Origin of the sequence: Bacillus sp. FSL M8-0350, assembly GCF_038593345.1 — a bacterium.
In the GTDB taxonomy this organism is placed as follows: domain Bacteria; phylum Bacillota; class Bacilli; order Bacillales; family Bacillaceae; genus Bacillus; species Bacillus safensis.
On the sequence record NZ_CP151985.1, the window covers coordinates 1,609,654 to 1,840,339 of the forward strand.

Below are 230,686 nucleotides of genomic sequence, written 5' to 3' on the forward strand. Positions count from 1 at the left end.
TAAAAGATATTGAAAAAATGCAAGAAAACGGTACGTTCGAAGTTCTTCCTAAGAAAGAAGTCGTTCAACTGAAAAAAGAATTAGAGCGTCTTGAAAAATTCCTAGGCGGAATCAAAGACATGAAGAGTCTTCCGGATGCACTTTTCATTATCGACCCTCGTAAAGAGCGTATTGCAGTTGCAGAAGCTCGTAAATTGAATATCCCAATCATCGGTATCGTTGACACAAACTGTGATCCAGACGAAATTGATGTTGTGATCCCTGCAAACGATGATGCAATCCGTGCTGTAAAACTTCTAACTGCTAAAATGGCAGATGCGATTCTTGAGTCTAAACAAGGCGAAGAAGAAGCTGTTGTAGAAGAAACGACAGAAACTGAAACAACAACTGCGTAACCTATTCAAAAGGTGATAAGAGGGAAATGCCTTTTATCACCTTTTTTTCACCTAGTAATCCGTGTTTTAACATAGAAGGAGGAAATGTAAAATGGCAATTACTGCTCAATTAGTTAAAGAACTGCGTCAAAAAACTGGTGCAGGTATGATGGACTGTAAAAAAGCGTTAACAGAAACTGATGGTGACATCGAGAAAGCAATCGACCTTCTAAGAGAAAAAGGAATCGCAAAAGCTGCGAAAAAAGCAGACCGTATTGCGGCAGAAGGATTAACTCTTATCAAAACTGACGGCAACACAGGCGTGATCCTAGAAGTGAACTCTGAGACTGATTTCGTTGCGAAAAACGAAGGATTCCAAGCACTTCTTAACGAACTTGCTGATCATTTGCTTGCTGCTAAACCTGCAACACTTGAAGAAGCTCATGCTTCTAAAATGGAAAACGGTTCAACAGTTGAAGAGCATATCACATCTGCAATTGCGAAAATCGGAGAGAAAATCACTCTTCGCCGTTTCTCTGTCATCACAAAAGAAGATAATGCTGCATTCGGTTCTTACCTGCACATGGGCGGACGTATCGGTGTGTTAGCTGTTCTTAACGGAACAACTGACGAAGAGCTTGCAAGAGACATCGCTATGCACGTTGCAGCTGTAAACCCTAAATACATTTCTCGTGACCAAGTGTCAGAAGAAGAAGCAAACCGTGAGCGTGAAGTATTAACACAGCAAGCTCTTCAAGAAGGAAAGCCTGAAAACATCGTAGCTAAAATGGTAGAAGGCCGTCTAAACAAATTCTTCGAAGAAATTTGCTTACTTGACCAAGCGTTCGTTAAAAACCCAGATGAAAAAGTGAAACAAGTTGTAGCAGCGAAAAACGCAACTGTTCAAACTTATGTTCGCTATGAAGTGGGCGAAGGTATCGAAAAACGTCAAGACAACTTTGCTGAAGAAGTTATGAGCCAAGTGAAAAAATAATGTTTGAAAAGCTCTCTGGGGCTTTTTTAGGGAGCACAAGCACTGTGTTCCCTATTTTTTAGAGGATATTGATTTACAAAAGACAGTTTCTTACGCATAATAAGAGACGGTATAGTTTACACTTGGAGGTTATCATGAGCAAACCGAAATATAATCGCATTGTACTGAAGCTAAGTGGCGAAGCACTAGCGGGTGATGCTGGAAATGGAATTAACCCAACTGTCATTCAATCAATTGCAAAGCAAGTAAAAGAAATTGCAGAGCTCGATGTTGAAGTTGCAGTCGTTGTAGGCGGAGGAAACCTTTGGCGCGGAAAGACAGGCAGTGATCTAGGAATGGACCGTGCAACAGCAGACTACATGGGGATGCTGGCAACAGTGATGAACTCACTGGCGTTACAGGACAGCCTAGAAACGCTTGGCATTCAGTCTAGAGTGCAAACCTCTATCGAAATGAGACAGGTTGCAGAACCATACATAAGAAGAAAAGCGATCCGTCATCTTGAAAAGAAACGTGTCGTCATTTTTGCTGCAGGAACAGGAAACCCTTATTTCTCTACAGATACTACGGCAGCACTTCGTGCAGCAGAAATCGAAGCAGATGTCATTTTAATGGCGAAAAATAATGTAGATGGTGTCTACAGTGCTGATCCTCGTACAGATGCGGATGCAGTAAAATATGATAAGCTTTCATATCTTGATGTACTTAAAGAAGGGCTTGCTGTAATGGATTCTACTGCGTCCTCATTATGTATGGACAATGACATTCCATTAATCGTATTCTCCATTATGGAAGAAGGAAATATTAAACGTGCCGTAAACGGCGAATCAATCGGAACGATCGTGAGGGGGAAATAACGTGTCAAAAGAAGTGTTGAACCAAACGAAAGAAAAAATGGAAAAAGCCGTACAAGCCTACGGACGTGAGCTTGCAACTGTTCGTGCTGGCCGTGCAAATGCTTCACTGCTTGATAAAGTGACAGTGGATTATTACGGTGCACAAACACCGCTTAACCAAATTGCGTCGATCACAGTGCCAGAAGCACGTATGCTGATTATCACACCTTACGATAAAACAGCAATCGGTGATATCGAAAAAGCGATCCAAAAGTCTGACCTTGGCATCACGCCAACAAGTGACGGAAATGTGATCCGCATTGCGATTCCTGCGCTGACAGAAGAAAGACGTAAAGAGCTTGTGAAAGTCGTGAAAAAATACTCAGAAGAAGCAAAAGTAGCTGTTCGTAACGTGCGTCGTGATGCAAACGATGATTTGAAAAAGCTTGAGAAAAATGGGGAGATCACTGAAGATGAATTAAGATCATCGACAGAGGATGTTCAAAAATTGACAGATGAATATGTCGCTAAAATTGATGACGTGACGAAAGATAAAGAAAAAGAAATCATGGAAGTTTAAGAAAAAACTATGTACAATAGATAATAGTGAAAAGACCCTCTTCATGTTTACAGGGGGTTTTTTTGTTAATACTGTTGATGACTATATTATTTAGCGGGAACGCAACCTTTTTGGGTGATGGAGGAATCTCATGCTCAATATACTCAAAAATTGGAAGAATCAGCAAACAGCAGCTTCCAACTTAGAAAGCCTGACAAAAGAAGACATATTAAATGGAGAAATTCCTGAACATATCGCCATTATCATGGATGGGAACGGAAGATGGGCGAAAAAACGTGCTCTTCCACGGGTAGCAGGTCATCATGAAGGAATGAAAGTCGTCAAGCGCATGACAAAGCTTGCAAATGAGCTGAATGTCAAAGTGCTGACTTTGTATGCTTTCTCTACGGAAAATTGGAAACGTCCAAAATTAGAAGTAGACTTTTTAATGAAACTTCCTGAAGAATTTTTAAACATCTACCTGCCTGAACTCATCGAAGAAAATGTCCGTGTGCGTTTAACAGGTGATCCAGACGGCCTCCCGCAGCATACGAAAAAAGCGGTAGAGAACGCAGTAAAGAGTACGGCGAACAACGACGGACTCATTTTGAACTTTGCGCTCAACTATGGTGGGCGCACAGAAATCGTCTCCGCATGCAGACAAATTTCTGAAAAGGTCAAAGAAGGTAAGCTTCGAGCAGAAGACATCACAGAAGAGATGTTTTCAGCTTATTTAATGACAGAATCTCTTCAAGATCCGGATTTGCTCATTCGCACGAGTGGAGAAATTAGATTAAGCAACTTTATGCTTTGGCAAATTGCGTACAGCGAGTTTGTCTTTACGGATGTGCTTTGGCCTGACTTTTCTGATGAGCACCTTATAGGCGCTATCGGGGAGTACCAGCGCCGCGGCCGGAGGTTCGGTGGAATTTAGAGGGTGGTGCAGATGAAACAAAGAATTTTGACGGGTGTTTTGGCAGCTGCAGTCTTTTTGCTTGCAGTTATATATGGACAGATGCCATTTACCCTGCTGATTTATTTAATGGGAAGTGTCGCTCTCTTTGAGCTTTTAAGAATGAAAAAGATCTCGATTTTCAGCTTTCCTGGTATTGTCAGCTTAATATTGCTTTGGCTTTTAATGGGCGGAGACAACAGCTTCTTCCCAAACGTGGACGCATCAAAAATGCAGATTGCTTTATTTGCAGTCTTAATACTTTTAACTTATACAGTTTTGAGCAAAAACTCTTTCACATTCGATGAGGTTGCTTTTGTTGTATTAGCCACATTATATATTGGCGTTAGTTTCTATTATTTTATCCAAATTAGAGGCTTATATGGCATGAGTGCGATCTTCTTCGCAGCAGTGATTATTTGGTCTACTGACTCAGGAGCCTATTTTATTGGGAAATCTATGGGGAAACGAAAGCTTTGGCCAGAAATCAGCCCAAACAAAACAGTAGAAGGATTTATCGGCGGAATCGTCACAGCGGTCGTGTTGTCACTTGTGTTTCAGGCGGTTACAGGATTTTTGCCATCATATCTGCTTGTGATGTTTATTACTCTTTTACTCAGTATCTTTGGACAGCTAGGCGACCTTGTGGAATCTGCTTTAAAGCGTCATTATCACGTGAAGGATTCAGGGACAATTCTCCCTGGCCATGGCGGGATTTTGGACAGGTTTGACAGCTTTTTATTCGTTCTGCCGTTTTTATACTTACTGCTCGCAACGTTTGCCAGCTAACCTCATAGAAACTTATTGAACGAGAGAAGGAGTGGCAATTTGAAATATATTTCGCTATTAGGCGCAACAGGATCAATTGGAGAACAAACGTTAGATGTGATCAGTCAGCACCCGGACAAGTTTAAGCTGAAAGCCATGACATTTGGCAGAAATATAGCAAAGGCGATTCCGATCATTGAGCGCTTTCAGCCTGAATTCGTCGGCTGTGTAGACGAAGAAACCTATCACATGCTAAAAAATCATTCATTTGCATACGATGTGAAGCTGGCTGCTGGTGATGAAGCCAACATCGAGGCAGCGACCTATGATGCAGTGGACGTAGTGGTCAATGCACTTGTAGGGAGTGTTGGACTTGTTCCAACATTAAAGGCCATTGAACAAAAAAAGACGATTGCTCTCGCAAATAAGGAAACACTTGTGACAGCTGGTCATATAGTAAAAGAGTACGCTAAAACATATGATGTACCTTTACTTCCTGTCGATAGTGAGCATTCCGCTATTTTTCAATGCCTGCAAGGTGAACAAGCTAAAAATATTGAACGCTTAATCGTGACAGCTTCAGGTGGTAGTTTCCGAGATAAAAAACGAACTGAACTTGAAGGTGTTACGGTTGAAGAAGCGCTGAACCACCCGAACTGGTCGATGGGAGCGAAAATCACCATTGATTCAGCGACGATGATGAATAAAGGTCTCGAGGTGATCGAGGCACATTGGTTGTTTGATATCCCTTATGAACAAATTGATGTGCTGCTACATAAAGAGAGCATTATCCATTCGATGGTGGAATTTCACGACAAAAGCGTCATGGCTCAGTTAGGGACACCTGACATGAGAGTGCCTATTCAATATGCACTCACATACCCTGACCGGGCGCCGTTACAAGAAGCGAAATCATTGAACCTTTGGGAGATTGGACAATTGAATTTCCAAAAAGCGGATTTTGACAGGTATCGCTGCTTACATTTTGCTTATGAATCAGGTAAAATAGGAGGAACAATGCCTGCTGTACTTAATGCAGCAAATGAAATGGCAGTCGATGCATTTCTGAAAGGCAAAGTAACGTTCCTGCAAATTGAAGAATTGATTGAAAAGGCACTAATCAGACATCATGTGATTTCAACGCCTAGTTTGCAAGATATCCATGAAGTGGACAAAGATACACGAGACTTTGTTCAATCAATCCTCACATAAGGTGGTATGTTCGTGAATACAGTGATTGCGTTTATTATTATTTTTGGAACGCTCGTTTTTTTCCACGAGCTTGGCCATTTAATTATGGCGCAGCGCGCGGGGATTTTATGCCGCGAGTTCGCAATTGGTTTTGGGCCGAAGATTTTCTCCTTTAAACGAAAAGAAACCGTTTATACCATTAGACTTCTCCCTATTGGCGGATTTGTTAAAATGGCTGGAGAGGACCCTGAAGTTATCGAAATTAAACCAGGTCATACAGTGGGGCTCTTATTCAATGAGCAAAATGAAGTAGAAAAGATCATTTTAAATGATAAAGAAAAATATCCTGATGCACTTGTCATCGAAGTTGAGCAGATTGATTTAGATCATGCTATGAGAATCTCGGGATATGAAGCTGGAAATGAAGATATTCTGACTGGCTACAATGTCAGTCAAACAAGCTTCTATATTGCAGATGGTGAAGAAATTCAAATCGCACCATACAATCGTCAATTCGGTTCAAAAACGGTTTGGCAGCGAATTAAAGCTATCGCAGCTGGACCGATTATGAACTTTATTCTAGCGTATGTGATTTTGGTTGCTTTAGGTTTTATTCAAGGGGTAACCGTTGATGATCCTGTACTCGGTAAGCTGACGAAAGACGGCCGGGCGGCTGAGGCTGGACTCATGCAGGGAGATCACATCGTGTCCATTAACGGCGAGAAAATGAATTCTTGGACAGATGTCGTTCAAACAGTTCAAAAGAACCCTGAGAAAAAAATGAATGTCGTCATTGACCGAGACGGCAAGGAAAGCACTGTGCAGGTTGTACCAGAAGCTGTGAAAGCAGATGGGAAAAGCATTGGCCGTTTCGGATCATATCCGCCAACGGAAAATGGATTTTTGAAAGTTATTTCATCCTCTGGAACAACTGTCGTTTCAACGGCAGGTCTGATCTTAACGAACTTGCAAAAAATTGTCACAGGACAATTTTCACTAGACATGTTAGCAGGTCCTGTTGGAATTTATGACATGACAGGAGAAGTAGCCAAACAAGGTGTGTTAACATTAATGCAGTTTGCGGCGTTCCTCAGTATCAACCTAGGCATCGTGAATTTGTTACCGATTCCTGCATTAGACGGAGGACGTTTACTATTCTTATTTGTTGAAGCCATTCGCGGTAAACCAATTAATCGTGAGAAGGAAGCACTTGTTGTCTTTATCGGTGTTGCTTTCCTCATGCTGTTAATGTTAGTGGTAACGTGGAATGACATTCAGCGGTTATTTTTATAAAAACCATTCTCTCTTGTTTCTCATTCCGGGAAACAAGAGTTTTTGTGAGAAGTCCTATTTCATAAATGAGGTGTAACGACATGAGACAATCCCTGACTTTTATTCCAACTCTTCGAGAGGTGCCGGCAGATGCTGAGGCAAAAAGTCATCAACTCTTAGTAAGAGCTGGGTTTATTAGACAAAATACAAGTGGAATCTATCATTATCTGCCGCTTGCGCATAAAGTCATTCAGCATATTCAAGCGATCGTCCGCAAGGAAATGGAAAAAGCAGGCGCAGCTGAGCTGCTAATGCCAGTGCTGCAGCAGGCAGAAATGTGGCAAGAGTCAGGAAGATGGTATACATACGGTCCAGAACTGATGCGTATGAAGGATCGCCACGGACGCGAATTTGCGCTTGGCCCAACCCACGAAGAAGTGATCACATCATTAGTACGCAGCGAAGTGAAATCGTATAAGAAGCTACCTTTAACACTATATCAGATTCAATCAAAATTCCGTGATGAACAGAGACCACGCTTTGGACTGCTGCGCGGACGTGAATTTATCATGAAGGATGCATACTCATTCCATTCTTCACCAGAAAGCCTTGATGAGACATACAACAAAATGTTTACGGCTTACTCTAATGTGTTCTCAAAAGTGGGTCTCAATTTTAGACCAGTCATTGCAGATTCAGGGGCAATGGGTGGAAAAGATACGCATGAGTTCATGGCGCTCTCAGAAGTCGGAGAGGATACCATCGCTTATTCTGATACTTCCTCATATGCCGCGAATATCGAAATGGCTGAGGCTGTATATCACGGAAAGGAAGCAAATCCTGCGGACTTCAAAGAGCTTGAAAAAGTCCATACGCCGCAAATGAAAACCATTCAAGATGTGGCTGGCTTTTTAGAAGTTGACCCTTCTGCTTGCATTAAATCTGTTTTGTTTAAAGCAGATGATGCGTATGTTCTGATCCTAACTAGAGGCGATCATGAAGTAAATGATGTGAAAGTGAAAAACTTGGTAGGAGCACAGCTTGTCGAGCTTGCTTCACGCGAAGAAGTGCTAGAAGTCATTGGAACTGAGCCTGGATTTGTTGGACCTGTTAAACTGGAAGCAGAAGTCGATATTTATGCGGACCTTGCTGTGAAGGGAATGACAAATGCTGTCGCTGGTGCAAACGAAGCGGATTATCATTATGTCAATGTCAATCCTGCACGTGACGTGTCAGTAAAAGAATTCACAGATCTTCGCTTGATTCAAGAAGGAGATGTTTCTCCAGATGGGGAAGGCACAATCCAATTTGCAAAAGGGATTGAAGTAGGACAAGTCTTTAAACTGGGCACTCGTTATTCTGAGTCGATGGATGCAACGTACCTCGATGAGAATGGTCGTGCGCAGCCAATGATTATGGGCTGCTATGGCATCGGCATCTCTAGAACGCTGTCAGCGATTGTTGAACAGCATCACGATGAGAAAGGAATCATTTGGCCGGAAACAGTGGCACCATATGACCTTCACCTCCTTGCATTAAATATGAAAAACGATGCGCAGAAAGAACTGGCTGAAACGTTGTACGAGCGCTTAGAAGATGAAGGCTTTGACGTACTTTTCGATGACCGCCAGGAGCGTGCAGGAGTAAAATTTGCAGACAGTGATTTAATTGGACTGCCAATTCGTATTAGCTGCGGAAAACGTTCAGAAGAAGGTATAGTAGAAGTGAAGTTTAGAAAATCAGGTGAATCACATGAAGTATCTGTTGATGATCTGATTTCATTTATACGCCAAGCATAAAGCGAACAAAAAAATGAAGGTACCTCCTGTAGAAAAGAGGTACCTTTCTGATTGACAAAAGGAGGGTCCTGTCTTGGATGAACAATTACCGATCACACGGCGGCAATTTCATATATTACTCAATCAGATTCAAATGACAGATGATGACCTCAGTCGTTACTTTGAAGAAGGAGAAATCGTCAAATTGACGGTGCATAAGGCGACGAAAACATGGCATTTCCTTTTTAAATTTAAAGCGCTTTTGCCTTACAAAGTATACGCCATGTTTCTCAGCAGGCTGACAAATGCATTTTCACATATTGCACAAATCACTTGTACGATTGAAGTGAGTGATCCGCACATATCTGAAGAACTCGTGCAATCGTACTGGTCACATTGTGTGGAAGAACTTCAAGGAATTTCTCCCCCAATCATCAGCTTGCTTCAGCAGCAAAAACCATCGCTGTCTGGACATAAAATCATCATTAAAACAAAAAGCGAAACAGAGGCACTCGCTATTAAGAAGAAGTACAGCCCGATGCTCCAGGCCGCATTTAAACAAGTGGGCTTTCCAGAGCTGCAATTCGATACAGAAATTTTTGTATCAGATCAAGAGATTCAGAAGTTCAGAGAACAAAAGCTTGCTGAAGATCAAGAAAGAGCCATGCAAGCCCTCACTGAGATGGAGAAGAAAGAAAGTGAGGAGCAGAATGAAGCTCCGTCAGGCCCTCTGATGATTGGCTATCAAATCAAAGACAATGAAGAAATTCGTACGCTTGATAGTATTATGGACGAGGAAAGAAGAATTACCGTTCAAGGCTACGTATTCGATGCAGAAACGCGTGAGCTGAAAAGCGGGAGAACGCTTTGTATCTTTAAGATCACAGATTATACAAACAGTATTTTGATCAAAATGTTTGCAAGAGAAAAAGAAGATGCTCAGCTGATGAAATCATTGAAAAAAGGCATGTGGGTGAAAGCAAGAGGAAGCATTCAAAATGATACGTTTGTCAGAGATCTTGTCATGATCGCCAATGATGTCAATGAAATGAAACCGCAGCTGAAAGAAGATACAGCACCTGAGGGTGAAAAGCGTGTGGAGCTTCATTTACATTCCCCTATGAGCCAAATGGATGCTGTCACTGGCATTGGCAGACTTGTTGAACAAGCAAAAAAATGGGGACATGAAGCAATTGCTCTGACAGATCATGCCGTTGTACAATCCTTCCCAGATGCGTATGCAGCAAGTAAAAAGCATGGCATCAAAATGATGTACGGTGTGGAAATCAACTTAGTAGACGACGGGGTACCGATTGCATATAACCCAGAGCACCGCTTGTTAGAGGATGCGACGTATGTCGTATTCGACGTCGAGACCACTGGACTTTCAGCTGTTTATGACACGATCATTGAGCTTGCAGCAGTGAAAATAAAAGGCGGGGAAATCATTGACCGCTTTGAGGCATTTGCAAATCCCCATCACCCGTTATCAGCGACCACCATCGAATTAACAGGTATCACCGATGATATGGTGAGAGATGCACCAGATGTCGTCGACGTCGTACGGGATTTCAAAGAATGGATTGGACAAGATATCCTTGTTGCGCACAATGCGAGCTTTGATATGGGCTTTTTAAATGCAGCGTATAAACGCCTGTTAAAAACAGATAAAGCGTCAAACCCTGTCATTGATACACTTGAACTTGGCCGGTTCCTTTACCCTGAATTTAAAAATCACCGGCTGAACACCCTTTGTAAAAAGTTCGATATTGAACTGACGCAGCATCACCGGGCGATTTATGATGCAGAGGCGACAGGCTATCTCATGCTGAAGATGCTAAAAGATGCGGCTGAAAAAGAGATTGCCTATCACGATCAATTGAATGAAAACATGGGGCAGTCGAATGCTTACCAGCGCTCACGTCCTTACCATGCGACTTTGATTGCTCAAAATGAGACAGGTCTTAAGAATTTATTTAAGCTTGTTTCACTTTCTCATATTCATTATTTCTACCGGGTCCCGCGTATTCCGCGCTCTCAGCTTGAGAAATATCGAGAAGGTTTAATTGTTGGGTCTGCTTGTGATAAGGGTGAGGTATTTGAAGGAATGATGCAAAAGTCCCCTGATGAGGTGGAAGACATTGCAGCATTTTATGACTATTTAGAAGTACATCCGCCAGAAGTGTATCAGCACCTGCTGCAGCTTGAGCTTGTTCGAGATGAACGTGCGTTAAAAGAAATCATCACAAACATTGTCAAGCTTGGCGAAAAGCTGAATCAACCAGTTGTGGCGACTGGAAATGTACATTACCTGCATCCAGAGGACAAAATTTATCGTAAAATCTTAATTTCATCACAGGGTGGAGCGAATCCGCTGAACCGCCATGAACTGCCAAAAGTTCATTTTAGAACGACAGATGAAATGCTCGAAGCCTTCTCCTTCCTAGGAGACGAAAAAGCGAAAGAGATCGTCGTAACAAATACGCAAAAAGTATCTGAGATGGTCGAAAGCATTAAACCTATTAAAGATGATCTTTACACACCAAAAATTGAAGGTGCAGATGAAGAAATACGGGAAATGAGCTATCAAATGGCGCGCAGCATCTACGGAGATGATTTGCCGAAAATCGTAGAAGATCGCATTGAGAAAGAATTAAAAAGTATTATCGGTCATGGATTCGCCGTTATTTACTTAATCTCTCATAAGCTCGTAAAAAAATCACTTGATGATGGATATCTCGTTGGTTCAAGGGGATCTGTCGGCTCATCTCTTGTTGCGACATTAACAGAGATTACTGAAGTGAATCCACTTGCACCTCATTATGTATGCCCAAGCTGTAAGCACTCTGAGTTCTTTAATGACGGATCTGTTGGTTCAGGCTTTGACCTTCCTGATAAGGACTGTCCAGAATGTGGAACGCCGTATAAAAAAGATGGACATGATATTCCGTTTGAAACGTTCTTAGGTTTTAAAGGAGACAAAGTCCCTGATATTGATTTGAACTTCTCAGGTGAATATCAGCCGATCGCACATAACTATACGAAAGAGTTGTTCGGTGAAGATTATGTATACCGAGCAGGTACGATTGGTACCGTTGCAGAAAAAACAGCATATGGTTACGTAAAAGGCTATGCAGGGGATCATAACCTTCATATGAGAGGCGCTGAAATCGACCGGCTTGTACAAGGCTGTACAGGAGTAAAACGGACAACAGGCCAGCATCCAGGCGGGATTATCGTAGTGCCTGATTATATGGACATTTACGATTTCTCACCTATTCAATACCCAGCAGATGCGACAGGTTCCGATTGGAAGACGACACATTTTGATTTCCATTCGATCCATGATAACTTGTTGAAGCTTGATATTCTTGGGCACGATGATCCAACGGTCATTCGTATGCTTCAAGATTTAAGCGGAATTGATCCAAAAACGATTCCAACAGATGACCCTGAAGTCATGAAGATTTTTCAAGGGACAGAGCCACTAGGTGTCACAGAAGAGCAAATTGGCTGTAAAACAGGCACACTCGGTATCCCGGAATTTGGGACAAGATTTGTTCGGCAAATGCTAGAGGATACAAAACCAACGACTTTCTCAGAGCTTGTTCAGATTTCTGGACTATCACACGGTACGGATGTTTGGCTCGGAAATGCGCAAGAGCTCATTCACAATAAAACGTGTGAACTAAGTGAAGTAATTGGGTGCCGTGATGATATTATGGTCTATCTCATCTATCAAGGCTTAGAGCCGTCACTTGCCTTTAAAATCATGGAATCTGTTCGTAAAGGAAAAGGACTTCCTCCTGAATGGGAAGAAGAAATGAAGAATAATAATGTACCAAACTGGTATATTGATTCTTGTAAAAAAATCAAATACATGTTCCCTAAAGCCCACGCGGCTGCTTATGTGTTAATGGCTGTTCGTATTGCTTATTTCAAGGTGCATCATGCACTCCTGTACTATGCGGCTTACTTTACCGTTCGTGCGGATGACTTTGATATTGAAACGATGACAAAAGGATCGAATGCGATTCGAGCCGTAATGGACGATATTAATTCAAAAGGTTTAGATGCATCACCGAAAGAAAAGAACCTATTAACTGTACTAGAGCTTGCCCTTGAAATGTGTGAAAGAGGCTACCACTTCAAAAAAGTTGACCTTTACCGCTCAAGTGCAACAGAGTTTATCATTGATGGAGACGGATTAATACCGCCATTCAACTCCATCCCCGGCCTCGGTACAAACGTTGCGTTAAATATTGTCCGCGCGCGGCAAGATGGGGAATTCCTCTCAAAAGAAGATTTACAAAAACGCGGAAAAGTGTCGAAGACCATTCTTGAATATTTAGATCGTCAAGGCTGTTTAGAAGCACTTCCTGATCAAAACCAGCTTTCTTTATTTTAATGTGATAAATAAGAGCGCCCTAAAAGGGCGTTCTTTTCTCTATATACAATAATTTTATTATGTTAACTAATAAAGATTTTTTATCAATTGGAATTATTTTCTTATTCCTTCATATATCTTGATTTAGCGTGATGTTTTAAGAGAAGAGATTGTATGTCATTCTTTCTACCCAAATAGAGCTCAAAAGAGAATTTCGCCGTCTGAAATGTTCTCAAGCGACATATGATCATTCTGGGTACAGTCAGAAGGAGAATCAAGAGAAAACCTTCGATGAGCGTAAAGCTGATTGCTGTTTACTATGCTTATTTTTGAAACATATTTGATTCTTTTCAAAACTGTACAGATCACGAAACGAAGGATAGAAAGGAGGCGGTTGCGTCTATTGATCAATGTTTCACTAAAAAGAAGGGGTGAGCGATAGAGAAATGGCATCTTACAACTATGTAGAGGTTTTACAAAAATCCATGCTGTTTTATGAAGCGCAGCGGTCAGGCCGGCTTCCGGAAAGCAATCGTCTTAACTGGCGGGGAGATTCTGGACTAGAGGACGGGAAGGATGTTGGGCATGACTTAACTGGCGGCTGGTATGATGCAGGAGATCATGTGAAATTTGGACTTCCGATGGCTTACTCAGCAGCCGTGCTTGCATGGACAGTATATGAATACCGAGAAGCTTATGAAAAAGCAGAATTGCTTGATGAGATCTTAGATCAAATCAAGTGGGCAACAGATTATTTTTTGAAAGCACATACAGGACCGAATGAATTTTGGGCGCAAGTGGGTGATGGAAACGCCGATCATGCTTGGTGGGGGCCAGCAGAAGTGATGCCGATGAACCGGCCAGCTTTTAAAATTGATGAACATTGTCCTGGCACAGAAGTAGCTGCACAAACTGCGGCGGCTTTAGCAGCAGGTTCTATCATTTTTAAAGAAACAGATGCGTCCTATGCAGCAAAGCTTTTAACACACGCCAAACAGCTATATGCATTTGCTGACAGGTATCGCGGCAAATATACAGATTGTGTCACCAATGCCCAGCCATTTTACAACTCCTGGAGCGGCTATGTTGACGAACTTATTTGGGGTGGAATCTGGCTGTACTTGGCGACAAATGAAGAAACCTATTTAAACAAAGCATTAAAAGCGGTAGAGGAATGGCCGAAGGATTGGGATTATACGTTTACCATGTCATGGGACAATACTTTTTTTGCTTCACAAATCTTACTAGCAAGAATTACGAAAGAAAACAGATTTATAGAATCAACAGAGCGCAATCTTGATTACTGGACCACAGGTCTTGTTCAAAATGGAAAAGTAGAAAGAATCACCTATACGCCTGGCGGCTTGGCATGGCTGGATCAATGGGGTTCACTTCGTTATGCCGCCAATGCAGCATTTTTAGCCTTTGTCTATGCTGATTGGGTATCTGATCAAGAAAAGAAAAATCGATACCAATCGTTTGCGATTAAGCAAACCCACTATATGTTAGGTGATAATCCACTGAATAGAAGCTACGTCGTTGGGTTTGGCCAAAATCCGCCGAAGCACCCGCACCACCGTACTGCACATGGCTCATGGTCTAACCAGCTGACAAATCCTCCATCTCACCGGCACACTCTTTATGGAGCGCTTGTAGGGGGTCCTAATGCACAGGATCAATATGATGATGACATCTCTGATTATATATCTAACGAGGTGGCGACCGATTATAATGCCGCCTTTACTGGAAATATCGCCAAAATGGTGCAGCTGTTTGGTGAAGGGCAATCAAAGCTGCCAAATTTCCCGCCTAAAGAACAAGTGGAGGATGAGTTTTTTGTAGAGGCAGCTGTGATGCATAACGATACAACATCTACTCAAGTGAAAGCAGTGCTGTACAACAGGTCCGGCTGGCCGGCAAGAAGCAGTCAAACACTATCTTTTAGATATTACGTCAATCTGAGCGAAGTTTTTGCAAAGGGATTCACTGAAAAGGATATTCAAGTGACAGCAGCCTACAATGAAGGCGCTTCCTTATCGCCTTTAAAAGTATATGACGCATCAAGCCGCGTCTATTTTGCAGAAATCGATTTTACGGGCGTAGCCATTTCTCCTACAGGAGAATCTGAGCATAAGAAGGAAATACAATTTCGATTATCTGCTCCAAATGGATCGAATATATGGGATGCCTCAAATGATTATTCCTATCAAGGATTAACATCCAATATGCAAAAAACAACAAAGATTCCCGTCTTTGACGATGGTGTTTTAGTATTTGGCACACTTCCAGACAAATAAAAAAACAATGATTTTATTGAAAGGGTGAAGGACTTGTCAAACAAAGAACGGTTTTTAACGCTTTATCATCAAATCAAAAGCGATGCGAATGGATATTTTTCACCAGAAGGAATTCCGTATCATTCAATCGAGACGCTCATTTGTGAAGCACCTGATTACGGACATATGACAACTTCAGAAGCGTATAGCTATTGGCTGTGGCTTGAGGTGCTGTACGGACATTACACAGGGGACTGGAGCAAATTAGAGGCAGCTTGGGACAATATGGAGAAGTACATCATCCCAGTCAATGAAGATGGACATGATGAGCAGCCGCATATGAACGCTTATAATCCGTCCAGCCCAGCCACATACGCAGCAGAGAAACCATTTCCGGATCAATACCCAAGCCAGCTGACCGGTGCTCGTCCTGCTGGTCAAGATCCAATTGATAGTGAATTGAAATCAACCTATGGGACGAATGAAACGTATTTAATGCACTGGCTCCTTGACGTAGATAACTGGTATGGCTATGGCAACTTGCTCAACCCATCACATACAGCTGCCTATGTGAACACATTCCAGCGTGGTCCGCAAGAATCTGTATGGGAGTCCATCCCTCATCCATCACAGGATGATAAATCTTTTGGTAAGCCGAATGAAGGCTTTATGAGCTTGTTCACAAAAGAAAATCAAGCTCCAGCTGCCCAGTGGCGCTATACGAATGCAACGGATGCTGATGCGCGTGCGATACAAGCGATGTATTGGGCAAAGGAGCTCGGCTATAATCAGTCAACTTATCTTGATAAAGCGAAAAAAATGGGGGATTTCCTCCGTTACGGCATGTACGATAAATATTTTCAAACGATTGGAAGCGGGAAGCAGGGGAATCCGTATCCTGGAAACGGAAAGGGCGCCTGTCATTACTTAATGGCGTGGTATACCTCTTGGGGCGGAGGACTTGGGGAGTATGCAAACTGGTCATGGCGTATCGGAGCGAGCCATTGTCATCAGGGATATCAAAATCCTGTCGCCGCTTATGCTTTATCCTCTGATAAAGGAGGCTTAAAGCCATCTTCGTCAACAGGGGCAAGCGATTGGGAAAAAACCTTAAAGAGACAGCTTGAATTTTACGTATGGCTTCAATCGAAAGAAGGAGCCATAGCAGGAGGCGCAACCAATAGCTGGAATGGGGACTATAGCGCTTATCCAGCAGGAAGAAGTACTTTTTATGATATGGCATATGAAGATGCACCTGTTTACCTTGACCCGCCTTCAAATAACTGGTTTGGAATGCAGGCGTGGCCAATGGAGCGCGTAGCAGAGCTTTATTATATTTTTGTAAAAGATGGCGACAAAACATCTGAAAATGTCCAAATGGCCAAATCTGTCATAACAAAATGGGTCAGCTATGCCTTAGATTACATTTTTATCGGCAGCCGTCCTGTGTCGGATGAAGAGGGTTATTTCTTAGATGAGCAAGGACAGAGAATTCTAGGGGGAACGAATGTTTCGGTTGCTACAACAAGTGCGCCTGGAGAGTTTTGGCTTCCTGGAAATATTGCTTGGAGCGGACAGCCTGATACTTGGAATGGGTTCCAGTCTGCAACAGGAAATCCAAATTTAACAGCTGTAACTAAAGATCCGACTCAGGATACGGGCGTATTAGGAAGTCTAGCCAAAGCTTTGATATTCTTTGCTGCAGCCACAAAGCAGGAAACAGGTGATTATACAGCGCTTGGTGCAAGAGCGAAAGATGCAGCCGCGCAGCTCCTAGAGGTTGCATGGAATTACAATGATGGCGTCGGCATAGTGACAGAGGAAGATAGAGAAGACTATGACCGTTTCTTTAGAAAAGAAGTGTATTTCCCAAATGGATGGAATGGGACATTTGGTCAAGGAAATCAGATTCCTGGAGCCAGCACCATTCCTTCTGACCCGCAGCGAGGAGGGAATGGGGTCTATACGAGTTTTGCTGATCTTCGTCCGAAGATTAAACAAGATCCAGCATGGTCTTCACTCGAAAGTAAATATCAGTCTTCATTTAATGAAGCTACAGGCAAATGGGAGAATGGCGCACCAGTTTTCACTTATCACCGCTTCTGGTCTCAAGTGGATATGGCCACTGCCTATGCTGAATACCATCGTCTGATCAACTAAGAGGTTAAAATCAAGCTGCCGGCTTCTAGCCGGCAGTTTGATTAGTAATATCAATCCAATGAAGATAAGGGTGATTTCACATGGTCAAAGAAAGAAGCTTTCTTCATCATTCATTCAATAGAGGCGAAAATGGGCAGGAAAATCTGATGTGGAAAAAAGAGGCGGATGATCGAATCTCAGAGCATAGACAAAGAGATCTTGTGATCAACGTGACAAACGGCGAAAAAAAGCCAATAGCAGGTATAGAGGTTGAAATAAAGCAAATCAGACATGAATTCGCCTTTGGTTCAGCGATGAATGATCAAGTGTTATTTAATCAACAATATGCTGATTTTTTCGTAAAGCATTTTAATTGGGCTGTTTTTGAAAATGAAGCAAAATGGTATGCGAATGAGCCAGAAAGAGGGAAAATCACCTACGAAAAAGCAGATGCGATGCTGAATTTTGCAGATCGACATCAGCTTCCAGTGAGGGGGCACGCTTTATTTTGGGAGGTAGAGGATGCGAATCCAAGCTGGCTAAGGTCACTGCCGAATCACGAAGTATATGAAGCCATGAAAAACCGGCTTGAGCATGCGGGCAATCACTTTAAGGGAAGGTTCCGTCATTGGGATGTAAACAATGAAATGATGCATGGTTCATTTTTTAAAGATCGCTTTGGGAAAACTATTTGGAAGTGGATGTATGAAGAAACGAAAAAAATTGACTCTCAAGCACTATTGTTTGTGAATGATTATAATGTGATCTCTTATGGTGAACACCATGCCTATAAAGCGCATATCAATGAACTGCGTCAGTTAGGCGCACCTATTGAGGCGATTGGGGTTCAAGGCCATTTTGAAGAACGGGTCGATCCAGTCATTGTCAAAGAGAGGCTCGATGTGCTGGCTGAGCTTGGTCTTCCAATATGGGTCACAGAGTACGATTCTGTTCACCCTGACCCTAATAGAAGAGCGGATAACCTGGAGGCTTTATATCGCGTCGCATTTAGTCATCCAGCCGTAAAAGGAGTGCTGATGTGGGGATTTTGGGCAGGTGCCCATTGGAGAGGTGAACATGCAGCCATCGTGAATTATGATTGGTCTTTAAATGAAGCAGGCCGACGTTATGAAAAGCTTCTAAATGAGTGGACGACCCAAAGAGTTGAAAAAACAGATGCTAATGGCCATGTGAAATGTCCAGCATTTCACGGAACATATGAAATTCGAATCGGTAAAGAAAGTAAAATGTTGAAACAGCAGACGATTGCACTTGATTCAAATGAACAAACACCGTATCAACTAGATGTGATCCTGCCTCAAGAAGGATAGAGATAGATTGTGAGGAGAATGTAAATGAAAAAGTTGGCTCAAAGAGTGTCTTGCTTCATACTTGTAGCCGCTATATGGTCTGGCTGGTTTTCGCTTACGATGAAGGCCGCCGCTTATGTGCAGACGTCTGGTACACAATTTACGCTGAACAATCAACCATTTTACTTCGCCGGCACAAATAATTACTATTTCCATTACAAATCTAAAAAAATGGTAGATGCTGTGTTCGATGATATGAAAGCAATGAATTTAAAGGTCATACGAATTTGGGGCTTTCACGACGGGGCCCCTCAAGAGAACTCAGTCTTACAATCTAGTCCAGGCGTCTATGAAGAATCTGGTTTTCAAAAACTAGATTATGCGATTTATAAAGCAGGACAGGAAGGAATAAAGCTTGTGATCCCACTAGTGAACAATTGGGATGACTTTGGTGGGATGAATCAATATGTGAAGTGGTTCGGGGCAGAATCGCATGATGCTTTTTATACAGATCCTCGTATTCAAAAAGCATACAAAAATTATGTGCGTTATGTATTAGAAAGAACCAATACGTATACAGGTGTTCAATATAAAGACGATCCAGCTATTATGACTTGGGAATTAGCCAACGAGCCGCGGATGCAGTCAGATCCCACGGGAAATGTACTTGTCAAATGGGCATATGAAATGAGTACATGGATCAAATCGCTGGATCGTCACCATCTTGTTGCAGTAGGAGATGAAGGATTCTTTCGCATACCAGGACATGAAGATTGGTTTTACGGTGGAGGAGAAGGCGTCGATTGGGACCGTTTAACATCTCTTCCTAATATCGATTATGGAACCTATCATCTGTACCCAGATCACTGGAGCAAGTCTGCTGCCTGGGGAGTGAAATGGATCGAAGACCATATCACCCGCGGGAATTCAATCGGAAAGCCAGTTGTGCTAGAAGAGTTTGGCTATCAAAATCAATCAGCTCGTCCTGACGTATACCAAAGCTGGCTGTCAGCAGTTGAGCGGCTCGGAGGGGCTGGCAGTCAATTTTGGATTTTAACAAGCATTCAGGACGATGATTCGCTCTATCCGGATTATGACGGTTTCCGCATCATAAAAGGGAGCAGGGAGGCAGCACTTATCAGTGAACATGCGAAAAGAATGAATGAAAAGAACCGATGACGAATGCCTGCTGAATAAGGAACTGTTTATATAGCTCACTCCAATTAGTAATTCTTACTTTTCAGACAGAATATTTATCACTTTTTCTATATTTAAATTTCTTGAAATATGAAGCGGTTATGAGACCAAGTTCCAGAAACGATCAAGAAGCAGAAGGTATTTATGAGATTTCGTTGAAAGGAAGGGGGTGGTTATATTTATTTTAATTCATAAAAAGGTATTTCCAATAACTTGACTAAATGGAAATTTAATTCTATACTCTGTAGTACAGAGTTCTTTGTGGAAGAGGAGTTTATTTATGTCTAATGAAAAATTTAATAATTCAGAAATATTAGAGAATTTATCTCATATCAAGACGATTACAAACTATAAAACAGAGTATTGTAAACAAACCAGTATTTATTTTATCATTTGGGGCCTTATTTGGATAATGGGATATTCAATACCTTTACTTTTTGCTCATTCTATAACTGCAGCTGTCTTTTGGCTTATTTTAGGCATTGCTGGCTGGGTTATCACTTTAACTACTTATTTTAAACAAAAGAAAATGATACCGATGCCCTTGTTTTTAAGAACTCAATTGCAATACACATGGCTTGGTATTGGAATCATTTTAGGTATCTTTATTTTTTTAATATGTGTTGGTTTATTACCATATACATTAAATAATTTACCCTTCTATGTTGTTTTATTGGTTTCCATCATGTATTTACTCTTAGGTATTGTTCTGGCTAAAGAGATCTTTATTATGGGGTTCTGGCTAAGTGTTTTAGGTGTAACTACATTTTTATTATTTCCTAGTTTAATGAACATTATCTTCGCTTTTATAGGTGGAGGAAGTTTGTTATTAACTGGTGTGATTTTAAAAAGAAAAGGACAAGGAAATGAGTAATGTCAATAGTTTAAATGATTTAATCCATCCAAAAGTTCGGTTAGGGATTATGAGTTTATTAATGATTTATGAAAAATGTGATTTTAGCTTCTTAAAAAGTTCTTTATCTGTAACAGATGGTAATTTGGGCTCGCATTTAAAAAAATTAGAGGAAGCAGGCTATGTGCTAATTACAAAGACCTTTGTGGATAAAAAACCAAAAACAATCGTTAGTATAACAGATTTGGGAGAGCAAGCCTACAAAGAATATTTGAGTGTTATTGAAGCCATTTTAAAAAATAAATGAGATGAAAGGAAAGGGTGCCGAATGTTGCAAATAGAAAACGTCAGTAAAAAATATGGAACTTCCCAAGCGTTAAGAAGTGTTACATTAACGATTCCAGAAGGAGTTTGTTATGGATTAATAGGTCCAAATGGGTCTGGTAAATCAACCTTGATGAAAATTATCTCTCACATCATTAAATCATATGAAGGCAAAGTTGAGCATGTTGGTGAATCTAAAAGTGCGCTCGGCTACATACCGCAAGACATCAGCTTAGAGGAAAAATTAACAGCTAAAGTAAATATGGAGTTTTTTGGACAAATTTATGGTTTAAAAGGGAAAACATTAGATGAAAGAGTAGAAAAAACACTAAAAGATGTAGGATTGTGGGAAAGAGCAAATGATATCGTTGAAAGCTTTTCAGGAGGAATGAAACGCCGTTTGAATATTGGCTGCGCTTTAATGCATGCTCCTAAGTTAATTCTTTTAGATGAACCGACAGTGGGGGTAGATCCTCAATCAAGACGTTATATTTTCGACATCATTAACAAATTGAAGGAAGAGGGAAGAACTATTATCTATGTTAGTCATTATATGGAGGAAATAGAGAGTTTATGTGATTATGTGGCTTTCATTGATAAAGGGAACATTGTTGAAGAAGGCAAAATAGATGAGCTTTTGAATCGTTACGCAGAAACATCAGTCTTTTTTGAATCTAAGATTCCTAATAAAACATTAACTAATCTCGGGTATGATTTTGTAACTTATCAAGGTGGAGTGTTAGTTAAAACTACAAAACCATTAGATACTTTAGAAGATTTGGCTAAACTGAGTAAGAAGGAATCATTGGTTCCCCAACAATTATCTTTGTACAGACCGAGACTTGAAGATGTCTTTTTTCAATTAACAGGAACAGATTTACGTGATCAATTACAATAAAAATGCCCTTTATGAATGAAAACCACTCTCGTATTTCAATTTCTTATAAGAGTGACTGATGTAGAAAGAGCATCAAAATCTAACGAACAGAATTAATTTGTGTGTACCGTAGATTTAAAATCATAAGTAATTAGTCAACATTATTTGACTAATTCTAGTTCGCCACATCCGCAAATGGTAAAATAAATAAAAAATGTAATTATTTAAGAGTTGTATAGAAGGGAATCAAATGAATATAACGGGAGTGATTTTTATGTGGCCACTAGTCCGCATCGAATCTATAAAACAGGTGAAAGATCGATCATTGTTGTTCTGGACCATTTTATTACCAGTTGCTTCAATTATTCTTTTAATAGAATTATTTACATCAGGTAGTTCTCAAGCACAAAAAACATTGGTTGCTTCTCAATCAGTGACAGGGATGAGCGTGTTTTTCTCCACATTTGTCATTATTTCAATTGTCATTAGTTTTGTAAAAGATCGTGAGAAAGGAATTGTGGCAAGGCTGGCAAGTACTCCTTTACAGCCGCATCATTTTTTTCTTGGAAAGTGCGTTCCGTTTTTTATTATTATCTTATTTCAAGTTTTGTTGTTAACCATTTTAGGGGTTTATTTATATGGTATTGAAATAACACAATACAGCTCGTATTTCTTAGTAGTTGTCCTATTATCAATGCAAGTGACTTCATGGGGAGTTGCCATCGCTGCATTTGCTAAAACTGAGAATACAGGCTTAGTGATGACAAACATGATTGCTTTAGGGACAGCAGTTGCTTGTGGTTTATGGACTCCATTTGATCAATTACCTAGTTATCTCAAAATAATTGGTATGCTCTTCCCGCAGTATTGGGCACATCAAGGCTTAGTGCAATCAGTATCAACACTACCAGGAGGAGAGAATTTGATCTTAGTAACAGCAGTCCTTATAGGCTATACACTGTTAGGGTTTATTCTTTCGTTGGTTGGCTATAAAAAATATATAAAGAGAGCCAGAGGCTAGTCACTAAAAATTTCAGCTAAATGTTATGCGCCGCCAAATCAATGCATGTATGCTGTCTGTAAAAAAAGGAGTGAGGCAATGTTAAGTGAAGAGTTAGAACTGTATGTTGAAAGTTGTTTTCGCCCATATAAAAAAGACAAAACATATGAAGAAAAGAAAAAAGAATTATTAGAGCTGCTTGGAAATGTTAAATTAAAACTCGAAAATGATGGATTAAAAGATGCAGAGGTTCAGGATATGCTTATTGAAAAGCTGAAATCAGGCGAAATAAGCATTGATAATCATACATTAGTAATTGATGATCATAACCGCGTAGAGCACGTGAAAAAAATATTTGTTAATGCTGATTTAGAATGGTTAACATTTATAAATGTTAAATATAAGTTGTGCGATTTTAAGGGACTATCGATTGTACAAAAAGTAATGAGTCATTCAGATTTTAATGGGTGTTATCTGAGAAAAGTTAATATTAGCCATTCTAAAATTTCCTCAACTACCTTTGAAAAGAGTGATTTGACTCAATCTCATTTTGAACATTGTGAGATAACGAATTCATCCTTATATGGCTGTCATTTACCCAACATTAGTATTGATGAATCATCTTTAATCAATGTTTTATTTGAAAATTGTTATTTTAAAAACATTTCTTTTGAGAATTCTAAATTAATCAATGTTAATTTTAAATCATGTACGATTAAAAAATTAAACTTTATTGGAGCGACAATGGATAAAATGACTTATCATATTTTAGAAGGAGAAGGGGCAGATTTAAGCGGTGTGGAAGTAATCGATATTTAATACAGCAGGGGCTATTGAGAAAAATCTCAATAGCCTTTTATTTTTGTTTTATTCACTATCTCTTGCTGCCCCATTAACATGATATGAAAGTTTAATGCAAGGTTTTCGTTAAGCAAAATAAATGTGGAGAACTTCTATTTTTAAATAAAAGATGCCCACCCACCCAGCTAAGTCTTCTTTGCTAGGTGGGCGAGCGATCTTTTCAATGATATGTCGAAAAACTAAAGTTGATTAGAAAGTTGAAGAACTTGAGATGATTGTTGTGCAAGTGCAGCGCGCAGCCATTGGTTCGAATAAATGTTGACCTTCCCCATGTACCTTAGCGGCCAAAGCAGTTGGGATTGTAATTTTAGTCATCTTTAGACCTCCTTATTTAAAATTTATCAACATAGATATGTAGTTGATATATTACATATGATGGTTCATAAGTCTTTATTTGTCAATGATTAAGTGTGAAAGTTTTATATTTTCTGAAAAGTTCGTTGATAACCCTGAAAAAGTGTGGTTTAATATGACTATGGAAAATAATACTATATTTAAAATTTTGTGTATTTAAAGGGTTTATATGGTCTTAATGTTGTTTTTTTGATTGAAGGGCGGCGTTATTTTGGATCAAATATTTTGGGTATTTAGATATTAAGTTAATTAAATGTATGAAAAAAGTTGAGGTTACTATGTTATGAAGAACTCGAATAGAAGATTACTTTTTCTATTATAAGTTGATTCACTTAGATTTTAACCATTTTATCCCAATGTGATCGGGAAAGAGGGGGCTCTTTATGAGTATTCATTATGTCGGTATTAGAGAACCAATCAAAGCCTATTTAGAGAAGATGAAAGTTGAGTATGAAGACTATCCTGCTCAAATAATCGATTTGGGCGGGGCTGTTAGTTATGACAAAGAATACTTTATAAATAATACTGATTTTCAAACGGAAACGATTATTTTATCTAATAGAAGGCATACTGTTGAGGATGAACTAGGTTCTCTTGAAAGTGAATTATTGAAAATCTATCAGAATAGCATACTTTATAGGACTTCACCGCTTGATATCAATATAGAACTTTATAGAGGATGGGCAGGTGCTACTGGTAAATTAATAACTGCATTTTCTCCCGAGGGAGTTAATTGGATCAATACAAAAGATGTTGTAAAGGCATGTTTAATCCCTAAAAAAGATGTTAGGAATCGTGCTGGAAAGGCATATGATTTAACAGGACCAGAGTTAGTAAGTATGAGTAGGCTGAAGGATATTTTTGAAGAGGATTTAAATATGAAAATTGAATTATATTGTAAAAGTAAAGAAGAGGTCATATCAATATTGTCCCAGAACAATATGCCTTTAGACGTATTAGAATGGTTAGTCGGTTTTCAAGAAGCTTCTTCTTCAAAACAATTACAGCCATTTACGAACACGCTTGAACAAATAATTGGTCACCCCCCAACTCGGGCCCAATTATCTAAAATACAAATTAATTATTCTTAAAGGAGGAATAATATATGTTTGTCAAAGACCAAGAAATGACGAGGTATAAATTAGCACCACACATTACGCTAGGTAAACTAGAAGACAGTTTGATTGGTTTAAAAGCGCAAACTGTCACCAAAATTGAAGGTGACGGAATTATTGAATTTATTCAAGAAATTTCTAATTATCTCACGGAAGATAATGGGGTTTCGATTAAAGAACTAGAGGAGAATTTCGAAGTAGAGAGTGATCAATTAAAACATGTCCTCGAATTTTTAGTTACAAACGGAATGTGTGTTAAGACGGATATGAACTTTGATTTGACGGCGCTTTTGTCTTATGAAAGAGCCGGTGGACAAGTATTGGTTGAAGATATACTAGATCGTTTAAAAACAGGAATTGTTGAAGTTATTACGCGAGATCATAATCCAGTTGCTGCTGAATTTATTCGTCATTTGCAAGAGGCAGGGCTACATGTAGTGCTTAAAGGAGAATTAAATAAGCAGCCGGATATCAGGGTTGCTATTGGCAACTCTCATTTAGACCCGATTTTTGAAGAAATAAATGATCTAGCATTAGAAGACCACATACCTTGGTTGAGCATTGTGCCATATGATGGACAGACATCTTGGGTAGGTCCATTTTTCATACCACATCAATCAGCTTGTTTACATTGCTATAACCTTCGAAAGTCAGCAAACTTTTCTGACGAAGTATTGCGTTCAGACTTAATGAAAATAAAGCCTATAAATCCTGAAAAGAAACCGGTTTATCATATGCCGATTCATTTAGTTCAAATCGGAATTGCAAGTAATTTAATTTTAGAATGGCTCACACTAAAAGATTACGCACCAAGTGCAATACCAGGTGGATTTACAACAATTAATTTAGATGATAAAGGTGTCTCATTTAATCATCATCGTGTCTATAGAGTACCTAGATGCCCGAAGTGTTCCCCAGCTGCAGATACAGGTTTTCCTCAAGTTTGGTTTCATGGTGAGGTGAATAATTAATTATGGCTAATAAATGGACAACGTTAGAAGAGTCATGGGAAATACTCGACCAATTGGCAGATCCTTATGTTGGGATAGTCCGTAGAGAGTATAGAAAACTCAGAGACGTTGATGATATATGGGGTCATTCATATGGAGCGCATGGTACAGACAGCAATATTTTATTTGGGGTACCGTCTAATTCTTATAATGGGGGAGGATCTGCTAATCCAGCTGCAGCCAGATTAGCAGCTATAGGTGAAACGGTGGAAAGATATAGTGCCGCTTATTTACCTTTAAACTCTGATGTTGTATGTTTTGGTACTCAAAAGGACTTAATCAATGAAGGCAAATCAGTAATTGGCTTTGATAAGTGGGAGATGTATGCTGTCACTCAATATGAAGACCCGAATTTTCCTCATGATAGATGGAATGAAGATACAAAATTATGGTGGAGAAAAGGTCATATTGCTGAAAATAATGAAGAAGTTTGGACGCCTGCTCAATTAATTCATATTGCAAACTATACTGAGTGGCCAGGAGACCCCAATATTGGTCATGCAACTAGTAATGGACTAGCTTGTGGTATTACATATCAAGAAGCGGCAATCTCAGGTTTATTTGAAACAATTGAAAGAGATGCATTTATGCTTACTTGGTACAATAAGTTAAGTTTACCGCAGATCGATATTAATACCTCACCTAGATTAAAACACTTCTATGAAAGATATATTAAACCTACTTCTCTTGATTTGCATTTAGTAGACATGAGCATTTTTTCTGGTGTTCCTACTATTTTGGCAGTGATAAGAAATCCTCATACAGATTTAGCTCCATTTGCTATTGGCGCGGCCTCTGCTCATTCAATTGAAAGAGCATGTGAGAAAGCTGCGATAGAGGGAATGTATACAAGAACTTGGGTAAAAACAGAACAACGATTAGGGAACGCCTTAGTGGATGTATATTATCATCGAGATATTAACAGTTTTGAAGATCATATTAAACTCTATGCGGGAACAGCTATTGTGAAAGAAGCTGATTTTTTAACAGCAAGTGAGAAATTAGTGGACGTTAAAGACTATGCACCGTTTGATGATCGTTCTCCAGACATTCTATGGACTAACCTTGTCAGTCATTTATCAAAACAAGGATATCATGTGGCAACTTTTGATTTAACCAGCCCTGATATAAAAGATGCTGGTGCCTATGTCGTAAAATCAATTATTCCTGGATATAAACCGATTGACGTTCTTTATAGAGGTAGAATGTTGGGCGGAGAACGAATTTTAAAACATTCTTATCATTTAGGTTTAGTAGATAAACCTTTTAAGTTAGAAGAACTGAATCCAATTCCGCATCCATTTCCTTAATATCGTAGAAAGGTGATTAAATATATGAATAGTATTGAAAGACATGCTACTAATTTGGCTGATGTTGTGTATGGAAACGAAGCATTACGGTTTGATGATCCTTCTGAAAATTGGTTTGAGGCAACAAAAATCTATAGGGGTTCAATGGCATGGGACGCACCTGGTGTTGCAGGGCTGCTGCGATCTCAAACTTTGCAAAAGATTGCTACACATGCAAGTAAAAGATTTGATGACCTGCCTTTAATTTTACTACCTAAACCATTAAATACAAATATATCTTTAGACGATGTCATTCAGGAACGAAGAAGTGCAGATTATTTTAGCGGGGGGAGTGTTTCATTAGAACAACTCTCAACAGTTTTACAGAAGAGTTATGGATTGGTAGAGCGTAAAGAAGGACCTAGACGCCCTATACCATCTGGCGGGGCACTTTATCCTCTAGATCTATTTATTGTAGCCAACAAAGTGGATTCTTTAGACAAAGGTATTTATCATTTCGATCCGTATAGAAAAGGATTGACTAAAATGGGTGATTACTCTGAAAAAGAATTTGAGAAAATAATGTTACAAGAAGAATCCGTTCAAGATTTTGCATTTGCTGTAGTCATTTCAGCGAATTTTTGGCGTTCTCGATTTAAGTATGGACATCGTTCTTATCGCTTCGTTTTTATGGAGGCAGGACATGTCATGCAAAATATGATTTTGCTATCTACTGCACAGAAGATTAATAGCCGACCATTCGGAGGGTTTATCGATGATGAGTTAATGGAACTGATCGGTGGATTTAATGGAGTAGATGACGCTCCAATTTATACATTGATTGCGGGTACTTAAATAGATGATTTCAATGGTAGCAGCTTTAGGGATCCTCCTTCACTTTTTGGGTCCCTTAAGCTCTAAAATGGTTATCAAAATCAAGAGAGATAAACCAATATCCGATCGAAAGTTAATAACATATATCACTCCTCAGAGGAGCTATGATGGATTCACGATAATCGGAGCTTCTATATGCTGTGGAGCATTTTCTCAAGAGCTCTTAGTTGAAATGTCTAATAATAAAAATGTGTATGGTATTTTATCCTTCTTTTTATTAGGTGTCCTATTACCGTCAGTTCTATGGAAATTAAAAAACAAAGTTGTTGCATTTAGAGGCAGATATGCTGTCAATGTTGATTCAATCTTTTTTCTTCCATTAACTGCTCTATCAGAAGAATTGATTTGGCGGTTCTTTCTTCCGTTGTTATTACTAACAAATTCTGTGGAATCTGTGGCGGTATCAATTTGTATCAGTTCAATAGGATTTATCTTGCTGCATATACCAATAGGCGGTGTTAAGTCTATTGCTTATATGTCGCTTTTTACATTCATCACAGTTATTTCATACTTAACATTTGGTATTCTAGCAGCGATAGCATTTCATATTTCACATAATCTGTTCATTCATTTTTTTCAACCTTTCAAAATAAAGAACTTCAAAACGAAACCTCCCGTATTATCTGAAACTGATTGGTGAGGCTTTTATAAAGGTGGTAAACCCTGTGATAATACTAGAAAAGATGAAAGAGCTTAAAGGAAAAAGAGCGCTGGCTCAGTCATGGTTTTTGGATCCAGAAAAAAGAAAAATAAGTTCAAATTATGATAATCGAGAAACGCCATTTACTCGATGTCTATCAGCTGAAACTTTCATTTCTTATTATCAACTAACATTCAAAAAAAAGCCTGCCTCTATTTTAGATATAGGATGTGGACAAGGGCAGATGCTTGAGTATTTATCTAAGCAATTACCTCTAGCTGATTTGACAGGAATTGATTCATCAGAGGAAGCCATACATTGTGCAAATCAATTGAATATAAAAGCTAATTTTATTTGTACAGATATCGAAAATTTTTCATCACATGCGAAAAGTTATGATGCGATTTTAATACATCTGTGTTTTGGGCTATTTGAAGATCCTGTAGCATTATTAGAACAGTTCCTTCCTTATTTATCAAATGAATCTATTATTTATATAGTTGATTTAAATCGAGATAGTATAGAAAGTGGAATGAGTTCAGTTCAGAACAAAGAAGAAGAACTGTATTTATATGATCAATATCACGCCTCATTGACATTATCTGAGTTCGAGCAGTTACTCACCTATATTACCCAACCTAGAAAAGATGTAAAGTATAAGATTGGTACTTCTATAATTGGAGGATTCAGCCCATTTAGTATGGAATTTTTATCGTTAATAGGAAATGAAAATTTACAGCACACCTTAAGGCAGGTTCCAGATGAATATAGCAGTTCAGCACAGAAGACACCTTTACTTTTACATGCATGGCTGATTAAACAGTCTGGATACATTCATTCCATATAAACATGATTCTTTCTCTATGTATAATATGAAGGTTATCCGTTTAGTCTCTGCCTGCTTTTCGGGGAGTTCAATATGAATGATTTTTAAATTGCGATTCCCTAAAAATGAGAACGCGTTTCTCTGAAGTGAAGGAGAATGGCAGTGTGATTAAAATTGAACTGCTTATTTCTTTAACGTTGAAGTACTTATCCATTAGGGGGTTTTGAGAAAGTGGAAAGTGAAGGCTGTTTACTGATACACTCTTTGCTTCTATATGAATAACCATAGTGTGTCATACAAAGTTTTTTGGAATTAGAGATGACTTAGTGTAGATGTTACTTTCTTTCATAGGGAGCTCTGTTGTTCGCTCATTGTATTCAGGTGCATTATTATCAGTCCGCTCTGTTCATAGTGGCTTTCCGTTTATATATAAAGGAAGAGAGAGGTATTAATGGTACTGAACATGCTGCATTAATCGATAAGCGAGTACCTATTATAAGGAGGAACTTCATTTGCATAAAAAAATTGGATATGGTATAGTTTTTATGGAAATGCTAACGATTACCGAGACAAGAGTGGGGAAACCCGCTCTTTTGTATTGAACAGGCAATTTTTGTCTCGACATTATTCATCCGTTTTCTGCTCCCCCTGCTCACATAAAGCAGGGTTTTTATGCAGAATGATTGATAAGAGCGTTTATCGAAAGCACAAGGAGGAAGAGAATGAGCAAAAAAGTAGTGGATGTCGTAAGCGAAATGGTGCAGCCAATTTTAGATGGCTTACAGCTTGAACTCGTTGATGTTGAATTTGTCAAAGAGGGTCAAAACTGGTTCCTTCGCGTGTTTATTGACTCTGATAAAGGTGTCGATATCGAAGAGTGTGCCAAAGTGAGCGAAGCCTTGAGCGAAAAGCTTGATGAGGCAGATCCGATTAGCCAAAACTACTTTCTTGAAGTGTCCTCTCCTGGAGCGGAGCGCCCATTAAAGAAAAAAGCTGATTTTGAAAAAGCACTTGGAAAAAATGTTTTCATGAAAACATATGAACCAATTGATGGTGAAAAAGCATTTGAAGGTGAGCTTACAAGCTTTGATGGTGAGATTGCAACAGTGACAGTGAAGATCAAGACAAGAAAGAAAGAGATCAATATTCCATACGAGAAAATAGCTAACGCAAGATTAGCAGTTTCGTTCAATTAACCTTTTCATTGATATAAGGGGGAACCATAAAAATGAGTAGTGAGTTGTTAGATGCCCTGACTGTTCTTGAGAAAGAGAAGGGTATTAGTAAAGAAATTATAATTGAAGCGATAGAAGCTGCACTCATTTCTGCATATAAGCGTAATTTTAATCAAGCACAAAATGTTCGTGTTGATTTAAACCGCGAAACGGGAACGATTCGTGTGTTCGCAAGAAAAGATGTTGTAGATGAAGTGTATGATTCTCGCCTTGAAATCTCTGTAGATGATGCAGCCAATATTAACCCGAATTACATGGTTGGTGACGTCGTTGAGATTGAAGTCACACCAAAAGACTTTGGACGTATTGCAGCTCAGACAGCGAAACAAGTTGTGACGCAGCGTGTGAGAGAAGCAGAGCGCGGTGTGATCTACACTGAGTTCATCGACCGCGAGGAAGACATTATGACGGGAATCGTTCAGCGGATTGACAGTAAATTTATTTACGTGTCACTTGGCAAAATTGAAGCCCTTCTTCCTGTCAATGAACAAATGCCAAATGAAGAATACAAACCGCATGACCGCATTAAAGTGTTCATTACAAAAGTAGAAAAAACAACAAAAGGACCACAAATTTATGTGTCTAGAACACATCCAGGTCTTTTAAAGCGTTTATTTGAAATTGAAGTGCCAGAAATTTATGATGGTACTGTAGAGCTTAAATCGGTTGCTAGAGAAGCTGGGGACCGTTCTAAAATATCTGTTCGTACAGATGATCCTGATGTTGATCCAGTTGGCTCCTGTGTTGGTCCAAAGGGCCAGCGTGTACAAGCAATTGTCAACGAGCTAAAAGGCGAAAAGATTGACATTGTTCATTGGTCTAATGACCCGGTTGAATTTGTTGCCAATGCGCTGAGTCCATCAAAAGTACTTGATGTCATTGTGAATGAAGAAGACAAGGCGACAACAGTTATTGTCCCTGATTATCAGCTGTCATTAGCGATTGGTAAAAGAGGTCAAAATGCCCGCCTTGCAGCGAAGCTGACCAGCTGGAAAATCGACATTAAAAGCGAAACAGATGCAAGGGAACTCGGTATTTTCCCAAGAACTGAAGACTCTGAATCTCTTTTCTTAGAGGCTGAACCAGTAGCTGAGGAATCTGACGAATAAGAGGTGATATTAAAGGTGAAAAGCCGAAAAAAAATCCCGCTTAGAAAATGCGTCGTGACGGGAGAAATGAAACCAAAGAAAGAACTGATCCGTGTTGTTCGTTCTAAAGAAGGAGAAGTGTCTGTTGACGCTACCGGAAAAATGAACGGACGCGGAGCTTACCTTTCTCTCGATAAAGAAACCATTCTTGCGGCAAAGAACAAACGCAGTTTACAGCAGCAATTTCAGACACAGATTGACGAACACATATTTGAAGAATTACTAGAACTAGCTGAAAAGGTGAAAAAACCTAATGAATGAATCTGAATGGTATCCTTTGCTTGGTCTAGCAAATCGAGCTCGTAAAGTCGTGTCAGGAGAAGATCTGGTGATCAAAGAAATTAGACATGCGCGTGCTAAGCTGGTTCTTCTTGCAGCAGATGCCTCATCTAACACAGAGAAAAAGGTATCTGACAAATGCAAATTTTATAATGTTCCGGTTAGAAAAGTTGAAGACCGTTCCGTTCTCGGACGTTCTATTGGGAAAGAAGCTCGCGTAGTTGTCGCTGTCACTGACCAAGGCTTCGCTAAGAAGCTCATAAGCTTGCTCGATTAATTTATTTGGGGGTGAACGAATGGCTAAAGTGAGAGTATATGAATACGCAAAAGCCATAGATGTTTCAAGTAAAGATATTATAGCAGCGCTTAAGGATATGAACGTGGAAGTGAACAACCACATGGCGACGCTTGAAGACGACACTGTGAAAAAGCTAGACGCTATCTATAAAAAAGCCAAAGCAAAAGAGACAGCTAACGAGAAACCCGCAGAACAAAAAAAACAATCATCTAACAAAAACAATGATAGAAAGAAGAATGACGTGCAGAATAATCAATTTAATAAAAACAAAAAAAACAACAACCAAAATAAAAACAAAAATAAACGCGGTGGAAATAACAAACCGCAGCATCAGCAAGCTAGACCTGTGAAGCCTAAAAAAGAGCTTCCTGAAAAAATTGAATTTACAAATTCAATGACCGTCGGCCAGCTGGCTGATGAGCTTGGAAAAGAAACAGCTGAAATCATCAAAAAGCTGATGATGCTTGGTGTCATGGCAACGATCAACCAAGAACTTGATAAAGATACAGTTGAATTAATCGCTTCTGAATATGGTGTTTCAGTAGAGGAAGTCATTATTTTAGAAGAAACTGAACTTGAAAAGTATGAAGTTGAAGATAAAGAAGAAGATATGCAAGTACGCCCTCCAGTTGTAACGATCATGGGACACGTTGACCACGGGAAAACAACTCTTCTTGACAGTATTCGTAAGACAAAAGTCGTCGAAGGCGAAGCAGGTGGAATCACGCAGCATATCGGTGCATACCAAATTGAAGAAAACGGCAAAAAAATTACGTTCCTTGATACACCTGGACACGCAGCATTTACAACGATGCGTGCACGTGGTGCCGAAGTAACGGATACGACAATTCTAGTCGTTGCAGCAGATGATGGTGTCATGCCTCAAACAATTGAAGCGATTAACCATGCGAAAGCGGCAGAAGTGCCAATCATTGTCGCTGTTAACAAAATTGACAAACCAACAGCGAACCCTGACCGCGTGATGCAGGAATTAACTGAGCATGGTCTTGTACCAGAAGCTTGGGGCGGCGAAACCATTTTCGTTCCACTATCTGCGAAAACAGGTGAAGGCATTGACGAATTGATCGAAATGATCCTTCTTGTCAGCGAAGTAGCAGAACTGAAAGCCAACCCTAATCGTGCGGCAAAAGGGACTGTCATCGAGGCTGAGCTTGATAAAGGAAGAGGTTCTGTTGCAACCCTTCTTGTTCAAACAGGTACACTTCATGTAGGTGACCCAATCGTTGTCGGAAATACATTTGGCCGTGTACGTGCAATGGTCAATGACATCGGCCGCCGCGTGAAAACAGCAGGACCATCTACACCTGTTGAAATCACTGGTTTAAACGATGTACCGAATGCAGGGGATCAGTTCCTTGTATTCAAAGATGAAAAGACAGCTCGTCAAGTCGGTGAGGCGCGTGCTTCTAAACAGCTGGACGAACAGCGTTCAGATAAAGCAAAATTATCTCTAGACGACCTATTTGAGCAAATCAAACAAGGTGACGTAAAAGATATCAACTTGATCGTGAAAGCAGACGTACAAGGCTCTGCTGAAGCATTAACAGCAGCTCTTCAAAAAATTGAAGTCGAAGGCGTAAAAGTGAAAATCATCCATACGGGTGTTGGAGCGATTACAGAATCAGACATCATTTTAGCAAGTGCTTCTAATGCTATCGTGATTGGCTTTAACGTACGTCCTGATGGAAATGCGAAGAGCACAGCTGAAACAGAGAACGTAGATATCCGCTTGCACCGCATTATCTATAAAGTCATCGATGAAATTGAAGCTGCGATGAAAGGAATGCTTGACCCTGAATATGAAGAAAAAGTCATCGGTCAAGTTGAAGTTCGTCAAACGTTCAAAGTATCTAAAATCGGTACAATTGCTGGCGGCTATGTAACTGAAGGAACGATTACAAGAGATAGCGGAATCCGCTTAATCCGTGACGGCGTCGTTATTTTTGAAGGCGAAGTTGACGTGTTAAAACGATTTAAAGATGATGTGAAAGAAGTTTCACAAGGCTATGAATGTGGTATTACCATTAAGAAATACAATGATATCCGTGAAGGTGATGTCATGGAATCATTCGTTATGCAAGAAATCGAAAGAAAATGATCGGTTATACCGAATGTGAGTGCATGATCTATGATGCATCCTCACTGAAGGAAAAACGTGCGGTTCTTCAGCGAATATTGACAAGAACGCGTCATAAATTCAATGTAACCATTGCTGAAATGGATTACCAGGATACATGGCAGCGTACATCAATTGGAATCGCCGTGATTTCCTCATCTCGGGTTCAAGTGGAAAAGGAGCTTCAGCGTGTATTAGGCTTTATCGATTCTTTTCCTGAAATTGAACGAACGATCACGAAAACTGAGTGGTTTTAATTAGAGGTGATAAGATCATGAGTATGAGAGCAACCCGTGTGGGTGAGCAAATGAAAAAAGAATTGGGCGACATCTTAGGCAGAAAGCTAAAAGATCCAAGAATCGGCTTTTTGACTGTAACCGATGTCGAAGTATCCGGTGATTTGCAAATTGCCAAAGTCTACATTTCTGTTCTTGGCGACGAGAAGAAAAGAGAGGAAACCTTAAAAGGTCTTGCAAAGGCTAAAGGGTATATCCGCTCTGAAATTGGCAATCGAATCAGACTTCGCAAAACACCAGAACTGCATTTTGAATTCGACGAATCCGTAGACTACGGAAACCGAATTGAAAGCCTGATTGCTGAGTTAAACACAAAAGATCACGAATAAGACGTTGAAATAAGGATAGGCGATGATCGTCTGTCCTTTTTCATCGTTTATGAAAGGAGAGAACGCAGATGATAAATGGTGTTCTTTTATTACATAAAGAAAGAGGCATGACCTCACACGACTGTGTGTTTAAAGTAAGAAAAATTTTACACACAAAAAAAGTCGGCCATACAGGCACCCTCGACCCAGAGGTTTCAGGTGTTCTGCCTATTTGTATCGGAAGAGCAACGAAGATTGTAGAATACTTAACAGATAAATCGAAAACATACGATGCAGAAATCACGATTGGCTTTTCTACAACAACAGAAGACCAAACAGGTGAGATCGTAGAAGAAAAAAAGGTGGAAAAACCGATCTCAGAAAAAGAAATTGATGCGGCGCTGAAGCAGTTTGAAGGAACCATTGAACAAATTCCTCCCATGTTTTCTGCTGTGAAAATTGGCGGGAAAAAGCTCTATGAGTATGCAAGAGAGGGCATCGAAATTGAGCGGCCAAGCCGAGAAATTACTATTCACCGTATCGAGCGGACTACACCTGTCACATATGAGGATGGCAGCGTGTCATTTAGGTTTACTGTTCTATGCTCAAAGGGAACGTATGTGAGGACCTTAGCGGTTGATATCGGGAAGAAACTAGGGTTTCCAGCCCACATGTCACATCTTATTCGTACAGGGTCTGGTGATTTTACACTTGATGAATGTATTACGCTGGATGAGCTGCGAGATATAAGCGAGGAAGGAACTGTAGATGAGCACCTTGTCCCGATCGAGCGCGCGCTCAATCATTTGCCGAAATGGGAGATAAATGATACATTAGCAAGTAAAGTGGAAAACGGTGCAGTCCTGCCAATGCCTGATGAATTTGCTCATTTCGCAGAGGAGGATCGTGTCGCTGTATTTGCTCCTTCAGGTCGTTGTCTGGCAATATATATGAAGCACCCGACCAAACAGAACCTGATGAAGCCGGCGAAAATCTTATCTCAGGACAAGCAATCTTAAAGAAAAGGTGACATCTCGTGAAGACTATACATATTTCACACCCACATACATTGAATCAAAAGGATCAAGTCCCGTCTGTCATGGCTTTAGGGTACTTTGACGGTGTTCACCTCGGGCATCAAAAAGTCATTGACGAAGCGAAAAGCATTGCGAAAAAAGAAGGATTGGCCTTAGCAGTCATGACCTTTCATCCGCATCCATCACATGTTTTGCAAAAGGCACGGGAACCAAAAGACTTAATTACACCGCTTGAGGATAAAATTGATTTTATCGAACAGCTGGGCGCTGACTATTTATACATCGTACAATTCAGCGAGAGCTTTGCAGCTCTATCTCCTCAAGAATTTGTGGATCAATATTTGGATGAATTGAATGTGAAGCACGCAGTAGCGGGGTTTGATTTTACGTTTGGCCGTTTTGGTGCAGGCACAATGGAAACGTTCGATGAATACGGAAAAGGCCGTATCAATGCAACCATCGTACCTAAGCTGTCCAATCAAGACCGAAAAGTCAGTTCCACTCTCATCCGTTCCGCATTAAAAAATGGGGATGTTGAATATGTGAGCGAGCTTTTAGGAAAACCTTATCAGCTTCGCGGCATTGTCATCCATGGAGACAAACGCGGACGGACGATCGGATTTCCGACAGCTAATGTCGGCTTATCTGCTGAATACATTATTCCGCCAACAGGGGTATATGCAGTAAGAGCAGAAGTAAAAGGTAAAGTATATGACGGCGTTTGTAATGTCGGCTATAAACCAACATTTTATGAAAAACGTCCTGATCAGCCGGCCATTGAAGTAAACCTTTTTGATTTTAACGAAGAAATATATGGCCAGCCGATTAAATTACAATGGTTCAAGCGCATTCGCAGTGAACGAAAATTTAACGGAATCCAGGAGCTGACGGCTCAAATCAGTCAAGATAAAGAAGAAGCGATTCAGTTTTTTCAAGATCAGCTCAAGCAAACAAAAAAATCATAGAAAAACTGCTCTACCATTTGCAAATTCAGCATATTTTTAGTATGATTATTCCTGTAGCTTTAAAACCACTTACTTGGCAGGCCGACTTCACCGACGGTTGCGAGGTAGATGGGGCTAACATGATTTGGAGGTGAAACAGGATGGCTATTACTCAAGAGCGTAAAACGCAATTAATTAATGAGTTCAAAACACACGAATCTGATACTGGATCTCCAGAAGTTCAGATCGCTGTCCTAACAGAATCAATTAACAACTTGAACGAGCATTTACGTACTCATAAGAAAGATCACCACTCACGTCGCGGTCTTTTGAAAATGGTAGGTAGACGTCGTAATCTTCTTACGTATCTACGTAATAAAGACGTAACTCGTTACCGTGAGTTAATTAACAAACTAGGCTTACGTCGATAATCGTAAAAAGCGGGAGGATTCCCGCTTTTTTATCGTATAATCACTAATATTTTATGGTTAAAATGTTGAAAGAATGGCAAAAACCCTTCTACATACAGCTTTCACATTGATATGTGAAAATCATTTTGTTCATAATAAGAACTAACTAAAACTTTACGATAAGAGAGGAGTTTATCTCAGAATGGGACAAGAGAAACATGTCTTCACCATAGACTGGGCTGGACGTCAACTGACAGTTGAAACTGGCCAGCTTGCAAAGCAAGCAAACGGAGCGGTCCTCGTACGCTACGGAGATACGGCTGTGCTTAGCTCAGCAACAGCTTCTAAAGAACCAAAACCACTTGATTTCTTCCCGCTCACTGTGAACTACGAAGAAAGACTATACGCAGTAGGTAAAATTCCTGGCGGCTTCATTAAAAGAGAAGGCCGTCCAAGTGAAAAGGCGATCCTTGCCAGCCGCTTAATTGACAGACCAATTCGTCCGCTGTTTGCAGATGGATTTAGAAACGAAGTACAAGTCATTAGTATCGTCATGAGTGTGGATCAAGATTGCTCATCTGAAATGGCTGCAATGTTTGGCTCATCTTTAGCTTTATGTGTGTCTGACATTCCATTTGAGGGACCAATCGCCGGCGTTACAGTAGGACGAGTGGATGGAAAGCTGATCATTAACCCGAATGTGGAGCAGCTTGAACAAAGTGACATCAATCTTGTGGTTGCCGGAACAAAAGATGCGATCAACATGGTAGAAGCTGGTGCTGATGAAGTACCGGAAGAAACAATGCTTGAAGCGATCATGTACGGTCACCAAGAGATCAAACGCTTAATCGAATTCCAAGAAGAAATTGTGAAGGCAGTCGGTAAGGAAAAAATCGATATTCCTTTATATGAAGTAGATCAAACGTTAGCAGACGAAGTAAAAGCACTTGCTGAAGCTGACCTGCTGAAAGCGATTCAAGTACATGAGAAGCATGCGCGTGAGGATGCAATCAGTGCTGTGAAAAAAGCTGTAGTTGAGAAGTTTGAAGCAGAAGAACGTGACGAAGCAACGATTAAACAAGCGAAAGATGTATTAAACAAGCTTGTCAAAAACGAAGTTCGCCGTCTGATCACTGAAGAGAAAGTACGTCCAGATGGACGCGGCGTAGATCAAATCCGTCCACTTTCTTCAGAAGTAGGACTTCTGCCAAGAACGCACGGTTCAGGCCTATTTACAAGAGGACAAACACAGGCGCTCAGTATTTGTACATTAGGTGCACTTGGTGATGTGCAAATTCTTGATGGTTTAGGTGTTGAAGAATCAAAACGCTTCATGCACCATTACAACTTCCCGCAATTCAGTGTTGGCGAGACAGGTCCAATGCGTGGTCCAGGCCGTCGTGAGATCGGACATGGTGCACTAGGTGAACGTGCACTAGAACCAGTCATTCCATCCGAAAAAGATTTCCCTTATACGGTTCGCCTCGTTTCAGAGGTATTAGAATCTAACGGATCTACTTCACAAGCAAGTATTTGCGCAAGCACACTTGCGATGATGGATGCCGGTGTTCCAATTAAAGCACCAGTTGCAGGGATTGCAATGGGACTTGTGAAATCTGGTGAATACTACACAGTGCTGACAGACATTCAAGGAATGGAAGATGCACTTGGAGATATGGACTTTAAAGTTGCAGGTACATCAAAAGGTGTAACAGCCCTTCAAATGGACATCAAAATCGATGGTCTATCAAAAGACATCTTAGAAGAGGCTCTTCAACAAGCGAAAAAAGGAAGAATGGAAATTTTAGACAGTATGCTGTCGACAATTCCTGCTTCTAGAGGAGAATTGTCTCGTTATGCACCTAAAATCTTAACGATGACAATCAATCCGGATAAAATTCGCGATGTCATTGGACCAAGCGGTAAACAAATCAATAAAATCATTGAAGATACCGGTGTGAAAATCGATATTGAACAAGATGGTACAATCTTTATTTCTTCTACAGAAGAAGATATGAACCAAAAAGCGAAGAAAATCATTGAAGATCTTGTGAGAGAAGTTGAAGTAGGACAGCTTTACCTAGGTAAAGTCAAACGCATTGAAAAATTCGGTGCCTTCCTTGAAATCTTCAGTGGAAAAGATGGACTTGTTCATATTTCTGAGCTTGCGCTTGAGCGTGTTGGCAAAGTAGAAGATGTCGTGAAACTTGGCGATGAATTACTTGTCAAAGTCACTGAAATCGATAAACAAGGCCGTGTGAACCTTTCTCGAAAAGCTGTTTTACGTGAAGAAAAGGAAAAAGAAGAAAAGCAGTCTTAATGAGATCAAATAAAATGTGTTAGAAGCCAGGTATCCGTGCCAGGCTTCTTTCTTTTCTTGCGCTAACAATAGTTCTAGCTTGTTTCTCCCCATCATAATTTGTGATATAGGGGAGGGACAACCATTGAAAAAAACGTTACCATTCATTGTGTTTGTATTTTTACTGCTCGTGTCATATCAAACGATGAAGCAGCCGGCTGCTGTTACATATATTGAATCAATGAAAGAGCATGCCGAAGTTGCATCTGTTTCAAAAGATATTTTATTTCAGGAAATTGAATCGAAGTCTTCTGACTATGAAGTAAAGGCGCAAAATGCTAAGATTGATAAAGTGTGGAAAAAGATGCCTGGCTTAAATGGACAGACAGTTGATATCGATGCCTCTTATGAAAAAATGAAGAAACAGGGGTCATTCGATGAAAAGTTGCTTGTTTTTAATGAAACAAAACCATCTATTCATTTACATGAGCTTGGTGCAGAGCCCATTTATAAAGGGCATCCAGATAAAAAAATGAATGCATTCCTGATCAATGTGGCTTGGGGTGACGAGCATTTAATCAACATGTTAAAGACGCTGGAAAAGCATCAAGTCAAGGCGACCTTTTTCTTAGAAGGCAAATGGGTGAAAAAAAGCACAGAGCTTGCTAAAAAAATCGTGGCAGATGGTCATGAAATTGGAAATCATTCATACAATCACCCAGATATGCGCACACTGACAAGAGAACGAGCATTAGAGCAGATAACGAAAACAAATCGCCAAATTGAAGAATCCCTTGGGAAGAAACCAAAATGGTTTGCGCCTCCAAGCGGCAGCTTTAAAGAAGAAACAGTCAAGCTTGCCAAACAAGAAGGCATGGAAACCATTATGTGGACAGTAGACACCATCGACTGGCAAAAACCATCCCCGGCTATTTTACAAAAGCGGGTGCTTGGGAAAATTCACAATGGGGCGATGATATTAATGCATCCAACAGATGCAACAGCGAAAAGTCTTGACGCACTTATCACTCAAATCAAGGAAAGAGGATATGAATTAGGGACGGTTTCTGACCTCCTAAGTGAAAAAAGACATCCGTGATGCGATCTGTTTGTTGAATAGGAGGAGCAAAACTTGGTCAAAACGTATACATGCCAAAACGGAGTAAGAATTGTACTCGAAAACAATCCCACTGTAAGGTCTGTCGCAATTGGCGTCTGGATTGGCACAGGCTCTAGACATGAGACACCTGAAATTAATGGGATCTCACACTTTTTAGAGCATATGTTTTTTAAAGGGACAAAGACAAGATCTGCACGTGATATCGCAGAATCCTTTGACCGCATTGGTGGTCAAGTGAATGCCTTTACATCAAAAGAATACACTTGCTACTATGCGAAGGTGCTTGATTCACATGCTGGCTACGCCCTCGATGTATTAAGCGACATGTTCTTTCACTCAGCTTTTGATGAAGAAGAGCTGAAAAAAGAAAAAAATGTGGTGTACGAAGAAATTAAAATGTATGAGGATACTCCTGATGACATCGTTCATGATTTATTAAGTAAAGCCATTTATGGGGATCATTCATTAGGATATCCGATTTTAGGAACAGAGGAAACACTCTCTACCTTTAACGGAGATTCACTTAGAAAATATATGGATGAATTCTATACGCCGGACCGCGTCGTGATCTCTGTTGCAGGGAACGTAGATGAGACCTTTATTCGTGAGGTTGAAAAGCTGTTCGGTTCTTATGAAGGAAAAGGGAAAAAGCAGCCTGTAGAAGCTCCAACATTTCATTATGACAAGCTCACACGCAAAAAGGAAACGGAACAAGCGCACCTATGCCTGGGCTTTAATGGCCTTCCAGCTGGAGATAAGGGCATCTATGACTTAATCGTCTTAAATAATGTTCTTGGCGGAAGCATGAGCAGCCGATTATTCCAAGATGTAAGAGAGGATAAAGGACTTGCTTATTCCGTCTTCAGCTATCACAGTTCATTTGCAGATAATGGAATGCTGACGATTTACGGCGGGACTGGAGCGAAGCAGCTAAACCTGCTCTCTGAGACCATCTTACAAACATTAGACGTCTTAAAGCGTGAGGGAATCACGCAGAAAGAACTAGAGAACTCTAAGGAGCAAATGAAAGGCAACCTTATGCTCAGCCTTGAAAGCACAAACAGCAAAATGAGCCGAAACGGTAAAAATGAACTGCTCCTTGGCAAACATCGGACACTCGATGAAATTATTGATGAAATCAACAGCGTCACATTAGACGGCGTGAATAACTTATCTAAACGCATCTTTACAGAAGATTATGCGCTCTCGCTTATTAGTCCGACGGGTGATCAGCCATCATAATGTAAACAACACGGCAGACTCAAAAAAGTCTGCCGTTTTATTGTAGGTAAAGAAGAAAGGGGTTCTGCTTTCATGGAACATGAAAAGCTGAAACAGCTCTCTCCACTTCTGACACAAGCTTCTTTCCAAGCCATGACATCTGGTTTTTCGGGAGATCGTACCTTTTTGGTTACAATATCATCTAGTGAAAAGCTGGTGCTTAAGTTATCAGACATTCAAACGTATTCGCGTTATAAAAGAAAAGCATCATTTCAGCGGAAGTTAAAAGATCGAGGGATTCTTTGTTCTGAAGTGATTGAGATTGGAATGAGTGCTGAACTAAACTGTACCTATCGTATTTTCTCCTTTATCGAAGGCGAGAATGCTAGAGACTCCATCCATCTACTTACAAATGAAGAGCAGTATGAAATCGGGAGGCGGGCAGCGAGAGAGCTAAGTTTGATGCATACATGCCGTGCACCTTCTCATGTTCGTCCGTGGGATGAGAAAGTCATGGCAAAACATGAACGGTATGTACATGCCTATCAATCAAGTGGCGTGACGTTTTCCAATGATCAGTTTGTATTAGATTTTATCAAGTCGAATGTTGATGCGGTAAAAGAGAGGCCTAACCAGTTCCAGCATGATGATTTTCATTTAGGGAATATCATCATACAAGGTAATCAATATGCCGGTGTGATTGATTTCGATCAATCCGACTGGGGCGACCCGGTTCATGACTTTTATAAATTGTCCTTATTTAGTCGAGAAAGCAGCATTCCGTTCTCAGCTGGACAACTGGATCAATACGTGAGTACGCAGTCCACAAACGATTTTTGGCTTCTTTTTTCCATCTATACAGCAATGAGCTGCTTTTCATCTATCATCTGGACGCTTTCCTATGATCCGGGACATGTAAAAGACATGGTGAAACGAGTGGAGAGAATGCTAAAAGATCATAATTGCTTTCATCAACTTAAGCCTGTTTGGTATACCAACTCACATTATACATAACTTGAAAAGAGCAGGACGGTCTATTTCTTCCTTTTGCTGCATATATGATACGGAAGGGAAGTGATGCGATTTTGAGGCTGAGTGAACTGTCAGGAAAAGAGATCGTCGATATTAAAAGAGCGGAGCGGCTTGGCGTGCTTGGACAAACCGACCTTGAAATCAATGAACAGGACGGTCAAATTACAGCACTCATTATACCTTCCGTGAAGTGGTTTGGCTTTCGAAAACAAGGAAATGACATCCGCGTCCCGTGGAATCACATTCAAAAAATAGGATCAGATATGATCATTCTCGATGTGCCTGAAGAACTTCAGCCGCACGGAGAAAAAGAGCACCCGCAATAATGGGTGCTCTTTTTCTTTTCTCTCTCTGATTCGTTCACAGGCTGAATCCTCTCCTCATATGCTGAAAGGGAGATTCAGAAAATATTACAGACTTTTTTAAATAAAGAAGGTGAACGGTCAGTATGTTGAGCGGTTTAACGGTTGCGGTGATCGGGGGAGATGCAAGGCAGCTTGAAATTATTCGCAAGTTGTCACAGCAGCATGCCAAAGTATTTTTGGTTGGATTTGACCAGCTGGATCATGGATTTATCGGTGCTGAAAAGCTGAAAATGTCTGAACTTCCATTCGAACAAGTAGATAGTATGATCCTGCCAGTATCTGGGACAACGGATGAAGGCGCTGTTGCTACCGTTTTTTCAAACGAGCAGGTCTTGCTGGAAGCTAAATATTTAGAAAGAACCCCTGCCCATTGTATCTTGTACTCAGGTATTTCAAATACGTACTTAGACAATCTGGCAAAGCAGGTGAACCGGAAGCTTGTGAAGCTGTTTGAGCGAGATGATATTGCCATATATAACTCTATTCCAACAGTTGAAGGAATTATCATGATGGCCATTCAGCAAACGGACTATACGATTCACGGGTCTCATGTCGCTGTTCTCGGACTTGGAAGAACAGGACTCACCATTGCCCGCACATTTCGGGCACTAGGGGCAGACGTAAAAGTAGGGGCGGCAGACACAGCACATTTAGCGCGGGCCTTTGAGATGGGTCTTCATCCATTTTCAATGGACCAGTTAAAAGAGGAAGTAACGGATGTTGATATTATCATCAATACCATTCCAAGTCTCGTATTAGATTCATCTGTCATCGTCAGCATGACACCAAAGACACTCATTTTGGATATCGCCTCCCGTCCAGGCGGAACAGACTTTGACTTTGCACAAAAGCACGGAGTGAAGGCACTTCTTGCACCAGGACTCCCGGGGATTGTTGCACCAAAAACAGCAGGACAAATCATTGCAAAAGTGCTTTCCGGGCTTTTATGTGAACTTGCGGAGGAAAAAAGGGGGATGGAATCATGACAACATTAAAAGGGAAAAGAATCGGCTTTGGTTTAACAGGTTCCCACTGTACGTATGAGGCTGTTTTTCCGCAAATCGAAGCGCTTGTAAAAGAAGGGGCAGAGGTGCGTCCAGTGGTGTCGTACACGGTGCAGAGTACGAATACGAGATTTGGAGATGGAGCCGAGTGGATCGAGCGGATTGAGAAGCTGACTGGATTTCAAGCGATTGACTCAATCGTGAAAGCAGAGCCGCTCGGGCCTAAGCTGCCGCTTGATTGTATGGTCATTGCTCCTTTAACTGGAAACTCGATGGCGAAATTTGCAAATGCCATGACAGACAGTCCTGTTTTAATGGCTGCTAAAGCAACCATACGGAATCATCGACCTGTCGTTTTAGGTATCTCAACAAATGATGCGTTAGGTTTAAATGGTACAAATCTGATGAGGCTGATGTCGACAAAGAATATTTTCTTTATTCCGTTTGGTCAGGATGATCCATTCAAAAAACCGACCTCTATGGTCGCGAACATGAATCTGCTAACTCAAACAGTAGAAGAGGCACTCCAGCATAGACAAATTCAGCCAATTTTAATTGGACCAAACGAATAATAGATTCACTAGAAAATCATGAAAGATTCAAAAAAGATGCTTCAAGCCTTGCTTTTCTATGGTAAAATAAAATGTAAAAAGTCATAGGATGGCCATCCGAAAGAAAAGAATCATGGATGGGTCGGAAGGAGTTTTACTGATGGGAAGAGGATTGCATGTAGCTGTAGTTGGAGCGACTGGAGCTGTCGGTCAACAAATGTTAAAAACACTAGCTGACAGAGATTTTGAAATGGATACACTTACTCTACTATCCTCAAAACGTTCTGCTGGAACAAAAGTGACATTCAGAGGTCAAGAGTACACTGTTCAGGAAGCAACACCTGAAAGCTTTGAAGGAGTGAACATTGCATTATTCAGTGCTGGAGGAAATGTTTCTAAAACGCTGGCTCCTGAAGCAGTCAAACGAGGTGCGATTGTTGTTGACAACACAAGTGCTTTTCGTATGGACGAAAACATCCCTCTTGTCGTACCAGAGGTAAACGAAAAAGATTTGCATGATCATCAAGGGATCATTGCAAACCCTAACTGTTCAACGATTCAAATGGTAGCGGCATTAGAACCGCTTCGTCAGGCATATGGAATGAAAAAAGTTATTGTCTCTACGTATCAAGCAGTATCAGGTGCGGGACATGAAGCCATTGACGAACTATACAGCCAATCACAAGCCATTTTAAATAAAGAGGATGTAACACCAGAAGTCATGCCTTATCAAATTGCATTTAATGCGATTCCGCAAATTGATAAATTCCAAGACAACGGTTATACATTCGAAGAAATGAAAATGATCAACGAAACGAAAAAAATCATGCATATGCCTGAGCTGGAAGTAGCGGCAACATGCGTAAGGCTTCCAATTGAAACAGGTCATTCAGAATCTGTCTACGTCGAACTAGAATCAAATGATGCAACAGTGGAAGACCTCAAATCAATTCTAAAAGATGCACCAGGAATTACGCTGCAAGATGATCCGTCTCAGCAAATTTATCCAATGCCAGCAGATGCTGTTGGGAAAAATGACGTATTTGTCGGCCGCATTCGGAAAGATTTGGACCGTCCAAACGGGTTCCATATGTGGATTGTATCTGATAACCTGCTTAAAGGCGCTGCATGGAACTCTGTTCAAATTGCAGAAAGCTTAAAAGCATTAAAATTAGTTTAACATTCAATGGATGATGAGGACGAACAGAAGAGAGTTAGGCATCTTTCGCCTGCTCTCTTCTGTTACGTCAGAATGAACTTGGAGTGAAAACAGTGAAAATAATTGTCCAAAAATTTGGCGGTACATCTGTCAAAGATGATCAAGGTAGAAAAAGGGCACTTGCACATATCTTATCTGCAAAAGAGAAAGGCTATAAGTCGGTTGTTGTCGTTTCTGCAATGGGACGAAAAGGCGATCCCTATGCGACAGATACGCTGCTCGGTCTGCTTTACGGCAGCGCGCAGCATATGACAAACAGAGAAAAAGACTTGCTTGTTTCCTGCGGGGAGAATATCTCAGCTGTTGTGTTTTCAAGTATGCTGAATGAAAACGGTCTAAAGGCTGTAGCGATGACTGGAGCTCAGGCGGGCTTTGTGACTGATAAGGAGCATACAAGTGCGAAAATTATTGACATGAAGTGCGAACGTCTGGAAGCAGCACTGTCTGAACATGATGTTGTCGTTGTCGCTGGGTTCCAGGGAGCGGCGAAAAATGGAGACGTGACAACAATCGGACGAGGTGGCAGTGATACGTCCGCAGCAGCTTTAGGCGCTGCATTGCAGGCAGACTTTATTGATATTTTTACAGATGTAGAAGGCGTTATGACAGCAGATCCCCGCATTGTTGAAAATGCAAAACCGCTGAGAGTCGTGACATATACGGAAATTTGCAACCTCGCATATCAAGGGGCAAAAGTCATTCACCCGCGAGCTGTTGAAATTGCGATGCAGGCAAAAGTACCAATGAGGGTCCGTTCAACATACTCTGATGATGAGGGCACGCTCGTTACATCACACTACTCAGATAAAATGAGCCATGATGTGTATGACCGCCTCATTACGGGTATTGCACATGTCAATGATGTGACACAAATCAAAGTCCCTGCAAAAGAAGGTCAGTACAGCGTACAAACAGAGGTCTTCAAAGCAATGGCAAACGCACAAATCAGTGTCGACTTCTTCAATATCACACCGAGTGAAATTGTGTATACAGTGACAGGTGCAATGACTGAAAAGGCAACGTCGATCCTAAAAGATCTTGGTTATACACCAATTGTGACAACAAATTGTGCGAAAGTATCAGCTGTTGGCGCAGGCATTATGGGTGTACCAGGTGTCACATCTAAAATTGTAACGGCTCTATCCGAGCAAAACATTCCGATTTTACAATCGGCTGACAGTCATACGACCATTTGGGTGTTAGTGAACGAAGAAAACATGAGAGCGGCTGTCAATGCCCTGCATGAAGTGTTTGAACTTTCAAGATAAATGTGATTGAATCATGATGAGGTGAAAAAAATGAATTTCGGAAATATCGCAACAGCTATGATTACACCTTTTGATAAAAAGGGCAACATCGATTTCCAAAAGCTATCAATTCTCATTGATTACTTGTTAAAAAACGGCAGTGACTCCTTAGTCGTTGCAGGGACAACAGGCGAATCGCCAACTTTATCGAATGAAGAAAAAGTCGCTCTTTTTCAGCAATCGGTCAAATTAGCAAATGGTCGTTGTAAAATCATTGCAGGAACAGGCAGTAATAATACAAATGCGTCTATCAAACTAACGAAAAAAGCAGAAGAAGCGGGCGTTGATGCAGTGATGCTTGTCGTACCTTATTACAACAAGCCATCACAGGAAGGCATGTATGCACACTTTAAAGCCATTGCCGAGTCTACATCTCTTCCTGTCATGCTTTACAATGTACCAGGAAGAACGGCTGCGTCATTAGCACCAGAAACAACGATTAAGCTTGCGCAAATACCTAACATTGTTGCCATCAAAGAAGCAAGCGGCGATCTTGATGCCATGACAAAAATCATTGCAGAGACGCCAGAAGATTTCGACGTATATTCAGGGGACGACAGTTTAACACTTCCGGCTGTATCTGTTGGTGCAAAAGGAGTTGTCTCGGTTGCGTCTCATATCGTAGGGCTGGATATGCAGCAAATGCTGAAAAGCTATGCTTCAGGCCAGACAGCGAATGCAGCATTGATCCATCAAAAGCTGCTTCCAATCATGAAACAGCTTTTCTCAGCGCCAAATCCAACACCTGTCAAAACAGCCCTTCAGCTGAAAGGACTAGATGTCGGATCTGTTCGTCTTCCGCTTTTGCCTTTGTCAGAAGAAGAGAGACTGGATTTAAGCAGCGTTTTAAACAGCTGATCAAAACAAAAGATTTCGTAAGCGGTCATTCTCAGATGTCCCTGAGTATGACCGTTTTTTATACATAAACACTTTCTTAAAATGTGACTTCATCTTGTTTTCTAAAATTAGATTCAGTTATAATAGCATTAAGCGATGATGGACGGGCTTGAGACTAGGAGGATAAGAATTTTGAAAAAGAAAAATACAGAGAACGTAAGAATTATTGCACTCGGAGGCGTTGGAGAAATCGGAAAAAACCTATATGTCATTGAGATTGATTCGGACATATATGTAGTAGATGCAGGTTTAATGCATCCAGAAAATGAAATGCTGGGCATTGACGTCGTCATTCCTGATATCTCTTATTTAACAGAGCGTGCTGATCGGGTGAAAGCAATTTTTCTTACCCACGGACATGATGAAGCAATCGGAGGCGTATTCCATTGCTTGAGCAAATTGTCTGTACCAGTCTACGGAACGAAGCTGACCCTTGCGTTACTTCGAGAAAAATTAAAGCAGTATGGCTTCAATCAAAAAGCTGATTTGCGTGAGGTACATGCAAAATCAGTTATTACTTTTGAAACAACAAAAGTATCGTTCTTTAGAACGAATCACAGCATTCCTGATTCAGTTGGGATCAGCTTCAAAACCTCTCTTGGTTCAATCGTATGCACAGGTGATTTTAAATTTGATCAAACCCCAGCGCTTAACCAAGCCTGTGACATCGGAGAGATTGCGAAAATTGGAAACAATGGCGTTTTAGCACTACTTTCAGACAGTGCAAATGCTGAAAAACCAGGCTATACACCTTCTGAGGCGCTCGTCCAAGACGAAATCTCAAATGCGATGTACAATGCTGAAAATCGTGTGATTGTTGCTGTGTCTTCATCTAATATTAACCGCGTGCAGCAGATCATTAATGCAACAAATCAAAATGGCCGTAAGCTTGCCGTTGCAGGGAAGAATATGATGACAACCCTTCAGCTGGCGATCAAGCTTGGTTATGTTACAGCAGACGAAGAATTATTTGTACCCGTTCAAGAAGTGAAGAAAATGGCGAAAAACGACGTGGTCATCCTGACCGCTGGAAGCCACGGAGAGCCGCTTGCTGCTTTAACAAAAATGGCGAAGCAAAATCACAAACAGCTTCATATTGAAAAAGATGACACGGTTGTGATTGCATCTACACCTCTTCCTGGACAAGAACTCACATACTCTAAAACAGTGGATTTCCTTACAAGGAGCGGAGCACAAGTCATTTTTGCGCAAAAACGTGTACATGTATCTGGACATGGGTGCCAAGAAGAGTTAAAGCTGATGCTGAACTTACTAAAACCGAAGTATTTAATTCCGGTGAATGGCGAATATCGTATGCAAAAAGCACATTCTCGTATTGCTGAAGAAGTAGGTATGAAACGCAGTGACATTTTCTTGATTGATAAAGGAGATGTTGTTGAGTTTAGAGGACAGAACGTCAAAATCGGTGAAAAAGTTCATCAAGGAAACATTTTGATCGATGGTCTTGGCGTTGGTGATATCGGAAACATCGTGTTACGCGATAGACGTCTATTGTCTCAAGACGGTATCTTGATTGTTGTCATTACGCTCGATAAACAAAAGAAACAATTAATTTCTGGACCTGAAATCATCACAAGAGGATTTGTCTATGTAAGAGAATCCGAAGAGCTGATTGTGAAAGCAACAGAAATGGTCAAAGAGATTGTCAAAGAGCAAACGGAAAACTCAATTGTTGAATGGTCAACATTGAAACAATCCATGCGCGATGTGCTAAATCAATTCCTATATGAAAAAACAAAACGTAAGCCGATGATCATTCCAATTATTATGGAAGTGTGATGATAAAGCCCAAGGAGCATAAGCTCTTTGGGCTTTAGATTGTTGACAAAGTGCTAAAATGAACTTTATTTTAGCACTTTGTCTTCTTTTTAGCGTGATAGAAAACCTTTGCAGTCTAGAAAGGACGAGCACCGGAGCGGAGCGAATTTGACATTCGTGAGCACCGAAGCGCAGGACTGACAACGAATGCGAGGGTTTGTCTACACGCTAAGCCCAAGGAGCATAAGCTCTTTGGGCTTTTTTGATGTGGCATGAGGAATGCGGATGGAATATGCCCTATTTGTTCATAATAGGAGAAGAGTTTGAGGAAAGGATGGAGACAAATGGACGAAAAGAATGAACAGCAGCCTGAGCGAAAGCCAGAAGAAAAAGACAGCATTATGAGCAAAATACAGCAGCTTGGTGAAACAGCCGTTCCGCAGCTGCCGCAAGATACAAATATCCATTGCCTCACCATTATTGGACAAATTGAAGGCCACATGCAGCTTCCACCGCAAAATAAAACAACCAAATACGAACATGTCATTCCACAAATCGTAGCTGTTGAACAAAACCCGAAAATAGAAGGTCTTCTGATCATCTTAAATACAGTAGGAGGAGATGTTGAAGCGGGACTCGCGATTGCAGAAATGCTTGCTTCTTTATCGAAACCAACTGTCTCGATTGTGCTTGGCGGCGGCCACTCGATAGGTGTCCCGATTGCTGTATCGTGTGACTATTCGTATATTGCAGAAACAGCCACAATGACCATTCATCCTGTGCGATTAACAGGTCTTGTGATTGGCGTTCCGCAAACCTTTGAATACTTAGATAAAATGCAGGAAAGAGTCATTAACTTTGTTACAAGCCACTCCAACATTACAGAAGAGAAGTTTAAAGAGCTCATGTTCTCAAAGGGCAATTTGACGAGAGACATCGGAACAAATATCGTTGGTCATGAGGCAGCAGAATACGGACTCATGAATGAAGTGGGCGGTGTAGGACAAGCGATTAAAAAGTTGAACGAACTTATCGGAGACAGGGCATCTCAAAACGAGGGGCTGATCCAATGATATTATATACGCCTATGCCATATGAAGCCATTTACGCTGAGGAACAGGGAGAACGCAAGCTCCAGCAGGTAAACATTCAAGGTGTGCCAGTGATGGTTGAAATGAAAGAAGATGAAGCAGAAATTGTTCAAGTCATGAGCACCAATCCAATGGATTTTCTCAATCAAGAGCTTGCACCAGGCAAGCGATTGAAGTTACATTTAGGCACCAATCAAACCGACTCATATGAATGATTCTATGCTATAATAAAGGGAAAACTTACAACAAGATGCAGCCAAAACCAGGCTGCTTTCTTTCTGATCTTTCGGTAGGTTATATTTTCTTTCGTAGTAAGGTGATGAGTATGGCTAAAAAGAGAAAACGGAAAACGAGAAAAAAACAAAATAAACAGCTAAAACTGAAATATGAATTAAATGGGTTAGTCTGTATTGCCATAGCGATCATTGCCATTTTACAGCTGGGCGTTGTTGGACAAACCTTTGTACATCTATTCCGATTTTTTGCAGGTGAATGGTTCATTCTCTGTCTTATCGGATTATTTCTTTTTGGTGTGACGATTTTCTGGAAAAAACAAATTCCAGATATTTTAACAAGAAGAAAAGCAGGTCTCTACTGCATCATTGCGAGTATCTTGCTTTTGTCACATGTGAAGCTCTTTCAGCATCTTTCATCTGCTGGCGTCATTGGCTCTCAAAGTGTGATTAGAAATACATTTGAGCTTTTCTTGATGGATATGAAAGGTGAAACAGGATCGCCTGATTTAGGGGGCGGCATGATCGGCGCCATCTTGTTTGCTGCTTCTTATTTCTTATTTGCGCAAGCAGGCTCGCAAATCATGGCGATTGTTCTGATGCTGATTGGAATTGTCCTGATTACAAACCGATCCCTTCAGGAAATGGTGAAAAAAGTGACGATTCCTGTATCACAATTTATGGTGAAGCAGTGGAAAGCCTTTGTGGAAGATATGAAAGGAATCAGGCAGGCGAAAAAGAGCGCGTCCTCTCAGAAAACAGGTGAAAAGAAAAAACGTTCACGCAATCAAGAAGAAGACGAGGATGATCTGATCTTGATCGAAGAGGAAACGCCGTCTTCTGATAATAGCCAGCCGATTATTTCAAGCTTTGCAGATAGAGATGACATTCTCACCCCGACGGTTCAAAACAAGCAGGCGGCAAAAGAGACAGCAAAAGAGACAGCGCCTCTTCAGGACTCTGTGCAAAGTGCACCAGTTCAATCAGATACAGCCGATGAACCAAAAGAGGCGCCTCCGATGACATTTACAGAACTTGAAAACAAAGATTATGAATTGCCGTCACTTGATATTTTGGCAGAGCCTCAACATTCAGGTCAGCAAACAGATAAGAAAAATATTTATGAAAATGCAAGAAAGCTTGAAAAAACATTTCAAAGCTTTGGTGTGAAAGCAAAAGTCACACAGGTTCATTTAGGTCCAGCTGTGACCAAATATGAAGTATATCCAGATGTCGGCGTGAAGGTCAGTAAAATCGTCAATCTAAGTGATGATTTAGCCCTTGCCCTTGCAGCAAAGGACATTCGAATTGAGGCGCCGATTCCTGGTAAATCAGCCATCGGCATCGAAGTTCCGAATGCAGAAATTGCTATGGTTTCATTAAAAGAGGTATTAGAATCGAAGCAAAATGACCGTCCAAATGCTAAGCTCCTCATTGGACTCGGCCGTAATATCTCGGGTGAAGCAGTGCTTGCTGAAATGAACAAAATGCCGCATTTGCTTGTAGCAGGTTCGACTGGAAGCGGAAAAAGTGTGTGTATCAATGGTATTATCACAAGCATTCTCATGAGAGCGAAGCCTCATGAAGTGAAAATGATGATGATTGATCCGAAAATGGTTGAATTAAATGTGTATAACGGCATTCCGCATCTTTTGGCTCCTGTCGTAACAGACCCTAAGAAAGCATCGCAGGCTCTTAAAAAAGTAGTCAGCGAAATGGAACGCCGCTATGAATTGTTTTCGCATACGGGGACAAGAAATATTGAAGGATACAATGATTACATTAAACGGATGAATCAAACAGAAGATGCTAAACAGCCAGAGCTTCCTTATATTGTTGTCATTGTAGACGAGCTTGCAGATTTAATGATGGTCGCTTCCTCTGATGTGGAAGATTCCATTACACGACTTTCTCAAATGGCTCGTGCTGCGGGAATTCATTTGATTATCGCCACACAAAGACCTTCTGTCGATGTCATTACAGGTGTCATTAAAGCCAACATCCCGTCCCGTATTGCCTTTAGCGTATCCTCACAAACCGATTCAAGGACGATCCTTGATATGGGAGGCGCAGAAAAGCTGCTGGGCAGAGGGGACATGCTGTTTTTACCTGTTGGTGCAAACAAGCCCGTTCGTGTGCAAGGCGCCTTTTTATCAGATGAAGAAGTGGAACATGTTGTGGATCACGTGATCACACAGCAAAAAGCACAATACCAAGAGGAAATGATTCCGAGCGAAGAAACGCAGGATCAGCTTGCGGCTGTGGAAGATGATCTATATGATGAAGCAGTAGAATTGATCATCGGTATGCAGACGGCTTCTGTTTCTATGCTGCAAAGAAGATTTCGCATCGGTTATACCCGGGCGGCACGTCTCATTGACGCAATGGAAGAGCGGGGCGTTGTAGGCCCGTATGAAGGAAGTAAACCGAGAGAAGTTCTTCTCTCAAAAGAACAATATGACGAGCTCTCTTCATAAATTGAAGAGAGCTTTCCTGAAAAACAGTAAACAATAGTATGATTATGTTAACTGGATGTCAGACTATTTATTTATTTGCAAAAACATGATATAGTTATGTTCAACTTATCTCGGAATAGAGATTTCTCATCTTATCATTTGCATTGATTAGACGGAGGGAAAACATGTCGACCAAAACAGACAATCGCCATTTATATTTGAAAGTGATTGACCGTATTAAAGAAGATATTCAAACAGGTGTATATGCTGAAAAAGAAAAACTGCCTTCTGAGTTTGAGCTCTCAAAACTTTTAGGTGTGAGCAGAGCGACACTGCGTGAGGCCCTTCGTATATTAGAAGAAGAGAAGTATTTAATTAGAAGGCATGGGGTAGGGACTTTCGTCAATTCAAGACCGCTTTTTTCAACAGGCATAGAACAGCTGACAAGTGTCACGAAAATGATTGAGCAGGTCAATATGACGCCTGGCACCATCTTTTTATCCTCGCAAGAAGGGGAGCCGACAGAGAATGATGTCATTCGTTTTCAGTGTGATAAATCTGATGGGATTTTTTCAATGGAACGCGTTCGAACGGCAGATGGGCAGCCAGTTGTTTATTGTTTAGATAAAATTCCGGTCAAACATCTTCCCGCTTCTTTTACACATGAAGAAGAGTCTCTTTTTGAGCTGTTTGGAAGAGAACCGCACAGCGGGATTAAATATGCAGTTGCTGACATTGAACCAATTGGCTACCACGATCAGGTCTCACCGATTCTAGATTGTGACCCTGAAACGGCGTTATTATTACTGAAACAAATGCACTATGATCAGGATGATCAGCCGGTCTTATACTCCCTCAATTATTTTCGAGCGGATAAATTCAGCTTTCATGTCATACGCAAACGATTTTAATAAGCAGTCGCTTCCATAGGCGGCTGCTTTTTGTTTGCCCATACATAATACTCGTCAAACTTGCCACACTAATACGTAACAGTATATAGAATTGGGTGAATGATGTTGGGCGAGAAAACAGTCAGTAAAAAGAATATCATTGCATTATCATCAGTGCCTCTAATCATGACACTAGGGAACTCGATGTTAATACCAGTATTGCCAGAGATAGAAAAGAAACTCTCGATTACTTCCTTTCAAGTCTCTCTCATTATTACGGTATATTCGGTTGTAGCCATCTTATGTATTCCAATCGCCGGTTACTTATCAGACCGGATTGGGCGGAAAAAGGTACTGCTGCCGTGTCTTTTAATCGCTGGACTTGGAGGAGCTGTGGCAGCAGTCGCCTCAACGATCATGAAAGAACCTTATATGTGGATTTTGTTTGGCAGGGTCCTTCAAGGGATTGGTTCAGCTGGAGCCGCACCTGTCGTTATGCCGTTTATTGGAGATTTGTTTCATGATGATGAAGAGGTCAGTGCCGGACTTGGCGCCATTGAAACCTCTAATACAGCAGGTAAGGTACTAAGCCCTATTATTGGGGCACTTCTTGCTTCATGGTTTTGGTTTGTGCCGTTTTGGTTCATTCCGTTCTTTTCGATCATTAGCTTTCTCATGGTACTGTTCATGGTAGAGTCGGCGAAAAAAGAGGAGGATCCGCCTACATTTAAAGAATTTTTAAAATCAACAAAGACCATTTTTAAGCATGAGGGACGCTGGCTTTATGCCATTTTTGCTATTGGCGGTTTTATTATGTTTCTTCTTTTTGGTGTGCTTTTTTACTTATCCGATAACCTCGAGGCAGCTTATCAAATAAAAGGCGTTAAAAAAGGACTCCTGCTGAGTATTCCGCTCCTTTTTCTATCAATCAGTTCCTACATTGCTGGAAAAACGATTGGAAAAGAAAAAGGAAAAATGAGAATCTTTTTAATCGTAGGGATGGCTTTGTTATCACTTTCTTATATTTTTTTATGGTGGAATCACAGCTTTTTCGTATTGTTTATCTGTTTAAGCATTGGCGGAGTGGGCATCGGTATTGTGCTGCCTGCACTTGATGCGCTGATTACAGAAGGAATTGAAAAAGAGCAGTGCGGTACCATTACGTCATTTTATAGCAGTATGCGTTTTATCGGTGTTGCTTTAGGACCTCCGATTTTTGCCTATCTAATGGATAAAGGGGACTCCATAGTCTTTATTCTCTCGACCATTTGCAGTCTCATTTCACTATTTTTGGTCCTCTTTTTCATCCAGCCAGATGAAGAGGATGAGAGTGAACAATTAAAAACGGTTTAAATATAGAAAAAAGATGGTATTTTGCCATCTTTTTTCTTTTTTATAAATTGACATGTAAAATTTTGATAGTTAAACTAATGTATAGTAATATCTTTTAAATTATCCCAAATTGGAGGTGTTCAAAAACATTCATTTTCTGTCTTTCTTTAGGCAGAAATTGAGCTCGCGTGCTGATGATGGAGATATGCTTCTTCAACACGAAAGGACAATTGAATAGGTCATCCTGCCATTTGAAGGAGACGCAGTCAGCACTTCAGACACGCTCAAATACAGCAAATTGATTGAAGAAGTAGAAGGAGCTTGAAGCAGCTATGTTGCAAATAATTAAAGCAAGATGGATTGTATTAGTGGTGTGGATGATAACAGCTGTGATTCTGTTTATTACTGCGCCCGATTTAGAGGAATTAACAAGAGAAAAAGGGCAATTAAAGGTTCCGGAGGGGACACCAACAGCTGAGGCACTTCACCTATTGGATAAGCTGTCAGATAAGAACGGGAAGAAAGATACAGGTGTGCTTGTATTCTCCGAACAACATCTGTTCCCTGCGAAAGAGCAGGAATTAAAAAAGGCTTTAGCTGCACTCATGTCAAATGCCCCAGAACTCCACATTGACGGAATTACTTCGTATTTTCATGTAGATCCGGACATTCAAAAACAACTTTTATCAAAGGATAAAAGTACACTTCTTGTTCCATTCAAATTCGACCACTACGAAACAAAAGCTGTGAAGATTAAAGAACAAATTGAGGAAGTTTTAAAGCCCTATCATGTCTCATATGAAATAACGGGTCAAAAGTTTGTGGATTCAGATGTCATTCAAAGCTCTCAACAAGGTCTGAAGAAAACTGAACTTATCACGATGATTTTTATTTTCTTTATTTTAATTATTGTTTTCAGATCGATATTGGCACCTGTTGTTCCGCTCATTACGATAGGCATTTCTTACGCTGTCAGCCGGTGTATTGTGGCTTTTCTCGTAGAATATACACAATTTCCTCTATCTAATTTTACTCAGATTTTTATGGTAGCCATTATGTTCGGTATCGGAACGGATTATTGCATCCTGCTGTTAAGCCGTTTTAAAGAGGAGATCGGTCAAGGCCGTGATGTCAAAGAGTCGATTATCGTCACATATCAATGTGCAGGGAAAACGGTATTTTTCAGCGGCTTAGCCGTGTTAGTCGGCTTCTCAAGTATTGGATTTGCTAAATTCCAATTGTATCAATCAGCCGTTAGTGTTGCCGTTGGAGTAGGCATTCTGCTGATTGCCCTTGTCACCATCGTTCCCTTTTTTATGTCTGTTTTCGGAAAATCTCTATTCTGGCCATCTAAAAGAGAAAACATTCGGCACCCGCAAAGTAAAATGTGGGAATGGGCTGGGCGTTTTTCATTTAAAAGGCCGCTGATCAGCTTAGGGTTAGTCGCTCTTATTACGGTACCTCCTATTCTGATGTACGACGGCACCCTATCTTATAACAGTTTAAATGAAATCGGGAATAAATATGAGTCGGTGTCAGCATTTAATACGATATCAGAGCAATTTGGCTTTGGTGAAGCGCTGCCGCTGAATGTGCTTGTCGAAAATGATCATAAGCTGGATAATCAAGAAAAGATTGTCATGATTGAAAAACTGACTCGTAAATTAAATGACATTGACGAAGTCAAAACAGTCCGCAGTGTCACGCGTCCTGTTGGGGACGGGCTGAGCCAGCTTTATGTCACCTCTCAAGCGAAAGAGCTTGGAGGAGAACTCGGCAAAGGCCATGAAGGGATCGGGAAAATTTCAGATGGCTTGACCGAAACAAATCTCGCTCTTCTCAAACAAAAACCAAAAATTGAAGAATCCGCTCAAGGCATTGACCAGCTGATTGATGGAACAAAAGCAATCAAAAGCGGTATCGGAGAAGTCAGGGAATCCCTAATCTCTTTAGAAGATGGGGTGAGACGCAGTAAGGAAGGCGTCGGCACCATTCGAAGTAAAATCAAAAAAGCGAAAAAAGAATTAGAGCAAGAATATCGCAGCAGCGAAACGATGATTCAAGAGCTAGAGCGAGTGGTGAATACACTTGAACGCCATGCGAAATCGAATCAGCAGCTGATGACAACCATTAAGAAAGTAAGGGCATCCTATGAAAATCTATCATTTGAAGCACTAGAAAATCGTCTTCCAGAAGTAAAAGACATGGATGAATATAAAGAAATCAAGAAGGTATTCAAAGAAACAAAAGGAATGCTTGATCAAGCAGGGGATCAAATGAGTGTATATGAAGAGGAAGCCGCTCACTTTAAGCAAAAGATCAAGCAGGCAGATCAAGTGATTCAAACCTTATCAAGCAAGCAAAAAGAAGTAAAACGCCAAGTGCAAGCGCTCATGGATGGGCTTGATCAAATTTATGACGGCCTTGGCCAAACAAATGAGGGCCAAAAACAATTGATTAAAGAAATGCCTAAAATCGAAGATGGTGCAGATCAGCTGACAGACGGCCAAAAAGCCATCAAAAAAGGATTTAGCCAGCTTTCATCAAAACTTACATTGTTAACAGATGGATTAGGTGAAAGTATTGAAGGGCTTGAACAGGTCAAAAGCGGCTTCACCGAAGCTGACGGCTACTTAAAGCAGCTTCAGCAAGCGCCAGATGAAGAAATAACGGGCTGGTTTATTCCAGAAGAAGTGCTGAAACGCCAAGAATTTAAGCAAATCTTTCATACGTATATGTCTCCAGATCGTAAATTAACGACTTTTGAAGTCATCTTAAATGTGAATCCATACAGTAATGAAGCGATGAAAGGTGTCGCGAAAATTGAGGAAACCCTTGATCAATATTTACCTGTAAGTGGACTCAAAAATGCCAAATACGGTGTATCTGGTATCTCAAGCTTAAATGTGGACTTAAAAGAAACGTCTGACGGTGACTTTATTCGAACTGTTTTCTTCATGTTAATTGGTATTTTTATTATTTTAATTATTTTATTACGGTCAATCGTCATGCCGATATACTTAACACTTTCACTGATTTTAACGTATTTTACATCAATCGGGTTAACAGAATGGATCTTTAAAACATTTTTTGGCTACGATGGTGTCAGCTGGGCTGTTCCATTTTTCAGCTTTGTCATTCTTGTGACGCTCGGGATCGATTATTCCATCTTCCTCATGGATCGTTTTAATGAATGGAAGGGAGAGCATGTACAAGCATCGATGATATCAGCGATGAGAAATATGGGTTCTGTCATTATTTCTGCAGTGGCCATTTTAGCAGGTACGTTCGCTGCTATGCTGCCATCAGGAGTATTATCGCTTGTTGAAATTGCAACGGTCGTACTCATTGGACTTTTATTATATGCTTTTGTTGTATTGCCCCTCTTTATTCCGGTCATGGTTCGTATTTTTGGTAAATGGAATTGGTGGCCGTTTAGAATGAAATAACGACTGGCGTCTCTGCTATGAGCAGAGGCGTTTTTATTTCCTATCCTTTCCTCTGATTGATATAATGTCTATTAAATGGCTGTTTCACGTATATATCAGCCATGTTCTAATACATAATAAATAGGATGAACAAAGGAGGTTTCTCATGACGTACTTACAAGAGAAGACACTGGACACACCCGGTCTTCATACTCATATTGTCAAAACAGAAAAATTTAAAACCGTGACAATCCTTTTTAAAATGCTTGCACCGCTATCCAAAGATGACGTCACCATGCGTTCTCTTTTCCCGCATGTGCTGTTAAGAGGAACAGAAAAGATGCCCAAAACAGGAGCACTGCGTGCCTATTTTGATGAGCTCTATGGAGCAACCGTTTCGGCAGACATGGCAAAAAAAGGTGAGAATCACATCATTACCTTCCGCCTAGAAATGGCGAATGAAAAATATTTAAAGGATCAAACTCCTTTACTAGAAAAAGGGATTTCCTTACTATCCGACCTATTATTCCACCCGTATGTTGAAGATGGGGTGTTTAGTCAATTATATGTGGATCAAGAAAAACGCACTTTAAAACAGCGAATTCAGGCAGTTTATGATGACAAAATGCGTTATTCGAACTTAAGACTCGTGCAGGAAATGTGTAAAGGAGAACCATATGCACTGCACGTCAATGGTGAAATGGAAGACATTGACGCCATCACAGCTCACTCGCTCTTTGAAGCTTATGAGCATGCGCTTCAATCAAACCAGCTTGATCTTTATGTTGTCGGAGATGTTGACGAAGAAGACATCAGCCGAATGGTCTCCCAGTACTTTAAAACAAGTGAAAGAGAACCAGTCAAAAAGCAGACTGAATCAGCAAGAGCTCAAAATGGACCAAAAGAAGTCATTGATGAAGAGGACGTAAAACAAGGCAAGCTGAATATCGGCTTTCGTACACATACAACGATTGCAGATAAAGATTATCCGGCGCTGCATTTGTTTAATGGTATATTCGGCGGTTTCTCGCATTCTAAGCTATTCATTAATGTTCGTGAAAAGGCAAGTCTTGCGTACTATGCTGTGTCTAGACTTGAGAGCTTTAAAGGCTTGATGATGGTCATGTCAGGAATTGAAGTCGGCAACTACCAGCAGGCAGTAGACATCATCAAAGAACAATTTGAAGCGATGCAAAAAGGTGATTTTTCAGATGAAGCAATTGATCAAACAAAAGCAGTCGTCAAAAACCAGCTGCTTGAAACGATCGATACGTCTTATGGAACAGCAGAATATTTGTATCAGCATGCCGTTGTGCCAACTGGGGAAACCCTTGATTCCTTTTTAGAAGCATTAGACCGAGTGACAAAAGAGGACATCATCAAAGTGGGTCAGAAAATCGAATGGGATACGACCTATTTTCTTAAAGGAACGGAGGGTGCTTCATGACAGTGAAAACAATTCAATTCGATCAGCTGCAAGAAACGGTCTATCACGAAAAAATGGAAAGCGGACTTGACGTCTATGTGCTGCCAAAGCAAGGGTTTAACAAAACCTATGCGACCTTTACAACAAAATATGGCTCTGTCGATAACGAATTTGTGCCGCTTGGAAAAGAAGACATGATTCGAGTGCCTGACGGAATTGCCCATTTCTTAGAGCATAAGCTGTTTGAAAAAGAAGATGGAGACGTGTTTCATACTTTTAGTAAACAAGGAGCATCCGCAAACGCTTTTACAACGTTTACAAGAACGGCTTATTTATTCTCAAGCACCTCAAATGTCGAACAGAACCTTGAGACACTCATTGATTTTGTTCAAGAGCCTTATTTTACTGAAAAAACAGTCGAAAAAGAAAAGGGCATCATTGGTCAAGAGATTAACATGTATGATGACAATCCGGACTGGCGTTTATTCTTTGGTCTGATTGAAAATTTATATCAAGAGCATCCTGTGAGAATAGATATTGCTGGAACAGTAGAGAGCATTGCCCCTATTACAAAAGATCATTTATATGAATGCTATGAAACGTTCTATCACCCGAGCAATATGCTTCTATTCGTTGTCGGGCCTGTTGATCCGAAGCAAATTTTAGATCAAGTCAGAGCGAATCAGGCGAAAAAGCCATTTACAGACCAGCCGGAGATCAAACGAAAAGACATCAATGAGCCTGAAGGTGTATACCGGAAAGAATACGAACTTCCAATGAACGTACAAGGCTCTAAATGTATGTTCGGTTTGAAAACAAAGAATCCGCATAAAAAAGGAAATCAGCTGCTAAAGCATGAGCTTGGGATGAATCTCATTTTAGAGACGCTGTTTGGCAAAAGCTCCTTACAATATGAACAGATGTATGAAAAGGGCTTAATTGATGAAACATTCAGCTACGATTATACCGAAGAAGGCGGTTTTGGCTTCACTTCAGTTGGCGGGGATACAAATGATCCTGATCAACTCGCAAAGGTATTAAAAGAAACCCTTCTTCAAGCAAAAAGCCTCATGACAGAAGAGAAAATTGAGCTTGCACGCAAGAAAAAAATCGGCAGCTTTTTAAAAGCCATGAATTCTCCAGAATATATCGCGAACCAATTTACTCGATATGCATTCTTAGACATGAGCTTATTTGATGTCGTCACAATGCTGGAACAAATTCAATTAGCTGATATTCAGCAAATTTTAGATGAAGAAATTGATGAAGAACGGATGTCTGTTTTCAAAGTCGTCCCAAAAACAAAATAAATTTAAAAAGACAAACTCATATCGGCAGAGTTTGTCTTTTTTATGTTCATTGAAAAAGCCGCTTTATTTACGAGGATATTCATTGACATTTGTTTTGGATATTAGTTAAACTCTTTAATAGTTAAACACTTAAACTAAAAAGGAGCAGCGTATGGAACAAAATAAAATTGCCCAGCTCATCCAGAGGTATGCAGATGTCTATCTCTGGATGGAGAAAAAAGTCTCGAGTATGATCACCGAAAAGCTTGATAAAGAGCTGACGCTTGATCAATATTACTCGCTTCGATACATCAATTTACATCCAGGGTGTACATCTACGGACCTTGCTTATGTATGTAATGTAAACAAAAGTGCTGTAACATCCATGACCAACCGTCTTTTTACGAAAAACTATATTTTTCGTGAACATGATCAAGCTGACAGAAGGAATGTTCATCTGTACGTCACGCCAGAGGGCAAAGAAGTGGTCAGCCGAATGGAAAAGCAGCTTCAAGACTTAGTTCGGTCTTATTTTGAAAAGCTTGAAGAAAAAGAAATGGAATCATTTATTCAAACATATGAAAAGATCTATCAAGTGATCATCGAAGAGGAGGCACAAAGTACTAATGAGAGCAATCATAAAGGGTAGATGGCTGATCACGATCCTGTGGGTCGTATTAGCGGCAGTGTTACTCATCACCGCTCCTAATATGGCGCAATTAACAAAAGAAAAGGGGCAAATTTCTGTACCAGACGGCTATCCGTCCTCATATGCCAATCAGTTATTAAAGAAAATGTCTGAAAACGGCGATACAGAAAAATCAATCGTCATTGTCTTTCAAGAAAAGAACATTGTGAAAGAAAGAGAAACATCTTTAAAAAAGGCAATGGATATTTTAGAAAAGGATCAAGATCTCCACATAGAGGACATTACTTCTTACTTTGAAGCCAATAAAGATATCAAAAAACAAATGCTCTCTAAAGATCAAACGACACTCCTTGTTCCAGTTACATACGACTCAAACAAAATCAAAGCGTCCGATTTTAAAGATAGAGTCAATGAAAAGCTGAAAAGCTTAAATCTGAAATTTGAAATGACAGGGCAGCCGTTAATTGATGATGATGTTATTACAAGTTCGCAGGAAGGCCTGAAGAAAACAGAATTCATTACGATTGGGTTTATTCTCGTTGTCCTTATTCTTGTCTTTAGGTCAGCTGTGGCGCCTTTCGTTCCGTTAGTCGCAGTGGCACTGTCTTACTTGGTGAGTCAATCAATCGTAGCTTATTTAGTGAAATATGTAGACTTTCCGCTCTCGACCTTTACTCAGATCTTTATGGTCGCGATCATGTTTGGAATTGGAACGGACTACTGCATACTGCTTCTCAGCCGTTTTAAGGAAGAGATCGCACACGGTAAAGATAAAATTGAGGCGATTCTGATTACGTATAAAACAGCAGGAAAGACCGTCTTATTCAGCGGAATTGCGGTTCTGATCGGTTTTACATGTATTGGCTTGGCACAATTCCAGCTTTATAAATCAGCTGTTGCAGTAGCAGTTGGGGTTGCTGTGCTCATTGTGGCTCTTCTCACGATTGTGCCGTTCTTTATGGCAGTTTTAGGAAAGGTGTTATTTTGGCCGATTAAAGGCGATATTGCCCACCCGCAGTCAAAAATGTGGGAAACAGCAGGCCGTTTTTCATTTAAGAAACCGCTTTTCAGTTTATTAATTGTAGGAATCATTACGCTTCCGCCAATTCTCATGTATAAAGGAACTCTTTCTTATAACAGCTTAGATGAAATTGGTAATAAATACGAATCGGTTAACGCATTCAATACCATTTCTGATAAGTTTGGACCGGGTGAAGCACTTCCGGCAACAGTGGTTGTGAAATCATCTGACCTTTTAGACAACAATGAAGGGCTGATTGCCATCGAAAAACTCAGCCGTGCAATTGAACAAACAGATGGCGTCAGCAAAGTCAGAAGTGCCACCCGTCCTGTCGGTAAAGGGCTGAGTGATCTGTACGTAAAATCACAAGCCAAAGAACTGAACACAGGACTTGATAAAAGCAATGAAGGCTTGAAAAACATCCAAGATGCACTGACGACAATGAGTCAATCCATTGAGGATCAAACGCCGCAAATCAAATCATCAGGAAAAGGCATTAACAAATTGATTTCTGGTACAGAATCTGTGCAAACAGGGATTCAAAATGTTGAAAAATCCTTAAGAAAATTGCAAAACGGCATCGACCAAAATAAAAAAGGTGTAGCAGCCATTAAAGATGAAATCAAAGGTGCAAAAAAGGAATTAATGGCTCAAGTCGCACAAGTGAATCAGCAAGTTTCACTGTATAAAAGCATTTCCAAAGAATTAAAGGCAGCATTAGCGCAAGTGGATACGTCATCCTCTGCCGCAGCAGATGTAAAAGCGTTAATCAAACAAGCAAATACACAATTTAGTACCCTTGAAAAGCAAATCCCGCAGGTAAAAGAAAATCAATCGTATCAAGCGATTAAAGCTTCGTACAATGAACTTTCTGCGACTTTGCAAGAAGGGGCGAAACAGGCAGACAGCTATGCCAAACAAGCGAAAGAAGCTAGAAAGCAGCTTGAAGCAGCTGATGCCTTTATCGCAAAAGCTTCTGAGCAGCAAAAAGTCTTGACAAATCAAATCGATGAACTCATTGCTGGCTTAGATGCAGTTGAAAATGGACTGGATCAAACGTCTAAAGGTCAAGGACAATTAGCTGATAATATGCCAAAGCTTGCAAATGGAGCGGGCGACATCATGAATGGCCAAAAGCAAATGAAAGAAAAGATTGGCGGCTTTGGGGATAACCTGACCAAGCTGACAGACGGTCTGAACAAAAGTGTGAAAGGATTGGAGAAAATTTCAAGCGGCTTAATGGGTGCAGGTGACTACTTAGACGAACTGAAAAATGCACCAGATCAAGATATGACCGGCTGGTTTATTCCAAAAGACGTCTTAAAAAATAAAGCATTCAAGCAAGTATTTGATTCATACATGTCAGATGACCGCAAGATGACAAAAATTGATGTCATTTTAGAGAAAAATCCATATGGAAATGACGCCTTGTCGATAATTAAACAAGTGGAAGCTTCTGTCGAGCGGGCACTTCCTGAAACAAACCTAAAAGATGCGTCATTTGGCGTCTCAGGTGTATCAAGTATGAACGCTGATCTAAAACAGCTGTCAGACCAAGATTTCAATAAGACAGTTCTTTACATGATGATTGGTATTTTCCTTATTTTGGTGATTTTGTTCCGTTCGCTTGTCATGCCGCTTTACTTGGTAGGTTCACTCATATTGACTTACTTTACAGCAATCGGTGTAACAGAATTTATTTTCACCCATTTCTTCGGATATCCTGGCATTAACTGGGCAGTACCATTCTTTGGATTTGTCATATTAATGGCGCTCGGAGTCGATTATTCGATTTTCTTAATGGAGCGGTTCAATGAATATAAAACAAAAGACATCCAGTTTGCCATGACTGAATCAATGAAAAATATGGGATCTGTCATTATGTCTGCTGCTGTTATTTTGGCAGGTACATTTGCCGCAATGCTTCCATCCGGTGTGCTGTCTCTCCTGCAGATTGCAACACTTGTCCTCACAGGACTTTTACTGTACGCACTCGTTGTGCTACCATTATTCGTACCTGTGATGGTGAAATTGTTCGGATCAGCCAACTGGTTCCCATTTAAACGAAAAGAATAGGTATTCTATATAGAAAGAAGGAATCAATGTGACGAGTCGTTGGGCGCTGATAACAGGTGCCAGTGGCGGGATTGGGCAGGCAGTTGCCAAAAAGCTTGCCCAAGAAGGCTGCCATGTGATGCTCCATTATTATAAAAATGAACAGGCAGCTGTGCGCCTCGCCGCTCATTTGGATGAGGTATATTCCATTCAAACGCATGTCGTTCAAGCAGATTTATCTAAAACGGGAGGAGCAGATGAGCTTGTCAGCCGTCTGCCGCTCTGTCCAGATATTCTTGTTTTAAATAGCGGCAGGAGCCATGTCGGATTGGTGACAGACACAGAAAAAGACGTATTAGCCAGTATGGTGCAGCTTCATGTCACAAGTCCATATGAGCTTACCCAATCCCTTTTACCTGCCATGATTCAAAAGAAAGCAGGCCATATCATTGCGGTCAGCTCGATATGGGGAGAAACGGGAGCATCGTGTGAAGTGCTGTACAGCATGGTCAAAGGTGCGCAAAATGCATTTATAAAAGGATTAGCAAAAGAGCTTGCTCCAAGTGGAATTAGAGCAAATGCTGTCTCGCCAGGTGCTGTCAAAACAGACATGATGAATCGTTTTACGCAGGAAGACATCGCGATGCTGGAAGAAGAAATTCCGCTTGGCCGGCTTGCATCGCCTGAGGAGGTTGCAGATGTCATTTGGTTTCTCGCCTCAAAACAGTCAAGTTATATCACCGGTCAAATTTTATCTGTCAATGGCGGCTGGTACTGTTAAAAAACGTGTATAATTCGTCTCTCCATGACAAAAGCTATGGCTGTAATTCATCTTTTCGAATGGAGGAATCGACATGTCTGTACTTGAGAACTGGGACCATTGGAAAAACTTTTTAGGTGATCGCTTAAATCATGCGCAGGATAAAGGTTTAGAGGATGAGACCATCAATAACCTTGCGTATGAAATTGGCGGATATCTAGCTAACGAAGTTGAGGCAAAGAACGAGCAGGAAAGAGTACTTGCTGACCTTTGGAGCGTTGCATCAGAAGATGAGCAGCGTGCCATTGCAAATATGATGGTCAAGCTGGTTGAAAATAATAGCTCGCACTAAACAAAAAGAGAGGTCGTTTGTGCCTCTCTTTTTATTTTAACCGTTTCACAACATTGTGCTTTCTAAAAATGTGAAAATGCTTTATGATAAAGGAAGGTAAAAATTTGCCACAATGAAGGGGGTAATATCATTTGGCAAAGCTCGAATGGTATTTTGAATATGAGATACAGGTAAACCGTCCCGGACTTTTAGGAGACATTTCTTCTCTAATGGGGATGCTTTCAATTAATATTGTGACAATCAATGGTGTTGATGTATCAAGACGCGGAATGCTTTTACGCTGTGACCACACAGATCAAATTAAGCGGCTTGAATCAATTTTAAATACAATGGAAACGATAAAAGTAACGAAATTAAGACAGCCAAAGCTTCGTGACCGCTTAGCTGTTCGTCATGGAAGATACATACAGCGTGATGCGGATGACAAAAAGACGTTCCGTTTTGAAAGAGACGAGCTCGGTCTTCTTGTTGATTTTATGGCTGAACTCTTTAAAAAAGAAGGACATAAATTGATTGGGATTCGCGGAATGCCGCGTGTCGGAAAAACAGAATCAATTGTGGCTTCAAGTGTTTGTGCAAGCAAGAGATGGCTGTTTGTATCATCAACTCTTTTGAAACAGACGATCCGAAGTCAGCTGATCGCAGATGAATACAGCCCAGATAACGTCTTTATTATTGATGGGATTGTGTCGACAAGAAGAGGTTCTGAGAAGCATTTGCAGCTTTTAAGGGAAATTATGAGACTGCCGGCAACGAAGGTGGTCGAGCATCCAGACATCTTTATTCAAAATTCAGAATATACAATGGATGATTTCGACTATATCATTGAATTGCGGAATAGCGCAGACGAAGAGATTACATATGAACACGCTGAAGAACCACAAGTGTTTGATCATTCTGGTTTTTCCGGCTTCGATTTTTAATATGGTAATGGTAGGTGTTTGTTTTGACTGAATTGGGAAAACGGCTCGTTGAGGCCAGAGAGGAAAAAGGGATGTCGCTGGAGGATCTGATGGCGGCTACCAAGATCCAAAAGCGCTATTTGCTAGCAATCGAACAAGGAAACTATGATATTATTCCAGGTAAATTTTACGTCAGAGCGTTTATTAAACAATATGCCGAAGCCGTTGGACTGAATCCTGAACAATTGTTCGAAGAATTTCGTAAAGATGTTCCAAGCACGTATAACGATGAAGTATCTGATAAATTATCGAATATTAAGCCGCAAAGAGAGCTGCCAAAGCCTGCCTCGAAAGTGCTTGAACTATTGCCGACAATTTTAATTATTGGAGGCATCATTGTGGTCATCGCCATCATCTATGTGATCGTGCAGGCGGTCAATCATGATAGCGGACAGAAGAATAATCAGGCGGCCCCTCAGCAATCAGAATCTAAATATGAAGTATCTGAGGATTCATCTCTTGCAAAAGATCAAAAGAAAAAAGAAAAAGCTTCGTCAGATGATAAAGAAAAATCTTCTAAAAAAGACGATTCATCAAAAGACGATGAAACTGTTTCTTTAAAGGCGACGAATACAGAAGGCTCGACAACAACGTATGAAGTATCAGGTGCAGACGAAATGGAGTTAACCATTTCTGCCTCGCAAGCTTCATGGCTGCGCGTAAGAGACGAATCTGGAAAAGTGCTGAAGATGGGTGAACTAAAAGATGGCGAATCGTTTAAAACAGACCTGTCTGAGCTTTCTCAGGTCGATATCCGCCTAGGCAATGCGTCTGGAATAGATATCAAGGTAAATGACGAGACACTTAAGTACGAATTAGACCCTAAGAACACCATGACACAAAACATTGTGATTGTGAATAAAGGAAAGGAAAAGTCATCTTAAGCAAGTAGATGACTTTTCTTTTGTTCCTACTATTATATACATAAAAAATTGCATTATTGGAGGATTGGATTTCATGTTTAACTTACCGAATAAAATAACCCTTTCTAGGATCGCCTTGATCCCTGTTTTTATGATTATTATGCTTGCACCGCTAGATTGGGGTGTTGCGCGCTTTGGCGACGTCAGCATCGAAGTGACGCACCTTGTTGGAGCGATCCTGTTTATTGTCGCTTCAACAACTGACTGGATTGATGGATACTACGCACGTAAGCTTAATTTAGTGACGAACTTTGGTAAATTTTTAGATCCGCTTGCAGATAAATTGCTTGTTTCAGCTGCTTTAATTATACTTGTTCAATACAACCTCACACCGGCATGGATGGCGATTGTGATCATCAGCCGTGAATTTGCTGTAACAGGTCTAAGGCTTGTATTAGCCGGAGGCGGTGAAGTAGTGGCAGCGAATATGCTTGGAAAGGTGAAGACATGGGCGCAGATCATTGCGATTTCAGCACTTTTACTGCATAACCTGCCGTTTGAACTAGTGTCATTCCCGTTTGGTGATCTAGCGATGTGGGTAGCGGTGTTCTTCACTGTTGTCTCAGGTTGGGATTACTTTGTAAAAAACTGGGAAGCTTTAAAGAATTCTAACTAAAAAGGACGTGTACGCTTTGAAGTCAGAGAGAAAAGCAGAAATTATTGCAGTCGGTTCCGAACTATTGCTAGGGCAAATTACGAATACGAATGCACAATTCATCAGCAAACAACTAGCTGAAATTGGTGTGAATGTTTATTACCACACAGCAGTTGGTGACAATCCAGAGCGTTTAAAACAGGCCATTCAGGTGGCGCAGGAAAGATCTAATTTTATTATCTTCTCAGGTGGTCTTGGACCAACCAAAGATGACTTAACAAAAGAAACCATTGCGAGCTCGCTTGGGAAAGAGCTTGTACTAAATGAAGAAGCATTTGAATCGATTCAAGACTACTTTCTAAAGACCGGACGCGTTATGTCACCGAACAACCGTAAGCAGGCACTCGTTCTAGAAGGGTCTGATGTGCTCGTGAACCGTTTCGGGATGGCCCCGGGTATGTTTGTTCAAGAAGACGATACGTTTTATATGCTTCTTCCTGGACCGCCAAGTGAATTGCACCCGATGTTTGAAAACGAGGCAAAGCCGCTGATTTCTGAGAAGCTTGGCTTAAAGGAAAAGATCGTGTCTGTTGTTCTGCGCTTCTTCGGAATCGGTGAATCGCAGCTTGAAACAGACCTAGAAGATTTAATTGACGCTCAAACGAATCCGACAATTGCACCACTCGCATCTGACGGTGAAGTGACGCTAAGGCTGACTGCTAAGCATGAGGATGAAAAAGAAACAGAGCGTCTGTTAAAAGAAACAGAAGCGCAAATTTTGGCGCGGGTAGGTGAGTACTTCTACGGATATGGGGATACATCACTTGTCCGCGAAGCATCCAAAGCCTTGCACGAGCACGGAAAAACAGTAGCAGCAGCAGAAAGCCTGACTGGCGGAATGTTCTCCGAATGGCTGACAGATCTCGAAGGAGCATCATCCATTTTGAACGGAAGTGTGGTTTGTTATACAAACCAAGTCAAGCAGCAGGTACTTGGCTGCCGGGAGGAAACATTGTCTTCTCATGGTGCTGTCAGCAAAGAGTGTGCTTTAGAGCTTGCTGAAGGAGTTAGAAAGCTGACCGGAAGTGATATTGGCATTAGCTTTACGGGTGTAGCAGGACCTGATACCCAAGAGGGTCAGCCTGTTGGAAAAGTGTTCATTGGACTATCTACGAAAGACCAGACGGACGTGTTTGAATGGATGTTTACAGGCAGCCGGTCGGGCATTCGAAAGCGTGCTGTGAAATATGGTCTGCATCACTTACTCAACTTATTAAAAGAGAGTTAATTTTGTTTTTTGTTAGGTTTACTCCTTTATAAAAGTGCGTTTTTTCTAATAGAAAATACTCTTTTCTTAAAAAATCTGCCAAGAAAAAATCGAATATGTGTTCGTTTTTTTCTTGGCAAATGACGTAAAACAAGGTATAGTATAGATAGTGGAATTGATAAAGGAGGAAACAATAGAATGAGTGATCGTCAAGCAGCCTTAGATATGGCTCTTAAACAAATAGAAAAACAGTTTGGTAAAGGCTCTATTATGAAACTAGGAGAGCAAACAGATACACGTATTTCAACAGTACCTAGTGGTTCGTTAGCACTTGATACTGCGCTTGGAATAGGCGGATATCCCCGCGGCCGTATTATCGAAGTATATGGTCCAGAGAGTTCTGGTAAAACGACAGTAGCCCTTCATGCCATTGCTGAAGTTCAGCAGCAGGGAGGACAAGCTGCATTTATTGATGCAGAGCATGCACTCGATCCAGTTTACGCTCAAAAACTAGGTGTCAACATTGATGAACTGTTACTTTCTCAGCCGGATACAGGAGAGCAAGCACTTGAAATTGCAGAAGCTCTTGTCCGAAGCGGGGCAGTTGATATTGTTGTTATTGACTCTGTAGCTGCTCTTGTACCAAAAGCAGAGATTGAAGGAGACATGGGTGATTCACACGTTGGTCTTCAAGCACGTTTGATGTCCCAAGCGCTCCGTAAACTATCAGGTGCCATCAACAAATCAAAAACAATTGCCATCTTTATCAACCAAATTCGTGAAAAAGTTGGTGTCATGTTTGGTAACCCTGAAACAACGCCTGGTGGACGTGCGCTGAAGTTCTATTCGTCTGTTCGTTTAGAAGTGCGCCGTGCTGAACAGCTGAAACAAGGCAATGACATTATGGGGAATAAAACGAGAATTAAAGTGGTCAAAAACAAAGTAGCACCTCCATTCCGTATTGCCGAAGTAGACATTATGTACGGTGAAGGGATCTCAAAAGAGGGAGAAATCATCGACCTTGGAAGCGAGCTGGATATCGTACAAAAGAGCGGTGCTTGGTATTCTTACCAAGAGGAACGTCTTGGACAAGGCCGTGAAAATGCGAAACAGTTCCTAAAAGAAAATAAAGATATCATGCTGATGATCCAGGAGCAAATTCGCGAACACTACGGTTTGGATACAAACGGAGTGAAAGCAGCTGAAGAAGAAGGACAAGAAGAATTGGAGTTTAATGACTAAAAAGACTAAAAGACGCTGAAAAGCGTCTTTTTTTTACATTTACATGACAGCTGGCAGGTCAAAAGTTCTGTCTTTGCTTGAAATAACGACTTACGCCTCAGTCTGACTAGCTTGACAAGTATTTCCGACACAATTACAATGGGAATGTATCACTTGTTTTTCTTAACATGATTGATAACTAATTTAAACTTGACAAGGGCAGTGAGGATCTCATTCCCTGTGAAGGCCCTGTATGTTGAGACACAAAACAATGTACATGCCGACACTTTATTTGTAAAACCAAGTTCATAGCAAGAGGAGGTGAAAATATGTCGCCTACGATGTTTACGATCATCTCCATTTTGCTGAGCCTAATCTGTTTAGTTGTTGGCTACTTTGTTCGTAAAACCATTGCAGAAGCAAAAATATCCGGCGCAAGAAACATGGCCGAACAAATTGTTGAGGATGCAAAGCGTGATGCGGAAGCATTGAAGAAAGAAGCGCTCTTGGAAGCGAAAGATGAAATTCATTCGTTTCGTGTAGAGGCGGAGCAAGAAGTTCGTGAAAGACGAAATGAGCTTCAAAGACAAGAAAACCGTTTACTTCAAAAAGAGGAAAATCTTGATCGCAAAGACGAATCTTTAGATAAACGGGAGTCCCTGTTGGAGAAGAGAGATCATTCTCTGAATGAACGACAACAACATATTGAAGAGATGGAAAGCAAAGTGGATGATATGATTCGTTTGCAGAAAGCCGAGTTGGAACGTATTTCAAGTCTAACTCGAGATGAAGCGAAACAAATCATTCTGGATCAAGTTGAAAATGAGCTTTCCCACGACATTGCAGTCATGACGAAAGAATCTGAAAACCGAGCGAAAGAAGAGGCTGACAAAAAGGCGAAAAACATTCTTTCACTTGCGTTACAGCGTTGTGCAGCTGATCATGTGGCTGAAACAACGGTATCTGTAGTCAATCTTCCAAATGATGAGATGAAAGGTCGTATTATCGGACGTGAAGGACGAAATATCCGTACGTTAGAAACGTTAACAGGTATTGACCTGATCATAGATGATACACCTGAAGCTGTCATACTATCGGGCTTTGATCCGATTAGACGTGAAACAGCGAGGATAGCTCTGGACAAGCTAGTCCAGGATGGCCGCATTCATCCTGCACGAATTGAAGAAATGGTGGAAAAATCACGCCGTGAAGTCGATGATTATATCCGTGAGATGGGTGAGCAAACGACATTCGAAGTCGGAGTTCACGGTCTGCATCCGGATCTGATCAAAATTCTCGGCCGCTTAAAATTCCGTACAAGTTATGGACAAAATGTCCTGAAGCATTCAATTGAGGTTGCACATCTTGCAGGTCTCATGGCTTCAGAGCTTGGAGAAGATGCAAAGCTTGCAAAACGAGCAGGTCTTCTGCATGACATTGGAAAAGCCATTGATCATGAAGTAGAAGGAAGCCACGTAGAAATTGGCGTTGAGCTTGCGACGAAATATAAAGAGCATCCTGTTGTTATCAACAGTATTGCCTCTCACCACGGTGACCAAGAACCGACATCTATTATCGCTGTTCTTGTTGCGGCAGCTGATGCATTATCTGCAGCACGCCCTGGTGCAAGAAGTGAGACACTTGAAAATTACATTCGGAGACTTGAGAAATTAGAAGATATCTCTGAATCTTATGAAGGTGTTGAAAAATCGTTTGCGATACAGGCTGGACGTGAAGTACGTATTATGGTGAAGCCAGATTCAATTAATGATCTTGAAGCTCACCGTCTAGCAAGGGATATTCGTAAGCGAATTGAGGACGAGCTCGATTACCCTGGTCACATTAAAGTGACAGTCATTCGAGAAACTCGCGCAGTAGAGTATGCAAAATAGAGCGGTGCGCTTAGCGCCGCTTTATTTTTTTGTGTAAATATGCAACACTGATAAGAAGATCAATTTAAAAGAGAAAGGGTTCAAAAGCGCATGAAAATATTATTTGTTGGAGATATCGTCGGTTCACCTGGCAGAGACACACTGAAAGAATACTTGCCAAAGCTGAAGAAAAAATATCAGCCGCACTTTACTATTGTCAACGGAGAAAATGCTGCTCACGGGAAAGGTCTAACTGAAAAAATCTATCATGAGCTGCTGCAAGCAGGAGCTGATGTGCTCACAATGGGTAACCATACATGGGATAAAAGAGACATTTTCGATTTCATCGATGATGCAGCAAATATGGTCCGACCTGCTAACTTCCCAGAAGGCACACCTGGAAAAGGTCTCACGTTTATTAAAAAACAAGGAAAAGAACTGGCTGTCATCAACCTGCAAGGACGTACGTTTTTACCGCCAATTGACTGCCCATTTCAAAAAGTAGATGAATTAATTGCGGAAGCATCCAAACGGACACCGTTTATTTTTATTGATTTTCATGGTGAAGCCACAAGTGAAAAGCAAGCGATGGGCTGGTATACAGACGGCCGTGCATCATGTGTCGTTGGAACGCATACACATGTTCAAACAGCAGATAACCGCGTATTGCCTAAAGGAACTGCGTATATTTCAGATGTCGGGATGACAGGACCTTATGATGGCATTTTAGGTGTTGACCGAGAAACGATCATTAAACGATTCAAAACAAGTCTCCCAGTTCGTTTTGAAATTGCAGAAGGCCGCACGACGTTAAGTGCAGTGATCGTAGAAATTGACGAACAGTCGAAAAAAGCTGTCAAAATTGATCGAATTTTGATAAATGATGACCATATTTTCTTTGAATAAATGTTCACATATTTATTTCAGAAAAATATTAATCAGAAAGAAGGAATATGCGCCCTCTATCGTGAATATAGTAAAAATGGTAGGTAGCCTGCTATTTTTGAAAAACATTTTGGGGATGGATTTTCAAAAAAATAGCATCATCTAACAAAGATTGTTCTAATGAACACTCACTTATCCATTGTAAATTTAAGGGGGAGCAGAAATGGAAATTTTAAAAGTTTCAGCAAAGTCAAATCCGAATTCAGTAGCAGGAGCATTAGCCGGCGTTTTACGTGAACGCGGTGCAGCGGAAATACAAGCAATCGGCGCTGGAGCACTGAATCAGGCGGTTAAGGCTGTCGCCATTGCAAGGGGATTTGTCGCGCCAAGCGGAGTGGATTTGATATGCATTCCAGCCTTTACTGACATTCTGATCGATGGAGAAGAAAGAACAGCCATCAAATTGATTGTTGAGCCACGATAATTCTAATTTTATTATTTTCAACCTGCTTACATCATGTAAGCAGGTTGTTTTTGTTTACCGCTATACATTTCTTATATAACATATTCAGTTCGTGAAATAGATAAAAATGACATATTAGAGCTTGCATTTTTTCACCATGATGATAAATTAAGATTAAGTTGAATTTACTTCATCAAAAATAAATATTTAAGTAGGTGAAATAATGTTCGAAGCTTTTTTGAAAAGAGGAAAGCTAGTTTTTATTTTATTTTTTATCGTTCTCATTGCTGGCGGCTATTTATTCGCGCAGCTTCCTAAACGAGAACTGCCAGAATTCGAGGCGAATCTCGTCACGATTTCTACCGTTTTTCCTGGTGCAGATGCAAAACAGGTGGAAAGAGATGTCACCAATAAACTGGAATCAGCCCTATCTGATATCAACGGTGTAGAGAAAACGAGCTCGGTTTCAGCCATTGGTTTCTCAAATATTGTGATTGAAATTGAGGACCAAGCCGACTTTCAAAAGGCGGCAAGTCAAATTAAGAATGAAACCACAAGTGCTGCGTCGTCTTTTCCTGATGGGGTGATGGAGCCGGAAGTAAAGGATGAATTTGGCAGCGTGCCGGTTGGTTCTTATATGATTGTGTCGAGTGAATCATCGGACTTAGCAAAGAGTCAGAAATCGCTGCGTGCATTGAAGGAAAAAGTGGAGGACATCAAAGGGGTAGACAGTGTCGTTATCAAAGGCTTCAATGACAAACAAGCGATATTAAACTTAGATTCAAACAAGCTGGAGGGTGAAGGGCTCAATGTAACTGATGTCACAAATGCCATCAATCAGGAATTTGACACATCTCCACTAGGCGATATTCGGGCAGGCAAAGAGAAGGTGAAGCTGTCCATCGATACATATGACCGCTTAGATCAGGTTAAAAAGATTGAGCTTTTTTCTAAAACGAAAAGAGAGCCGGTCACAATTAGTCAGCTTGGCAGTTTAAAAGAAGTTGAAAAACAGAAAAGTGATATTGTGTCGTATAACGGAAAGCCCGCTTATTCATTTACTGTGAATATTAAACCAGGGCTTGATATTCCTAAAATGTATGACAAAGTCAGTGATGTCATTGAGAAAGAAAAGCAGCTGCCAAATGGGGTGGAGTGGGTAGACTACTATTCACAAAAAAGTGAAGTGGATACCATTTTCAATGATTTAATAAAAGAAGCCATTGTTGCGGTCATTGCTGTCATAATTGTTACCACACTTGGACTCACGATTGGCGGGGCATTTATCGTTTCACTAGCCATTCCGCTATCGATTACAATTGGAACGATTCCGCTGCCATTTTTACAAGTGGACCTCAATCAAATTTCGATCATCGGCTTTATTATTGCCTTAGGGATACTTGTCGATGATGCCATTGTCGTCAATGATAATATTTTAAGACAAATGAAAAAATACGAAAGTCCGCTTAAAGGAACAATTGCAGGAGTGAAAGAAGTCGCAGGATCCATTTTGACATCAACACTAGCTGTTGTATTTGCCTTCCTGCCACTTGTTTTCCTATCAGGTGCAAACGGTTCATTTATTCGGGCATTACCGTCTGTTCTAGTTACGACTGTGCTTGCATCCATGGTGATTTCTCTGACACTTGTACCGGTCTATCAATATACTGTGAACCGGAAAAGAAAGAACAAATACAGTCAAAAAGAGCCGGGATTCCTAGGGAAACCATTAAAAAGGCTGGCTGATTTTTATGCAGACCGTGTGCTGACAAACATTGTGAAGCGGCCGCTCGTTATTGGACTAAGTGGTTTGCTCGTTGCAACGCTTGCTTTTTTACTTATTTTCGTCACACCATTTGAATTTTTCCCTGCGGCGAATAAGAAAGAAGTGGTCGTCACTGTCACACTTCCAAGTGAAACAACACTAGACAAAACAAATGAAACACTAAAGAAAATAGAACAAGAGATCAAACGGCAAAAAGGCATTGAAGAAACGGCGATTTTTGCAGGCGGCGGTGTGCCGAACCTGTTTAATGAAAGTATTTCAAATGCAAGTGACCACACCGGTCAAGTTGTTGTGAGAGTAGACAATGATCAGATAACTAGTAAGGCATTGATAGATCGTATGACTGAGCCTTTGCGAGAGAAATTCAATGAGGCAGAAATCTTTATGAAAACCATTGTTCAAGGGCCGCCAGCTGGAGCACCAGTGACAGTAACGGTTGCGGGTGAATCTTTTTCAAAGCTCATTGATGTCAAAGAAACGCTGACAAATGAAATGAAAGACAAAGGGGCAAGCTTGATTACGGACGATGTCAATCAGCCGGTGAAAACGATCTCCTTTGAATTAAACCGCGAGCGAATGGCAGAGGATGGGCTCAGTGCTCAATTTGTCAGCAGACAGCTTGGTCTTGTGACAGAAGGGATTCCATTAGGTACCTTTCAACAAGGAACAAATGATATCGATTTAGTGGTGAAACAGGATACAGGCACACATCAAAATGGTTTAAAGCTAAAAGAAATGAATGTGCCTGTGAAGACAAATGAAGGCGGTATGCCTCAACTTGAGCCGCTTAGCCGATATGTAAAAGAAAAAGAAACAGAGCAGTACGAAAGCATTCCACATGAAAATGGAGTGCCGACCATTACGCTGAAGGCGTATCCCGGTGCATCAGATTCGTTTAAAGACGATATGAAAGAAGTCGTCAATCAAGTAGGAAAAAGTTCTGCAGCGAAGGATTTGACCATTTCACAAGGTGGAGAAAATGAAAATCAGACCCAGTTCTTTATTGAAATTAGCCTCTTATTTGCAGTTGTCTTGCTGCTCATTTATGTGACCATCGCATTCCAGTTCAATTCATTGATGCTTCCGCTGTTAGTTCTAGGAACGGTTTACTTAGCCGTATCAGGAGCCATTATCGGACTATTTGTTACACAAACACCATTCAGCTTTATGGCAACAATGGGAATTGTCTCATTGGCTGGTATTGTCGTCCGAAATGCGGTCGTCCTCTTCGAATTTATTGAGCAGCGGCGCAAGCAAGGGTTTGATCAACAGACAGCTGTCATTGAAGCAGGAAGAGCAAGGATGAAGCCGATTCTCTTAACAGCATTTACGGCACTTGTTGCACTAATGCCTGTTGCATTAAGTCATGATCCACTCTTTAAGCCGCTGGCAATCTGCATTGTATCAGGTGTGTTTTTCTCAACAATTCTGACATTATTCATTGTGCCAGCCCTATATGTTGCCGTTTCAAAGAAACGCTGACGATGAAAGCAAATCTCCGATCGAAAGGAGATTTGCTTTTTTTTTAGAAAAATATCCAAAAAAATATGTGGGGTGTTCATTTGTGTTTATCTGGTGGACAGTGGTATTTACGACTAAAATAAGTCGTGTTAAAATCTGATTGGGAGAAGTTTTTTAACAAAGGGGTTGTACGTCATGTGTGGAACGATGAAAGCAATTGTTAAAAAAGAAAGCGCTTACGGAGCGGCGTTGATGGAGATGCCGATTCCAGAAATCAAAAATCATGAAGTTTTGATCCAAGTGAAAGCCACTTCGATATGCGGAACAGACGTGCATATTTATAATTGGGACGACTGGGCTAAGGGAAGAGTCAAAGCGCCCTACATTTTTGGACATGAATTTACTGGGGAAGTTGTTAAAGTGGGGAAGCAAGTCTCACGAGCAAAGGCAGGGGACTTTGTATCGGCTGAGACGCATGTTGTATGTAATCAATGTTATATGTGCTTAACAGGGCAGCAGCATTTGTGCAGTGAAACGAAAATTTTAGGGGTAGACATTGATGGCTGTTTTGCTGAATATGTCAAAGTACCTGAACAAAATGTGTGGCACAATCCAGCCCAAATGCCGGTTGAGCTTGCCTCTATACAAGAGCCGCTAGGAAATGCTGTTCATACTGTACTGCACACACCTGTTTCAGGTAAGTCAGTGGCGATTTTTGGCTGCGGACCAATCGGTTTAATGGCAATTGCTGTCGCAAAAGCCTCCGGGGCTGTTCAAGTGTTCGCTGTTGATAAAAATGAATACAGGCTCGATCTTGCCCGAAAAATGGGTGCAGATCATATTGTAGATATTGGAAAAGATGATCCAGTCGCGATGATTAAGCAGCTCACGCGGATGGAAGGGGCAGACGTGATGTGTGAGATGTCAGGTCATCCAGCTGCCATTAATCAAGCACTCGAAGCTTGTGCAAATGGAGGAAAAGTCAATATACTAAGCTTGCCAGAACGACCAGTGACAATTGATATTACGAATCAAATTGTTTTTAGGGGATTAACCGTGCAAGGGATCACGGGGAGAAAAATGTTTGAGACGTGGCGTCAAGTATCTGAGCTGTTAAGAACGAATACCATTGATGTAAAGCCAGTTGTCACTCATACACTGCCATTTGAAGAGTTCCAAAAGGGATTTGAACTTATGCAAAGCGGTACGTGCGGAAAAGTCGTACTGATGATGCCATCATATCAAAGGGGGAAGAAATGATGAAAGAATTCACATATTTACAAGATGAATTGGACACAATGAAGCAGCAAGGCACCCACCAAACTTTGAAAGAGATCGACTCAAAACAATCATCCACTGTTACATTAAATGAACAATCTGTCATACAACTCTCCTCAAATAACTACTTAGGCCTCACCTCGCACCCAAGGCTGATGAAAGCAGCAAAAGAGGCGATTGATGAATTCGGTGCGGGTACAGGATCTGTACGAACCATCGCCGGCACAATGACAATGCATGAACGCCTTGAAAAAAAGCTTGCTTCATTTAAAAAGACAGAAGCTGCTCTTGTGTTCCAATCAGGCTTTACGACCAACCAAGGGGTCTTATCCAGTATCCTGACAAAAGATGATATTGTCATTTCAGATGAACTGAATCATGCCTCCATTATTGATGGAATCCGATTAACCAAAGCAGATAAGAAAGTATACAGTCATTCTAATATGGAAGAGCTGGAGAAAATTTTGAAGAAATCAATGAATTACCGCGTCCGCCTCATCGTTACAGACGGTGTGTTCTCGATGGATGGAGATATCGCGCCACTTCCTGAGATCGTCAGGCTCGCAGAAGCATATGATGCATTTGTGATGGTAGACGATGCGCATGCCTCGGGCGTGCTTGGCGAGAATGGCCGCGGGACGGTCAACCATTTTAAACTCGACGGCAGAGTGCACATTCAGGTCGGGACACTTAGCAAGGCTGTCGGAGTGCTCGGCGGCTACGTGGCTGGTTCAGCGGTTTTAATTGATTATTTAAAGCATAAAGCAAGACCGTTTTTATTCAGCACCTCACATCCGCCAGCTGTGACTAGAGCGTGTGAAGAAGCGATTGAAGTGCTCTTAGATGAACCGAAGCGAATCGATACACTTTGGGAGAACGCCGCTTATTTTAAAGAAAAAGTCATCAGCCTTGGATTTCAAGTCGCTCCAACAAAGACACCGATTATCCCAATCATGATTGGAGACGAAGCACTTACTTTTCGTTTCTCAAAGGCTTTAATAGAACGAGGCGTGTTTGCCCAAGGCATCGCCTTCCCAACTGTAGCAAAAGGCAAGGCAAGAATTAGAGCCATCATCACAGCCGAGCACACAAAAGAAGAACTAGACCGGGCACTGACAATCATTGAAGAAGAAGCAAAAAAACTAGACATACTTGATTGAGAGAGCGCAGGCTCTCTTTTTTTTGACGATATTCTTTCCAATTTTCATCAAATCTACCGTTTGTTATGTATAATATATGTAAAAAGATCTATTGGGGTAAGTGATGAGACAAATGTTATTTAATAAAGAAGATTTTTATAAGCAATATTTAGATTATAAGAGCAATGTAATAACAGATAAGAATCACCCTTTTCACAAAATGTTTAATAAAGAGATACCAAACAAAATTCAAAATGAATTAGAAAAACGTCATATGAAAAATTTGGATAGAATCGATATTAAAGCATCTACAGGAAATGGAAAAGTTTCAGAGTCTATTTGGATAGCGTTTCTAGACCAGCTCTTAACAAAGAATCAAAAAACAAATAAAACAACAACACAAAAAGGATTATATATAGTCATTTTATTCGCTAATAATGGCAAAGACTTTTATTTATCGATTGGTTTAGGTACTGAAAATCTATCTCTCAAAAAGATTGAATATGAAGCGAGTGTTTGGCGAGAACGACTAAAACCTCAATTGATGAATAGTCCTAATTTAAAAGGATTTGAAATAGGTGATTTTTACTTAGGAGAATCTGATAGACCTAAAAAATATGCAGCAGGTTCTTTGGTATTTAAAAGGTATAATATTGATACATTTAATCAATACGAATTTTTAAAGGACATATATAACTTAAATGAATTTTTTTATGATTTTATTTTCGAAATATATTCGAATCCGGATCTTCATATGGACACAAAGATTAATAAGAGTATAAAACGAAAAAGAATCATCCATAGAGACGTTTATAAGCAATTAAGAGAAGAAAGAGCCAAGCAAAATGAAGAGACAGGTCGAATAGCAGAGAAATTTGTTTATGATATGGAAGTAGAGCAATTAAAAGCAGCGGGTCAGGAGCAATTAGCGAAAAATGTCAATTGGTTAGCCGAGACGGAGGATGGTCATGGATTTGATATCAAATCTTATTACCCTGATGGAAAAGAAAAACTTATAGAGGTGAAGGGTTCTAAACTTGCTCATCAAGACTTTCCTTTCTTCTTATCTGAACAAGAAAGAATGGTAGCAGAAGAGGAAAAAGAAGCGTATGTGATTACTTTAGTTGAGAGTGTCGGTACAAAGCAAATGAAGATTGTAAAAGAAATACAAAATCCTTTGGAGAAAGATAACATACTGTTAAAACCTATTCAATACTCATGCAGAATCCGGGTGGATTGAAAAGTGATGACACATATGATTTATTTTCAATTCATCACAAAATAGTCTATACTGTAGGGTGGAACTTGGTTTGAAAGGAGTACAAATTCATGAATGAAGAGCAGAGAAAAGCGAGCGGACAAGTAAGTTCATCGGACAAAAAATCCGAGAAGGACTACAGCAAATATTTTGAAGCTGTGTACATTCCGCCTTCCTTAAAAGATGCAAAAAAACGGGGTAAAGAAGAAGTTGAATACAATCAATTTCAAATTGACGAGCAGTTTCAAGGGTTAGGAAACGGCCGCAAGTTTTATATTCGCACATATGGCTGTCAAATGAATGAGCATGACACAGAAGTGATGGCTGGTATTTTTATGGCGCTTGGCTATGAACCAACAAACTCAACGGAAGATGCAAATGTCATCTTATTAAACACTTGTGCTATTCGTGAGAATGCAGAAAATAAAGTGTTTGGAGAGCTTGGTCATTTAAAAGCATTAAAACGTGAAAAGCCAGATTTAATTTTAGGTGTCTGTGGATGTATGTCACAAGAAGAATCTGTCGTGAGCCGTATTTTGAAAAAACACCCATTTGTTGACTTGATTTTCGGCACGCACAACATTCACCGCCTGCCAGAGCTGTTATCTGAATGCTACCTTTCAAAAGAAATGGTCATTGAGGTTTGGTCAAAAGAAGGCGACGTGATTGAGAACCTTCCGAGAGCCCGTCAAGGTAAAATCAAGGGCTGGGTGAACATTATGTACGGCTGTGATAAATTCTGTACATACTGTATCGTACCTTACACGCGCGGCAAGGAAAGAAGCCGCCGCCCAGATGAAATTATTCAAGAGGTCAGACGTTTAGCGGCAGAAGGATATAAGGAAATTACCCTTCTTGGTCAAAACGTAAATGCATATGGAAAAGATTTTGAAGATATGGAATATGGTCTTGGCCACCTGATGGATGAGCTGCGAAAAATTGATATTCCGCGTATCCGTTTTACAACAAGCCATCCGCGTGATTTTGATGATCACTTAATTGAAGTCTTAGCCAAGGGAGGAAACCTTCTCGATCATATTCACCTGCCAGTTCAATCCGGAAGTTCTTCTGTGCTGAAGCTTATGGCGAGAAAATATGACCGTGAGCGTTACCTTGATCTTGTGCGCAAAATCAAAGAAGCTATGCCGAATGCTTCATTAACAACGGACATTATTGTTGGGTTCCCAAATGAAACAGATGAGCAGTTTGAAGAAACACTTTCCCTCTATCGCGAGGTTGAGTTTGATGCTGCTTATACATTCATTTATTCTCCAAGAGAAGGAACGCCTGCAGCGAAAATGAAAGACAACGTGCCAATGCGTGTGAAAAAAGAACGTCTGCAGCGCCTAAATGCACTTGTGAATGAAATTTCTGCGAAAAAAATGAAGGAATATGAAGGGCAGATTGTCGAAGTATTAGTAGAGGGTGAAAGTAAAAACAACCCTGAGATCCTAGCCGGATATACAAGTAAAAGCAAGCTTGTGAATTTTAAAGCACCAAAAGAAGCGATTGGCAACATCGTCAAAGTGAAAATCACACAAGCCAAAACTTGGTCTCTTGACGGAGAAATGGTTGGAGAAGCTATCGAGGTGAATTAAAATGACACTTTATTCAAAGAAAGAGATTGTCGAGCGTGCAAGAGAGCTCGCTAAAATGATTTCTGAAACGGAAGAAGTTGATTTCTTCAAAAAAGCAGAAGCGCAAATCAATGAAAATACAAAAATTTCAACGATCATTAATCAAATTAAGGCGCTTCAAAAACAAGCTGTGAACTTAAAGCATTACGGCAAACATGAAGCCTTAAAGCAAGTCGAAGAAAAAATCGATGCCCTGCAAGAAGAACTGGATGACATCCCAGTGATTCAAGAATTCAAAGAATCACAAATGGAAGTCAATTCCCTGCTTCAGCTTGTAGCGCACACGATTTCGAATCAAGTAACAGATGAAATCATTCTTTCAACCGGCGGTGACCTCTTATTAGGAGAAACCGGTTCAAAAGTGAAAAACTCATCACCAAGTTGCTCCATTAAATGAGAAAACCCCGCAGATGCGGGGTTTTTATTATATAGAATATATGTTATTTGTATTTTGCTACTGCATCAACAACAAAATGTTGATGCAGTAGCCCTTATATTTTGTAAAAAATAAATATTATATTGAAGTGTTATCAACTAAAAATGAATTGATTTTACAGATTAAAAGATTTGAACTGAAGCTCAATGCTTAATCCAAAAATGTTTATTATAATATTAAATTCTTTCATAATATCTCCTCCTTATATAAAGAAGGGCTACTATCTTTATTACATCAAATGACCCCATTTCAGTCAACCCAATCTCTCACTCTCCAACTTTTCCAATTTTCAAGGCAAGTTTATGGGCGACCATGCATACACTGAAACAGAAATGAATTTAATTGAACATGAAGTTCAAAATCGTGACACACTAGACGAATGCCCAGCATAAGATAAAACGATCAAGAACAAGGAGGCATGCCGGAATGTCTGAATACAGAGAAATTATTACAAAAGCGGTGGTTGCAAAAGGGAGGAAATTCACCCAAAGCACACACACCATTTCTCCATCGCAAAAACCAACCAGCATCCTAGGTGGTTGGATCATTAATCATAAGTATGATGCTGAAAAGGTCGGTAAAACCGTTGAGATCGAAGGAACATTTGATATTAACGTATGGTACTCTTACGCCGACAACACGAAAACAGAAGTCGTCACAGAGCGTGTGAAGTATGTAGACATCATTAAACTGAGATATAAAGATAAGAATTTCCTTGATGATGAGCACGAAGTAATTGCGAAAGTATTGCAGCAGCCCAATTGCTTAGAAGTGACCATTTCTCCAAATGGCAATAAAATTATCGTTCAGGCAGAGCGTGAATTCATTGCTGAGGTAGTCGGTGAAACAAAAATTGTCGTAGAGGTCAATTCAAGCTGGAAAGAAAAAGATGATCACGAGTGGGAAGAAGAAGTGGATGAGGAGTTAGAGGATATTCATCCAGAATTCCTAGCAGGTGAGCCAGAAGAGTAATGAATGACTAGGGCGCATATCCCCCTAGTTTTTTTGTGCCTGATCTAGGAGAAAAAAGGTGATTTTTTATGCTATAATTGAAGATGGTATGAATTCGAAAGTAATATAGTGAGGGATTAGAAATATGGCAAGTTATACGCCCATGATACAGCAATATTTAAAGATCAAGGCAGATTATCAAGATGCCTTTTTATTTTTTCGCCTAGGCGATTTTTATGAGATGTTTTTTGATGATGCAAAGGAAGCCGCGCAAGAACTAGAAATTACGTTAACAAGCAGAGACGGCGGCACAATTCCAATGTGCGGCGTTCCTTATCATTCTGCGTCTGCATACATAGAACAGTTGATTTCAAAAGGCTACAAGGTCGCCATTTGTGAGCAGGTGGAAGACCCTAAAACGGCAAAAGGTGTAGTCAAAAGGGAAGTCGTTCAACTGATTACACCAGGAACCGTCATGGATGGTAAAGGTTTAAGTGAAAACGAGAACAACTTTATTGCGTCTGTTACCAGCTTTCAAAATGGGTACGGTCTTGCGCTGTCAGATTTATCAACAGGTGAAAACATGGCGGCATTCATCGATCGATTAGATGAAGTCGTATCAGAAATTTATTCTGTTGGTGCAAAAGAAATTGTGGTGTCAAAGCAGCTGGATGAGGAAACAATCAAAACCCTTAAAGAACGCTGCCAAGCGACCATTTCATACGAAGATAGTGATGAATTATTAGATGAAGCTGAACAGCTCATTTCCCATCTTGATGAAAAGTTAAAAACAGCATTTTTAACACTATATGCCTATTTAAGAAGGACGCAAAAAAGAAGCTTGGACCATCTTCAGAAAGTTCAAGTATTTGAGCTTGAACAAACGATGAAAATCGATCTTTACTCAAAACGAAACCTTGAATTAACAGAAACGATTCGTTCAAAAAGCAAAAAAGGCTCTTTATTATGGCTGTTAGATGAAACAAAGACAGCGATGGGCGGCAGACTGCTCAAACAATGGATCGACCGGCCGCTCATTCGCCTTTCGCAAATTAACGAGCGTCAGGAAATGGTGCAGATTCTGATGGATCATTTCTTTGAGCGAGAGGATCTGCGCGAACGATTAAAGCAAGTATATGATCTTGAGCGTTTAGCGGGCCGCGTGGCATTTGGCAACGTGAATGCCCGTGATCTGATTCAGCTCAAAGAATCTCTAAAACAAGTACCGGATATTAAACAACTCATTCATTCATTACCAGAGGAAATGGCAAAATCAAGAGCGAATGAGATTGATCCTTGTGGTGACTTGCTTGAGTTATTAGAAGATGCACTTCATGAAAATCCGCCGATGACGATAAAAGAAGGCAATTTGATTAAAGATGGGTACAATGCAAAATTAGATGAATACCGTGATGCCAGCCGAAACGGAAAGGACTGGATTGCACGGCTTGAACAGCAGGAAAGAGAATATACCGGTATTCGCTCCTTAAAAGTCGGGTTTAATAAAGTGTTTGGTTATTATATCGAAGTGACACGCGCAAATACACATCTGCTGGAGGAGGGGCGTTACGAAAGAAAACAAACGCTTGCCAATGCAGAGCGGTATATCACACCTGAATTAAAAGAAAAAGAAGCACTGATTCTTGAAGCAGAATCAAATATTAACGAATTGGAATATGAACTATTTACAGCTCTTAGGGAGCAAGTAAAAGGGTATATTCCTAGATTACAGCTGCTTGCAAAACAAATGAGCGAGCTTGATGCGCTTCAATGCTTTGCGACTGTCAGTGAAAAGCGCCGTTATATCCGGCCGGAATTCTCAGAGGATGACGTGGATGTCAAAGATGGCCGTCACCCTGTCGTTGAAAAAGTGCTGGATCACCAGGAATATGTACCGAATGACTGCCAGATGGGAAAAGGCAGACAAACCTTACTCATCACTGGACCGAATATGTCAGGGAAAAGTACGTATATGAGACAAATGGCGCTCATCTCGATTCTTGCGCAGATTGGCTGCTTCGTGCCTGCGTCAAAGGCGACGCTTCCAATCTTCGATCAAATCTTTACACGTATTGGTGCGGCAGATGATTTGATTTCTGGTCAAAGTACTTTTATGGTAGAGATGCTCGAAGCAAAAAATGCGATGGTGCATGCTACGAAAAACAGCTTGATTTTATTTGATGAAATTGGACGCGGGACAAGTACTTATGATGGAATGGCTCTTGCGCAGGCGATCATTGAATTTGTTCATGATCATATTGGGGCCAAAACCCTATTCTCTACACATTACCATGAGCTCACTGTCCTTGAATCTCAATTAAGCGAGCTGAAAAATGTTCATGTGCGAGCTGAAGAGCATGAAGGCACGGTCGTTTTCTTACATCAAATCAAAGAAGGTGCAGCTGATAAAAGCTATGGTATTCATGTAGCGCAGCTTGCGGAATTGCCTGATGCCATCATTAATAGAGCCCAGACTATTTTAACGGAGCTTGAGAGCGGATCACATGACGTGACCCCAACCGTATCTGCAGCACCAAAAGCAGAAAAGGCTGAAGAAAAACAGCAGCTATCTTTCTTTGAAGTAGAAGAAAAACCGCAGCCCAAAGCTGCCCTAAAACAGAAGGATCAAGCGGTCATCGACGAATTAAAGTCTTACAACCTAATGGATATGACGCCGCTTGAAGCAATGACAAAGCTGTATGAATTGCAAAAGAAATTATAATGTAAGGTGAGGTGAGCAGAAATGGCAAAGATTATTCAGTTATCCGATGACCTATCCAATAAAATTGCTGCAGGTGAAGTGGTTGAGCGTCCGGCTTCTGTTGTAAAGGAGCTTGTGGAAAATGCGATCGATGCAAAAAGTACAGTCATTGAAATCGATGTAGAAGAAGCAGGTCTTTCTTCTATCAGGATTATTGATAATGGTGTTGGAATCGATGCTGAAGATTGTAAGCTCGCCTTCCAGCGTCATGCAACGAGTAAAATCAAAGACGAAAATGATCTGTTCCGTGTTAGAACGCTCGGATTCAGAGGAGAGGCGCTGCCAAGTATTGCGTCCGTCTCTCATCTAGAAATGAAAACAAGTACTGGCGAAGGAGCTGGGACACACTTAGCTTTGCAAGGCGGGAAGATTATTTCAGAGAAAAAAACCTCTGGCCGCCGCGGCACCGAGATTGTGGTCACCAATTTATTTTACAATACGCCAGCCCGCCTAAAATACATGAAAACCGTTCATACGGAACTTGGCAACATATCGGATGTGGTCAATCGAATTGCGTTAGCTCATCCCGAAGTTTCGATCCGTTTGCGTCATCAAGGGAAAATCCTGCTACAGACGAATGGAAACGGAGATGTACGTCATGTACTTGCAGCCATTTACGGGACAGCTGTGGCTAAAAAAATGCTGCCGCTTCACGTACAATCACTTGATTTTGAAGTGAAAGGATATATTTCCTTACCAGAAGTGACGAGGGCATCACGGAATTATATGTCTTCTGTTGTAAACGGCCGATATGTCAAACATTTTCCGCTCGTGAAAGCCATCCATGAAGGGTATCACACGCTGCTTCCGATTGGCCGCCATCCAATTACATTTATTGAGATGAAGATGGATCCCATTCTAGTGGACGTGAACGTTCATCCTTCGAAGCTTGAAGTGAGACTAAGTAAAGAGCAGGAACTTCATGAGCTGATTAAACAAGGAATTAAGGAAGTATTTCAAAAGCAGCAGCTCATTCCAAGTGCTTCAGTACCAAAAAAAGCACCAATGCCAGCTGTGAAAAATGAGCAGCAATCCTTAACCTTCGATGCGAAACAAGGAAAACAAAGCCCAGCGGAAACACCGCTAACCTATCAGCCGGAGCCGCTCGAATCGATCGTATACGAGACAAGTCATACCGATGCATACGGAATGCCTAAACAAGAGAAGACAGTAGCATCATCACCAGTATGTTATGAAGAAGCCTCATCTGAGCGTGTTCATTTAGAGGAATCCGCCGCTTCACTTGAATATGAAGAGACGGTACTGCACGAAGAAATGACAGAAACAATTCCTGAAAATGAGCGCGTCCCTGTGATGTATCCAATTGGACAAATGCACGGCACATATATTTTGGCTCAAAATGAACGAGGTCTTTATATCATCGACCAGCATGCGGCTCAAGAGCGAATCAAGTATGAGTATTATCGTGAGAAGGTGGGAGAGATCAAGCAGGAAGTGCAAGAAATGCTCGTCCCCTTAACATTTCACTACTCTAAAAACGATATGCTGATCATTGAAGAGCATAAGGATATTCTAGCGAAAGTGGGGGTCTTCTTAGAGCCCTTTGGTTCAGGTAGCTACATCGTTCGGTCGCATCCGCAGTGGTTTCCAAAAGGTGAAGAGGCTGAACTGATCGAAGAGATTATAGAGCAAGTGCTTAATGAAAAACGTGTTGATATCAAGAAACTGAGAGAAGAAGCGGCGATTATGATGAGCTGTAAAGGCTCAATCAAAGCAAATCGTCATTTGCGTCATGATGAAATCAAAGCCTTATTAGATGAACTTCGGCAAACGAAGGACCCATTCACCTGTCCGCACGGCCGGCCGATCATCATTCATCACTCCACTTATGAAATGGAGAAGATGTTTAAACGGGTGATGTGATATAAAAAAAGCGCTCTAATCAGAGCGCTTTTTTATTTAGCATCCGCAAGGATCTGGCGGTGTGACCACAACTGGTCGTGTATTAATATCAATCGTATCTTCTGCATAAAATGTGGAACCGATGCTGATGGCTCGATTTTCTGCACGGAACGTATATGTACCTGCAGCAGGAAGTACTTTATGTGAAAGCTTTAATGTATATTTGGAAATTCCAAGTAAATCCAATCTGAGCGGGATACGAACGGTTTGTCCGTTGTTCAAAATGTAGCTGTCTTTTAATGCTTTACCGTTCATAATGTCTTTAGTTGTTGCTTGGAAACCCTTTGGCAGAGTGAACTCAACCGCACCAAGACTTAGAACAGAATTTGGGCTGTACGTCAGCTCAATGTCAGAAAAAGACCATTCCTGCTTACTTGCTCCTGTAATTTTTGCGTAAAGTGCAGCTGGTTTTGCATTGGTTGTTGCTTTGCCGGCTTCCTCAGCAGATGCAGAAAGCGGTACTGACAGTGCCATAACCAATGTGAGCATCCCCATCATAAGAATCGTCCACGTTTTTTTCATTTTTTCCTTCCCCCTTGTTGAATATAGGTAAATAATAGATGATTACACCCATTATTTACCTATAATGTTACCATATTACCATATGGTATTAAATGGGATATTATACCCTTATTTTGTCATTCTTTAGTAATAGCGGGGAAATAGCGCATTTGGTTGATTCATTCCGTAATAATGGCCTGGCATTTGCTGGTTTGTTGGCATCATCATATGCATATCTTGATAACCATATGGATGATGTGGCATCATCCCGTATCCACCATAATGGCCTAGATGATGATGGTCCTTCATTGGAACATGCTTTGAAAAGGTATCATGCTGATTTGGAAACGGTGAATAAACTGAATGATGATGTGGATGGTGCGCGTTATACACATCTTTTTTGCCGCTATGATAATGGTTTGGCATATTCATATGATCATGCATGTTTGGCGCGACCATATGCTCATGATTGGCTGTATACACATTTTCAAATGTGTGATAGGGATTTTCTTGGTGATAATGATTCATTTGGCTGTTCATATCGTTCATGTATATCTCATCCTTTATGTCAGGTTGCCATATCCTATGAGACAGATCTGCTTCATGAGCCTATCCATATAAAAGAAAAAAACCGGCCTTTCAGCCGGGAAAAGGAAAAGCAGGTAAAGCGTCAAGCCTTAAATTGTGTAGCTGTGTCTTCTTCTGCGACGCTTTTTACATCTGCTGCAGACACTTTTAGGAAAATAACAGGGATCGTAGCTTCGAGAGGTATCCCAAAAATCGCTCTCAAACCATTTATCTTTTTTATGACAAAACTTTTTTTCTCTACATGGATCCTCATGGCAATGATCGTCATGCTTTTTATGGCAGTGTGAGTGGGAATGTTTGCACTTGCATTTGCACATTGTCATCCCTCCTAAATGTGACTCAATGCTAGTATATGCAAGAAAGAGTCATGAGGACTGGATGCTCTTGCTTCTTTTATAAAAAAAGGCCTTTTTCTGAAAAAACTCAAATAAAAAGAATTGACTAGTGTTAAATTAACATGATAAAATATAAATTTTTATCCTCTGATGAAATGTGTTATAATGATATTGTGAATACTTTCGGAGGTGGCGGATTTGTTTCAAATAGGTGATAAAATTGTTTATCCAATGCATGGAGCCGGTGTGATTGAAGGAATGGAAGAAAAAGAGATTTTAGGTAAGACGCAGGAATATTTCCTGATTCAAATGCCGAATATGCAGATGATGGTCCCAAAAGGCAGAATCAATCAACTAGGTATACGTCCGGTAGCAGATCAAGCAACGCTGAAAGTTGTGATGAACAATTTTGCAGAAGAAACAAACGACGACACGCTTACTTGGAAGCAAAGATATGATGAAAATCTGAAAAAGCTAAAAACAGGTGCGATCGAAGATGGTGCAGATGTTGTCAAAGATCTAATGAGACGAAATCAGAAGAAAGCATTAAATTCAAGTGAAAAGAAGATGCTTGAAGATGCAAGAGGTATGTTAGTGAGTGAGATTTCACTTGCACAGGGACTGACGCAAGATGAAGTGATGACAGCTTTAGAGAATGAATTAAGAATGTAATAATGATATACAGAGACTAGCTGTAAACTGAAGGGGGCACTCCTTTTGTTTACAGCTTTTTTGTTTGAAGAAAAGAGTAATATTGCCATTTTTGTAGGTGGTTTTAACTAAAATTGAAATGAGGTCATACGATTTAGTTTTTACGTTCACAACAAAAATTTAAAGACCTCTGAAATACCTAGATAACATTAAAAACAGGTAACTTCTCCTGATTCATTCAAATGAGCCGGACAACCTTTGAATTTTCTAAGCCATTGATAGTAAAATATTGCGGTAAGATGACACCTAAGAGAAAAAAGGAGCGGTGAAATGAAAAGGTTACTAATATGTGGATTCATCTTTCTTATTCTGTGTACTCTTTTAATGGTGAAATGCAGCCATTCTGTTCAAGAAAAAAAAGAGCAAAAGCAGCATCATCAAGAGGTAGAAAAGTATCAAAAAGAGCGAAAACAAGGCGATCAATATGAAAACTTTAAACAGCTCATGCGATATGAAAGAGACGGTTATGAGATAGAATTTCACGAAAAGGGCGGAAGTGATTTACTCGTATTTTCTCCTCATGGAGGTGACATTGAACCAGGAACAAGTGAAATTGTAGAAGCCTTTCAAGAAAGCTACTCTACGTATTTGTTCGAAGGTACAAAGCAAGACAATAACCGGGACCTGCATATCACGAGTACCAATTTTGATGAACCCATTTTGGTTCAAATGATTAAAACGTATCCTTTTTCAATTTCCATCCACGGCTATAAAAGTGATAAAAGACACACGCTCGTTGGCGGCACAAATGAAAAAATGCAAAGAGCAGTTGTACGAGAACTAAAAGATCGGGGATTTTCCGCAGAAATGGTACAAAAAGGAGAACGGCTTTCTGGTACAGACCCTAAAAATATAAATAATCGAAATGCGAGTGGTGAAAGCGTGCAGATCGAAATTAGTACAGCGCAAAGAGAAGCTTTTTTTGACAATTTTGATACGAGAAAGGGAAAGAAAAAAGCATTCAGACGCTATACTAATGCGTTAAAAGAAGTGCTCAGAGAATTCGACCCTTCTTCGTAAAAAAATTTTGATGGGCAAAAGTACTCTATTTAAACTTGGTAAAAAAGATAGGAATATGCGATTTGAACATAAAATATGTAATAACTTACAATTTGCCTTAAAAACATAAATTATGTAAAATAATAGTTATCAGTTTGATATGATAGAATGGGGCTGAAGTGGATGGCACACAAAATACCATCTTCCGAAGTAGGTGTAAAGATCAATCAATGGTACACGCATATTTGCAAATTTGAAGTTGAACAGGCAAACGGCATGAAGCGCCTTGTTGAAGAAGAAATTCATGATATGGAAGAGGATCAAGATTTACTCCTATACTATTCTCTAATGGATTTTCGCCATCAAATGATGCTTCAGCACTTAGCGCCAGTCCATGCAGGGAGTGAAACGCTTCAAGCAGTGTCCTTTCCTAAAGAAATTGACGATGCAGAAGATGAGATGACAGGCTTACTCGGCTATTATTTTCATTTTTTTCATGGAATGTATGCGTTTATCCAGCGCCGCTATATCGAGGCCATTTCATATTACAAGCATGCTGAACATCAACTGATTTTAGTGACAGATGAGATTGAAAAAGCAGAATTTTACTATAAAATCGCAGAAGTATACTATCATATGAAACAAACCTATTTCTCCATGCACTACGCTAAAAAGGCAAGAGACATCTACAAGAAACATCAGCTTTATGGAAAAAGAAGCATTCAATGTGATTTTGTCATGGCAGGTAATTGGATTGATGTTAATCAGTATCAAAAAGCGCTTCCTTATTTAGAAAAAGCGTTAAAGGTCTGTGAAGCGATGGAACAAAAAGAATGCACATCTTACTTTAAAGCAATGGCTCTTAATAACTTAGGCACTTGCCATTATAGTATGGGAACGTACCATACAGCGACTGTCTTTTTTGAACAAGCCATCTCACTTTATCAGAAAGATCAAGCATCCACGATGATCAAATCATTGTTTTCACTTGCCCTTACTTGTTTTAAACTCGGAGATATTCAGCGGGCGGGCGAGGCTATATCTACAGGAATGAAAGAGGCTTGTGTATTGGAAGATGAAATTTATCAGTTGAAATTCCAATTTTTGCAGGCGCTCTATATAGAGAAAGACGGCTGTGAGCAATTGAGGTCGGCCCTTTTTGGTCTGAGAAATAAAAAAATGTTTGCTGATTTAGAGGAATTAGCACTTGATGCGGCTAATTATTATAAGGAACGCGACATGTACAAGGAATCCTCCACTTTTTTTGAGATTGTGATCGAAGCGCGTACGCACATTCAAAAAGGAGATGAGATGTATGAGAACGAAGCATAACATGTCAGCTGCTCAAGTAGATGAAAGACTTCACACTTAAAAATGAGACAAACAACACCCTTTACGCATAAACGTAAAGGGCTTTTTTCTTTATTCTTTGATTGCTTTTTCTGCGTCAATTGCACCTGCTCCATAAATCATCGGGTCATCCCCAGACCACTTGCCAGTATTTTCTTTTAACAGGGTTTTGACTTCATCTGGCGTTAAATCTGGTGAATGCTCTAATAGTAGAGCGCAAATACCAGCACAAATCGGTGTTGCCATCGATGTGCCAGATAACGTTGTATAATCCTCATCGACTCTGCTTGATTTATCGAGTTTATCTAGAAAGGATCTTGGTGATCTGAGAGAAACGATGTTTACGCCTGGTGCGAGGATATCAGGCTTTGCTTCCCCATAAACAGTTGGCCCTCTGCTGGAAAACGGTGCCACGACATCGTCACTTGATTCTGGTGTATTCCTGTCATCGTAGGCTCCGACCGTAATGACTTTTTGGCTGACAGCAGGGCTTGCAATTGTCTGGCTGTTAGGACCAGAGTTTCCTGCAGCGACGCATACAACAATGCCTTGATCCCAAGCCGCATTGACAGCACGCACCATTGGATCGTCCTGTTCGTCATCATAACGCTGCGCAGCTCCGCCCAGCGACATACTGATAATATGAATCGGATCATCAGGGTGGTCTTCGTTGAACTGTATGCACCATTCAACACCTTCTATAATAGTAGAAAGTGATCCAGCCCCTTGTTTATTTAACACTTTCACGCCAATCAGATTTGCTTTTGGGGCAGGTCCTTTGTATAAGCCATCTGAAGCGGCTCCATCTCCCGCGACATCTCCCGCGCAGTGAGTACCGTGGCCATTATCATCATAAGGCTTTGTTTTTTGTTTGACGAAATCCACAAAATCTCGAATTCTTCCATCTAAATCTTCATGCGGATAAATTCCTGTGTCAATGACAGCGACCGTAATTCCTTCTCCGGTTAAAGTTGTCCTGTTTCGGATGACTTCTTCAGCATGGCTTGCTTGTGTGGCTACATCCAGCAGCGCATGAACTTTCCGGTCTAAATAAATTTTACGAATATGCTCCCCATTTGCTAATAGCTCCTCTAAAGCAGCAGGCGTTAGATCAGCAGCGCAGCAGTCGATATGGGAAAAATGCCGTTTTATATTTGTTTTTCTGCTTTTTTTCATGAGCTGTTTTGTGCTTTGAATCCCTGCTTCGGCTGCATCTTCCTTAAATTCAATAATCACACGAAGCTTCTTTTTCTTCTTCAGCCTGCCTTCGAAAAAACGATGAAGAAAGCATGGCGTCCATTTAAAAGGTTTATAAAGGTGAAGAACGGTCTCTCTTAAAGGCTGATCTAGTTTACTAGCATGTGTTCTGACCATTTGCACCATAGAAAATCCAAACATGTGATGCCCTCCATTCCAGCTATCCATTCTCGTACACTCTTACGTTATGAGAATGAGAACTGCTTGGTTCGGATTCTTGTCCCTCCTTTTCTTTATATTGGCGGCTTGCTTATGTCTTTCAAAAAAGAAAAGCGCTTACATTTTGTAAAATAATAGAAAAAGGTGGAAATCATATAGAATCTGCCGATGATAGGTGGGAGAGTTCTTCTGAGAGAACCAGTGAAACAAAGGATTTTGCAGAAAAAGGAGGGCTGTGGACAGGGTCAATGCTCATATAAATGTGATGCGTGACAGATGGAAAACATCAAATCCTTATCAAAAAAAGCCGAATTAAAGAAAACAGACTGGATAGGACTAGGTCATATTAAACATAACGTCATTTGTTTGTCATACTATTCTAACTCTGTTTTCAAAGAGGAGAGGCGTTTCTGTGTATATAAATGCAATTATCTTATTTTTGAGGAATCTCATGATCTAGAGTGTTATGATCAAACGTGAAGAGAAAATGTGGAAAAAATGATAAGAAATGATGATTCAATATAAATCATAGAAACGGCTTAGAAATCTGTTAAAGGAGAACGGGAATGAAGAAGTTTTTTGCTTTGCTTCTCCTGCTTGCGATCGGATGGGGCGTTTATTATACCATGCAAGCACAGGAACATGATGAGCCAGTGTCATCAGGTGGGGAAGACGAAAGCGGTTCAAATGATATTTATCGAAATTTTAAAGAACTTGAAGAAAACGAATCAACGAGCAGCTATAACATTACAGCCAACCCAGTGCCCGGCAGCCGCCTTCTTGTGATGTCACCTCATGGCGGGAGGATCGAAGGCGGCGTGAGCGAGATCGTCCATTTTTTTGACAACGATTTTTCGACGTATTTATTTGAAGGTCTAAGAGAGAATGCATCAGAACTTCATATTACAAGTACAAACTTTGATGAGCCAATCGGCGTCGCGCAGGCAAAAGCACATGATTACATTTTAGCAGTGCATGGATACAAAGGCGAGGAAGGAATTGACCATACTCTCGTCGGTGGAACAGATTACGATCGTGCAGAGAAAATTGTCAACTCATTAGAGCGGAACGGGTTTTCTGCTGAACTAGCTGTCGCACACGCAACCCTGAGCGGGACAAGCAATCATAATATTAATAATCTTACAAAAACAGGGCAGAGTGTGCAGCTTGAGATTAGTAGAAGTCAGCGTGAAGCTTTATTTGACAGTTTCGATTTTCGGAGGCGGTCAAGTACAAAAAACGAAACATTCTATCGTTATGTCAGGGCGATTCGGACAGTGCTGGATGAAGAATATACATAAGGGCCGTGCACATGCTAAGACAAGCAGGGGAATTCTTGTTACACTATGAACAGTGATAACAAAAGGAGAGACGGATATGGCGCGTCATCATTTTCATCTTCAGGCAAGCTGGCCTGGTCTGCGTAACGATGTGGGTACAATCGCATGTGAACAATTAAAAACAAAGATTTCGATTCCAAAGGAAATGGACGGTCCTGGTGTTGGAACCAATCCAGATGAGATGCTCTTAGGTGCAGCGGCTACGTGTTATATCATTACACTTGCAGCCATGATGGAGCGGAGTCAATTAGAGAAAGAGGATCTATCGATGAGCTCTGAAGCCGTCGTAGATGTGACAAATGGTGTGTTTACTTATGAGGAAATTATTCATCGACCTGTCATCACCCTTAAAGAGTCCGCTTCTGCACATGAAATTGAGCTTGCTCGTAAGCTTGCGCATAAAGCCGAAAGCTCATGTATGATCTCAAGAGCTGTTCAGGGGAATGTGAACATTTCTTTAGAAGAAACCATTCAAGTCGGCCGTTAAAAACAAAAAAGTCATTTTCTCTTGAAATATGGAGAAAATGACTTTTTTTATGACGTCCATTCGGTTTGATCGAGTTGTGCTTTGGTTTCGTTCTGTTGCTTCTTGGACTGATTTAAGACAATCACGCCGCAGATGACAAGTGCAAGGCCGATGAAGCCTTTCGTGCTGATGGTTTCGTTAAACAGCACAAGTCCTACAAGAGCGGTAAGGGCTGTTCCAACGCCAGACCAGGTTGCATAGGCAGACGAAAGCTCAATGGTTTTTAGTGCCAAACTGAGGAAAGTAAAGGCGCAGCCAAATCCGATCAGTACCCCGATACTCGGCAGCAGCTGCGTAAAGCCTTGTGAAAGCTTCAGCATTGTACTGCCAAAAACCTCCGTTAAAATGGCTCCTGTTAAGTAGAGCATTCCTTTCATGATCTCTCACATCCTTTATGACATATTCAATAGTACGACCCCTGAGACAAGCATCGCCATGCCAATGACTGCTTTTTTGTTCAAGGTTTCTTTGAAAAAGAGCACGCCAAAAATAGCCGTGAGGACCGTACCAACCCCAGACCATGTTGCATAAGACATGCTAAGTGGAATGATGTTCAGCGTCAATGACAGCATATAAAAAGCAAGTGTATAGCCAGCCACAACGGCAGCGCTAGGCTTCCAGCGCGTAAAGCCATTTGATAATTTTAACATCACGGCGCCAATGGCTTCTGAAAAAATGGCAACAGCCAAAAAAAGATATCCGAGGATCATGATCATCCCTCCTCTAATAGGTGTAAAATCCGATGAAGTAAAAGGGTTTTTTCCTCTCTTTTCAGCGGTTCAAGCTGAAACATTTCTGAAAACCATATCCCATCACATGCAAGGCGGATCAGCTGACTCAGTGCAGGATCGCTTATTTCCTCAGCTGCTTTTTCTTTGAACTCCGCATAAAAATCACGCCAAGGTTGCAGCAGCGCATCATCAAATGACATCGTAGCCAGCATACTTGTACATAGCTGGGTCGTATGCTGCATATCTAAATCATGTAATGTGGCCAATATATATGCGCGTACATAAGGCGCTTTTTCGTGTTTGTATGTTTCTTGATACGTCTCGAGCTGCTGACGAAAACAAAGAATCGCATGCTCATTCATTTTTTGGATGAGCTCTTCCTTGCTTGAAAAATGATAAAGCAGACCAGCTTTGGTCATATTTGCATGCTCTGCCACCTGCTGAAGGGTGAGTTGGCTGACTCCTTCTTTTAGAATTGTGCTGGCAGCCGCGTCAAAAATTTGCTCTTTTTTGGTTTTAGACATAAAAAAAACACCTACTTTACTGAACAGTCGGTAAAGTAAATGTTAACCCATGAAAAAAGAGTGTGTCAATCGATTCATTTTATGAACGGATGTTTTCACTTAAACGTCATATTTAATACCAAGGGTATGGTCCATATGGCGGGAATGGCGGATAAGGATATCCAAACCCTGGAGCAAGCAAAGATCCAGCAAGCAGACCGCCAGCAAAACCACCTAAAAATGGAGGTCCAAAGAAAGGTCTTCCAAAGCCAAAGCCTGGGCGGCCAAATCCAAAACCGGGTCTCCCAAATCCAAAACCAGGTCGGCCAAACCCAAATCCAAAAGGTCTTCTCATGTCTTCTTGAATAAACGGAGGTGCGTCAAAATAATTCATAATAAAAGGCTCCTTTCTCATAAAATCACTGTAACTGACATCAGTGTATTCCAGCAGCCTACAGATGTTTGGGTGAACGCCTAATATAAGGAGGAATGTTAGAAATGGGCCTGTATCCATCTGATTGGGCAAAGTGTCCGCCGCATGCTCATGCATATAAAGCACGTACGGATGTAACAGAGGGGCATTATCATTTAATAGAAGGTATTTCTCAGCCTGTGAATGGAAGCAATACCGACCGGCATACTCATTTTTATCGCGGAATCACCTCCTTTGAAAGAGGGCATTTCCACAGGTACTACGGGGTCACAGGGCCTGCAATTCCGAGAGTGGATGGAACACATTATCACGAGATCGAGGAAGTCACCTATTCAGCCTATCTCGATTCTGTACCCATCCCATACGGAGGTGTCGTCTATAGTCCAGATGAGAAGCGGCCAACCCATAAGCATCGTTTAAAAGGAAAAACATATGAGGTGGTTGGAAATGAACCGCTTGGCTGGTGATGGGCAGGATATAGGAGAGTAAGAAAAGTTATGCTATACTGTAGGCAGTTTTGTAAAAGTGAGTGATGTTATGAATAAATCGAAGCAGCCAGTAATCGTGTTAGTAGGGCCGACAGCTGTCGGCAAAACCAAATTGAGCATTGATATAGCCAAAGCATTTAATGGAGAGATTATCAGCGGGGATTCGATGCAGATTTATAAAGGGATGGATATCGGAACAGCTAAAATCACCCCCGAAGAAATGAATGGCATCCCGCACCATTTAATTGATATTAAACAGCCGGACGAATCTTTTTCGACAGCTGAATTTCAGCAGCTGGTTCGTTCGAAGATCAAAGAGATTGCCGCTAGAGGGAAAACGCCAATGATTGTCGGCGGAACAGGCCTCTATATCCAATCTGTTTTATATGATTACACATTTACGGATGAGAAAAGTGATCCTGCTTTTAGAGAAGAAATGACGCTCTTTGAACAGCAGCACGGCGCGCTTTTGCTGCACGAAAAGCTAAAGGCAGTAGATCCTGATGCGGCAAACGCTATTCATCCAAATAACGTCCGCCGCGTGATCCGGGCGCTGGAAGTGATTCATACAACAGGTCAGAAAATGTCTGAGATGCAAAACGGGCATCAAGAAGTTCCTCTTTATGATACAGCCTTCATTGGGCTGAAAATGGATCGAGAGGTTTTGTACGAGCGCATTCATCAAAGAATTGATATGATGATAGATGAGGGCTTAATTGAAGAAGTGAGAGCACTTTATCAATCTGGCTTGAAGGATTGTCAGTCTGTTCAAGCCATTGGTTATAAAGAGCTGTATGCCTATTTTCAAGGTGACTGCTCACTTGATGAAGCCATCCAGCAATTAAAGCAAAATTCCCGTAGATATGCGAAGCGTCAGTTCACGTGGTTCCGTAATAAAATGGCGGTCACTTGGTTTGATATGACACCGCCTTGCCACTTTTCAGACAAAAAAGAGGAAATTTTCGCATATATAGCAGGAAAGCTTGGACTTAAAGCGAAACTGTAGTTATCAGAATCAAGGAGGACGAAACATGAAACCGATTAATATTCAGGAGCAGTTTTTGAATCAGATCCGCAAAGACAATACATTTGTCACAGTATTCTTGCTGAATGGCTTTCAGCTTCGCGGTCAAGTGAAAGGGTTTGACAATTTCACGGTGCTGCTTGAAACAGAAGGGAAGCAGCAGCTTATTTATAAACACGCCATTTCTACATTTGCACCTCAAAAGAATGTAAATCTAGAATTAGAATAGGATATGTTGTATTTAAAATAGCCCCATGCCTCTGCGAATAAACCGGCCGGAACCCGCTACGTTTTTTGTCAGTGCAGAGGGGCTATTTTGTATGCAATGAAACTTTTCTGCCAATTTTCCGTATAATTCCTTATTGGATATTAGAAGGGTGAGGGGATTCATATGGAAAATGCAGAGCTTGAATTAAGAAGGATTAGAGTGATCCTCCTTTTGATTGGAATTGTTGTCTTGTTTGGATCGTGCGCTATCTCAAACATTGAAACGAGACAAGAAAGTTGGAATAACCATTCTCATGAAAATGCAGATGGAGTTTTACCATCATCTGCTGCACTAAAAAATAATCATTTTGCTGTTGTGAAAGATGATCAAGTACATGTGTACCGGTTTGATGAAAAAGAAGGAGAGCTGACTCTCGTTACAACGAAATACATAGATGAATGGGACGAAGAAGAATATGATGATGACCTTGATGAAGAAGAGTAAGCACGTAAATTTACAAATGAATGTGAAGCCGCTACACTATAATCATGCATCAGACATCTAGACAGAAAAGGATGAGTTCATGACACATAAAATTAAAATTAATCATTGGGAACAAACTTGTGAAGACGATTCCTGTTTCGAATATGGAACGAGTGTTTCTGTAAATGGGAAAGAATTAGTGAGAGAAGCTTCAATCGTCTCTGCGCTTGAAGCGGTGCTAAAAGAATTAGGTGTTGAAGTGGAAATTACAGAAGTGTCAGAAGATTTACAGTGCGATGCCTACAAAAAATAAAACAAAAAGTCTAGTCTACTAAGCGATTTTTTTTCGTGTTATGATAGATTTCGGTTTCAGTTGAATAGGGAGTAGAGCAGTCTATTTTTAGATCCTGTTCTGCTCTATTTATTTGAACGTACGAGTTCGGCTATGAAGTTCGGCCGGGTTGGTTGATTTTTTTCGTTTCGAACATCTATATGTTGTGTTTTGAAAAAACATAGTATACTATATATAGTGAATAGCGAAATGATCAACAATACTAAAAACTAGGTCGTGATGGAATTGATTCAAATCGTATTTGATTCAAAAACAGGAAATGTTCAACGCTTTTTGGACAAGACCCCTTTTACAGACAAACGAAAATTGACTGGAGAAGAGTTTTTGGATACGCCGTTTATTCTCGTCACCTTTACGACAGGATTTGGACAAGTCCCTAGTACCACTCAGTCCTTTTTAGAGAAAAATGCTCACCTTTTACTAGGTGTTGCGGTGAGTGGCAACAAAGTGTGGGGAGATAATTTTGCAAAAAGCGCCGATACGATTTCTAAACAATATCAAGTTCCTATTTTGCACACCTTTGAACTAAGCGGAACAAAAAGGGATGTTGAATTGTTTACACAGGAGGTAGAAAGAATTGTCACAAAATCAGGTTCCAAAGTGGATACAATTAAATAACGAGATTATGATTCAAAAAGAAGGAAAGTTTCAGTTCGATAAGGACAAAGAAGCTGTACATAGTTATTTCGTAGATTACATTAATCAAAACACGGTCTTTTTTCACAATCTAGAAGAGAAGATTGATTACTTAATAGAAAACGACTACTATGAGGAAGAATTTTTAAGACAATACAGCATGGCAGATATTAAAGAAGTCTTTGAAGCTGCATATGCCAAAAAATTTAGATTCCCATCATTTATGAGTGCGTTTAAGTTTTACAATGACTATGCACTGAAAACAAATGATAAAAAGAAAATCCTTGAACGCTATGAAGACCGCATTTCAGTTGTAGCACTTTTCTTTGCAGGTGGGGATAAAGAAAAAGCACTTGAGTTTGTAGAACTGATGATCAATCAAGAGTACCAGCCAAGTACACCAACCTTCTTGAACGCTGGACGTAAAAGACGCGGTGAACTTGTGAGCTGCTTCTTGCTTGAAGTAAATGACTCACTAAACGATATTTCAAGAGCGATTGATATTTCCATGCAGCTGTCAAAACTAGGCGGCGGCGTCAGTTTGAACCTGTCAAAACTTCGTGCAAAAGGCGAAGCAATCAAAGATGTCGAAAACGCGACAAAAGGTGTCGTCGGCGTGATGAAGCTTCTTGATAATGCATTCAGATATGCAGATCAAATGGGGCAAAGACAAGGATCAGGCAGTGCCTACTTGAATATTTTCCACAGAGATATCAATGATTTCTTAGATACGAAAAAAATCTCTGCCGATGAAGATGTTCGCGTGAAAACTCTGTCCATCGGAGTCGTCATCCCGGATAAATTTATCGAGCTTGCTAGAGAAGATAAAACAGCTTATACCTTCTATCCGCATACAGTCTATAAAGAATATGGACAGCATCTTGATGAGATGGACATGGAAGAAATGTATGACGAGCTTGTAGAAAACCCGAAAGTCAAAAAAGAAAAAGTCAATCCGAGAAAGCTTCTTGAAAAATTGGCTGTTCTACGCTCAGAATCAGGCTATCCATATATCATGTTCCAAGATAATGTAAACAGAGAGCATGCCTTGAACCATATTTCACGAGTGAAATTCTCAAACCTTTGCTCAGAAGTGCTTCAGGCTTCAGAGGTTTCTTCTTACACGGACTATGATCAAGAAGATGAAATCGGTCTTGATATTTCTTGTAACCTTGGTTCATTAAATATCATGAATGTCATGAAAAACAAATCGATTGAAAAAACGGTTAAGCTTGCAACAGACTCACTAACGCTTGTGTCTGAAACAACAGACATTCGCAATGCACCAGCTGTTCGAAAAGCGAACAAAGCGATGAAGTCAATCGGACTCGGTGCGATGAATCTTCACGGGTATTTAGCTCAAAACCAAATTGCCTATGAAAGTGAAGAAGCAAGAGATTTCGCAAATACGTTCTTTATGATGGTGAACTATTATTCGATTAAACGCTCAAGTGAGCTTGCGAAAGAAAAAGGAGAAACATTCCATCGTTATGAAGGCTCTGGCTATGCAACTGGTGAGTACTTCAATAAATACGTGGAGAATGATTTCACACCAAAAACAGAAAAAGCAGCAGCGCTATTTGAAGGTATGCACATTCCAACAAAAGAAGACTGGGCCGCACTCAAAGAATTTGTAGCGGAACATGGCATGTATCACAGCTATCGTTTATGTATTGCACCAACAGGTTCCATTTCTTATGTTCAATCGGCAACAGCCTCTGTGATGCCAATTATGGAACGTATCGAAGAAAGAACATACGGCAACAGCAAAACCTATTACCCAATGCCAGGTCTTTCAGCACAAAACTGGTTCTTCTATAAAGAAGCGTACGATATGGACATGTTTAAAGTGGTCGATATGATCGCAACGATTCAGCAGCACGTCGATCAAGGAATCAGCTTTACACTATTCTTAAAAGATACGATGACAACGCGTGATTTAAACCGCATCGATCTTTATGCACACCATAAAGGCATTAAGACACTTTATTATGCAAGAACGAAGGATACAGGGCAGGAAGGCTGTCTTTCTTGTGTTGTTTGATTAAAGGAGAGTTTAACGTGACAAAAATTTATGATGCAGCCAACTGGTCAAAACACGAAGACGATTTTACACAAATGTTTTACAACCAAAATGTGAAGCAGTTCTGGCTTCCAGAAGAGATTTCCTTAAACGGAGATCTCTTAACATGGAAATATTTAGGTGAAAAAGAGCGAGATACGTACATGAAGGTACTTGCTGGACTGACTTTACTTGATACAGAACAAGGAAATACAGGGATGCCGATTGTTGCTGAACATGTGGACGGCCATCAGCGTAAAGCTGTACTCAACTTTATGGCAATGATGGAAAATGCGGTGCATGCGAAATCATACTCCAATATCTTCATGACACTTGCACCAACTGAAACGATCAGTGAAGTGTTTGAATGGGTCAAGAAGAATAAATTCCTGCAAAAGAAAGCAGATATGATTGTCAGTTTATACCGTTCGATTCAAAAGGACGATCCTATTTCTCTCTTTAAAGCAATGGTTGCTTCTGTTTATTTAGAAAGCTTCCTATTTTATAGTGGTTTTTACTACCCGCTTTATTTCTATGGACAAGGAAAGCTCATGCAAAGTGGTGAAATCATCAACTTAATTTTGCGTGATGAAGCGATTCATGGTGTGTACGTTGGATTATTAGCACAAGAAATTTACAACAAACAAACACCTGACGTGCAAAAAGAGCTGTATGATTTCTCTATTGACCTTTTAAACGAGCTTTATGAAAATGAACTTCATTACACTGAAGATATTTATGACCAAGTCAATTTATCGCATGATGTGAAAAAGTTCATTCGTTACAATGCCAATAAAGCGTTAATGAACCTTGGATTTGCCCCTTACTTTGAAGAAGAAGAGATCAACCCTATTGTATTGAATGGACTCAATACAAAAACAAAGTCGCATGACTTCTTCTCAATGAAAGGGAACGGCTACAAAAAAGCAACAGTTGAGCCGTTAAAAGATGACGACTTCTTCTTTGGAGATGAATCATAAGGAAAGCGTAAAAGTCAAAACGCATCACTCGTTTTGGCTTTTTGCCATTTCTAACAATGTGTTACATACTGGAGGTTACCGAACATGGGAAAAATGGACGAAATCATTTTAGTTGCACCACGCGCACGCGTGTTCCAAAACGAAACACTTGCGTTTAATGGTGTGAACAGTGAAGAGAAAACAATCAGCACAATAATGAAAGAAATCGAAGAGCACTTCGAGCAAATGCGAAGAGGCGATGCAGAAGAAAATCCTGACTTCAAGCAGCCGATTCCTTATGTTGTGATTAAGCGTGAGGACGAAGTGTATGTATACGAAAGACTTCAAGGCGGGGGAGAGACTCGCTTACATCATAAGTTATCTCTTGGCTTTGGGGGGCATATGAATTTCATCGAAGGAAAAAACTTTGCTGAGATTCTAAAAGAAAATACAGATCGTGAGCTGGACGAAGAACTTTCTATTCAAGAAGAAGACAAACTTGAAATGAAAACCCTTGGATTAATCAATGACGATGACAACAGTGTCGGCCGTGTGCACATCGGACTGTTATCAGCGCTTGAGCTATCTCCGGGTGCTCATGTGGAAGTAAAAGAAACAGATCAAATCTCAGGAAAATGGATGAAAGCAGCCGATTTGAAAAAGCCTGAATACTTCGACCGTCTTGAAACATGGTCTCAATTTGTTGTCAACATCCTAGCGTAAATGAATACACAACAAACCGGCTCAGCAGAAGACTTGAGCCGGTTTGTTTCGTTACAACAGCTACAGCTTATTGGAAAACGAATGCGTCGTGACCGGCCTGCTTCAATCTTGCGACGAGGTCATCTGCATTTTGTTTTGTACGGAAAGCGCCGGCCTGTACTCGGAACATGCCGCCGTCTAATACAACAAACGCGTCAAAGCCTTTGGATTTAAGTGTTGCTGCTAATTCATCTGCATTGGCTTTCACTTTGAAAGCTCCTGCCTGCACTTTATAAAGATTACTTGCTTTTTTTTTCAATTGAAAGGCTTCTTCTAGACCAGTCGCATGAGCGCGAGCGATGCCTTGAAGGAAGGTTGCGTTGCGGAGCTTATTAGCATCAGCTGCCGTATCAATAAAACCATTCTCTGTTAAAATAGCGGGCATAGAAGTTTCTCGAAGAACGTGGAAGTTCGCAGTTTTCTTGCCGCGGTTCGCAAAATCAACCGAGCGGACAATTTCATCATGAAGGGCATTGCGATACGTGGTGGTCGGTGCTGAAACGCCAGGATACACATAGCTTTCAAACCCTGTGCCCCCGCCAGCATTAATATGAATAGACACGAAATAGTCTGCCCCCCAGCTGTTTGCCGCATTCGTACGCTGGGACAAAGTGACGGATTGGTCAGTTGAACGACTTAAGCGGACAGAAACCCCATCATATTCACTAATCAACATGTCTCTCAATAAAAGCGCGATTTGAAGTGTTATATTTTTCTCCAAAAGTCCATTAGCACTAGCTCCAGAATCTGTTCCTCCGTGGCCAGGATCAATAAAAATTTTCACCATCTATTCATCACCTCGTCTTTATTTTATGAGAAAATAGAAGAATTGCCTGTACAAAATGCGGAAATCATTGAGACTCTTTTCTGCATCATTTGTGATCAAAAAGCTACATTTTTCTAAGAAAAAGCAAATTGTTGGTTTGTCCGCCCAAACGGGGTGAATACAATGGAAATAGCACATCATTTCCTGGGAAACCGCAGAAATCCCTACAATATTCGGTATCTCGGGTCATTTTGACAGCAAACTTGGGCTTAAGCGGGCGATTGTCACGATTACAGCTCCACCCGAATAGAATAAAGAGAGAAGAGCGAGAGGTGAATACGTTGGAGCGAGCTGTCACATATAAAAACAACGGCCAAATCAATATTATACTTAACGGACAAAAGCAAGTATTGGTTGATGCAGACTCAGAGGCAGAATACCTGGAAGCCTTGCAGAAAAATGAGGCAAAACACAGCATCTTACGGGAAATAGAGCGTGAAATGAACAGCCTTGTCGGTATGGATGAAATGAAACGAAACATAAAAGAGATTTATGCTTGGATTTTTGTTAATCAAAAACGGCAGGAACAAGGGTTAAAGGTAGGAAAACAAGCGCTTCATATGATGTTCAAAGGAAATCCTGGAACAGGAAAAACCACAGTTGCAAGACTTGTCGGGAAACTTTTCTTTGAAATGAATGTGCTCTCAAAGGGTCACTTAATTGAAGCAGAACGCGGTGATCTTGTTGGAGAGTACATTGGTCATACAGCGCAAAAAACAAGGGATTTAATTAAAAAATCATTAGGTGGTATTTTGTTCATTGACGAAGCCTATTCTCTTGCACGCGGAGGAGAAAAGGATTTTGGAAAAGAGGCGATTGATACCCTTGTAAAACATATGGAGGACAAACAGCACGAATTCATTCTCATTCTTGCTGGCTACTCCAAGGAAATGGAGCATTTTCTTTCTTTAAACCCCGGCCTGCAATCAAGATTTCCAATCAATATCAGCTTTCCTGATTATACAGTCGATCAGCTCATGGATATTGCAAAACGAATGATGGCGGACAGAGAATATGTATTTACACAAGAAGCTGAATGGAAGCTGCGGGATTATTTAATGCACATTAAAAGTACCACAAGCCCGGCAAAATTCAGCAACGGCCGGTTTGTGCGAAACACCATTGAAAAAGCCATACGAACCCAGGCGATGAGACTGCTTCTTGTGGATCATTATGATAAAAAAGATCTGCTGACCATTAAAAGTCACGATCTTCAAATGAAAGAGGATACGCCTTCTTGAAATGGCGTATCCTTTTTATAAAGAGTCACTAAAATAAACCATCCGAATAGTGGTATACGTGTGATGTGTTTGGTATGATGGTACTACTGAAAACTTAAGTACAGAAAGGAAACAACTAACGTTGAATGAACATGAAATGACTGAAAAAGCGATCCTTGTCGGCTGCCAATTGCCGCATGTAACGGATGAACGCTTTCAATACTCAATGGAAGAATTAGCTTCCTTAACCAAAACGGCTGGCGGTGAAGCTGTCAGCGTGATGACGCAGAAGAGAAATAGACAAGACAGTGCAACGTATATCGGTAAAGGGAAAGTAGAAGAACTTGAAGTGCTTTGCGAGGAACTCGAATGTGATGTCGTTATTTTTAATGACGAGCTTTCTCCAAGCCAGCTAAAAGCTTTGGCGACTGCTTTAGATGTGAAAATTATTGATCGTACGCAATTGATTTTAGATATCTTTGCAAAAAGAGCCCGTACAAGAGAGGGGAAGCTGCAAATAGAGCTTGCCCAGCTTCAGTATGCCTTGCCGAGACTAAGTGGACAAGGGATCAGCCTCTCAAGACAAGGGGGCGGAATTGGCGCAAGAGGTCCAGGTGAAACAAAACTTGAAACAGACAGACGCCATATTCGAAACCGCATTCACGAAATTAACGGGCAGTTATCTGCAGTCAAAGAACACCGAACAAGATACCGGGAACGCCGGAAGAAAAATGGTGTGTTCCAAATTGCCATCGTCGGGTATACGAATGCCGGAAAATCAACTTTGTTTAACCAGTTAACAGAAGCGGATAGTCATGAAGAGGATCTGCTGTTTGCGACACTTGATCCAATGACACGTAAGATGACATTAGAATCCGGCTACAGTGTGCTGATTTCAGATACAGTTGGCTTTATCCAAGACCTTCCGACCACACTGATTGCCGCATTTCGTTCCACCCTTGAAGAAGTGAAGGAAGCCGATTATTTGCTTCATGTCATCGACTCTTCTAATGAGGATTATGAAGGGCACGAACGAACGGTTCATGAGCTTTTAGAAGAATTAGAAGCCGACCGTATTCCGATGCTGACTGTTTATAACAAGGAAGATCAAATCAGACCAGATTTCATCCCATCTTCAAAGCATCGTCACATCTTAATCAGTGCTAAGCGCAAAGAAGATGTAAAAAGGTTAAAAGCGGATATTATGGCCGAGCTGAAAAAAGCCTTTTTAAAGCCATATCATGTAAAGATTCCAGCGTATGAAGGGAAGCTCATCTCCGCATTAAAATCAGAAACGCTTGTGGAATCACTAGAATTTCAAAAAGAAGCAGAGATATATGACATCACCGGATATAGTGGTGAGGATCAGACCATTTTAGGTCAAATCAAGAAGTATATGTTGGAAAGGAATTAAATCAAGATGTTTCACACATTAAAACACGGCAGTATTTTAGAAAAAGCAGCAGCAGAAACAGAACAAGAGATTTTACACGTGCATCAGCAAATTGATCAAAAGAGCGAACAAAATGAGTGGCGGGTGCTTGAAAGCTATCGAAAGCACAAAGTCAGTGACTCTCACTTTAATCCGACGACTGGATATGGCTACGATGATATGGGGAGAGACACATTAGAAAAGATTTATGCGGATGTCTTCGGCGGAGAAAGCGGGCTTGTGCGTCCGCAGATTATTTCCGGTACACACGCAATTTCCATTGCCTTATTTGGTGTGCTGAGACCTGGCGATGAATTGATCTATATGACGGGAAAACCATACGATACGCTAGAAGAAATTGTCGGGATTCGCGGGAAAGAAGGGACAGGCTCATTAAAAGACTTCCAGATTGACTACAAAGCCATTGATTTACGACAAGATGGATCCGTTGATTATGAGAAAGTTAAAGAGTCGATTTCCTCTAAAACAAAAGTCATCGGCATTCAGCGTTCAAAAGGCTATGCGTCAAGACCATCCTTTACTATAGAAGAAATTGAGCAAATGATTTCATTTGTGAAAGAGATGAATGAAGAAATCATTGTGTTTGTAGATAACTGTTATGGTGAATTTACTGAATTAAAAGAGCCATGTCATGTCGGAGCTGACCTCATGGCCGGTTCACTCATTAAAAACCCAGGCGGAGGCCTTGCCAAAACAGGCGGCTACATCGTTGGAAAAGAAAAATGGGTAGAAGCTTGCTCTTATAGAATGACATCTCCAGGCATCGGCAGTGAAGCGGGTGCATCGCTGTATGCGCTTCAGGAAATGTATCAAGGCTTTTTCTTGGCGCCGCATGTTGTGGCACAAAGCTTAAAAGGCGCAGTATTTACGGCTCGTTTTCTTGAGAAGCTCGGATTCCAAACAAACCCAGCGTGGAATGCGAAAAGAACGGATTTGATTCAATCAGTTGAATTTGGAGATCCTAAAAAAATGATTGCGTTCTGTCAGGCAATCCAGTATGCCTCTCCGATTAACAGTCACGTCACACCACATGCAAGCTATATGCCGGGCTACGAGGATGATGTCATTATGGCAGCGGGCACATTTGTACAAGGAGCCAGTATCGAATTATCAGCCGATGGTCCGATCAGACCGCCTTATACTGCCTATGTTCAAGGCGGACTCACGTATGCCCATGTGAAAAATGCGATTTGCAGTGCTGTCGATGCCTTATTGGAACAAGGTTTTATTGAAGTACCTGCTCAATAAAAAAAACCATGTTAATATTCCTAACATCTTGTTGACACATAATATAACATGACATATAATAAATTTAAGCAAAGAGGAGGAGACAGTTGAGATGAGTGATAACATTCGCCGCTCAATGCCTTTATTCCCAATTGGGATTGTCATGCAGCTAACAGAATTATCTGCAAGACAAATTCGCTATTATGAGGAAAATGGTTTAGTATTTCCAGCAAGAAGTGATGGAAACCGCCGATTATTTTCTTTTCATGATGTTGATAAATTACTAGAAATTAAAAACCTCATCGAACAAGGTGTAAACATGGCAGGAATCAAAAAGCTTTTTGCCAAAGCTGAGGCAGAAAATCCATCGTCTGATACAAAGACGGAGGAAAAAACCACAGCGAAGCACAACTTGACAGATGATGAACTCAGGAAGCTACTGAAGAAGGAACTCATTCAGGCTGGACGTTTCCAACAAGGAACGACCTTTAGGCAGGGGGATATGTCAAGGTTCTTCCGTTAACCAATTAGCAAAAGCATTGCTATACACATTTTACCTTTTGTAGGGGAGGAGTTTTACGAAATGGCAAAGTACACAAGAGAAGATATCGTAAAATTAGTAAATGAGGAAAACGTAAAGTACATCCGTCTGCAATTTACAGACATTCTCGGAACGATTAAAAATGTTGAGATTCCTGTGAGCCAGTTAGAAAAAGCTCTCGATAACAAATGTATGTTTGACGGTTCATCTATTGAAGGATTCGTACGTATCGAAGAATCAGATATGTATCTATACCCAGATCTAAACACATTTGTTATTTTCCCTTGGACAGCAGAAAAAGGTAAAGTTGCACGCTTTATTTGTGACATTTATAAGCCAGACGGGACACCATTTGATGGAGACCCGCGTAACAACTTAAAGCGTATCTTAAAGGAAATGGAAGAACTAGGATTTAGTGATTTCAACCTTGGACCTGAGCCAGAATTCTTCTTATTTAAATTAGATGAAAAAGGCGAGCCAACGCTTGAACTAAACGATAAAGGCGGATACTTTGACCTTGCACCAACAGATCTAGGCGAAAACTGCCGACGCGACATCGTGCTTGAGCTTGAAGAAATGGGCTTTGAAATTGAAGCATCTCACCACGAAGTAGCACCAGGGCAGCACGAAATTGATTTCAAATATGCAGGCGCAATCCGTTCTTGTGACGACATTCAAACGTTTAAACTTGTAGTTAAAACCATTGCGAGAAAGCATGGTCTTCATGCGACATTCATGCCAAAACCATTGTTCGGTGTAAACGGATCTGGAATGCACTGTAACCTATCATTATTCAAAAATGGTAAAAACGCATTCTTTGATGAAAAAGCAGATTTACAATTAAGCGAGACGGCTAGACACTTTATCGCAGGTATCGTCAAGCACGCAACAAGCTTTACCGCAGTCACAAACCCAACGGTTAACTCATACAAGCGTCTTGTACCTGGCTATGAAGCACCTTGCTATGTGGCATGGAGTGCACAAAACCGCAGCCCATTGATCCGTATCCCGGCCTCACGCGGCATCAGCACACGCGTAGAAGTGCGCAGCGTAGACCCATCTGCAAACCCATACCTTGCACTAAGCGTATTACTTGCAGCAGGACTAGACGGAATCAAAAACAAACTAGAAGCACCAGCACCAATCGACAGAAACATCTATGTCATGGACAAAGAAGAGCGTCTTGAAAACGGCATCTCTGACCTTCCTGCAACACTTGCAGAAGCACTCGAGCTGCTGAAATCAAACGAAGTCATGATCAACGCACTAGGCGATCACCTATTCGAGCACTTCATCGAATCAAAAGAAATCGAATGGGATATGTTCCGCACCCAAGTACACCCATGGGAACGCGATCAGTATATGTCTCAGTATTAATAATAAAAACCCCTTGGAGCCATTGGCTTCAGGGGGTTTTGTTTTGGTCAAAAATGAACATAACAATGAATTTGGTCCTAACCAAAATATGAGTTTAGGCTCATGCGAAGCAGAGTGGGTTTTTCGGATCATATTCCGATTTTACTCAATGGTGAATTTTTATTAAATGGTGCGCTTTATCTTAGCGCTATAGCTTTAGGTGGTCTAATTATTGCTGTAATTAAAATAAAGAGCCTCTGTCATTTTTGAGAGGCTCTTTATTTTAACCGTAGTACGTTATAAATTTAAGGGAACCTATACAGCTCTTTTTTATAATGAAATAAAGCGTAATTGTAGATTGAAAACTTCAAGGCATATCTTTTCTTAATTTAAGTAGATTGTACCAAGTGAATCCACCGTGTTGCGAGTGTGATCTTCCATGATTTTTAAAACCAAGTTTTTCATAAAAGGGAATCAATTCTTTCTTACAAGTTAAAGTAATTCCTTCTCTCCTATTTTCTTTAACTAGTTCTTCCATTTTCTCTACTAATAATTTTGCTATCCTTTGGTTTCTAGCTGATTTTGAGACGACCAATCCTAAGATGCTTTGGTATCCACCTTTTGAGGTATTTTCCTTAATTTCTTCAAAAAGATCATCTGTAATATAAGGTTGATTAATAACAGGTCCATTAATATAGCCGACAATATTACCTTCTTTTTCTGCGACAATAAAAGTATCATTTATTAATCGAATCCTCTCAATTATAGCTTCTTTTGTAGCGGCCTCTTCTGTGGAAAAACCCTCATTTTCAATAACTAATAACTCATCTAAATCATCAAGTTGAACATTCCTTAAAATAACCATAATAGTTAGGACTCCTTTATATAATAAAAAATGTTTAAACTATAAAATTCTAGAACCCAAACAATAATTTGTCAAGAAAATCTTATACATTCGTTGTATCCAATAAGCAAACTCTTTCATAATTTTATAAAATAAATCAATTTCACTTTCAGTAAACTGTTACGTAGTAAATTATTTGCCTGTGTGCAAGTGCTCTAATTATCTTAGTCTTTATAGTTGTGAAAATAAATGAATGGTATAAAATGATTTGGCAATTCAGCGTTCCAGACGCAGAGATTTTGAAAGCGGAAGTTGAATGAGAAATAGATAGATTGGAAGAGGATCAAGATCTTCTAATCTATTATCAATTCATTTCCGAATTTAAAAATCCTTCCACCAGCATTTTCACCTAAGGAAGGAATAAGAATTCTTTTTCCATCTTCTCTTATATTTCCAAACTCTTTTTGTTTAAGAGCAGATGGTTTTTCTTCTGCTTCAAGGCCAGCATTTTTAAAAGCTTCAATAATATTGGCTGTCGTGAGCTGTTTTTCATTAGATGCTGCGCTACTGCAAGGCAAGCTGTTAGCATAATGAGACAAGTAAAAATGAATACAAAGAATTTCTTCATCATTGATCCTCCTGATTTTTAGGTGCAAAGGAAATTTTAGATGAAGTACCTTCTTTTTACTATTGTTTCGACAAAAATAGACAGCGTGAATAACTAATTAATTCTTTTATTTTGACTAAATTGTTAAAAATAATCATCTGGATGGTATACTTATGTGCATATTGTACTAGGAGGTATTCACCTTGAAACCATTTTGGGAAATAGACGAGGAAGGTTACTATACGTTAAAAAAGATCAACGAATCAGAAATATCTAAGGCTGAAAAGAAACTTGGAGTCACTTTGCCAGATACATATAAAAAGCTCATATTAGAACAAAATGGTGGTTATATATTTCATAATGCTTTTCCAACCAATCACTCTAATTCATGGGCTGAGGATCACATTCAATTTAATCACTTGCTGGGAATTGCTGAAGATGAAGGAATTATGGATAGTGCCTATTTAATAAAAGAGTGGGAGTTGTCAGAAGGGCTTGTTCTAATTAGCGGGGATGGCCATACTTGGGTAGCGATGGATTATCGAAAAACGAAAAAGAATCCTCCAATTCATTATTTTGATGTTGAGATGGAAGAAGACTTTAAATTAGCAGATTCCTTTGATGAATTCATTCAGGGGCTTTATACAGCTGAGTATACTGTTGATGAGGAAGCAGCAGAGGGTGAATATGAAATTCCTGAAGATCATTTAAGTAAAGAAGAACTTGAAGCTATATTTGAATTGGACGTCCTTGATGAAGGTAATCTGCATAAAATTCAATATTACCCAATGGTTGATTTGAACGAAATTGAATGGTTTTTTAAAAAGATGCAATATCATATTGAAAAAACAAAAGATGAAGATGCGCTTTATCAAGTAGCTGATACGATTCTCTGCATTTTCTTATTAAATCAAAATATGCCGATTAACGAAAAAATTAGTGAGATTCTGGATCAAATTGTTAAATTTTTAGAAAAAAATGATAACCCACTACTAGTGAATCTCGGAGAAAATATTGCGATTGAAACAGAATTTCTATCTTAGTAGAACGATCTTAAGTTGTCCTTTCTAGAGAAATTATCGGAAATGGCTAAAGAAGAAAAAGTGAAAAAGCTGATGAATTTAAATTTTGTATTTTTTTCTATAAATATCTGTTAATTTATGCCGAATTCCACGCCTCTTTTTCCGTTAATAGGATTGTGAAACTTTGAATCTCTATCTATATGTAGGTCTAATTTTAGATGTACGATTAAACCAATCGGCAAATAAAATAAGGGGGCTGAGCTTTTTGTAGTTGAGAACAAATGTTTAATTATCTACTTTGATTTCATTATGATAAGAATATGATTGACCCCTTCATGAACCTGGCTGAAACTCAGTCAGGTCTTTTTTATATCAATTTTAAAACATGAAGGCGGTCATTCTAAAAGAAATAAGTAGGCAGCTCCTCTCTTATAACCAACTCTTTTAATTTCACACCATTCAATTATTATCATATTTGCGGGATACCGAAAATTTCTATTATGAGTAGACTCACTTTACATATGTTGTAAATCACGTGTTAGAATATACAAGGGATTTGTTTTGAAGGGGGTAAAGGGATGACAGAATTAATTGCCTCTCAGGAGGTAGGAAACATGTTAAACACTTGGAATCTTGCCATACAAAAAGGGGATTTGTCGGCAGCTATTGAAATGCAAGATGACATAGACAAGGCAATCGAACAAATGGAAGAAAATCAAGATATTCTTTTGTATTATCAACTATTAAGCTTTAGACTTAAGCTGAAACTTCAGAATATTAGCAAAAACTTAGATAAGCCATTCTTTGAGAGGAATGCACCAGACGAAAAAGAAGAGAAGACAAACAAACTCATGTCCTATTACTTCTATTTCTATAATGGGATCTATCATGACTACTTACAAGATTATGATAAGGCGCTAAGTTATTTCAGAATAGCTGAAAAGAAGTTGGCCTATGTTGATGATGAAATAGAAAAAGCAGAATTTCATTATAAATTAGCTGTTCTATTTTATGATTTGAAAATGACTTTCTTATCTAAATATCATGCTCAAATTGCTTGTGACACATTTAATGCACATGAATCATATATCAAAAGACAAATTAACTGTAGAATGCTGCATGCGCTGAACTTAATTGATCAATTTGAATATGAGAAAGCAAGTGAACTTTTTAACGAAGCAGAGAACATGATCCGAAGTATCAATGATAATCATTTAATTATTCATCTCTATTACAGCATGGGTTTTTTGGAAAGCAAAAGAGAGAATGCTGAGAAAGCATCTGCATTTTTTAGATGCACACTGAGTTATGAAGAAATTGAGAAACAAATGCTATTAAAAATGAGATGTTTATATGAACTAGCCAGAATAGAAGTATCAAATCAAAGCAATGAAGTGATTGAATGGGTTGATCTAGGCATTTCTTTGTCGGAGCAAGTGAACCATCACATTTTTCAAATTAAATTTAAATTGTTAAAAGAACTATTATATGAAACAAATGAAACTCAACAAGCCAATATCAGTAATTTGTGTGCAGAGCTTGAAGAAAGAAGAGTATGGGTTGATTTAGAGGAAATCTTGGTTGATGTGGCGAAATATTTAGAGGAAAAAGGCTTGTTGCAACAATCATTGAAATACTATAAAAGAGCCTTACATGCAAGTCAATTTGTAGGAAAAGGAGTGAATTAAATGAAAAAGTCTTTTTTTATTCCATTATCAATAGCTGTGGTAGCATTAGGTACACTTTTCTTTACAAATGGTTTCATTCAACCTCAACATGATGATGTCCAAACCGTCGCATCAAGAGGGAGCTCTGGAGGATAATTGGTTAAAAAACGATAAAGTGGATTAAAGTGTAAGACTCCTTATGGTATTCTAGTAAAAGAATACGCCATAAAAGGAGTCTTTTTTATATGAAAATATTAGATGCTCCATCTTTACTGTCAGCTGTCGAACAAAGGTCAAAAGCCTATCAGGAGCTTCGAGACGAAATGCAGCATGTGAAAAAAGCATTAAAAAGTGTGTCGGGATTAGGTGAAGAATTTACTGGAAAAGGTGCAGACAATATCAAAGCCTTTTATGAGGATCTTGCGCTTTACACGGACACTTATCTTGACTTTATTGATATGCAAAAAGCGTTTTTAGATGGGGTAAAAGGAAAGCTTGATGATGAATCGTTAGGCGGAAGTACATTTATTGATGAGCATTTCTTAGACGTTCAACTGAAACAAGGGATTCAGAATAATAAAGATATGGTCAAGGAACAAAAAGAAGCCCTATCCACTATTTTTGATGACATTAGTGATCTCATAGAACTGAATGTATTTTCAAGTAAAGAGGTCAATGAACATTTAGATGATGCGAATAAAAATAGAAAAGAGGCAATTGATGCTGTACATAAATTAGATCATACCCTAAAAACAGAGTACGAAAAATCAGAAGCGATTGAGAAACATCTTGCAACCTTTTATGCAAAAATGATGGCTGCTACAGGAAAAGGGAAAAATGCGCAGCCCATGTATTACGATTCAAAAGCATTTCATGAGACAGATGTGTACAAGAATCATGATAAAATCGATGCACAGGTGAAAGCATATTTAAAGGTGAAAAAAGAAGAAAAAGAGAAACGAAGAATCAAAGAATTGAAAGAAAAACTCAACGATCCTTCGTGTATATCAGAGGAAAAATACTTTGAGATTGTAGACGAAATTGGATATGAAAACCTTTCTTACGATCAAAAAATGTATTACAGCCAGCTTCTCCAGATCAAAGCGCAGGAAGAAGCATCAGAGGGGTTCGTTGATGTTGTAAAAGGTGCAGCAGTTGGTCTATATGATGTGGCCAAAGATACAGTGACCGGAATATATGATCTTGTGACAGACCCTGGTGGTGCCGTTGAATCGGTCGTAACGGCTGTTTCTCATCCAATTGAAACGTCGAAAGCGATTGGAAAGTCGATTTCAGACTCATTCCAAAAAGAAGTCATCGATGGTGATGCATATTCTCGATCACACTGGTTCGCCTATGCGACTGGCTCTCTAGCAGAAATCGTCTTTGGTTCTAAAGGGGCAGGTGCCATCACAAAAACGGGGACAACAGCGGCCAAAACAACGGTGAAGAAAGGACTTGAACAAGGAGCAAAATCATTAGACAGAGTCTCTATTCCGAATCTATTGCCATACTCACCAAAGTTTCAAATGGCTGGCGGCCCGAAGCTGCCGTATAACGTGTTTGACGGAGAAAATCTCAAAAATAAACTCCTCTCTATGGCGAAGCGTCTAGACAACAATTCAGGATACGGCATCTCTAAGACAGGCAGACGCTTACCAGCACCAAAATCACCACCAACCGTTGTTAGCTACGGAGATCACTATGTGAGATGGAAACGGAAGAAAGTATTAAAACCGAATGTCGTTTATTCAACAAAGCAAGGCTACACCTACACAACCGATCACTACGGAAGAATTGTCAAAGTCGAAGCAAGTGATTTAAAATACGGAGAGGTCAAAAGAAACCAATATGCCCAATCCAATTCAGGAAAGCCGGATCGATTATCAAAAGATGACGGAGGTCACTTGATTGCCTCTATTTTTAAAGGGTCTGGGGATATTGATAACCTTGTTCCGATGAGTTCACAGATTAATAGAAGTGGCGGGAAATGGTATGAGATGGAGCAACGGTGGTTGAAAGCTTTGAAAACCGATCCACCTAAAACTGTGACTGTTTCAATAAAAGCATTTTATGAATCCGATTCGTTAAGACCATCTGAATTCCTAGTCAAATACAAGATAGACGGAAGAGTTTATACAGACACAATATATAACAGACCAGGAGGATGAACAAATGGAAACAAAAGAGATGGAAAGCTTATATAGAGAAATAGCCAGAAATTTAAATGAAATGATTCCAGTGGAGTGGGATACAATTTGGATGTATGCAGAAATGTTAGATGACTCTGCATCTGCTCTCTTTTATTTTACGGTTCCTAATAAAGAGGAATATTTTTATTCACACAATATCCCAGATCAATATCAGGTTAGTGAAGACATATATGATAGCCTGTTGATTAACTTACAAAGAAAGCTAAGACAGTTGAGGGAAGAGTATACTAAAGAACAATCAGATAAATGGACAACTGTAAAAATGAAATTGACTTATTCAGGAAAAATGTCAACAGATTTTGGTTACGATGATGTATTTTCTTTAGGTATTGACAATATACAGAGAATAGCAGTTTGGGAATATGAAACGTTCGGATTTTTACCCGACGATGAAGAAGATAAAGAAGCCGTATTAAATTATATAAAAAATAAAGACGATAACTAACGCACAATACCCTCCGAATAAAGGAGGGTATTTGTCATATATGTTTCATAAAAGCCTCATTTCCATTATTTAAACCGATAAATCGTCACCTCACAATCACCCAGTACCTCTTCAATCATCTCTTCCACAACCGTCCAATCGCCGCCAGCCAATCCGCAGCCGATCCCGTATGGAATGGCGATGGACGTTTGGTTTTTCTCTTCAGGTGATTGTGTCACTGTATCCTTTAGGTGTTGAAAGCAGCTGCGTAAGGCATCGTAGTCTGTTTGCTTTCTTGTTCTTCCGTATCCAGCTTGGGCAAATAAGTTGGCAATTGTTTTTCCGTCTTTTGTTGTGATAAGTTGAACGGAGCTTAACAAGTCATCTCCTTGTTCTGTACATAACTGTTTATAATCTTTGAACACATTCGGATATTTGCTTTTGATTTGTTTCGCTAATCCAGCGCCCATGACTCCTTTACAGTTCACTTGGTGACAAATGATGTCTTCGCTTGCCTCTAATATATTGCCGTCTACCGTTTTGATCATATGCAGTAACCCCTTTTTGATAAAATGTAAACATATGTTCTATTATAGCAGTTTTGTTTCTATGATTTAATAGCCTTTGATGAGTTTTTAGTTAGTACACGATGTTCAGGTGACAGCAAAGTGACAAACATGTCATATGATTCCATGGTTTGTTCGTTCGATCGATGGAGGCAGACATCTCATTTCAATTATCTTTATCATAAATCAAGTAAAAAGGGATGAAATGAGATGCGGGGACTTAATGAAGATTTATTTAGGCGGGTGAATGAGCTCAGTATCGATCATGGTTACTTGAATCCAATATTTATTGGACTAGCTGAATATACAGTGCTGCTGGCAGCGCTCGTGTGTCTGTTCGTATGGTTTCAAAATCGCAGCAGGTACAATAGGGCGATGGTCGTATCTGCCGGAGTGACCTTCATATTGGCAGAGTTACTTTGGAAAATCGCAGGGCTCCTTTATTTCAATCAGCAGCCCTTTGCAGAAATGAGCCACGTCAATCTTTTGATTCAAAAGGAAGTGAATAACTCGTTTCCAAGTGATCATACCATCTTTATTTTTTCGATTTGCGTGATCTTTTGGCTGTTTCACAAACGCCATATGTATTGGCTGATCATTGCGTGTGCTGTTGGTTTTTCAAGGATTTGGGTAGGTGTTCATTATCCATTTGATGTCTTGGCAGGAGCTGCTATAGCGTGTTTAACAGCCGCCGCCGTTGTATATGTGCCGCTATGCCAAAAGAGCGTTGATGCCCTTTTGTCATGCTATGAATGGCTTGAACAAAAATTGGTAGGGAAGAGAACAAAATAACATTGTTGCAGCAAAATACCCCGATCTGTTTATGGCTCAGATCGGGGTGCTTTTTATTTTCGCCAAAACGTTGAACAATCCGCTTTGTCTTCGATATTAAATTCGATGATTTTTTTTAGGAGAGGATAATCAACTTGCAAGCTTTCTTTCATGCGAAACAGATTTTTCCCATGATCGTACCCAGCTTGTACAATGTCAGCTGAAAATTGATCAATTCCTTTTGCTTCTGGTGCGACAGAAATGTGATGTTTTGCCACGCTAAACCCAATAATAAATGTGCCGTGATCTGTGAACATGGGCTGATTCCAAGCAATTCTTGGCTCTAATTGAGGGAATGTGTCTTCTATCCATTGTAAGATGTCTTGAGTGCGCTGCTTCAGCTCTGGGTTACCGATTTTGCTGATATATTCTTCAAACACATGCATGATATTTTATCCTCCCAATCCATCTACCTCATAAGCCTCAGACGGGATTCGAACCCGCACTCCTTTCGTAAGCATAGGCTAGGGGCAACACGCTTCCCTACGGAATTTCACCGACAGGAATTTCACCTGTCTCAGCTCATGTGCTTTTCGGTGCTTCTGAAACCCTTGCCTTGCGACCCGCCAGCTACAATTTGTTTTACGGCGCTCTTCCCTTCTAGAGCTACTGAGGCGTGTAAGTGATTGATCATATTATATAAAGAAATTGGATAAATGAAAAGCTGCTATGAACCATCATAAGATTAGAAAACCTCGACATTGGGCTTTTTTCATTTCATCTCGAGATGTTTATTTTAAAAAAAGGCGGAATTTTTTCGCAAATATCGTTGACTAGGAGAAAGAAACGCACTTTCAATGGAAACGGTTGTTGAAGATTCAAGTGATTCATATTAAAATGATGTCAAATGGACTAATTAGCAATTGCTAATAGAAGTTCCATATTTAGTGAATTCATGTGTTTTAGCTGAAGGTGATTGGGGGTGTAGAATGAGCAAAGTTCCTGTTGCGGAATTGGCATCACTATTAAATGACTGGAACATGGAAATCAAAAAAGATCATGCAGATGAGGCAGAACGGTTATTTGCCAAAGCGAAACAAGCGGTAGAGGAAATTGACGATGCGGATATCCTCATATACTATTCTCTTCTTGAGAAGAGGCATCACATTCTGATGTACAATTTAAGAGGGCAAAAGGGCAATGTTTCAACGAAAAGCATAGAGGGTCATTATGGAAAAAAAGAAGATGACCTGTCTAACCGTCTTGCCTATTATTTTGATTTTTATGAGGGTGTGTATGAGCAGCATCAAGGTAATTATGAGGTTGCATTGCAGATGTATCAAAGTGCTGAAAAGCTCTTAGATAAAATTCCAAGTGAGATCGAACGTGCTGATTTCGATTTTAAAGTGGCATGGCTTTATTACCGGCTCAGTCATATTATGCTCTCACTAAGCTATATCCGCAGAGCGCTCCACGTCTATAAGCGGCACAAGCAATATGAAAGAAGAACGGCCCTTTCATACTCTCTTATAGCAGCGAATCTAACAGAGATCGGCCGGTATGAAGAGGCGCTTGAGAATTATCGTCTGGCAGAAAAAGTTTTGACAAGCGAGCAGGATGATTTTATGCTGGCTCAGCTTCATCACAATGTGGCCATTTTATATTCATTTTGGAATAAACCGAAGGAATCGATACGTCATCTTGAAAAAGCACTGTCTCATCAAGAGTATTATGATTCAGATTTCTTTTTCCATTCTACGTATCTGATCAGCCGAGAACTCTGTGTGATTGGTGAAAAGCAGCGTGCAAGCCAATATATAGAGGCTGCATATGCCAGAATGAAAGATGCTTCTCATGAAGTGTTTCAGCTAAAAATAGGCATCGTACATGATCTTTACTTAACGCATGCACCGCAAAGATTTCAGCAAATTGATGAGAAATTAAGAAAGTTAGAAGAGAAGAATGAATATCATGAAGTAAAAGAGCTATCACAATTTGCAGCAAAATATTGTGAAAAGCAAGCACTTTATGAGCAGTCTGTTTTTTACTTGAACAAAAGTTTAGAAGCGGATTTACATATGAAAAGAATGGGGTTGATTTAAGATGAAAACAGGATTAAAAGTATTATTCGTTGTAGGTTTAGCGGTCGCTGCGACTGTTCTGACGCAAAACGTTACAGGTTCTTTCGAAGTTGCAGAAAAAATCATTGGTGGTTAATACCATTTATCTCTCGCCCTTGTTGATATCGTCAGCAAGGGTTTTTTGTGTTTTAATAGGCTCTTCTTATTAAACGCTGCAAGAACGTTTAATAAGAAGAATTCGCAACAAAGGGGGTGTGCAAATTTATTACCTGCTCCATTATTCTAAATAAACATAGGGCAGAGCAACAAGTTAAAAAGGTCACTTTTCTTTGCTTAATTTAATTTTTTGCAGGACTTTTCATTCAAATTTTATCAAATTGGTCTAATGTACATAGAAGGAAAAGAAAAAGCAGGGGCACCGCCCCATTTGTCATGCATATGATGAGATAAGGTCTGATTCGAAGGCAGGTGATTGTATGTATCCACGGGTTTATGGTGGTTTTCATGGAGGCGGATTTACAGGAGGAGGAGCACATATTGGGCCGGTTGGTTCCCATATCGGCTTTGGCGGGTCTTATTTGAGCCCTGGTGTGTTCTCTGGCTTGGGAGGTTTTCCTGGGTACGGGGGATTCGGGACATTTTCTGGATATCCGTATGGTTCTACGTTCATCATGGGACGTCCTCCTGGTTTTTATGTGAGGAGTTATTAGTGTAAGAGCACAATAATTGAAATAGCCATCTAAAGATAGGCTATTTCAATTGGTGAAAGTGCTTCAATCCAGCAGTTATCACAATGACCCCTAGGATGATGATAGGCAGCCAGATGATGATAAATGGATCGTAACGATCTGTATATGCAGCAATAGCTGCACCTAGGCAGTAGAAGACAATAGAGCCTATTCGCATCAAGCTTACAAGCTGGATAGGGGCCTTTCTTTTTTCCCGGTATGATATACGCTGAGCTGCATCTTCAAATAGGTTAGCAAGTGTACTCGTGAGAACGGTTGTGGAAATGCCAGCAACATTCAATTTACGAGCGGCTGCTGTCTGCATACCCATAGCCATACTTAAAAGGATGATCAGCATAAAGTAAGCACCTTGTGTATAAGGGAAAACGGTCATGAGAGCAAATAGAAGCAAAATCATCAATTCGATGATAAAAATGCGTGTAACGGCTTTTGGCCAAAACGTTTTCTCATGCTTTCCGCCTATCACAACTGCAAGTAAAACCCCTAAAACGAACCCACTTAGAGCAATGATAGAATGAAGGGCTGTTAGCTGCAAGGAGCTTCCTGCTGCAATGCCAAGCAGCACAATATTACCTGTCATATTGGCTGTAAACACATGCCCTAGGCTTAAATAGCCAATCACATCCACAATTCCTGCGGAAAGACATAAGAAAACCAAAGCTGTATTTCGAAATGAATGTGCGGTCAAAATAGTCATTCCTTTCTTCCTCTCTAATGAATAAGTGTAACGCTTTATGACCGCGAATGTCCATCTGATGAGATGGTCACATGTGTGCAAGCTGATGTAAGACTTGTCTAAAAGTATCATCATTCACAAGGTGCCTCATGCGGCGGAACGGATCGCCCTTTTCCTTTAAACGCTCTATAACAGCCGGCATCGTAAAAAGAGAAGGATGAAGCTCATCATGATAGAGTTCGTCCCATTCAAGCGGTGTCGCAACAAGTCCAAGCTCATTTCCTCTTGGGGAATATGGAGCGATGATTGTTTTCCCAGCATCATGCTGAATGTAGTCTAAATACAAGCGATTGCCGCGGTTTTTCTTAAGACGTTCCAGAGTAAAAAGATCCGGTGCTTGCTCACATAAAAATTGGCATATAAACGCGGTGAATTGTCTTGTTTCTTCGTATGTGAAGGCGTTTTTCTTTAAAGGAATATAGACTTGAAGCCCTTTACCTCCGCTTGTTTTAATAAAGGCTGTGAGGAAAAGCCCGTCTAAAAGCGCTTTGATTCGTTTAGCAGCTTCTATGGCTAGATGAAACTCATTTACAGATGGCGGGTCCAGATCAAAGACGATTTCTGTCGGCCGATTCGTATCTCTTGTTTCAAAAGGGATATGAAATTCCATCGCCAGCTGGTTGCCAAGCCAAAGAAGCGTACGAGGATCATTACAGACCGTATAAGAAATATCATCAACTTCATCTGTTAAAACAAAATCCGGCGCATAATCAGGTGTCGTCTTTTGATAAAAGAATTCGTCTCCAGTGCCGTGCGGATACCGAATTAAAGTAAGACGCCTTTCACGTAAAAAGGGCAAAAGGTAGGGAGCCGCTTGTCTTAAATAAAGTAAGTAATCTGCCTTGTTTAGTTGAAGAGCCGGGACAATCGGTTTCTCAGGGTGAGTGACTTCTATAGCAGCAGGGAGTGGATACAGCTGTTTGAGCATGTGCTGAAATGTACATGCTGCTGGATCAGCATCTAGTAAAAAGGAAGAAAAACGCGGCTCTCTTAACGCCGATCCATCAAAGGATATACAAGCAATGCTGGCAACGATAGAAGGGGGGATTTCGTATAATGATCCTCCTGTTAACTGGCCTTTTGTCTGAAATAGCGTACGCAGCGTTTGTTCTTCTTCATTAGAAAATCCATGCTTGAATTGGACAACCTCGATGAGTGTCGAATCTTGATAAATGGAACCTTGGAAATAGCCATTTTCTTTGTCAAAACGGGTGACAATGACAGAGACATACCGCCAGTTTTTCATTTTCAGCCATTCTTTTGAACGAGTATTGTCATGCCATTTACTCATCTTTTTTTTCGCTACTAGTCCTTCTGCTAAATACATCGTCATCACGTTTTTCATGTATTCAGAGTCTGGATCTGTATGAATGACCTGCAAAAGGGAAGGGTGCTTAAGCTGAACTGATGAGGGGAGCTTTGCTTCTTGGAATAATTGCTGCAGCTGATTTTTTCTTTCCATCAACGGTGAATCAACGATAGGTTTCCCTTTGCAGCTTAATAGATCGAATGCAATAAAATGACATGGAAATCGTTCAGCCTGTCTTTGGATGGCTTCTTTGTTTTTCAGCCTGCCTCTTTGCTGAACCTTCGCAAACTCGCTTTGCTGTTCACTCAGTAAAAAGACCAATTCTCCGTCAAGCGTCAGCGGTAAATAAGGAGCAAATTGGTCTCTTAATTGTTCGCACTGATCCATCACTTCAGGAAATTGCTTATTCAGCTGTTTTCCGGTCCTGCTTTCTAAACGAATCTCGTCTTCTTCCCATACAAGAATAGCCCGAAAGCCATCATATTTTAATTCATATACCCAGTCTGCACCGGCAGGTATATCATGTGCAGGTGTTAATCGCATAGGTTTCATTGTGCATGTCACTTCCTTATATCGTGTGTTCTTAGAGTGGGATGAAATTTTCAATCACATACATAAGTCTGATGAAAACATTACATAGTAAGGAGAAAAGAACGGAGGAAGCGCGATGCATACAGTATGGAAAGGCGGCATTAGTTTCGGATTGGTCAATATTCCAGTCAAGCTGTTTACCGCTACAGAGAACAAAGACATTAAATTAAGACAGCTGCATAAAGAGTGTCACACGCCCATTAACTACAAGAAAGTATGTGCCAATTGCGGTGAAGAAGTAGCGCCGGAACAAATCGTCAAGGCGTATGAATATGCGAAAAATAAATTTATTGAATTGGACGATGAAGAGCTGGAAAAACTGCGAAAAGAAAATGAAGAAAAAGCCGTAGAAATCATTGATTTTGTGAAGATTGAAGAGATTGATCCCATCTATTATGAAAGAAGTTACTTCTTATCACCGGATACTGGCGGAGCGAAGGCTTATTCATTATTAAGAAAAGCTTTAGAGGAATCGGGGAAAATTGGTGTCGCAAAGATTATGATCCGCTCAAAGGAACAATTAGCAATCGTTAGGTGCTATGAACATATTTTGCTGATGGAGACCATTCATTTCCCTGATGAAATTAGACAAGTATCAGATGTACCGAATATTCCCCAAGAGGAGAACATTGTAAAGAAAGAGTTAGATACAGCGCTCCTTTTAATCGAGCAGCTGACCACGACATTCGATCCAGCGGCATATCAAGATGAATACAGAGAACAGCTGATGAATTTAATTGGCGATAAAATATCTGGAGAACATACCGTTCAGCCGGAAACGACAGGCAAAAAAGATCCTGCAGCCAATGTGACAGATTTAATGGCCGCACTACAGGCTTCGATCGACCGATCAAAACCAGCCAAACCGAAAAAAGCAGCACCTAAGAAAAGAAAAACACCAGCCAAAAAAGAAAAGAATGCATAAAAAAGACCGTTGACAAAAGGCTAAAATGATCTTTATTTTAGCCTTTTGTTTTCATTCAGCGTGATAGAAAACCTTTGCAGTCTAGGAAGGACGAGTACCGGAGTGGAACGAATTTGACATTCGTGAGCACCGGAGCGCAGACCTGACAAAGAATGCGAGGGTTTGTCTACACGCTAAGACCGCTGACGAGCGGTCTTATTGCGGCTTTAACACATCCTGGATCGTCCCATCTTTTCGATGAATGACAACGGATGTTCCTTTATTAGCTGAAATCTCCTTTGCCCGGTCAATTGCTTCTTGTTTTGTTTCTTTGACCTCACTTGCTCGTTTCGCTTTCTCTGTTTGAACCGCCCAGCCTTCCTCGTGTTTCACAACATGCTGCGCCTGATCCATGAGCTCTGGTCTTGCGGAGCTGCTGTTCTCAGAAGGTTTGACAGAACCATGAGAGGAGAAATTTTCTACCTCTTTCTCCGTTGCGTTCTTTTTCCACTCTTTCGCTTGACTGATTGCAATTGGAATGGCTCTATTTTCCTCATAGCCTTCCTGAATCATTTTATTGGCAATCTCAAGCGCTTTTTTTCGAATGACGTTGTCTAATGATTGAAATGAAGCTGGATAATCGTTCATCGTCCAAGGCATAAGAAACGCTCCTTTCTTTTATTTGAACACCTTCCCCCATCTGTAATGGATCAAACATACAAGTTCTCTCAAACCAATGATGGGGATAAAATACATCGTTTTGCTGAGGCAGAATCTCATCAATTCCCGCAGAATAGAAGGTAGAAAAGGAGTGATTTTGATGATGATGAAAGGTTTGTATGAAGCACATTTACCTGTGAGTGACTTGAGGGCATCTATTGCGTTTTATGAAAAATTGGAATTGACACTTGCTCATGAAAATGAACGAGTTGCTTTTTTATGGATTGAGAAAGGAAAGAGCTGGCTTGGCATATGGAAGGCTGATATGTCCACTATTCCATATCATCCAGCGACTCGACATGTTGCCTTCCAAATTAAAACATCCAGTATTGGACAGATCAAAGAATGGCTAATAGAAAAAGGGATCGACATTCATCCTATGTTTGGCTTTTCGGATGAGCAGCAGCCTTTAGTTCTCGATAATCCGCCACAATTTCATGCCGCCATTTATTTTCTTGATCCCGATGGGAATCTGCTTGAATGTATCGCACCACTAGAAATCGATGCATCAGAACAGCATGAGATGATGACATTTGAAGATTGGGATCGAAAGAAAAATCCGTTTATTGATTGACAAAATCACTCATTGTAACTATAGTGATTACAACGGTGGTGAAAGATTGTGAAACAAATTAGCAGGAGGTATCCGATTGCTGTTCATATTGTGTCATTTATTGCAGGTGTTCCAAAAGAGTGTACAGGTGATTTTATTGCAGAGAGCGTGAATTCAAATCCTGCCATTGTTCGAAAAATGATGGCAATGCTCAAACGGGCGGGTCTCATTGAAATTCGCCGCGGAGTAGGCGGTGCTTATTTAAAAAGACCGGCTGAGGACATCACACTCTTAGATGTGTACCGTGCTGTGGATGTAAGCGAGGATGAAGAATTATTTAACTTTCATCAGCCCGTCATCGCATGCCCGATTGGTCAAGCGATGGATACGAGACTGCGGCATGAACTAAAAGAAGCACAAGCTGCACTTGAGAATCACCTAAAGCAAGTGACAATTCAGCAATTATTAACAGAGGCGGAATAAAAAAGCTCGTACACTAGAGCTTTTTTTACACCTATGTTGTAACCATTTTGATTATAACGAATACACATCACCGTTGAACGAAAAATGAGGAGGTCAAACAAATGAAATTATTAGTAACAGGTGCAACAGGACAACTTGGGACGCTCGTCGTCAAGCATTTGCTCACAAAAGTACCGGCTGAACAAATTGCAGTCAGTGTTCGAAATCCGCAAAAAGCAGCACATTTGAAGGATGCTGGGGTGGATGTACGCCGTGGAGATTTCACTCAGCCAGAAACCCTGACATCAGCATTTGAAGGCATTGACCGTCTGTTGATCATTTCAACAGCGGATGGTGACCGCGTCGAGCAGCATAAAGCAGCAATTGAAGCGGCGAAAGCAGCAAATGTGAGGTTTATTGCTTATACAAGTGTTGTCAATGCAAGAGAGAGTCAGCTTGTCCTTGCACATGACCACGCAAAAACAGAAGAAGCCATTGTGGCCTCTGGCATTCCTCATGTATTTTTAAGAAACAACTGGTATGTTGAAAACGAAAAAGATACGATTCTGGCGTCAGTCAGCGGCGCACCATTTTTAAGCCCTATTGGCGAAGGAAAGGTTGGCTGGGCAACAAGAAATGACTACGCAGAAGCGGCAGCAAATGCGTTAACACTTGCCGTACATGATCAGGAGATATATGAACTGTCAGGACCGCTTCGGACGCATAGTGAACTTGCACAAATTGTTAGTAAGGTGAGTGGAAAAGAAATCAAAGTAGAAAAAATAGATGTAGACACATTTGGAGACTTTTTAGCTTCAAATGGTGTACCAAAAGAAGCAGTGCCATTTGTCAAAGCCATTCAAAGCGGCATACGCGATGGTGCTTTAGCCATCGAAAGCCAAGATTTCGAAACATTACTAGGCCGGCCGTTAACACCTATTGAAGAGAGAATCCGTGAATTGATTTCAGAATAAACAACAAAAACGCCCTATGAAAAGGGCGTTTTTTCATTTAGTCACACGAATCATAAGGACAAATTTTAGACAAATCACTTCGTTGAAATTTCAGAAATTTGGGATTAAAATGAAATTAGGGTCTGTTATTTAGTCATCAGATGACCAGAATGATGAATCAAAATGCAGCAATAGAAGGGAAGTTCGACGATGAAAGTCCATTTATTCGTTACTTGTTTAATTGACACGATGCAGCCAAATGTAGGAAAGGCGACAGTGGAAGTATTGGAAAGACTCGGTGTTGAAGTGGAATTTCCAGAAACACAAGTGTGCTGCGGGCAGCCAGCCTTTAACAGCGGCTATACAAAAGAGGCAATCAAAGCAGCGAAAAACATGATCAAAGCCTTTGAATCAGCTGAATATGTTGTGACACCATCAGGTTCGTGCAAGGCGATGTTTTTAGAATATCCTCATCTTTTAAGAGAAGACCGAGTGTGGTCGGCCAAGGCTGAGGCACTTGCCGCAAAAACATATGAATTAACAGAATTTATTGTTGATATATTACACGTGACAGATGTAGGCGCGAGCCTGAAAGGAAACGCAACCTATCACACCTCTTGTCATATGACGAGACTGCTGCGCATTAAGGAGGCGCCTTATACACTGTTGTCAAATGTCAAAGATTTGACGATGAAACCATTGCCCCGCGCAGAAAATTGCTGCGGATTTGGAGGAACCTTTTCAGTGAAAATGACCCCTATTTCTGAGCAGATGGTTGATGAAAAAGTACAAAGCATAGAGGAGACAGGCGCCGAATATATCATTGGTGCTGACTGCGGGTGTCTGCTGAACATTGGCGGGAGGCTGAACCGTCTTGATAAACCCATTCAGGTCATGCACATCGCAGAAGTATTAAACAGCCGCGGACTTTAAGAGGGGGAACGGCACATGAGTATGAAAATTGGAGAAAAGGCCTTTAAAGAACGGATCGGGGATGGCTTAGAAGACGCTGTCATGAGAGGAGCTGTTTCCTCTGCGCAGGAACGCCTGTATGAAAGGCGGCTATCTGCGAGCGAAGAACTTGGCAATTGGGAAAAGTGGCGTGAGCTTGGCGAGGAAATCAGGCAGCATACGCTGACGCATCTTGATGATTACTTATATCAATTAAGTGAAAGTGTAAGTGCACGCGGAGGCCATGTCTTTTTTGCGAAAACAAAGGAAGAGGCATCAGCATATATTCAAGACGTGGCACAGAAAAAAGCAGCCAAAAAGGTCGTCAAATCAAAATCAATGGTCACAGAAGAAATCGAGATGAATCAAGCGCTTGAAGAGATCGGCTGCGAGGTAGTCGAAAGCGATCTTGGTGAATATATTCTGCAAGTGGATGACCATGAACCGCCTTCACATATTGTGGCACCCGCCCTTCATATGACGAAAGAACAAATACGGGAAGTATTTCATGAAAGGCTTGGGTATGAGATGTCAGACACACCTGAAGAAATGACGAGTTTTGTGAGAGCCATCTTGCGTGAAAAATTCCTCGAAGCTGATATTGGTGTGACCGGCTGTAATTTTGCAGTGGCCAACACAGGGTCCATCTGCCTTGTGACAAATGAAGGGAATGCAGATCTTGTCACGGCTATACCGAAGACGCATATTGCCGTTATGGGAATGGAGCGGCTTGTTCCAACAATGGAGGAACTGGATGTCCTTGTGGGTCTTTTGTGCAGGAGCGCAGTCGGTCAAAAATTAACTAGTTATATTTCTGTCGTGGGACCAAAAGGAGAAGGAGAAGTAGATGGACCAGAAGAATTTCACTTGGTCATTGTGGACAATGGGCGGTCAAATATATTAGGAACGGCCTTTCAGCCTGTTCTCCAATGTATCCGGTGCGCAGCCTGCATCAATGTATGCCCGGTTTACCGGCATGTTGGCGGACATTCGTACGGTTCGATTTATCCGGGGCCAATCGGAGCTGTTCTTTCGCCGCTTCTTGGCGGCTATGATGACTATAAAGAGCTCCCCTTTGCATCAAGTCTGTGCGCAGCCTGCACGGATGCTTGTCCAGTGAAGATTCCGCTTCACGAGTTATTGATTAAACATAGACAGGTGATCGTAGAAAAAGAGGGCAGAGCGCCTAAAGCTGAAATGATGGCGATGAAAATGTTTGGTATGGGGGCATCGTCTCCCGGAATGTATCAATTTGGAACAAAAGCAGCCCCTGCGCTCTTGAATCGTATGGCTTCAAACGGACAAATTTCAAAAGGAATAGGCCCTTTAAAGAATTGGACAGATATTCGTGACCTGCCAGTTCCAAGTAAAGAAAGATTCAGGGATTGGTTTAAAAAGAGACAAAAGGAGGAGAAGTGATGAAGGGGACCATATCTCACCGAGAGTCGTTTCTATCTCATATCCAGCAGCAATTAGGCAAAAACTCCTCCCCAACTGCATCAATTCAGCGTCCGGAATGGAGGCATCAAGTCCAGTGGGAAACAAACGGAAGTTTGTCTAAAGAAGAGCTAGTCGAGCAATTGAAAAAGCAATGTCAGCAAATTCACACAAGAGTGGTCGAAACAACACCGGAGGAAGCGCCCTCTGTATTACGATTATTGATGACAGAATATGGTGAGGGCTCTGTAATGACATCGCGTGATCGACGTTTTGAACAATATGGTTTCCGCCCTATGTTTGACAGCTTGCAACAGGAAGGAATGTCCATCACCTGCTGGAATACAGATGCATCAAGAGAAGATAACTTAAGGCAGGCAGAACAAGCGAAATATGCAGTTGTGTTCAGTGATTATGCCCTTGCAGAATCAGGTACAGTTGTTCTTTCATCCCACCAAGGTCAAGGAAGAGCGCTGCATTTTTTACCGATGATGTATATCGTGTGTATAGAGAAAAGCTCAATTGTTCCGCGAATGATTCAGGCTGTTTCGGCTCTCAATCGCTCAGTAGAAGAGGGGGAGCAGGCGAAAGGCGCCATCCATTTCATATCAGGTCCAAGTAATTCTGCCGATATTGAAATGAATTTAGTGGTGGGGGTTCATGGCCCAGTTCAGGCCGTTTATCTGTTAATAGATGATGAATGAAGGCTTTCGTCATGAAAGCTTTTTTTCATCCAGAAAGCTCGCGCCAGTTTTAAAAAATCATCTTGCCACTAGGTGAATGGACATAGTAAGATGACGACATACAAGATGAACTGCTCATCTACTGCTGATGTAAAGGAAGCTGCTAATGGAAATGAAGACAACTGCTCAAACGAAATCAATTGCACTACCGCTTGTGATTTCAATTATTGCCATTTCGTTTTCTGCAATTATTGTGAAATGGTCAAATGCACCTGCTGCTATTTTAAGTATGTATCGAATGATCTTTGCGGCGGCTCTCATGCTGCCGTTTATCCTGCCAAGAAAAAAAGAATTTCTCTCAATAAAACGCGGAGACTGGTTTTTCTTATGTATGTCAGGCTTCTTTTTAGGACTCCATTTTGTGTTGTGGTTTGGCTCACTGAAGCTGACGACAGTGGCAAGCTCTACCATTATTATCGCCCTTCAGCCGATGGTGTCCTTATTAGGCGGATTCCTCATTTTCCGTGAACGAACAACAATGTCTGCTCTATTGACGATGTGTGCGGCGATTGTTGGTGCCCTCATGATAGGCTGGGGAGATATTGGTCATAGCAAGGAAGCCATCTTAGGAGATATTTTATCCTTTTTGAGTGTGATCGCTGTTGTTTGTTATTTGTTAATAGGACAACAGGCTGTAAGAAAAATATCTCATTGGATTTATAGTTTTTGTGTATTTGGTTTTGCCGGTCTTTTTTTAATTTTATTTAATCTGCTTCAGAAAACCCCTTTCACAGGCTATCCGGGTAAAGAGTGGGGAATCTTTTTATTGCTCGCCATCATTCCCACCATGTCTCATGTCATTAATAATTGGCTTTTAACCTATGTGAATGCGACAACCATTTCAATGAGTATTCTTGGTGAACCTGTTGGGGCAACGATCCTTGCTGTATGGCTGCTTGGAGAGAAAGTTACACTGCTTCAAATGCTTGGCGGTCTGCTTGTTCTTTTAGGCGTCTTCTTCTTTTTGATGCAGCAGCGTCAAGGAATCGTGATGAAAACAAAAAAATCCGGTTAACGCCCGGATTTTTTACTCTTTTAAATCGTTTTTTTCAATCACTTTGTTTAATCTTGCCTCGATTTTTTTCAATTCCATTCGTTTTCTTCTGATCATGCGAAACGCGATGACAATGATTGTCACAATAAAGGCAATGAATAGAAGAGAGAACATTTGAAATAGAAGATCTCCCATGTTGAATGCCATATTCTCGCCATTAGGCATGCTTAAAACCTCCTTTTCTATCTATATATTACCATAATCAATAAAAGATTGAGATTTATCCATAATTTATCTATAATAGGTAAAATATCACTCATTAAAGGAGAACCATTATGAGAACTTTAGTCCTTTTACGAGGTCTCCCAGGCGTAGGTAAATCAACATGGATCAAAGAACAAGGCTTAGAGCCTTACACTTTATCAGCGGATCAAATCCGGCTGTTAACGCAGCCGCCGCAGCTATCAGTCAATGGGAAACTAGACATTTCAAGCAAGCATGACCACAAAGTTTGGTCTTTATTATTCGATCTACTCACGGCCCGTATGGAACGCGGAGACTTTACTGTGATTGATGCGACACATATTTCAAGTAAATCGATTTCTCAATATAAGTCTTTAGCGACTTCGTATCGTTACAGGGTATATGTCGTCGATTTCACGCAGGTGCCCCTTGAAACAGCTCTTTTGCAAAATCGCTCACGTGAATCTCACAAAGTGGTGCGGGAATCTGTTTTGTATCAAATGAACGAGCGGTTAAAAACAGAAAAGGTCCCGTCATGGGTGACTGTTTTGCAGCCGGAGGAATATCCGCAAGTGATGACCTATCAGCCTCGATCCTTTGATCAATATGAGGCCATTCATGTTTTCGGAGATATTCACGGTTGTTACACCGCACTTACCACCTATTTGCAAGGAGACATCAAAGAAAACGAACTTTATATCTTTACAGGGGATTTACTTGATAGGGGAATAGAAAACAAAGAAGTATTAGATTGGATGCTCGCCCATAGAGAATGCCGGAATGTCATTGTCATTGAAGGCAATCATGATCAGCATTTATACCGGTTTGCCCATGGTGAAAAAGTCAGAAGCAATATGTTTAACCGGCATACTGCGCCTGAAATTGAAGCAGCAGACTTTGATTTGAAGGAAGTACGAAAGTTTGTCAGAACCTTTCATCAGCTGACTTATTTTACGTACCATGATCAGACATTTCTTGTTACCCATGGCGGACTTGCTCATTTGCCGGAAGAGCTTCTTCATGTCTCAACACAGCAGCTCATTCACGGCGTAGGAGAATATTCAGATGACATTGATCACTTATTTGTTCAAAACACAGCTGGGCTGGATATCATCCAAATTCACGGGCATCGCAATTTATACAGACTGCCTATTCACGCAGCGGAAAGATCTTATAACCTAGAAGGCCAGGTTGAATTTGGGGGGCAGCTGAGGGTGTTAAAAATCACAGCTGACGGGATTGAGACTCATGAAATTGACAATCCAGTCTACAGTGCCTCTGAGAAAAAACAATCGGCTGCTGTTCAGCCAGATATTTCACTGGATGACTTTTTAGCTCATTTAGATCAGCATGAATACGTACAGGAATTAAAGCTTCCACACCATATTTCATCTTTTAATTTTACGAAAAAGGCTTTTAGTGAACGTCAGTGGGATGATGTGAATGTGAAGGCAAGAGGTTTGTTTGTCAATATGGTTTCAAAGCAGATTGTGTCTAGAAGCTATAATAAATTTTTTAACATTGATGAGCGTCCGGAGACAAGAATGCAGCATTTAGTGAACCATCTTCAATTCCCTGTCGCCGTATATGATAAAGCGAATGGATACTTAGGCACTGTTGGGTATAACGAAATGGAAGATGAATTGGTGTTTACGTCCAAATCGTATACATCACATGTGAAACAAAATCAGCATGCTTCCTGGGTCGAAGAGCTATTTTTTAAAACCTTCGGTGATGTGCAGGCTGACTACATCAAATCATACGTCCGTGACCACCATGTATCTCTTGTGTTTGAAGTCATTTTGCCAGAAAAAGATCCGCATATTATCACATATGAACAAGATCAACTCATTTTACTCGATATAGTGAAGCGGCAGTTAAGCTATGAAAAGGCACCATTCGCTGAAGTGAAAAGATTAAGTGAACAGCTGGGAATATCCTGTAAGCAGGAAGTGGCTGTTTTCCATGATTGGACGTCTTTTTATAAATGGTATCAGGCGGTCTCTCATGATGACACAATAAAAGAAGAGGGATATGTCATTGAGGATGCTCGCGGCTTTATGACCAAACTCAAGCTTCCTTATTATCAATTCTGGAAGCAGATGCGCGGGATGAAGCAGCGCGTTGCAGAGAAGCGTTCCTCGCAAAAATTTATGCAGGCGTTGCAGACAGCGGAGCAAGCTAGGTTCTATACGTGGCTTCTTGAGCAAGAAGCAGATCATGTGAGGAATAGCACAATTATTGAACTGCGGTCACAATTTGAACAAAGCGGTACTGCCCAATTGAATAATGGTGGGATAAATGCATAGTCTAACAAAGAGTCTTTTCTAAGGAAAAGGCTTTTTTTGATGCAATTGAAAGGTGGACACTTGCATGCCTGACCATATTGAAGTCATTCTTCGGACGATGTTTGCTTTTGCAATTTTATTTGGAGGAGCACGTATTTTAGGAAAACAAACCATTGCGCAAATGAATATTTTTGATTTTATAGCAGCCATCAGCTTAGGTTCAATTGCAGCGAACCTGGCGTTTAATACAACGCTCCCGCTTCAGCACACAACGATTTCCTTTGTGTCACTTGTCATGATTATTTATGTGATTTCCCTGCTTGCATTAAGAAGCCGGAAGATGAGAGGGTTTATGGCTGGTAAACCAACCCTTGTCATACAAAATGGAAAAATTCTTGAAGGAAATATGAAAGGGATGAGATATACCCTTGATTATTTAAATCAACAGCTGAGAGAAAAAGACATCTTTGATATTAGCGAAGTTGAATTTGCGATGATTGAAACAGATGGGCATATGTCAGTGAAAAAATACCCTTCGTTTGAAAAAGTCACGCGGAAAGACCTACATTTATTCATGGAGGCAGAGCGTTACATGCCGATTGAAGTCATCATGGACGGGAAACTCATCCAAAAGAACATACAAGAAAATCAATTAACAGAGCAATGGATAGAAGAAGAGCTTAAAAAAAGGCAGCTGTCCTTAAAGGACATTGTTTATGCTGTTCGTTCAAGTAATGGAAACTTATATATTGATACATATGACGACCATATTCATTCTCCAATAGATCAGGAATGAATGTGTAGTGCTGATGACACCTGTGTGACACACATTTGACAATCTTTATAAGTCCTTTGGGTGTCATACGACTAGGTAGCATTTCTCAATTATTATTATTTTCAGAAAATGTGATGACGGATTAAAATAAGTATGTTTAAGTATAAATAGATGGAATTAAAATATTAATATAATATACCGAAAGCGGAATGAACGTTCATTCCTATATTTTTATAAGGAGGGGATGAAATGCCAGCAGTGACTGATAAACAAGAACAGATCATGAAGGCTTCGCTGGAACTATTTATTGAACGAGGCTTTGACGGCACCACAATGCCGATGATTTCAAAAAGAGCAAACGTCGGAGCGGGCACCATTTACCGTTATTTCGACAGCAAGGAGGCGCTCGTCAATATTTTGTACCAGCGCAGTCTCTCAGCATTTATCGAAAAAATGAACACAAACAGTCCAGATCCAAAGTTAAGTATCCGGGCGTACTTTAAGCATGTATTTTATTGCTTGGTTTTATTTACAAAGGAGAATCCAAGCGGGCTGTATTTCTTAGAGATTGATAAACGGTCTCATTACTTAGACGAGACGAGCAAAGAGAAAATGCAGCATTTGTTACATGAGCTTTTCCTTATCTTTGAAGAAGGGAAAAAGGATGGAATTCATCCAAATCTCTCAGGCAGAACCATTTTATCTATTGTATTTGGTGCCTTCGTGCAGCTGCATAAACAAATTCTTGCAGAAGAAATAGAGCCAACGATTGATTTTTTAGAGGATATTGAGCAATGTTTATGGCGCGCCATCAGCGTTGCATCTTAAAGAGATAAAGGGAGTGGGCATATGAAGCAACCATCAATCATTCCAAAACCAAAAACATACGGACCTTTTAAAAATATTCCCCATATAAAAAAAGGAGAGCTTTCTCAAACCTTTTGGCGGCTGGCAGATGAATTAGGACCGATCTTTCAGTTTGAATTTTCAAATGCAACAAGTATTTTTGTTTCCAGCCATGAACTTGTCAAAGAAGTATGTGACGAGAGCCGTTTTGATAAATATATTGGGACTAGTCTGAGTAAAGTTAGAGCATTTTCAGGGGATGGACTATTTACAAGCTGGACAGAAGAACCGAACTGGAGAAAGGCTCATCAAATTTTGATGCCTGCATTCAGCCAGCAGGCCATGAAGGGCTATCATGAAATGATGCTCGATATTGCCACACAGCTTGTGCAAAAATGGCAAAGAACAGGCCGCGATGAAGAAATTGAAGTAGCTGAGGATATGACAAAGCTGACTTTAGATACAATCGGCCTTTGCGGTTTTGATTTTCGCTTTAACAGCTTTTATAAAGAAAATCAGCATCCGTTCATCGACAGCATGCTGAAAGGTTTAAATGAAGCAATGGAGCAGTCGAGCCGATTGCCAATTGCAGATAAACTGATGATCAAAAGAAGAAAAGAATTTGAACAGCATGTCGATTTTATGAAGAAATTAGTAGATGACATTATTCAGGAACGAAGAAAACAAGATAAAACGGGCGATGATTTACTGTCTCTTATGCTGCATGCAGAGGACCCTGAAACAGGTGAACGTTTATCCGATGAAAATATCCGTTATCAAATCATCACTTTCTTAATTGCAGGACACGAAACAACAAGCGGGCTGCTATCATTTGCGATTTATTTCTTACTGAAGAATCCAGAGAAATTAAAGAAAGCCGTCCAGGAAGCAGATGAGGTGCTGCAGGGCGGGCTTCCGGCATTTAAACAGGTGCAAAAGCTAAGCTACACTCGTATGGTGTTAAATGAAGCTCTCCGCCTCTGGCCAACTGCGCCTACGTTCTCTCTTTATGCGAAAGAGGACACAGTAATCGGGGGGAAATATCCGATTCAAAAGAATCAAAGTGTCTCTGTTCTGCTCCCTAAACTACATCGTGATCAAGCGGTATGGGGAGAGGATGCAGAAGACTTTAAACCAGAGCGGTTTATGCACCCTGAGAAAATTCCGCAGCATGCCTATAAACCGTTCGGAAATGGCCAGCGTGCATGTATCGGTATGCAGTTCGCCCTGCATGAAGCTACGATGGTTCTCGCGATGGTTCTGCACAATTTAGAGTTAATTGATCACACATCTTATGAGCTAGATTTAAAAGAATCTCTCACAATTAAACCTAACGATTTTAAAATCAAAGTACGGCCAAGGAAGCAGCAATTCTTTATGGCACCACCGAAGGAAGAACCGAAGAAAAGCACCAATTCTAGTGAGTCAAAAGTGGCGAGTCACGGTACACCGCTGCTAGTTTTGTACGGATCAAATCTTGGCACAGCAAAGCAAATAGCGAACGAATTGGCTGAAGACGGGAAAGCAAAAGGGTTTGATGTGACCACTGCACCGCTTGATGACTTTACACGCCAATTGCCAGATACAGGTGCTGTCCTCATCGTGACCGCTTCATACAACGGACATCCACCTGACAATGCGAAGCAATTTGTGGATTGGCTGGCGCAGGATGAGGAGCAGGATTTATCAAACGTGACATTTGCTGTCTTTGGATGCGGAGATCGAAATTGGGCGAGTACGTACCAGCGGATCCCCCGTCTGATTGATGAAGCTCTAGAAAGAAAAGGAGCCAAACGTGTAGCTGATTTAGGAGAAGGCGATGCAGGCGGTGATATGGATGAGGATAAAGAAATCTTCCAGAAAAATGTCTTCGAACAGCTTGCAAAAGAATTTAAGCTCACCTTCAAAGAAAAAGGTAAGGAAAAGCCAAACCTATCAGTTGCTTATACTAATGAGCTAGTGGAACGTCCTGTAGCTAAAATATATGATGCCTTTTCAGCTGTTGTATTGAAAAATGAAGAATTACAATCAGAAAAAAGCACACGGCAGACAAGACATATTGAATTAAAATTACCTGCTGGAAAAGCATACAAAGAAGGCGATCATATTGGGATTGTACCGAAAAATAGTGATGCACTCGTCCAGCGTGTGACCCGCCGCTTTAAACTAGATCCTGAGCAGCACATTAAGCTTTCATCTGAGAAAGAGGCAAGTCATTTACCATTAGATCAGCCGATTCCAATCAAAGAATTACTTGCCTCGCATGTTGAGCTTCAAGAGCCTGCAACACGTACACAGTTAAGAGAGCTCGCAGCACATACTGTATGTCCGCCTCACCGCGTGGAGCTTGAAAAAATGGCTGGTGAAGCATATCAAGAAGCCATCTTAAAGAAACGAGTAACCATGCTGGATTTATTAGATCAATATGAAGCGTGTGAGCTGCCGTTTGTGCACTTTTTGGCGCTTTTACCAGGTTTGAAGCCGCGTTATTACTCGATTTCTAGCTCGCCAAAGGTAGATGAAGAAAAAGTCAGTATCACAGTGGCGGTTGTAAAAGGTAAAGCATGGAGCGGAAGCGGAGAATATGCCGGAGTCGCATCAACCTATTTATGTGGTCTGAAAGAAGGGGAAGAAGTAGCCTGCTTCCTGCATGAAGCGCAAGACGGATTCCAGCTGCCCCCTTCATCAGACATACCGATGATTATGATTGGACCAGGTACAGGGATCGCTCCATTTAGAGGATTTGTTCAGGCAAGAGAAGTGTGGCAGAAGGAAGGGAAGCAGCTAAGCGAAGCCCACCTATATTTTGGCTGCCGTCACCCTCAGGAAGATGATCTGTATTTTGATGAAATGCAGCTTGCAGCGCAAAACGGAGTTGTCCATATCCATCGCGCTTATTCTCGTTACGATGAGCAAAAAGTATATGTCCAGCATTTGTTGAAAGAAGACGGCGGCATGCTGATCGAATTGCTTGATCAAGGTGCTTATCTGTACGTGTGCGGAGACGGAAAAGTTATGGCCCCAGATGTAGAGGCTACACTGATCGATCTTTATCAAAACGAGAAACAATGCTCGAGAGAAACAGCTGAAAATTGGCTGACAACCCTCGCAAATGACAATAGATATGTAAAAGATGTGTGGAGCTGACAAAGAGGAAAGACCGCCTATTAGGCGGTTTTTTCTGTTCTCATAGAAAGAGATCGATAGAATGAAGGTTGGGAAGATACAAAACACCTAATTTGGAAATGAAATATTTTGTAAAAAATAAGAATATTCTCTCATTTACTCCAATATGAAACAATCGTATGATTTTTGATATAGGACATAAAGGAGGAATATAATGAAAAAGGTGAAAATGTTACTCCCTTCTCTTCTCGTTTTTGGTGCTTTAAGTGTGCCTAGTTTTGCCCATGCCGCATCGGATTCAGTACTAACGTCTGATTATGACATGGTGACTTCTGATGGTAAAGTGATTTCTTCAACTGATTTCCACAATGATACGAAAGCCCCCTCATCCTTTGACAAAGTGGATGATCTTTCTTCTACTGTTGGTGAAAAAGTAAAACCACTATCAAAATATTTAAAAGATTTTCAAACGAAAGTCGTCATTGGAGACGATGGTAGAACCAAAGTAGCAAATACAAGAGTGGCACCATACAATTCGATTGCTTATATTACATTTGGCGGCTCAAGCTGTACGGGAACACTCATTGCTCCTAACAAAATTTTGACAAACGGACACTGCGTATATAATACGGCATCGAGAAGCTATAGTGAGAAAGGGACTGTATATCCTGGTATGAATGATAGTACTGCGGTGAATGGTTCAGCAAAAATGACTGAGTTCTATGTGCCAAGCGGATATATTAATACTGGAGCAAGCCAATATGACTTTGCCGTGATCAAAACCGATACGAACATCGGCAATACGGTCGGCTACCGATCCATCCGACAGGTGACAAACTTGACTGGGACAACCATTAAAATCTCAGGATATCCTGGTGATAAAATGAGATCGACTGGCAAGGTGTCACAGTGGGAGATGTCAGGTCCTGTGACGAGAGAAGATACGAATCTAGCGTACTATACGATTGATACATTCAGCGGAAATTCAGGTTCTGCCATGCTGGATCAGAACCAGCAAATCGTTGGAGTTCATAACGCTGGGTATTCAAACGGAACGATAAATGGCGGTCCGAAAGCGACAGCTGCTTTTGTTGAGTTTATAAACTATGCGAAAGCGCAATAAAAAATAGAGCTTGTTTCCTTCATAGGGGACAAGCTTTTTTGTATGAATTGATTTGATAGGATTCATATTTCTAACCTGAGAGATTTGAGATTGAGAGCCTCATCATTTTTTTCTCATGTCATCTGCGCACCACTCATACATTAAAATGACATATTTCCTTTCAGTCAAGATGATGCTTAAGATGGATGAGGAGGGTCACGCGCTTTTGAAGATGAAAAGAGGCTGGATCGCTGCTGTCGCCTTATGTTTTGTGATATGGATGGGCACGTTGTTAGGTGGATTTGGAGAGAAGCAGGCAGCAAAAGGGGCTGATCGATATGATCATGTCGTTCAATTTCCAAAGGAAAGGTACCCTGAAACAGGCAGTCATATTCAAGAAGCCATTCGAAAAGGGCATTCAGATGTGTGTACCATTGACCGAAATGGAGCAGATGCCCGCAGGCAAGAATCATTAAAAGGAATTCCGACAAAACCTGGCTTTGACCGGGATGAATGGCCAATGGCGGTTTGTCTTGAGGGAGGAAAAGGCGCAAGCGTACAATATGTTAGTCCATCTGATAATAGGGGAGCAGGCTCATGGGTCGGGCACCAAATCAGCGGGTTTCCTGATGGGAAAAGAATATTATTCATTGTGAAATAAATCGAAAAGAGTCTCCCTAGAGTGGGGCTCTTTTGTTTATCATCAGAGCCTATTCGAGCTAGCAGGGACAAAAGATTCAGTGGTACAATCAATCTATAAGGTACAAAGACTGACAAGAAGAAAATGTGAAGGGACATTTGCTTATGGATAAGAACCGTGCATTATACGATTTTTTTATGCAGCATGCAGAGGAGCTGACTGAAACATGGTATGAATCAATTGAGGACGATGATCCAGAATCCATATATCGTTCAACAGATTCCAGCATCATATCAGAGTTAAAACGGCAGAATCAAGATTATTACCAGCATTTTATACGAGCTATTATTGAAGATAAGACGTATTTACATACTGAATTTAAAAAATGGTCTGAGGAATTAGCCAGTGACCCAAAGCATTTAAATACACCATTAGATTATGTCGTGAGAGAATACATGTCCAATCAAAGAGTGGTTCTGCATTACTTAAAAGAATTTATCAAACAGCGTCAAGATGAAATTGATATTGACCGCATCTTTTATTGGTATGATTTAATTTCCGAAGCGTTTAATATTTCAATCCATGTGTTTATCCAGCAATATGTGAAAAATACAACCGAAAAACTCGTGGCTCAAAGAGATATGATTTACGAATTGAGCTCACCGGTGATTGTCTTAAAAAGCCAGATTGCGTTATTGCCTTTAGTAGGTGACATTGACACAGCGAGAGCAAAGATTATTTTAGAAAATACGCTAAATCAGTGCTCGCAAAAAGGTGTTCAGCATTTATGTATTGATCTATCGGGTGTGGTCATTATTGATACAATGGTGGCTCATCAAATCTTTGATCTTGTCACGTCACTTCGGTTAATTGGAGTAGAGACGACCATTTCAGGGATTAGACCAGAAATTGCCCAAACAGCAGTGCAGCTCGGGCTTCCTTTTAATGAATTTCGCACGGCATCATCACTTGCTCACGCGCTGGACCGTATGACTGAATTTTCTCCAATATAAAAACCAGGCCGATGAATGGCCTGGTTTTTATTTAGATGACAGCGTCAATTTGTGTGACTTTCCAATCTTTTTGTACTTTTTCGTACGTTACAGTTCGTTTTACTTTGCGTCCATCAAGTGTTGGGACAGTAAATTCATATGTGCGGACCGTTTGTTTTTTAGAAACAAGTTTAGGTGTGGCTTTTTCCCAATTGAGCATGTTGTCTCCATCACCGACTGGAACAGCCATTTTGCCTTTATGAACAATGAACTGATAATCTTTTAAACCATGTTTGATGGCATCTTGAGTGAAAACTTGAGATAGGTAGCTGTTTATTTTTTTCTTTGTATCAAATGTTTTAGAAAGATAGTTGTACGTCATATCTTTATAGGTAAATGATTTTAATTTGACATTAGAATGGTCTTTAATTTTGTAGCCTGACATTGCACTCCAAAAATGTTCTCTTGCATCAAGGGCAATATGTAACGCTTCTTTATTTGTCAAAGCGGCTGATTTCTTGGAAGCGGCCAATGTTGTTGTTTGTAATGAGATCATAAGCATAATAGCAGTTAATAAAATAAATAATTTTTTCAAGGCGATTGCCTCCTTTTCTCAATGAAAACTTCTTATGTTACAAATGTTACAATAATTACAGTGATATTACAAGTATTAAATCTAAATGTTTTTTTATTTCTTTTGTTTCTAATTATATAACGTTTGAGGGAGACAAAAAGTTTTCATTTTTTTTTATTTTTCTTCTTAATCATTATTTAACCGTTCTAAAGAAGAACGAAACGTCTTTTGGAAAAATTTCTATTTAGACGTTTAACACTCTTTTTTATTTATGACATATACTGTCGTGATGAAAGTCTAAAGAAAGTGGTGTTTCGTATGTATCAACCGTATGAAGATATGTGGAATGGTTACTCATATGATAGGCAGATGCAGGGATTGCCATCGATTTCTATTCCTCAAATTGGAGGTTTTCCTGGGTTTCCGATTGGAGGAGGTACTTGGCCAGGTCAAGGGTCAGGCGGGCAATCGGCACCGCCAGCTCCGCCGCAGCATATCATTTCGCAGTATCAGCAAGCACTCTCTCAGCCTCAAAGTATGCAGTCGCTTATATCTGCGCAAAGTGCAGGAGGCCATCAAGCTGTTCATTTTGCAGCGGGCTGTAATAGAAGATGGACGATTGTGTTCCTAAGAAACGGTCAAGTATTTTTAATGTTTGTCCTTTCCTCACAGCCATTTGGCAGAACAACTGGCTTTATATGGCCGAACTTTACTTTTGGCTCCTTCCCAAGTTCAAGTATTCTTGCATATTCCTGTGCATAAGAAAAAGCCGGTTCTCATCAGCAGCTGATGAAATACCGGCTTTTTTTAATGAATATTTCGAAATACGCCAATCACTTTACCTAGTATACTCACATTCTGTAAAATAATCGGTTCCATAGATGGATTCTCTGGCTGTAATCTAAAGTGTGTATTTTCTTTATAGAAACGTTTCACTGTCGCTTCATCTTCCTCTGTCATGGCGACCACAATATCTCCATTGTTAGCGGTGCTTTGCTGACGCACAATGACATAGTCCTTGTCCAAAATACCTGCATCAATCATACTTTCTCCCATAATTTCAAGCATAAACACTTGTTCGTCTGGTGCTGCAAAAGTCTCTGGAAGAGGGAAGTATTCTTCTACATTCTCAACAGCTGTGATAGGAAGGCCGGCGGTTACTTTTCCGATGACTGGAACGTTCATTACAGCACTCTTTGGAATATTCATTTCCTCTTCATCTAGTACTTCGATCGCTCTAGGTTTTGTCGGGTCTCTTCTTATTAAGCCCTTTGTTTCCAGTCTAGCTAAATGTCCATGGACCGTTGAACTGGATGCTAGACCGACAGCTTCTCCAATTTCACGGACGGATGGGGGATAACCCTTGCTTTTTACTTCATCTTTGATGAATTTCAGGATATCGAGTTGTCTTTTTGATAGCTTCGTCATCTTTTGCACCTCAAAACGTCAATTTTAAAGAAATTATAGCATGTTTTTCCTAACAGTACAAACATAGGTTCGAAAAAACGTTTGACAGAAACGTTTGTTCGTATTTATAATGAGAGACAGAAAGAGCGAACACACATTCTATTAGGAGAGATGACATTATGAGGTTAAAAGAATCTATTATTTTTATTGGGGTATTCTCATTCATCGTTGGCATATTTCTCTCACTTATTGCAGTCACAAGCCATAATGATACAAATCAATATGTTAAAATAGAGGTTCAATCAGGAGATACTCTTTGGGGATTAGCTGATCAAGTAAATGACAGCAAATCAATCGACAAAAATGCATTTATTGACTGGGTAACAGAACACAATGATCTTGCTTCAACAGAAATCCAGCCTGGAGACATTCTTGTCATACCCGTGAAAAAAGAGCATCCAGTTGTATATCAGCTTGCAACAGTACAGTAGAAAGGTCGATTGAAGACATGAACGCAATCATTTATGCGAGAGTAAGCACTGTGAAAGAAGAGCAGGAAACCTCGCTGAAAAGACAAGAAGAAGAACTGCTGGCTTTAGCTGCCATGCACAAGATGAATGTGGTCAAAGTCATCAAAGAAAAAGCAAGTGGATATGAGCTAGATCGTGATGGCGTGTTTGAAATGCTTGCTGCACTGAAGGAAGAGTCGATCGATGCCGTTCTTATCCAAGATGAAACACGTCTTGGAAGAGGACAAGCTAAAATTGCGCTTCTTCATTGTCTATTTAAAGAGAACGTAAAGGTATACAGCGTGTTTCATAGAGGAGAGCTTGAGCTTTCAGAAGCAGATGAAATGGTCATCGAGATTGTAGGAGTCGTCGAAGAGTACCAACGGAAAATTCATAACCTGAAAATCAAGCGGGGGATGAAAAGGGCTGTTGAGCGCGGATATCAGCCTGAACTAAATTTAAGGCAGCAGGACCATGCACCTGGCCGTGAGCGTATTGAAGTGCCTATTTCAGAAATTGTTCGATTAAGAAAAAATAACATGACGTTCGCCGAAATTGCCGCAACTCTTCAGGCATTAGGTTTTGACATTTCAAAAGCAACAGTGCATAGAAGGTATCAAGAATATGAAAAAGGCCTTACCACCTAAAGCGTGATTTGTTGTCAAAATGATTGATATTTAGTAGTATGTAGAGAAAATGCTTTAAAGGAGTTTGTCATGATTTCTAAAGAACAGCTTGCAAGAATAAATGAGCTTTCAAAAAAGTCGAAAGAAACCGGTTTATCAGACGCTGAAAAAACAGAACAAAAGCAGTTGAGAGAAGAGTATTTAAAAGCTTTTCGTTCTTCTATGAAAAATACACTTAAAACTGTCAAAATCGTTGACCCTGAAGGAAACGATGTCACACCAGAAAAATTAAAAAGAGAAAAAGATCAGAACCTTCATTAAGGCTGTGATTTCTTGAATTTTGAAAAGATGGGAAGAATATTCTCGTCTTTTTTCATATTTGCATAACTTTTTAGGTGATCGATAAACTAAATGTGACAAAATCCTTCTTTTTCAGCGTGAAATAGTTGTGAAAAAAGGACAGTAGATTTATGATAATGGTGTACACAAGATACGGAAGGGGATTTATATGGAAACGATTGAATTGAAATCTATTGCAACAATACGTACTCTCTCCATAGACGCAATTGAAAAAGCGAATTCCGGTCACCCAGGAATGCCGATGGGTGCTGCACCAATGGCATACGCTTTATGGACGAATCACTTAAACGTAAGTCCGCAAAATCCAAATTGGTTTAACAGAGACCGCTTTGTTTTATCTGCGGGCCATGGTTCTATGCTTCTATACAGCATGCTTCATTTAAGCGGATACAATCTGAGCATTGAAGATTTAAAACAATTCCGCCAATGGGGAAGCAAAACACCTGGACATCCTGAATTTGGACACACAGAAGGCGTAGACGCGACAACGGGTCCACTAGGCCAGGGAATTGCTATGGCAGTAGGAATGGCACTTGCAGAAAGACATCTTGCGGAAACGTATAACAAAGACAACTTTCATGTTGTAGACCACTATACATACAGCATTTGCGGAGATGGAGACTTAATGGAGGGAATTTCCTCTGAAGCAGCTTCACTTGCTGGTCATTTAGGCTTAGGCCGTTTAATCGTTCTTTACGATTCAAATGACATTTCTTTAGATGGCGATTTAGATCGTTCATTCTCTGAAAATGTGAAGAATCGTTTTGAAGCGATGAACTGGGAAGTTCTTTACGTGAAAGACGGCAATAACATCGAAGAAGTAACAGCTGCTATTGAAAAGGCGAAGCAAAGCACAGACAGACCTACATTAATCGAAGTGAAAACAACGATCGGTTTCGGATCTCCAAACCGTGCGGGAACGTCTGGTGTGCATGGTGCACCGCTTGGCAGCGAGGAAGCAAAGCTGACGAAGGAAGCTTACTCTTGGACGTTTGAAGAAGATTTCCATGTACCTTCTGAAGTGTACGATCATTTCAAAGAAGCTGTCAAAGACGCTGGACAGAAAAAAGAAGCAGCGTGGAATGAATTGTTTGCGCAATACGAAAAAGAATATCCAGAGCTGGCAGCACAGCTGAAGCTTGCGATTGAAGGAAAGCTTCCTGAGAATTGGGATCAAGAAATTCCTGTTTATGAAGCAGGTTCAAGCCTTGCTTCCCGCGCATCTTCAGGTGAAGTGTTAAATGGCATTGCAAAGCAAGTACCTTTCTTTATTGGCGGGTCTGCTGACCTTGCTGGATCAAATAAAACAACGATTAAAAACACAGATGATTTCGGGAAAAATAATTATGCCGGCAAAAACATTTGGTTCGGTGTCAGAGAATTTGCAATGGGTGCAGCGCTCAATGGTATGGCACTTCACGGCGGTCTTCGTGTATTTGGCGGAACGTTCTTTGTTTTCTCAGATTACTTAAGACCAGCGATTCGTCTTGCTGCCTTAATGGGACTTCCAGTCACTTACGTCTTTACTCATGATAGTATCGCTGTTGGTGAAGATGGTCCAACGCATGAACCGGTTGAACAGCTTGCTTCACTGCGTGCGATGCCTAATCTTTCCGTTATCCGCCCAGCAGATGGAAATGAAACAGCTGCAGCGTGGAAACTAGCTGTATCTTCAACGGATAAACCGACAGCACTAGTTCTTACTCGTCAAAACCTTCCAACAATTGACCAGGCACCAGAGAAGGCATATGAGGGAGTAGAAAAAGGTGGATACGTTGTGGTTGAAGCAGCTGATGCACAGCCGGAAGCACTTCTACTCGCTTCAGGATCTGAGGTTGGTTTAGCCATTGAAGCACAAAAGGCACTTGAAAAAGAAGGTATCCGCGCGTCTGTTGTCAGCCTTCCTGCATGGGATCGCTTCGATCAGCAGTCAGACGAATACAAAGAATCCGTTCTTCCTAAAGCAGTATGTGCACGTATTGCAATTGAAATGGGTGCTTCACTTGGCTGGGAGCGTTACACGGGGCTTGATGGTGACGTGATTGCAATTGATAAATTTGGCGCTTCTGCACCAGGAGAAACCATTATCGAGAAATACGGCTTTACTGTCAGCAATGTAGTCAGCCGTGTGAAAGCGAAGCTGAATAAATAAACGAACTCCAAGCATCATGCTTTTTTGCTATCTGTTTGCAGAGCATTTTCATCCGCTCTGCAAACTTTTTTCTTTTTTCTTGTTTTTTTGACAAAACTAGTTTCTTCTTGCTTCATATATAGACAATTCTTTCTTTCACATTTTTGTATAATACAAGCAATAAACGAGATTGACGAAATGTGAAAGGAAGGGATAGACATGGAACGTCATTATTATATTTATTGGATTGAGGATGAATTTGCGCATCACTATTTTGGCAGAGAATCGATTTTGTTTCATTTGTTTGAGTCGTTACATTGGACGAACCGCACTGACGATGAACTTGTAATGCTTGTGAAGCAAGTGGATTATGTGACGAAACGAATCCCTGCTTTTCATATGCACCAGCGTCTAATGAATAACTTAACGAACATTCACTATACACAAATAGGCTCGATTTACAGCGCTTCCTTACCAGATGGAAAAGGAACTGCAGCATTTATTATTAAAGACCGGTATATTCAAATGTCTGCCACTGGCAGTTATGAGGCAGAAGCGGTGTTTTTTGAAGTGCTGAGAAAAATCAGCCCTTGTTTTCTTGCAATGGACTTTAGTTCAAAGAAACACGGATGGCTCAATCCAGTAAAAGTGAGGAATTTTGTTTAAAAAAATAAAATTGAACGTGAAATGTTGTATAATAGCCTTTTGTTTAGTACACTTTATACGAGACAACATGAAGGAGGAAGAATTATGGATTTATGGGTTGTCATCCTTGTAGGCGTTGTTGCACTGCTTGCAGGAGTTGCACTCGGATTCTTTATTGCTCGTAAGTATATGATGAGCTATTTGAAAAAGAATCCACCGATTAATGAACAAATGCTTCGAATGATGATGATGCAAATGGGCATGAAACCGTCCCAGAAGAAAATCAATCAAATGATGAAAGCCATGAACAACCAAGCGAAATAATACGTACGATATTATGATCATAGATGGAACATGGTTTTAAAGAATGGACAAGCATTGTCCTTTCTTTATTCAATTCACCTTCATCAGACGCTTAAAACCACTGTACTTGCATGAATGAAGCAGGGAAGGTGGTTTTTATTATGGCGTCAAGAGTATGTAAAAAACAAAAAACCCCTAAGTCAGAGGTTTTTTGTTTCGTTTATGGTCACACATATCAACTGTTCTAAAAATGGTGCGGCATGTTTGATATCATGAAGTATGATTAGTTGGCTGAGTTTGAGTGTAAGTGTCGTTGATATTGTAAGAGGAGATGATCTAGCTGCTGGCTATGTTCGATGGTCACTGTTGATGTCATCCCATTATGCAAGACAACTTTCATCAACTCTTCTCTTTTTTCTTCGATTTGAGTTAATAATGATGTTTTTACCAAAGTCATGTTCCTTTCATGCAAATCTTGATAAAAAGAATCGATTCTATTATATCCATTTTAAGGTTTATTTTCAAATTTAAAGGATTCATTATCTTGATGTCAAATTAAATTATATAAGGTTTTAAGAGAATAGACCATCTTTATTGAGGTGATGTAAAAAAAATGAAATGATTTTGTCATCTCTTATTGTATATTGTAAGAAGGGGGTGTTCTTTTGACAGATTTGAATTACTTTTTAGCATTTGGAGCAGGATTTCTTTCTTTTATTTCACCGTGCTGTCTGCCGCTTTATCCAGCATTTTTATCGTATATTACGGGCGTTAGTATAGATGAAGTGAAATCCGAGAAGGTGATGCTGAGAAGAAGAAGTCTGCTTCATACTTTATTCTTTTTAGTTGGGTTCTCTATTATATTTATTGCGATTGGCTTTGGGACATCGTTTGTCGGGAAGTTTTTTAATGATTATCATCAAGCGATTCGTCAAATTGGAGCCATCCTCATTATTTTCTTTGGTTTTATGACTCTTGGTGTATTCAAGCCCTCTTTTCTCATGGGCGAAAAGAGAATCCAGTTCAAAAATCGTCCTGCTGGTTTTTTTGGATCTATTCTCATCGGAATGGGCTTTGCCGCTGGATGGACACCTTGTACAGGACCTATTTTATCTGCTGTCATCACACTAGCGAGTAACAATCCTGAGTCGGCGGTCATGTATATGATTGCGTATGTATTCGGATTTGCCGTCCCGTTTTTTATTCTTTCCTTTTTCATTACGAAAATGGCGTGGATCAGAAAACGTCAGCAGCTCATCATGCGAATTGGCGGAATCATTATGATTGTGGTAGGGATTTTGCTGTTCTTTGATCTTCTGACATGGATTATCATCATGTTCTCATCATTGTTTGGCGGCTTTACAGGCTTTTGAAATCGTTTTCTACAGTCGCGGCGAATGGTTTTTTTTCGTCAATTGGAGTATATTATACATAGGCTGACCTTAAAGAATAAAGGAATGATTTGATATGATGATCTTGATCTCTTCTATAATTGCGGTATGTATGGCGGTGGCCGTCATGTTTATTCGCATTAAGTCATCTGCAAAACCTGCAACTGCGAAAAAAATTATTTTACCTCCTATTTTCATGAGCACTGGTGCATTGATGTTTTTTGTTCCTATGTTTCGGGTAACTGGAGCTGAATTTCTAGAAGCGATCACAGTGGGGATGTTTTTCTCCATATTTTTAATCAAAACATCGAAGTTTGAAATTAGAGGTAATGACATCTACTTAAAACGGTCAAAAGCATTTGTGTTCATTCTCATTGGACTTCTTGTCCTTCGTATCGGGATGAAGACCATCTTGAGTTCTTCTATTGATTATGGTTCATTAAGCGGGATGTTTTGGATTCTTGCCTTTGGCATGATCGTGCCTTGGCGGGTTGCCATGTATTTATCGTTTAGAAAGCTGTCTAAACAATTAGATCCGCAGCAGATTCAAATGAATTAAACCTCCTTTTAATAAAGGAGGTTACATATTGTTGACAAAGGGCTAAAATGATCTTTTATTTTAGCCCTTTGTCTTCTATTCAGCGTTATTGAAAACCTTTGAAGTCTAGGAAGGACAGCTACTTTTGCGGAGCGAATTTAACATTCGTGAGCACCAGCGCGCAGGACTGACAAAGAATGCGAGGGTTTGTCTAAACGCTGAAACCTCCTTTATAAAAGGAGGTTATTTTAATAACGATTCATATGGCGAGTGATCAATGTTTTTTTCTTGAAGGCGCTTCAGTAAAAACTTATGATCCCGCTTTGGTGTGGCCATAATGTAGCCGCGAATGATTAAGTCTAAATTAATGCTGGCAGCCTGTTCTTTTAATGCCAGCTCACCGATTTTACCTGCAATTTTTTCTTTGGCAACATCTCTAAACAGCTCTGGAACAGGCAATACGAGTTCATTTAACAGCTGTTTGTCCTCATCCCGCCATAGGTGAAGGCTCTTTTGAATATATTCATCCTGCCAATCAAGCTCTGATTTCCCATCTTCCTTTGGCAATCGTTTTAAAAACTTGCGAAACATAAAAAAGCCACCGATTGCGAGTAATCCGATCATCACTGTACCCCAAAATAAAATGAACCACAAAAACCAGCCGCTTAACATGTTCTCACTCCTTATACCCCTTATCTCTCTATTTTATATTACATGAAGAGAGGATAGAAGAAAATAACAAAAATGTATGTCTATGATCTCTATAAATGCCCTTTTTCATTGATAGCCGCCCATTTACTAGAATGACCCAAACCAATTAATAGAAAAAGAATACATTATCATATAGCGACTCTACTATTTGGCCATGGTGGTTCGCAAAAGGTATTGACTTGAAACGAACGGGAAGAGAGCCCACCTATATAAAGGTGGGCTCTTAATGTTTGAAGTGCGGGATTTGAAAGGAAAATGCACCGTTTGGATGGTCGGAACATTTTTTAATTTTGATCGATATGACTCGGTTTTCATAATCTGTTTCAATGTCTTTGTCGTTTAAATAAAAAGGGAGCATCACGCTTTTTTCAATTGGCTGTTCGCCTTCACCATTTGCATGTTGTACTGTGTAAGTCAACGTCAGCTCATGTCCAGCGAAGGTCAGCTTTACATCAGTGATCGATAAGGTGGAGACATCGATTTCGATAATATAATCACGGCTTGTTTCATAAAGATCAATTGGGAGGTGTTCATCATACCAGGCAAATGGATCATCCATTAAAACATTGAGCCAATCATCTATTTCAATAAAATCAGAGGAATTCGATTGCTTTTCATTCTCCATAAACACTCCTCCATCACATCTCATAATAAATCATATGATGAAAATAGAAATGTGTGAAAGACCTAAAACATCCCGTGTGGTCACGGGATGAGAGGGGGATCATTACATATCATGATGAGAATTGTGCTTTTGTCTTGTATGGTTGCGGTTTTTCACTTTTTTACTGCCTGATAACGGCTCAGGCTGACCGCCTTGATGCTCCTTAGGAGAGTTTTGACGGATGTCTTTCCCTGTGTTTTTATTCGTCATGATGTTTGGCTCCTTCTTATTGATTCTTTTTACGTTTTTTATTGTTTTGCCTTTGTTCTTCTGTTAAAACGAGCTGATCATCTTCCGTATAGCCTGCGCCATTACCCTGGCTTTTGGCTGCGTTCATGCCATTAATGACATGATTCGCTTTGCGTTTTGTCATGTTCTATCACCTCATTTGTAGTATGAGCCCGCCCCGCTTCGTTTATGAAGAGTAATCATTTCCTAATGATAAGTTAAACTTATTGAATTTAATAAAAGCATTGTTATTTACTTATGTATGAATTTGTTTTAAGATGAAATTGTGAGAAAATTGTGGTGAAATACGACGATTTTTCTGAGAATTGAAATTGATCTTGATCATCAAAAGGGGGATTTTGGACATGTCGAAACAGCAGCAAGTCGCTAAACAAGACGCTTTTCAATCTAGAAAAACGTTTTCGACAAATGGGAAAACGTATCACTATTATTCGTTAGAAGCACTAGAGAAACAAGGAATCGGAAATGTTTCTAAGCTGCCTTATTCCATTAAGGTACTTTTAGAATCAGTGCTTCGCCAAGTAGACGGTAGAGTGATCAAGAAGGAACACGTTGAAAACTTGGCAAAATGGGGAACTGCCGAGGTAAAAGAAATTGATGTTCCGTTTAAACCTTCTCGTGTTATTTTACAAGACTTCACGGGTGTACCAGCCGTCGTTGACCTTGCTTCTTTAAGAAAAGCAATGGCAGATGTAGGCGGGGATCCGGATAAAATCAACCCTGAAATTCCAGTTGACCTTGTGATTGACCACTCAGTACAAGTTGATAAAGCTGGAACTGAAGATGCATTAAACATTAACATGGATTTAGAATTCGAACGTAACGCAGAGCGTTATAACTTCCTTAGCTGGGCAAAGAAAGCGTTTAATAACTATCAAGCTGTCCCGCCTGCAACAGGAATTGTTCACCAAGTGAACTTAGAGTATCTTGCAAGTGTTGTTCATGCGATTGAAGAAGATGGCGAGATCATCACTTACCCAGATACATTAGTTGGAACTGACTCTCATACAACGATGATTAACGGTATCGGTGTACTTGGATGGGGCGTTGGCGGTATCGAAGCGGAAGCTGGTATGCTTGGTCAACCTTCATACTTCCCAGTACCAGAAGTGATTGGTGCTAAATTAGTTGGAGAGCTTCCAAATGGAACAACTGCAACTGACCTTGCATTAAAAGTCACACAAGTCCTTCGTGAAAAAGGCGTAGTGAACAAGTTCGTTGAGTTCTTCGGACCGGGTGTTGCACAATTGCCGTTAGCAGATCGTGCAACCATTGCGAACATGGCGCCAGAATACGGTGCTACTTGCGGATTCTTCCCAGTAGATGAAGAAGCCCTTGCTTACCTTCGCCTTACTGGACGTGATGAAGAGCAAATTAATATCGTTGAAGAATATTCTCGCGCAAATGGCTTATTCTATACGCCAGATGCAGAAGAGCCAATTTTTACTGATGTTGTGGAAATTGATCTTTCTAAAATTGAGTCAAACTTATCTGGACCAAAACGTCCACAAGATTTGATTCCACTTTCTAAAATGAAAGAAACGTTCCATCAACACATCGAAAGCCCAGCTGGTAACCAAGGTTTTGGCTTAGATAAATCAGAGCTTGATAAACAAATCGAATTTGATCTTGCAAACGGTGAAAAAGCTGTGATGAAGACAGGTGCGATTGCGATTGCAGCGATTACGAGCTGTACGAATACATCGAACCCATACGTGTTAATCGGAGCAGGTCTTGTTGCGAAGAAAGCAAGCGAGCTCGGTATGAAAGTGCCGAACTACGTGAAAACGTCACTAGCGCCGGGTTCTAAAGTTGTAACAGGGTACCTTGTGAATTCGGGACTTCTTCCATATTTAAAAGACCTCGGATTTAACATTGTTGGATATGGCTGTACAACATGTATCGGAAACTCCGGACCGCTTGAGAAAGAAATTGAAGATGCAGTCTCTGAAAATGATCTGCTGATCACTTCTGTTTTATCAGGTAACCGTAACTTTGAAGGTCGTATTCATCCGCTTGTGAAAGGGAACTACCTTGCATCTCCACCATTAGTTGTGGCTTATGCACTTGCTGGTACGGTGAATATTGATTTAACAAAAGATCCTATCGGTGTCGATAAAAATGGCGAGAACGTTTATTTCAATGACATTTGGCCATCAATGGATGAAATCAACAGCGTCGTTAAAAGCACTGTCACACCTGAGCTATTCCGTTCAGAGTATGAAACTGTTTTTGACAACAATGAACGATGGAATGAAATTAAAACGACGGATGATGCATTGTACAAATGGGATGAAAATTCCACATACATTGATAACCCGCCATTCTTTGAAAACCTATCAGTTGAACCTGGTAAAGTTGAACCGCTTAAAGGCTTGCGCGTCGTTGCGAAGTTCGGTGACTCTGTCACAACTGACCATATTTCTCCTGCTGGAGCGATTGGTAAGGACACACCGGCGGGCAAATACTTGCAAGAAAGAGGCGTATCGCCTAGAGACTTTAACTCATATGGATCTCGCCGTGGTAACCACCATGTCATGATGAGAGGTACTTTTGCAAACATCCGTATTAAGAACCAAATTGCACCAGGAACAGAAGGCGGTTATACAACTTACTGGCCAACTGGTGAAGTGACATCGATTTATGATGCATGCATGCGTTATAAAGAGGATGGAACAGGTCTTGCGATCTTAGCAGGTAAAGATTACGGAATGGGTTCTTCACGTGACTGGGCTGCTAAAGGAACAAACCTTCTTGGAATTAAATTTGTTCTAGCTGAAAGCTTTGAGCGTATCCATAGAAGTAACCTTGTCTTCATGGGCGTACTTCCTCTGCAGTTTAAAGATGGAGAAAGTGCAGAAACTCATGGTCTCACAGGAACAGAAACATTTGAAGTTCATGTTGACGAAACAGTTCGTCCACGTGATCTCGTCACTGTGAAAGCAATTGACACAGATGGAAACGAGAAAACGTTTGAAGTGGTGGTTCGCTTTGACAGTGAAGTCGAAATCGACTACTATCGTCATGGCGGTATCCTTCAAATGGTACTTCGCGAAAAATTGGCAAGCAACTAATACAGCAAAGAAGAGAAGGCGATCCAACAGCTTTCTCTTCTTTTTTAAAATAGTGGAGGATCAATCATGTGGAAAAAAGGAATGGCAAGCGCTGTTTTACTTGTGTTGATTGGTTTACTTGCGTGGAATTTATTTGGGCCAAAAGAGCCCGCAATCGGTCTTGAAAAAGGGGATCAAGCCCCTGATTTTGAACTGAAAACCCTTGATGGCAAAACCGCCTCGTTATCTGATTACCGAGGGAAAAAGGTGCTCGTCAATTTCTGGGCGACATGGTGTAAGCCGTGCAGGACGGAAATGCCGGATCTAGACGCGATTAGGAGCGAAAATGACCAAGTTGAAGTACTAGCAGTGAATTTAACGACCACTGAAAAGAGTGTGGATCATGTGGCAGCATTCACAAAAGAATTAAAGGTGAGCTTTCCTGTTTTATTGGACCAAAAAGGCATTCAAGCAAGATATCAGGTGCTTTCATACCCAACGACATACATATTAGATGAAAAAGGACGCATCATGTCTGTGAAGCATCAAATGCTGACAAAAAAAGAAATTGAAAAAGAGCTGGATCTATAATGATTCAGCTCTTTTGCTTATTTTCTAAATGTTTTGGCGAAAATGTAATCATACATATATGGAGGTGAGTGAAATGAGAAGAAGAAAACGACGCACATTTGAAGAGCTTGTGCTTGAAAATAAAAAAGAATTATTAAGCAATGAGGAATTTTTAAACCAGCTTGAAGAAAAGTTGGAAGAGCGATTTAGACAGAAATAAGTTATGAATTATCCGTTTTCGTTCATCCTAAAGAAGAGGGAGGGATGATAATGGGTAGAGAGCATGATAAACAAGCGCAGTTTACACCAGACCATTTAGGGACAAAACCTGTAGCATACAAACGGAATAAAGGTAAAAAGATGCATAATAAATCAAATGAACAGCCTGATGTGATACAGACGAAGGGCGAATAAGGAGGGGAATCATCATGAATAACGAGTCATATCAATCCAATCCAGATGATCGTTCTGATAATGTTGAAAAGCTGCAAGATATGATCGAGAACACTCTTGACAATATTGATGAATCTGAAGCAGCGATGTCCGTTTCAACAGAGACAGAAAAGCAAATGATCAAACAAAAAAACGAAAACCGCAAAATGAGTATTGACGCGATGCGTTCTGAGATCAAGGACGAAGAAGCAGCAAGAAAGAATGGCTATACCGAATAAACCAGGGATTCCTGGTTTATTTTATTGCCTCTTTTTAGAAGAACCATTTGGAATGTGGTAAAATGACAGAGACAGACCTTAGGTTTTGATAGGAGAGCGATGAAAACGTGTATATATCCAAAAAAGAAATAGAAGTCCGTTATGCAGAAACAGATCAAATGGGCATCGTGTATCATGCCAATTATTTAATTTGGATGGAAGTTGGCAGAACAGCATTGATAAAAGAATTAGGTTTTTCCTATGCACAGCTAGAAGCAGACGGCGCTCTTGCACCTGTTATAGACTTGCAGGTTCAATATAAAAAACCATTGCTGTATGGTGAAACAGCAACCGTTCATACATGGATTGAAGAATATAATGGGGTCAAAACGGTGTATGGCTATGAAATTCAAAAACCTGATGGACAAACAGCGATTACAGGGACAACCTCACATATTTGTGTCGATAAAGACACCTTTAGACCTATTCAATTTAGAAAAGCCTTTCCTGCCTGGCATAAAGTATATGAACAGTCGAAGAAGAAGCAGGTTTAATTTATGGCTTTTGGTATTAAACGAAGCGATTTAAACGCTTGGAAATCAGCTGTCCAGCAAGGAAAAGTTGCTTTTTTAACACACTACTGGCTTGATGACCGTTTTCCAAACGCCAATACCGTCACAAAAGCAGCCTGTCAGGATATGAAGCGGTTAGTTGAGTGGGGAGAAAGACATGGACTAAAAAAAGAATGGATTCATGACCGCGAAGGGTTTCCTCATTTTGACTTGATCGGTGAGCCGCAAAAAAGAATTCTGCAAAAGGAACGATCTTTAGGAAACATTCAGGAGTATGGGCTGTATATTGAAGTGTAAAACAAAAAAGATACCCGAGGGATGAGGTATCTTTTTTGTTTATTCATAATGAAATTCTGGTTCTTTCACGGACTCGTTATAATCAATATGCAGATCATGGTTGTCAAAGTACCAAATATCACTTTCCTCAATAAAGAAAGTAATGCCTTCTATTTCAGCGGTTGCGCCGGCATTTTGAGGTTCATCTTTTGCGACGCCTAGAGAAAAGCCTTTTTGTACATTACTGCACCCGCCATATCTCACAAAAAAGCGAACTTGATCACCTTTTTCTAAATCTAATTCATCCTTGTACCAATTGAGTGCATCTTTTTTTATCGTTAATTTCAATGTGATCGCCCCTTTTTGAAGTCATGCTGTTTTTAAAATGCAGGATGCAAAAACAGCTTTTCTTTACTTTTACCACATATTTAAATGGATGAAACGGCTAGAGCCATTTGATTTTTGGTTCAGTTTTGTTGAGAATTCGTTTGAGGTTGGCGATGTGTCTGTAGATCACAAAGCCAGCAAGAACGGCAACAACAATGATTAAGAATAGGTCTTTGGTGAATATGCTGTAAATGAATGTATAGATCCCGGTCAGCATGGATGATAGTGAAACATATTTACTAATGTATAAAAATAAGAAAAAAGCAGCGATCATCGTGATAAATAGGAATGGGGCATAAAATAGCAGCACACCGCCTGATGTAGCGACTGCTTTTCCCCCTTTAAATTTTGCAAAGACAGGAAAGCTGTGACCGATAACAGCAGCAACTCCTGCTAATAAGGGATGGATGTCCAGCTGCATGAAAAACGGTAGAGCTGAAGCAAGCGTCCCTTTTAGGATATCAGCAGTAATCACAATAGACCCTGCTTTTACGCCAAGTGTACGAAATGCATTCGTCGCACCTAGGTTTCCGCTGCCATGTTCACGGATATCGATTCCCTTTGCAGCTTTCCCGACAATGAGACCGGATGGAATACTGCCGAGAAGATAAGCCAAAATAAACATCAAAGCAATTAACATCTGCATAACTCCTTTATATTCTCCCTCTTGTCTTACATTTTAACATGATCTTGTGAAAAACATGGGGAACTTTTTTTGAAAAAATCGAAAGCAGATGGATTCAGCTTTGTTTTTAAGCAGAAATTCGCTAAAATAGAGGAAAAGGAGTGTCTTGATGAACAATCCTACGAAAGAAGAAATTGGCCGTATATTAAAGAGCAGTAAACGAATTGCTGTTGTTGGTTTATCAGATCAGCCGCACCGGACGTCTTATATGGTGTCTAAAGCGATGCAGGATGCCGGGTATGAGATCATTCCAGTGAATCCAACGATTGATGAAGCTCTCGGTGTGAAAGCAGTCGCTTCTTTAAAAGACATAAAAGAGCCTGTTGATATCGTCAATGTTTTCAGACGTTCAGAGTTTTTGCCAGAGGTGGCAGAAGAGTTTCTCGAAATAGACGCACCTGTTTTTTGGGCGCAGCAAGGCATATATCACGAAGAAGCGAAAAGGCTGATTGAGGAAAATGGCAAGGTCGCCATCATGGATTTATGTATCAAGGTGGCTCATGCGATGACAAAAACTCATTAAATCGTCAAAAATCCTTGGTTTTTCAAGGATTTTTGCTTTTTTGTTGAAGAAATATATTTGCGATTCTGAAAGAAAGCGATAAAATAAGGCGACAGGGACATATCGGCGGCCTTGCATATCGAGAAAAAGAGCGATAAGATAAATATAGAACATTTGTTCTGATTTGCTAAAACCATCATATGATTGCATTTGGCTTATGAAACAGTCTTGTTTATAATGGACTTCTAGTTCTGATTGCAGAATGTAGAATGATTCTCATAGCTGTGCAAAAGAGCATGTATTGGTGAATGACACATGCATGATGATGATGCAGCTTATTAAAGTGGACAGTAATGAGCAGCATGATCATCATTAAAATCTAGAGAGATCATTTGATGATTAGCCGGTTATGTTTGTTAGTGAAAGGGGATTAAGCATTTGGTTAAAAAGCAGCAAGTAGATTATAACGATGATTCTATTCAGGTGCTAGAGGGGCTTGAAGCGGTCCGTAAACGTCCAGGGATGTATATTGGATCTACAGATTCGCGCGGTCTTCATCACCTTGTCTATGAGATTGTAGACAACTCTGTCGATGAAGTGCTCGCTGGCCATGGAGATCATATCATTGTCAAAATACATAAAGATAACAGCATTTCCGTCCAAGATAAAGGGCGTGGAATGCCTACTGGTATGCATAAGCTTGGAAAACCGACACCTGAGATCATTTTAACGGTCCTGCACGCAGGCGGAAAATTTGGTCAAGGCGGATATAAAACAAGTGGTGGACTTCACGGAGTTGGGGCATCTGTTGTGAACGCGCTGTCAGAATGGCTCACTGTCACAATTGAACGTGACGGATTTATTTATCATCAGCGGTTTGAAAACGGCGGTAAACCTGTCACATCACTCGAAAAAATCGGAAAATCGAAAAAAACGGGGACACTGATTCATTTTAAGCCGGACCCTACCATGTTCAGTGTTACGACCTATAATTTCGATACATTATCAGAGCGTTTAAGAGAATCTGCCTTTTTATTAAAAGGGTTAAAAATAGAGCTGATCGATGAACGGCATGATGTACAAGAAACGTTTTATTATGAGACAGGCATTGAAGCCTTTGTTGCTTATTTAAATGAAGAAAAAGATGTTCTGAGTGAAGTCGTCTCATTTGAAGGAGAGCATCAGTCCATTGAAGTAGATTTTGCTTTTCAATTTAATGATGGCTATTCGGAAAATATCCTTTCTTTCGTTAATAACGTCAGAACAAAAGATGGCGGAACACATGAGTCTGGTGCCAAAACGGCCATGACGAGAGCCTTTAACGAATATGCTCGCAAAGTCGCTCTTTTAAAAGAAAAAGACAAAAATTTAGAAGGCACTGATATTCGCGAAGGACTGTCTGCTATTATTTCTGTCAGAATTCCTGAAGAGCTGCTTCAATTTGAAGGGCAGACAAAAGGAAAGCTTGGGACAAGTGAGGCACGTTCAGCTGTTGATGCTGTTATTTCTGAAAAACTTGCGTATTTCCTTGAAGAAAACCGGGAAACAGCCACTCTTCTCGTGAAAAAAGCGATTAAAGCGCAGCAGGCAAGAGAGGCTGCTAGAAAAGCCCGTGAAGAGGCAAGGAGCGGCAAGAAAAGGAAAAAGTCTGAAGCCACGCTGAGCGGAAAATTAACACCTGCCCAATCTAGAAACCCAGCAAGAAACGAACTATACCTAGTAGAGGGTGACTCAGCGGGCGGGTCAGCAAAACAGGGGCGCGACCGTAAATTCCAGGCAGTGCTGCCGCTGCGCGGAAAGGTCATCAATACAGAAAAAGCAAAGCTTGCTGATATTTTCAAAAACGAAGAAATCAACACCATTATTCATGCAATTGGTGGAGGCGTCGGTGTCGATTTTAATGTAGAAGACATCAATTATGACAAAATCGTGATCATGACAGATGCGGATACGGATGGAGCGCATATTCAAGTGCTTCTCTTAACATTCTTCTACCGCTATATGAAGCCGCTGATTGAGCATGGCAAAGTGTTTATTGCACTCCCGCCTTTATATAAAGTCAGCAAAGGCTCAGGGAAAAAAGAAATCATTGAGTACGCATGGTCTGATGAAGAAATGGATGACGTTTTGAAGAAAGTTGGAAAAGGGTACACGATTCAGCGCTACAAAGGGTTAGGTGAAATGAATGCCGACCAGCTATGGGAAACGACAATGAATCCAGAATCGAGAACACTTGTCAGGGTCAAAATTGATGATGCTGCACGTGTGGAACGCCGCGTCACAACTCTAATGGGTGACAAAGTAGAACCACGCCGTAAATGGATTGAAAAGAATGTCGCCTTTGGACTTGATGAGGAAAGCAACATTCTTGAAAATGAAAACTTGTCGCTAGCTGAGGAGGTTTAAACATGGCACAACAAGAACGATTTCATGATTTACCATTAGAAGAAGTAATCGGCGACCGATTTGGCCGCTATAGTAAATATATTATCCAAGACCGTGCGCTTCCAGATGCACGTGATGGACTAAAACCTGTACAACGAAGAATTTTATATGCGATGTATGCAGAAGGAAATACGCAGGATAAAAACTTCCGTAAAGCCGCTAAAACAGTCGGTAACGTGATTGGTAACTATCACCCGCACGGAGACTCATCTGTTTATGAAGCGATGGTAAGAATGAGTCAGGAGTGGAAAGTACGAAATGTACTGATTGAGATGCACGGGAATAACGGGAGTATCGATGGTGATCCGCCTGCTGCCATGCGTTATACGGAAGCAAGGCTGTCTGCTATTGCTTCAGAGCTTTTAAAGGACTTAGACAAGGAAACCGTCGAATTTGTCGCAAACTTTGATGATACAAGTAAAGAGCCCGTTGTATTACCAGCGATGTTCCCAAACCTTCTTGTGAACGGATCAACAGGGATTTCAGCCGGCTATGCCACAGATATCCCTCCGCATCACTTGGGAGAAGTCATTGATGGCGTTATTAAACGAATCGAACAGCCGCATTGTACGGTTGAGGATTTAATGACGGTCATCAAAGGGCCAGATTTCCCAACAGGCGGTATCATTCAAGGTGTGGACGGTATTAAGAAGGCGTATGAAACAGGAAAAGGAAAGATTATGATTCGAGGCAAAGCGGAGATTGAAACCATCCGCGGCGGACGCCAGCAAATCGTCATCACAGAAATTCCTTACGAAGTGAATAAAGCCAATCTTGTCAAAAAGATGGACGAGTTCCGAATTGAAAGAAAAGTAGAAGGCATTTCAGAGGTCCGAGATGAGACAGACCGTACTGGGCTTCGAATCGTAGTAGAGCTGAAAAAAGAAGCAGATGCAAATGGTGTGCTGAATTTCTTATATAAAAACTCAGATCTGCAAATCCCATATAACTTTAATATGGTAGCGATACATAATCGAAGACCGACCTTAATGACGCTCACCACTGTACTAGATGCATATATTGCCCATCAAAAAGAAGTGGTGACGAACCGCTCAGCGTACGAGCTTCGAAAAGCGAAGGAACGCCACCATATTGTCGACGGATTAATTAAGGCACTTTCCATCTTAGATGAAGTCATTGCCACAATCCGCTCCTCTAATGATAAGCGTGATGCAAAGAACAACTTGATGGCGAAATATGACTTTACAGAAGCACAATCAGAAGCGATTGTTTCACTCCAGTTATATCGTTTAACGAATACAGATATTACGCAATTAAGAGACGAAGCAAGAGAGCTAGATGTGCGCATAGCAGAGCTTGAAGACATTTTAGCGAACGAGAAAAAGCTGCTGAAGGTCATTACAAACAGCCTGAAAAAGCTCAAAAAGACATATGCTGATGAGAGAAGATCCGTTATTGAGGAAAAAATCGAAGAAATTAAGATTAACCTTGAAGTGATGATCGCATCAGAGGATGTTTATGTGACAGTCACGAAGGATGGTTACATCAAACGGACAAGCCAGCGCTCCTATGCTGCCTCTAACGGTAAGGACTTTGGCATGAAGGATACTGACCGTTTGATTCATCAGTTTGAAATGAATACAACGGATGTTCTTCTGCTGTTTACGAATAAAGGAAGCTACATTTATTGTCCTGTTCACCAGCTGCCAGATATACGCTGGAAAGACATGGGGCAGCATATTACGAATATCATTTCGATTGATCGCGAGGAATCCATCCAAAAAGCCATTCCAATAAAAGAATTTGATGAAACGTCATATCTTTTATTCTTTACGAAAGGCGGAATGGTGAAGAAAACAGAGCTTCTTCAATATAAGGCGCAGCGTTATTCGAAACCGCTTGTCGCCTTGAACCTAAAAGGTGACGATGAACTCGTCGATGTTCATGTCACAACAGGACAGCAGGAATTGTTTATTGCAACGAAAAATGGTTACGGTTTGTGGTTTGATGAAGAAGAAGTAAGTGTTGTTGGACCGAGAGCGGCCGGCGTCAAAGGAATCAATTTGAAGGAAGGGGACGAGGTAGTCTCTGGCCAGATCATCGATCCGAAAAACGATGTCCTTGTGCTCACGACACAAAGAGGGGCTGTAAAGCGAATGAACCTCTCTGAGTTTGATAAAACATCAAGAGCGAAACGCGGGGTTCTTATGCTGAGAGAATTAAAGAAAAACCCGCACCGTATTGTGGCTGTGATCGCTGCATCTCTGCACGATACACTTGAAATAGATACAGAAAAGGGTACAACGATTCCGCTTGAAATCTCTACTCTAAGAGCAAATGACCGTTATAGCAATGGATCGTTTATTGTAGATGAGGAAGAGCAGGGAGAAGTGACTCATGTCCTTCTGACGCCTGAACGTGTGCCAGATGACAATAAATAAGCAAACGAAAACCCCCTGCCAGTCGCAGGGGGTTTCTTTTATATACGGGTCTTTTAGCTCTCGTGGTTGCCAAACATGCTTGAAATGGCGTGCACTACTTCAATTCCTTGGTAGACGAAAAGAGAAAGTGAAGTGACAGAGAATAGACCTAGAATGAAAATTCTTAAGAAAAATAACATCGTGTAAAACCTCCCAATTTTTGTTTTGATTTAGATGGTTGGGTTAAACACGAGCTAGTCGGAAATAAGAAGATTGGTAGAACACTGCAAGTAAATGCTTCTTTTTCCGGTCAAATCGATCAGTATGAGTGATGCGTGCAAATCCAGCTGTCATACTGCCAATAATCAGCAGTGCTGTAAATGCGGCAAATACTGTGTTCACATGTTTTTGTTTCTTTTCATCGCCCATTGTCTGAACGATTTTCATTTCATGTGATTCTTGATCGGCAACCACCTTTGCATGATGGTATACCTGAACGGAATGAGGCATTGAGAACAAATGAAAACTTGCAAGTGCTATGCATAAAACACCTAATTTTAATAGCATATTTTTTTTCATTTTTCTCACCCCTTCCTGGTTATTTTCATGATCTTACCACGTTTTCAGTTATTTGAAAAGTCTTATTTTTTTACTTTCCCTCTTTAAAAAAGCGATAAACATCAGGACATCTATAGGACTGTTTCACTTCATGAAAGGTTTCAATTTTATTTTTTAAATTTAAAAAAGTGCCATGATCATGGATCAGACACTTTTAGTGAGCTTGTAATGAATGCGGTTTTGCTACAGCTTTAGTAAAGATTCCTGCAATACATATGGCAAATAGAACAAAGATAAAGGCATGAAGCAGTCCTACTTGATTGGCAAGCAGCCCTAATATAGGAGGACCGGAAAGGGAGGCTGTGTAACCAGATAAGGTCACAATACTGACGCGTTTGACAGCGTACCTGCTATCATCGCCAGCTGCAGAAATGGTCAGCGGAAAGCCTAAAGATGCGCCAAGTCCCCATAAAAAGATCGATATCATACATACAACAAGTGAAATTTTTAAAATGACTAAAAATAGGCCGGCAGCTGCTGATAAAATCGCAACTCTTAGCAATAACACTCTGCCAAAGCGATCGATCAAACGTCCGCTGATCAGTCTGCCGCTAATCATGCCGCACAAAAACAAAGCATAGATGACTGTACTCATGGAATGTGAAACTTGGTAGCCATCTACCATTGCAAGTGGAATCCAATCATTGGCCGAGCCTTCGACAAACGCAAGACATAAGGCGATCATCGCAAGAGATATCGTTCGTTTGTTCAGCCATGCCGTTTGACTAGACTCAACTGTATCGGGCTGCTTCTCATGCTGATCCTTTCCTGTCCCATGCGGGATAAACCGTGTACAAATCAATATGCTGAGGAACAGCAGAAGGGCAATAGCGAGAAGGTGTATCAATACAGAGATGCCTAGATGGATAAAAAGAATACCAGCACCTGCTCCAATTAAAGTCCCAATACTAAAGGAAGCGTGCAATATAGGCAGAATGGTTTTCTTGATGCTGTATTCAATCTCTGTTCCTTCTAAGTTCATCGCTACATTACACATGCCAGAGCCTGCGCCAAAAAGAAAAAGACCAGAAGTGACGACAAAGATAGAAGAGAGTGTTGAACCAATGGCAAGAGTAGTGAATCCAAGGAACATCAAAAAAGCACTGATCACAATCGCCACTCGTCCGCCTTTTTTGCGGACGAATACATTTGAAAGAACAAGCCCAACAATTGAACCAACAGATAAACCGAGTAAAATAAGTCCCATTGTTCCTGTGTTTGCTTGTAATAAATCTCTCACTTCCGGTGTCCGTGAAAACCATGTTGAGATGGAGATTCCAGACATCGTAAAGATCACAATAATTGCTTTATACCACTTTAATTCCATCTAATCCCTCGCATTTAAAATATATATGTTATTGAACAAATCTACTCGATTATAAATGAGACTTGCTGATTCGTAAATAACTTGCTGCAGGAACATGATTAATTCTAGTCAAAAGAAATCATTCCTTCCCAATTCTTTTGATGAGAAGGTAAAATAAACATAAAGAGGCGGTAGGATGGAAATCATATCGCATCAGTATAAATAGAAGGGAGGAGAGGAACAACATGAAAAGTGAAAAGGAAAAAATGATCCAAGGAGAACATTATGTATCTAGTGACCAAACACTGATCGCAGATCGTGAAAGAGCCAGACAATTGACATACGCATATCAGCAAACCAATCAGCAAGAAAAAAGAGCATCCATTTTAAAGGAATTATTAGGCGCTTGCGGAAATGATGTCGTTTTTGAAGGAAGACTGCAGTGCGATTACGGATACAATATCGAGATTGGTGAGCATTTTTTTGCAAATTTTGATGCAGTATTTTTAGACGTTTGCAAAATTACCATTGGACATCACTGTTTATTAGGTCCGAATGTACATATTTATACGGCTGGACACCCGCTTGATCCGATAGAACGTGCAAAGGGCATTGAATTCGGCAAACCAGTCACCATTGGAAACCATGTATGGATTGGCGGCGGTGCTATTATTAATCCAGGTGTCACAATTGGTGACAATGCTGTCATTGCATCTGGTGCCGTTGTGACAAAAAGTGTCCCAGCAAACGTGGTGGTTGGCGGAAATCCTGCAAAAATCATTAAATATCTTGATGAATCAAAATCTGGCGAATAAACGGCAGATTTTGATTTTTTCTATTTTGTCTCAATAAGATAAGTATACTTAATTATGAGACAAGAGAAATTCGTTTAATGTGTAGCTTCCTAGAATATATATTATGTAAACTAGGAAATGAGAATACATATTAGCGTCATTCCATTATTTGTGTACAGCGAAGTAAACATGGATCCATTAATGAACTAAAAGTGGATCCATTGTTGTACAGGGACATGAATAAGGGTCCATTCAGGACGTGAACAAGGGTTCATTCTGAACCCCCTTCCTGCTTCTAATAATTTATTTAACATTTTCATACCTGTTCACTAATTGGTTGTTCTGACTCTAAGAAAAATTCTACAAAATCACGTCCAAACTTGGAGATCTCAAATTTGTCTTTTGACTTAAATTTTGGCTCTTTTAATTTTGGTAATGAACGTTTAAACTTCGGATTTGTCAACTTGTCTAAAAAGGAGTGTAGTTCTTTAAATGCTTTTGAAATTTCCTCAAGATCATCCGTGATTTCCAAGTCGGTTTTTGTTGTTAACACTCCTATCCTAAGTAGATTTCTACGAACTGCTTTATATTGCTCATAGCTTATACCATGTCTGTCCATAAATTCCTGAAACGTTTCTTTTGATTCTTGATCAAATGCAAAACGAGAAGCATACATAAGTCTAAGGACAGATATATCCACCATTCTAAGTTCTTTTAAGACGTCGTAATAGGTTAGGATAAAGTCATTCGAAACATGGTGATGTTCAGTAATATTTACGAATCCATTTACCATATATTGAATTTTTTCTTCCTGTTGTTCGTCTATAACGTAATCCAGCACATATTGGAATAACTGATCAATCTGTTCTTTTTGTTCGAATGTTTTTAATTCTAGATTTAAACGGATTTCCTCTATTTTAGATTGCAATTCTTCTGTGAATGTTTTGATGTTTCTTTCAAAACGGACACGTTTATAACTTTGAACCGCACCTGAGATCCCAGGAATGAGTGAACTTGCTGCATCAACAAGAATATCACCTGTCATGCTTGTTAAAGATTCCTTTGCAATATCAGCAGCTGTGTCACTACTAACATTTAAAAAAGTATCAAGAGCTAACTCACGCCCTGTTTGTTGGATATCTTTCCTTCTACTGTCATTCAAAAATAACCTCTCCTTTTGACTTAGATAGAACAATGTGCTTTACTAGACATTCTATTTTTTCAGCCATGAATGTAATTCTAGTCAGACCTCTTTAAATCCTTCAGCAATCATCTTCCGAACTTCATTCGATGATTTTCCTTGCTTGCTGAAGTATGATTAGCTTGACTTACTTCTTTCTGAGAACCTGTGCAGGAACATGTACGGATCCATTAGGATTCCCCGGATTCCCCTTCTTGAAATGTAATATTTAAAAACCTCTACGTCCTTATTAAATTAAATTGGTCGTAAAGGTTTTCAGGAGGATCTTTAACCTTCCCTAATGTTAATTTAATTTGTCTCATTCATTCCATTATTAATCCAATCATTAAAATTTCCAATGATCACATTTCCATGATATATATCGCCTAAATTTAGGTCATTCTTGACTTTCCACCAATTTTTAGCATTCTCATTATTTTTCATCTGTTCTTTTATATAATTATTATAAAAGATTTTAGACATTACTATTGGTTCTACAGGCGGTTTATTACCTAAATCAGATAATTTAGATGCGTGTGTCACAGCGTCTCCGATCCATACTAAATTATTTATCCCAGAAGATTTTCTTCCTGCTTTTACAGCTAATGTTTCTTTTGCAGCTAATCCTATTCCAGCCTTAATATTAGGTAACTTTCTTTCTTCTAATAATTTATTTAACATTTTCATATAAGTATTAATGTAAAAAGCCCTGTGAGCAATATCGAAAATATTTTCCCTAAAGGGTACTGAATAAATTGAATAAACGCAGTCACCTCTTATTCCTATTTCAATCAAGTTGTCATCAGTGTCTTTTTTTAGGATTTCTATAATTTCAGAGGTGAAACCGCGTATAACTTTAGCAACTTCCACCTCATCTTGTGAAAATAATTTTGTAGAGTCTCGCAAATCTACAAAAATTGCTCCAGCCCACGCCTTATATCCATTGGTATAGGTGAAATCATCGTCATTCTGAGGAAATTTATCAACTTCTTTTACGGCATCTGTATTATCTAAAATTTCCTCTACTTTCTTTTTTCTCGTCAAGTAGTCATATCCTTTAATCTTCATTGATTAAAAACCTCCTGAATAACTTAAAAGAACTCCAATTAAATAAACTGCAACAGTACTGGCGATACCTATAAAAGTGAATTTAATTCCTCTACTAAAGTATTTATATTTCAGTGTGCAGATTTGTGCATTTACATATATTTGGCTCAGAATATCCTCTACCTCTTCATCTTCATTTTGTGACTGCACTCTTTGTTTAAATTCATTAAAACTGTTTGCTGAAATTGTTTCAAAATAATACAAAGATTCTCGATGCAGACCTTCCCCATCCAACACCTTTTTATTTTGAGGTATAAGGACTTTAACTAATGATAGGGCTCCATAAATAAATAGAAACCAGGAGAATATTAAAAAAATGAGATATAGGATGTTAGAGAAATTAATACTATTGATCGATTCTGTTATTATTCTTTTAATCATTCCTAAAGATTGATCAGATAAAAATAAAGTTAAGAATATGCCAACCATAGCTAAAACAATGGATGCTTTTGTATCGCAGCTCTTTATCCAATCAAGTTGTCTATCTAGCCTTTGAATTAAATTATCTTTAATACTATTTTCTGGCATTCTCAATCACTTCTTCCAGTATATTATGTAGACTATTATTATACCTTATTTCTTTGTGTCATGGATATTTTTTCAAATATATAGGATCAATATGAAAAGACCAAAAGAGTTTAATCTTTTGGTCTTTTCAACGCGCCTCATTAAATGAAAATGCCTATAGTGAATCAAATGAGAAGCAGTACAGTTTGTTAAATTGCGACTCCCTTATTTCTCATCCAACAGACTAAGTAGTTCTGGAGAAACGCCTTATCAATTAGTTAAGGATTATCAAAAGATTTTTCATCTTATCATCAAATTATACAACGCGCGTTGCTTAAATAACACATTGCTAACAGCAGAATGCCCACTAGTTGAAGCGATTGCTTGGGTAAGATGAGATTTGTTATTGGGGGAAGAACAAATGAAAATCCTCAGCTGAAAAAACGGGATTGACACTGGGGCTTTAAAAGGTTTATGGCAGCAAGAGTTCTGTTAATAAAAACGACCATTTTTAAAGATAGGCAGGGTCTTAGTCACTAGCTCTTCTGATGAAATAGGTCTACCATCCTTATTCCATGTGTATGCAGCTCCGTATATCCCCCAACTTAGCATAGTAGATACTGGCAAATCTTTCTCCTCAAAGCTGCAACTACAGCTACTAAAATAAGTAACCAACCGATTAACATTCGTTTAGGCTTCATAAAAGCAAAGTTTCCTAAGTTATATAAAAATTTAGCCATTCACTTACTCCTTTTTCATCGAATTCATGATATTCACCTCTTTATTCTACGCAATGAAATAGTGAAGTAAAATTGTACTTTTGGGCAAAAGGGATTGTACATTCAGGCAAGAAAAAGAGCATCTCTCTTGAGATACCCTTCATATATATATTGAAGATCTGGCATATGACAACATATCCTCTTCCTATATAAATCCCAATATCTCATTTTGTTGATGCGCTAGTTCCATTCCCTCTGCTAGATAGAGAGCGTTCATTTTATCTATATCATCATCTGGCCAATGGCGGATCAGTTGACGCAATCTAGCTGCAACGGTCTGACAAACATCTGGTGATAAGTAACGATCAGAATCGGGCTGTTCCAGCAATTGGATGATGTCATCTTGGTAGTTTTTAAAGGGTTTTTCCCCACCAAACCCCTCCATATCATCTAAATTCATACCAATACAAGCAGCTAACCTTTTTCAAAAACTATGGAAGTCACTGTATGACCAATGTGCTTCGCAATGAGTAAAATCCAAACCCATGAAACATTCCTCCGATTTCAAGTTTGGGTTATTTTGATTTAATTCCTGCACCACAAAGAGGTATGACGATTGTCTCTTTTGATTTCTTTTTATATTTCATGTAGCCAGCAAAATTGACTGCAGATGTCACTTCCACATAAAATCCTTTCTCACTTAGTTTAGAGCGTGCATTCAATATCTCTTCTTCTTCAATATCTATAAATGTGCCATTGGTATTTTGTACAGCTTCTAGAATTTGTTTGGAGCGCGCCTGGGCAGCAATGGCTATCCCTTCTGCCAAGGTTCCTGTATTCGTAACAGGCGATGCTGATTCTTTCGCATTTTGATAAGCTTTCACAAGAGGTGCACAGTTTTTCGCTTGTATGGCAATGATTTTCGGTATTTGATGAATCAAACCATTTTCAAATAACTCTTTAAAACCATAATACGCACCTAGGAGGAGAGTACCGTTTCCAACTGGAATGATTAAAGCATCAGGTGCTCCATTTAGTTGCTCATAGATTTCATAGGCGTATGTTTTAGTGCCTTCAAAAAAATAAGGGTTATAGACATGACTTGCATAAAAAACCTTTTCATTGTCTACTGCTTTTTGTGCCGCAGCTGCAATGTCCTCTCGCGTCCCGTGAATTTCTTTAATCGTTGCGCCATGGGCTTTGATTTGAGCGACTTTTTTTGGTGAAGTGTCATCGCTTAGATAGATGTCACAGGCGATACCGCAACGTGCTGCATATGCTGCTATCGCCGTTCCTGCATTCCCACTACTATCAGCAATCACCTTTGATACCCCTAATTCTTTTGCATGTGTCATCAACACAGCGGCTCCTCGGTCTTTAAAGGATAATGTCGGCATCATATAATCAACTTTTACATAAGTGTTTGGCTCATTAGGATCTAAAACGATTAACGGAGTTTGACCTTCACCCATTGTCACAGATTCCCAAGTCTTAGAACCTTTTGAAAATGGCATGGTTTCAACATAACGCCATAATGAGTTTGGGTAGTGATTCCAAGCCTCTATATCTATTTTAGGGGTATCTTTCACCAGATTTAATACGCCGTTACAATCACATTTCCATAAAGTTGGTGTCATCTCATACTTTTTGCCGCAATGGTTGCAAATCAATTGATTCATCAATCATCAGCCCCTTTAAATAATTTTTTATATGAAATATATTTTTTTATATAACATGGGCAAAAAAATATTCTAAATATAAGAAATAGCATCAATTTCAATTTTGAAACCAAAATGTAATTCATTCGTTGGTACAACAGTACGTGCTGGTTGATGTTCCCCGAAAAATTCAGTATAAACCGCATCTACTTTGTCCCATAGTTCAATATCCGAAATGTATAATGTCATACGCAAAATCTTTTCTTTTTTACTTCCGGCTGCTTCTACAATCATCTCCACATTCTTAAGCGCTTGCAATGTCTCTTCTTCAATGGGGCCGAATTCTTTTTCTCTCGTTTCTGGATTGATGGCAAATTGTCCTGAAACGTAGACCGTGTTTTGATGAATGGTTGCGAATGCATAGTGTCCGTTGGATTTTAGATTCCCTACCTCAAGGATACTTTTCATTTCGTTTTCCCTTCATTCGATTTATGTTTGATCTCATCCAAATAGCTGTAGACAGTGACTTTAGAAATACCTAACATAGATGCGACCTTCTCAACCGAACCTTTCATTAAAAAGATTCCCTTTTCATCCATGAACCTTATTAATTCAATTTTTTCATGACGTTTCATAACTGGGTGGACACTGTTTTGAATGATCTGTTGAATCAATTGATCTACGATTCCTTCCACATTTTCAAGATTATCATTTGATGTTGATTCATTTTCTTGAACTTCAACTTTTGTAGAAAGAAAAGTATCCATAAATTGCTGCATTTGATTCAATGCTTCAACATCAAAATTGATACAGAATGCTCCAACCACCTTTTTCTTAGAATCACGAATTAATGAAGTCGAAGAACGAATGGTACGGTTGTCTTCTGTTTTAAATGTATACCCAGCAAGATAATCTTCTTTAAAATCTTCTGATTGTAATACAGTCTTGACTAGATGATCAAATGATTGACCGATTTCTCTTCCTGTCACATGGTTATTTACTGTAAACATGACAGATGCTTGAGGGTTCGTTAAATCATGAATCACTACTTCACAATTTGGTCCAAACATTTTTGCCGTAGATTTTGCTAAAGGAATATAGCTCTCTAATAAATTCTTCGTATTTTCCATGCCTAAGCACCTCATTTGTTTATTCCACTAGATTATATAATTTTTTATATATAAAAACAATATATAGATTTTTTTATATATGTTGAAAAGGTTGAGAAAATGTAAAAAAAGCAGCCATTGACTGCTTTTTGCTCGTGCTCCTTTCTAATTGATTTCTTGCTGGATTCCATACAAAATGACTTCAATTCCCCACCTGAACCGTTCCATTGATACGGTATCACCTGCAAACATTTCTTCTTTTAGGCTATGGATGAAAGAAATGCCGTCATCGTATGCATCTCCTCTTCTTTATGGAAATCGTTTAAAGCTACATCACATTTATATTATAACGTACACCGTTCGTTTAAAAAGTTTATTTCACGATTGTGTGTTTTAATGAAAAGAAACCAATCGTCCGCCATCATATGATAAACTCCAACTAGGAATGTGATAACAATGATTCTTGAATCAGTCGTTTCCATTGTTCTAATTCTGAGTGTAAGAGGTGTTTCTATGAATAAATTATTGGCAACGTTGATATTAGGATTGGGCTTTAGTGGTGCTGCTCTCATTCTTTCTGTCCCTTTGTTATTCAAGTCCAAACCAGAACAATTTGAGCTGGTGTTTACTGCTGGATCAGCGGGCGCTTTCGCAGTATTCGCTGTCTCGTGCCTAGTTATTCGAAAACTTTTCATTCGCTAAAAAACCTAAACACAATCGGCCATTAGAACAACAAGTCCAATTAATCCTGCAAGTTGACCCATCAGATATACGTTTTTTTATGGAGAAGGAACTTCCGCGAGAGCAGTATCAAATGAAAGAAGTGCTGGGAGAACTCTATTTTACAACTTCAACATAAGTAGAATGACGATAGTACACTTATTACAGATAGATTTTAAGATGAAGGGTCCTTTCGGTGATGAAATGGCCAAAGAGTTTTCTGATTTAGCGAAAAGTATGAATAAGGAAGACGGATTCATATGGGACGGAGAATCCGGAGAAAAATGCTGGCGGAATCTACTTATTCGAAACAAAAGAAGCAGCTGAAAACTATCTCGATATGCATTCTAAAAGAATCACTAGCTTTGGAATAACAGACATTAACGCTAAAATCTTTGACATCAATGCTCATCTTACTCATATCACAAAAGGTCCATTAAAAACTCATCAAGGTTGACACACGAAAAAAGAGCGGCTGATGGCTGCTCTTTTTTTGTTGGGATTTTATCGATTCATCCACTTTACATTTTCTTTTTTCTCTTCATTGACGACGAGCTGGAAAACATCAGGCCTTGAATAATGCCCTGCGACATCGAAGTCAAATTGACTAGAAGAAATATCACGCAAATCAAGTTCTGCCAGCAGTATCTCTTCTTGACCATAGACAGGTTCTTTTATATATTCGCCTAAAGGACCGACGATTGCACTTCCCCCTCGGCACATTTCATCAGGAGAAGATGCTAATTCCTCATAGCAGGCTAAGTCTTTAGGATACATCTCTTTATTCACATACTGATTACAAGATAGAACGAAGCACCGGCCTTCTGCGGCAATATGGCGAATCGTAGATTGCCATAGCTCCCTGGAATCTGCCGTAGGGGCTATATAGATTTGGACACCTTTTGCATACATCGCTGCTCTAGCTAATGGCATATAGTTTTCCCAGCAAATTAAAGCGCCTATTTTTCCATACGGTGTATCGAAAACCGGCAGTGTGCTGCCATCCCCCTCTCCCCATATGAGTCGTTCAGAACCTGTCGGCTTTAGTTTACGGTGCTTTCCAAGTAAGGCTCCATCTGGTCCGAAAAACAATACGGAACAATATAAAGTCCCGCGACTTGATTCATCATCTCTTTCAATGACACCAATGACGAGGTAGACACCAGCTTTGCGGGCTGCTTCTCCTAATCTGTCTGTCGTTCTACTTGGAACTGGAACTGAATTTTCTAAGTAACGAAGCCAGTCCTTTCTTCCTTCTGAAGAACGGCTTCCTACTGTGGCGCCAAAAGCTAGTCCTCTTGGATAAGCAGGTATAAAAGCCTCAGGAAAGACAACAATATTGGCTTCTTTTTCTCCGGCCTCAAGTGTTAATGAAATGGCTTTTTCAGTACATGCTTCTCTATCCATAATGACAGAAGCAGCTTGCACAACAGCAACTCTACATGTTGACATCTTAACCCCCTCCTTAGTCTTAGTGTAAAAACAACCGATTATAATGTACAATATATCATCATCATAATGAGTATGCATTATTGGAATAATGGGAGGATCAAATGAACATACGGGACTTTGAAATATTTAAAACGATTGCGGAATGTGGAAGTTTTTCAAGAGCAAGTGAAAAGCTTTTTATTGCCCAGCCTTCCCTTTCTAAAACCATTCAAAAATTAGAGAAAAAACTGGGTGTCATCCTTTTCGATCGGTCAAATCGAATTTTCAGGTTAACGGATGAAGGACAGCTTGTATATGAAAAAGCGATTACGGTGCTGCAGCAAATGAATGAGCTGCAAATGGAGCTGGGTGATACAGAAACGCATATTCGCGGCCATTTAAAGATCGGACTGCCGCAAGTGATTGGAACCTTTTTCTTTTCGAAAGTGGCAAAAGCTTTTACTAAAAAGCATCCAGATGTGACGCTTGAAATGATTGAGGAGGGCGGCTTGCATGTAGAAAAACTCGTTGAGAATGGCGAAGTAGATGTTGCCTTTGTTGTCATACCTGCGCAAAGTCATGAATTAGAAGAACAACTCATTTATGAAGCGCCGTTTGTGGCTTGTTTACCAAAAAATCACGCTTTAAAAGATGAACAACAGCTCTCACTCGAACAGCTTAAAGAGGATAACTGGATATTGTTTGATTCTTCATTTGCGTTGAGTCAAGTGATTTTGGAAAGCTGCCGTAAGGAACATTTTGTTCCCAAAATCGCTTACAGCACAACACAATGGGATTTATTGATGACATTAGTTCGTGATGAACTAGGAGTGGCGATCCTTCCAAGTCCTTTAACGAACATGTACAAAGAGGACATTTGTGTAAAACCAATTAGCAGTCAATATATTCCCTGGAAAATTGGAATTGTCGTGAAGAAAGATCGTTATAAGACACGTGCTTTGAAAGCTTTTTTAAAAATCGTCGCGGATATATATTCTAGGGATCAAAAATAGAAACAAATAAAAAAATGATCCTTCTTGTTTTCTACCATGTAGAAACTGAAAAAAGCCTAATTCCAAGGCTTTTTTTCATTTTATATGCTGTTATCTGACCATGATAGCACCTGTCAGCCATGCAATAGACATGAGAACTAAACATGTGAGTATGGACCATTTAAGGGCGAAACGTACGTATTCGGCAATATTCAGCTTGAGCATTCCTGTTAATAGAATTGTAGCAGGTACCAGTGGCAATAAGAAATGGGCAGCTTGTGTCAAAACGACTGTTCGCACAATTTCTATTGGTTCAATTCCGTAAGCTTGAGCAGTACTTGCAAAGATTGGAACGACTCCGAAATAAAAGGCATCATTGGACATAACAAATGTAAAAGGAATGCTGATTAACCCCACAATGATAGGAAAAAATGGCCCCCAAGCTTCAGGAATAATTGAAACCAAGTTTGAGGCGATGGAATCCACCATTTTTGTGCCTGATAATATCCCTGTAAAGGCCCCGCCTGCAAACACGACAAGTAATACTAACAAAGCGTTGCCACCGTGGTCTTTAATTCTCCCTTTCTGCTGTTCCAGGGTAGGATAATTGATGAGCATAGCTACGACGACAGCAATTAAAAATAAGATCGCCGGCTGCATAAGATCTAATATTAATGCAGCCATTACAGTAACAGTTAAGGTTAAATTCACCCAAATCAGCTTTGGCCGTTTAATCGATTCATCTTGGTCAAAAGCTATATTCGCAGATGATTCTTCTTTCGCAGCAGCAGCTTCCTTAAGATCAACCACACCTAACCTTTTTCTTTCCATCTTCCCTAGAATAAAGGAGACAAGTATGACCCATAAAGAACCTAAAATTAATGTTGGTATAAGGGGAACAAAGAAGTCCGATTGACTAAGTCCGAGCACTGATAAAGCCCGAATTCCAGGTCCTCCCCACGGTGTAACACCACACACGACGCTAAAAGCAAGCATCGAAATCGTCGCTAAAACAAGAGGATTCATCTTTAATTTCTTATATAAAGGAAGCATAGAAGAAATGACAATAATAAAAGTTGTCGTACCGTCCCCGTCTAATGCTACTAAAAGTGTTAGAATTGCCGTCCCAACTGCTACCTTTAAAGGATCTCCTTTAACTGTTTTTAATATTTTTTTAATTAAAGGATCAAACATACCTGCATCAATCATGATCCCAAAAAATAAAAGTGCAAATAATAGAAAAGCAGCTGAAGTCGCTACAAGCTTAATTCCCTCAAGCATCATGTCGTCTACAGTTGTCACAAATCCTCCAATAATAGCAAAGATAAGTGGAATGATGGTTAAAGCCGTGAACGATGATAACCGCCCTGACATAATAAAATATGTAAAGACTGTTATCATCGTTATCCCTAGTATTGTCAACATGTACGTTCCCCCTTGCACTCTTATATCCCAAAGCTGCCATTTTGATAACGCTTATAAAATGTGTTTAAGTGTGAAATATATCAACTCTATTCCACACTATTTACGATCACAGATCATTTGGCCTCAGTATAATGAAAGAATCCTGAGCCTGTTTTTACCCCTAGTTTGCCAGCTTTCACATATTTTCTTAGTAAAGGACATGGTCTATATTTTTCCCCCAACGTTTGATGCAAATATTCCATATTCCTCAATCTCGTATCCAACCCGACTAAATCTGCCAACGCAAGCGGTCCCATCGGATGGTTTAACCCTAAGTTGATCGCTTTATCAATATCCTCTGCGGATGCAACCCCTTCCAGTAACATATTCATTGCTTCATTTCCGATGAGGCAGTTCATGCGGCTAGTAATAAATCCTGGAAACTCGTTCACTTCTACTGTTTCTTTCTTCATTTTTGTTCCAATGTCTCTTACAAACTCCACGGTTTCTTGTGAGGTATCCAATCCCCTAATCACTTCAATTAACTTCATCTTATGAACAGGGTTAAAGAAGTGCATAGCGATCACTTTGTCTGGACGGTCAGTTTGCGCACCAATTTCTGTAGGGCTCATTGTAGAGGTATTCGTAGCTAAAACTGTTCTAGGCGGGCAGAGTTTATCGAGCTTTTGAAATACATCTATCTTCACGTCCATAATCTCTAATACTGCTTCAATCGCGATATCACAATCTTCTACAGCAAATGTTAAATCTGAATGGAAAGTAAGATTTTCTAAACATGTCTTGATATCTTGTTTGGAGATATATCCTCGCTGTTCACTTTTAATGAGTTCTTGTTGAATATAGTTTTCTGCTAATGCGAGCGATTCAGTATTGATATCATGTACTGCTACAGAGAACCCATTGAGGGCTGCTACATAAGCAATCCCTCTACCCATTGTTCCTGAGCCTATAATCGCCATCTTAGTCATAGGTTTACCTCCTTTTAAACTTGTAAATTTTCAAAAATAGTCGTAATTCCTTGACCTCCTGCAATGCATAAAGTCACCAAACCATATTTTTCTCCCCGGCGTTCCATTTCATGGAGTAGTTTTGTAGTTAAGATCGCTCCAGTCGCCCCTATTGGATGACCGAGGGCGATCGCTCCGCCATTGACATTTACTTTTTCTATGTCTAAATGCAATTCTTTTATAACAGCTAAAGCTTGAGCAGAAAAAGCCTCGTTTAATTCAATTAATCCAATGTCATCTATTGTTAAATGACACATTTCTAATGCCTTTATTGTTGAAGATACTGGGCCAATTCCCATGATGTCTGGGGCAACTCCAGAGCTTGCCTGCCCAATAATTTTTGCTTTAGGCACGAATCCTTTTTCCATCGCAATGGTTTTATTCATCATAAGTACGGCAGAAGCTGCATCATTTCTTCCGCTTGCATTACCAGCTGTTACTGTACCATCTGTTTGAAATACGGGTTTCAACGCTGATAGTTTTTCCATAGTCGTATGGCGGGGATGCTCATCTGTTTCAAACAAGAAGACGTCTTTCTTTCTCTTGACCTCATATGGCACAATTTCTTTCAAAAATACGCCTTTTTCTATTGCTTTTCTTGCTAATTCTTGGCTTCGAAGAGCAAATTCATCTTGTTCTAGCCGATCGATTTTGTATTTTTTGGCTATATTTTCAGCTGTAGCACCCATTGTGAGATGTCCGTAATCTTCAATCGGCTGTGAATAAGGCTGGCTTTCGGTATTTGGGTCAAGTAATAAGCCATTTCCTGCACCATATCCATATCGAGCATTTCGTAAATAGTAAGGAGCTGTGCTCATACTTTCTGCGCCGCCTGCAATCACTACATCGCTCAAACCTAATTTAATTTGCATGTCAGCAGTATTAATGGATTGTAAGCCTGAACCGCATTGTCTGTGAATTGTATAACCTGGTATATGAACAGGCAGTCCTGCCCTTAGTAATGAAAGACGGGCAAGGTTAGAGGAATCTGAGCTTTGCTTTGCTTGACCCATAATGACTTCGCTAACTGCATTTGGATCTAGCTTGGCACGATGCAGAACTTCCTTTATCACTTTTGCAGCTAAGAAATCTACTAGTTCCGAACTTAACGCTCCGCCTAGCTTTCCAATAGGAGTTCGAACGGATTCTACGATCACGACCTCGTTCATTTGTTTTTCGCCACCTTGTTTATAATTCTTTATAGAAAGTAGGTTTTCGTTTTTCTAGAAACGCTTTCGTACCCTCATGTTTTTCATCCGAACTAAATAAAATGGTTTGAGCAAATTTTTCTAACATCGAAGCAGTATGAAAATCTGCATCTTGCCCTTGATTCACTACCATTTTAGCGAGTTTGAGTGCTAAAGGCCCCTTCGATAAAAGTGAATTGATGAATTCGTCCAATTCAGACTTTAATTCACTATTTTCTACTGATTTCGTTACGAGGCCGATACGTTCTGCTTCTGCCCCATCAACTAATTTACCCGTTAAGATCATCTCTAGAGCGCGGCCTTTACCGATCATTCTTGTTAATCTTTGAGTTCCTCCTGCACCAGGAATAATACCTAGGTTCAGCTCTGGCAAGCCTATTTTTGCTTGGGTTGAGGCAATTCTTATATCACATGCTAAGGCAAGCTCACAACCTCCACCTAAAGCGTGACCATTTATGACAGCGATGGTCACTTTATTGGATTGTTCAATTTCTTGATACATTTTTTGCAGTCCCGGCATGAGCGCTTCAAGCATTGTTCTCTCATGTAATTCTGTGATATCAGCTCCTGCTACGAACGCTTTGCTGCCTGCACCTGTGATCACAATGATCCTCAAATGTTCATCCTGCTCTAATTCGTATAAGGCTTTTTGCAGCTCTTCAATGGTCTTTTTATTTAAAGCATTTCTAACCTCTTGCCGATCAATCATAATCGTTGCGACGTACTTATTTCTTTCAACTTTTATGTGCTGAAACAATTCCTTCACCCTCTATCAAAAATGGTGGGAATTCTGTAGACCTTTTGAAAGCGCTATTATTTGGAAGCGTAAAGACATTCTATTTTCCTTTCCAAACTGGCTTTCGTTTCTCAAGAAAGGCTTGCGCTCCTTCAATTCGATCTTCACTTTCATATACATTAGGTCCGATATCCAGCTGCAAAGCTTGGAATAAAGGGACATCCATTGTCTTCCATATCGTTTCTTTGATTCTCTGTACAGAAAGGGGCGCACACTCGCAAATTTCTAGTGCTAGTTCAGTGGCTCTTTCTAATAAAAGTTCTTGATTTTCTAATATTTCATCGACTAAGCCTATCCTTAGAGCCTCTTCAGCTGTTACTAATTTACCCGTATACAACATGTTAGCTGCAAAGCTGGGTGAAATGAGTTTAGGTAATATTGTCGCTCCAAAGGTAGCACCCATTCCTCTTTTCGCCTCTGGCATTCCCAGCTTGCAATCTACAGTGGCAAGACGAATATCACTTGCCAAGGCGATTTCACAACCCGCTCCAACAGCTACACCATTCATGGCACATATGACAGGTTTATACGTTTCGATAATGGCGTTAAACAATCTCCCTCTTAAAGGTTTCTTCTTAAAAGCCTCTGGATTTTCTTTTGCTTCCTTTAAATCCCTGCCGCTGCAAAAAGCTTTATCTCCTTTCCCAGTTAAAATAAGAACACGAGCTTTCGAATCGCTTTTAAAATCCTCTAAATATTCCAAAAATAAATCCGACATGATGGAATCGATTGCATTTCTTTTTTCGGGTTTATTTATATAAAGGTAGGCGATTTCACCTTTTTTTTCATAATGGATTGGTTTCAATTGATGAACCTCCTATCAATGTTATTTTCCAATAAAGTTTGGTTTTCTTTTTTCTTTAAATGCTGCGACACCTTCTTTGTGATCCTTTGTTTCTTTGATAATTGCATAATGAGAGGATATTAAATCAAGTGCAGGCTCTAATTCCATATTTCGAGAGTACCTCACGGCTCTTTTCGTCATCTTAATCGCAATTTGAGGTCCATTAGCAATTTGTTCAGCTAACTCGATTGTTTTTTGCATAAAATCTTCTTTCGCATAAACATGGTTGACAATCCCTAAGCTTAAGGCCTCTTGTGAGCCGATAAAGTTTCCAGTCCATAATAATTCAAGGGCTTTTGCTTCGCCTACAATTTTCGGAAGAAAGAAAGCGCCTCCATCTCCAGGTATGAGTCCTACTTTTACATAACCCTCACTCACCTTTGAATCATCAATCATTGTACGAATATCGCACATAAGAGCCATATCTAATCCTGCTCCAACTGCTGGTCCATTGATTGCAGCGATGATCGGTTTATCAATATCTCTTAAGGCAAGAGGAATGCGGTGAATATTTTCCCAAAGTTTATTTTTATTGTTTAGAGGTGTTGGGTCTGTTGTCATTCCGCCCACATCGCCGCCTGAACAGAAGGCATTACCTGATCCCGTTAGCAAAATCACATGAACGTCATCGTTTTCTTTAGCACTTTGAAGAGCAGCTACCCACTCATCGATCATTTCTTTATTTAATGCATTTTTCTTTTCTGGACGGTTTAATGTAATCGTTTGAACATGGTTTTGAATTGCCGTTAAAATGGTTCGTTCCATTTTGATGCCTCCCTTAAACGCATTAGTTTTTGTTTGTCATTTCTTCTTTGGAGCGAATGACTTTTTTATGACGCAAATCCTGTAACTGTTCATGATTCATCCCTAATAATTCTTGTAAAACTTCATCTGTATGTTCGCCAATTGCGGGCGCTGCAAAGACTTTTTCAAGCGGAGAATCCGATAATCGAATGGGTGAGCCAGGAACTTTGATTTTCCCCTCTTTTGGACGTTCAACTTCTTGAATCATTCCTCTGTATTTTAGGTGAGGATCGTCTGCTACCTCAGCGATCGATTGAACAGGTGCATGAGGAACGTTTGCTTCTATTAAAGCATCTGCAATATCCATCTTCTTTTTGTTAGAAGTCCAGCTTGTCACGATCTCATCGACAATGTACGTATTGGCTGAACGATCGATATTTGTTTGAAAACGTGGATCATCTAATAATTCATCTTTTTCCATCACCTTCAGTAATGACTGCCACTGACGATCAGCTACACAGAGTATAGCGATATAACCATCTTGTGTCGGATAGACATTGTAAGGAGCCGTTGCCATCCCGCTATGTTGATTTCCTGTTCTTTCTGCCACTTTTCCCCCTTGGCTGTAGAACGCTCCTAGTGCAGATGCTAGTGTTGGATAGATTGTATCGTGCATAGATACTTCTACTAGCTGACCCTTCCCAGTGCTCTCTCGCTGATAAAGAGCTGTTGTAATTCCTCCAAATAAATGAATGCCCCCGAGGAAATCACATATGGCTGGTCCTGCTTTTACTGGTGGTTTATCTGCAAATCCTGTGGTGGCCATCACGCCTCCCATTGCTTGAACAGTCAGATCCATTGCTGGCCTGGCGGCATAAGGACCATCTAAACCGTAGCCTTTACCTGACGCATAAATAAGGCGAGGATTGATTTCACTCAAGACGTCGTATCCTAAACCGAGCCGTTCCATCGCGCCTAGCGAAAAATTTTCTACTAAAACATCCGCTTTTTTCACTAATTCAATAAATACTTCTTTTCCTTCTGGAGACTTAAGATCTAATGATACGCCTAACTTATTTGAATTCAGCATCAATAACTCATGACAGTCTCCTTTTCTTCTTACTCGCAGGTTTTCTCCTTTAAGCGGTTCTATTTTAATAACCTTAGCGCCTTGATAAGCTAACATGAGTGAACAATAAGGTCCGTTGTAGATTTGACCTAAATCTAAAACAACAATATCTTCCAATGCCTTTTTCATCATAATCCTCCTATCTTAGTGATGAAGCTGTTAAGTGTATTTTCACGTTATGCCGATAATCGGATTACATTTCCGATAATCAGAATTTTAGCACGGGAATTGATGGTGTTCAATAAAAAGTTTGACAATTCTGTTTATTTGTTTTGATTTTATTTTTTTGAAAAAATAAGAAACTCCCTCGAATTACTTATATCAGTAAGTAACTAGAGGGAGTTTCTATAAAAAACGATATTCATATTATCATATTAAGAGAATAAAAATGATTGGTCGTATTGCACATCCGTTAAGAGGGTGCAGCCTCTGTTTTTTCTAAATGACGTTCTATCTCCAGTGCTGCTTCTTTGGCAAGTTGAGCAAAGTACTCAACAGTGTCATCTTTTTTTCGATAAGTAGGGCAATGTATAGAGAGACCTGCAAGAATGTGTCCTTCTTGAGACAGAATGGGCACAGCGACATTTAGCGCGCCTTCATTTACTTCTCCTTCTGTATAGGCAAACCCCTTAGTTTTTATTTGATCTAAATCTTCTTTTAGTCTATCAATCTCTATCTCATATTTGGACGACAATCTTCGAATCATCAGTTCTTGCTGCTTATGATCCATGAATGCAAGTAATACCTTCCTGGATGCTCCTTTATGAATAGGTTTGCTTAATCCGATAGGTCTTGAAAATTTAACATCATGAGGGCTTTCGATAGATGCAATACATACACCCTCTTTCGTCACTGGATCCATGATATTTAAACTGACGGTTTCTTTCGTCTTTTGAGCAATATCTTCTATAAAGGGCATCGCAATTTCACGAAGTTCTGGGATGGGATCTGCATAAATTCCTAATTTATAAGCATTTAACCCAAGTCTTATTTTTCCGGTTGATGTATTCTTAGTGAGATAGCCGCATTCCATTAAAGTATTTACTAAACGAAAAGTAACAGTAGTTGATATACCCATTTTTTCTGTTATTTCTTTTACGGTAAATTCTTTATTTACTTTATGAAAAAGGTCTAGAATATGCAGACCTCTGCGTAAAGTTTGGGAGGTAGATTTATCAGTCATAAAAAAGCTCCTTTCCGTTCTTTCCTGATAGCTTTATTCTAACTTTAGATTCTAAATCCCTCCAGTGAAAAATTGCCTTTCTTCACTCGACCATCTTTTCAAGCTTGTATAAAAGGGGAAATCTCAGCTAGATCACTTTCTGCTCGTTTTCTTAATCAAGTCCACGCCATCGTATGACAGACTTTCCACATGTACAGGTTTTTGCAGAATGTAATGATCAAAAAAGGTCCTCGTATAGTCTGTGACAAGATTCCGCATCTCCATTGCATCGCGTTCGCCTCTCAGTTCTTCGTTCACACCGGTAAACACGATGTCGCAATAATCTAAATGTGCAGCATGGTCAACAGAGAAATAATAGGTTTCCATGCTATTGTTAGCACCAATGATTGCATTCATATGATAATTAGGCTCAGAAAACAGCAGTAAAAAGGGTTTTTTCAGATCGCTGTCAAGAAGACCGAAGGCACCGCTATCGAGGCCAATCCCGCAGGCGAATCGGTCGTCATCCCGGCAAACAATCGCTGTCGTAGGCCCTCCGTAAGAATGTCCGACTATGCCCATGCCGGCGTCAAGCAGCAATCTGCCATTAAAGATGGAATGGAGTTCCCCAGCGTCTAGTTTGTAAAGATAATCGGCTGCATTCCTTACATCCTCTGCCTGTAATTCACTATATTTAGTTAACTGATGAAGTATTGGCAGTGTAAGGACGTTACGGCATGTCTCAATGGCAGTTTCATCGTCTGGCCGCATCGTCATCTGACCAGCCAGCGCCATCATTTCTGGATCTTCAGAAAACGCCATAATGTCATCTGAAAAATCCTTTGATACATTAAACAGGCGTCCATCTTTACACTTATACATCGTGCTATTCTGATGACCGATACTGACGACAATGTACCCCATGCTTGCAAGGTCTGTACAGATCACTGTCCCCCATTCTGGAGAACCGCCCCCGCCGCAAACATAGAATAACACTGGATAGCATTCTTCCTTCCCGGAAAGAGCCAGGTCGTCGTAACAATACGTTTGAATATCGATAGAGAAAAAATCCTTTTCCTTCATATACTCTGTGACAAGCGGCTGGTCATGCAGCATTTCGTATACTTCAGGAAACATGTACGTTGATGGGGTCTTCCCTTCATTGCTATCAGACGGATAGTATACAAATGCGGTCAGTTCTCTTTTTGAGTGATCAGATGCCGTGTACTCTAAATCCATCTGTGTGCGTCCGGCAGTATAGCTGCCGATTGGTTCTGGGAAAGCGTCATACCTTTTCATTCTTTTGTTCCCCCTTCTTGATTTAAAATGAATGTGAAATACACATTTTGATATAAGCGCTTTTCAAAACGATGACCGCTCTCTTTATGTTTCTAGCTTTATGATATAATAACTTGTCAGTGCCAACCGCTTAGTGAAACCGAAATGAACTTGCTGGAAGGTATTCATCATTGGAAAAGATTCTGAAGAAATGATAGGTGATCACAATGAGAAGGCTTGAGTCTGGAATGTCAGTAGACAACGAAATATTTTCTGATATTGTCAGGTATGAACATGAAACAATAAGCGCAGCGACGATCAACAACTCGAATGTTCATTCACCTATATTTTGGAGCTGTCACCTGCGTCATCTTGTATTTGATACGTGTGATCTAACGAATGCGAGATTTTTTGCAGGTAGTACGATCGAGCATTGTACGTTTATTCGTTCCGATTTGCGTTCTGTTGGAATTGCTAGAGACGAGGCTGTTTTTACGAATTGCGACTTCTCCTCCTGTGATATGAGAGGAATGACATTGGAAAATGCTGCGTTTATCAACTGTACATTTTATCAATGCAGGTTTAATGACCGCGTTTTACAAGCAGCGAATATCGTAAATTGTACCTTTACCGGTAAGCTGGTGGATATAACGTTTGAGGGAAATGGTAAACAAAAGCTGATTGCCAATTTTGAAAACTGCACCCTTGACGGTGTTTGTTTTAAAGGCTGTGACCTATCGCAATGTATTCCGCCAGCATCCAAAAACCATCTATATGTTGAAGAAATCTCCGCGCGTGTCAAATCTGCATTGACGAAGATAAATAATGACTGTCAATTTTCTGACGAGGATCGCAAAGTACTGGTACGCAGACTGCGCAAGCTTGAGCATATGGAACAATATATTTTTAACACGGCGCAAATGGAGAAAATACATGGAGCTGTTTTTGTGGAGCGATTTTTCAGTTATTTAGAATGCAATAAAGAAAACACTTGATGCTTGCTGCATCCCTCTTCCTGCTAAGTCTAGGTCGTATATCAACTTCGAGTATATTTGAGTGGAATGAGTTCTCCAATTTTCACTTTGACTAGTCCGCCATCTATTTCTATGATGACAAAACATTCTGGTCCGAAATCTGAAATGAGCTCTCTACAGATGCCGCAAGGGCTTACGACCCTCAATCTTCTATCCTCTTCATCTGAATATGGATGTCGAACGGCAACAATGGTATCAAAATCTTTATATCCATTCGATAAAGCACTGCCAATTGCAATGGCTTCTGCACAAACCGTTACCCGTCCGATATAGGCTTCTATATGGACAGCCGAGATCATTTCTCCTGTTTTCATGCGGATAGCGGCTCCTACATGGTGTTTATCCTCTTCATAAAGGCTCATAATCTTCTTTTTTGCTTCGTCTATTAACTCTACATCTTTTGGAGTAAGATCAAATGTGTGCATTGTGTTCCCTTCGCCCTTCTATGCTCGTTTTGAATGTACTGATCTATTATATCAAACTTCAGATAATGGGCGGTTCCGCAAGATGAAGAATGGATACAAAAAAGCTGATTTTTTGACCATCAGCTTTTTCGTTATGTTCTTTTATAGCGGGCATACATATATCGAATGATTTTTGTGATGACAGAGGTACACATGCATAAAAAGGTCATCACCACGACCCAATACATATTTGACATGTCAAACCCAGTATAGGCAAATATAAAAATAGTGGAGACTGCAAATGTGATGATAAGAACGATGTAAACTCGCTTAAAGATGCAGTAGCCAACAATCCCCCATATTAAAGATAACAAAGGCAGTGTAAATAAGATTAGCGCCATGGGATGAAGAAAGAAAACACTCATCATGTCACTCTCCTTTATGAACCGATGAAGAACCGAATATGTATCATATTAATAGGAAATTCGCACATTGTAAACAGAAATTGGAATTTAAGGAATATTTAATCTGAGGCGGATTGACATTCCGAATGTTATGTCATGTTGAATGGAAAAAGACTGCTTTCAGTAAGCAGCCCATTTCGCTAAGCTTTCAAATATTCAAGCCGGAGCATTTTGATATGTGAAAAGAGAATCTAACTATTTATCACCTGAATGATTTTTTCCTGAGCGTCTTGTGCCTCAGGGATTGGCATGACGACAAACACATGTAGCATTTCTGGATAAACAAAGGTTTTCATGTCAATTCCTTGTTCTGTTAGTTTTTCATCAAGCTTTAGTGCATCTGGATATAAAATATCATGTGTTCCAATAAAATGAGTGATCTTCGCAAGACCGTTAAAGTCACCGTGAATTGGACTGATTAATGGGTCAGTTACCTTTTTATCTGCTGCCCACATTTTTGTAATGACATCTATTCCTTCTGGCGCTAGAATGGGATCTTTATCGGCATATTCAAATATAAGAGGATTGCTTAAACTCATATCAACACATGCAGATAATAAAATGATATCCTTCGGCTGCGGCAGATCTTCCATCTTTAAGAGGTGCGCAAGGCCAAGAGAGATATTTCCGCCCGCTGAATCACCCATGATCGTTAATTGATCGGTACTCGCAACCGTTTTTAGTATTTCTTTATATAGATTTAAGATTTTCGGATAGGTATCTTGGTAGCTGTAATGAGGTAATTTAGGGTAAATAGGAGCGATCACTTTGGCGTTAAGGGACCTAGCCAATTTATCCATGTACCACCAATGGAAATCGAGAGGCTGGTTTACCCAGGCACCACCATGTATATATAAAATCACCTTTTGTTTTTGCGACATTTGGTCATTCAATGTGAAAACCTGCATTCCTTCGAAAGTCTGCTCCTTTATCTCACTCTTTAATTTCACATCGTCTCCAATTGCATAAGGCTTTATATTTTCTATTTGAGACAGAAGGTTTTTGGTTTTTTCGACACTAGCAAAACTTTCTTTATTACTTTGGGACGTGAATAATGTTTCAAATTGAATACTTTCTTCAGAACGTTCTCCATTAAAAATGTCGACACTCATTTTGTTTTCTCTCCTTTAAGCAGATATGTTTATTCGTCATCCTGATTCATCATACGAAATGATTTGAGATACACTTGTACTTCTTTCTCAGGAGTCTTTAATAAGTTAGATAAAAGATCTTGTATGAGACGGAGACTGTTAATTTTCTTTTCAATTTCTTCATGTTTTTGATGTACAATTCTTTTTAAAGTATCAGGTTCTATGTCTTGACTCAGCATTTCCAATATTCCTTTTATTTCCTTTAGTGAATAACCCAATGATTTGGCATCTTTGATCAATTGAATTTTCACGATATAATCTTCTGTGTATAGTCTATAACCGTTCGAACGGCGTCTAGGGACAGGTAAAATGTTGTGTTCTTCATAGTAACGAATTGCGGCAGGGCTTATTCCTGTTTGTTTGGCAAGTTCTCCTCTAGCCATCAACTCAAGTCGTTACTCCTTTTTCGTGATTTTGTCTTTCTATATTTACATTATAAAGGTTGAACGATACTTCAAGGTCAAGATACGTTTTCGTAAAAAACAAAACACCATCGCATGCAGCCGGTTAAGGCGCCTCGAGATGGTGTTTTACATCATTCAATCTGCTTTTATAGATCTTCCCCATTTGATGCGATTACATTTTTGTACCAGAAGAATGAGTCTTTCCGGTAACGATTCAGTGTACCGTTTCCTAGGTCGTCTTGATCCACATAGATCAAACCATAGCGTTTAGTCATTTGAGATGTTCCGCAGCTGATTAAGTCAATGCAGCCCCAAGGTGTATATCCCATTAAGTCAACACCTTCTTTTACGGCTTCTTTCATCTGTTCAATATGTTTTTTCAAATAATCAATTCGATAATCATCGTGTACTTTTCCGTCTTGTGTCAATGTATCCCTTGCACCAAGTCCATTTTCACAAACAAATAAAGGCTTTTGGTATCTGTCATACAGTTTAATTAATGAAATGCGCAGACCCATTGGATCGATCGGCCAATCCCATTGTGATAATTCCAAGTGTTCATTTTTAATCGGACTGTCAAACGTACCCGCTAGCTCAGCTGCATCTTCACGTGCTTCTGCTACGTGGGACATATAATAGCTGATCGCAACAAAATCAACAGTGCCCTCTTTTAAAATTTGTTCATCCTGCTCTTTAATATCAAGCTTGATTTGATTATCAGCAAAGTATTTTACCATGTATGTTGGATATTCGCCTCTAGCTTGAACATCAGGATAGAACATATTCAATTGATTCGATTTGACTGCCTGCAGCTGATCCTCTGGTTTTGTTGTTTTTGCATACGCTTCAATCTGGTTAATCATACAGCCAATTTGGACATCTGGAATGATTTCCTTTGCAGCCTTCACTGTTAAGGCACTTGCCACAAATTGATGATGAGATGCTTGGTAAGCAGCTTGTAATTTATGGTCTACTAGATCCTCTAAAATTCCAGCACCTGTATAAAGGCTGTTGAGGTTCATATTCATTTCATTAAACGTAATCCAGTACTTCACTTTGTTTTTATATCTTTCTAAAATCGCACGTGCGTATTTTTCGAACAATGGGACAAGCTCTCTACTCATCCATCCATTGTATTTCTCTGTTAAAGTAATCGGCATTTCATAATGAGACATCGTTACTAGCGGTTCAATTCCATATTTCGCACATTCATCAAATACTTTATCGTAAAAAGCCAATCCTTCTTCATTCGGCTTGTCCTCTAAACCTGTTGGAAAGATTCTTGCCCATGAGATAGACAAACGAAAGACTTTAAATCCCATTTCTGCAAACAGTGCAATATCTTCTTCATAACGATGATAAAAATCGATTCCGCGTCTTTTTGGGAAATCAAATTCATCAGGATTTTCTTTGTACTTGTTTAGTTCAGCTGAACTAACATCGAATGTAAAGTTGTTCACTTTTCCTTTTGCATATGGATCTTTATATGCAGCGAAGTCTGAAGTTGACAGCCCTTTTCCGCCTTCTAAATATGCACCCTCTATTTGATTGGCAGCGGTTGCGCCACCCCATAGAAAATTATCTGAAAATCCTTTTTTTAATTCTTTCATTTCAATCATCCCTTCTATTATGATTAATGAATAAGCATTAAGAGTTTATTTTCTCCTGCGTTGACATAAGAGTCACCTGTATAGATAACATCCAGGTACTTCGAGGAATTAGTGACAATAATAGGTGTCACGACATCTAATCCTTTTGATTGAATTCCTTCTATATCAAATGATAATAAATGATCCCCGATGTTGATTTCATCTCCTTCTTCCACCAATACCTCAAAGAATTGACCATTTAGGCTGACGGTATCAATCCCTACATGTATTAATAATTCAACCCCATCATCTGAAACCAAACCTATTGCATGTTTAGTAGGTGTAACGGTCACTACTTTTCCGGAAAACGGCGCTTGTACCACCCCCTTATCAGGCATAATCGCTACTCCCTTGCCCATCATTTCGCTTGAAAAGACGGCATCATTTACGTCAGATAAAGGAATGACTTTACCAGTTATAGGTGCTTGTACTTCATAAGGATTTACTTGTCTCACAGCTTGTTGATTGACTGCATTTTCTGTATTTTTAGATGGCTTTTCCTGTTTTTCCGGCTGACCTTCATCCTTTGTGGCAGGTTCCTTGAAGCCAAGAAACATAGTGGCAAGCAGTGAGACCAAAAAGCTAAGCGCTATTCCAATTAAAGCCAGCTGGAAATTATTTGTGCCTTTCATAATGTAAGTTGGCAGAGATGTCATTCCTGGAATTGAAAATGCTGTCGTTTTGACGGAGAATAAACCATAAAAACATCCGCCAACTGCGCCGCCTATTAATGAAGCATAGAAAGGCTTTTTCAGTCTCAGTGTTACTCCATAAATGGCTGGTTCTGTAATTCCAAAGAAACTCGGAAGCAATGTTGATAACGCCAAAGACCTTGTTTCTACTCGTTTTGTGCGAATGATAACACCTAAAACGGCACCTGCTTGTGCCATATTGGCAATAAAGTTCATCGGAAGCAGCATGACATCGTAACCAACTTTTTCAAAGCTGGCAAACGTGCTTGGGAAGAATGCGTAATGCATCCCAGTTAGCACAATTAAAGGCATGAGGCCTCCCATTAATAAACCTGCAATCGGTCCAGCAAAATGGAATAAAGAAGTGAAAAAGATCTCTAAATACTGACCGAAAACGTTTCCAATAGGCGCTATGAAAGCTAGTGTAAGAGGCGCTGTAATCATTAAGCTCAGTACCGGTGTAAATACGATACTTAAGGATTTTGGAATCACTTTCGTCATCCACTTATCAATAAAGCTAAGAAGCAGCACGCCTAAAATAATCGGCAGGACTGAAGAAGTATAATTATTTAATGGAATACTCAATCCTAAAAAACTAAGTGGATCTGCCCCTTTTGCTGCCCCTTCCACCATTGTCGGATATAATAAAATCCCAGCAAGTGCCATCGCGAGAGATTCTCGTGTTTTAAATTTCTTCGCTGCAGAATAAGCAATGAGGAAAGGTAAAAAGTAAAAGACAGCATTTGAAAAGATTTGAAGTACAGCATAGGTAGAGCTTTTTTCCGTCATCCAGCCTAAACTAACGAACAAAGCCATGATCCCTTTTATCAATCCACTACCAACAATCGCCGGCAAAATTGGTGTGAAAATTCCGCTAATGACATCGAATACGACTTCGATTGGATTCATTTTTGACGTATTTTTAGCAGGAGTAGAATCATTGCTGCTCTCACCAATCAGATGGTCGATTTCCTCATAGACTTCTGCCACTTTTGCTCCAATAATGACTTGGAATTGTCCGCTTTGGAATTGTGCTCCCAGCACACCGTCTACTGTTTTCAGTTCATCTACTTTCACCTGTTTTTCATCGTTGATATTAAATCTCAGCCTCGTAATACAATGCCAGCTTTGAGATATATTGCCGGTTCCACCGATTAATTTGATAATTTCTTGCGCCAATTCTTTGTTTCCCATGTCTTCACCCCTTCATTTTCACAAAAAAAACCTAAACAAAATCCACCATTAGAAAGACTTCTAAATGGAGATTTGTTTAGGTTAATGCTTTTTCATAACACGCCTAAAAGAAATCATTTATTCTGTTGATGTTTCTTTGTAATCCTTTCAATATGAATGACTAGAAAAACCAGTTCGTCTTCAGTGACATTCCAATTGAATTCCCGCTTTAACATTTCTTTAATAATCAATCCGCATGCATAGCTCTTCATATAACGATCCTGAATTAATTCCTTTAATGTATCATCCATCTGCTGCGGAGGTTGATTTGTTTCTTGTCTGACAATAAAATATCTCAAATGAGTAATAAACCTCGAATAATCTATCGATGATTTATCTAATACCATCTCGAAAATGTTTTGAATAATCTTAACGATTTCCTTCGTGAGATGGGTCATTTTGATGGTATCTCCCATAGACTGACCATCTATTTGAGCGTTTACAAAATGAAGGGCAATGAGTGAAGCCTCTGTATCATGAAAAGTAATCCCCATCATTTTTTGAATAATTTTAAGTGCTTTTTTCCCAATTTGATATTCTTGAAAATATAGATGTGGAATTTCCCATACAATTGGGTTTTCATATTCCATTTTTTCTTGATGCCTTTGAATAGAAAAGGTAAGATGATCAGATAGCGAAAACAGCATGCTAGAACCTAATTTTTTATTCAACATCTCTTCGCCCATATGAATGATTTTTTCAGTTAATAAAAGGATATCAGTTGGGATAGCGGCAAGTTGAGATTCTAATGGAGACGTCTGATCAGAATAAAATGTCTTACTGACAGCGCTCTCATCAAGTGTATCACCCTTTTTCTTCTTAAAGCCTATTCCTGTACCAAAAACAACTACTTCATTTTGAGTGTCTGTTAGAGCTAATACGATATTATTGTTTAAAACTTTAACGACGGTGAACATGTTCATCCCACCTTACCTAAAACTGCTAAAAAAGCATAAAAAAACACCAAAATCTCAGCAAACAACGTACAAATGTACAACATGTTTACCTGACTTGGTGGTGCCTGATGATATCAGTAACACTCCTGCATCGGTTACGACTTTATTGTAAACACAGGATAAACCAAAGTCAACTATTTTTTTCGGTAAAATAGATTTAAATACCTATATTATAGTATGTCGTTTATAAATTATTTTAAAAGGTAAACATTTTTAAGGTTGCTGTAAGGTTCAGATTAATACGGATTAAGGTTGAGGTAGTACAATGTGTTTGTAGTGAATAAATCATAGAGGTGAAACGTTATGAAAGGAAATAAAGTCTTGTCATCATTATGTTATTTCAGTATCTTTTTTGCACCATTTTTGTTCCCAATTATCGTCTATTTTTTAGGTCAGGACGAAGTGAAATATCATGCGAAAAAATCATTATGGACGCATGTCATACCTTATTTGATTTTTGGTATTGGCATCCTTGGTTCAGGTTTACTTGGTATGAAAGATATCAGCCATGCGGGGCCTTTCTTAATTGCGACATATGCAGTGACATTCCTTGTTGCCATCTACTTCTTCATTTGGAACATTGTGAAAGGCATCAAAGTATTTTCAGAATAAATAATAGGTAAAAAAACGGTTCTGTTGTTGATCAGAACCGTTTTTTTGTCTATTTTCATGCTGGTAGTTGGATATCAATTGTTGTTCCTTTCCCTATACTGCTGCGGATCGTGATGTCCCCGCCGTGCTTGACGATAATATCCTTTGCAATGGCCATCCCAAGACCAGAGCCAGCATGTGAAACTCCTGTATTCGTCCCCCTGTAATAGCGGTCAAACACTTTTTCCAGCTCTGCCTCTTCTATTCCTCTGCCGTTGTCTTTAATCGTGATATGGGTTTTTTCTTTTTGTTCAAGCTGTACAATGATCGTCACATCAGAATCATTGTGAACGAGGGCATTTAAAATCAGATTGGTAACCGCTCTTCGAATGAGGATTTTATCAATATTCAGCATGAGCTTGTCTTCATTCGTTTGAAGCTCAATCGTCTGATCTGCATATCTTGAATCGTTTAAAATATCAATTAACGTTTCCCGCAGCAGTGACACAATGTTGACCAGCTCTTTATTGAGCATTACGCCGTTATTTTTCAGCCTTGTCGTTAAATTCAGATCCTCCATGACATCTTTGATATATAATGATTTATTCTCAATGATGCCCGCGTAATGTCTGATGTCTTGCTTTGAAAGAGGATACTTTGGGTCTTTCATGATTTCTGCATAGCCTTGAATAGAAGCGAGCGGCGTTTTAATATCATGAGAAATATGGCTGATCCATTCTTCCCGCATTTGCTCTAGTTTGTCTTTTTCTTTTTTGCTTGAAGCGAGCTGCTCTGATAAGTGATTGACATTATAGAAGACATCTTTATAAATTCCTTTAGCAGGCAGATTTGTCGTGTAATCTCCGTTTGCCAGCCGCTGGATGCTATGAATGGCACGGCCGAGCGGTTTTGTGAGCTGCCGGCTGAATAAGTAACCAATGAGTAATGCTATGATGGCATCAATTGATAATAAAATCATCGTCCCGATATTGAATCTTGTTACTAAATCCTTCGTGTCAAACGAGAATAGGTATTTTCCGATGGAAGGGTCTTTAAAACCGATAAAGTAGCTGTATTCTTTGCCCTTTACTTTTTTTCCGCCAGCATAAATGGTCGATAATAATTGCTTATCTTTATATTTATGTAAGTTCACGATTTCTATCGGTGTATATTTGTTCTTTAATCCTTTAGGTGCTTGCGCATGATACACGTTTTGGCCATTTTCGTCTAAAATTTGAATCCATGCATTCTGTTGTTTTAAGGCTTTCTGCCCTTCTTTGTTTACGGTCATTCCTTGATCAGAAAAAGAGATGTATTGTTCAAATGATCTTGTGAAGGTTTCGGGCGTATTTTCCTCGTTATGCTGGCTGTTTGCCTGAAGTACGAGCCAAATCATAAATACGAATAAGTTGATAAAGACCGTGATAATGGTCACGATAATGACAGAGACCATATACCTGCCTGTTAATCGCCATTTCATCCTTACGCATCCTTTACAACAAATTTATAGCCAAGCCCTTTGACTGTGACGAGAAACTCTGGTGTGGACGGGGAATTTTCTATTTTTTCCCGAAGTCTTCGGATATGAACCATCACCGTATTGTCAGAACCGAAGAAGTCTTCCCCCCAAACAGTTTGATAAAGCGTTTCTTTACTGATGATGCGGTTCGGGTGCTGCAAGAAGTAGGTCATCAGCAGAAGCTCTTTCGGAGTGAGCTCAATGACCGCGCCATTTTTCTTCAGTTCTGCTTGCTGCTCGTTTAACTCAAACGGCCCTTTTTTGATGACGGGATCCGCTTGAGATGACTGCAAGTATGAGAGCCGTCTTAGCTGCGCTTTCACCCGGTAGGCGACTTCCTTTGGACTGAACGGTTTTGTAATGTAGTCATCCCCGCCGATGGCAAGACCTACAATTTTGTCTGTTTCCTCTCCCTTTGCTGATAAAAAGATAATCGGAACATGGGAGGTCTCTCTAATTTGTCTGCAAATATCATAGCCTTCACCGTCTGGCAGCATAATATCAAGTATGACAAGATCAGGCTGTTCTTGGTGGAATTTCGTGAGCCCATCACGGGCAGTTGAAGCTGTTATAACGCGATCAATGCCTTCTCTTGTTAATACTGTGTTGATTAATTCCAAAATTTCTTTTTCATCATCGATCATTAATACTTTGCTTTGATGCTTTGGCATACATTGATCACTCTCCTGAAGTCATTGCCATTATTATACCCAATGTAAGAACATAGTGAAAAAATCAACTTCCTATTTGCATAAAAAAAGCCAATTTTCTTTTGAAATGAGAAAATTGGCTTTTGGTGATTCAATTGATTCTAGCGTTTGACTACAAATGTTGTCACACTTTGAGCCGGGAGATGAGCCCAAAATTGATTACCTGATATATTTAAGTCTGTACCGGGCTGAAGGTTGCTGTTGCTGCTTGTAATCCATCTTGATGCTTGCGAAGCAGTTCCATTTTGCATTACAAAGTGCTGATTGACTCCTGTATTGTTTTTGTTAATCGCGACAATGACAACCTGATTGTTTCCTTTGTAGGCAGATACGAAAACATTTGGTTCAGGACTTTTCGTTGCATCAATTCTGACGTATCCTGGGCGTACAAACTTGGAGAAATGCGCCATGTTGTAACCGCGTTTACTGATCAGGCCATCTTCCTTCATAGGGCCGTAGGATCTGCGGATGTACCACCAAACATATGCCTGAAAGTCCCCTTCTACCATCGAATGGTGAATATGCTCTGAAACCCCTAATGCCTCAGGCCAGCGGTCCGCTGAATTGTTATCGCTATTCGGGTAGTAGACCTCTGTCATCCAAAGCTCCTTCCCCCCTCCTTTTTGTTTGAAAAGAGGATATGGAAGCTGGCTGATTTGGGTTCCGTACAAATGGGCTCCGAGAATGTCCATATTTCTAAGCGCTTGCGGATCATTTAAGATAGGATCTGATATATTTTTAAGGTATTGAAAGGATTCTGGCGCAATCACGCGGGCATTAATGGAGCCGGCATTTTCTCTCATGAAACGCAGGATTTCCTGAGGAGTCCACCATGTCCATTCATGTGCATAATCAGGCTCGTTTTGTACTGATATCGCATAGAGATTGACGCCATTATTTTTCATATACGTCACAAAATCGTTCAGATGCTGAGCATATGCAGCGTATTGATTGTATCTCAGCCGCTTTGCAGTTGTACCATTACGGTTGAAAGTCTCGACCATATGGCTTGGAGGATTCCAAGGTGAAGCGATCACTAAAGCTCCATGCTCTATTGCTCTTTTGGCTGTGGCGACCTCTCTGTGCCAATTATTTCTGTTCTCATCTACAAAAATTCTTAGAATGGAAAACCCTAACTGATTCTGCCCATTGCCAAAGGCGGTTTCCCTTTGAGGTGCGGTCAAATCACCAATCCAAGCCGGATGGTTCATTCCGCCAAAGCCGCGAATCACTTGTCTTTCTGCATTGATATTAATATTGGCATCTGCTGCTGAAACTTCAGTTGCGCCAGGTCCGATGAACATGACAGACAGCATGGTGAAGCAGATCAATAAAGTACAGATTGTTTTTTTGATCATTGACATCAAATTTTTCCACTCTCCTATCATTTTCTCATCCTTTGTTATTGAGTAAACCGCCAGGAATCAAACTGAAATAGGTTTGCACCTGTTCCAGTAAAGACAAAAAATACGTTGTGCACGCCAGCTGCTCCGTTTACTGTCGTTTCTACTTCTCGCCAATTGTTTGTTCCGCCTGTGGAAGGGACATTTAATGTTCCGACGAGTCTGCCGTCAGGGCTTCCGAGGCGTACTTCTATTTTTCCGCCTGTATTTGATGCTACATTCGCTTTAAATGTTCTTGCGCCGTTTGATCCGAAATCGACGTTACTGGCAGCCACCCAATCTCCGTTTTGAATGTTTGTGACATGCTGGTTATTGACCGGTCCGCCTGGAGCTGAAGAGGCCTCTGTCAAAATGCGTCCATTCCATGCAAATGTTTCAGCTTCTACCCGCTGATAAGGATTCAGGTTGGAAAGCTGTTTGACCCCTTCAAAATTGGCTGCAACCTCTCGAAGGGAGCCGTCAGCATTATGCACAAGCTTATTAATATGCGGAGATCTGTAGCCTTTTCCTGCCCCGTATAAAGCAGAGCTGACCGTTTGGGTATGATACACGACATACCACTCGTTTTTAAAATTGAACACCGCATGATGGTTGTTACCGCCTCCGCCAAAAAATGCACCCGGATTTTTCAGGAAATGCCCTCTATACGTAAATGGACCCATCGGACTTGAGCTCGTCATATAACCGATCTCACCAGGTGGTTTATCTGCTGGGTGGGAGCCGCCAAAGTTGATGCAATAGGAATAGTAATAGGTTCCGTTATACTTATGCATCCCTGAGTCTTCAAACATAAATGGAGCATCAATGGTCGAGGCGCTACTGGCAACACTTGTCATATCAGGCCCTAGTTTTAAGACTCTTGCTGTTTTAGGATTGGCCCATTGTCCCTGCGTTGGATTAGAACCGCCTGGTACGCCTCCACCGGCATATAAATAACCAGTGCCGTCATCATCTACAAAAACGGCTGGATCAAACAGCCATACAACCCCGGACATTCCTGGTGTATTTGGCGTGACAAGCGCTTTTCCGATAGGATCTGTCCATGGACCGATTGGGGAATCTGCTGTCAGAACACCAATCCCTCCGCCGCTGTTCGCAAAATAAAGGAAAAATTTATCTTTCCCATTGATTTTTTTCACCGCCGCTGATGGAGCCCAGGAAGCACCTGCCCATTTAGCAATCCCTTTGCCGCCATTTGCCCCATTTGCACCGGCTACTGGAATCGCGCCATGATCTGTCCAGTTCACCATATCTGCTGAAGAGATGACGAAGACCCTATTCAAATTGGCAAAAGAATTATCTTTAATCGTACCGTTGCTGTGATATTCATAGTCATCACTCGACATATAAATGTACACTCTTCCGTTATAGGTGAGCGCAAACGGATCAGCGCCCAAGTGGTGGTCTATGAGCGGGTTTGCATTTCCTACACGTTTTGCAATTGTTGTGCTTGCCGCACTCGCATCATATACCGGTAAACAACTCAGTACCAAAGCAAAAATCAATAAACCAACGCCGCACTTCATCCTCGTCCTCATCGTTTCATTTCCTCCTGTTTTCATCTTCCTAATATTGGGGTTTAGGCCCAATTTCAAAATATGTTGATAGATACTGATGAAGAATGAATAGAAAGAATGATTTCTAGTGCAAATCCTTGCTGTAATCATGATGAAAACCCTTACTTTTTGACTAGAAGACAACAAAAAATGCAGTTCTCCTTTTGGAACTGCATTTTCTAAGTTAATTGATGAGTGTTGATCACATATAACGAGCGGTCACCATCTTCTTTCTTGTGTAAAACTCCACTCCGTCTGTTCCATTGGCGTGCAAATCCCCGTAGAATGAATCCTTCCAGCCGGAAAACGGGAAAAATGCCATTGGTGCGGGAACACCGATATTGATGCCGAGCATCCCTGCTTCAATATTTTCGCGAAATTCTCTGATGCTTGATGCACTGTCTGTGTACAGGCAGGCACCGTTCGCAAATTTTGATTGATTAGACAGGTCGATCGCTTCTGTCAGTGAAGAGACACGAACTATTGATAAGACTGGGGCGAAAATCTCGTCCTGCCAAATTTTCATTTGATTTGTCACATGGTCAAAGATCGTTGGTCCAACGAAATACCCTTTTCCATTTGTTTCGTGATCTTTCCTGCCATCTCTAATGAGACTTGCGCCTTCTTCAATCCCTGACTGAATGTATTGAAGCGTTCGCTCCTTATGTTCCTCTCGAATGACTGGACCAAGAAAGACCTCTTCATTTATTCCGTTTCCAATGACAAGCTTATTCGATTCATCAACTAATTTTTGAATGAGATCATCTGCCACTTCTTCTTCCACTGCGACAACGGCCGCGGCCATGCAGCGCTCTCCTGCTGATCCAAAGGCAGCACCAATGATTTGTTTCGTTACCGCGTCTAAATCTGCATCTTTGAGGACAATGGAGTGATTTTTTGCTCCTGCAAGTGCTTGGACACGTTTGCCATGCTCTGTGCCTTTTTTATAGACGTATTCTGCAACTGGCTGAGAGCCGACAAATGAAATGGCTTTGACCTTTTGGTGTTCAAGCAGACCATTGACGACATCATGAGCTCCATTGACAATGTTGAGAACCCCTTTTGGAAGACCAGCTTCTTCAAATAATTCGGCTAATCGTGCGGCAAGAATCGGCGTGCGCTCTGAAGGTTTTAAAACAAACGTATTTCCGCAGGCAATGGCAAGCGGGAACATCCAGCAAGGAACCATCATCGGAAAGTTAAATGGTGTAATTCCGCCGATGACGCCAATTGGATAGCGGTACATGCCAGATTCGAGTCCAGATGCGATATCTGGTAATTGTTTTCCCATCATTAAGGTTGGTGCACCAGCGGCAAATTCGACACATTCAATTCCGCGCTGCACTTCTCCTTTTGCTTCTGTGATGCTTTTTCCGTTTTCAATCGTTACGAGTTCAGCCAGCTCATCCCATTTGTCAACGAGTAACTGTTGGTATTTAAATAAAATGCGTGCACGGCGGGGAACGGGAGTTTTCGACCAAGTGGCAAATGCTTCTTGTGCTGCCTGTACCGCATGTTCGACATCTTTTTTTGTTGAAAGCGGCACTTCTGCGATGATCTCGCCAGTAGCTGGGTTATATACTTCCTCTGTTTGACTAGTTTCTGCCTCAATCCATTGTCCGCCAATATAATTTTTCAACATTTGTACATCTGTTTTGGTCATGTTCCCTCTCTCCTTTTTATGAAAAAATGTGTCATGCTTATAGGATGTGTTTAGTTGTCATTGTCTCATCTAATGGGCGTCCATCTGTATACACTCTTTGTCAAATATTATTGTTGTTTTGGTTTACGTTGTGATAAAAGCTTGCTCTAACGTGTGAAAGGTTGCCGCCCAGCCATTTGTTTGTGAGAAATGATTCCGGAATGTGATTCATTCATGGTTTATTATTGATTAACTTTTGATTAACTTTAGAAAAATCATAATATTAAAAACGCTTTCAGTCAATCCTCTATTTGCAGCATAAAAAAACCTGATGCGCATTGCATCAGGTAGAGGCTGGTTTATTTCTGTAAGTTGGTTGATGCGGCATATTGATTCGGATCTGCAAAATGCGAGAGCATCTCACCATGTTCTTCAATGAGTTCATCGCATAATTTGATGATGTCATCAATCGACAGTTCAGCACTTGTGTGTGGATCTAGTAATGCCGCTTGATAAATGTGTTCTTTTTTCCCGCTGATTGCTGCTTCAATTGTCATCAGTTGTGAGCTGATATTGGTTCGATTGAGTCCAGCCAATTGTTCAGGTATTTCTCCGACATAGCATGGCATGATACCGCTCCGGTCTGCAACACACGGCACTTCGACACACGCTTTTTCAGGCAGGTTGTGAATGAGCCCGCCTGTGTTCAGCACATTCCCGGCAAATTTAAAGGGAACGTTCGTTTCGATCGCTTCAATGATACGTGAACCATATTCTTTAGAGCGGGTATGTGTGATCTGTGTGTTCCCCACTAGATCATGCTTCATTGTATTCCAATTGTTGATTTGTTCCTCGCAGCGTCTCAGGTATTCATCGAGCGGAATGTTAAACTGACCGATTAGTTCTGGGTACCGTGATTTGATGAAATATGGATGGTATTCGGCATTGTGCTCTGAGGATTCTGTGACATAGTAGCCGAATTTATCCATCAGTTCAAAGCGTACCATATCATGATGCCTCGATTGCTGTTTTTCTTTTGCTCGTCTTTTGATTTCTGGATACAAATCTTTTCCGTCCCGTTTTACCTCTAATAACCATGCCATATGGTTAATGCCGGCAATTTTTTCTTCAATGCCTTCATGTTCCATTTCAAGAGATTCAAATAGGTCCTTTGTACAGACTTGCACACTATGACAGAGACCAATCGTTTGAACCTGAGTATAGCGCAGCATCGCACCTGTCAGTGTGGCCATTGGGTTCGTGTAATTTAACAATAAAGCATTTGGACAAACCTCTTCCATGTCCTTTGCAAATTCCAGCATGACAGGAATCGTTCGAAGGGAGCGGAAGATGCCGCCGATCCCAACCGTATCCGCAATCGTTTGTCTTAATCCGTATTTTTTTGGTATTTCAAAATCAATGACAGTACTTGGCCGGTAGCCTCCAACTTGGATGGCATTGATAACATATTTCGCATCCTTTAAGGCTTCTTTCCGGTTGTGATAGGACTGGATGGTCACATTTGCACCGTAATTTGCTTTTAAATGCCGGAGCATCGTTTCTGATTCTTTCAGCCGGTTGTGGTCGATATCATATAATGCGAATTCAAAGCCTGCAAGGGCGGGAACAAACAGACAATCTCCTAATATATTTTTAGCAAACACGGTACTCCCTGCACCGATAAATGTAATTTTAGACATAGACGACTCTCCTTTTTACATCTATATTGGGCTAGCCTTTGACAGAGCCTTGTGAAAGCCCTGCGATAAAATATTTTTGCAAAAGTAAAAACATCGTGACCATTGGCAGCATCGCAATGAGTGCAGCTGCCCCAACGAGCTGAAGCTGATGCTGATTTTGACCAAAAAAATGGGATAAGGCGACTGTGAGTGTATGCATCTCTTTATCTTGCAAAAAGAAGATAGCAAATTGATAGTCGTTCCAAATATACACGCAGGCAATAATTAATACAGAAGCGGTAATTGGCTTCAGAAGCGGAAAAACGACTGTGAAAAAAACTCTGAGTGTCCCTGCACCATCAATACGGGCAGCTTCTTCAAGCTCCTTTGGAATTGTCGACCGGATAAAGCCTGCGTATAAGAAAATTGTCAGCGGCAAAAAAGCAGCCACATTATTTAAAACAGCAATTTGATAGGTGTTCATCATCCCGATTTGAACGACCATTTTATAGAGCGGGACAAGGGCTGTAAGCGGTGGAATGACCATAATGGCAATAAATAAAACATAGACTGCTTTATTCAGCTTTGTGTTCCTTCTTGCGAGCGGATAGGCTGCAAGAGATCCAAACATAATAAGCAATACAGCGGAACTGAACGTAATGATCACTGTATTCAAAAAGGACTGGCCAAGCTGAGCCTCTGTCCATGCTGTGCGGAAGTTTTCAAGATGCAGCGCTTTTGGAAACAGCCATTTTGAACTAAAATCTCCTATCCCCTTTAATGATGTCGTCACCAAAATATAAAATGGAATGAGGTGCAGCAATGTGATCAATAGTGCGAGGACGGAGTACCATCTTTTCTTGCGTTTATAGGCGTTATCCATCACACCTCGGTCTCCTTTCGTTTGAAATAAATCAGCGCTGCGACACTAATGACAAGGATGATGACCGCCATGAATACCCCTTGCGTCGCTGCATAGCCTGCATCCTGACGTTTGAAATACAGATCATACATAAAGGTCGACATGGATTGCGAGGAATCTCCAGGTCCGCCGCCCGTGAGTGCCACAATGACATCAAAGAGCTTGAGCCCGCCAATGACATTCAGTACAACATTAATGGTGATTGAGGGCATAAGCAGCGGCAATGTAATCCGCCTGAATTGCTGGAAGCTCGATGCGCCGTCTAATTGAGCCGCTTCATAATAATCCTTAGGAATACTTTGAAGTCCTGCTAAATAAATGATCATCGCAATCCCGACGAATTGATATGTGTTGACAAGCACAATGATCCATGTGTTGAATTGCGGGTTGCCGAGCGCATTTATTTGATCAAATCCAAAAAGCGTCACCACATCATTTAAGGCACCGCCTTGGTAAGCAAACACAAAATACCAAATATAGCCCATCGCAATCGGGCTGATCATGACAGGTAAATAGATGACCGTTCTTGTGATGGCTTTCATCTTTAAGCTTTGATTTAATAAAAGAGCATATCCAAGTCCGATGATATTTTGTAAGACAGTGCTCCCGATTCCATAGAGAAGCGTGTTTTTGACAACAAGCCATGTCGCTTGATCCTGAAGCAGCCGCCCATATTGCTCAAGACCAATCCATTGATAAGTTTGTGAGAAACCGTTCCAATTCGTAAAAGAAAGCTGAATGCCGTTTAAAAAAGGATAAATGATAAAGGTACTGACGACGAGAACAGCTGGCATGTACATCCACCAAAGTGATGAATTCTGGCGTTTTTGTATCTTTTGTTTTGGTAAAGAGGTGAATGCGGCGGGCTGTTTTGCTTTTGTGATGTCATTCATTGGCTTCACTCCTGTTTCAGCATCCATCGGCTATTGTTTTTTCAAACGCTTATATTCCTCTTCCATTTTCTTTGATAACTGTTCTGGTGTGATGGAGCCTGCTAATAATTCTTGACCCGTTGTTGCCATGACCGCCCACATTCCGCTTGGTAAGTATTTTCGATCGAAATACGGTTCAATCTTCACCTGTTCGTATTGATCGTAAATTGCAGAGTAATAGTTTTTCGCTTTCACTTGTTTTAGAGCTGTTTCAGAGGATGTGCCCTCGGCGATTTTTTTTGCGTTTTCAGGTTTTGCTAAAAAATCGATGAATTGTTTTGCTTCTTTTAGATGCTTAGAGTCTTTCCAAGCAGCAACAGTAAAACGTTCTCCGCCAATCCAGCTTTGTTCATCTCCTTCATGAATGGCTGGAACAGGCATCGTGCCTACTTTGATCGATGAATTCAGCTCTGTTGCTTCAGGTCCTAAGGATCCTCCGACAAAGGTGAAGGCGATTTTGTTTTGTGCCATGAGTTCAGGCGCTTGAGAGAGTTTCGCTGTCAGGACATCCTTGTTTAAAAGGTCTTGATCCTTCAGATCTTTCATGAATTGTGCAAGCGGGGTATAGAGAGACCAATCAAATGATCCGTTTTCAAGTTCCTTTCCGTATTGATGCTTTTGATCGGTGATTAATAAAGGCGTCGCCAGCTCATCAAAGACTTGGGCAATATTTGAGTTATCTCCTCCTGGTATCCAGAGCGGCACAACATCTCCTTTGCTCTTTTCTTTCACTGTCAGCAAAGCAGATTTTAATTCATCAAGTGTTCTAGGGACTTCTATGCCATATTCCTTTAATAGATTGGCATTAAAGCTAAGCCCGTCTTTTGCTTGATTCAGCGGGTAAGCGTACACTTTCCCATCTTGGTCTTTTAAAATTTGGTCGAGTGAAGGATCAAGCTGTTTGACCCAATCCATCTCTTTTAAATCAGCCACATACTCGCTATAGCGCAGTTTGGCCCAGCCATGTGTATCAAACAGGTCTGGCATATCGTTTGCTCCCATTTTGACGCGTATCATATCTTCATAGCTGTTGCCTGGGAAATTAGCATCGATTCGAATCTGCTCATGCTTCTTCTCAAACTCGTGAATGACTTCTTCAAACGCTTTTCTTTCCCCGCTGTTGCTCATCGTTGAAAATAGCGTCAAGGTGACCTTTCCATTTGCTTCAGATGAGCTGTTATTACCGCAAGCAGACAAAATCATGGTCAAGAACATGGCTGCAGTCAGCAGCATGATTTTTTTATTCATGGTTTCCTCCTTTTGATCACTGAAAATTCAGACGATTATCGGTAGAATTCATGCAGTTGCGGAAACAAAGGAAGTCCATTATACTGGAATTCTATTCTTTTCAAAGAGATAAGAGAGCATAGCGGCAGGCTGCCTTGTTCTTAGCATGATCTGGCCATCATGCTAAGCAGCTTGCTTTCTGCTTTTTTGTCTCTTTTTTGTTAGCTGAAATCTATGGTTCACCCCCTTTCATGGATGAGACATGTACTGCCTCGCTCGATGAGTGTTGTTGGCACGACGACTTTCAGAGGAAGTTTTCTTCCGTTTATTCTCTCAAGCAAAAGCTTCAGACCGACTTCCCCCATTTCTTCTGTATATACTTTGACGGTCGTAAGCGGCGGGCTTGAAAATGACGCGGCTTCAATGTCATTAAACCCAACAATGGATACATCTGAAGGCACGTGTAGACCGGCTTCATGCAGAGCTCGCATTGCGCCGATTGCCATAGAGTCACTTCCAATGAAAAAGGCTTGTGGCAGTTTTCCCTTTTTGATCGCTTGCTGCATAAGCGTATAGCCTTCTTGCATGGAGTATTCACCAATGTGGATGTCTTCCATATGAAGAGCGCCCGCCTCCTGCATTCTTTTCATAAACGTCGTTTGTCTTTCGTCCTCAATCACAGCATTACCTTCGAAATAATGCTCGCGCTCTTTCCCGCCAATATAGCCTAGATGTGTATAGCCGAGAGATTGCAGATGACGAATGGCGCGATCTGCCGCTCTGACAAAATCCACATGTACACAATCATACAAATCTTCATCCGCATAATGATTGATAAAAACAATGTGTTCCATTCGATTTGTCATTTTTTCAACCGTATCCGGGCTGATTCGTCCAATGACGATCAAGCCGTCAATATCCTTTAGCATCGCCCCTTTATCCATGCTTCTTAGGCGAAAGGTATGGAGAGTGGACAGACCTTGTTTGGCATATTCTTTTTCAATTCCTTTTCGAATCGATGAAAAAAAGGGATCATTTAATTCTTCGTCAATGGATTGAGCGACAACGACACCGATGACTGGGGATTCAGATGGGCTTTTTTCTTCTGCTTGATCGGCTTTTCTTGCTCTCACTGGGGTATAGTTTAACTTCTTAGCAATGTCGAGGATGTTTTGTCTCGTTGTGTGTGAAACGGCAAGCGTTTGATCGCCATTTAACACACGGGATACAGTGGAAACGGACACTTTTGCATCATGAGCAATATCTTTGAGTGTGGTCATAGGCAAACTCCTCATCGTTATTTGACTAAATATTTACTAAAGATATTTGAAGGATAACACATAAATAAAGCGCTTTCAATTATGAATTTTTGATTTTTATTTTGTTTTTGGGTAAGTTTTGGTGAATGAATTGTGTTTTAGTAAAATTTGCGTAAAAAAAGAGGATGGTTTTCATCCTCTCTTTTACTAACGTGATTCGATTGAGGCTGTTTCTTTTGCAAATATTTGCTTCATTCTTTCCCAAGCAGTGTCGAGTTCTTTATGAAGTCCAAATAAACCTGAGGTGCCGATGATGTAGATCTCATTTCCAGCCTCAGCAAGCAGCCGGAACGTGCTCTCATTACAAGAGCCGTCTACTTCAATTGAAAACGAGTATCCTTCGTGTTTTTTGATATCTTTCACCTGTTTAATTTTCTGAAGCATTTCTTTAATAAAAGGCTGTCCGGCAAAGCCTGGATCGATCGTCATGATCGTCACTCTGTCTATTAAATGAATAAAGGAATCTAATGCTGCAACAGGTATGGCGGGATTTAGAACAAAGCCAACCTCACATTTTCTTTGGTGAATATGGCGTATGATTCGAAAGGCATCTTTTTGCACGACTTCTGGGTGTAAACAAATCATCGTTGCGCCTGCATCAATACATGCATCGATTAAAAATTCCTGCGGATGTTCGGCCATTAGATGAACATCAATCGGTAAATTTGTCAGTTTCCGAAGCTGTTCAATGAAAAAGGGTGATAACGTCATATTCTTCACATAATGCCCATCCATCACGTCGACATGGTACCGGTCTGCTCTTGTGTTGAGAAGATGGATTTGTTCACGGAAGTGCGTTAGATCCATGCACATCAGTGAAGGTGAAAAAACGGCTGTCATTCTCAGGCTCCTCCTTTTTACAGCTGAAATAAAAACTTGATCAATCCAATCAAGATTCCGATGATACCAAAGTCTGTATCTCCAAACGTTGTCCCTTCAAAGCCAAGGGTTCCTAACACAGGTAATAAACAAGCAGGTAAAAAGGAAAGAAGCAATCCATTTACAAAGGCCCCAGCGACAGCACCTCTAACCCCTCCTGTTGCATTGCCATACACTCCTGCTGTAGCACCGCAAAAAAAGTGCGGGACAAGACCAGGGACTATGACAGTTAAACCAAACAAAGGTAAAAGAAAAATGGATACGATGCCTCCTGCAAAGCTGCATAAAAAACCGATAATGACCGCATTAGGTGCAAATGGAAAAACGGTTGGCGCATCAAGTGCTGGCTTTGCCCCCTTCACGAATCGATCGGCAATCCCTTTAAAAGCAGGCACGATCTCACCAATGGCCATCCGTACCCCTGCTAAAATAATGTACACACCAGCAGCAAACGTAATCGCCTGAATGAGAATGAAGACAGCGAAGTTCGTGCCCCCGCTAATTTGTTCTATAAAAGGAATTCCTGCAAACGGTGCAATCGCAAAGAACAGCAAAGCCATCGTAATCGAAATGGCAACAGAGGTATCTCTTAGAAAACCGAGCGATTTAGGGACTTGAATGGTTTCCGTTGATTTCTCTGGAGAACCAACCCATTTGCCGATCATTCCCGCAGTAAAATAACCGAAAGTACTGAAGTGTCCGAGCGCGAGATCATTGCTTCCGGTGACTTTCCTCGTAAACGGCTGAAGGATTGCAGGGGCAATGACCATAGCTGCCCCTAATATCATTGAACCAGAGGAGATGAGCAGCCACCCGTGCATTCCGGCTGTCGAGAGAACGACGGCGAGCATAGCCGCCATATACAACGTGTGATGACCAGTCAAAAAGACGTATTTAAAGGGTGTGAATTTGGCGAGTAACAAATTGACCAGCATACCAAAAATCATGATAAGTGCTGTCTGTGTACCGAATTCCTTTTGAGCAATGGCGGCCATAGCATCTGTATTTGGGACAACCCCTTGAATGTGAAAGGCTGCTTCGAACATCTTTCGAAAAACCCCGAGTGAATCAGAGACGACTGTAGCGCCAGCCCCTAATATTAAGAAACCCATGGTTGTTTTCAAGGTGCCTGACACAGTGTCTGCAGCTGATTTTTTCTGCAAAAGTAAACCGGCTAGTGCAAACAAACCGATGAGAATGGCAGGTGTGCCCAATATATCGTTCATAATCAGTTCTATCATGATGTGAATCCCCCTTTTTCATGACTTAAATGTGTTGACGAAGGACGTCTTTAATGGCTTCCTGGTCTAACAAATTGTTTAAGCCAGCCACATTTCTTGTGCCGTCATTCAGCTGGTCAATAATATCAGCTGCTCCGATATAAAGGTCTGCTTGTTCATTTTTACTTGTACTGAGATCGGTATGATCCACTTCAGCTTTAAGACCTAATTCTTCTAATGCTTTTTTGACATTCATTTCTACAATAAAGCTGCTTCCTAACCCGTTTCCACATACAACAAGAATTTTACTCATTTTCTTTTTCCTCCTTTATACTTGTGAAAATTGATCAATTAGTTCTTGAATAGATCCTAATTCTTCTGCTTCAATCAATTGTTTCGTCCGTTTCTCTTCACTTAACAGCATGGTCAGCTGTTTGAGTGCTTTCAGGTGGCTCATGCTGTCAATAGCCGCTAGCACTATGACGAGCCGCACCTGCTTTTTTCCATCCTTTGAAAACGAAATGGGCTGTTTGAATGACATGAGTGTCATGCTCAATTTGTTCACGCCGTCCTCGGGCCTTGCATGTGGAATGGCCACTTGTGGTGCAATGACAATATAAGGACCATTTTGATGAACAGACTGTATCATGGCTTCTACATAACTTGGTTTAATAGCATGTTGATCAAGTAAAGGCTGCGCCGCTTTTGTAATCGCCTCTTGCCATGTGTCTGCTGTTTGGTGGAGCTTGATGGTTTGTTCTGTTAATAAATCATTTAACACTGGGTTCCACCCTTTCTGATAGGATACATATGTGGGATAAAGCAGCTCCCGAATATCATGAAGCAGTGCTTGTTTATTTTGTACGATGGTATGCTGCTGAATGATGTTGAATAAAGCGTTTACATGCCCCTCTTCAATCTTCGTTTCTGAGCCTTTCCCGTATTGAAGTAATGTTTTTTTCTCATAGGCAGTTAAAATAGGATGAACGAGATGAACTGGTTTTCCTTTAAACGAAATAGGTGTTGTGGACACAACGAAATCTGCATCAACGGCTGTTAATTCTTCATATGCACGCTTTGATAACAGTCCGCGTACTTCAATGTAGCCGATTAATTCGAGAAGCTGAGTTTTCAGCATGTTACTTGTGCCGATTCCTTCTCCGCAGACAATGTATACAGAACGCCTGACAATGGATGAAATTCCTTCTCTTCTCATCCAGCTGCCAAAATGCATGGCGAGATATGCAATTTCATGGTCACTCAACTTTGAACAGGCCGCCTTTTCTAAATGACAAGCAACTTTTTGAGTGATTTCAAACACTTCTGGCTGTGCCTTTTTTATAGAATCCGTCAATTCATTGATGATACCAATGTGATAGATGAGCCTGTAATAAGCTGGAATTAAATGCATTGTTAAGTTTTGCTCCAATGCTTTTGGTTCTTGAAAGGTAATACAAGCATATCTCTGAAAGTCAAGTATCATTTGTCTGGCGATGGTGCGAATGAGATGTTCTTCTGGTTTTTTAATTGATGGAAGTTTTTGTTTTTTGGCACTGAGCCATAAGGTGCTAAGAAAATAGATCTCATCATCATGAACAATGAGACTGGCCTCTTTTTGAATCTGCGCCATGAAACGAATAGCAGCCAAGCATTCCTCTGTTTCCTGCAATGTTCGCTTTTCTTCGTTTGAAATGTGTACAGCATGCCCCAGCTTCATCCGCTTGAAGTAGAAAAAGAGATCCAAAGAGAGCTGTTCCAGCATCTCATCTGCAAATTCAAGCTTAAGTTCTTGTTCTGACTGCTGGAGGAGATGGTGTACCCGTTTGGATGAAATAGGTCCCTTTAACCAAAACGACGGAAACGTTTTTTCGTTTTTTATCATGGTGCGAATGAAATGTATATAAGGTTTGAGTGCCAATCGAATGGCCCTTTCGTCTCCTGATATGACATAGCCGCTTGCTGATTGATAGCGGAGTGTGATCTCCTGCTTTAAAAGCGCTTCTTTTAGCTGTTTCATATCCTCGAGCAATGTATTTCGGCTCACCTTTGTCATCTTCATAAAATCATCAATTCTTAGGCAATGCTCGCTGCATGCAATGGATAAAAGCAAAATGGCTCTTCGTTCCTTTACACATGGTTCATAATCGTGACCAATAAGAATGGTATCAGCTTTTTGAATAATGACTTCTTTTTCATGAGGGTTTAAATAATAGCCAAGTTGGCCTTTTCGCTGCACACCACTAAGCTGATGAGTTTCCAGCCAGCTGTTCATTCGTTTGATTTCAGCGTAAACGGTTCGAGTCGAGACATTCATTCGATTCTGTAAATCTTCTATTGATAGATAAGATGTCGTATGAAGCAGCATAGATAGTAACGTCGTGCCCCTTTTGGTTAAGTACAGTTGGAATTCCTCCCTTCTTCCCTTTGGTTATAAGTCTAATCAACTCACATGCATCAAAGAAGCCCAAATGTCTTCAGCACGTGCTGTGCAGCGATTGTGTGCTCTTTTCATAAGAAAAACACACTATAAGGCTTGTATACAAAGAGTCCTTTGTCTTTTTTACGTGTTTAAGGAGCAATAAAAGCAAAAAACCTTGATTGGTATAAAGCCATTCAAGGTTTTTTCACTTCTTATCATCTTTTATTTTTCCTATACGTGACGATCAAAATTATTTGTTGTTTAAACTAAATCCGAAATCCAAATAGTTTTCAAATGAAAGACAGATACACCAATCCCCTTCTAATGATATAAAGTAGTGATGCTGTGGGATATCTAAAAAATAGACTAGTAACTCTTTTAAATGTTTTAATTCAAACTGGTACCCAAACTCTGTAAGGTTATCCCCTATGTAAATTACTTGTAAGTCATTAGCTAAATATTTTACTTTTAATTCAGTTATAAATAGAAGAGCATCAGAAAGTAACGATTCATTATTTGAGCTCTTACTATGGTGTTTATTGGTTTGTAACCAATTTATTTTTGAACCAGCAAAATCAAATTTTTGTTCTATTAAATCTAAATAAATTTCTGGATTTTCATGTACTTTGACATATTTAAGTAGGTCTTTTAATTCCAAATCCTTTATTAGATCTTCATCATAAGAATTCAATAAAATGAACCCCTTTATCTAAATGTATTTATTTAACTACCTTCTTGTCAAAATTCATAGGAATCGCTGTGAGGTCTAACCAGCATTGATTATGGACAATATAGGAGGAGTCTCTCTTGTAAACCTTCCAAGATTTCTACAGGCATTTCCCTGACCTTGATATCATCGCCTAGGAAAAATAGCCAATTTGTTATTTCGGTTATTTCTTCTGAATGATTAACATCGATAAAAGTCTTTAAAATGGCTGTAGTTTGGTAAGGATTCGTATAAGAAATTGACATTTTGAAAGGATGGTATTTTTTGAACTGTGCAATTGCCTTTGGACCAAGTTCAAGGACAAGGTTGATTACTTCCTCCTGTTTACTTAGTTTTTCTAAAATCTTTTTCCTGCTTAATCGAATATTTGTAGAGCATGGTTCTACATCTGTGAGATGGTCGACAGGCAAAATCCGTTTCTTCTCCTCCTTTAAATCAAAGCCTTCAATCAGCCACAGGCTTTTTTCACGATAAAGATTCAAGAGGTAAATAGGATAGGACTTTATCACGTTCTCCTCTCTTATGGTAATCAGTAAATATCGATCCAAAATAAGCAGTTGGATTAATTTTTCTAACATGGGATGAGGGAGATCTGCCAAATCAAGCAGATCAGGATTATTCGGATTAGTCCCTTCAAATAGTAAGAGGCGATTTAAAAGAACAAGGTCATCTTGCTGGGTTTCTGAGATGAGTCCTAGTAATTTTTCAGCTAAAGACTGGCGACTCTTCAAATAAGGGAGTTGTTGGTTTCTTGTGGCCATAAAGGCAATAAAAAGAGCTTTAATCTCATTATCGGTAAAACGAACAGTTGGCAGGACGGAATTGTTCATCACAAAATACCCCCCGTCCCTTCCGACTTCTGCGACAAGCGGCATCCCTATAGCTTCAATTTCTCTGATGTCTCTAATTGCTGTCGAACGAGAGATATGAAATTCTCTCATGATTTCAGAAATTGTAAAGTTGGCGCGGTTGTTAATATACCGCATGATGGTATTAATCCGTTCAACTTTTTTCATCTGATCCCCCTAAACAGTATCATTTTTTGACATGGTTTAAGCCTATTATATATTTATCAAGTGAAAAGAAAAAACATTTGATCAATTTTTCAAAAGGAAGTGTTGAATATGGCAGATTATATACTAGAACAAAAAGACAGCTTTCACGTGTTAGGTATTGGAACTGAACTTAAGAGTCATTACACAGACTATGCGGGCATAACGAAGGAAAAAGCAGACTTTTGGCAAGCAGTCACACAAGAAGGTAAGCTTGACACCTTAAAAGCCATTGCCTCAAATGACTATATTTTTATCGTAAACGAAGCGGTAAATAACAAGCTGATGCATTATGTCGGGGTCATGACAGAGGAATCGTTACCAGAAGCGGACAGAGTGATTCAATTTCCTAAAGGGGAATATCTAATCGTTAAAGGGGAAGCTAAAACCGCTGATGAATTGCATCAAACGCTTACTGGCACTGCATTTGGTCAAGTCTTGCCTGAAGCAAAGAATTTCGCCTATGTTGGTGGACCAAATGCAGTGGTAGAGATGGGGCAGCGAAACGGCTTATTACTTGGTGAGATGTGGATTCCTGTTGTACGAAAATAAGAAGGATATGGAGGGATAGAAATGGCCTATATCGTTGATTTTAAAAATGTGTCTACGATTGGTTTAGAGTCTTCACCTGTAGCAGACGCACTTGCTGGCTTACGAGCGAATGAGGCTCGTTACTTTATGAACAAATATAAGCATGAATTGACAGTATTACCTGCCAGCGAAAGTCAGGATACCCTTGATTATGTGAACCGAGTGTTAAAAGAAGAACGTGAACTAGAGTTTGCAGCAAAACCTTTAGAAACGGCAAGTTTTCAAGTGGAAAATATCAAATGGACCTACGTCTTTTATGAGGATGGTCTTGCAATTAACGTCCTGTATACATTGGATGACCCGAAAAAACGCGCTGTTGGTTTTAAGCTTTCTGAAGGGATGGAAGTACCAAAGGAATTAGAAGGGAAATTTAAATTTGCTAGGCAGAAGTCTAAACTTGCTGGAACGATTCGTGGGTCATTCTTTAAAATTAAAGGGGAATATTGAACTCGAATTTGTGAATCTGATGAAACAAATAAATTAAAATTATTTCCCCCTTCTAAACAGAGCAGCATTCTCTATGCATTATTAGAGGATGTTTTTCTGTTTATTGTACCAACTTTATTTTCTTATGAAGAAGTTCGCCGTTAAAATGGCTTGGCGATTAGTCTTTTATATAAATGTCCTGCTATTTCATTGTTTAACATCTATACTTCTTCAAAGGAATTTCTGATCTATATCAAAGAAAAAGATGTAAAGTGTCCCCCCTCATTCAAAAAAACTCACTATAAAAGCTGTGAGCGCCTAGTTTTGCTGGTCTTTATCATACGATGGGTCCCCATCCCTCTTTTGGTCGGTTTTTTCTCAATTTGAAGTCCAATAACACAAAAAACCTTGAGGGCATTAAGCAGATCAAGGTTTTTTTGCGTAATCTCATTAAAAATGAACTAATTTGAATTCATTTTTGAAAGAAAGTCTTGAAGAACTACTTTTACTGGTGAATTCGTAGTAGTAGCCATTACATGATTTACACGTTTTAAAATTTGAGGATGCTTCAATATCAATTTCTTGCCTTCTTCAATTGGGAAGCTTCTCAATGTATCAATACAAATCTCAAATAATTCTTTATCATTAGTATTCAACAAATCTATTAAAATATTTAACTCATATTCATTGCACTCATTATCCAGGCAATAAGCAATTTTACGCTGCCACTCTATTGGTTTATTAAGCACCTGGTTTGATAGTTCTTCCCAGTCATTTAGGCTAAAATCAGAGAGTATCTCACTAGCAATCAAACACCCGTCATCATACCATGAATCTACTGTTGTATCAACAGATAAAAGATTATCTAATTCCTTAAACACGTTTAAGACCTCCAATATAAATTAAAATCCTGATGGACGCAAAGCATTTTTTGTACCAGTCGGATATCCGCTGGTTACATCTCTCCCCACTTTAATTACATCAATTTCTACCCCATTTATACTTGCTCTATGCCAAGTCGCTCTATCTCTTAACCTTGATGAGATAGCATCTGTATCGCCAACGTCGGTAATACTTCTGAGAATTTGCTCATCCTTCCATGAATCGGGAAATAAAGTACTTTTTTTAATCTTGGAGATATTTCCATCAGAAAACTGTTTGGTAAATACAACATTTGTTGTACCATCCGCATTTGTTGATAACACTTCAACTGCAAATTTTTCATTATCATTATTAATTCTAGGCGAATGGCCCCCTATTAACTGATTTTTTGGAACCTTCCGTTGCCCTTCAAGGATTTTAGCTTTAATTTCTGGGCTAATTACAGTTCTTCTAGCAGAATCTCCACCTGCACCCTGAATTCCCATCTTCCCATGAAACCCTTTCACCCCAAACGGCAAAAGCATTCCAAGCGCCGCGTTCATACTTGCTTCCTGCTGTCCTTTCGAGACCTTATTTCCAAACATATCTCGACCTGTAATCGCTTCGCTGAAGCCGTTGGTGGCGGTGAGACCATATAAACCTTTTTGGGATGTCTTTAGAGCATCAAAAGACTTTTGTGATGTCTTGTAAATGTCGACTGCCCTGACCGCGGCTGATGTGGCTTGGGTGGTTTTATAGACAGCTTTTCCGCCTTTGAAAATGCGGCCTGCCCAGCCGACGATTGGGATGTAGCCTGCGGCTGCCATGCCGCCTGCCGCGACTCGCTGGCCTGCGGTGAGTTCCTCGCCTGTGATTGGATCAACGCCCGTTGCGGCACGTTTTGCATCGTTCACGCCGGTCAGTTCATTCACGATGTTTCCACCATAATCGAGGGCTTTTTCATACCAAGGGCGGTTGGCGAGGTCTTCTTGTTCCTTCGCAATCTTTCGGGCTTCTTCTTGTTCTTTTTTGATTTTCAGATATTCAGAAATTTGCTTCTCAATATCGCTTTTTGCCTTGTAAATTTCGCTATTTTGATACGCTTTCTTGTCAAAATTCATAGGCGAAATCGCTTTTCCGTCATTTGTCGCATTGATCATTTCAGCGTACAATGCCATTGTAGCTTGCTGTTCCGTCTCTGACAAAGCATATTCATCTTTTAAATTTTGATCAAGCTCTCTTAGTTCTCTGACCGTCTTTTTTCGTTCATCTTCCGCATCTTCTATTTTTTCATCAAAGGTTTGGCTATCAAATACCTCTAGGGAAATGAGGTCATCAATGTCTTGAAAAATGGTTTTGAGTGCCTTTTTTTGATCCTTCACAATGCTTTTGGCATTCTTGATACCCATATGTACCGCATTGTCTAAAAAGTGTTCTTCTACAAAGGTATCGCCGCCAAAGTTTGTATCATCCAGTGTCCCAGAAACACCTTCATGAAAGGCTTTTTGCTTATCAATGAAGCTGATAAACATGTCTACATTTCCAGCGAGCTCTTTATAAAAGCTTTTAATGTTATCGGCACCTTTCCCAGTGAAGTCATCTCCGAGGTTGGCAATACCTTGTAATGCCTTTTTTAAATCCACCATTTGTTCGCGGAGTTCCTGGTAGTGTTTTGCCCTTGTGTCCATGGCACTGGTTAGTGCTTTTGCATCAAGTATCTTCCCCAGCAGAATTCACTCCTTCCTATTCATTGACAAGGTCAATTTTACCAATAAAAATTTTGTCATTAAATAGGAATATTGATACGAAAAACAGTACTTATTATGTAAATGAACAATGTTTCAATAGAATACTTTAGCTCCACTTTTGTCAGTAATAATTATGATGCGATATTTAGAACATCTTTTAAATAAATATTTTTTTAAGCTACTTCATTATAAAATTGTTATAGAGCACTTCCATGGTAAGGAAGATGTCACTAGTCGAGGCAATCCCTACATGAATTAGGAATGCACTTAGAAAAAGCACACCCGCATCAGTGTACTTTTTACGATTTAGACTTCAGCAATTGCAGCTCTTGCTCCATGATATCTGCTGCTTCAGTTATAAATTGAATAATTAAATCTAATTCTTCTGCTTTGTATTCGTTTGTAAGCTGTTTAGTTGATGCTGATAAGGATTGGAAAAGTTCTTTCACTTGTGATTTTCCTGCTGTTAGTGGGACAATGATGACTCTTCGTTTGTCCTTTGGGTCTTTTTCTCTTTTGGCGTAGCCCGCTTTGACAAGGCGGTCAATGAGAGCTGTGACCGCACCTGAGCTAAGACCTGTTTTTTCACTTAATTCTCCTGCTGTGAGAGGACCGAGTTCGTTTAATAGATCGGCGGATTTGAGATCTGTTGGAAAAAGGCCGAGCGATTGAGCGGCCGCTTGGTGGAACAAGACGGTTCGTGTGGCGAGGCGCCTCATTGTATGGATGATCTGGGCTGCTCTGTCTTCAGCCTCGTTCTTTATTGACAACTTGTTCTCCTCCCTTTAAAATCAATTTATCTTGATCATCAAGATAAATGTTCTCTTACTTTATGGTTAAGTTGATCATAGCAAAAATAATGAGAGAACGTAAGCAGGAGGTAAATGAAATGAATCATGTGGATAAAGGCAAGGCATCCACTCGCTTTGTTGTCATCGGTTTGCTGTTAGGGATTTTTATGGCAGCGATGGACAATACCATTGTTGCAACAGCAATGGGAAGCATCGTAGCAGATTTAGGCAGTTTTGATAAATTTGCTTGGGTGACGGCTTCTTATATGGTGGCAGTGATGGCGGGAATGCCGATTTACGGAAAGCTTTCTGATATGTATGGTCGAAAGCGTTTTTTTCTGTTTGGACTTATTTTCTTTTTAATTGGATCAGCGCTGTGCGGTATCGCGCAAACGATGGATCAGCTCATTATTTACCGAGCCATTCAAGGGCTTGGGGGCGGTGCACTTCTTCCGATCGCATTTACGATTATCTTTGACATCTTCCCGCCTGAAAAGCGCGGAAAAATGTCTGGTATGTTTGGAGCAGTCTTTGGTTTATCAAGTGTACTCGGACCGCTTTTAGGTGCTATTATTACGGATTCGATCGGCTGGCATTGGGTTTTCTATATTAATGTGCCAATTGGTATTGTCAGTGTCTTCTTGATCGCCAGATACTATCAGGAATCGCTTGAACATCGTAAGCAGAAAATCGACTGGTCAGGTGCTATTACACTTGTCGTTGCGGTTGTCAGCTTAATGTTCGCGCTTGAGCTTGGCGGTAAATCTTATGCTTGGGATTCGGTGCAAATCCTCACACTTTTTGCTGTGTTTCTTGTGTTCGGTACGATCTTCTTTATTGTCGAGCGTAAAGCTGAGGAACCGATTATCTCATTTTGGATGTTTAAAAATCGATTATTTGCAACATCTCAAATTTTGGCGTTTTTATATGGCGGGACATTTATTATTCTTGCTGTCTTTATTCCTATTTTCGTGCAGGCTGTGTACGGTGAATCTGCGACAAGTGCAGGGTTCATTTTAACACCGATGATGATTGGATCAGTCATTGGCAGTATGATTGGCGGAACGATGCAGACGAAAGTGCCTTTCAGACGTCTTATGACTATTTCTGTCATTTCATTTTTCGCTGGGATGCTGCTGCTTGCCAATATGTCACCAGATACAGCAAGACTGTGGCTCACACTCTTTATGATGATATCAGGCTTTGGCGTCGGGTTCAGCTTCTCCCTTCTGCCGTCAGCTTCAATGAATGATCTTGAGCCGCGCTACCGAGGCAGTGCAAACTCGACCAATTCATTTATGAGATCACTTGGAATGACGCTCGGTGTAACGATTTTCGGGACGATTCAAACCAATGTGCTGACAAATCGTTTAGCTGATGCCTTTAGCGGAATGAAAGGAGCCCCTTCTCAAGTAGGCGATCCACAGGCTATTTTCCAAGAAGGTGCCCGCTCACAAATTCCGCCTGATATTTTAAATAAAGTCATCGATGCGATGTCACAAAGTATTACGTACGTATTTTTGCTTGCATTATTCCCTATTGCACTTGCGGCGATTACGGTCGTATTTATGGGAAATGCACGGGTACGCACATCTAATGAAATGAAGGAAAACGAATAAAGGGAAAAAGCAGAGCGATAGCAGCTCTGCTTTTTTTCTTATTGATATAACGGATGGGCTTTGCCCTCACTGCCAACGATTCGTATTTTCGACTGGACCATGTCTTTCGCTGCTTGTTTTGCTTTTTGTAAATACATACGTGGATCTAAGCTTTCAGGTTCGTTTGAGAAATGATCACGTATTGCTTCGGAATACGCATTTTTCAGTTCAGTTGAGACATTCACCTTTGCCATACCAAGTGCAACGCATCGCTTGACATCCTCATCTGGTACAGCGGAACCACCGTGCAGGACAAGTGGTACATCGACCAGCGCTGCAATTTCTTCAATGCGGGCAAAGTCAATATCCGGCACCCCTTTATAAATGCCATGGGCAGTACCAATCGCAGGCGCTAAAGTAGGCACCCCAGTTTCTTCTACAAATTGGCGGCATTCTGATGGAACGGCTTTTTCAGCATCCTTTTCGTCGACGACGATATCATCTTCTACGCCGCCTACCTTGCCTAGCTCTGCTTCGACATTTACACCGACTTTTAAGGCAAGATCTACGACTTCTTTTGTGCGGCGTACATTTTCTTCATATGAGTGCATAGATGCATCGATCATAACGGATGTATATCCAGCTCTGATACAGGTGAGAATCACATCAAAGTCTGTGCAGTGATCCAGGTGAAGACCGATTGGGATTTGATATTGATCAGCCGCCGCCTTCACTGTATCTGCAATCGCTTTTGCTCCAAGAGATTGAACCGTTCCAACCGTTGTTTGCAAAATCACAGGTGACTTTAATTCTGCAGCAGTTTCGAGCACCCAATAGATACTGTCAAAGGAGTGTACATTGAATGCCACAATTCCGTATTTTTCTTTTTTCGCAGCCTCAAGCATTGGTGTTGTTGAAAGTAAAGGCATGATCAAACATCCTCTCTAGTTAAAATATCCGCTTCTAATACAGCAAGCATGTCTTCATTTGTTCTTGTTTCCAGCAGTTTTTGACGTTTCGTTTCATCCATTAAGCCTCGTGAAAGGGCTGAAAGTGCTTTTAAATGAGTCGTCCCTGCTTCACTTTTAGGGATTAGTAAGGATAAGAAGAAAAAGCAAGGCTTCCCATCAAAAGCGTCCCATTCAATTCCTGTTTCCGTGCGGACGATCACAAGTGCTGGTTTCGTGATGGCTTCTGTTTGTGTATGCGGAATGGCAAATCCATCTTGAAATCCGGTTGTACTAAGTGCTTCCCTTTCCGCTAAGCCTTTTTTGACATCCTCTGGTGAGGTGCAAATACCTGCTTTATAGGCAATGTCTGCAATGGCTGCTAACACGCCAGCCTGTGAAGAAGCTGTTTCGTGAAGATTCATATAGATATGTTCCATCATTTCTCCTCCTCCGTTTTAAACTGCGGGGTTGTCTATTTTTTTACGGTAAAGTCCGTAGAGAATCGCACCTACTAGTGAGCCGATTAGTATGGAAAGCACCCATTGGAATGCACCTGTGACAACTGGGAGGACAAGGAACCCGCCATGTGGAGCTGGAACCTGTACGCCAAAGAGATACGTCAATATAGCAGAGATAGCCGAGCCAAACATGATAATTGGCAGGACAACAACCGGGTTTTTGGCCGCAAATGGGATGGCTCCTTCTGTAATATGTGTCGCTCCTAGAATATAGTTGATTGCCCCTGCATTTCGTTCTTGTGGCGTGAAATGTTTTCGGAAAATCGTTGTGGCAATCGCAATGATAAGCGGCGGTGTGATACATGCTGCTGACACACCTGCCATGAAGTAAAGGTTACCTTCTGCAAGTAAAGCCGTTCCTGTGACATAGGCTGCTTTGTTAAAAGGTCCTCCCATATCAAATCCACACATCGCTCCAACAATTAAGCCTAAAAGCAGAGGGTTTGTGGATTGTACAGATGAGAGAAAATCCATTAAGGAATTATTTAGCCCTGTGATTGGAACTAACAGCGGGGTCATGACAGCCCCGATTAAGAAAATACCGATGACAGGATAGATGAAGATCGATTTTAATCCATCAAGTGATGTTGGTAATTTTTGAAGCAAGAATTGAAGCAATAAAATGATATATCCTGCTGCAAAACCTGCGATAATACCGCCTAAGAAACCAGCACCTCCATCATTTGCAAGGAGACCCCCTATAAATCCAACGACCATCCCTGGGCGTCTTGCGATTGAATCAGCAATAAATGCTGCTAAAATTGGCACCATTAAGCTGAAGCCAAGTCCGCCAATGCTTTTCAAATAGGCAGCGAACGGATGATACGTTTCGTGCTTAGGATCAGCAGAGTAGATACCAAATAAGAAAGAAAGGGCAATTAAGACCCCGCCTCCAACGACAAATGGCAGCATGTGTGATACACCATTCATTAAGTGCTTATAGATGGTGTGTATCCATTTATTTGCCGACTTTTGTTGAGAGGATGAATGAGCAGATGGTTTTTCTGTTCCAGAAGCTCTTCCTTTCACTTGATGAACGGGAGCATCTCCATTTATAATGCTCTGGATCAGCTCAGCCGGCGTGCGAATGCCTTTGGCTACAGGCACTTCAATGAGTGGTTTGCCGTGAAAACGATCTGTATTTACATCTTTGTCAGCTGCCACAATGACCCCATCTGCTTCCATAATGTCTTGATCAGTTAAAGCGTTTTCAATTCCTACTTGACCATGCGTTTCGACTTTAATGTCGACCCCTAGCTGCTCAGCAGCGATTTTTAATGCTTCAGCTGCCATGAATGTGTGTGCAATGCCTGTTGGACAGCCGGTTGCAGCGACAATTTTTTTACGGCTCATGTGTTATTCCCCCTTAGATCTTCTGAATGTGTACTTGCTCAATCAATGAATCAATATCATGTAAATCACTTAAGCCTTTTGAAAACGCAGTGGATGCTCCCGTTGCAATGCCGTAGCGTAAGCATTCTTCAGGTGAATGTCCTTCAAGATGTTTACTAAGAAAAGCTGCGAGCATCGCATCTCCAGAACACGCTGTGTTTACGACAGTGCCTGTTGGTGCGTTTCCTTTAAACACTGCGTCCTTCGTAATGAATAAAGCCCCTTTCTCGCCTCGGGAAATAAGCACTTGCTCTGCACCCATCTCAATGAGCTTTTCTCCTGAATGAATGAGTTCTTTTTCTGACAAAGGATGTGTTTTGCCGAAAAAAGCAGCAATTTCTTCTTCATTCGGTTTTAGTAAATACGGCTTGTATTGAAGCGTCTCAAGAACTGCTGCTGAGCTTGTGTCTAAAATGAACTTGACCTTCTGTTGATGGCAAATAGCTGCTACTTCTGAAAAAATGCTGGCAGGAACGCCTTTTGGCAGACTGCCTGACATGATGAGGTTGCCTCCCTGCGGGATAGCCGCAATTTTCTCACGAAAGGCGTGAAGCGCTTTTTCTTCAATTGCAGGGCCCTGATTCACGAGCTTGTATTCTTCTGTCGTATTGATAAAAACATTAATTCGTGTGATTCCTTCAACCGAGATAAAATCGGTCTGAATGGAGAGATCCTTTAAAGATTGTTCAATATAAGAGCCTGAAAACCCAGCGATAAATCCTAATGCAGTGCTGGTGAAGCCATATTTCTTTAGCATAATTGACACGTTCACGCCTTTTCCATTCGGCTGATAATCTTCATCTTCCGTCCGGTTGACTGCATTTGCCCGCATTTCTTTTAATGCAATATATAGGTCAATAGCAGGATTTAAGGTGCATGTATAAATCAATTGGTTTCACCTTCTTTCTTTTCTCTAAAGAAAGTATCTCATACGATTCAGTGAAAATGTTTTCAGAATGTGTAAAGGTTTTCATGAGAAAAAGCCTTCCAGATCAAAGTCTCGAAGGCTTTCTTATTGGTTATTTCATTCGGATCACATAAGCGTCAAGTAAAATGCGGGCAATGACATGAAGAGACAGGCGGGATCTCACTTCATAATCTGGGAAGAAAGATTGTTCCCCTTTATATCCGACTAGTGTCATATCTGATATTTTGCTTAATGTAGAATCTATTCTTGTCGTAAGCGTAATAGTTGTGACTTGCTTCATGCTGAGGTTTTGACACGCTTCAACAAGCTCAGCTGTTTCGCCATTTAATGAAACAAAGATGGCAAGCTCACTTTTATCAATGTCTCGCGATTTCAGCCGAATGATATTCGGATCGTCGTGTACTTCACATGTTTTCCCGATGAGCTGTAATTTGATGGTCATCTCTTTGGCGATCATCTCTGAGAAGCCCCTGCCGAAAATATAAATTTTGTCTGCATTATGTATTTTTTGAACGGCATCTTCAATTTGTCCAATACTTTGCAGCTGTATCGTTTTTAAAACCTCTTCTTCATTTTTCCGAATTGCTAGTTTGATGTCTTCATCAATATTTTTGAGCTGGTCGCTTGCATCTGTCATTTTCTTTTCTTGTTTCAATCGATATTTAAAGGATGTATAGCCGTTATAGCCAATTTTTTTCATCAGCCTGACTATCGTGGCCGTTGAAACATTGGCTCTTTCGCTTAAAGTGACAATGGATAAGGTGGAGATATCCTCTAAATGCTGGTGAATATAATTGAGTAAATATCGTTCTGTTTCACTTAACGTTTGATATACATCACTTGGGATGTTAAATAATGATTCATTCAATTCGATTCCCCCTTATTCATTTCATACTATAATTAAATGCCCAATAAAAACAAGATGATTCTTTTGTCATGTATTTAGATAAAAGGCGAAAATGAGTGAAATTTTATTTTTGACATAAACTAAGGAAAAGTTGTGTCTATGTGAAAGGAGCTGATCCGTATGCTTCATCTTTTGTTTTTTCTGATCCTTCTCTATGTCGTTTATGTCTTTTTGACCGCATTTGTTTTGTTTTATTTACCGATCCAAAAAACATGCAAAGAACATTGTATCTTTAAAGCCTCTTCGATCTCAGGAGACGATCAGGGCACAAATCAAGTGATGCTTCTTGACGATGGATTTGAGTCTGGTCAGGCCAGAATCCAAATGATTCGTGAGTCAAAGAGGATGATCCGCCTTAGTTATTATTCCATTCAAAAGGGAAAAACAGCCGAATGGGTACTAGGTGCTTTAATTGAAGCTGCTGATCGAGGGGTGAAAGTTCAGCTACTTTTAGACGGCATCTGCCACAGTTTGCGTGGACCGCTGAAGCATTTACGATATGCCGTGGCAAATCACCCGAACATGGCCATTCGTTTTTATGAGCCCTTTCGGTTATTTAAGCCATGGACGTGGCATAACCGCCTTCATGATAAGCTGCTGCTGGCAGATGGCCGAGTGGCTGTGATGGGCGGAAGAAATATCGGTGATAAATACTTTGCAGATCAGCCCCCGAAAGATTTTGCATTTGACCGCGATGTGCTGCTTTATAACGACAAAAAAGGAAAAGTATTAGATGAAATGGAGCAATACTTCGTTTATTTATGGAATCATGACTTTACGAAAAGAACAAAAGCTGTGTTCTCCAAACAAAAAGCAAAAAAAGGCTTAAAACTAAGAAAGAAACTGCTTAAATCCTATCAGGAGGCAGTGCGTGCGAAAGAACCTTTTGTGATGTCGTCCTTTAATTGGGCAGCAGATGGCACCTCAGTAAAGCAGATTGCATTTTTTACAAATCCTGTGGAGCGCTTCAATAAGCGTCCTCTTGTGCTCAAAAAACTAAACGATCTAGCCCACCGGGCAAAGCGTTCTGTGCTCATACAGACGCCTTATGTCATCCCGACACGACCCATGAAAGACGGCCTCACTCCCTTAGACAGCGGGATTCAAACGACAGTTGTTACGAATTCTCTTACAGCGACGCCAAATCCGTTAGCTTTTGCAGGTTACTTAAGCACGAAAAAGGAACTGATGAAAACAGGCATTCATTTGTACGAATATGAAGGCCCGTATTCCATTCATGCGAAATCAATGGTCATTGATGATTATTTAAGTATTATTGGCACATATAATTTAGATGCGAGGTCTAGTTTTTTAAATACAGAGTCAATTTTGGTCATTGATAGTGCCCCTTTTGCGCTATCACTTACTCAGGCAATAGAACGTAAAATTGCCTATAGTATACTTGTCGCGAAGGACAAAACAGCCTATAAAGCGCAGTCCTATGGGCAGAAAAAAAAGCCTTTGATGAAAAGGCTCCTTTTAAATGGTTTATCCGCGATCACTGTTCTATGGCGGCGGTTGATCTAAAGGGCAGCTTACTCTTGTGGCAGCCCTTTTTCTTCTGATTGATCCTCTTCTGCTGACTCCAATTTGGTCAATTTAAACACTAGGATCCCCGCAACAATCACAATGACACCTAGTAGTTTTGCGGGAGAAAATTCCACTTTCTCTAACCCAAGCCAGCCAAGCGAATCGAACAAAAGCGCAGAACCGAGCTGTGAAATCAGGACAATCGAGATTCCATAAGTCGGACCAAGACGTTTGATACTTTGAACGAGGCAGATGACCACCCCTACTCCAATGGCTCCGCTCATCCAGTACCACGCTTCCATATGTCTTAATTGAAACATGCCGGTTCCTTCTAGCAAAAGACCCATCAAAAGTGAAGCAATAAAGCCCATACCTAGAACGAGAGTGGTCGTTGACCAAGAGCCTGTCTGCTCATTGACCTTAGTGTTAAAAATGGTTTGTAAGCTGACGAGTGCGCCAGCCGTGATGGCTAATCCTATTCCTATAATCATGTCTGAATCCCTTCATTTCTTCTATTCATAAATGTTTCGCTCCGCTATTTCTAAGAGTCCTTCCCGGTCAAGAATCGTAATCTTCCCTCTTCGCCTCTCTATCAGCCCTTTTTCACAAAATTGCTGAATCACCCGGTTAATATGACGGTAGCTTGTACCAATTAAGCTCGCCGCATCAGTAAGACGAAGTGCGCTCGCGCTGTTATCACCTGTTAACACAGACAATAAGTAGCTTGCGAGCCTGACCTCTACAGGATATAAAAGGTGGAAGCTCAAATCGTTTGATTTCGTATAAAATTTGTTTGTGATGCCCTTTAGTAAAAAGGTTAATACGCGGGGATCATCCTTCGCATGGCGCATGAGCGCTTGATGAGAAATCCTTAGCATATGTACTTCTGTGACAGCCTCCACTGTATTGACCATATCTGTCTGCTGAACGTATTCAATATCTCCAATCGCTTCAAGAGGATGTTTAAAACAAAGAATAAAGGTCTTCCCTTCTTTTGTGGTGGTGAAAATCTTTAATTTTCCTTTTACTAACAAGTACAAGTGCTCCCTCTGATCTCCCTTTGAACAAATCAGCTCACCTTGCTCATAGCGCCATAAGCTGACGTGTGATATGAGTTTCTGATGAAAGACGGTTTCTAATTCATGTGCCTTGAGATAAGAGGAAAATAGAGATTCATCATGAAGCTCCTCCATCTGACGTCCTCCTTTATAGCTTTAAAATGATGACGCCTACGATCATCAATAGAATTCCTGCATAATGCGGCCATTTCATTTTCTTCTTCTGTACACCAAACCATCCTTTTGCATCGATTGCAAAGGTAAATGCAAGCTGTGCAATGAGTAAAGCAGCGATGGTCAGTGTGACACCGATCATTTGAATTGCAGTGACTTCATTGAAAATAATAATGGCTGCAAATGCGCCTCCAATTAAATACAGTGGTTTCACCTTTCTATATTCCCTGAAGTGTCCGTCACGTACGATCAGTAAAATGATCAGTGCAATAATAAAACCGGTCAGCTGCGTGATGGTTGCCGCCTGCCATGTCCCGATATCCTGGCTGATTCTTGCGTTTGCTACGCCTTGCAGTGTAATACAAGCGCCTCCTAATAAAGCGAAAATAACACCTTTCATTCGTTCAAATGCTCCTTCTTTTTTCAGTCTAGTTCCATTAAATGATAGATGCCCTGATGTTGAAAAGGACATATGTCCCACTTTGCGTATTATATCAGAAACTTTTTCTTTTGCAGTTTCATCGTTTTAGATTTTTCACAGTGGGTACAGTTTTATATCACCTGAAAACAGAATATTGAATGGAATCACATATAAAAAGGAGACATGTCAGAATGAGAAATCAAGAGAAACATTTTATTAACGGAGAATGGATCGCATCAACAGGAAACGAAACGACGGAAGTCATCAATCCTGCTACAGAGGAAGTCATTGGCACCATTAGTTTAGGAACAAAAGAAGATTTAGATAAGGCAGTCAAAGCTGCTCGTGCCGCCTTTCCTTCTTTCTCAAAAACATCTCGAAATGAACGCGTAAAGATGCTGGAAAACATTGTGCGCGGTTACGAAAAGCGTAAGGATGAACTGATAGAAGTCATGACACAAGAGCTTGGCGCACCACTGAAAGTATCAGAAGAGGTTCATTACAAAATGGGATATGAACATTTTTCTAAAGCAGCGGAAGCACTTA

General features: G+C 40.3%; 226 protein-coding genes and 2 pseudogenes (2 of these 228 running past the window's edge). 148 read left to right on the plus strand and 80 right to left on the minus strand.

Going from position 1 to position 230,686, the window contains the following annotated elements; genetic code table 11:
- The 75 genes from rpsB to mutL all read left to right on the plus strand — a co-directional run.
- Window positions 1-395: the 3' portion of a 30S ribosomal protein S2 gene (gene rpsB / locus NSS80_RS08225; protein ID WP_024426991.1), read on the plus strand. The gene continues 340 nt to the left of window position 1, outside the view; only the last 395 of its 735 coding nucleotides appear in the window; the start codon falls outside the window, past its left edge; its stop codon occupies window positions 393-395.
- A 91-nt stretch (window positions 396-486) separates the two neighbouring features.
- Entirely contained in the window at window positions 487-1,368 is an 882-nt protein-coding gene (gene tsf, locus NSS80_RS08230) for a translation elongation factor Ts (RefSeq protein ID WP_024424151.1), read from the plus strand.
- A 134-nt stretch (window positions 1,369-1,502) separates the two neighbouring features.
- Window positions 1,503-2,225 (plus strand): UMP kinase, encoded by a 723-nt coding sequence (gene pyrH / locus NSS80_RS08235; RefSeq protein ID WP_008344767.1) that lies wholly within the window; start codon window positions 1,503-1,505, stop codon window positions 2,223-2,225.
- A gap of 1 nt (window position 2,226) precedes the next feature.
- On the plus strand, window positions 2,227-2,784 hold the full coding sequence (gene frr, locus NSS80_RS08240) for a ribosome recycling factor (RefSeq protein ID WP_024424150.1): 558 nt from the start codon (window positions 2,227-2,229) through the stop codon (window positions 2,782-2,784).
- Window positions 2,785-2,914: 130 nt separating this feature from the next.
- Window positions 2,915-3,697: an isoprenyl transferase gene (locus NSS80_RS08245; protein ID WP_034281803.1), complete on the plus strand. Its 783-nt coding sequence runs from the start codon at window positions 2,915-2,917 to the stop codon at window positions 3,695-3,697.
- Between the two features lie 12 nt (window positions 3,698-3,709).
- Window positions 3,710-4,504 carry a phosphatidate cytidylyltransferase gene (locus tag NSS80_RS08250; RefSeq protein ID WP_024424148.1) on the plus strand — a complete coding sequence of 265 codons (795 nt, stop codon included), beginning with the start codon at window positions 3,710-3,712 and terminating at the stop codon, window positions 4,502-4,504.
- A gap of 39 nt (window positions 4,505-4,543) precedes the next feature.
- Window positions 4,544-5,695 (plus strand): 1-deoxy-D-xylulose-5-phosphate reductoisomerase, encoded by a 1,152-nt coding sequence (gene dxr, locus NSS80_RS08255; RefSeq protein ID WP_024424147.1) that lies wholly within the window; start codon window positions 4,544-4,546, stop codon window positions 5,693-5,695.
- A gap of 6 nt (window positions 5,696-5,701) precedes the next feature.
- Window positions 5,702-6,967 carry an RIP metalloprotease RseP gene (rseP, locus tag NSS80_RS08260; RefSeq protein WP_101677204.1) on the plus strand — a complete coding sequence of 422 codons (1,266 nt, stop codon included), beginning with the start codon at window positions 5,702-5,704 and terminating at the stop codon, window positions 6,965-6,967.
- 80 nt (window positions 6,968-7,047) lie between these two features.
- Complete coding sequence (locus NSS80_RS08265; RefSeq protein ID WP_317222043.1) at window positions 7,048-8,745, plus strand: proline--tRNA ligase; 1,698 nt, start codon at window positions 7,048-7,050, stop codon at window positions 8,743-8,745.
- Window positions 8,746-8,878: 133 nt separating this feature from the next.
- Complete coding sequence (locus NSS80_RS08270) at window positions 8,879-13,132, plus strand: PolC-type DNA polymerase III (protein ID WP_317222556.1); 4,254 nt, start codon at window positions 8,879-8,881, stop codon at window positions 13,130-13,132.
- A 425-nt stretch (window positions 13,133-13,557) separates the two neighbouring features.
- Window positions 13,558-15,408: a glycoside hydrolase family 9 protein gene (locus NSS80_RS08275; RefSeq protein ID WP_317222042.1), complete on the plus strand. Its 1,851-nt coding sequence runs from the start codon at window positions 13,558-13,560 to the stop codon at window positions 15,406-15,408.
- Window positions 15,409-15,441: 33 nt separating this feature from the next.
- On the plus strand, window positions 15,442-17,547 hold the full coding sequence (locus tag NSS80_RS08280; protein WP_034281817.1) for a glycoside hydrolase family 48 protein: 2,106 nt from the start codon (window positions 15,442-15,444) through the stop codon (window positions 17,545-17,547).
- Between the two features lie 80 nt (window positions 17,548-17,627).
- Window positions 17,628-18,857 carry an endo-1,4-beta-xylanase gene (locus NSS80_RS08285; RefSeq protein ID WP_252050430.1) on the plus strand — a complete coding sequence of 410 codons (1,230 nt, stop codon included), beginning with the start codon at window positions 17,628-17,630 and terminating at the stop codon, window positions 18,855-18,857.
- Between the two features lie 24 nt (window positions 18,858-18,881).
- Window positions 18,882-20,015, plus strand: a complete 1,134-nt coding sequence (locus tag NSS80_RS08290; protein WP_317222041.1) for a cellulase family glycosylhydrolase — start codon at window positions 18,882-18,884, stop codon at window positions 20,013-20,015.
- Window positions 20,016-20,313: 298 nt separating this feature from the next.
- Window positions 20,314-20,907, plus strand: a complete 594-nt coding sequence (locus NSS80_RS08295; protein WP_034281824.1) for a hypothetical protein — start codon at window positions 20,314-20,316, stop codon at window positions 20,905-20,907.
- Window positions 20,900-21,193 (plus strand): transcriptional regulator, encoded by a 294-nt coding sequence (locus NSS80_RS08300; protein ID WP_098676882.1) that lies wholly within the window; start codon window positions 20,900-20,902, stop codon window positions 21,191-21,193. Before NSS80_RS08295 ends, NSS80_RS08300 begins: the two co-directional genes overlap by 8 nt.
- A 21-nt stretch (window positions 21,194-21,214) precedes the next feature.
- Window positions 21,215-22,108 (plus strand): ABC transporter ATP-binding protein, encoded by an 894-nt coding sequence (locus tag NSS80_RS08305; RefSeq protein ID WP_034281828.1) that lies wholly within the window; start codon window positions 21,215-21,217, stop codon window positions 22,106-22,108.
- A gap of 229 nt (window positions 22,109-22,337) precedes the next feature.
- Window positions 22,338-23,108: an ABC transporter permease gene (locus NSS80_RS08310; protein WP_227001718.1), complete on the plus strand. Its 771-nt coding sequence runs from the start codon at window positions 22,338-22,340 to the stop codon at window positions 23,106-23,108.
- Between the two features lie 78 nt (window positions 23,109-23,186).
- A complete protein-coding gene (locus NSS80_RS08315) occupies window positions 23,187-23,906 on the plus strand; it encodes a pentapeptide repeat-containing protein (RefSeq protein WP_342498455.1) in 720 nt (239 codons plus the stop codon).
- Window positions 23,907-24,685: 779 nt separating this feature from the next.
- On the plus strand, window positions 24,686-25,393 hold the full coding sequence (locus NSS80_RS08320; RefSeq protein ID WP_046310966.1) for a protein involved in maturation: 708 nt from the start codon (window positions 24,686-24,688) through the stop codon (window positions 25,391-25,393).
- Window positions 25,394-25,407: 14 nt separating this feature from the next.
- Complete coding sequence (locus NSS80_RS08325; RefSeq protein ID WP_034281831.1) at window positions 25,408-26,388, plus strand: TOMM precursor leader peptide-binding protein; 981 nt, start codon at window positions 25,408-25,410, stop codon at window positions 26,386-26,388.
- 2 nt (window positions 26,389-26,390) lie between these two features.
- Window positions 26,391-27,737, plus strand: coding sequence for a YcaO-like family protein (locus NSS80_RS08330; RefSeq protein ID WP_317222039.1), 1,347 nt, complete (start codon window positions 26,391-26,393; stop codon window positions 27,735-27,737).
- A 24-nt stretch (window positions 27,738-27,761) separates the two neighbouring features.
- Window positions 27,762-28,571 carry a SagB/ThcOx family dehydrogenase gene (locus tag NSS80_RS08335; protein ID WP_034281835.1) on the plus strand — a complete coding sequence of 270 codons (810 nt, stop codon included), beginning with the start codon at window positions 27,762-27,764 and terminating at the stop codon, window positions 28,569-28,571.
- Window positions 28,572-28,584: 13 nt separating this feature from the next.
- On the plus strand, window positions 28,585-29,250 hold the full coding sequence (locus NSS80_RS08340; protein ID WP_052712387.1) for a CPBP family intramembrane glutamic endopeptidase: 666 nt from the start codon (window positions 28,585-28,587) through the stop codon (window positions 29,248-29,250).
- A gap of 25 nt (window positions 29,251-29,275) precedes the next feature.
- Window positions 29,276-30,097: a class I SAM-dependent methyltransferase gene (locus NSS80_RS08345; RefSeq protein ID WP_131631251.1), complete on the plus strand. Its 822-nt coding sequence runs from the start codon at window positions 29,276-29,278 to the stop codon at window positions 30,095-30,097.
- Between the two features lie 701 nt (window positions 30,098-30,798).
- Complete coding sequence (gene rimP / locus NSS80_RS08350) at window positions 30,799-31,272, plus strand: ribosome maturation factor RimP (RefSeq protein ID WP_003211398.1); 474 nt, start codon at window positions 30,799-30,801, stop codon at window positions 31,270-31,272.
- Window positions 31,273-31,304: 32 nt separating this feature from the next.
- The gene (gene nusA, locus NSS80_RS08355; RefSeq protein WP_024424140.1) at window positions 31,305-32,420 is read left to right on the plus strand and encodes a transcription termination factor NusA; all 1,116 of its coding nucleotides are present in this window, start codon (window positions 31,305-31,307) and stop codon (window positions 32,418-32,420) included.
- Window positions 32,421-32,435: 15 nt separating this feature from the next.
- Complete coding sequence (locus NSS80_RS08360) at window positions 32,436-32,720, plus strand: YlxR family protein (RefSeq protein WP_024424139.1); 285 nt, start codon at window positions 32,436-32,438, stop codon at window positions 32,718-32,720.
- Window positions 32,713-33,015: a YlxQ family RNA-binding protein gene (locus NSS80_RS08365; RefSeq protein ID WP_024424138.1), complete on the plus strand. Its 303-nt coding sequence runs from the start codon at window positions 32,713-32,715 to the stop codon at window positions 33,013-33,015. The genes NSS80_RS08360 and NSS80_RS08365 overlap by 8 nt, the downstream gene beginning before the upstream one ends.
- Before the next feature lie 19 nt (window positions 33,016-33,034).
- A complete protein-coding gene (gene infB / locus NSS80_RS08370; RefSeq protein ID WP_024427003.1) occupies window positions 33,035-35,155 on the plus strand; it encodes a translation initiation factor IF-2 in 2,121 nt (706 codons plus the stop codon).
- Complete coding sequence (locus NSS80_RS08375; RefSeq protein ID WP_061109857.1) at window positions 35,152-35,430, plus strand: DUF503 domain-containing protein; 279 nt, start codon at window positions 35,152-35,154, stop codon at window positions 35,428-35,430. Before infB ends, NSS80_RS08375 begins: the two co-directional genes overlap by 4 nt.
- A 17-nt stretch (window positions 35,431-35,447) precedes the next feature.
- Complete coding sequence (gene rbfA, locus NSS80_RS08380) at window positions 35,448-35,798, plus strand: 30S ribosome-binding factor RbfA (RefSeq protein ID WP_007499525.1); 351 nt, start codon at window positions 35,448-35,450, stop codon at window positions 35,796-35,798.
- Window positions 35,799-35,866: 68 nt separating this feature from the next.
- Complete coding sequence (truB, locus tag NSS80_RS08385; protein ID WP_034281842.1) at window positions 35,867-36,796, plus strand: tRNA pseudouridine(55) synthase TruB; 930 nt, start codon at window positions 35,867-35,869, stop codon at window positions 36,794-36,796.
- 17 nt (window positions 36,797-36,813) lie between these two features.
- On the plus strand, window positions 36,814-37,779 hold the full coding sequence (gene ribF / locus NSS80_RS08390) for a bifunctional riboflavin kinase/FAD synthetase (protein WP_034281843.1): 966 nt from the start codon (window positions 36,814-36,816) through the stop codon (window positions 37,777-37,779).
- 140 nt (window positions 37,780-37,919) lie between these two features.
- Complete coding sequence (gene rpsO, locus NSS80_RS08395) at window positions 37,920-38,189, plus strand: 30S ribosomal protein S15 (protein WP_008354438.1); 270 nt, start codon at window positions 37,920-37,922, stop codon at window positions 38,187-38,189.
- A gap of 181 nt (window positions 38,190-38,370) precedes the next feature.
- The gene (gene pnp / locus NSS80_RS08400; RefSeq protein WP_024424134.1) at window positions 38,371-40,488 is read left to right on the plus strand and encodes a polyribonucleotide nucleotidyltransferase; all 2,118 of its coding nucleotides are present in this window, start codon (window positions 38,371-38,373) and stop codon (window positions 40,486-40,488) included.
- A gap of 124 nt (window positions 40,489-40,612) precedes the next feature.
- Window positions 40,613-41,566 carry a polysaccharide deacetylase family protein gene (locus NSS80_RS08405; protein WP_056766474.1) on the plus strand — a complete coding sequence of 318 codons (954 nt, stop codon included), beginning with the start codon at window positions 40,613-40,615 and terminating at the stop codon, window positions 41,564-41,566.
- Between the two features lie 33 nt (window positions 41,567-41,599).
- Window positions 41,600-42,829 carry a pitrilysin family protein gene (locus NSS80_RS08410; RefSeq protein WP_024424132.1) on the plus strand — a complete coding sequence of 410 codons (1,230 nt, stop codon included), beginning with the start codon at window positions 41,600-41,602 and terminating at the stop codon, window positions 42,827-42,829.
- 72 nt (window positions 42,830-42,901) lie between these two features.
- Window positions 42,902-43,822: an aminoglycoside phosphotransferase family protein gene (locus tag NSS80_RS08415; protein WP_024427008.1), complete on the plus strand. Its 921-nt coding sequence runs from the start codon at window positions 42,902-42,904 to the stop codon at window positions 43,820-43,822.
- Between the two features lie 71 nt (window positions 43,823-43,893).
- Entirely contained in the window at window positions 43,894-44,166 is a 273-nt protein-coding gene (locus NSS80_RS08420; protein ID WP_024424130.1) for a YlmC/YmxH family sporulation protein, read from the plus strand.
- Between the two features lie 122 nt (window positions 44,167-44,288).
- Complete coding sequence (gene dpaA, locus NSS80_RS08425) at window positions 44,289-45,191, plus strand: dipicolinic acid synthetase subunit A (RefSeq protein WP_041117424.1); 903 nt, start codon at window positions 44,289-44,291, stop codon at window positions 45,189-45,191.
- Window positions 45,188-45,781: a dipicolinate synthase subunit B gene (gene dpaB / locus NSS80_RS08430; protein WP_046311007.1), complete on the plus strand. Its 594-nt coding sequence runs from the start codon at window positions 45,188-45,190 to the stop codon at window positions 45,779-45,781. The genes dpaA and dpaB overlap by 4 nt, the downstream gene beginning before the upstream one ends.
- Window positions 45,782-45,920: 139 nt before the next feature.
- Window positions 45,921-46,940 carry an aspartate-semialdehyde dehydrogenase gene (gene asd, locus NSS80_RS08435; RefSeq protein ID WP_342498456.1) on the plus strand — a complete coding sequence of 340 codons (1,020 nt, stop codon included), beginning with the start codon at window positions 45,921-45,923 and terminating at the stop codon, window positions 46,938-46,940.
- A 92-nt stretch (window positions 46,941-47,032) separates the two neighbouring features.
- A complete protein-coding gene (gene dapG / locus NSS80_RS08440) occupies window positions 47,033-48,247 on the plus strand; it encodes an aspartate kinase (RefSeq protein ID WP_034281880.1) in 1,215 nt (404 codons plus the stop codon).
- A gap of 30 nt (window positions 48,248-48,277) precedes the next feature.
- Window positions 48,278-49,144, plus strand: coding sequence for a 4-hydroxy-tetrahydrodipicolinate synthase (gene dapA, locus NSS80_RS08445; protein ID WP_024427012.1), 867 nt, complete (start codon window positions 48,278-48,280; stop codon window positions 49,142-49,144).
- A 171-nt stretch (window positions 49,145-49,315) separates the two neighbouring features.
- On the plus strand, window positions 49,316-50,983 hold the full coding sequence (gene rnjB / locus NSS80_RS08450) for a ribonuclease J2 (RefSeq protein WP_034281883.1): 1,668 nt from the start codon (window positions 49,316-49,318) through the stop codon (window positions 50,981-50,983).
- A gap of 323 nt (window positions 50,984-51,306) precedes the next feature.
- Window positions 51,307-52,035: a ClpP family protease gene (locus tag NSS80_RS08455; protein WP_317222038.1), complete on the plus strand. Its 729-nt coding sequence runs from the start codon at window positions 51,307-51,309 to the stop codon at window positions 52,033-52,035.
- Window positions 52,032-52,268: a YlzJ-like family protein gene (locus NSS80_RS08460; protein ID WP_008344712.1), complete on the plus strand. Its 237-nt coding sequence runs from the start codon at window positions 52,032-52,034 to the stop codon at window positions 52,266-52,268. Before NSS80_RS08455 ends, NSS80_RS08460 begins: the two co-directional genes overlap by 4 nt.
- Window positions 52,269-52,378: 110 nt before the next feature.
- Window positions 52,379-54,763 (plus strand): DNA translocase FtsK, encoded by a 2,385-nt coding sequence (locus NSS80_RS08465; protein ID WP_041117428.1) that lies wholly within the window; start codon window positions 52,379-52,381, stop codon window positions 54,761-54,763.
- 164 nt (window positions 54,764-54,927) lie between these two features.
- Window positions 54,928-55,653: a GntR family transcriptional regulator gene (locus tag NSS80_RS08470; protein ID WP_024424122.1), complete on the plus strand. Its 726-nt coding sequence runs from the start codon at window positions 54,928-54,930 to the stop codon at window positions 55,651-55,653.
- A 99-nt stretch (window positions 55,654-55,752) separates the two neighbouring features.
- Window positions 55,753-56,985: an MFS transporter gene (locus NSS80_RS08475; protein ID WP_169510834.1), complete on the plus strand. Its 1,233-nt coding sequence runs from the start codon at window positions 55,753-55,755 to the stop codon at window positions 56,983-56,985.
- A 311-nt stretch (window positions 56,986-57,296) separates the two neighbouring features.
- Window positions 57,297-60,413 carry an MMPL family transporter gene (locus tag NSS80_RS08480; protein ID WP_317222037.1) on the plus strand — a complete coding sequence of 1,039 codons (3,117 nt, stop codon included), beginning with the start codon at window positions 57,297-57,299 and terminating at the stop codon, window positions 60,411-60,413.
- A gap of 145 nt (window positions 60,414-60,558) precedes the next feature.
- Window positions 60,559-61,839 (plus strand): pitrilysin family protein, encoded by a 1,281-nt coding sequence (locus tag NSS80_RS08485; protein WP_120206995.1) that lies wholly within the window; start codon window positions 60,559-60,561, stop codon window positions 61,837-61,839.
- A complete protein-coding gene (locus NSS80_RS08490) occupies window positions 61,836-63,128 on the plus strand; it encodes a pitrilysin family protein (RefSeq protein WP_025092606.1) in 1,293 nt (430 codons plus the stop codon). The genes NSS80_RS08485 and NSS80_RS08490 overlap by 4 nt, the downstream gene beginning before the upstream one ends.
- A 151-nt stretch (window positions 63,129-63,279) precedes the next feature.
- On the plus strand, window positions 63,280-63,756 hold the full coding sequence (locus NSS80_RS08495) for a MarR family transcriptional regulator (protein WP_034281891.1): 477 nt from the start codon (window positions 63,280-63,282) through the stop codon (window positions 63,754-63,756).
- The gene (locus NSS80_RS08500; RefSeq protein WP_317222036.1) at window positions 63,734-66,853 is read left to right on the plus strand and encodes an MMPL family transporter; all 3,120 of its coding nucleotides are present in this window, start codon (window positions 63,734-63,736) and stop codon (window positions 66,851-66,853) included. The genes NSS80_RS08495 and NSS80_RS08500 overlap by 23 nt, the downstream gene beginning before the upstream one ends.
- 28 nt (window positions 66,854-66,881) lie before the next feature.
- Window positions 66,882-67,613 carry an SDR family oxidoreductase gene (locus tag NSS80_RS08505; protein WP_051627347.1) on the plus strand — a complete coding sequence of 244 codons (732 nt, stop codon included), beginning with the start codon at window positions 66,882-66,884 and terminating at the stop codon, window positions 67,611-67,613.
- A 73-nt stretch (window positions 67,614-67,686) separates the two neighbouring features.
- On the plus strand, window positions 67,687-67,944 hold the full coding sequence (locus NSS80_RS08510; protein ID WP_024424114.1) for a DUF3243 domain-containing protein: 258 nt from the start codon (window positions 67,687-67,689) through the stop codon (window positions 67,942-67,944).
- A gap of 131 nt (window positions 67,945-68,075) precedes the next feature.
- Entirely contained in the window at window positions 68,076-68,867 is a 792-nt protein-coding gene (locus NSS80_RS08515) for a DUF3388 domain-containing protein (RefSeq protein ID WP_003211480.1), read from the plus strand.
- Window positions 68,868-68,890: 23 nt separating this feature from the next.
- Window positions 68,891-69,790, plus strand: coding sequence for a helix-turn-helix domain-containing protein (locus NSS80_RS08520; RefSeq protein WP_061109885.1), 900 nt, complete (start codon window positions 68,891-68,893; stop codon window positions 69,788-69,790).
- Between the two features lie 73 nt (window positions 69,791-69,863).
- Window positions 69,864-70,445, plus strand: a complete 582-nt coding sequence (pgsA, locus tag NSS80_RS08525) for a CDP-diacylglycerol--glycerol-3-phosphate 3-phosphatidyltransferase (RefSeq protein ID WP_041117440.1) — start codon at window positions 69,864-69,866, stop codon at window positions 70,443-70,445.
- A gap of 16 nt (window positions 70,446-70,461) precedes the next feature.
- Window positions 70,462-71,712, plus strand: coding sequence for a competence/damage-inducible protein A (locus NSS80_RS08530; protein WP_041117442.1), 1,251 nt, complete (start codon window positions 70,462-70,464; stop codon window positions 71,710-71,712).
- A 177-nt stretch (window positions 71,713-71,889) separates the two neighbouring features.
- Window positions 71,890-72,933 carry a recombinase RecA gene (gene recA / locus NSS80_RS08535; RefSeq protein WP_034281901.1) on the plus strand — a complete coding sequence of 348 codons (1,044 nt, stop codon included), beginning with the start codon at window positions 71,890-71,892 and terminating at the stop codon, window positions 72,931-72,933.
- Window positions 72,934-73,241: 308 nt separating this feature from the next.
- Complete coding sequence (rny, locus tag NSS80_RS08540) at window positions 73,242-74,804, plus strand: ribonuclease Y (protein ID WP_003211958.1); 1,563 nt, start codon at window positions 73,242-73,244, stop codon at window positions 74,802-74,804.
- A gap of 90 nt (window positions 74,805-74,894) precedes the next feature.
- A complete protein-coding gene (locus NSS80_RS08545) occupies window positions 74,895-75,689 on the plus strand; it encodes a TIGR00282 family metallophosphoesterase (RefSeq protein ID WP_024424109.1) in 795 nt (264 codons plus the stop codon).
- 202 nt (window positions 75,690-75,891) lie between these two features.
- Entirely contained in the window at window positions 75,892-76,152 is a 261-nt protein-coding gene (gene spoVS / locus NSS80_RS08550) for a stage V sporulation protein SpoVS (RefSeq protein WP_003211281.1), read from the plus strand.
- A gap of 202 nt (window positions 76,153-76,354) precedes the next feature.
- Window positions 76,355-79,399: an efflux RND transporter permease subunit gene (locus NSS80_RS08555; protein ID WP_317222035.1), complete on the plus strand. Its 3,045-nt coding sequence runs from the start codon at window positions 76,355-76,357 to the stop codon at window positions 79,397-79,399.
- 174 nt (window positions 79,400-79,573) lie between these two features.
- Complete coding sequence (gene tdh, locus NSS80_RS08560) at window positions 79,574-80,638, plus strand: L-threonine 3-dehydrogenase (RefSeq protein ID WP_041117447.1); 1,065 nt, start codon at window positions 79,574-79,576, stop codon at window positions 80,636-80,638.
- The gene (locus NSS80_RS08565) at window positions 80,638-81,816 is read left to right on the plus strand and encodes a glycine C-acetyltransferase (protein WP_041117449.1); all 1,179 of its coding nucleotides are present in this window, start codon (window positions 80,638-80,640) and stop codon (window positions 81,814-81,816) included. The genes tdh and NSS80_RS08565 overlap by 1 nt, the downstream gene beginning before the upstream one ends.
- Window positions 81,817-81,919: 103 nt before the next feature.
- The gene (locus tag NSS80_RS08570; RefSeq protein ID WP_235362218.1) at window positions 81,920-83,035 is read left to right on the plus strand and encodes a DUF3578 domain-containing protein; all 1,116 of its coding nucleotides are present in this window, start codon (window positions 81,920-81,922) and stop codon (window positions 83,033-83,035) included.
- A gap of 89 nt (window positions 83,036-83,124) precedes the next feature.
- The gene (gene miaB / locus NSS80_RS08575) at window positions 83,125-84,651 is read left to right on the plus strand and encodes a tRNA (N6-isopentenyl adenosine(37)-C2)-methylthiotransferase MiaB (RefSeq protein ID WP_034281907.1); all 1,527 of its coding nucleotides are present in this window, start codon (window positions 83,125-83,127) and stop codon (window positions 84,649-84,651) included.
- 1 nt (window position 84,652) lies between these two features.
- Window positions 84,653-85,087, plus strand: coding sequence for a RicAFT regulatory complex protein RicA family protein (locus tag NSS80_RS08580; RefSeq protein ID WP_008358013.1), 435 nt, complete (start codon window positions 84,653-84,655; stop codon window positions 85,085-85,087).
- Window positions 85,088-85,552: 465 nt separating this feature from the next.
- Window positions 85,553-86,098, plus strand: a complete 546-nt coding sequence (gene cotE, locus NSS80_RS08585; RefSeq protein WP_034281908.1) for an outer spore coat protein CotE — start codon at window positions 85,553-85,555, stop codon at window positions 86,096-86,098.
- 124 nt (window positions 86,099-86,222) lie between these two features.
- On the plus strand, window positions 86,223-88,799 hold the full coding sequence (gene mutS / locus NSS80_RS08590) for a DNA mismatch repair protein MutS (protein WP_342498457.1): 2,577 nt from the start codon (window positions 86,223-86,225) through the stop codon (window positions 88,797-88,799).
- Window positions 88,800-88,820: 21 nt separating this feature from the next.
- Window positions 88,821-90,722 (plus strand): DNA mismatch repair endonuclease MutL, encoded by a 1,902-nt coding sequence (mutL, locus tag NSS80_RS08595; protein WP_041117455.1) that lies wholly within the window; start codon window positions 88,821-88,823, stop codon window positions 90,720-90,722.
- Between the two features lie 36 nt (window positions 90,723-90,758).
- On the opposite strand, the gene bslA is transcribed toward mutL, so the two are convergent.
- Complete coding sequence (gene bslA / locus NSS80_RS08600) at window positions 90,759-91,283, minus strand: biofilm surface layer hydrophobin BslA (protein ID WP_024424102.1); 525 nt, start codon at window positions 91,281-91,283, stop codon at window positions 90,759-90,761.
- 123 nt (window positions 91,284-91,406) lie between these two features.
- Window positions 91,407-91,811, minus strand: a complete 405-nt coding sequence (locus tag NSS80_RS08605; RefSeq protein ID WP_034281914.1) for a hypothetical protein — start codon at window positions 91,809-91,811, stop codon at window positions 91,407-91,409.
- A 572-nt stretch (window positions 91,812-92,383) separates the two neighbouring features.
- Between NSS80_RS08605 and NSS80_RS08610 the strand changes: the two genes are divergently transcribed.
- The 3 genes from NSS80_RS08610 to NSS80_RS08620 all read left to right on the plus strand — a co-directional run bounded on the left by NSS80_RS08610 (window position 92,384) and on the right by NSS80_RS08620 (window position 95,227).
- Window positions 92,384-92,857 (plus strand): CarD family transcriptional regulator, encoded by a 474-nt coding sequence (locus tag NSS80_RS08610; protein WP_024424099.1) that lies wholly within the window; start codon window positions 92,384-92,386, stop codon window positions 92,855-92,857.
- A 309-nt stretch (window positions 92,858-93,166) separates the two neighbouring features.
- On the plus strand, window positions 93,167-93,916 hold the full coding sequence (locus tag NSS80_RS08615; RefSeq protein WP_041117457.1) for a poly-gamma-glutamate hydrolase family protein: 750 nt from the start codon (window positions 93,167-93,169) through the stop codon (window positions 93,914-93,916).
- Between the two features lie 162 nt (window positions 93,917-94,078).
- Window positions 94,079-95,227: a Rap family tetratricopeptide repeat protein gene (locus NSS80_RS08620; protein ID WP_034281920.1), complete on the plus strand. Its 1,149-nt coding sequence runs from the start codon at window positions 94,079-94,081 to the stop codon at window positions 95,225-95,227.
- A gap of 90 nt (window positions 95,228-95,317) precedes the next feature.
- Here the strand turns inward: NSS80_RS08620 and NSS80_RS08625 are convergent, their stop codons facing one another.
- On the minus strand, window positions 95,318-96,643 hold the full coding sequence (locus NSS80_RS08625; RefSeq protein WP_041117458.1) for a S8 family peptidase: 1,326 nt from the start codon (window positions 96,641-96,643) through the stop codon (window positions 95,318-95,320).
- A 584-nt stretch (window positions 96,644-97,227) separates the two neighbouring features.
- On the opposite strand from NSS80_RS08625, the gene NSS80_RS08630 reads away from it, so the two are divergent.
- Window positions 97,228-97,962 carry a poly-gamma-glutamate hydrolase family protein gene (locus NSS80_RS08630; RefSeq protein WP_024427035.1) on the plus strand — a complete coding sequence of 245 codons (735 nt, stop codon included), beginning with the start codon at window positions 97,228-97,230 and terminating at the stop codon, window positions 97,960-97,962.
- A gap of 76 nt (window positions 97,963-98,038) precedes the next feature.
- Window positions 98,039-98,488: an OsmC family protein gene (locus NSS80_RS08635; RefSeq protein WP_034281924.1), complete on the plus strand. Its 450-nt coding sequence runs from the start codon at window positions 98,039-98,041 to the stop codon at window positions 98,486-98,488.
- Window positions 98,489-98,535: 47 nt separating this feature from the next.
- Here NSS80_RS08635 and NSS80_RS08640 read toward each other — a convergent pair whose 3' ends face one another.
- The 4 genes from NSS80_RS08640 to NSS80_RS08655 form a co-directional block, all read right to left on the minus strand.
- Window positions 98,536-98,904 (minus strand): multidrug efflux SMR transporter, encoded by a 369-nt coding sequence (locus tag NSS80_RS08640; RefSeq protein ID WP_034281925.1) that lies wholly within the window; start codon window positions 98,902-98,904, stop codon window positions 98,536-98,538.
- A 15-nt stretch (window positions 98,905-98,919) separates the two neighbouring features.
- Window positions 98,920-99,237, minus strand: coding sequence for a multidrug efflux SMR transporter (locus NSS80_RS08645; RefSeq protein WP_211042656.1), 318 nt, complete (start codon window positions 99,235-99,237; stop codon window positions 98,920-98,922).
- Between the two features lie 2 nt (window positions 99,238-99,239).
- Window positions 99,240-99,782, minus strand: coding sequence for a TetR/AcrR family transcriptional regulator (locus tag NSS80_RS08650; RefSeq protein WP_041117462.1), 543 nt, complete (start codon window positions 99,780-99,782; stop codon window positions 99,240-99,242).
- Window positions 99,783-99,894: 112 nt separating this feature from the next.
- The gene (locus NSS80_RS08655; RefSeq protein ID WP_041117464.1) at window positions 99,895-100,155 is read right to left on the minus strand and encodes a hypothetical protein; all 261 of its coding nucleotides are present in this window, start codon (window positions 100,153-100,155) and stop codon (window positions 99,895-99,897) included.
- Between the two features lie 104 nt (window positions 100,156-100,259).
- Here NSS80_RS08655 and NSS80_RS08660 point away from each other — a divergent pair, with 104 nt between their 5' ends.
- The 9 genes from NSS80_RS08660 to NSS80_RS08700 all read left to right on the plus strand — a co-directional run bounded on the left by NSS80_RS08660 (window position 100,260) and on the right by NSS80_RS08700 (window position 107,129).
- The gene (locus NSS80_RS08660; protein WP_034281930.1) at window positions 100,260-100,661 is read left to right on the plus strand and encodes a YmaF family protein; all 402 of its coding nucleotides are present in this window, start codon (window positions 100,260-100,262) and stop codon (window positions 100,659-100,661) included.
- A 70-nt stretch (window positions 100,662-100,731) separates the two neighbouring features.
- Window positions 100,732-101,688, plus strand: a complete 957-nt coding sequence (miaA, locus tag NSS80_RS08665; RefSeq protein ID WP_101677167.1) for a tRNA (adenosine(37)-N6)-dimethylallyltransferase MiaA — start codon at window positions 100,732-100,734, stop codon at window positions 101,686-101,688.
- A gap of 25 nt (window positions 101,689-101,713) precedes the next feature.
- On the plus strand, window positions 101,714-101,935 hold the full coding sequence (gene hfq / locus NSS80_RS08670) for an RNA chaperone Hfq (protein WP_024424088.1): 222 nt from the start codon (window positions 101,714-101,716) through the stop codon (window positions 101,933-101,935).
- Window positions 101,936-102,097: 162 nt separating this feature from the next.
- Entirely contained in the window at window positions 102,098-102,418 is a 321-nt protein-coding gene (locus tag NSS80_RS08675; protein WP_101677166.1) for a YmzC family protein, read from the plus strand.
- A gap of 79 nt (window positions 102,419-102,497) precedes the next feature.
- Window positions 102,498-102,710, plus strand: coding sequence for a hypothetical protein (locus NSS80_RS08680; protein ID WP_003212415.1), 213 nt, complete (start codon window positions 102,498-102,500; stop codon window positions 102,708-102,710).
- Between the two features lie 264 nt (window positions 102,711-102,974).
- Window positions 102,975-103,367, plus strand: a complete 393-nt coding sequence (gene nrdI, locus NSS80_RS08685; protein ID WP_008360380.1) for a class Ib ribonucleoside-diphosphate reductase assembly flavoprotein NrdI — start codon at window positions 102,975-102,977, stop codon at window positions 103,365-103,367.
- A complete protein-coding gene (nrdE, locus tag NSS80_RS08690) occupies window positions 103,327-105,429 on the plus strand; it encodes a class 1b ribonucleoside-diphosphate reductase subunit alpha (RefSeq protein WP_024424086.1) in 2,103 nt (700 codons plus the stop codon). The genes nrdI and nrdE overlap by 41 nt, the downstream gene beginning before the upstream one ends.
- Window positions 105,430-105,446: 17 nt before the next feature.
- Window positions 105,447-106,427: a class 1b ribonucleoside-diphosphate reductase subunit beta gene (gene nrdF / locus NSS80_RS08695; protein WP_024424085.1), complete on the plus strand. Its 981-nt coding sequence runs from the start codon at window positions 105,447-105,449 to the stop codon at window positions 106,425-106,427.
- 84 nt (window positions 106,428-106,511) lie between these two features.
- Window positions 106,512-107,129, plus strand: a complete 618-nt coding sequence (locus tag NSS80_RS08700; protein ID WP_024424084.1) for a hypothetical protein — start codon at window positions 106,512-106,514, stop codon at window positions 107,127-107,129.
- A 67-nt stretch (window positions 107,130-107,196) separates the two neighbouring features.
- Here the strand turns inward: NSS80_RS08700 and NSS80_RS08705 are convergent, their stop codons facing one another.
- Complete coding sequence (locus NSS80_RS08705; protein ID WP_176967420.1) at window positions 107,197-107,955, minus strand: N-acetylmuramoyl-L-alanine amidase; 759 nt, start codon at window positions 107,953-107,955, stop codon at window positions 107,197-107,199.
- 320 nt (window positions 107,956-108,275) lie between these two features.
- Between NSS80_RS08705 and spoVK the strand changes: the two genes are divergently transcribed.
- From spoVK to glnA, 5 genes are all read left to right on the plus strand, one after another.
- A complete protein-coding gene (gene spoVK / locus NSS80_RS08710) occupies window positions 108,276-109,235 on the plus strand; it encodes a stage V sporulation protein K (RefSeq protein WP_048239875.1) in 960 nt (319 codons plus the stop codon).
- Between the two features lie 121 nt (window positions 109,236-109,356).
- Window positions 109,357-110,628 (plus strand): GTPase HflX, encoded by a 1,272-nt coding sequence (hflX, locus tag NSS80_RS08715; protein WP_317222033.1) that lies wholly within the window; start codon window positions 109,357-109,359, stop codon window positions 110,626-110,628.
- Window positions 110,629-110,634: 6 nt separating this feature from the next.
- Window positions 110,635-111,915, plus strand: coding sequence for an aminotransferase class I/II-fold pyridoxal phosphate-dependent enzyme (locus NSS80_RS08720; RefSeq protein ID WP_034281939.1), 1,281 nt, complete (start codon window positions 110,635-110,637; stop codon window positions 111,913-111,915).
- 91 nt (window positions 111,916-112,006) lie between these two features.
- Window positions 112,007-112,417 carry a MerR family transcriptional regulator gene (locus NSS80_RS08725; RefSeq protein WP_267586338.1) on the plus strand — a complete coding sequence of 137 codons (411 nt, stop codon included), beginning with the start codon at window positions 112,007-112,009 and terminating at the stop codon, window positions 112,415-112,417.
- Window positions 112,418-112,477: 60 nt separating this feature from the next.
- The gene (gene glnA, locus NSS80_RS08730) at window positions 112,478-113,812 is read left to right on the plus strand and encodes a type I glutamate--ammonia ligase (RefSeq protein WP_024427046.1); all 1,335 of its coding nucleotides are present in this window, start codon (window positions 112,478-112,480) and stop codon (window positions 113,810-113,812) included.
- A 346-nt stretch (window positions 113,813-114,158) separates the two neighbouring features.
- Here glnA and NSS80_RS08735 read toward each other — a convergent pair whose 3' ends face one another.
- Window positions 114,159-114,656, minus strand: a complete 498-nt coding sequence (locus NSS80_RS08735; protein WP_252050451.1) for a GNAT family N-acetyltransferase — start codon at window positions 114,654-114,656, stop codon at window positions 114,159-114,161.
- Between the two features lie 197 nt (window positions 114,657-114,853).
- Here NSS80_RS08735 and NSS80_RS08740 point away from each other — a divergent pair.
- Window positions 114,854-114,952, plus strand: a pseudogene (locus NSS80_RS08740) (hypothetical protein); the annotation flags it as partial.
- Window positions 114,953-114,988: 36 nt separating this feature from the next.
- On the opposite strand, the gene NSS80_RS08745 reads toward NSS80_RS08740, so the two are convergent.
- On the minus strand, window positions 114,989-115,234 hold the full coding sequence (locus NSS80_RS08745; RefSeq protein WP_241770687.1) for a hypothetical protein: 246 nt from the start codon (window positions 115,232-115,234) through the stop codon (window positions 114,989-114,991).
- Window positions 115,235-115,445: 211 nt separating this feature from the next.
- Here NSS80_RS08745 and NSS80_RS08750 point away from each other — a divergent pair, with 211 nt between their 5' ends.
- The 5 genes from NSS80_RS08750 (at window position 115,446) to NSS80_RS08770 (ending at window position 120,589) form a co-directional block, all read left to right on the plus strand.
- Window positions 115,446-116,285, plus strand: coding sequence for an SMI1/KNR4 family protein (locus NSS80_RS08750; protein ID WP_252050452.1), 840 nt, complete (start codon window positions 115,446-115,448; stop codon window positions 116,283-116,285).
- A gap of 557 nt (window positions 116,286-116,842) precedes the next feature.
- Window positions 116,843-117,952, plus strand: coding sequence for a hypothetical protein (locus NSS80_RS08755; RefSeq protein ID WP_252050453.1), 1,110 nt, complete (start codon window positions 116,843-116,845; stop codon window positions 117,950-117,952).
- The gene (locus tag NSS80_RS08760) at window positions 117,953-118,087 is read left to right on the plus strand and encodes a hypothetical protein (RefSeq protein WP_254966822.1); all 135 of its coding nucleotides are present in this window, start codon (window positions 117,953-117,955) and stop codon (window positions 118,085-118,087) included. It begins immediately after the preceding gene.
- Window positions 118,088-118,176: 89 nt separating this feature from the next.
- Window positions 118,177-120,102 (plus strand): T7SS effector LXG polymorphic toxin, encoded by a 1,926-nt coding sequence (locus NSS80_RS08765; RefSeq protein WP_317222032.1) that lies wholly within the window; start codon window positions 118,177-118,179, stop codon window positions 120,100-120,102.
- A 4-nt stretch (window positions 120,103-120,106) separates the two neighbouring features.
- Complete coding sequence (locus tag NSS80_RS08770; RefSeq protein WP_034283363.1) at window positions 120,107-120,589, plus strand: immunity protein YezG family protein; 483 nt, start codon at window positions 120,107-120,109, stop codon at window positions 120,587-120,589.
- Between the two features lie 65 nt (window positions 120,590-120,654).
- Here the strand turns inward: NSS80_RS08770 and NSS80_RS08775 are convergent, their stop codons facing one another.
- Window positions 120,655-121,116, minus strand: coding sequence for a macro domain-containing protein (locus NSS80_RS08775; protein ID WP_041117482.1), 462 nt, complete (start codon window positions 121,114-121,116; stop codon window positions 120,655-120,657).
- Between the two features lie 228 nt (window positions 121,117-121,344).
- Here NSS80_RS08775 and NSS80_RS08780 point away from each other — a divergent pair, with 228 nt between their 5' ends.
- Window positions 121,345-121,926: an undecaprenyl-diphosphatase gene (locus tag NSS80_RS08780; RefSeq protein WP_041117484.1), complete on the plus strand. Its 582-nt coding sequence runs from the start codon at window positions 121,345-121,347 to the stop codon at window positions 121,924-121,926.
- A gap of 53 nt (window positions 121,927-121,979) precedes the next feature.
- Here NSS80_RS08780 and NSS80_RS08785 read toward each other — a convergent pair whose 3' ends face one another.
- On the minus strand, window positions 121,980-122,351 hold the full coding sequence (locus NSS80_RS08785) for an iron chaperone (RefSeq protein ID WP_041117486.1): 372 nt from the start codon (window positions 122,349-122,351) through the stop codon (window positions 121,980-121,982).
- A 543-nt stretch (window positions 122,352-122,894) separates the two neighbouring features.
- Here NSS80_RS08785 and NSS80_RS08790 point away from each other — a divergent pair.
- Complete coding sequence (locus NSS80_RS08790; RefSeq protein ID WP_034283371.1) at window positions 122,895-124,007, plus strand: tetratricopeptide repeat protein; 1,113 nt, start codon at window positions 122,895-122,897, stop codon at window positions 124,005-124,007.
- Between the two features lie 729 nt (window positions 124,008-124,736).
- Here NSS80_RS08790 and NSS80_RS08795 read toward each other — a convergent pair.
- Window positions 124,737-125,432, minus strand: a complete 696-nt coding sequence (locus NSS80_RS08795) for a YoaK family protein (RefSeq protein ID WP_041117490.1) — start codon at window positions 125,430-125,432, stop codon at window positions 124,737-124,739.
- Window positions 125,433-125,499: 67 nt separating this feature from the next.
- A complete protein-coding gene (locus tag NSS80_RS08800) occupies window positions 125,500-127,332 on the minus strand; it encodes a DNA ligase D (RefSeq protein WP_041117492.1) in 1,833 nt (610 codons plus the stop codon).
- A 115-nt stretch (window positions 127,333-127,447) separates the two neighbouring features.
- Here NSS80_RS08800 and NSS80_RS08805 point away from each other — a divergent pair, with 115 nt between their 5' ends.
- On the plus strand, window positions 127,448-128,296 hold the full coding sequence (locus tag NSS80_RS08805) for a Ku protein (RefSeq protein WP_041117494.1): 849 nt from the start codon (window positions 127,448-127,450) through the stop codon (window positions 128,294-128,296).
- A 195-nt stretch (window positions 128,297-128,491) separates the two neighbouring features.
- Here NSS80_RS08805 and NSS80_RS08810 read toward each other — a convergent pair whose 3' ends face one another.
- A complete protein-coding gene (locus NSS80_RS08810) occupies window positions 128,492-128,935 on the minus strand; it encodes a DUF2188 domain-containing protein (protein WP_041117496.1) in 444 nt (147 codons plus the stop codon).
- Window positions 128,936-129,095: 160 nt separating this feature from the next.
- Between NSS80_RS08810 and NSS80_RS08815 the strand changes: the two genes are divergently transcribed.
- From NSS80_RS08815 to NSS80_RS08845, 7 genes are all read left to right on the plus strand, one after another.
- Window positions 129,096-129,569 carry a VOC family protein gene (locus tag NSS80_RS08815; protein ID WP_052470350.1) on the plus strand — a complete coding sequence of 158 codons (474 nt, stop codon included), beginning with the start codon at window positions 129,096-129,098 and terminating at the stop codon, window positions 129,567-129,569.
- 48 nt (window positions 129,570-129,617) lie between these two features.
- Window positions 129,618-130,031: an Rrf2 family transcriptional regulator gene (locus NSS80_RS08820; protein ID WP_041117498.1), complete on the plus strand. Its 414-nt coding sequence runs from the start codon at window positions 129,618-129,620 to the stop codon at window positions 130,029-130,031.
- A 101-nt stretch (window positions 130,032-130,132) separates the two neighbouring features.
- The gene (locus NSS80_RS08825; RefSeq protein WP_041117500.1) at window positions 130,133-130,984 is read left to right on the plus strand and encodes an SDR family oxidoreductase; all 852 of its coding nucleotides are present in this window, start codon (window positions 130,133-130,135) and stop codon (window positions 130,982-130,984) included.
- Between the two features lie 189 nt (window positions 130,985-131,173).
- On the plus strand, window positions 131,174-131,896 hold the full coding sequence (locus NSS80_RS08830; protein WP_041117501.1) for a (Fe-S)-binding protein: 723 nt from the start codon (window positions 131,174-131,176) through the stop codon (window positions 131,894-131,896).
- A 15-nt stretch (window positions 131,897-131,911) separates the two neighbouring features.
- Window positions 131,912-133,333, plus strand: a complete 1,422-nt coding sequence (locus NSS80_RS08835; RefSeq protein WP_041117503.1) for a LutB/LldF family L-lactate oxidation iron-sulfur protein — start codon at window positions 131,912-131,914, stop codon at window positions 133,331-133,333.
- On the plus strand, window positions 133,333-134,055 hold the full coding sequence (locus NSS80_RS08840) for a lactate utilization protein C (protein ID WP_041117505.1): 723 nt from the start codon (window positions 133,333-133,335) through the stop codon (window positions 134,053-134,055). The genes NSS80_RS08835 and NSS80_RS08840 overlap by 1 nt, the downstream gene beginning before the upstream one ends.
- Before the next feature lie 145 nt (window positions 134,056-134,200).
- Window positions 134,201-135,109, plus strand: coding sequence for a DMT family transporter (locus NSS80_RS08845; protein WP_041117508.1), 909 nt, complete (start codon window positions 134,201-134,203; stop codon window positions 135,107-135,109).
- 12 nt (window positions 135,110-135,121) lie between these two features.
- Here the strand turns inward: NSS80_RS08845 and NSS80_RS08850 are convergent, their stop codons facing one another.
- Window positions 135,122-135,313, minus strand: coding sequence for a hypothetical protein (locus tag NSS80_RS08850; protein ID WP_041117509.1), 192 nt, complete (start codon window positions 135,311-135,313; stop codon window positions 135,122-135,124).
- 110 nt (window positions 135,314-135,423) lie between these two features.
- Here NSS80_RS08850 and NSS80_RS08855 point away from each other — a divergent pair, with 110 nt between their 5' ends.
- From NSS80_RS08855 to NSS80_RS08885, 7 genes are all read left to right on the plus strand, one after another.
- Complete coding sequence (locus NSS80_RS08855) at window positions 135,424-137,640, plus strand: RNA ligase (protein WP_252050460.1); 2,217 nt, start codon at window positions 135,424-135,426, stop codon at window positions 137,638-137,640.
- Between the two features lie 64 nt (window positions 137,641-137,704).
- The gene (locus NSS80_RS08860) at window positions 137,705-138,415 is read left to right on the plus strand and encodes a DUF421 domain-containing protein (RefSeq protein WP_041117513.1); all 711 of its coding nucleotides are present in this window, start codon (window positions 137,705-137,707) and stop codon (window positions 138,413-138,415) included.
- A gap of 228 nt (window positions 138,416-138,643) precedes the next feature.
- Window positions 138,644-139,222, plus strand: a complete 579-nt coding sequence (locus NSS80_RS08865) for a TetR/AcrR family transcriptional regulator (protein ID WP_034283407.1) — start codon at window positions 138,644-138,646, stop codon at window positions 139,220-139,222.
- Window positions 139,223-139,243: 21 nt separating this feature from the next.
- Entirely contained in the window at window positions 139,244-142,387 is a 3,144-nt protein-coding gene (locus NSS80_RS08870) for a bifunctional cytochrome P450/NADPH--P450 reductase (protein WP_046311196.1), read from the plus strand.
- Between the two features lie 193 nt (window positions 142,388-142,580).
- Window positions 142,581-143,489 carry a trypsin-like serine protease gene (locus NSS80_RS08875; RefSeq protein WP_041117517.1) on the plus strand — a complete coding sequence of 303 codons (909 nt, stop codon included), beginning with the start codon at window positions 142,581-142,583 and terminating at the stop codon, window positions 143,487-143,489.
- Between the two features lie 259 nt (window positions 143,490-143,748).
- Window positions 143,749-144,129 (plus strand): NucA/NucB deoxyribonuclease domain-containing protein, encoded by a 381-nt coding sequence (locus tag NSS80_RS08880; protein WP_044335941.1) that lies wholly within the window; start codon window positions 143,749-143,751, stop codon window positions 144,127-144,129.
- 143 nt (window positions 144,130-144,272) lie between these two features.
- Complete coding sequence (locus NSS80_RS08885) at window positions 144,273-145,121, plus strand: STAS domain-containing protein (RefSeq protein WP_317222030.1); 849 nt, start codon at window positions 144,273-144,275, stop codon at window positions 145,119-145,121.
- Window positions 145,122-145,152: 31 nt separating this feature from the next.
- Here NSS80_RS08885 and NSS80_RS08890 read toward each other — a convergent pair whose 3' ends face one another.
- Window positions 145,153-145,695 (minus strand): IseA DL-endopeptidase inhibitor family protein, encoded by a 543-nt coding sequence (locus NSS80_RS08890; protein WP_317222029.1) that lies wholly within the window; start codon window positions 145,693-145,695, stop codon window positions 145,153-145,155.
- A gap of 297 nt (window positions 145,696-145,992) precedes the next feature.
- Between NSS80_RS08890 and NSS80_RS08895 the strand changes: the two genes are divergently transcribed.
- On the plus strand, window positions 145,993-146,436 hold the full coding sequence (locus NSS80_RS08895; RefSeq protein ID WP_252050462.1) for a hypothetical protein: 444 nt from the start codon (window positions 145,993-145,995) through the stop codon (window positions 146,434-146,436).
- Window positions 146,437-146,481: 45 nt separating this feature from the next.
- Here the strand turns inward: NSS80_RS08895 and lexA are convergent, their stop codons facing one another.
- Window positions 146,482-147,102, minus strand: a complete 621-nt coding sequence (lexA, locus tag NSS80_RS08900) for a transcriptional repressor LexA (protein ID WP_034283422.1) — start codon at window positions 147,100-147,102, stop codon at window positions 146,482-146,484.
- Window positions 147,103-147,260: 158 nt separating this feature from the next.
- On the opposite strand from lexA, the gene yneA reads away from it, so the two are divergent.
- The 6 genes from yneA (at window position 147,261) to NSS80_RS08930 (ending at window position 151,676) form a co-directional block, all read left to right on the plus strand.
- Window positions 147,261-147,572, plus strand: coding sequence for a cell division suppressor protein YneA (gene yneA, locus NSS80_RS08905; RefSeq protein WP_034283425.1), 312 nt, complete (start codon window positions 147,261-147,263; stop codon window positions 147,570-147,572).
- Between the two features lie 17 nt (window positions 147,573-147,589).
- A complete protein-coding gene (locus NSS80_RS08910; protein ID WP_034283427.1) occupies window positions 147,590-148,237 on the plus strand; it encodes a recombinase family protein in 648 nt (215 codons plus the stop codon).
- Window positions 148,238-148,306: 69 nt separating this feature from the next.
- Window positions 148,307-148,537, plus strand: coding sequence for a DUF896 domain-containing protein (locus NSS80_RS08915; protein ID WP_024425132.1), 231 nt, complete (start codon window positions 148,307-148,309; stop codon window positions 148,535-148,537).
- Window positions 148,538-148,724: 187 nt separating this feature from the next.
- Window positions 148,725-150,728, plus strand: coding sequence for a transketolase (tkt, locus tag NSS80_RS08920; protein ID WP_317222028.1), 2,004 nt, complete (start codon window positions 148,725-148,727; stop codon window positions 150,726-150,728).
- Between the two features lie 198 nt (window positions 150,729-150,926).
- Entirely contained in the window at window positions 150,927-151,373 is a 447-nt protein-coding gene (gene sirA, locus NSS80_RS08925; protein ID WP_024425134.1) for a sporulation inhibitor of replication protein SirA, read from the plus strand.
- 84 nt (window positions 151,374-151,457) lie between these two features.
- The gene (locus tag NSS80_RS08930) at window positions 151,458-151,676 is read left to right on the plus strand and encodes a YneF family protein (RefSeq protein WP_003212379.1); all 219 of its coding nucleotides are present in this window, start codon (window positions 151,458-151,460) and stop codon (window positions 151,674-151,676) included.
- Window positions 151,677-151,938: 262 nt separating this feature from the next.
- Here the strand turns inward: NSS80_RS08930 and NSS80_RS08935 are convergent, their stop codons facing one another.
- Window positions 151,939-152,106, minus strand: a complete 168-nt coding sequence (locus tag NSS80_RS08935; protein ID WP_008343814.1) for an aspartyl-phosphate phosphatase Spo0E family protein — start codon at window positions 152,104-152,106, stop codon at window positions 151,939-151,941.
- A gap of 214 nt (window positions 152,107-152,320) precedes the next feature.
- Between NSS80_RS08935 and NSS80_RS08940 the strand changes: the two genes are divergently transcribed.
- Window positions 152,321-153,028 (plus strand): cytochrome c biogenesis protein CcdA, encoded by a 708-nt coding sequence (locus NSS80_RS08940; RefSeq protein WP_034283434.1) that lies wholly within the window; start codon window positions 152,321-152,323, stop codon window positions 153,026-153,028.
- Between the two features lie 94 nt (window positions 153,029-153,122).
- The gene (locus NSS80_RS08945; protein ID WP_024425136.1) at window positions 153,123-153,605 is read left to right on the plus strand and encodes a CcdC protein domain-containing protein; all 483 of its coding nucleotides are present in this window, start codon (window positions 153,123-153,125) and stop codon (window positions 153,603-153,605) included.
- A gap of 222 nt (window positions 153,606-153,827) precedes the next feature.
- Here the strand turns inward: NSS80_RS08945 and NSS80_RS08950 are convergent, their stop codons facing one another.
- The 4 genes from NSS80_RS08950 to sspO all read right to left on the minus strand — a co-directional run bounded on the left by NSS80_RS08950 (window position 153,828) and on the right by sspO (window position 155,332).
- A complete protein-coding gene (locus NSS80_RS08950) occupies window positions 153,828-154,256 on the minus strand; it encodes a DUF2621 domain-containing protein (RefSeq protein ID WP_024427086.1) in 429 nt (142 codons plus the stop codon).
- 262 nt (window positions 154,257-154,518) lie between these two features.
- Window positions 154,519-154,920, minus strand: a complete 402-nt coding sequence (locus NSS80_RS08955) for an Hsp20/alpha crystallin family protein (RefSeq protein WP_041117524.1) — start codon at window positions 154,918-154,920, stop codon at window positions 154,519-154,521.
- A 102-nt stretch (window positions 154,921-155,022) separates the two neighbouring features.
- Window positions 155,023-155,169 carry a small acid-soluble spore protein P gene (locus NSS80_RS08960; RefSeq protein ID WP_003211331.1) on the minus strand — a complete coding sequence of 49 codons (147 nt, stop codon included), beginning with the start codon at window positions 155,167-155,169 and terminating at the stop codon, window positions 155,023-155,025.
- Window positions 155,170-155,185: 16 nt separating this feature from the next.
- Window positions 155,186-155,332 carry a small acid-soluble spore protein O gene (gene sspO, locus NSS80_RS08965; protein ID WP_034283440.1) on the minus strand — a complete coding sequence of 49 codons (147 nt, stop codon included), beginning with the start codon at window positions 155,330-155,332 and terminating at the stop codon, window positions 155,186-155,188.
- A gap of 220 nt (window positions 155,333-155,552) precedes the next feature.
- On the opposite strand from sspO, the gene acnA reads away from it, so the two are divergent.
- From acnA to NSS80_RS09000, 7 genes are all read left to right on the plus strand, one after another.
- Window positions 155,553-158,282 carry an aconitate hydratase AcnA gene (gene acnA, locus NSS80_RS08970; protein WP_041117525.1) on the plus strand — a complete coding sequence of 910 codons (2,730 nt, stop codon included), beginning with the start codon at window positions 155,553-155,555 and terminating at the stop codon, window positions 158,280-158,282.
- 66 nt (window positions 158,283-158,348) lie between these two features.
- A complete protein-coding gene (locus NSS80_RS08975) occupies window positions 158,349-158,852 on the plus strand; it encodes a TlpA disulfide reductase family protein (RefSeq protein WP_024425141.1) in 504 nt (167 codons plus the stop codon).
- A 28-nt stretch (window positions 158,853-158,880) separates the two neighbouring features.
- Window positions 158,881-159,051, plus strand: a complete 171-nt coding sequence (locus NSS80_RS08980; RefSeq protein ID WP_229137412.1) for an FbpB family small basic protein — start codon at window positions 158,881-158,883, stop codon at window positions 159,049-159,051.
- 50 nt (window positions 159,052-159,101) lie between these two features.
- Window positions 159,102-159,245 (plus strand): acid-soluble spore protein N, encoded by a 144-nt coding sequence (locus NSS80_RS08985; RefSeq protein WP_008357830.1) that lies wholly within the window; start codon window positions 159,102-159,104, stop codon window positions 159,243-159,245.
- A 14-nt stretch (window positions 159,246-159,259) separates the two neighbouring features.
- Complete coding sequence (gene tlp, locus NSS80_RS08990; RefSeq protein WP_024427090.1) at window positions 159,260-159,502, plus strand: small acid-soluble spore protein Tlp; 243 nt, start codon at window positions 159,260-159,262, stop codon at window positions 159,500-159,502.
- Between the two features lie 107 nt (window positions 159,503-159,609).
- The gene (locus NSS80_RS08995) at window positions 159,610-160,035 is read left to right on the plus strand and encodes a thioesterase family protein (protein WP_041117527.1); all 426 of its coding nucleotides are present in this window, start codon (window positions 159,610-159,612) and stop codon (window positions 160,033-160,035) included.
- Window positions 160,036-160,038: 3 nt separating this feature from the next.
- Window positions 160,039-160,350, plus strand: coding sequence for a hypothetical protein (locus NSS80_RS09000; RefSeq protein WP_041117529.1), 312 nt, complete (start codon window positions 160,039-160,041; stop codon window positions 160,348-160,350).
- Window positions 160,351-160,389: 39 nt separating this feature from the next.
- On the opposite strand, the gene NSS80_RS09005 is transcribed toward NSS80_RS09000, so the two are convergent.
- On the minus strand, window positions 160,390-160,677 hold the full coding sequence (locus NSS80_RS09005; RefSeq protein ID WP_041117530.1) for a HesB/YadR/YfhF family protein: 288 nt from the start codon (window positions 160,675-160,677) through the stop codon (window positions 160,390-160,392).
- Between the two features lie 97 nt (window positions 160,678-160,774).
- The gene (plsY, locus tag NSS80_RS09010) at window positions 160,775-161,356 is read right to left on the minus strand and encodes a glycerol-3-phosphate 1-O-acyltransferase PlsY (RefSeq protein ID WP_024425146.1); all 582 of its coding nucleotides are present in this window, start codon (window positions 161,354-161,356) and stop codon (window positions 160,775-160,777) included.
- 75 nt (window positions 161,357-161,431) lie between these two features.
- On the opposite strand from plsY, the gene NSS80_RS09015 reads away from it, so the two are divergent.
- The 4 genes from NSS80_RS09015 to parC all read left to right on the plus strand — a co-directional run bounded on the left by NSS80_RS09015 (window position 161,432) and on the right by parC (window position 166,750).
- Window positions 161,432-161,560 carry a hypothetical protein gene (locus NSS80_RS09015; protein WP_257995200.1) on the plus strand — a complete coding sequence of 43 codons (129 nt, stop codon included), beginning with the start codon at window positions 161,432-161,434 and terminating at the stop codon, window positions 161,558-161,560.
- Window positions 161,511-161,924: a CoA-binding protein gene (locus tag NSS80_RS09020; protein WP_034283453.1), complete on the plus strand. Its 414-nt coding sequence runs from the start codon at window positions 161,511-161,513 to the stop codon at window positions 161,922-161,924. Before NSS80_RS09015 ends, NSS80_RS09020 begins: the two co-directional genes overlap by 50 nt.
- 417 nt (window positions 161,925-162,341) lie before the next feature.
- A complete protein-coding gene (parE, locus tag NSS80_RS09025) occupies window positions 162,342-164,309 on the plus strand; it encodes a DNA topoisomerase IV subunit B (RefSeq protein ID WP_024425148.1) in 1,968 nt (655 codons plus the stop codon).
- 2 nt (window positions 164,310-164,311) lie between these two features.
- Window positions 164,312-166,750, plus strand: a complete 2,439-nt coding sequence (gene parC / locus NSS80_RS09030; protein WP_317222027.1) for a DNA topoisomerase IV subunit A — start codon at window positions 164,312-164,314, stop codon at window positions 166,748-166,750.
- A gap of 53 nt (window positions 166,751-166,803) precedes the next feature.
- On the opposite strand, the gene NSS80_RS09035 is transcribed toward parC, so the two are convergent.
- From NSS80_RS09035 to NSS80_RS09045, 3 genes are all read right to left on the minus strand, one after another.
- Window positions 166,804-166,929 carry a hypothetical protein gene (locus NSS80_RS09035; RefSeq protein WP_255222231.1) on the minus strand — a complete coding sequence of 42 codons (126 nt, stop codon included), beginning with the start codon at window positions 166,927-166,929 and terminating at the stop codon, window positions 166,804-166,806.
- 43 nt (window positions 166,930-166,972) lie between these two features.
- Window positions 166,973-167,308: a hypothetical protein gene (locus NSS80_RS09040; RefSeq protein WP_317222026.1), complete on the minus strand. Its 336-nt coding sequence runs from the start codon at window positions 167,306-167,308 to the stop codon at window positions 166,973-166,975.
- 193 nt (window positions 167,309-167,501) lie between these two features.
- Window positions 167,502-168,674: an MFS transporter gene (locus tag NSS80_RS09045; protein ID WP_214755198.1), complete on the minus strand. Its 1,173-nt coding sequence runs from the start codon at window positions 168,672-168,674 to the stop codon at window positions 167,502-167,504.
- A 224-nt stretch (window positions 168,675-168,898) separates the two neighbouring features.
- Between NSS80_RS09045 and NSS80_RS09050 the strand changes: the two genes are divergently transcribed.
- The gene (locus NSS80_RS09050) at window positions 168,899-169,468 is read left to right on the plus strand and encodes a sugar O-acetyltransferase (RefSeq protein WP_317222025.1); all 570 of its coding nucleotides are present in this window, start codon (window positions 168,899-168,901) and stop codon (window positions 169,466-169,468) included.
- Between the two features lie 295 nt (window positions 169,469-169,763).
- Here NSS80_RS09050 and NSS80_RS09055 read toward each other — a convergent pair whose 3' ends face one another.
- From NSS80_RS09055 to NSS80_RS09090, 8 genes are all read right to left on the minus strand, one after another.
- Window positions 169,764-170,609 carry a hypothetical protein gene (locus tag NSS80_RS09055; RefSeq protein ID WP_317222024.1) on the minus strand — a complete coding sequence of 282 codons (846 nt, stop codon included), beginning with the start codon at window positions 170,607-170,609 and terminating at the stop codon, window positions 169,764-169,766.
- 327 nt (window positions 170,610-170,936) lie between these two features.
- A complete protein-coding gene (locus NSS80_RS09060) occupies window positions 170,937-171,695 on the minus strand; it encodes an adenylate cyclase (RefSeq protein ID WP_254966702.1) in 759 nt (252 codons plus the stop codon).
- Between the two features lie 3 nt (window positions 171,696-171,698).
- Window positions 171,699-172,262: a Pycsar system effector family protein gene (locus NSS80_RS09065; RefSeq protein ID WP_317222023.1), complete on the minus strand. Its 564-nt coding sequence runs from the start codon at window positions 172,260-172,262 to the stop codon at window positions 171,699-171,701.
- Window positions 172,263-172,846: 584 nt separating this feature from the next.
- Entirely contained in the window at window positions 172,847-172,981 is a 135-nt protein-coding gene (locus tag NSS80_RS09070; RefSeq protein ID WP_317222022.1) for a hypothetical protein, read from the minus strand.
- 184 nt (window positions 172,982-173,165) lie between these two features.
- Entirely contained in the window at window positions 173,166-173,420 is a 255-nt protein-coding gene (locus NSS80_RS09075) for a hypothetical protein (RefSeq protein WP_317222021.1), read from the minus strand.
- A 115-nt stretch (window positions 173,421-173,535) separates the two neighbouring features.
- Window positions 173,536-174,639, minus strand: a complete 1,104-nt coding sequence (locus NSS80_RS09080) for a threonine synthase (protein ID WP_317222020.1) — start codon at window positions 174,637-174,639, stop codon at window positions 173,536-173,538.
- 72 nt (window positions 174,640-174,711) lie between these two features.
- Window positions 174,712-175,086, minus strand: coding sequence for a RidA family protein (locus tag NSS80_RS09085; RefSeq protein WP_024427108.1), 375 nt, complete (start codon window positions 175,084-175,086; stop codon window positions 174,712-174,714).
- On the minus strand, window positions 175,083-175,748 hold the full coding sequence (locus NSS80_RS09090; RefSeq protein WP_041117544.1) for a helix-turn-helix transcriptional regulator: 666 nt from the start codon (window positions 175,746-175,748) through the stop codon (window positions 175,083-175,085). Before NSS80_RS09090 ends, NSS80_RS09085 begins: the two co-directional genes overlap by 4 nt.
- Window positions 175,749-176,240: 492 nt before the next feature.
- Between NSS80_RS09090 and NSS80_RS09095 the strand changes: the two genes are divergently transcribed.
- Both NSS80_RS09095 and NSS80_RS09100 read left to right on the plus strand, forming a co-directional pair.
- Window positions 176,241-176,429, plus strand: coding sequence for a hypothetical protein (locus tag NSS80_RS09095; RefSeq protein ID WP_041117546.1), 189 nt, complete (start codon window positions 176,241-176,243; stop codon window positions 176,427-176,429).
- 168 nt (window positions 176,430-176,597) lie between these two features.
- A pseudogene (locus tag NSS80_RS09100) lies at window positions 176,598-176,904 on the plus strand (monooxygenase).
- Window positions 176,905-176,951: 47 nt separating this feature from the next.
- On the opposite strand, the gene NSS80_RS09105 reads toward NSS80_RS09100, so the two are convergent.
- Window positions 176,952-177,899 (minus strand): carbon-nitrogen hydrolase family protein, encoded by a 948-nt coding sequence (locus NSS80_RS09105; protein WP_041117548.1) that lies wholly within the window; start codon window positions 177,897-177,899, stop codon window positions 176,952-176,954.
- A 101-nt stretch (window positions 177,900-178,000) separates the two neighbouring features.
- On the opposite strand from NSS80_RS09105, the gene NSS80_RS09110 reads away from it, so the two are divergent.
- Window positions 178,001-178,891 (plus strand): LysR family transcriptional regulator, encoded by an 891-nt coding sequence (locus NSS80_RS09110; protein WP_252050470.1) that lies wholly within the window; start codon window positions 178,001-178,003, stop codon window positions 178,889-178,891.
- Between the two features lie 90 nt (window positions 178,892-178,981).
- Here NSS80_RS09110 and NSS80_RS09115 read toward each other — a convergent pair whose 3' ends face one another.
- The 9 genes from NSS80_RS09115 to NSS80_RS09155 all read right to left on the minus strand — a co-directional run bounded on the left by NSS80_RS09115 (window position 178,982) and on the right by NSS80_RS09155 (window position 188,484).
- Window positions 178,982-180,295, minus strand: a complete 1,314-nt coding sequence (locus NSS80_RS09115; RefSeq protein ID WP_211044065.1) for a citrate:proton symporter — start codon at window positions 180,293-180,295, stop codon at window positions 178,982-178,984.
- A 113-nt stretch (window positions 180,296-180,408) separates the two neighbouring features.
- Window positions 180,409-181,263, minus strand: coding sequence for a 3-hydroxyacyl-CoA dehydrogenase NAD-binding domain-containing protein (locus NSS80_RS09120; protein ID WP_268481067.1), 855 nt, complete (start codon window positions 181,261-181,263; stop codon window positions 180,409-180,411).
- A 14-nt stretch (window positions 181,264-181,277) separates the two neighbouring features.
- Window positions 181,278-182,471 carry a thiolase family protein gene (locus NSS80_RS09125; protein WP_317222018.1) on the minus strand — a complete coding sequence of 398 codons (1,194 nt, stop codon included), beginning with the start codon at window positions 182,469-182,471 and terminating at the stop codon, window positions 181,278-181,280.
- Between the two features lie 19 nt (window positions 182,472-182,490).
- Window positions 182,491-183,276 carry an enoyl-CoA hydratase-related protein gene (locus tag NSS80_RS09130; RefSeq protein WP_326847869.1) on the minus strand — a complete coding sequence of 262 codons (786 nt, stop codon included), beginning with the start codon at window positions 183,274-183,276 and terminating at the stop codon, window positions 182,491-182,493.
- A gap of 70 nt (window positions 183,277-183,346) precedes the next feature.
- Entirely contained in the window at window positions 183,347-184,111 is a 765-nt protein-coding gene (locus NSS80_RS09135; RefSeq protein WP_041117558.1) for an enoyl-CoA hydratase/isomerase family protein, read from the minus strand.
- 21 nt (window positions 184,112-184,132) lie between these two features.
- Window positions 184,133-184,915, minus strand: coding sequence for an enoyl-CoA hydratase-related protein (locus tag NSS80_RS09140; protein ID WP_041117560.1), 783 nt, complete (start codon window positions 184,913-184,915; stop codon window positions 184,133-184,135).
- Window positions 184,916-184,937: 22 nt separating this feature from the next.
- Window positions 184,938-186,152: a CoA transferase gene (locus NSS80_RS09145; protein ID WP_041117562.1), complete on the minus strand. Its 1,215-nt coding sequence runs from the start codon at window positions 186,150-186,152 to the stop codon at window positions 184,938-184,940.
- Window positions 186,153-186,435: 283 nt separating this feature from the next.
- A complete protein-coding gene (locus tag NSS80_RS09150; RefSeq protein ID WP_211044070.1) occupies window positions 186,436-187,206 on the minus strand; it encodes an IclR family transcriptional regulator in 771 nt (256 codons plus the stop codon).
- Window positions 187,207-187,338: 132 nt separating this feature from the next.
- Window positions 187,339-188,484 (minus strand): choline esterase, encoded by a 1,146-nt coding sequence (locus NSS80_RS09155; RefSeq protein WP_342498458.1) that lies wholly within the window; start codon window positions 188,482-188,484, stop codon window positions 187,339-187,341.
- A 206-nt stretch (window positions 188,485-188,690) separates the two neighbouring features.
- Between NSS80_RS09155 and NSS80_RS09160 the strand changes: the two genes are divergently transcribed.
- Entirely contained in the window at window positions 188,691-189,458 is a 768-nt protein-coding gene (locus NSS80_RS09160) for a pentapeptide repeat-containing protein (protein ID WP_041117568.1), read from the plus strand.
- A 41-nt stretch (window positions 189,459-189,499) separates the two neighbouring features.
- Here the strand turns inward: NSS80_RS09160 and NSS80_RS09165 are convergent, their stop codons facing one another.
- From NSS80_RS09165 to NSS80_RS09195, 7 genes are all read right to left on the minus strand, one after another.
- Window positions 189,500-189,922: a cytidine deaminase gene (locus NSS80_RS09165; protein ID WP_041117570.1), complete on the minus strand. Its 423-nt coding sequence runs from the start codon at window positions 189,920-189,922 to the stop codon at window positions 189,500-189,502.
- 131 nt (window positions 189,923-190,053) lie between these two features.
- Window positions 190,054-190,326 (minus strand): DUF2651 family protein, encoded by a 273-nt coding sequence (locus NSS80_RS09170; protein WP_041117572.1) that lies wholly within the window; start codon window positions 190,324-190,326, stop codon window positions 190,054-190,056.
- 230 nt (window positions 190,327-190,556) lie between these two features.
- Window positions 190,557-191,477 carry an alpha/beta hydrolase gene (locus NSS80_RS09175; RefSeq protein ID WP_041117573.1) on the minus strand — a complete coding sequence of 307 codons (921 nt, stop codon included), beginning with the start codon at window positions 191,475-191,477 and terminating at the stop codon, window positions 190,557-190,559.
- A 29-nt stretch (window positions 191,478-191,506) separates the two neighbouring features.
- Entirely contained in the window at window positions 191,507-191,899 is a 393-nt protein-coding gene (locus NSS80_RS09180; RefSeq protein ID WP_342498459.1) for a MerR family transcriptional regulator, read from the minus strand.
- 167 nt (window positions 191,900-192,066) lie between these two features.
- Window positions 192,067-193,530: a family 1 glycosylhydrolase gene (locus NSS80_RS09185; RefSeq protein ID WP_326483893.1), complete on the minus strand. Its 1,464-nt coding sequence runs from the start codon at window positions 193,528-193,530 to the stop codon at window positions 192,067-192,069.
- Window positions 193,531-193,553: 23 nt separating this feature from the next.
- Window positions 193,554-195,455, minus strand: coding sequence for a beta-glucoside-specific PTS transporter subunit IIABC (locus tag NSS80_RS09190; RefSeq protein WP_252050479.1), 1,902 nt, complete (start codon window positions 195,453-195,455; stop codon window positions 193,554-193,556).
- Window positions 195,456-195,568: 113 nt separating this feature from the next.
- On the minus strand, window positions 195,569-196,411 hold the full coding sequence (locus NSS80_RS09195) for a PRD domain-containing protein (RefSeq protein ID WP_342498460.1): 843 nt from the start codon (window positions 196,409-196,411) through the stop codon (window positions 195,569-195,571).
- 342 nt (window positions 196,412-196,753) lie between these two features.
- Here NSS80_RS09195 and NSS80_RS09200 point away from each other — a divergent pair, with 342 nt between their 5' ends.
- Window positions 196,754-197,062, plus strand: a complete 309-nt coding sequence (locus tag NSS80_RS09200) for a DUF4870 domain-containing protein (RefSeq protein ID WP_041109292.1) — start codon at window positions 196,754-196,756, stop codon at window positions 197,060-197,062.
- A gap of 55 nt (window positions 197,063-197,117) precedes the next feature.
- On the opposite strand, the gene NSS80_RS09205 is transcribed toward NSS80_RS09200, so the two are convergent.
- The 16 genes from NSS80_RS09205 to NSS80_RS09280 form a co-directional block, all read right to left on the minus strand.
- Window positions 197,118-198,521 (minus strand): HAMP domain-containing sensor histidine kinase, encoded by a 1,404-nt coding sequence (locus tag NSS80_RS09205; RefSeq protein ID WP_046311289.1) that lies wholly within the window; start codon window positions 198,519-198,521, stop codon window positions 197,118-197,120.
- Window positions 198,522-198,523: 2 nt separating this feature from the next.
- Window positions 198,524-199,231 (minus strand): response regulator transcription factor, encoded by a 708-nt coding sequence (locus NSS80_RS09210; RefSeq protein ID WP_034283500.1) that lies wholly within the window; start codon window positions 199,229-199,231, stop codon window positions 198,524-198,526.
- Between the two features lie 140 nt (window positions 199,232-199,371).
- Complete coding sequence (locus NSS80_RS09215; protein ID WP_046311292.1) at window positions 199,372-200,637, minus strand: glucuronoxylanase; 1,266 nt, start codon at window positions 200,635-200,637, stop codon at window positions 199,372-199,374.
- 35 nt (window positions 200,638-200,672) lie between these two features.
- Window positions 200,673-202,211 (minus strand): glycoside hydrolase family 43 protein, encoded by a 1,539-nt coding sequence (locus NSS80_RS09220; RefSeq protein ID WP_046311295.1) that lies wholly within the window; start codon window positions 202,209-202,211, stop codon window positions 200,673-200,675.
- Between the two features lie 220 nt (window positions 202,212-202,431).
- On the minus strand, window positions 202,432-203,892 hold the full coding sequence (locus tag NSS80_RS09225; protein WP_041117586.1) for a CoA-acylating methylmalonate-semialdehyde dehydrogenase: 1,461 nt from the start codon (window positions 203,890-203,892) through the stop codon (window positions 202,432-202,434).
- 338 nt (window positions 203,893-204,230) lie between these two features.
- Complete coding sequence (locus tag NSS80_RS09230) at window positions 204,231-205,571, minus strand: alpha-glucosidase/alpha-galactosidase (RefSeq protein WP_041117587.1); 1,341 nt, start codon at window positions 205,569-205,571, stop codon at window positions 204,231-204,233.
- A 31-nt stretch (window positions 205,572-205,602) separates the two neighbouring features.
- Complete coding sequence (locus NSS80_RS09235) at window positions 205,603-206,433, minus strand: carbohydrate ABC transporter permease (RefSeq protein ID WP_041117589.1); 831 nt, start codon at window positions 206,431-206,433, stop codon at window positions 205,603-205,605.
- Window positions 206,433-207,365 (minus strand): sugar ABC transporter permease, encoded by a 933-nt coding sequence (locus tag NSS80_RS09240; RefSeq protein ID WP_041118130.1) that lies wholly within the window; start codon window positions 207,363-207,365, stop codon window positions 206,433-206,435. Before NSS80_RS09240 ends, NSS80_RS09235 begins: the two co-directional genes overlap by 1 nt.
- A 30-nt stretch (window positions 207,366-207,395) precedes the next feature.
- Complete coding sequence (locus NSS80_RS09245) at window positions 207,396-208,652, minus strand: ABC transporter substrate-binding protein (RefSeq protein ID WP_342498461.1); 1,257 nt, start codon at window positions 208,650-208,652, stop codon at window positions 207,396-207,398.
- A gap of 218 nt (window positions 208,653-208,870) precedes the next feature.
- Window positions 208,871-209,911 carry a LacI family DNA-binding transcriptional regulator gene (locus NSS80_RS09250; RefSeq protein ID WP_254001715.1) on the minus strand — a complete coding sequence of 347 codons (1,041 nt, stop codon included), beginning with the start codon at window positions 209,909-209,911 and terminating at the stop codon, window positions 208,871-208,873.
- 186 nt (window positions 209,912-210,097) lie between these two features.
- Complete coding sequence (alsE, locus tag NSS80_RS09255) at window positions 210,098-210,790, minus strand: D-allulose 6-phosphate 3-epimerase (RefSeq protein ID WP_317222011.1); 693 nt, start codon at window positions 210,788-210,790, stop codon at window positions 210,098-210,100.
- 17 nt (window positions 210,791-210,807) lie between these two features.
- Window positions 210,808-212,070: a PTS ascorbate transporter subunit IIC gene (locus NSS80_RS09260; protein WP_317222010.1), complete on the minus strand. Its 1,263-nt coding sequence runs from the start codon at window positions 212,068-212,070 to the stop codon at window positions 210,808-210,810.
- Between the two features lie 25 nt (window positions 212,071-212,095).
- Window positions 212,096-212,362 (minus strand): PTS sugar transporter subunit IIB, encoded by a 267-nt coding sequence (locus NSS80_RS09265; RefSeq protein ID WP_065214434.1) that lies wholly within the window; start codon window positions 212,360-212,362, stop codon window positions 212,096-212,098.
- Between the two features lie 15 nt (window positions 212,363-212,377).
- Entirely contained in the window at window positions 212,378-214,450 is a 2,073-nt protein-coding gene (locus tag NSS80_RS09270) for a BglG family transcription antiterminator (protein WP_342498482.1), read from the minus strand.
- 268 nt (window positions 214,451-214,718) lie between these two features.
- On the minus strand, window positions 214,719-215,159 hold the full coding sequence (locus NSS80_RS09275; protein ID WP_144496678.1) for a rhs-associated protein: 441 nt from the start codon (window positions 215,157-215,159) through the stop codon (window positions 214,719-214,721).
- Between the two features lie 89 nt (window positions 215,160-215,248).
- Window positions 215,249-216,211, minus strand: a complete 963-nt coding sequence (locus tag NSS80_RS09280) for an HTH domain-containing protein (protein WP_342498462.1) — start codon at window positions 216,209-216,211, stop codon at window positions 215,249-215,251.
- 108 nt (window positions 216,212-216,319) lie between these two features.
- On the opposite strand from NSS80_RS09280, the gene NSS80_RS09285 reads away from it, so the two are divergent.
- Window positions 216,320-216,799 (plus strand): GyrI-like domain-containing protein, encoded by a 480-nt coding sequence (locus NSS80_RS09285; RefSeq protein ID WP_342498463.1) that lies wholly within the window; start codon window positions 216,320-216,322, stop codon window positions 216,797-216,799.
- A gap of 21 nt (window positions 216,800-216,820) precedes the next feature.
- Window positions 216,821-217,285, plus strand: a complete 465-nt coding sequence (locus NSS80_RS09290) for a phage tail protein (RefSeq protein ID WP_342498464.1) — start codon at window positions 216,821-216,823, stop codon at window positions 217,283-217,285.
- 440 nt (window positions 217,286-217,725) lie between these two features.
- Here the strand turns inward: NSS80_RS09290 and NSS80_RS09295 are convergent, their stop codons facing one another.
- From NSS80_RS09295 to NSS80_RS09305, 3 genes are all read right to left on the minus strand, one after another.
- The gene (locus tag NSS80_RS09295; protein WP_081124466.1) at window positions 217,726-218,145 is read right to left on the minus strand and encodes a hypothetical protein; all 420 of its coding nucleotides are present in this window, start codon (window positions 218,143-218,145) and stop codon (window positions 217,726-217,728) included.
- Between the two features lie 21 nt (window positions 218,146-218,166).
- The gene (locus NSS80_RS09300; RefSeq protein ID WP_342498483.1) at window positions 218,167-219,855 is read right to left on the minus strand and encodes a T7SS effector LXG polymorphic toxin; all 1,689 of its coding nucleotides are present in this window, start codon (window positions 219,853-219,855) and stop codon (window positions 218,167-218,169) included.
- A 317-nt stretch (window positions 219,856-220,172) separates the two neighbouring features.
- Window positions 220,173-220,592, minus strand: a complete 420-nt coding sequence (locus NSS80_RS09305) for a MarR family transcriptional regulator (protein WP_051627375.1) — start codon at window positions 220,590-220,592, stop codon at window positions 220,173-220,175.
- Between the two features lie 170 nt (window positions 220,593-220,762).
- On the opposite strand from NSS80_RS09305, the gene NSS80_RS09310 reads away from it, so the two are divergent.
- Window positions 220,763-222,283 carry an MDR family MFS transporter gene (locus NSS80_RS09310; protein ID WP_041117607.1) on the plus strand — a complete coding sequence of 507 codons (1,521 nt, stop codon included), beginning with the start codon at window positions 220,763-220,765 and terminating at the stop codon, window positions 222,281-222,283.
- Window positions 222,284-222,321: 38 nt separating this feature from the next.
- Here the strand turns inward: NSS80_RS09310 and NSS80_RS09315 are convergent, their stop codons facing one another.
- The 5 genes from NSS80_RS09315 to NSS80_RS09335 form a co-directional block, all read right to left on the minus strand.
- Entirely contained in the window at window positions 222,322-223,191 is an 870-nt protein-coding gene (locus NSS80_RS09315) for a class II fructose-bisphosphate aldolase (protein ID WP_041117609.1), read from the minus strand.
- Between the two features lie 2 nt (window positions 223,192-223,193).
- A complete protein-coding gene (locus NSS80_RS09320) occupies window positions 223,194-223,652 on the minus strand; it encodes a PTS sugar transporter subunit IIA (protein WP_041117611.1) in 459 nt (152 codons plus the stop codon).
- 15 nt (window positions 223,653-223,667) lie between these two features.
- Window positions 223,668-225,083 carry a PTS fructose transporter subunit IIBC gene (locus NSS80_RS09325; RefSeq protein ID WP_342498465.1) on the minus strand — a complete coding sequence of 472 codons (1,416 nt, stop codon included), beginning with the start codon at window positions 225,081-225,083 and terminating at the stop codon, window positions 223,668-223,670.
- Between the two features lie 13 nt (window positions 225,084-225,096).
- Entirely contained in the window at window positions 225,097-226,011 is a 915-nt protein-coding gene (pfkB, locus tag NSS80_RS09330; protein ID WP_041117615.1) for a 1-phosphofructokinase, read from the minus strand.
- 130 nt (window positions 226,012-226,141) lie between these two features.
- A complete protein-coding gene (locus NSS80_RS09335) occupies window positions 226,142-226,918 on the minus strand; it encodes a MurR/RpiR family transcriptional regulator (RefSeq protein ID WP_034284000.1) in 777 nt (258 codons plus the stop codon).
- 159 nt (window positions 226,919-227,077) lie between these two features.
- Between NSS80_RS09335 and NSS80_RS09340 the strand changes: the two genes are divergently transcribed.
- The gene (locus NSS80_RS09340; protein WP_342498466.1) at window positions 227,078-228,484 is read left to right on the plus strand and encodes a phospholipase D family protein; all 1,407 of its coding nucleotides are present in this window, start codon (window positions 227,078-227,080) and stop codon (window positions 228,482-228,484) included.
- Window positions 228,485-228,492: 8 nt separating this feature from the next.
- Here the strand turns inward: NSS80_RS09340 and NSS80_RS09345 are convergent, their stop codons facing one another.
- The 3 genes from NSS80_RS09345 to NSS80_RS09355 are packed head-to-tail and all read right to left on the minus strand — an operon-like array spanning window position 228,493 to window position 230,119.
- Window positions 228,493-228,978: a DMT family transporter gene (locus NSS80_RS09345; protein ID WP_041117619.1), complete on the minus strand. Its 486-nt coding sequence runs from the start codon at window positions 228,976-228,978 to the stop codon at window positions 228,493-228,495.
- A gap of 21 nt (window positions 228,979-228,999) precedes the next feature.
- The gene (locus NSS80_RS09350) at window positions 229,000-229,680 is read right to left on the minus strand and encodes a cyclic nucleotide-binding domain-containing protein (RefSeq protein WP_041117620.1); all 681 of its coding nucleotides are present in this window, start codon (window positions 229,678-229,680) and stop codon (window positions 229,000-229,002) included.
- 13 nt (window positions 229,681-229,693) lie between these two features.
- Window positions 229,694-230,119, minus strand: a complete 426-nt coding sequence (locus NSS80_RS09355) for a DMT family transporter (protein ID WP_041118135.1) — start codon at window positions 230,117-230,119, stop codon at window positions 229,694-229,696.
- 212 nt (window positions 230,120-230,331) lie between these two features.
- Between NSS80_RS09355 and NSS80_RS09360 the strand changes: the two genes are divergently transcribed.
- On the plus strand, window positions 230,332-230,686 hold the 5' end (the start) of the coding sequence (locus NSS80_RS09360; RefSeq protein WP_034284008.1) for an aldehyde dehydrogenase family protein. Its footprint extends 1,073 nt past the window's final position; 355 of the gene's 1,428 nt are visible here — the first part of the coding sequence; it begins with the start codon at window positions 230,332-230,334; the stop codon falls past the right edge of the window.

Excerpts from the sequence above, each read along its gene's own strand:
- NSS80_RS09160 (WP_041117568.1), top strand. The coding sequence starts at position 188,691 with ATGAGAAGGCTTGAGTCTGGAATGTCAGTAGACAACGAAATATTTTCT.
- NSS80_RS09075 (WP_317222021.1), bottom strand. The coding sequence starts at position 173,420 with ATGAATTTAGATGATATGGAGGGGTTTGGTGGGGAAAAACCCTTTAAA.
- NSS80_RS08790 (WP_034283371.1), top strand. The coding sequence starts at position 122,895 with ATGAGCAAAGTTCCTGTTGCGGAATTGGCATCACTATTAAATGACTGG.
- tkt (WP_317222028.1), top strand. The coding sequence starts at position 148,725 with ATGGAAACGATTGAATTGAAATCTATTGCAACAATACGTACTCTCTCC.
- NSS80_RS08770 (WP_034283363.1), top strand. The coding sequence starts at position 120,107 with ATGGAAACAAAAGAGATGGAAAGCTTATATAGAGAAATAGCCAGAAAT.
- NSS80_RS08415 (WP_024427008.1), top strand. The coding sequence starts at position 42,902 with ATGGAACATGAAAAGCTGAAACAGCTCTCTCCACTTCTGACACAAGCT.
- NSS80_RS08285 (WP_252050430.1), top strand. The coding sequence starts at position 17,628 with ATGGTCAAAGAAAGAAGCTTTCTTCATCATTCATTCAATAGAGGCGAA.
- NSS80_RS08305 (WP_034281828.1), top strand. The coding sequence starts at position 21,215 with ATGTTGCAAATAGAAAACGTCAGTAAAAAATATGGAACTTCCCAAGCG.
- NSS80_RS08630 (WP_024427035.1), top strand. The coding sequence starts at position 97,228 with ATGAAGAAGTTTTTTGCTTTGCTTCTCCTGCTTGCGATCGGATGGGGC.
- NSS80_RS08885 (WP_317222030.1), top strand. The coding sequence starts at position 144,273 with ATGGATAAGAACCGTGCATTATACGATTTTTTTATGCAGCATGCAGAG.
- NSS80_RS08775 (WP_041117482.1), bottom strand. The coding sequence starts at position 121,116 with ATGATCAAAACGGTAGACGGCAATATATTAGAGGCAAGCGAAGACATC.
- NSS80_RS08495 (WP_034281891.1), top strand. The coding sequence starts at position 63,280 with ATGGAACAAAATAAAATTGCCCAGCTCATCCAGAGGTATGCAGATGTC.
- NSS80_RS08785 (WP_041117486.1), bottom strand. The coding sequence starts at position 122,351 with ATGCATGTGTTTGAAGAATATATCAGCAAAATCGGTAACCCAGAGCTG.
- NSS80_RS08270 (WP_317222556.1), top strand. The coding sequence starts at position 8,879 with ATGACAGATGATGACCTCAGTCGTTACTTTGAAGAAGGAGAAATCGTC.
- NSS80_RS09165 (WP_041117570.1), bottom strand. The coding sequence starts at position 189,922 with ATGCACACATTTGATCTTACTCCAAAAGATGTAGAGTTAATAGACGAA.
- NSS80_RS09290 (WP_342498464.1), top strand. The coding sequence starts at position 216,821 with ATGGCCTATATCGTTGATTTTAAAAATGTGTCTACGATTGGTTTAGAG.
- NSS80_RS08635 (WP_034281924.1), top strand. The coding sequence starts at position 98,039 with ATGGCGCGTCATCATTTTCATCTTCAGGCAAGCTGGCCTGGTCTGCGT.
- NSS80_RS08335 (WP_034281835.1), top strand. The coding sequence starts at position 27,762 with ATGAATAGTATTGAAAGACATGCTACTAATTTGGCTGATGTTGTGTAT.
- alsE (WP_317222011.1), bottom strand. The coding sequence starts at position 210,790 with ATGACAGCCGTTTTTTCACCTTCACTGATGTGCATGGATCTAACGCAC.
- mutS (WP_342498457.1), top strand. The coding sequence starts at position 86,223 with ATGGCAAGTTATACGCCCATGATACAGCAATATTTAAAGATCAAGGCA.
- NSS80_RS08565 (WP_041117449.1), top strand. The coding sequence starts at position 80,638 with ATGAAAGAATTCACATATTTACAAGATGAATTGGACACAATGAAGCAG.
- NSS80_RS09065 (WP_317222023.1), bottom strand. The coding sequence starts at position 172,262 with ATGCCAGAAAATAGTATTAAAGATAATTTAATTCAAAGGCTAGATAGA.
- NSS80_RS08985 (WP_008357830.1), top strand. The coding sequence starts at position 159,102 with ATGGGTAGAGAGCATGATAAACAAGCGCAGTTTACACCAGACCATTTA.
- NSS80_RS09260 (WP_317222010.1), bottom strand. The coding sequence starts at position 212,070 with ATGATAGAACTGATTATGAACGATATATTGGGCACACCTGCCATTCTC.
- NSS80_RS09175 (WP_041117573.1), bottom strand. The coding sequence starts at position 191,477 with ATGAGTGTCGACATTTTTAATGGAGAACGTTCTGAAGAAAGTATTCAA.
- NSS80_RS09220 (WP_046311295.1), bottom strand. The coding sequence starts at position 202,211 with ATGAGGACGAGGATGAAGTGCGGCGTTGGTTTATTGATTTTTGCTTTG.
- mutL (WP_041117455.1), top strand. The coding sequence starts at position 88,821 with ATGGCAAAGATTATTCAGTTATCCGATGACCTATCCAATAAAATTGCT.
- NSS80_RS09155 (WP_342498458.1), bottom strand. The coding sequence starts at position 188,484 with ATGAAAAGGTATGACGCTTTCCCAGAACCAATCGGCAGCTATACTGCC.
- truB (WP_034281842.1), top strand. The coding sequence starts at position 35,867 with ATGATAAATGGTGTTCTTTTATTACATAAAGAAAGAGGCATGACCTCA.
- NSS80_RS09240 (WP_041118130.1), bottom strand. The coding sequence starts at position 207,365 with ATGAATGACATCACAAAAGCAAAACAGCCCGCCGCATTCACCTCTTTA.
- NSS80_RS09265 (WP_065214434.1), bottom strand. The coding sequence starts at position 212,362 with ATGAGTAAAATTCTTGTTGTATGTGGAAACGGGTTAGGAAGCAGCTTT.
- NSS80_RS08795 (WP_041117490.1), bottom strand. The coding sequence starts at position 125,432 with ATGACTATTTTGACCGCACATTCATTTCGAAATACAGCTTTGGTTTTC.
- glnA (WP_024427046.1), top strand. The coding sequence starts at position 112,478 with ATGGCAAAGTACACAAGAGAAGATATCGTAAAATTAGTAAATGAGGAA.
- NSS80_RS08500 (WP_317222036.1), top strand. The coding sequence starts at position 63,734 with ATGAGAGCAATCATAAAGGGTAGATGGCTGATCACGATCCTGTGGGTC.
- NSS80_RS09090 (WP_041117544.1), bottom strand. The coding sequence starts at position 175,748 with ATGGAAAATACGAAGAATTTATTAGAGAGCTATATTCCTTTAGCAAAA.
- NSS80_RS08835 (WP_041117503.1), top strand. The coding sequence starts at position 131,912 with ATGAGTATGAAAATTGGAGAAAAGGCCTTTAAAGAACGGATCGGGGAT.
- NSS80_RS09040 (WP_317222026.1), bottom strand. The coding sequence starts at position 167,308 with ATGAAAAAAAATATGCTATTAAAATTAGGTGTTTTATGCATAGCACTT.
- NSS80_RS08655 (WP_041117464.1), bottom strand. The coding sequence starts at position 100,155 with ATGAATTATTTTGACGCACCTCCGTTTATTCAAGAAGACATGAGAAGA.
- NSS80_RS08800 (WP_041117492.1), bottom strand. The coding sequence starts at position 127,332 with ATGAAACCTATGCGATTAACACCTGCACATGATATACCTGCCGGTGCA.
- NSS80_RS09095 (WP_041117546.1), top strand. The coding sequence starts at position 176,241 with ATGAATAAATTATTGGCAACGTTGATATTAGGATTGGGCTTTAGTGGT.
- NSS80_RS08675 (WP_101677166.1), top strand. The coding sequence starts at position 102,098 with ATGGAAAATGCAGAGCTTGAATTAAGAAGGATTAGAGTGATCCTCCTT.
- cotE (WP_034281908.1), top strand. The coding sequence starts at position 85,553 with ATGTCTGAATACAGAGAAATTATTACAAAAGCGGTGGTTGCAAAAGGG.
- NSS80_RS08510 (WP_024424114.1), top strand. The coding sequence starts at position 67,687 with ATGTCTGTACTTGAGAACTGGGACCATTGGAAAAACTTTTTAGGTGAT.
- NSS80_RS08755 (WP_252050453.1), top strand. The coding sequence starts at position 116,843 with ATGACAGAATTAATTGCCTCTCAGGAGGTAGGAAACATGTTAAACACT.
- recA (WP_034281901.1), top strand. The coding sequence starts at position 71,890 with ATGAGTGATCGTCAAGCAGCCTTAGATATGGCTCTTAAACAAATAGAA.
- NSS80_RS08810 (WP_041117496.1), bottom strand. The coding sequence starts at position 128,935 with ATGCCTTGGACGATGAACGATTATCCAGCTTCATTTCAATCATTAGAC.
- NSS80_RS08660 (WP_034281930.1), top strand. The coding sequence starts at position 100,260 with ATGGGCCTGTATCCATCTGATTGGGCAAAGTGTCCGCCGCATGCTCAT.
- NSS80_RS08455 (WP_317222038.1), top strand. The coding sequence starts at position 51,307 with ATGGACGAAAAGAATGAACAGCAGCCTGAGCGAAAGCCAGAAGAAAAA.
- nusA (WP_024424140.1), top strand. The coding sequence starts at position 31,305 with ATGAGTAGTGAGTTGTTAGATGCCCTGACTGTTCTTGAGAAAGAGAAG.
- NSS80_RS08485 (WP_120206995.1), top strand. The coding sequence starts at position 60,559 with ATGACGTACTTACAAGAGAAGACACTGGACACACCCGGTCTTCATACT.
- NSS80_RS08915 (WP_024425132.1), top strand. The coding sequence starts at position 148,307 with ATGATTTCTAAAGAACAGCTTGCAAGAATAAATGAGCTTTCAAAAAAG.
- NSS80_RS09345 (WP_041117619.1), bottom strand. The coding sequence starts at position 228,978 with ATGATTATAGGAATAGGATTAGCCATCACGGCTGGCGCACTCGTCAGC.
- NSS80_RS08470 (WP_024424122.1), top strand. The coding sequence starts at position 54,928 with ATGTCGACCAAAACAGACAATCGCCATTTATATTTGAAAGTGATTGAC.
- NSS80_RS08545 (WP_024424109.1), top strand. The coding sequence starts at position 74,895 with ATGAAAATATTATTTGTTGGAGATATCGTCGGTTCACCTGGCAGAGAC.
- NSS80_RS09080 (WP_317222020.1), bottom strand. The coding sequence starts at position 174,639 with ATGAATCAATTGATTTGCAACCATTGCGGCAAAAAGTATGAGATGACA.
- acnA (WP_041117525.1), top strand. The coding sequence starts at position 155,553 with ATGTCGAAACAGCAGCAAGTCGCTAAACAAGACGCTTTTCAATCTAGA.
- NSS80_RS08490 (WP_025092606.1), top strand. The coding sequence starts at position 61,836 with ATGACAGTGAAAACAATTCAATTCGATCAGCTGCAAGAAACGGTCTAT.
- lexA (WP_034283422.1), bottom strand. The coding sequence starts at position 147,102 with ATGACGAAGCTATCAAAAAGACAACTCGATATCCTGAAATTCATCAAA.
- NSS80_RS08480 (WP_317222037.1), top strand. The coding sequence starts at position 57,297 with ATGTTGCAAATAATTAAAGCAAGATGGATTGTATTAGTGGTGTGGATG.
- NSS80_RS08570 (WP_235362218.1), top strand. The coding sequence starts at position 81,920 with ATGAGACAAATGTTATTTAATAAAGAAGATTTTTATAAGCAATATTTA.
- NSS80_RS08720 (WP_034281939.1), top strand. The coding sequence starts at position 110,635 with ATGTTTCACACATTAAAACACGGCAGTATTTTAGAAAAAGCAGCAGCA.
- NSS80_RS08465 (WP_041117428.1), top strand. The coding sequence starts at position 52,379 with ATGGCTAAAAAGAGAAAACGGAAAACGAGAAAAAAACAAAATAAACAG.
- NSS80_RS08300 (WP_098676882.1), top strand. The coding sequence starts at position 20,900 with ATGAGTAATGTCAATAGTTTAAATGATTTAATCCATCCAAAAGTTCGG.
- dpaB (WP_046311007.1), top strand. The coding sequence starts at position 45,188 with ATGACAACATTAAAAGGGAAAAGAATCGGCTTTGGTTTAACAGGTTCC.
- NSS80_RS09035 (WP_255222231.1), bottom strand. The coding sequence starts at position 166,929 with ATGTTATTTTTCTTAAGAATTTTCATTCTAGGTCTATTCTCTGTCACT.
- NSS80_RS08580 (WP_008358013.1), top strand. The coding sequence starts at position 84,653 with ATGACACTTTATTCAAAGAAAGAGATTGTCGAGCGTGCAAGAGAGCTC.
- NSS80_RS08375 (WP_061109857.1), top strand. The coding sequence starts at position 35,152 with ATGATCGGTTATACCGAATGTGAGTGCATGATCTATGATGCATCCTCA.
- hfq (WP_024424088.1), top strand. The coding sequence starts at position 101,714 with ATGAAACCGATTAATATTCAGGAGCAGTTTTTGAATCAGATCCGCAAA.
- NSS80_RS08725 (WP_267586338.1), top strand. The coding sequence starts at position 112,007 with ATGAGTGATAACATTCGCCGCTCAATGCCTTTATTCCCAATTGGGATT.
- dpaA (WP_041117424.1), top strand. The coding sequence starts at position 44,289 with ATGTTGAGCGGTTTAACGGTTGCGGTGATCGGGGGAGATGCAAGGCAG.
- NSS80_RS09325 (WP_342498465.1), bottom strand. The coding sequence starts at position 225,083 with ATGAGCCGTAAAAAAATTGTCGCTGCAACCGGCTGTCCAACAGGCATT.
- NSS80_RS08860 (WP_041117513.1), top strand. The coding sequence starts at position 137,705 with ATGCCTGACCATATTGAAGTCATTCTTCGGACGATGTTTGCTTTTGCA.
- NSS80_RS08930 (WP_003212379.1), top strand. The coding sequence starts at position 151,458 with ATGGATTTATGGGTTGTCATCCTTGTAGGCGTTGTTGCACTGCTTGCA.
- NSS80_RS08870 (WP_046311196.1), top strand. The coding sequence starts at position 139,244 with ATGAAGCAACCATCAATCATTCCAAAACCAAAAACATACGGACCTTTT.
- NSS80_RS08950 (WP_024427086.1), bottom strand. The coding sequence starts at position 154,256 with ATGTTAAGCGGCTGGTTTTTGTGGTTCATTTTATTTTGGGGTACAGTG.
- NSS80_RS08680 (WP_003212415.1), top strand. The coding sequence starts at position 102,498 with ATGACACATAAAATTAAAATTAATCATTGGGAACAAACTTGTGAAGAC.
- tlp (WP_024427090.1), top strand. The coding sequence starts at position 159,260 with ATGAATAACGAGTCATATCAATCCAATCCAGATGATCGTTCTGATAAT.
- NSS80_RS09140 (WP_041117560.1), bottom strand. The coding sequence starts at position 184,915 with ATGGAACGAACCATTTTAACGGCAATTCAAAACCATGTTCAAACGATT.
- NSS80_RS09230 (WP_041117587.1), bottom strand. The coding sequence starts at position 205,571 with ATGTCTAAAATTACATTTATCGGTGCAGGGAGTACCGTGTTTGCTAAA.
- NSS80_RS08980 (WP_229137412.1), top strand. The coding sequence starts at position 158,881 with ATGTTTTGGCGAAAATGTAATCATACATATATGGAGGTGAGTGAAATG.
- yneA (WP_034283425.1), top strand. The coding sequence starts at position 147,261 with ATGAGGTTAAAAGAATCTATTATTTTTATTGGGGTATTCTCATTCATC.
- pnp (WP_024424134.1), top strand. The coding sequence starts at position 38,371 with ATGGGACAAGAGAAACATGTCTTCACCATAGACTGGGCTGGACGTCAA.
- NSS80_RS08705 (WP_176967420.1), bottom strand. The coding sequence starts at position 107,955 with ATGGTGAAAATTTTTATTGATCCTGGCCACGGAGGAACAGATTCTGGA.
- NSS80_RS08615 (WP_041117457.1), top strand. The coding sequence starts at position 93,167 with ATGAAAAGGTTACTAATATGTGGATTCATCTTTCTTATTCTGTGTACT.
- NSS80_RS09205 (WP_046311289.1), bottom strand. The coding sequence starts at position 198,521 with ATGAAATGGCGATTAACAGGCAGGTATATGGTCTCTGTCATTATCGTG.
- NSS80_RS08850 (WP_041117509.1), bottom strand. The coding sequence starts at position 135,313 with ATGCCTAATGGCGAGAATATGGCATTCAACATGGGAGATCTTCTATTT.
- NSS80_RS08340 (WP_052712387.1), top strand. The coding sequence starts at position 28,585 with ATGGTAGCAGCTTTAGGGATCCTCCTTCACTTTTTGGGTCCCTTAAGC.
- NSS80_RS09235 (WP_041117589.1), bottom strand. The coding sequence starts at position 206,433 with ATGGATAACGCCTATAAACGCAAGAAAAGATGGTACTCCGTCCTCGCA.
- NSS80_RS08830 (WP_041117501.1), top strand. The coding sequence starts at position 131,174 with ATGAAAGTCCATTTATTCGTTACTTGTTTAATTGACACGATGCAGCCA.
- NSS80_RS09245 (WP_342498461.1), bottom strand. The coding sequence starts at position 208,652 with ATGAATAAAAAAATCATGCTGCTGACTGCAGCCATGTTCTTGACCATG.
- NSS80_RS08365 (WP_024424138.1), top strand. The coding sequence starts at position 32,713 with ATGAATGAATCTGAATGGTATCCTTTGCTTGGTCTAGCAAATCGAGCT.
- NSS80_RS08555 (WP_317222035.1), top strand. The coding sequence starts at position 76,355 with ATGTTCGAAGCTTTTTTGAAAAGAGGAAAGCTAGTTTTTATTTTATTT.
- NSS80_RS08475 (WP_169510834.1), top strand. The coding sequence starts at position 55,753 with ATGATGTTGGGCGAGAAAACAGTCAGTAAAAAGAATATCATTGCATTA.
- rbfA (WP_007499525.1), top strand. The coding sequence starts at position 35,448 with ATGAGTATGAGAGCAACCCGTGTGGGTGAGCAAATGAAAAAAGAATTG.
- rpsO (WP_008354438.1), top strand. The coding sequence starts at position 37,920 with ATGGCTATTACTCAAGAGCGTAAAACGCAATTAATTAATGAGTTCAAA.
- NSS80_RS08330 (WP_317222039.1), top strand. The coding sequence starts at position 26,391 with ATGGCTAATAAATGGACAACGTTAGAAGAGTCATGGGAAATACTCGAC.
- NSS80_RS09085 (WP_024427108.1), bottom strand. The coding sequence starts at position 175,086 with ATGAAAAGTATCCTTGAGGTAGGGAATCTAAAATCCAACGGACACTAT.
- tdh (WP_041117447.1), top strand. The coding sequence starts at position 79,574 with ATGTGTGGAACGATGAAAGCAATTGTTAAAAAAGAAAGCGCTTACGGA.
- sspO (WP_034283440.1), bottom strand. The coding sequence starts at position 155,332 with ATGACAAAACGCAAAGCGAATCATGTCATTAATGGCATGAACGCAGCC.
- NSS80_RS08780 (WP_041117484.1), top strand. The coding sequence starts at position 121,345 with ATGCGGGGACTTAATGAAGATTTATTTAGGCGGGTGAATGAGCTCAGT.
- NSS80_RS08650 (WP_041117462.1), bottom strand. The coding sequence starts at position 99,782 with ATGTCTAAAACCAAAAAAGAGCAAATTTTTGACGCGGCTGCCAGCACA.
- NSS80_RS08735 (WP_252050451.1), bottom strand. The coding sequence starts at position 114,656 with ATGGTTATTTTAAGGAATGTTCAACTTGATGATTTAGATGAGTTATTA.
- NSS80_RS08460 (WP_008344712.1), top strand. The coding sequence starts at position 52,032 with ATGATATTATATACGCCTATGCCATATGAAGCCATTTACGCTGAGGAA.
- NSS80_RS08805 (WP_041117494.1), top strand. The coding sequence starts at position 127,448 with ATGCATACAGTATGGAAAGGCGGCATTAGTTTCGGATTGGTCAATATT.
- NSS80_RS08325 (WP_034281831.1), top strand. The coding sequence starts at position 25,408 with ATGTTTGTCAAAGACCAAGAAATGACGAGGTATAAATTAGCACCACAC.
- NSS80_RS09200 (WP_041109292.1), top strand. The coding sequence starts at position 196,754 with ATGAAAGGAAATAAAGTCTTGTCATCATTATGTTATTTCAGTATCTTT.
- pgsA (WP_041117440.1), top strand. The coding sequence starts at position 69,864 with ATGTTTAACTTACCGAATAAAATAACCCTTTCTAGGATCGCCTTGATC.
- NSS80_RS09190 (WP_252050479.1), bottom strand. The coding sequence starts at position 195,455 with ATGGGAAACAAAGAATTGGCGCAAGAAATTATCAAATTAATCGGTGGA.
- infB (WP_024427003.1), top strand. The coding sequence starts at position 33,035 with ATGGCTAAAGTGAGAGTATATGAATACGCAAAAGCCATAGATGTTTCA.
- tsf (WP_024424151.1), top strand. The coding sequence starts at position 487 with ATGGCAATTACTGCTCAATTAGTTAAAGAACTGCGTCAAAAAACTGGT.
- NSS80_RS08975 (WP_024425141.1), top strand. The coding sequence starts at position 158,349 with ATGTGGAAAAAAGGAATGGCAAGCGCTGTTTTACTTGTGTTGATTGGT.
- NSS80_RS08910 (WP_034283427.1), top strand. The coding sequence starts at position 147,590 with ATGAACGCAATCATTTATGCGAGAGTAAGCACTGTGAAAGAAGAGCAG.
- NSS80_RS08320 (WP_046310966.1), top strand. The coding sequence starts at position 24,686 with ATGAGTATTCATTATGTCGGTATTAGAGAACCAATCAAAGCCTATTTA.
- parC (WP_317222027.1), top strand. The coding sequence starts at position 164,312 with ATGGCACAACAAGAACGATTTCATGATTTACCATTAGAAGAAGTAATC.
- NSS80_RS08700 (WP_024424084.1), top strand. The coding sequence starts at position 106,512 with ATGGGAAAAATGGACGAAATCATTTTAGTTGCACCACGCGCACGCGTG.
- plsY (WP_024425146.1), bottom strand. The coding sequence starts at position 161,356 with ATGTTAATTGCTTTGATGTTTATTTTGGCTTATCTTCTCGGCAGTATT.
- NSS80_RS09115 (WP_211044065.1), bottom strand. The coding sequence starts at position 180,295 with ATGTTGACAATACTAGGGATAACGATGATAACAGTCTTTACATATTTT.
- pyrH (WP_008344767.1), top strand. The coding sequence starts at position 1,503 with ATGAGCAAACCGAAATATAATCGCATTGTACTGAAGCTAAGTGGCGAA.
- NSS80_RS09170 (WP_041117572.1), bottom strand. The coding sequence starts at position 190,326 with ATGAGTGTTTTCTTTCTTCATCCCATGGCGCTAATCTTATTTACACTG.
- NSS80_RS08265 (WP_317222043.1), top strand. The coding sequence starts at position 7,048 with ATGAGACAATCCCTGACTTTTATTCCAACTCTTCGAGAGGTGCCGGCA.
- NSS80_RS09050 (WP_317222025.1), top strand. The coding sequence starts at position 168,899 with ATGAAAAGTGAAAAGGAAAAAATGATCCAAGGAGAACATTATGTATCT.
- NSS80_RS08840 (WP_041117505.1), top strand. The coding sequence starts at position 133,333 with ATGAAGGGGACCATATCTCACCGAGAGTCGTTTCTATCTCATATCCAG.
- NSS80_RS08855 (WP_252050460.1), top strand. The coding sequence starts at position 135,424 with ATGAGAACTTTAGTCCTTTTACGAGGTCTCCCAGGCGTAGGTAAATCA.
- NSS80_RS09315 (WP_041117609.1), bottom strand. The coding sequence starts at position 223,191 with ATGCCTTTACTTTCAACAACACCAATGCTTGAGGCTGCGAAAAAAGAA.
- NSS80_RS08275 (WP_317222042.1), top strand. The coding sequence starts at position 13,558 with ATGGCATCTTACAACTATGTAGAGGTTTTACAAAAATCCATGCTGTTT.
- NSS80_RS08875 (WP_041117517.1), top strand. The coding sequence starts at position 142,581 with ATGAAAAAGGTGAAAATGTTACTCCCTTCTCTTCTCGTTTTTGGTGCT.
- NSS80_RS08295 (WP_034281824.1), top strand. The coding sequence starts at position 20,314 with ATGTCTAATGAAAAATTTAATAATTCAGAAATATTAGAGAATTTATCT.
- NSS80_RS09020 (WP_034283453.1), top strand. The coding sequence starts at position 161,511 with ATGAACAATCCTACGAAAGAAGAAATTGGCCGTATATTAAAGAGCAGT.
- NSS80_RS09125 (WP_317222018.1), bottom strand. The coding sequence starts at position 182,471 with ATGAACGAGGTCGTGATCGTAGAATCCGTTCGAACTCCTATTGGAAAG.
- NSS80_RS08825 (WP_041117500.1), top strand. The coding sequence starts at position 130,133 with ATGAAATTATTAGTAACAGGTGCAACAGGACAACTTGGGACGCTCGTC.
- NSS80_RS08765 (WP_317222032.1), top strand. The coding sequence starts at position 118,177 with ATGAAAATATTAGATGCTCCATCTTTACTGTCAGCTGTCGAACAAAGG.
- NSS80_RS08645 (WP_211042656.1), bottom strand. The coding sequence starts at position 99,237 with ATGATCCTCGGATATCTTTTTTTGGCTGTTGCCATTTTTTCAGAAGCC.
- NSS80_RS09320 (WP_041117611.1), bottom strand. The coding sequence starts at position 223,652 with ATGATGGAACATATCTATATGAATCTTCACGAAACAGCTTCTTCACAG.
- NSS80_RS08310 (WP_227001718.1), top strand. The coding sequence starts at position 22,338 with ATGAATATAACGGGAGTGATTTTTATGTGGCCACTAGTCCGCATCGAA.
- NSS80_RS09045 (WP_214755198.1), bottom strand. The coding sequence starts at position 168,674 with ATGGAATTAAAGTGGTATAAAGCAATTATTGTGATCTTTACGATGTCT.
- NSS80_RS09310 (WP_041117607.1), top strand. The coding sequence starts at position 220,763 with ATGAATCATGTGGATAAAGGCAAGGCATCCACTCGCTTTGTTGTCATC.
- NSS80_RS09340 (WP_342498466.1), top strand. The coding sequence starts at position 227,078 with ATGCTTCATCTTTTGTTTTTTCTGATCCTTCTCTATGTCGTTTATGTC.
- NSS80_RS08945 (WP_024425136.1), top strand. The coding sequence starts at position 153,123 with ATGATGATCTTGATCTCTTCTATAATTGCGGTATGTATGGCGGTGGCC.
- spoVS (WP_003211281.1), top strand. The coding sequence starts at position 75,892 with ATGGAAATTTTAAAAGTTTCAGCAAAGTCAAATCCGAATTCAGTAGCA.
- NSS80_RS08640 (WP_034281925.1), bottom strand. The coding sequence starts at position 98,904 with ATGAAAGGAATGCTCTACTTAACAGGAGCCATTTTAACGGAGGTTTTT.
- NSS80_RS08605 (WP_034281914.1), bottom strand. The coding sequence starts at position 91,811 with ATGAACGATATGAACAGCCAAATGAATCATTATCACCAAGAAAATCCC.
- NSS80_RS09110 (WP_252050470.1), top strand. The coding sequence starts at position 178,001 with ATGAACATACGGGACTTTGAAATATTTAAAACGATTGCGGAATGTGGA.
- NSS80_RS08245 (WP_034281803.1), top strand. The coding sequence starts at position 2,915 with ATGCTCAATATACTCAAAAATTGGAAGAATCAGCAAACAGCAGCTTCC.
- miaB (WP_034281907.1), top strand. The coding sequence starts at position 83,125 with ATGAATGAAGAGCAGAGAAAAGCGAGCGGACAAGTAAGTTCATCGGAC.
- NSS80_RS08960 (WP_003211331.1), bottom strand. The coding sequence starts at position 155,169 with ATGACGAATAAAAACACAGGGAAAGACATCCGTCAAAACTCTCCTAAG.
- NSS80_RS08895 (WP_252050462.1), top strand. The coding sequence starts at position 145,993 with ATGTATCAACCGTATGAAGATATGTGGAATGGTTACTCATATGATAGG.
- NSS80_RS09150 (WP_211044070.1), bottom strand. The coding sequence starts at position 187,206 with ATGACTGATAAATCTACCTCCCAAACTTTACGCAGAGGTCTGCATATT.
- NSS80_RS09250 (WP_254001715.1), bottom strand. The coding sequence starts at position 209,911 with ATGACCACACTCAAAGATATTGCTCATGATGCAAAAGTGTCCGTTTCC.
- NSS80_RS08315 (WP_342498455.1), top strand. The coding sequence starts at position 23,187 with ATGTTAAGTGAAGAGTTAGAACTGTATGTTGAAAGTTGTTTTCGCCCA.
- NSS80_RS09355 (WP_041118135.1), bottom strand. The coding sequence starts at position 230,119 with ATGAAAGGTGTTATTTTCGCTTTATTAGGAGGCGCTTGTATTACACTG.
- NSS80_RS08620 (WP_034281920.1), top strand. The coding sequence starts at position 94,079 with ATGGCACACAAAATACCATCTTCCGAAGTAGGTGTAAAGATCAATCAA.
- NSS80_RS09185 (WP_326483893.1), bottom strand. The coding sequence starts at position 193,530 with ATGAAAGAATTAAAAAAAGGATTTTCAGATAATTTTCTATGGGGTGGC.
- NSS80_RS08880 (WP_044335941.1), top strand. The coding sequence starts at position 143,749 with ATGGGCACGTTGTTAGGTGGATTTGGAGAGAAGCAGGCAGCAAAAGGG.
- NSS80_RS08955 (WP_041117524.1), bottom strand. The coding sequence starts at position 154,920 with ATGGAGAATGAAAAGCAATCGAATTCCTCTGATTTTATTGAAATAGAT.
- NSS80_RS09145 (WP_041117562.1), bottom strand. The coding sequence starts at position 186,152 with ATGAAAAAGGCATTGGAAGATATTGTTGTTTTAGATTTAGGTCAAATC.
- NSS80_RS09280 (WP_342498462.1), bottom strand. The coding sequence starts at position 216,211 with ATGAAAAAAGTTGAACGGATTAATACCATCATGCGGTATATTAACAAC.
- miaA (WP_101677167.1), top strand. The coding sequence starts at position 100,732 with ATGAATAAATCGAAGCAGCCAGTAATCGTGTTAGTAGGGCCGACAGCT.
- NSS80_RS09070 (WP_317222022.1), bottom strand. The coding sequence starts at position 172,981 with ATGGCTAAATTTTTATATAACTTAGGAAACTTTGCTTTTATGAAGCCT.
- NSS80_RS09195 (WP_342498460.1), bottom strand. The coding sequence starts at position 196,411 with ATGTTCACCGTCGTTAAAGTTTTAAACAATAATATCGTATTAGCTCTA.
- NSS80_RS09060 (WP_254966702.1), bottom strand. The coding sequence starts at position 171,695 with ATGAAGATTAAAGGATATGACTACTTGACGAGAAAAAAGAAAGTAGAG.
- NSS80_RS08815 (WP_052470350.1), top strand. The coding sequence starts at position 129,096 with ATGATGATGAAAGGTTTGTATGAAGCACATTTACCTGTGAGTGACTTG.
- NSS80_RS09285 (WP_342498463.1), top strand. The coding sequence starts at position 216,320 with ATGGCAGATTATATACTAGAACAAAAAGACAGCTTTCACGTGTTAGGT.
- NSS80_RS09120 (WP_268481067.1), bottom strand. The coding sequence starts at position 181,263 with ATGACTAAGATGGCGATTATAGGCTCAGGAACAATGGGTAGAGGGATT.
- NSS80_RS09000 (WP_041117529.1), top strand. The coding sequence starts at position 160,039 with ATGGCTTTTGGTATTAAACGAAGCGATTTAAACGCTTGGAAATCAGCT.
- NSS80_RS09350 (WP_041117620.1), bottom strand. The coding sequence starts at position 229,680 with ATGGAGGAGCTTCATGATGAATCTCTATTTTCCTCTTATCTCAAGGCA.
- NSS80_RS09180 (WP_342498459.1), bottom strand. The coding sequence starts at position 191,899 with ATGGCTAGAGGAGAACTTGCCAAACAAACAGGAATAAGCCCTGCCGCA.
- NSS80_RS08625 (WP_041117458.1), bottom strand. The coding sequence starts at position 96,643 with ATGTTTGGATTTTCTATGGTGCAAATGGTCAGAACACATGCTAGTAAA.
- asd (WP_342498456.1), top strand. The coding sequence starts at position 45,921 with ATGGGAAGAGGATTGCATGTAGCTGTAGTTGGAGCGACTGGAGCTGTC.
- sirA (WP_024425134.1), top strand. The coding sequence starts at position 150,927 with ATGGAACGTCATTATTATATTTATTGGATTGAGGATGAATTTGCGCAT.
- NSS80_RS08290 (WP_317222041.1), top strand. The coding sequence starts at position 18,882 with ATGAAAAAGTTGGCTCAAAGAGTGTCTTGCTTCATACTTGTAGCCGCT.
- NSS80_RS08250 (WP_024424148.1), top strand. The coding sequence starts at position 3,710 with ATGAAACAAAGAATTTTGACGGGTGTTTTGGCAGCTGCAGTCTTTTTG.
- rimP (WP_003211398.1), top strand. The coding sequence starts at position 30,799 with ATGAGCAAAAAAGTAGTGGATGTCGTAAGCGAAATGGTGCAGCCAATT.
- NSS80_RS09105 (WP_041117548.1), bottom strand. The coding sequence starts at position 177,899 with ATGTCAACATGTAGAGTTGCTGTTGTGCAAGCTGCTTCTGTCATTATG.
- NSS80_RS09225 (WP_041117586.1), bottom strand. The coding sequence starts at position 203,892 with ATGACCAAAACAGATGTACAAATGTTGAAAAATTATATTGGCGGACAA.
- NSS80_RS09210 (WP_034283500.1), bottom strand. The coding sequence starts at position 199,231 with ATGCCAAAGCATCAAAGCAAAGTATTAATGATCGATGATGAAAAAGAA.
- NSS80_RS08845 (WP_041117508.1), top strand. The coding sequence starts at position 134,201 with ATGGAAATGAAGACAACTGCTCAAACGAAATCAATTGCACTACCGCTT.
- rseP (WP_101677204.1), top strand. The coding sequence starts at position 5,702 with ATGTTCGTGAATACAGTGATTGCGTTTATTATTATTTTTGGAACGCTC.
- NSS80_RS08865 (WP_034283407.1), top strand. The coding sequence starts at position 138,644 with ATGCCAGCAGTGACTGATAAACAAGAACAGATCATGAAGGCTTCGCTG.
- rny (WP_003211958.1), top strand. The coding sequence starts at position 73,242 with ATGTCGCCTACGATGTTTACGATCATCTCCATTTTGCTGAGCCTAATC.
- bslA (WP_024424102.1), bottom strand. The coding sequence starts at position 91,283 with ATGAAAAAAACGTGGACGATTCTTATGATGGGGATGCTCACATTGGTT.
- NSS80_RS08760 (WP_254966822.1), top strand. The coding sequence starts at position 117,953 with ATGAAAAAGTCTTTTTTTATTCCATTATCAATAGCTGTGGTAGCATTA.
- dapA (WP_024427012.1), top strand. The coding sequence starts at position 48,278 with ATGAATTTCGGAAATATCGCAACAGCTATGATTACACCTTTTGATAAA.
- NSS80_RS09305 (WP_051627375.1), bottom strand. The coding sequence starts at position 220,592 with ATGAGGCGCCTCGCCACACGAACCGTCTTGTTCCACCAAGCGGCCGCT.